We start from the raw sequence: 225252 nt of genomic DNA, 5'->3' as shown, positions 1-225252 counted from the left end.
CGGGCCGCCACGGCCCGGGCGCTGCGGCCCACCGCCGAGTCGAAGGCGGAGACGTGGGACCGGGCGTTCACCGACGAATCGATCCCGAACGCCGTGCACGAGGCGATGGTCGCCGGCTTCTGGCACCCGGCCCAGCAGGAGCTCACCGCCCCCTACGTGGACCGGTACTTCGCCGACATCCGCGGGCTGTGGGACCGGCGTCCGGGCGAGATCGCCAAGAACGCCGTCGAGTACCTGTTCCCGAAGGTCATCGCCGACGGGACCCTCGCCGCGGCCGATGCCTGGCTGGCCGACGAGTCCGCCCCAGCGCCGCTGCGACGGCTGGTGAGCGAGGGCCGGGACGGCGTGGCCCGAGCGCTGTGGGCCCGCCGCCGGGACGCCGCCGCCGGCTGAGCACGGCGCCCCTGCCCCACCGCCGACCCGCGGGTCGACGGTGGGGCAGGGCCGAGAACGCGACGAGGCCCCGTCCCCTGCTCGGGGACGGGGCCTCGTCGATCGCGGCCTCAGCGACCGGAGGCGCCCCGGGGTGCCTGGTCGCCCAGGCGGCTCGGGTGGCCGGCGGCGTCGGACATCTGCCGCAGGCCGTTGATGATCGCGCCGACGAGGTCGCCGGACCCGAGCCGACTCGTCATCGACAGGACGGCGAGCGCGCAGGCCCGGTCGGGCAGCCGGCGGGCGGCGGCCGCCCCGGTGACGATCTCCAGCACCCGCTGACCGGGCGACAGGGCGACCAGCACGCTGTTGGCGGTGTCACCACCGGACCGACTGTGCAGGTCCTCGGCGGTCGCCCGGGTGTCGGTGCCCAGCTCGCCCAGGTAGAGGGTGAACCGCAGCCCGGTCTCCCGGGCGGACATGGTCAGCGCCTCGTCGAGCCGGGCGAGGTCCCGGTAGCTGAACGGCCCGGCACCGGGCTCCATGACCGAGCTGTTGCCGGTCTCCCGCGTCGCGCTGGGTCCGTGCTGGTCGGCGGCCGGCTGCCGGCTGAGCTGCTGGGTCATCGGGGGCGTGTCTCCGGAGGAAGGCGGGTGCTGGGCGGCGGAGGTGCTCATCGTCCGGTCACCAGGTCCCGCGGGCGCCGCCGGCGGCGGTCCGCCGAACGGCCTCGTGGCCGTGGTCGGCGCCGTGCGGCTGCTGGCCGATCGCCAGCGCCGAGGCGGTGGCGCCGAGCCCCGGAGCGGCGTGCCCGGTGGCCCCGTGGTCGTCGTCGTGGCCACCGACCACGCCGGGGACGTCGGGGTGCGGCTCGTACCAGACGGCTGCGTGCTGCCACGGCTGGCCGGGGCGGTACTGCGTCCGGTCCTTGCCGCGGCCGGGGATCAACGTCGCCACCGCGAACAGCAGGACCACCACCAGCGGGATGACGCCGTAGATGAGCACGGTCTCGATCACGGGCATGGCCGCAATCTACCGGGAGCCCCGGTCACTGGCCCGGCAGGACGGTCACCACAGCGCGGGGTGTCGGTGCGCCCAGGGCCGGGCCTCCTCCAGCTGGGCCGACAGCGCGATCAGCGTCGCCTCGTCGGCCGGCCGGCCCACCAGCATCGTGCCGACCGGCAGGCCGCCCGCCGTCCACCACAGCGGCACGCTGACCGCCGGCTGGCCGGTGACGTTGTAGACGGCCGGGAACGCGGCGTAGCGCTTCTGCCGCTCGAAGTCCTCCGCCCCGTCGTCCCCGAACCAGCCCACCGGCCGGGGCGGCATGGTGCAGACCGGGGCGAGCAGCACGTCGAGGTGACTGGTCGCCTGGACGAAGCGCCGGGAGAAGACCCGCAGCCGGAACATCGCCTCCATCGCGTCCTGGGCCGACAGCGCCAGGCCCCGGTCGCGGAGGAACCGGGTGAGCGGGCGCAGCTCGTGCAGCCGCCCGGCCGGGACCGGCAGGGTCGTCGCCGACAGCGCCCAGACCACCTCGAAGGCGGGGAAGACCTCCGGGGTCAGCGGGGAGGCCGGCAGGTCCTCGACCTCGTGGCCGAGGTCGGACAGCAGGCGGGAGGCGTCCTCGAAGGCGGCCCGCACCTCCGGGTCCAGGTCGGCGCCGGGCATGCCGGAGTCCAGGTAGCGGCCGATCCGCAGCCGGCCCGGTGCCCGGTCGGCGTGACCGAGGAACGTCTCCCCGGCCGGAAGGGGCGGCGCCCAGTACGGGTCGCCCACGACCGGACCGGCCATCGCGTCCAGCATCGCCGCGGCGTCCCGCACCGTCCGGGCCAGCGGGCCCTGCACGCCCAGGCCGGTCGTCTCGCTGCCCAGCGGCGCGTTGCTCACCCGGCCCCGGCTGGGCTTGATCCCGAACAGCCCGTTGATGCCGGCCGGGATGCGGATCGAGCCGCCGCCGTCCGAGCCGTGTGCGAAGGGCAGCAGCCCGGCGGCGACCGCGGCCGCCGCCCCGCCGCTGGAACCACCGGCCAGCAGTGTGGTGTCCCAGGGGCAGCGGGCCGGGCCGGCCAGCTGGTTGTCGGTGTAGCAGGGGAAGCCGAACTCGGGGGTGTTCGTCTTGCCCAGGCTGATCGTGCCGGCCGCGGCGAGGGCGGTGACCACGGCGTCGTCCACGGCCGGGACGAAGTCGGCCAGCACGGTCGACCCGAAGGTGGTGCGCACCCCGGCGGTGTTCGCCAGGTCCTTGATCGCGGTGGGCACGCCGTGCAGCGGGGGCAGCTCGGCCCCGTCGAGCACCGCCCGGTCGGCGGCCGCGGCCTGCGCCCGGGCGCGGTCGGGGGTCACGGTGAGGAAGGCGCCGACGGCGGCGTCCAGCGCCTCGATCCGGGCGAGGGAGTGCTCGACCAGCTCAGTGGGGCTCACCTCCCTGGCCCGGACCGCGGCCGCCTGCTCCAGCGCGGTCAGGTCGTGCAGCTGCGTGCCGGTCGGAGAGGTCACCCGCCGGACGCTAGTGCTCTGCTGCCTCCCAGGCAGCAGAGCACCAGCCGCTGTGGTGATCACCTCGAGGCAGCGGTGTCACCGTCCCGGGGTGCGCACGCTCGACCCGAGGTGATAACCGCCCACGAGGCAGGATCTCCCCGTGGACCTCTCCCGCGATGCGGCCGCCGCCCTCGACGACGCCGACCCGCTGGCCGACTTCCGTACCCGCTTCACCGGCACGGACGACGACGGGCCCGACCGGCTGCTCTACCTGGACGGCAACTCGCTGGGCCGGCTGCCCCGGGAGACCCCGGCCGCCGTCGCCCGGGTCGTCGAGCAGGAGTGGGGCGCCGGGCTGGTCGGCTCCTGGCGGGACTGGGTGGAGCAGTCCCGGCGGATCGGCGACGTGCTGGCCGATGGCGTCCTGGGGGCCCGGCCGGGTGAGGTGCTGATCAGCGACACCACCAGCGTCGACCTCTACAAGCTGCTCGTCGCCGCCGTCGACGCCCGGCCCGGCCGGGACGTGCTGGTCTGCTGTGCCGACGACTTCCCGACCGACCGCTACATCGTGGCGGGGGTGGCCGACTCCCGCGGGCTGACCGTCCGCGAGGTCGAGGCGCACATCGACGAGGGGCTGGACCCGGCGGTGCTCTCCGCCGCGCTGGACGAGCGGGTGGCCGTCGTCGTCCTGTCCCAGGTGGCCTACCGGTCGGGCGCCCTGGTCGACGTCGCCGAGGTGACCCGGCTGGCACGGGAGGCAGGCGCGCTGGTCGTGTGGGACCTCAGCCACGGGGCCGGCGCCGTCCCGGCGGAGCTGACCGCGGCCGGCGCCGACCTCGCCGTCGGCTGCACCTACAAGCACCTCAACGGCGGTCCGGGCGCACCGGCGTTCCTGTACGTGCGCCGGGAACTGCAGGAGCAGCTGCGCCAGCCGATTTGGGGGTGGTTCGGCCAGCGCGACCAGTTCGCCATGGGTCCGGCCTACGAGCCGGCCGAGGGCGTCGACCGGTTCGCCGTCGGGACCCCCCCGGTGCTGGCCATGGCCGCGGTCGAGGTCGGCGTGCGGCTGACCGCGGAGGCCGGGATCGAGCGGATCGCCGCCAAGGCGCAGGCGCTCACCGGCCTGGTGGTCGAGCTGGCCGACGCCTGGCTGGCCGAGCACGGCGTCACCGTCGCCAGCCCCCGGGACGCCGCCCGCCGCGGCGCCCACGTGAGCCTGGCCCACCCGGCGGCGTGGCAGCTGACCCAGGCGCTGATCGCCCGTGGCGTCGTCCCCGACTTCCGCACGCCCGACCGGCTGCGACTGGGCCCGGCACCGCTCTACACCCGGTTCGTCGACGTCTGGGACGCGATGGACCGACTGCGGACCGTGCTGTCGGACCGGTCGTACGAGAGCTACCCGGTCGAGCGCGCCCGGGTGACCTGAAGGACGACGTCGTCCTCGTTCACCCCGGGGTCGGGGACGCCGATCGGGTTGCGCACCGGCCAGTCCCCGGCAGCCACGACCGCCTCGCGGACCGGGACCAGCAACTCGGCCAGCCGTTCACAGCCGCTGGTGCCGAGCGCCGCCCACGGGCCCTCCGCGAGCCGGTCGGTGTCGGCCTCGACCTCCGCGCGCAGCGCGACCCCCAGGGCGGTGAGCTGCCCGCCGGCGAGCAAGCCGTCCGCCGTCAGCCGCTCGGCGCACGCCGCCCACTGGTCCGGTGACCAGCCGCGGGCCTGCTGCAGCCACTCGGCGTCCGTCGTCCCGGCCGCGGCGGACAGCACCAGCGCCGGCAGGCCGAGCAGGTCCCGCTGCAGCAGAGCGGTCAGGTGGCCGTCGCCCCGGTGCTCGCGGAGCGTGGTCAGCGCCTGCCACAGCACCAGGTGCGGTTCGGCCGGCCAGGACGACCCGGCGTTGGCCGCCGCGAGGACGCGGCCCAGGACGTCGGCCGCCTCCGCCGCCCGCCGGGCCAGGTCGGCGGCCTCCCGGGCTGCGGCCGACCCGGCGAACCCCGGGACCACCCGGTGGACCGCGGCGTCCACGCCGGCCAGCCGGGCGGTGAGGGCGTCGGCGGGCGAGACCGTCGCCCACACGCCCGGGACCCGCCGGGCCACGAAGGCCGGCGCGAACGAGCCGAAGGCGGCCGTGACCACCTCGGCGCCCACCGGCCCGAGCGGCGCGGCCCGCCCGGCGAAGTACCCGGCCCAGAAGCCGGTCAGGCCGGCGTCGGCGAACGCGGTGCGCGCCTCCTGTGCGAAGTAGGTCAGCGCGTGGAACGGCTCGCCGAGCACCCAGAGGCGCCGGGCAGCCGAGCTCTCCTGGGCAGGAGGGCGCACCGTCAGGCGCTCACGGAGTCAGGCATGCCCAGCCACTCGTGCCAGCGCGGGTCGACCGTGCGGTGACCGAGCAGCCGCCAGGCCGCCCCGCTGGGCGCCCCCGGCGGGTGCGGCAGCGACCAGCCCATCTCCGCCAGCGACCGGTCGGCCTTGGTGTGGTTGCACCGTCGGCAGGCCGCGACCACGTTGTCCCAGGTGTGCGTGCCGCCTCGGCTGCGCGGCACCACGTGGTCGATGCTCGTGGCCGAGCCGCCGCAGTAGACGCAGGTCGACCCGTCGCGGGTGAACACCGCCCGGCGGGACAGCGGAACCTGCACCGGGTAGGGCACCCGCACGTAGCGGGTCAGCCGCACCACGACCGGGACGGCGACCGTCACCCGCTCGGCGTGCACCTCGTCGTCGGTGACGTCGACGGCCTCGGCCTTCGCCGCCAGCACCAGCACGATCGCGCGGCGGCTGGAGACCACGCACAACGGCTCGTAGGTGGCGTTGAGCAACAAGGTGGCGGCGGTGGTGGACGACGCCGGGGCGGGCGCGGGCGGACCGGGGACAGGGCCGCGCCGCGCACCGGTCGACCCCGGCGCGGACGACCCCAGAGCGGTGATCGACACGGGACACCTCCGAGTGCCCGTGGCCACCGACGGCTTCGACAGCCCACGGACACCCTCATCCTGCCCTGGGAACGGCGGTGTCGGCCATCGAGTGAGCCGAGCGGTACATCGGGACCCGCCACTACGGTCGGCCCGTGCGCTACCCCGATGCCCCCCGCCTGGACCTGGTCGAGGACCTGCACGGTCACCCGGTCGCCGACCCCTACCGCTGGCTGGAGGACCCCGACGACCCGCGCACCACCGCGTGGGCCGCCGCCCAGGACGAGCTGGCCGCCGAGCTGCTCGCCGGGCTGCCGGCCCGGCCCCTGTTCGCCGACCGGCTGGCCCAGCTGGTGCACGCCGGCGCGGTCGGCGTCCCGGTGTGGCGGCGCGGCCGGACCTTCTCGACCCGCCGCGACCCGGGCCAGGAGCACGCGGTGCTGCGGGTCGTCGAGCCCGACGGCAGCGTCCGCGTGCTGGTCGACCCGACCGCGCTGGACCCGGCCGGCACCACGACGCTGGACGCCTGGCAGCCCTCGTGGGAGGGCGACCGGCTGGCGTACCAGCTCTCGGTCGGCGGCGACGAGGAGTCGCAGCTGTTCGTGCTCGACGTGGCCACCGGCCAGGTGCTCGAGGGGCCGATCGACCGGTGCCGCTACTCCCCCGTCGGCTGGCTGCCCGGCGGGCAGGAACTGTTCTACGTGCGCCGGCTCGCACCGGAGCTGGTGCCAGCGGGTGAGGAGCAGTTCCACCGCCGGGTGTGGCGACACCGGGTGGGCAGCGACCCCGACACCGACGTCCTGGTGCACGGCGAGGGGAGCGACCCGTCGACCTACTTCAGTGCCCGCACCAGCGCCGACGGCCGGTGGCTGGTCGTCTCGGCCTCGGTCGGCACCGCCCCGCGGGACGACGTCTGGCTGGCCGACCTGGCCGGTGACGGCGTGCTGCGCGAGCTGCAGGTGGGCGTGGACGCCCAGACCTCGGCCTGGGTGGCCCGCGACGGGCGGCTGTGGCTGCACACCGACCGGGACGCCCCGCGCAGCCGCCTGGTGGTGGCCGACCCGACGGAACCGGCCAGCTGGGCCCCCTCGGCCTGGCGGGAGATCGTCCCCCAGGCCGACGACGGGGTGCTCTCCGACGTGGCCCTGGTCGACGGTCCGGACGGCGACCTGCGGGTGCTCGCGGTGCACGCGGTGGACGCCACCGACCGGCTGTCGGTGTGGGCCGGGGACGGCAGCGGCCGGCTGGCCGACGTCAGCGACCTGCGCCCGGGCAGCGTGACCGGGGTGAGCGCCCCGCCGGAGGGCGGCACCACGGCCTGGGTCGGGTTCACCGACCACTCGACGCCACCGTCGGTGCTGCGCTGGGACGCCGCCGCCCCCACCACGCTGACCACGCACGAGCAGGCGCCGGTCGCCGGCGAGGTGCCCGCGGTGCAGGTGACCGAGGCGCACGCGACCTCGGCGGACGGGACGCCGGTGCACCTGTTCGTGCTCTCCCCCTCCGGCCTGCCCGACAGCCCCCGGCCGACGGTGCTCTACGGGTACGGCGGCTTCAACGTCTCCCTCACCCCCGCCTACAGCGCCCAGGCGCTGTCCTGGGTGGCGGCCGGCGGCGTGTGGGTGGTGGCCAACCTGCGTGGCGGCTCCGAGCACGGCGAGGAGTGGCACCGGGCCGGGATGCGGGAGCGCAAGCAGAACGTGTTCGACGACTTCGCCGCGGCCGCGGAGCACCTCATCGCCGAGGGCTGGACGACGCCGGCCCAGCTGGCGGTCATGGGTGGCTCCAACGGCGGCCTGCTGGTGGGCGCGATGACCACCCAGCACCCCGACCTGATCGCCGCCGTGGTCTGCAGCGCCCCGCTGCTGGACATGGTCCGCTACGAGCTGTTCGGGCTGGGCCGCACCTGGAACGACGAGTACGGCACCGCGGCCGACCCGGTGGAGCTGGGCTGGCTGCTCGGCTACTCGCCCTACCACCGGGTGGTCGAGGGCACCGACTACCCCGCGGTGCTGTTCACGACCTTCGAGTCCGACACCCGGGTCGACCCGCTGCACGCCCGCAAGCTGGCCGCGGCGCTGCAGCACGCGACCACCGCCGACGCCCCGATCGTGCTCCGCCGGGAGCTGTCGGTGGGGCACGGCGCCCGGGCGGTCAGCCGCACGGTCGGGCTCGCCGCCGACCAGCTGGCCTTCCTGGCCGCCTACACCGGGATGACGCCCGTCCCCGAGTGAGGCCTCCGGCCGCACGCTCGCCACGGCCGCCCGCGGGGCGATCGGGGTGCGACGCCGGGGCCACCCACCCGGGGGGGCCGGCCGTCCGGCGGATCCAGCCGGACGAGCACCTCAGCTGGGAACTCTCCGGTTCCGGAACGCTCCCGGACCGTGCGTGGGTCCTCGCGAGGGGTCATCGACCGGATCAGTTCCACCTGCCACACTCCTGCGTCATGAAGCGCGCACAGGCGGTCACTGCGGGGTCGGTCGCCGCCGGCTCGGACGCAGGTCGACGCTGAGCCGCCGGCGCGGGACCGGCACCCCCGGCAGCCGGCCGGCCACCTTCGGCCAGGTCTTCGCGGTGCGCGAGTTCCGTCCCCTGTTCGGCTCCTACCTGCTGTCCACGATCGGCGACGAGCTGGCCCGCGTCGCGCTGACCGTGCTCGTCTACCAGCGCACCGACTCGGCGCTGCTGTCCGCGGTCACCTTCGCGATCAGCTACCTGCCGTGGGTGCTCGGCGGTCCGGTGCTGGCCGCACTGGCCGACCGGCTCCCACGGCACCGGGTGCTGATCAGCAGCGACGTGGCCCGCGCCGTCCTGGTCGCGACGATGGCCGCGCCGGGCATGCCGCTGCCGGTGCTGCTGGCCCTGCTGCTGCTGGTCTCGCTGTGCTCACCACCGTTCGAGGCGGCCCGCTCGGCGCTGATGGCCGACGTGCTGGAGGGCGACCGCTACGCCGTGGCCACCTCGCTCACCGGCGTCACCGCCCAGGTCGCCCAGCTGATCGGCTTCCTGCTCGGCGGTGCCCTGCTGCTGCAGTTCTCCCCCGCCGCGGCACTGCTGCTCAACGCCGCCACCTTCGCCGTCTCCGCCGTCTGGCTGGGCCTGGGCCTGCAGCGACGCCCGGCGCCGGGCCTCGAGGACGCCGAGGAGGAGGTGCGGTCGATCTGGCGGGACACCGCCGGCGGCGTGCGCTTCATCGCCTCGACCCCGCGGCTGGTGGCGATCGTCGGGGTGCTGTGGGTCGCCGCGTTGTTCGTCAACGCCCCCGAGGGGATCGCCACCCCGCTGGGCCTGCAGCTGCAGGGGACGACCGCCGCCACCGGCGTGCTGCTCGCCGCCGCGCCGGCCGGCACCGCCCTCGGCGGCCTGGTCGTGGGCCGGTTCTGCCCGCCGCACCTGCGCGAGCGACTGCTGGCACCGCTGGTCGCGCTCTCCCTGGGCGGCGTGCTGCTGGCCGGCCTGGTGCCGTGGTGGCTGGGCACCGGCACGACCGCGTTCGTGGCCGTCGTGGCGCTCTTCTTCGTCGCCGGGGTCGGCGGGGCGTGCTCGATCCCGCTGAACGTGGCGTTCGTGCAGGCCGTGCCCAGCGCCTACCGAGGGCGGGCCTTCGGGGTGGCGGCCGCGGGCCTGGCCGGGGTGCAGGGCCTGGGCGTCGTCCTCGCCGGGCTGGGCGCCGAGGCGCTGCGGCCGAGCACCGTGGTGGCCCTGTCCGGCGCGATCGGGCTGGTCGCCGTCGTCGTCCCTCTGGTGACGCTGCGCCGTACCCGCCCCCGGCCGGACGGCGGAGACGACGGCCACGTGGCCCCGGAGGTCTCCGCTGAGGGAACATCGCAGGCATGAGCGAGACGAGCCGGCCGCTGCCCGACGCGGCCACCTTCTACGCCGAGATCGGCGGGGAGCCCACCTTCCGCAGCCTCGTCGCGCACTTCTACGCCGCCGTCCGGGAGGACCCGGTGCTGCGGCCGATGTACCCGGGCGACGACTGGGACGGCGCGGAGACCCGGCTGCGGATGTTCCTGGAGCAGTACTGGGGCGGCCCGCGCACCTACTCCGAGGAGCGCGGACACCCGCGGCTGCGCATGCGGCACGCCCCGTTCGCCATCGACGGCGCGGCCCGGGACGCCTGGCTGACCCACATGCGCGCCGCGGTCGACTCCCTCGGGCTCACCGCCGAGCAGGACGCGACGTTGTGGGGTTACCTGGAGATGGCAGCCCACAGCATGCAGAACCGCTGAGGTCCCGGCTGCGCTCCGCTGCAGCGGGGCCGTACGTGCGATGACCTCCTGAGGAGCCTCCGCTGAGCCAGCACCCGACGACCCAGCCCGACTCGACCGCCGACTGGTGGCGGGAGGCGGTGTTCTACCAGGTCTACGTCCGCAGCTTCGCCGACGGCACCGGTGACGGGGTCGGCGACCTGGCCGGCATCCGCGCGCACCTGCCGTACCTGGCCGAGCTCGGCGTCGACGCGCTGTGGATCACGCCGTTCTACCCCTCGCCGATGCACGACCACGGCTACGACGTCGCCGACCCCCGCGGCGTCGAGCCGGTGTTCGGCGACCTGGCCGGCTTCGACGAGCTGCTGGCCGAGGCACACGGTCTGGGTCTGCGGGTCACCATCGACCTGGTCCCCAACCACAGCTCGCACGACCACGAGTGGTTCGCCGAGGCGCTGGCCTCCCCGCCGGGTTCGCCGGCCCGGGCCCGGTACTTCTTCCGCGACGGGTCCGGCCCGGACGGCGCGGAGCCGCCGAACAACTGGCCCTCGGTGTTCGGCGGCCCGGCCTGGACCCGGGTGCCGGACGGGCAGTGGTACCTGCACCTGTTCGCCCCGGAGCAGCCCGACCTGGACTACGCCAACCCCGAGGTGGTCGCCGACCTCGAGGAGACGCTGCACTTCTGGCTGGACCGCGGGGTCGACGGTTTCCGGATCGACGTGGCGCACGGGATGGCCAAGCCCGCCGGGCTGCCGGACATGGTGCCCGCGGAGGACACCGGGCTGTTCGCCGACGACGGCCCGGGCGACCTGCGGTTCGACCAGGACCACGTGCACGCGCTGCACCAGCGGGTGCGCGCGGTGCTCGACCAGTACCCCGACCGGATGGCGGTCGGCGAGGTGTGGGTCTTCGACGACGAGCGGCTGGCCCAGTACCTGCGCCCCGACGAGCTGCACCTGGCCTTCAACTTCCGGCTGCTGACCGCCGAGTGGGACGCCGAGGAGCTGCGCAGCGCCGTCGTGCACTCCCTGGCCACCGTCGCCACCACCCCGGCGCCGGCCTGCTGGGTGCTGTCCAACCACGACCGGCCCCGGCACGTCACCCGGTACGGCGGTGGCGAGGTGGGCACCCGGCGGGCGCGCGCCGCGGCACTGCTGCAACTGGCGCTGCCCGGCGTGGCCTACGTCTACAACGGCGACGAGCTCGGCATGCCCGACGTCGACCTGCCCGACGAGGTGCTGCAGGACCCGATCTGGGAGCGGTCCGGGCACACCGAGCGCGGCCGGGACGGCTGCCGGGTGCCGGTGCCGTGGTCGGGTGACGCGCCGCCGTACGGCTTCTCCACCACCGCCGACACCTGGCTGCCGATGCCCCCCGGCTGGGGTCCGCTGACCGCGGCTGCCCAGACCGGCGACCCCGGGTCGATGCTGTCGCTGTACCGGGAGGCGCTGGCGTTGCGCCGCGGCCCCGCCTTCCGCGGCGACGGCGTGGAGTGGCTGCCCGCCCCGGACGGGTGCCTGGCGTTCCGGCGTCCCGGTGGGCTGGTGTGCCTGCTCAACCTCTCCCCCGCACCGGTGCCGCTGCCGGAGGGGCAGGTGCTGCTGGCCAGCGAGCCGGTCGTTGACGGGCAGGTCCCGGTCGACGGCGCGGTGTGGCTGAGCGCCTGAGCGGAGCCGTCGGGGCGCCTCCCGCGACGAGCCGTCTCGGGAGGCGCGCTGCCGCGTGGCCGGTAGCATCCAGGTAGTTGCACAGCGTCGCGGGAGACGCTGGAACCGCCGTCCACCGGCGCCGTCCGGGGACGTTTCCCGGGGGAGGCCTGCTCGCCATGGCGTTGCTGCAGGTCGATGGCCTGACCAAGTCCTTCGGTGCCCGGCGCGTCCTCCGGGACGTGTCCTTCGCCCTCGAGCAGGGCGAGGTCGTCGGGCTCGTGGGTGCCAACGGCGCAGGCAAGTCGACGCTGGGCGACATCCTGGCCGGGATCACCGCAGCCGACTCCGGGGCGATGTCGTTGGCCGGCCACCCCTACGCGCCGCTGTCGGCGGAGGACGCCCGCCACCTCGGGGTCGGGGTCGTCGAGCAGCTGGTCCGGATCGACCCCGGGCTCACCGTCGCCCAGGCCGTGTTCCGGGGGACGCCCCAGGCCGGGCGCCCGCAGGCGGAGCTGCGCCGGCAGGCCCAGGTGCTGCTCGCCGAGGTCGCGCTGGACGTCGACCCGGACACCCTGATCGGCGACCTGCCGCACTTCGTGCACGGGGTGGTCGAGATCGCCCGCGTGCTCGCCGAGGACACCCGGCTGGTCGTGCTCGACGAGGTCTCGGCCGCCCTGCTGCCCGTGGAGGTCGAGGGCCTGCACGCCGTCACCGAGCGGCTCAGCCGCCAGGGCCGCGGCGTCCTGTACATCAGCCACCGGCTGCCGGAGATGCTGGCCGCGGTCGACCGCGTGCTGGTGCTGCGCGACGGCCGGATCGCCCTGGACAGCCCGGCCACCGCACTCGACCCGGTGCGGCTCGCCGCGGAGACCGTGGGCGAGCCGGTGACGCTGCCCGCGCCGCGGGTGACCACGCTCCCGCGGCCGGACGACGCCACGGCGCCCGCGCCGCGGCCGGTCGACTCGGACGGCGTGGTGCTGCAGGTGCGCAACCTGCGGGTGCCCGGCGCGGTCGAGGGCGTGGACCTGCTGCTGCGCAGGGGCGAGGTGATCGGGCTGACCGGTCACCGGTCCTCCGGGCTGGGTGAGATCGTCGGCGCCCTGTCCGGCGAGCTGCCCGCGATCACCGACGAGCTGCTGCTGCACGGGGAGCCCCGGTCGCTGGGCTCGGCGGCGGGCCCCGACGTGCTGCGGGTACCCGCCTACCGCCCGGACGACGACGCCTCCGGGGTCGACCCCGGCGAGACGATCGCCCGCACGCTCACCCAGGAGCGGTGGGGCGCGCTCACCGACATGCGCAAGGAGATCGCCACGCTGCGCGGTGTCATCCGGACCGTGCACCAGATGGACGTCAAGACGCTGAGCATCCGCACGGTGTTCGGCGCGCTCTCCGGCGGCGACCAGCACAAGATCGCCCTCGCCCGGTGGATGTCCGCCTCCGCGCAGGACGTCGTGGTGCTGCACGAGCCCACCCGCGGGCTGGACGTGCGCGCCCGCCACCAGGTGCGCCGGCTGCTGGACGACGCCACCGCCTCCGGGACGTCGGTCGTGGTGGTGTCGGTGGACCCCGACGAGCTCGCCGAGTGCTGCGACCGCGTCGGGATCGTGTCCGGCGGCCGGGTCGCCCGGTGGATCGACCCTGGCGAGCTCGCCGCCGACGCCTTCCGCGACCGGATCGCCGAGGCCACCGCCGCGGCCTGACCGCACGATCGACGGCGCCCCGCCCGATCGGCGCCCTACGCGCCCGGACAGCGGTACGGCGGCACCGCCCGGTGTGGGGCGGCGCCGCCGTGGATCAGGGTCCGCGCCTGACCAGCTCGCCACGGCCACCGCCACCTCGCGGGTGGCGGTGGCCGTCGACGTCGGTCAGACGCTGACGTTGCCGGCGACCGCGCGCAGCTTGTGCCGGGCCAGTGCCAGGTTCGCCGTCGTCCGGTCGAGCACCAGGTAGATGAACAGACCCGCGTTGCCCTGCCCCTTGAGCACGTTGATGAGGTGGTACTGGCCGGCCAGCGTGATCAGGACGTCCTCGATCTCGTCCTTGAGCTCCAGGTCGGAGATCGTGCGCAGCTTGGCGCGGACCACGTTGGAGTTGCCGGCGGCCGCGACGTTGAGGTCGAAGCCGGGCGCACCGCCGGTCGCGAGGGCCATGCCGCTGTCGATGTCGACGATCGCGGCGCCGTTGGCGCCCTCGATCGCGAGCAGGTCGGCGATGACGTTGTCGAGCTGTGCCACGGGTGGGGCTCCTGTCGTTGTCGGGACGGGACGCAGCGGGGTGCTGCGCTCCGGATCAGTGGGTGGACCGGACGTCGGGACGGCCGCGGGGCCGTGGGGCGGCGGGACCGCCTCGGCCCGGTGCCGAGCCCCCTGCTCGTCGGTGGGCGGGGCACCGGCCTCGGGCGGCAGGGCGGGCCGGGAGCCGTCGTCCGGCGCCCGGTCCGGCTGCTGCACCGGTTCCGGTGAGGTGGGCTGCGGCAGGGGTCGCGTCCACGACCACAGCGATGCCCACCACCCGGTTGCCATGCCCTTGTTCCGCCTTCGCCGAGGGGCTCAGGACCCCAGACAACACGCCTCCCGGGAGCCCGGCAAACCGGCCGACGTACCTGCAGGTGAGCGGGCAGCGACCCAGTGCGATCGGCCCGGGAGCCGCCTAATGCGCTCCCCCGACGTCCGATGACCACGCGCGCGCCGTCGCCGGCGACCGTCGGGCGAGCGCCCGGGCGGCGGCTACCGGGCCACGCTCGGGTACCTTCCGCCCGGAACGCGCGCTCGCCGGCCCGCGCTGCGTGGAGGAGACGACGTGAAGACCCGTGACCTGGCCTACACGGCCCTCTTCGCCGCCATCATCGCGGTGCTGGGCACGCTGCCCGCGATCAACGTGGGCCCGGTCCCGATCACCGCGCAGACCCTCGGCGTCATGCTGGCCGGCAGCGTGCTGGGCGCCCGCCGTGGCTTCCTCGCCGTCCTGCTGTTCCTGGTCCTGGTGGCGATCGGGCTGCCGCTGCTGGCCAGCGGTGCCGGCGGCCTGGCGCCGTTCGCCGGCGCATCGGCCGGTTACCTCTACAGCTGGCCGGTCGCCGCCGCCGTCATCGGCTGGCTGACCGAGCGCACCTGGGATCGCTACAACGTCGCGATCGGCATGCTCGCCAACGTGCTGGGCGGCATCGTGGTCGTCTACGCGGTCGGTGTGCCGGTGCTCAAGGTCGTCGCCGGCCTGCCGTGGGACACCGCGTTCTGGAGCGGCGCCGCCGTCTTCGTCCCCGGCGACCTGGTCAAGGCCTTCGCTGCCGCGGCCATCGCCGACGTCGTGCGGCGCAGCTACCCGGTGATCGAGCGTCCGCGACGGGCCGCCGGCGCCCGGTGAGGTTCCGTCGTCCCGGTGCCGTCGCCGCCACCGGTACCGACGTGGCCGATCCCGGCCGCGGCGTCGAGCTGCACGCGGTCGGCCACCGGTACGGCGACCGGGTGGTGCTCGAGGGGATCGACCTCACCCTGACCGAGCGCCGGGTCGGCGTGATCGGGGCCAACGGGTCGGGCAAGAGCACCTTCGCCCGGCTGCTCAACGGGCTGGTCGTGCCCAGCGAGGGGCGGGTGCTCGTCGACGGGCTGGACACCGCCACCCAGGTCCGCGCGGTGCGCCGTCGGGTGGGCTTCGTGTTCCAGGACCCGGACGCGCAGATCGTGCACCCCACCGTCGCCGAGGACGTCGCCTACGGGCTGGAGAACCAGGGCGTGCCGGCGCAGGAGCGCGCCGTGCGGGTCGCCGAGGTGCTCGCCCGGTACGGGCTGGCCGGCCACGCCGACCACCCCGCCCACCTGCTCTCCGGCGGGCAGAAGCAGCTGCTGGCCATCGCCGGTGTGCTGGTCATGCAGCCGGCCCGCATCGTGTTCGACGAGCCGACCACGCTGCTGGACCTGGTCAACGCCCGCCGGGTCGCCGAGCTCATCGCCGGGCTGGACCAGCAGGTGGTGGTGGTGACCCACCAGCTGGACCTGCTCGACGGCTTCGACCGGGTGCTGGTGGTCGACGGGGGCCGGGTGGTCTGCGACGACGCCCCGGCTGCCGCCGTGGCCGCCTACCGCACCCTGATGGCCGACCGGTGACCCTCGCCCTCTACGTCCCGCGCGGCAGCGCCGTCCACCGGCTGCCGGCCGGGTCCAAGCTGCTGGCCCTGGCCGCGCTCGCCGTTATGCTCTTCGCCCTGCCCACGCTCCCCGCCGCCGGCGCGGCACTGGCCGGGGTGCTGGCCGTGGGTCTGCTGGCGGCCCGGCTGCCGGTGGCGGTGCTGGTCCGGCAGGCCCGGGCGGTGCGGTGGTGGCTGCTGGCGCTGCTGGTCGTGCACGCGCTCACCACCGACTGGCGCACCGGGGCGCACGTGGCGCTGCGGCTGCTGACGCTGGTGCTCGCCGCAGCGGTGGTGACCGCGACGACCCGGGTCAACGCGATGGTGGCCGTGGTGGAGCGGCTGTGCGCGCCGCTGCGGCTGGTCGGCGTCCGGCCGGCCCGGGTCGGCCTGGCGATCACCATGGCGCTGCGGTTCATCCCGGTGCTGGTGGAACGGGCCGACCGGATCCGCGAGGCCCAGGCGGCCCGCGGCGGGTCACCTCGTGGCGTGCGCGCGCTGCGGACCACGATCGCCCCGCTGCTGGTCCAGGTCCTGCAGATGGCCCACGACGTGAGCGAGGCGCTCGACGCCCGCGGCGCCGACGACGTCCCCCCGCCGCGCCGACGGCGCTCCCCCACCCCGGAGGCATCGTGACCGTGCTGGAGATCTGGCGGACCCCGACGGCCGCGGGGCCGATGCAGCGGGTGCCCAGCGCGCGGCTGCTGGCGGGCCGGGGGCTGGACGGCGACCGGTACGCCCTCGGCGGTGGCACCTGGGCGCAGTACCCGGACCTGGAGAAGCAGCTGACGCTGATCGACCGGGACGACGTCGCCGCGGTCGCCGCGGAGGCGGGCGTGCCGCTGACGCCGGGCGACACCCGCCGCAACCTGGTGACGACCGGGGTGGAGCTGCCGGCGCTGGTCGGCTCCTGGTTCGCCGTGGGCGATGCACTGCTGTTCGGCATGAAGCGCTGCCCGCCCTGCGCCCACCTGGAGCGACTGACCGGGGCGCGCGTGGTGAAGGCGATGGTGCGCCGCGGCGGCATCAACGCGGCGGTGTTCGGCGGTGCGGAGATCGCCGAGGGCGCCGTCGTCCGTCCGGTGTCCGACGAGGAGGCCGCCGAGCGCGGGGCGCCGACCGGCGCGGACCGCCCGGTGCCCCGGATCGTCCCCCTCCCCGACTGAGGGCCCGGCTCACCCCGGGTCAGGTGAGGGTGGGCTCGTCGAGGTACTTGTCGAGGAAGACCTTCTCCTCCGGGGTGAGCCGGCGCGGCCGGTTGAGCGCGAAGTCGACCGGGACGAGCAGGGTGCTGCCGGTGACGGCCAGCTGCCCGTGGTCGAAGAGCTCGTAGTGGCAGGTGAACGCGGCGGCCCGGATGCCGGAGACCCAGATCTGCACCTCCAGTGGCTGGGCGTCGTAGACGACCGAGCGCTTGTAGGTGATCTCGTGGGAGGCGACGACGATCCCCCGGCGCAGGCCGGTCTTCTCGTCGTGGGTGGGCTGGTCGAAGAACAGGTCGACCCGCGCCATCTCGAAGTAGCCGAGGAAGGCCACGTTGTTGATGTGCTGATAGGCGTCCATGTCCGACCAGCGCATCGGGACGGCGACGGTGTGCCTCACGGCGGCCACCCTGCCGCATGGCCTCGGGCGCCTCGACCGCGGGTGGCGCCCCACGCCGGGTGCACCGGGCGCGGGCAGGCGCCGGCGCGGGGCTCCAGACTCCTGGCATGGGCGAGGAGTGGCCGGTCGGCGCCCCTGGTGTGCTGACGTTGCCGTCGGGGCGCCGGGTGCGGGGGCGTGGGCTGCGGGCGCCACTGCCGCCCGGACCGGAACCCGAACGGGGGCTGTACCTGCTGGGCCGGCGGCCGGAGCCGGTCCCGTGGCACGCGGCCTGGGTGCGCTGGCCGGACTTCCGGCTGCCCCGGGACCCCGCCGAGCTGCGCCGCGAGCTGATCGTGGCGTGGGAGCGGTCTGTCGCGGAGCGGGTGGAGGTGGCCTGCGCCGGTGGCACCGGTCGGACCGGGACGGCGCTGGCCTGCCTCGCCGTCCTGGACGGCGTGCCGCCGGAGAAGGCGGTGGCGTTCGTCCGCGCGCGGTACCGGCCCCGGGCGGTGGAGACGCCCCGGCAGCGCCGGCTCGTCGAGCGCTTCGACCCCTGAGACGCCGACGGCCGGCCGGAGCAGGTGCTCCGGCCGGCCGTGGTGACGTCCTGGAACGGCCCCCTCGCAGGGGCCCGCGGCGAGCGTGCGAGCCGTGGGGGGCGAGGGGGTCCTTCCTCAGTCGCGGGTCAGCTTGCGGTAGGTCGCGCGGTGCGGCCGGGCCGCGTCGGCGCCGAGCCGCTCGACCTTGTTCTTCTCGTAGTCGGCGAAGTTGCCCTCGAACCAGAACCACTTCGAGTCGCCCTCGTAGGCCAGGATGTGCGTCGCCACCCGGTCGAGGAACCACCGGTCGTGGCTGACCACCACGGCGCAGCCGGGGAACTCCAGCAGCGCGCCCTCCAGGCTGGTGAGGGTCTCGGTGTCCAGGTCGTTGGTGGGCTCGTCGAGCAGCAGCAGGTTGCCGCCCTGCTTCAGGGTCAGCGCCAGGTTCAGCCGGTTGCGCTCACCGCCGGAGAGCACGCCGGCCTTCTTCTGCTGGTCCGGGCCCTTGAACCCGAAGGCGGAGACGTAGGCCCGCGAGGGCATCTCCACGTTGCCGACCTGGATGTGGTCCAGGCCGTCGGAGACGACCTCCCACAGGCTCTTGTTCGGGTCGATGCCGCTGCGGCTCTGCTCGACGTAGGCGATCTTCACCGTTTCGCCGACCTTGATCTCGCCGTCGTCGGGCTTGTCCTGGTCGACCAGCATCTTGAACAGCGTGGTCTTGCCGACGCCGTTGGGGCCGACGACGCCGACGATGCCGTTGCGCGGCAGGGTGAACGACAGGCCGTCGATCAGCACGCGGTCGCCGAAGCCCTTGGTCAGGTCCTTGGTCTCGATGACCACGTTGCCCAGCCGCGGGCCCGGCGGGATCTGGATCTCCTCGAAGTCGAGCTTGCGGAACTTGTCGGCCTCGGCGGCCATCTCCTCGTACCGGGCCAGCCGGGCCTTGCTCTTGGCCTGCCGGGCCTTGGCACCGGAGCGCACCCACTCCAGCTCGTCGGCCAGGCGCTTGGCGCGCTTGGCGTCCTTGGCCCCCTCGACCTTGAGCCGGGTCTGCTTGGTCTCCAGGTAGGTGGAGTAGTTGCCCTCGTAGGGGTAGGCCCGGCCGCGGTCGAGCTCGAGGATCCACTGGGCGACGTTGTCCAGGAAGTACCGGTCGTGGGTGACGGCGATGACGGTGCCGGCGTACTTCTCCAGGTGCTGCTCCAGCCACGCGACGCTCTCCGCGTCCAGGTGGTTGGTGGGCTCGTCGAGCAGCAGCAGGTCGGGCGCCTCGAGCAGCAGCTTGCACAGCGCCACGCGGCGGCGCTCACCACCGGAGAGCACGCGCACGTCGGCGTCCCCGGGCGGGCAGCGCAGCGCGTCCATGGCCTGCTCGATGCGGTTGTCGAGCTCCCAGCCGTCGGCGTTCTCGATGACCTCCATGAGCTCGCCCTGCTCGGCCAGCAGCGCGTCGAAGTCGGCGTCGGGCTCGCCCATCGCCTCGCTGACCTGCTCGAAGCGGGTGAGCGCGGCGCGCAGGTCCTTGACCGCCTCCTCGACGTTGCCGCGGACGTCGAGCTCCTCGTTGAGCGGGGGCTCCTGCTGCAGGATGCCGACCGTGGCGCCCGGGGCGAGCATGGTGTCACCGTTGGACGCCTGCTCCATGCCGGCCATGATCTTCAGGACGGTCGACTTGCCGGCGCCGTTGGGGCCGACGACACCGATCTTCGCGCCGGGCAGGAACGCCAGCGTCACGTCGTCGAGGATCACCTTGTCGCCGTGCGCCTTGCGGGCACGGACCATGGAGTAGATGTACTGGGCCACTGTGGGTTGGAGCCTTCCGTCAGGTGCGCGAGCGGGGGCAGGGCGGGGCAGCCGTTCCCGGCGTCCACGGCCCCGCCCCCGGCGTTCTCAGCTCCGATCCTCCCAGTTGGGGAGGCTCACGTCAGCGCCGGCACTGCGGTGCGCGCATCGGTGAGGTCGGAGTCCGCTTCGTGCAACGCCTCCTCCCCCGCCTGGTAATCCGTGGACCGCGCGGCGTAGGGGTCCTCGACCGGCGCGTCCTCCGGCTCCCCGGACGGCTCCGCCTGCGGGACCGCCCGGGCCGACCGGCGGAAGTCGGCGACGCCCCGGGTCAGGTCCGGCCCGACGTGGGCGGCGCGGACCTGCGGCCGGCTGCGACGCCCCTGGTCGCTGTCCCACTCGTGCGTGTAGATCTCGCCCTTGACGACGACCGGGTCGCCCTTGCTGAGCGTGTGGGAGACGTTGCCGCCCAGCTCGCCCCAGCACTCGACGTCGACGAAGAAGGTGCGGTGGTCGGTCCAGGCCTGCGTCTCCCGGTCGAACCGGCGGGAGGTGGAGGCCATCCGGAAGTTGGTGACGCTGTCCCCGCTGGGCAGCCGGGTGCGCTGCGGGGAGTTGACGATGTTGCCGACGACGACGAGGTCGGTCTCGTTCACGGTGCTCCTCAGGTGGTGTGACCGGCGCTCCGCCGGGCTGGGACCACCGTGCTGGGCCGGGGGCACCGCAGGACAGGCGCCGGCCGGGACTGTGGAAGACGTGCCCGGCTGTGGACGCCCGGCCACCGGAGGACCGCGCGCGGCGCTACCGGCGCCGCCCGATCGGGCCCGGTCACGGGCGGGGAGGCCCGGGCCGGTGCGATGATCTGGCCACGAGCGCCCGTAGCTCAGCGGATAGAGCAGGTGCCTTCTAAGCACTTGGCCGCAGGTTCGATCCCTGCCGGGCGCGCAGGCGGAGCCGACAGGAGGTCCGGCCGTGATCCTCCCGAGCGTCCGGGACCCGCGGCTGGTGACGGTGCGGCGGGGCGGCACCCTCACCGACCCCGACCACCACCTGCTCGCCCTCTGGGCGGCCGCCTGCGCCGAGCACGTGCTCCACCTCTTCGAGTCGGCCCGGCCGGAGGACCCGCGTCCGCGCGCGGCGATCGCGGCCGCCCGCGCCTGGGTGCGCGGTGAGCTCCCGATGATGGCGGCCCGCGCAGCCGGCGGCCACGCGATGGGCGCCGCCCGGGACCTGCGCGGCGCTCCCCGGCACGCCGCCTATGCCGCCGGCCAGGCCGGGGCGGTCGCCCACGTCGCCGAGCACGACCTGGGCGCGGCCGCCTACGCGATCAAGGCGGCGCGGGCTGCCGTGCCGGACGCCGAGCGCGAGGCGGCCGGGCGAGCCGAGTGCCGGTGGCAGCGCGACCAGCTCCCGGCGGCGGTCCGTGAGCTCGTCCTCGACGACCAGCGGCGGCGCAACGACCTCTGCTGGTCGGTCTTCGACTGCTGAGCCGCCCGGCCTCCAGGGAGTTCCACGGCAGCGCACAGCTGGCACCTCGGTCGGCGTCCTTGACTGGTCGCGTGATCGAGACAGCAGAGACGCCGGCCCCCGCGACTGCCCGGCACCGCGTGCGCAACCGGATCGCGGCGATCGGCGCGCTGGGTGCTCTGGGCCTGGCCACCGGCACCGTCCTCGGCGTGCAGACCGCCGCCAGCAGCAGCGCCGCGGCCGACACGGCCACCGCCTCACAGGCCACCGGCAGCACTGACCCGCTGGTCGTCTACGGCGGCCGCGGGGGCCACGGCAGCGGGACCGGCGGCGGCTGGGCTCCAGGCAGCCTCGGCGGCTACGGCGCCACCTCGTCACCGGGCGCGACGGTGGCCGCCGCGACCGAGGCCACGGCCGACCAGCTGGTCGGCGTCGTGGACATCACCACGGTGCTCGGCCACCAGGACGCGGAGGCGGCGGGCACCGGCATGGTGCTCACCTCTGACGGCACGATCCTGACCAACAACCACGTCATCGAGGGCGCCACCAGCATCACGGTGACCGTGCTCAGCACCGGCGAGAGCCACACCGCGACCGTGGTCGGCACCGATCCGACCGACGACGTCGCCGTCCTCCAGCTCACCGACGCCGCCGGCCTGGACACCGTGGAGGTCGACGAGGACGGCGTGGCGGTCGGCGACGCGGTCACCGCGGTCGGCAACGCCGGCGGCGAGACCGGGACCAGTGCCGCGGCGGGCACGGTGACCGCCCTGGACCAGTCGATCACCGCCACCGACGAGAGCGGCTCGAACGCCGAGCAGCTCACCGGGCTGATCGAGATCGCCGCCGACGTGGTGGCCGGGGACTCCGGCGGGCCGCTCTACGACGCCGAGGGCGAGGTGGTCGGCATGGACACCGCCGCGGCGAGCACCGGCGGCCAGGCCTACGCCATCCCGATCGGAGAGGCCCTGTCGATCGTCGAGCAGATCGTGGCCGGCGTGGACGACGAGACGATCCACCAGGGGTACCCGGCGTTCCTCGGCGTCTCGCTGCTGGACAGCACCGGCGGGGCCACCGTCGCCGGTGTCGTCTCCGACGGGCCGGCCGACCAGGCCGGGCTGACCGTGGGCGCCGTCATCACCGCCATCGCCGGGACCACCATCACCTCTGCCGACGACGTCGCGTCCGCGCTCGCCGACCTCGACCCGGGCGACTCGGTGTCCCTGGCCTGGACCGACATCGACGGCAGCGCGCAGACCGCAACCGTCGTCCTGGCCACCGGCCCGGCCGACTGACCGCCGGTCAGCCCGCGGCGCGCTCCCCCGCGGGCACCCAGCCGATGGCCGGCGCGACGTGCCGGGCGACCGTCTCCAGCAGGTGGGCGTTGTACTCCACGCCCAGCATGTTGGGCACCGTCAGCAGCAGGGTGTCGGCGTCCCGGACGGCGGCGTCCTTGGCCAGCTCCTCGGCCAGCTGGTCGGGCTCTCCGACGTAGCTCTTGCCGAACCGGGCCCGCACCCCTTCGAGGATGCCGACCTGATCGCCGCTGCCCCGCTCGCCGCCGAAGTACTGCCGGTCCAGGTCGCTGGTGATCGGCATGACGCTGCGGCTGACCGAGACCCGCGGCTCGTGGCCCCAGCCGGCCTCGGCCCACGCGGCCCGGTACAGCGCGATCTGCTCGGCCTGCAGCTCGTCGAAGGGCACGCCGGTGTCCTCGGACAGCAGCGTGGAGCTCATTAGGTTCATCCCCTGCTGCGCGGTCCACACCGCGGTCTGCCGGGTGCCCGACCCCCACCAGATGCGCTGCCGCAGCCCCGGGGACTGGGGCTGCACGGCGAGCCGGCCGGTCGCGCCACCGGTCATCCGCGGGTCGGCGTCGACGACGGTGGCGCCGCTGATCGCGGCCAGGAACAGTGCCGTCTTCTCCCGGGCGAGCTGGGCGTCGTCCGCCTCGGGCGGCGGCACGTAGCCGAACGCCTCGGCGCCGCGCAACGCGGTCTCCGGTGAGCCGCGGCTGATGCCCAGCTGGAGGCGCTCGCCGGCGAGCAGGTCGGCCGCGGCGGCCTCCTCGGCCATGTACAGCGGGTTCTCGTAGCGCATGTCGATGACGCCGGTGCCCAGCTCGATCCGGTGCGTGCGCACCGCCATCGCGGTCAGCAGCGGGAAGGGCGAGGCCAACTGCCGGGCGAAGTGGTGCACCCGCACGTAGGCGCCGTCCAGGCCGAGCTCCTCGGCGGCCACCGCCAGCTCGACGCTCTGCACGAGCGCGTCCCGGCCGGTCCGCACCTGCGACCCCGGGATGGGCTGCCAGTGCCCGAAGGACAGGAAGCCGATCCGCTTGTCCACTGCACTCACCTCTCGTCGTCTCGCCTGGTCGCAGCGTCCGTGCGGTGCGCGGTGTTCCCGCCGTCCCCCGCCGGGATGACGGCGGCGGCCGACCGCGTTGCTCCGTGTGTCGGGCGGCACACCCGCCGCTCCGTGAGTCAGGAGGACTGGACATGCGCGCCACCGTGGACGGAACGGTCATCGCCGAGGCCCCCGAGGATGAGCTGGTCCGGATCGAGGGCAACTGGTACTTCCCGCCGTCGGCGGTCACCGACGGCGCGCTCACCCCGAGCCCCACCGCCTACACCTGCCCGTGGAAGGGCCCGGCCCAGTACTTCCACGTGGTCACCCCCGCGGGCACCCGCGAGGACGGCGCATGGAGCTACCCGGACCTCAAGCCCTCGGCGGTCGACCGGGTGGGCCGGGACTTCGCCGGCTACGTCGCCTTCTCCCCCGGGGTCACCGTCGCCGCCTGACCGGGCGATGGGGGCGCCCCGGCGGCCGGGGCGCCCATCCGGCGGCGTGGCGGGCCGTTCCGGACCCTGGCGTGTCGCGCCCGGCGGCCGTTACGGTCGGCCCCGGGTCGGGAGCGACAGCTCTGCCGGCCCACCCGTGACCAGCCGTGCGAGCCCAGCACCGCACACGGGACGCGCCCCGCTCCCAGGAGACCCGTGGTCAGCTCCACCGCGTCGATCGGCTCGCTGCCGATGCCCCCGCTCGTCGTCACCGTCGACCTGCCCCGCGCCCGGGTGCGGGTGGTCGGTGAGCTGGACCGCGAGTCCGCGCACCACCTGCTGGACGCCGTCGCCGTCCTCGCCGCCACCCCGGCCCGCCGCTGGCAGCTGGACGCCGGGGACGTCACCTTCTGCGACGCCGAGGGGCTCCGGGCACTGTCGACGGCCCACCGGCTGGCTGCCGAGAGCGGCCGGGTGCTCCGGCTGGTCCGGGCCGGCCGCCCGATCACCCGGCTGATCGGCCTCATGGCGGAGGAACGCCCCTTCCCGGTGCCGCTGCCGCCGCAGCCCGGGGCACGGCCCCGGCCCGGTGACCGAACGGCCGGCGTACCGCCCCGGTCCCGGTACCTCGGGTGTGGCGCACCACGGACCGTGTGACCAGAGAGGCGTTCTGTCACCCGACGTGACGGCACGAACACGTGTCACCCGGCCGGGTTGCGCGGCTGCGCGGGCTGGATGAGCCACCCTGTCCCGGTGACACTCTCCGCCCCCGAGTCGCCGGGCGCCTCCGGGCCTGCCAACGGTGCCGGGCGACGGCTGCGCGCGGCCGACGTGCTGCTGGCCGACCGTGGCCAGCTGTTCCGCGCCCTCTTCCTCTCCGCGCCCGTCCCCAAGGCCGTCGTCGACCCCGGCGGCCGGATGCTCGTCGTCAACCCCGCCCTGTGCGAGCTCACCGGCCGCACCTCCGGTGAGCTGGTCGGCCGGCACCTGGACCTGCTGACGCACCCGGACGACGTCCCACTGGATGACCGCGCGGCCGAGCACCTGCCGGGCACCCCGCTGCTGGACCCGCAGCTGCAGGTGGTCGGCGAGCGTCGGTTGCGGCGGTCCGACGGCGAGAGCATCTGGGTGCACCAGACCCAGGAGCTGGTGCACCGCAGCACCGGCGACCCGCAGTTCGTGCTGCTCACCCTGCTCGACGTGACCGACCGCCGGCGCGTCGAGGAGGACCTCGTCCGCCGCGCCTACACCGACCCGCTGACCGGCCTGCCCAACCGCCGGGCGCTCACCGAGCGGCTGCAGCACGCCCTGGCCGGCGCCGGACGTCGCGGCACCTCGGTCGGGCTGCTGCACCTGGACCTGGACCGGTTCACCGCGGTCAACGACTCCCTCGGCCACGAGGGCGGGGACCAGCTGCTCTGCCAGGTGGCCGACCGGCTGCGCTGGAGCACCCGGGTCGAGGACACCGCGGTGCGCTTCGGGGCCGACGAGTTCCTGGTGCTGGCCGAGGACGTCGAGGACGTCGAGGGCCTGCGCACCCTGGCCGACCGGCTGCTCGGCGTGCTGGACGAGCCCTTCCACGTGAACGACCGCGAGGTCACCCTCTCCGCCAGCGTGGGCATGACGCTCGGCTCGGACCTGGCACCGGAGGCGCTGCTCCGCCAGGCGCACAGCGCGCTGGCCCGGGCCAAGGCCAGCGGCGGCCGCGGCCGGGTCGAGGTGCACGACGGCGCACTCGGCGAGGGCTACGTCGACCAGCTGCAGCTGGAGACCGACCTGCGGCACGCGCTGGAGGCCGGCGAGCTGCGGCTGTTCTACCAACCGATCGTGGCGCTGTCCGACGAGCACCTGCTCGGCTACGAGGCGCTGATCCGCTGGCAGCACCCCACCCGCGGACTGCTGCCGCCGGGCGCCTTCCTGTCCGCAGCCGAGGACAACCGGCTCACCTCACGGCTGGGCGCCTGGGTGCTGCACCAGGCCTGCTGGGACGCCGCCGGCTGGCCGTCGGACCTGCGCGTGCACGTCAACATCTCCGCCCGGCACCTGGCCGAGCCCGGCTTCAGCGAGCTGGTCGCCGACGCGCTCGCCGAGTCCGGGCTGGCGCCGGAGCGGCTGGAGCTGGAGATCACCGAGTCGACCGCGTTGTTCGCCGCGGACGCCACGCTGCACGCCGTGGACACGGTCACCGAGTCCGGGGTGACCCTGGCCCTGGACGACTTCGGCACCGGCTACTCGGCGATCACCGCGCTGCACCGGCTGCCGATCCACACGCTCAAGATCGACCGCTCGTTCGTCGCCGACGTGGTGGCCCAGCCGGCCACCGCCGCGCTGGTGCAGGGGCTGCTGCAGCTCGGGCAGGGCATGGGGCTGCAGGTCATCGCCGAGGGCATCGAGGACGGCGAGCAGGCTCGCTGGCTGCGCGAGCACGGCTGCGCCATGGCCCAGGGCTACGCGTTCGGCCGGCCGGCACCGCTGCCGGCCCGGGAGCTGGACGAGCTGGCCGGCCCGCCGGACCTGACCGACCTCGGCGCGCCACCGGCGGACCGGCGGACCGGGCTGCGCGACGTGCGCGGTGAGCACACCGCTCCGGAGCAGGGTCCGCTGCCGGAGCAGACCGGACCGGACGACGAGGACCCCGGCCGGCTGCCGTTCGACCTGGGGGACGCGCTGGCCGAGCAGGACCTCGTGGGCCCGGCACCCTCGGTCGGCTCCGCCGCGGTCCCCCAGCTGGACGCCTTCACGCTGCCCGCCGAGGTCGCGGACGACGAGCCGGCCTCCGCCGCCGCCTTCGTCGAGCCGGCCGAGGAGGCCGACGACGAGCCGGTCTCCGCCGCCGTCTTCGTCGAGCCGGCCGACGAGCCGGACGACGAGCCGGTCACCGAGCCCGGCGCCGAGTTCGACCCCGGGGTCTTCCGGCCGTCCAAGGAGTTCCTGGAGCTGCGGGCGCTGCTGGCGGCCAACGGCGCCCCGGACCTGGCCGCCGTCCCGGAGCCGCGCGAGGCGGCCGAGCTGGGCGACCTGCGGTCGATGGAGGTCGACCCGACGGACCTGTCCGGCCTGCGCCCGTGGCTGGAGTCCTTCCAGCAGCGGCTGGGGCAGCCGCGCACCGGTGACCTGCCCGAGGTCGGCCGCAGCTGAGACGGCACGAGCCGACCGGCGCAGGCGCCGGTCGGCTCGTGCGACCGCCCCGTCGGGCGGGCTGCCACGTCCCCCACCGACTGCCCGTGCCGGGCGCGGCGGGGGCCTCCGTCAGGAGGTCTGGACCGTGATGGTCGCGGTGCCGATGACGAACTCGCCGGCGAGCGCGTCGGTGCCGAAGGTGGAGTTGAGGAGCTCGGCGGCCTCGGCGGAGAGCTTGACCGTCGTCCCCTGGAGCACGGCCGAGCCGTCGGCCTCCATGGTCGGCGGGTTCAGCGTGCTGCCGTCGAGGTTGAACAGCGGGGCGCTGGGCACGGCGAGCTCGCCGTTGACCGACACGTTGCCGAACAGCCGCGCCGGCTTGCCCGGGTCGATCGTGAAGTCGGTCAGCTCGACCGTGGTGTCACCCGCGGTCAGGCTCAGCCCGCTGCCCTCGTGGAAGAGGGTGCCCTGGACCCACGGGCGGTAGCCGCTCTCCCGGTCGTACAGCGTGACCTCGCCGCCGGTGAGCGGGAAGGTGATGGTGCCGGTGGCGCCGTCCAGCGTGGCCCCGCCGACGGTGCCCGGGGTCAGGCCGAGCTGGGTCAGCGCGTCGGTGAAGCCGGTGTCCAGGGCGACCGCGGTGGTGCCGCCGGGGATCGCCGCCACGGTGGCCACCGGCTCCGGGCGGCCGTAGGAGGCGCTCGAGCTGGAGGTGTCGGCGGCCTGGGCGGTGTCCCCATCGGTGCTGCTGCAGGCGGAGAGACCGACGACCGCGGTGAGGGCAGCGGCGGCGGCGAAGGTGCGGGGAACGCGCGTGCTGTTCATGGGATCTCCAGTCGTGGGTGCCAGTGGATCGACACCCCGTCTTCGGACCCCGCCCGGTCAGCGGATGGCTCGGACCGTCACAAATCGGTAACGGGCGACAAGGTGGCACGCAATGGGACCGCCTCGGGGCGCTTGGCGGCCCGCCCATCGCCGGAGGACTCCCCGCGCAGCCGGCGGCCGATCCAGGGCAGCACGAAGCCCCGCACCCAGGCCAGCTCCTGCGCGGCGACCTCGCGGGCCGGGCGCGGCGGAGCCGGGGCCAACGGGGTCCGCCAGCCGGTGTCCTCGCCGTCCACGCCCACACCGAGCGCGGCGGCGGCGGCGAGCGCCGTCCGGCGGTGGCCCTCGGCGGTCAGGTGGATCCGGTCGCCCGGGTCCCACATCCGGGCGTCCTGCAGCCACGCGGCGCCCCACTGGTCGAGCACGACCGCGCCGTGCCGGGCCGCGATCGACCACAGGTGGGCGTTGAAGACCGCGACCCGGCCGCGGGTACGCCGGATGATCGGGGTCTGCCGGGGGTCGACCCCGGTGGCCAGCAGCACGTCCGCGCCGGCCGCCCGGAGGGCGGCGACGGCGGACTCCAGGTCGGCGGCCAGCCGGTCGGGGTCGACGCCCGGGCGCAGCAGGTCGTTGCCGCCGGCGACCAGGCTGACCAGGTCGGGCCGGGCGGCCAGCGCGACCGGCACCTGCTCGTCGAGCACCTGGGCGAGCAGCCGGCCGCGGATGGCGAGGTTGGCGTACTCGACCTCGCCGGTCGGGGACGCGGCGGCCAGGTGCCCGGCCAGCCGGTCGGCCCAACCACGGAACACGTCCGGGGCGTCGGGCTCGGGGTCGCTGAGCCCCTCGGTGAAGCTGTCCCCCAGCGCGATGTAGCGCTGCCACGTCCGACGGTCACTGCCCGGTTGCACGTCCCCTACTGCACCACGTGCCGCCGGGCGGCCCGTGCTGGGGGTGCCCGGGGAGGACGCTCGTGCGCTGCGTCGCGGGTGCACGCAGAGCACGAGCGCCCCAGGTGCACCTCCCCCGGCCGGGCACCGATGTCCACGCGGCGGCGAACCTGCCGGTAACACGGGGCCGCGAGGATCTGGTCCATGCGCACCGACGTCGCCTGCTCGCTCACCGTCTCCTCCCCCGTCCCGGCGACCGCGCTGCTGCAGGTCGCCGTGGCGGCGCCGGACGGCGAGCAGCTCACCGTGCTCACCGACGGCCGGCCGGTGGCCGTGGAGGAGATCGCCGTGCCCGGCGCCCGGGTGCACCGGCTGCAGCTGCCCGCCGGGACGACGGAGGTCAGCTACTCCGCGCACGTCGAGGCAACCGGTGCCCCTCGGCCGGTCACGGCGGCGGACTGGGCGGAGTTCGTCCGCCCCAGCCGCTACTGCCCCGCCGACCAGCTGGAGGGCTACGCGTCGGCCGAGTTCGACCGCTCGCTCCCCCGCGCCGAGCTGGTCGCTGCGGTCGCCGCGTGGGTGCACCGCCGGCTGGTCTACACCGCCGGGGCCAGCCGCTCGGTGGACACCGCCGTCGACACCCTGCTGCTCGGCCGGGGAGTCTGCCGGGACTACGCGCACCTGACCACCACCCTGCTGCGCGCCCTGGAGGTGCCGGCCCGGCTGGTCGCGGTCTACGCGCCGGGGCTGTCCCCGATGGACTTCCACGCCGTGGTCGAGGCCGATGTCGACGGCGTCTGGCAGACCGTCGACGCCACCCGGCTGGCCCCGACGTCGTCCCTGGTGCGGATCTGCGCCGGCCGGGACGCCGCGGACACCGCCTTCCTCTCGCTCTTCGGCGGGCGCGCCACGCTGGATCGGATGACGGTCACCGCCACCGTGGCCGGTGACCTGCCCGCCCCGTCGGACGAGCCGTTCCCCCTGCCCTGAGGCCGCTCACCCGACCGTGTCGGCGGGCCCGCGGGCGCTCTGCGGGACGCGCACCGGGCCGGTGCCCGGGGCGGGCACCCCGCCCGGTGTCCGGCGGCGCAGCTCCTCGGGCACCAGCTCGACCAGCTCCTCCGGCAGCAGCGGCAGGTCCAGCAGCGAGAGCTTGACCCGGCTGCGGTCGGCGGCCAGCCAGTCGTCCAGCCGCACCAGCAGTCCGGCGTCTCGCCGGGTCTCGACGTGCAGCTCGTCACCCGGGCCCAGCCGGCCGACGACCAGGCCGTCGACCTCCACGGCCGGGTGGCCCGCCGTCTCCGGCAGCGACAGGTGCAGCGGCTCGTGCGGCCCGAGCACCACGGTGCGATCGATGCCGTTCAGCGGCGCCGACGGGGTGACCAGCACGCCCTCGGCGCCGGGGGACATCACCGGCCCGCCGGCGGCGAAGTTGTAGGCCGTCGACCCCATCGGGGTGGCGATGATCAGCGCGTCGCTGCGGTAGTGGCCGTACCGGCGGCCGGCCACCGATAGGGTCGCGTCGACCATCCCCTCCCCCGGCACCCGGGCCAGGACGACGTCGTTGAAGGCCACGGTCTCCCAGCCCGGCCCGCGCACCACCAGGCAGCTGCGCGACTCGATCGTCGAGCGGCCCTCGGCCAGCGCGGTGAGCGCCCCGTCCAGTTCGCGTCCCTCGACCTCGGTGAGGAAGCCCAGCCGGCCGAAGTTGACGCCCAGCACCGGGACGGGGTCCGCGACCACCATCCGCATCGCGCCGAGCAGCGTGCCGTCACCGCCGAGGGCGATGATCCCGTCGCAGCTGCGAGCCAGCTCCGCGACCTCGACCGGGGTCACCCCGCGCAGGTGCAGTCGCTCGACGTCGGCCGCCGCGGCGACCAGCTCCACCCCGTGCGTCGTCGTCCAGGCGAGCACCTGGGCCGCCGCGCCCGCACAGTCACGGTGCGGGTGCAGGACCAGGCCGATCCGGCTGCCGTCGTGCACCCCTCAGCCCCGGTAGGTCTCGAGCAGGCGCAGCCAGATCTCGCTGATCGTCGGGTAGGAGGGCACCGCGTGCCACAGCCGGCTGATCGGCACCTCACCCACCACCGCGATCGTCGCCGAGTGCAGCAGCTCCGCCACCCCGGCGCCGACGAACGTCACCCCCAGCAGCACCTCACGCTCGGTGTCGACGACCGCGATCGCCGTCCCGGTGTAGCCGTCGGCGAAGAGGGAGGCGCCGGCCACGCTGCCGATCGGGTACTCCACGACCCGGTGCGGCAGGCCGGCGTCGGCTGCCTGGGCGGTGGTCAGCCCGACCGCGGCGACCTGCGGGTCGGTGAACACCACGCTCGGGGTGGCGCGGCGGTCGGCGGTCGCCACGAACGGCGACCAGTCGGACAGGTCGACCTGCTCGCCGCGGGCCCGGGCGACGATCGCGGCGCCCGCCTGGCGGGCCTGGTACTTGCCCATGTGGGTCAGCTGCTGGCGGCCGTTGACGTCACCCACGCCGTAGAGCCACGGCAGCCCGGGCACCTGCAGCGACTCGTCGACGTCCAGGTACCCGCCCGGCTGCAGGCCGACGACGTCCAGGCCGATCTCGTCGGTGTTCGCCGCCCGGCCGGTGGCGACCAGCACCTCCTCGCCGCGCACCTCGTCGCCGCTGTCGCAGACGAGCACCACCTCCTCGCCCTCGCGGCGGGCGGCCCGGACGCCGGTGCCCAGCTGCACGTCCACGCCCAGCGCCCGCAGCGACGCCTCCACCGCCTCACCGGCGGCCGGCTCCAGGTGCGGCAGCAGCCGGTCCCCGTGCTGCAGCAGGGTCACCGCGGAGCCCAGCTGCTGCCAGGCGGTGGCCATCTCGCAGCCGACGTACCCGCCGCCGATCACCAGCAGCCGGCGCGGGGCCTCCTCGGCGCTGGTCGCCTCCCGCGGCGTCCACGGCTGCACGTCGGCCAGCCCCTCGACGCCCGGCACCGCGGCCCGGGAGCCGGTGCAGACGGCGACGGCGTGCCGGGCGGTCAGCGTCAGCTCGCTGCCGTCGGCCTGCGCGACCACCACCCGCTTCTCCCCCGCCAGCCGGCCGTGCCCGCGGACCAGCGCGATGCCGGCGCTCTCGACCCACTGTGCCTGGCCGGCGTCGTCCCAGTGGCTGGTGAAGCCGTCGCGGCGGGCCAGGGTCGCCGCGACGTCCTGCTCGCCGGTGACCGCGGCGGCCGCGCCGGAGACGGCTCGGGCCTCGGCCAGCACCTCCGAGCCGCGCAGCAGCGCCTTGCTGGGCATGCACGCCCAGTAGGAGCACTCCCCGCCGACCAGCTCGCTCTCCACCAGCACCGCGCTCAGACCCCCGCGGACGACGATGTCGGCGACGTTCTCCCCGGTCGACCCGGCACCCAGGACGATGACGTCGTACTCCTGCTCCGCAGTGGTCACCGGGCCATTGTGGTCGACTGACCCCCGTGCCTGTCGATGCCGCGGAGTACGCCGCCGCCCTCCGCCAGTACGCCGCCGGGGTGGTGCTGCTGACCGTCCGCGACGACATCGACGACGTCGGGACGACGGTGACCTCGCTGATGAGCGTCTCGGCCGACCCGCCGCTGGTCGCGATCGGGCTGGCCGCCGAGGGGTACCCGGCCGAGGTGCTGCAGTCGATCGGGTCCTGCGCGGTGAACGTGCTCGGGGCCGGGCAGGCGATCCTGGCCAGCCGGTTCGCCTCGGCCGGCCGGCCCAGCGCACGCCACCTGCTGGAGTCGGTGCCCTGGCGGCGCGCCCCGGTCAGCGATGCGATCGTGCTGGACGGCGCGCTGGCGGCGATGGACTGCACGGTGCACTCGGTGGTGCCGGCCGGGACGCACGTGGTGGTGCTGCTGCAGGTCGAGGGCGTGCCGGTGCTCGCGGACGGCGACCCGCTGGTGCGGCTGCGCGGCCGCTGGACCGACGGCGCCGGTGCGCCCCTGCGCCGCCCCTAGCGCCCAGCGCCCGACCGCCCGCCGTCCCGACCGCCCGCCGTCCGGGTTGGCCCGGCCCAGCCGGGGTTGAGCCGCGCCAGGACGCGGCTCAACCCCCGCTCACGCGGGTTGACCCACCTCACCGACTGCCGGCACCGGCCCGGACCGGAGGCCACGGAACGCGGTGGTCACACCGCGGGGATAGCGTCGTCGCCGATGAGCACCGCCCTGCCCGCCCCGTCCGACTCCGCCCTCCGCCGTGCCCTGGTGCGCGCCGAGCGCGGGGTGACGCTGGACGCCACCGAGGCCGAGATCCTGCTGCACGCCCGCGGGCTCGGCGAGGGCGAACCGCTGGACCGGCTGCTGACCGCCGCCTCGCGGGTGCGCGACGCCGGGCTCGCCTCAGCAGGCCGGCCGGGAGTGGTCACCTACAGCCGCAAGGTGTTCATCCCGCTGACGCACCTGTGCCGCGACCGCTGCCACTACTGCACGTTCGTGACCACGCCCGGCCAGCTGCGCGCCGAGGGCAAGGCGCCGTTCCTCTCCCCCGACGAGGTCCTGGACATCGCCCGCGCCGGTGCCGCGCTGGGCTGCAAGGAGGCGCTGTTCACCCTCGGCGACCGCCCGGAGGACCGCTGGCCGGTCGCCGCCGAGTGGCTGGAGGCCGCCGGCTTCGACTCCACGCTGGACTACCTGCGGGCGATGGCGATCCGGGTGCTGGAGGAGACCGGGCTGCTCCCCCACCTGAACCCGGGCGTGCTGTCGTGGGAGGAGATCCAGCGGCTCAAGCCGGTCGCGGCGTCGATGGGGATGATGCTGGAGACGACCGCCACCCGGCTGTGGTCGGAGAAGGGCGGGCCGCACTTCGGCTCCCCCGACAAGGAGCCCGCCGTCCGGCTCCGGGTGCTGGAGGACGCCGGCCGCTCCGCCGTCCCCTTCACCACCGGCGTGCTGCTGGGGATCGGCGAGACGCACGCCGAGCGGGTCGACGCGATCGCCGAGATCCGGGCCTCGGCGCGGCGACACGGGCACGTGCAGGAGGTGATCGTGCAGAACTTCCGGGCCAAGCCGCGCACCGCGATGGCCGCGCACGACGACCTCGCCCTGCAGGAGTACGTGGCCGCGGTGGCGGTCACCCGGCTGATGCTGGGCCCCGCGGCCCGGGTGCAGGCACCGCCGAACCTCTCCGACTCCACCGAGCTGGCGCTGCTGCTGCGCGCCGGCGTCGACGACTGGGGCGGGGTCTCACCCCTCACCCCCGACCACGTCAACCCCGAGCGGCCGTGGCCGAACATCGACAAGCTCGCCGAGCTGACCGCCGACGCCGGGTTCACCCTGCGCGAGCGGCTGGCCGCCCAGCCCGGCTACGTCACCCAGCCCGAGCCGTGGCTGGACCCGCGGGTGCGCCCGCACGTGTTCGTCCTGGCCGGGCCGGACGGGCTCGCCGTGGAAGGGCGCATCCCCGCGGGTCTGCCCTGGCAGGAGCCGGACGAGGCCTGGACGTCGTCCGGGCGCACCGACCTGCACACCGAGATCGACACGGTGGGTCGCACCGGCGACCGGCGCAGCGACTTCGACGCCGTCTACGGCGACTGGGCCGAGCTGCGCTCCCGCACCGAGAGCGCCCGCGACGGGCACTCGACCGCGATCGCGGCCGGCGACCCGGAGGTGCACGCGGCCCTGCGGCACGCCGAGACCGACCCCGCCGGGCTGAGCGACGCCGAGTACCTCGCGCTGCTGGGGGCCGACGGCGCCGACCTGGCGGCGCTGGCCGCACTGGCCGACGACGTCCGCCGGGACGTCAACGGCGACGACGTCACCTACGTGGTGAACCGGAACGTCAACTTCACCAACGTCTGCTACACCGGCTGCCGGTTCTGCGCGTTCGCCCAGCGGCGCACCGATGCCGACGCCTTCACCCTGTCGATGCAGCAGGTCGGCGACCGGGTCGACGAGGCCTGGGCGGGCGGCGCGACCGAGATCTGCATGCAGGGCGGCATCCACCCCGACCTGCCCGGCACCGCGTACTTCGACCTGGCGCGGGAGGTGAAGTCCCGCCGGCCCGACATCCACCTGCACGCCTTCTCCCCGATGGAGGTGGTCAACGGCGCGGCCCGCACCGGGCTCTCCTACCGCGACTTCCTGACCGCGGCCAAGGAGGCGGGCGTCGACTCCCTCCCGGGCACGGCGGCGGAGATCCTGGACGACGACGTCCGCTGGGTGCTCACCAAGGGCAAGCTGCCCGCGGCGGCCTGGCTGGAGATCGTGCGGACGGCGCACCGGGTGGGCCTGCCGACGACCTCGACGATGATGTACGGCCACGTCGACACCCCCGCCCACTGGGTCGCCCACCTGCGCACGCTCGCCGCTCTCCAGGACGAGACCGGGGGCTTCCGGGAGTTCGTGCTGCTGCCGTTCGTGCACCACAACGCCCCGATCTACCTGGCCGGGGTCGCCCGCCCGGGGCCGACGAACCGGGAGAACCGGGCGGTGCACGCGGTCGCCCGGCTGCTGCTGCACGGCCGGATCGACAACATCCAGACCTCCTGGGTGAAGCTCGGCGACACCGGCACCCAGGCGATGCTCAACGGCGGCGCCAACGACCTGGGCGGCACGCTGATGGAGGAGACGATCAGCCGGATGGCCGGCTCGGGCAACGGGTCGCTGAAGACCATCGCCGAGCTGGAGGCGATGGCCGCCGCGATCGGCCGCCCGGCCCGGCAGCGGACGACGGAGTACGGCACGCCGAGCCCCGAGCGGATGGCCACCGCCCGCAGCGACGAGGGCCGCCGCGCCCTCACCCTCAAGCTCGTCTGACCCGGCACCGGCGTCGTCCTCCCGCACCAGAGGCCGGCCTCCTGCACCAACGCTGGTGCGGGAGGACGGCCTTCGATCAGGTCACCTGATCGAAGGCGGGAGCCGGCCCGGCGGGCGGGTGGCGGCGGTAGCCTGCCGCGCATGGCGGACCAGGACTTCCCCGACGACTGGCACCAGCCGCTGCGGCACGTCCGCGCCGGGACGCTCTCCGCGGAGACCGCGCAGACCTCCGGGATGACCCGGCACGAGGCGATCTCGGCCACCAGCGTCGGCGCCCAGCGGCTCTGGATGGGCGAGACGCGGGTGCCCCCGCACACCGGGTCCGGCGACCACCACCACGGCGACTCCGAGACCGCGATCCACGTGCTGCGCGGCCACCCGGTGTTCGTCTTCGCCGAGCACGGCGAGGAGGTGCGGCTGCAGACCGGGCCGGGCGACTACGTGTTCGTGCCGCCGTACACCCCGCACCGCGAGGAGAACCTCAGCGCCGAGGAGGCGGTGGTGCTGATCGCCCGCAGCAGCCAGGAGGCGATCGTGGTGAACCTACCGAGCCTGCTGCCCGAACCCGACCGCGCCGACGACTGACCCCGGCGGGCGGCCGGCGGGAGCTCCCCACCGGCCGCACCGGGTCAGCGGCTGCCGCCGCCGATCATCGGGTCGTCGTCGGTGTCGCGGCGGGCGGTCTCCACGCCCTCGCTCGACGGCGGGGTGGTGTGGCCCTCGGCGTCGGCGGCCTCCAGGAGCACGTCGTTGCGGACCTGCCCGGCCGGCGGCTGGTCGACGACGGTCACCTCCTCCTGGGCGACCGCGCCCTGCTCCGGCGCGACCGGGACGGCCTCGCCGGGGGCGGCGTCCTGCGGCACCGGCACGGGGGTGGTGTCCTCGCTGCTGCTCTTCGACGCGGCGACCGCCGCCCCTGCGGCGGCTGCCCCGGCGACCGCAGCCGCCCCGGCGAGGACGCCCTTCGCCGAGAGCCCGGCCTTGCCGCTGTCCCCGCGGGAGAGCGCTGCGTCCTCCACACCGGGCGTGCCGGCGCCCACACCGTGCTGGACCGTGCCGCGCCAGGCACCGCTCTCGTAGCCGGCGTCCTCGATGAGCTCCTTGAACCGCTGCAGGTCGGCCTTCGCCTGCCGGCCCACGATGCCCAGCTTGTCCCCGGCCTGCTCGACGAGGCCCTCGGGCTCGTACTCCAGGCTCAGGTGCACGATCGTGGACCCGGGACCGGCGGGTTCGAACCGGACGGCGCCGGCGTTGGTCGCGCCGCTCGTGGCGGCCCAGGCGACCTTCTGGTCGGGGACCTGCTCGAGGATCGCGGCGTCCCACTCGCGCTTCACGCCCGCGATCTCGGCCACCCAGTGCAGCCGCTGGTCACCGCGCTGGTGGACCTCCTTGACCCCGCTCATGAAGTGCGGGAAGTCCTCGAACTGGGTCCACTGGTTGTAGGCGGTGCTGACAGGGACGTCGACCTGGATCGACTCCTCGACCTTGGTGCTCATCGCTGCTCCTCCTCGTCGGGGGCGCCCGGACCGCGGGCCCGCGTCGGCGTACCCCACGTGGCGCGGCTGAAGCACCGGAGTCCGGGCGGGCGGCCCCGAGGCGACCGTTCCCATCCGGCGCTAGCGTGCCGGCATGAGCGAGCCCGTGCGTCCGCCGTCCCCACTCGACCAGCTGGCCGACCGCTTCGTCGACGCCTACGCCGCCGACCAGCCGACCGTGGCCACCTACATCGGCGTGCCCGGCCACGACGACCGGTGGCCCGACCTCACCCCCGACGGGCACGCCGCCACCGCGGAGCTGCTGCGCCGCACCATCGCCGAGGTGCAGCGGATCGACCCGGTCGACCGGCGGGACGACGTCGCCCAGAGCGCGATGCTGGAACGGCTGGGCGCCGAGCTCGCGCTGCACGACGCCGGCTGGACGCAGGCCTCGCTCAACAGCATGGAGAGCCCGCTGCAGGGCTTCCGCAGCACCTTCGACCTCATGCCGACCAACACCGAGGACGACTGGGCCACGGTCGCCCGCCGGATCAGCCGGATGCCCGAGGCGCTGGCCGGCTACACGGCCGGGCTGGTCGACGCCGCCGCCAAGGGGAGGGTGTCCGCCGTCCGGCAGGTCCGGCTCACCGCCGGCATCGCCCGCCGCTGGGCCGGCGCGGCCGGCCAGCCGGGCTTCTACGCCGAGTTCGCCGGCCGGGCTCCGGTGGGCGACGCGCTGCGCGCCGACCTGGACCGCGCGGTGGAGGGCACGAACGCGGCCCTGCTGACCTTCGCCGACACCGTGGAGCGCGAACTGCTGCCGCACGCCCCCGGGGCCGACGGCGTCGGACGTGAGCGGTACGCGCTGGAGTCCCGGCTGTTCACCGGCATGGACCTCGACCTCGAGGAGACCTACGCCTGGGGCTGGGAGGAGCTGGCCCGGATCGTCGCCGAGAAGGAGGCGGTGGCCGAGCAGATCGCCCCCTGGCAGGGCATCGCCGGCGCGGTGGCGGCCCTGGACGCCGACCCGGCCCGCCAGGTGCGCGGCCGCGACGCGCTGCAGGCCTGGCTGCAGGAGACCGCCGACCGGGCGATCGCCGCGCTGGACGGCGTCCACTTCGACATCCCGGGCCCGGTGAAGCGGGTCGAGGGGCGGCTCACGCCGACCTCCGGCGAGGGGGTCTACTACACCGGCCCCACCGAGGACTTCTCCCGGCCCGGCCGGATGTGGTGGTCGCTGCCCGACGGCGTCACCGACATGACCACCTGGCGGGAGACCACCACCGTCTTCCACGAGGGCGTGCCCGGCCACCACCTGCAGATCGGGCAGACGGTCTACAACGCCGCCGTGCTCAACCGCTGGCAGCGGCTGCTGTGCTGGTGCTCCGGGCACGGCGAGGGCTGGGCGCTGTACTCCGAGCGGCTGATGGGCGAGCTCGGCTTCCTCGACGACCTCGGCGACCGGCTGGGCATGCTCGACGCCCAGGAGCTGCGGGCCGCCCGCGTCGTCCTGGACATCGGGGTGCACCTGGACCTGCCGATCCCGGCCGGCCGGGCCGCCGGTGACCGGTGGACCTACGACGTCGCGCTGGCGTTCCTCCGCACGCACGTGGACATGGAGGACGCGATGCGGGTCGACGAACTGCACCGCTACCTCGGCTGGCCGGGGCAGGCGCCGTCCTACAAGGTCGGCGAACGGGTGTGGCTGACCTGCCGGGACGAGGCCCGCGCCCGCGGCGGGGCGGGCTTCGACCTCAAGGCCTGGCACCGGGCCGCGCTCGACCTGGGTCCGCTGGGCCTGGGCCCGCTGGCCGCGGAGCTCGCCCGCTCCTGATCCGGCACCTCGGGGACCGGCTCGGCGGAGACCACCCGCTGAGCCGGTCCCCGGTCAGCGCAGGCCCGACCGGCCACCGTGGGAGCCGTCGCCCTGCAGGTGTCGCTGCCACCGGCGCCGCTCCCGCACCGCCAGGGCCGCCCAGGCGGCCGCGAGGAGCAGCGTCAGCCAGCCCCAGCCCGGCTCCCCTCCGTTGAACCGGACCACCGCGAGGAACGACCAGACGACGGCCAGCACGGCCCAGAGGACCCAGCGGACGGCACTCGGTTCACGATCGGATCGCACTCGTCGATCATGCAGACGGCCCGGGATCGGACGACGGCCGGGTCGCAGTGCCCCCCAGAGGGAGGGCACGACGACCACCGGCGGATGTCGCACCGATGGCCGGCGGTCGACGAACCGGTGCGGAGGCGTCCAGAGCGGTCTCGGCGGACAACTTGATCTGGACGAACGATCGGTGTGCCGTCGGCAGAACCTGACGCATGACACGGCGTGTCGGTGGCGCTGCACCGGCTCGCTGGGACCACTGCGACGAGTGGTGCTCCTGTGACTGCGCGTAACACGGTGGACATTTGACCGGGCCCGAACACCAGCCGTGTAATTCCCTCGTCGTCACGAACGGTGACGGCGCGGCCACCGCACCAGCGGAGGCCGGGACGAGACGCAGGGGGACGAATCGTGACCATGGCCGACGTGACGTGGATGGACGACTACCGGGCAGCTGCCGTCGAGGCGACCCCGATGACCTACGGCCAGGACGTGCTCGGCCTGGCGGACGTCTACGACGCCGGCTTCACCGGCCTGGACGAGGAGCAGGGCTGGCAGGAGCGCGCCCTGTGCGCCGAGACCGACCCGGAGGCGTTCTTCCCGGAGAAGGGCGGCTCGACCCGCGAGGCCAAGAAGATCTGCACCGGCTGCGAGGTCCGCGCCGAGTGCCTGGAGTACGCGCTCTCCAACGACGAGCGCTTCGGCATCTGGGGCGGCCTGTCCGAGCGTGAGCGCCGCCGCCTCCGTCGCCGCGCCTCCTGACGAGGTAGAAGGACCCCTTCGCCCCCACCGCTCGCAAGCTCGCGGCAGGACCCTGCGAAGGGGCCGGCAAGCGTCACGGCACGACTGGCGGGTAGGAGCCGGTCGTGCGAGCGATCACCTACACCCAGCCCGGCGGTCCCGACGTCCTGCAGCTCGTCGACCGCACCACCCCCGACCCCGGCCCCGGTGAGGTGCGGGTGCGCCTGGCCTTCTCCGGCGTGAACCCCACCGACTGGAAGTCCCGCAGCAGCACCCAGCCCGGCCCCGAGGGGCAGGTCCCCAACCAGGACGGCGCCGGCACGATCGAGGCCGTCGGCCAGGGCGTCGACCCGGTGCTCGTCGGAGAGCGCGTCTGGGTCTGGGAGGCCGCCTGGCAGCGGCCGCACGGCACGGCCGCGGAGTACACCGTCGTCCCCGCCCGGCAGACCGTGCTGCTCGGCCAGGACCCCTCCTTCGAGCTGGGTGCGAGCCTCGGCATCCCGTTCCTCACCGCACACCGCTGCCTGACCGTCGCCGAGTCGCTGCCCGACCGGCTCGCCCCCGGCTCGCTGAACGGCCGCACCGTCCTCGTCCAGGGCGGCGCCGGTGCCGTCGGCAACGCCGCCATCCAGCTGGCCCGCTGGGCCGAGGCGACCGTGATCGCCACGGTCAGCTCACCGGCGAAGGCCCAGCTGGCCGCGAAGGCCGGAGCCGACCACGTCATCGACTACAAGCAGCAGGACGTCGTCGCCGAGGTGCGGAAGATCGTGCCCGCCGGCGTCGACACGATCGTCGAGGTCTCCGCGGCGCAGAACGCGGTCGTCGACGCCCAGGTCATCGGCATGCACGGCGCGATCGCCATGTACGCCGACGACGGCGGTGCCGAGGTGACCATCCCGGTGCGCGCCCAGATGGGGCCCAACGCCCGCTGGCAGTTCGTGCTCGTCTACACCGAGCCCACCCGGGCCAAGGACCTCGGCGTGGAGGACGTCAACGCCGCCGTCCTCGACGGCGCCGTCCGGGTCGGTGAGGACGCCGGGCTGCCGCTGCACGTCTACCCGCTGGCCGAGGCCGCCGCCGCCCACCAGGCCGTGCAGGACGGCGCGGTCGGCAAGGTGCTCATCGACGTCACCGCCTGAGGTCCGGACACGAGGACGCCCCCTCCCCCGGCGCGGGCCGGGAGAGGGGGCGTCGACGTGCTCGGGTCAGGTCACCGCCCGCGGACGGTGAAGCTGACGCTCACCGGCTCGGCGGTCCGGCTGCCCATCGACTGCTGGGCGACCAGCTCGTGGGTGCCCGGGCGGAGCGTGCCGAGGTTGGCCCGCCACACGCCGTCCTGGCCGACGGTCACCGTGCGGTTGATGTTGGCCTTCACGGTGACGGTGGCGCCGGGGGTGCCGGTACCGCTGGCCGTGACCGTCTGCGGCAGGGTCGCGTCCGCGGCCGGGGTGGTGACGGTCAGGCCGTCGATGTCCACCCGGGCGGTCAGCCACTGGTCCTGGCCGATCGGGTGGTCGACCACGCGGGTCTCACCGATGCAGCCGTTCCAGCCGTTGGTGGCCTGGTCGTCGACCCAGTCGGTGCCGAACAGCCACGGCATCGCGCCGTCCAGGCCGTGGCCCACGGTGTCGGAGGCGTTCCGCAGCACCGGCGCACCGTCGACGTACATGGTCGTGGTGGCCGTGACCGGGTCGTTGACCACCGCGACGTGCACCCAGGTGTCGACCATGATCTCGCCCGACCACGCGGTGCGGTCACCCTTGGCGGTGTCGATCGGCACCTCGGTCCACTGGAACTCCTTCAGGTTCGACAGGCCCAGGGCCACCGGGGAGGCCGTCCAGTCCCAGCGGGTCTGCGGCACGCCGATCTGCGAGCGGTTGCCCGAGCGGACGATCGCCTTCATCCACGCGTTGTCGCTCTGGGTCCAGCTCTCGTCGATCTTGAGGAACGTCTCGATCGTGTAGCCACCGGCGAGGGCGGCGGTGTTGACCGGGGCGTCCGGACGCGTCGTGAGGTAGCTGTACCGGTCGGTCTGCTTGCTGGCGTTGGAGAAGCAGACGGCCGCGCCGTCGGAGGAGAACGGGTTGGCGTCGTCGGTGAACCGGACGTCGCCGAGCTGGGCCGTGGGCGAGCCGGACTGCGCGATCGGCACGCGCATCAGGTTGTTGCGGTTGTTGCCGGCCACGTCGCGGATGACGCCGCCCTGGGCCACCACGCCGTTGCGCCCGTTCATCCGCCAGTGGGCCAGGGTGCCCTCGACGACCGGGTAGTCACTCGTCGAGCCGGGCAGCGAGGTGGTGACCGGGTCCGGGGCGACGAAGCCGTCGAGCAGGATGTCGCGCGCCGCCTGGGTCAGCGAGGGCTCGTCCGCGGAGCCGGCGGTGAAGGCCGGGTTGAACCCGGCGAACCGCTGCTCGAAGTCGATGCCGACGGTGAACTGCTGGTTCGGGCCCTCCAGGAACGCCTGGTCGTAGGAGGTGAGCTTCTCCTGTGGCTTGGCGACCACCCACGGCGAGCCGGTCTGCACCGAGATCGTGTCGTTGGTGAGGTCGAACTCGAACAGCCCGAGGTAGCCGTTGCCGCCCTCGTAGGCCATCTGGTAGTCCATCAGGACCTGGGTGACCGGGTGCCCGGCGTCGTTCTGCTTGACCAGCTGCGTCGCGCCGTGGAAGTGACCGTTGAGGGTCATGAAGATCTGGTCGTTGCTCTTGATGAGCTGGTCCCACAGCCGCAGGCCGTAGCCGGTCTCCTGCGGGGAGACCCCGTCGTCCTGGATGCCGATGATGTCGTGCGAGGTGAGGATGACCGGCACCGTCGGGTGCTGGTCGATCACCTCGTTCGCCCAGCGCAGCGTGGCGTCCGAGGCGCGCCAGGACAGCGCGAGCACCATGAACTGCTGACCCTCGGCCTCGAAGACGTGGTACTGGTTCATGCCCGTCGGGTCGCTGCCACCGTAGGTGGACTGCTCGGCGGCGCGGGAGGGGCCGAACCAGCGCAGGAAGGGCTCCGCGGCCAGGTCGTACTGGTCGTCGTACCAGTTGCTCGCCGAGTTCCGGACGTCGTGGTTGCCGGCCAGGATCGAGTAGGGCAGGTCGGCGTCGTCCAGGGTCTGCATGGCGGCGTCGGCGGTGCGCCACTCGCCCTCCTGGTTGACCTGGTCCACCACGTCACCGAGGTGCGCGACGAACGGGATGCGCAGCTCGTCGGCGTGCTCGGCCAGCCACTCGGTCTGCACGGCGAAGGGGTTGTTGCCGTCGCCGTAGCGGTCGGGCCGCTCGAACTCGGACTCGGCGTACCGGGAGTAGAACTGCGTGTCCGGCAGCACCGCGAGGGTGAACCGGGAGGCCGGCTCCACGGCCTGCGCACCGGTCTCCGGCGCGGCTTCGGCGGGTGCCGCGGTGACCAGGCCGCCGGCGGTGGCCAGCGCCGCGGCGGTGGTGACCACCCCCAGTCCGGCCACGGCCCGCAGCCGTGACCTCCGTCCGGGTCCGCCCGCGCGGTGCGCGGGCCGTGGGCTGAGCAGGAGCATGAGAGCGGTCCTCCGACTGGCGTGGGTGCGGTGGGTGGTCCCCCACCGCGCACGACGCTGTCGAGGGGCTGTGGCCAGTTGGTGTCGCGGCTGTGTACGGCACCCCAGTCCTGCGTGAAGCTGTAGTCACTCCAGGTTTCGAGCCGGGACAGGGCCGTTGGCCGGACCCCGCCGGGCACGTGCGGCCGGCGGGGCCCGGCGCTCAGCCCAGGCCGAGAGAGCGGGCGATGAGCATCCGCTGCACCTCGCTGGTGCCCTCGCCGATCTCCAGGATCTTGGCGTCCCGGTAGAACCGGCCCACCGGGAACTCGGTCATGAACCCGTACCCGCCGTGCACCTGGGTGGCGTAGCGGGCGTTCTCCATCGCCATCTCCGAGCTGTACAGCTTGGCGATCGAGGCCTCCCGCTTGAACGGCTCGCCGCGCAGCATCTTCTCCGCCGCGCGGTAGTAGGCCAGCCGCGCGGTCGAGGCCCGCACCTCCATGTCGGCGATCATGAACTGCACCGCCTGGTTGCGGCCGATCGGCTGCCCGAACGCCTCCCGCTCCCCGGCGTACCTGACCGACTCGTCCACGCACCCCTGGGCCAGCCCGACGGCCAGCGCGGAGATGGCGATCCGCCCCTCGTCGAGGATCGACAGGAACTGCGCGTACCCCCGGCCGCGCTCCCCCACCAGGTTCTCCGCCGGTACCCGGACGTCGTCGAAGGCCAGCTCGCGGGTGTCCGAGGCGTTCCAGCCGACCTTCGCGTAACGCTTCCCGACGGTGAATCCCGGGGTGCCCGACGGCACGATGATCGTGGAGATCTCCTTGCCGCCGTCGGCCTTCGTGCCGGTGACCGCGGTGACGGTGACCAGGTCGGTGAGGTCGGTGCCGGCGTTGGTGATGAACGCCTTGGAGCCGTTGATGACCCACTCGCCGTCCTCGAGCCGGGCGGTGGTCCTCGTGGCACCGGCGTCCGAGCCGCCGCCGGGCTCGGTCAGCCCGAAGGCGCCCAGCGCCTCACCGGCGCACAGCCGGGGCAGCCACTGCTGCTTCTGCTCCTCGGTGCCGAACCGGTAGATCGGCATCGCGCCCAGCGAGACCCCGGCCTCGAGGGTGATGGCCACCGAACTGTCGACCCGGGCCAGCTCCTCCAGCGCGACGCAGAGGGTGAAGTAGTCCCCGCCCGAGCCGCCGTACTCCTCGGGGAAGGGCAGACCGAACAGCCCCAGCTCGCCCATCTGCCGGACGATGTCGGTCGGGAACTCGTCGCGCTCGTAGAACCCGCCGATCTGCGGGGCGATGACCTCCACGGCGAACTCGCGGACCACCTTCCGCAGCGCCTCGGTCTCCTCGTCGAGCCGGTAGTCCAGCACTGTCACTCCCCCTCGCCGGGTGCCGGTGGGGTCACCACGGCCACCCGCTCGTCCAGCCGGACCGAGTGGCCGGCCGTCACCGCGAGCTCGGTGACCGTCCCCGCGACCGGGGCGGTCAGCACGTGCTCCATCTTCATCGCCTCGACGACCAGCAGCGGGGTCCCCGCGGCCACCTCGTCGCCGAGGGACACCTGCACCAGCGTCACGGTCCCCGGCATCGGGGCGGTGACGGCGCCGTCAGCGCCGGCGGCTGCCCCGGTCGGGGCGAGCCGCTCGTGCTCGCGCAGCGCGGCCACGTGGCCGTCCACGGCCAGCCAGACCGTGCCGCCGGCGTGCACCACGGTGTAGCGGGTGGTGACGCCGTCCAGCGTCACGCTCAGCTCGTCCCCGAGACGGTCGGCCCGGGCGGGCACCGGTGCGCCGTCCCCGACCGCGACCTCCGCCGCACCGGACCGGCCACGGACCCGCACGGTCACCGGGTCCCCACCAGGGGCCTGCAGCCGGCGCACCGTCCAGGCCGGCTCGCCCAGCCGCCAGCCGGAGGTGTCCTGCCAGGGGTCGACCCGGTCCCCGGCCGGCTCGGCCTCGAGCAGCAACGCCAGGGCGGCGACCGCGTAGACGTGCGGCGGAGGCGGCTGCGGCTGGGTCAGCTCCTCGCCGCGCCGCTCGATCAGGCCGGTGTCCAGCCGGCCGGCGACGACGTCGGGGTCGTTCAACAGGTCACGCAGGAAGGTGGTGTTGGTGACCACGCCCAGCACGGCGGTGTCGCCCAGCGCGGTGACCAGCCGGGCCCGGGCGGTCTCCCGGTCGTGGCCCCAGGCGATCACCTTGGCCAGCATCGGGTCGTAGTCGGCGCCGACCACCGCGCCCACCCGCAGCGAGCTGTCCACCCGGACACCGGGGCCGGTGGGCTCCAGCAGCCCGACCACCTCACCGGTCTGCGGGAGGAAGCCGCGGGCCGGGTCCTCGGCGTACACGCGGGCCTCGATGGCGTGCCCGTCCAGGCTGATGTCGCCCTGGTCGACCGGCAGCCGCTCGCCGGCGGCAACCCGCAGCTGCATCTCCACCAGGTCCAGGCCGGTGACCGCCTCGGTGACCGGGTGCTCGACCTGCAGCCGGGTGTTCATCTCCAGGAAGAAGAACTCCCGAGGTGAGTCGGCGTCGACGATGAACTCGACGGTGCCGGCGCCGGTGTAGCCGACCGCCCGCGCCGCGTCGACGGCGGCGCTGCCCATCGCCGCCCGGGAGGCGGCGCTCAGCAGCGGCGACGGCGCCTCCTCGATCACCTTTTGGTGCCGGCGCTGCAGGCTGCACTCCCGCTCGCCGAGGTGGACGACGTTGCCGTGGCTGTCGCCGAAGACCTGCACCTCGATGTGCCGGGAGTGGCCCAGGTACCGCTCGACCAGCAGCGTGTCGTCGCCGAAGGAGCTGCGCGCCTCGCGCCGGGCGGCGGCGATCTGCCCGGCCAGCTCGGCCGGGCCGTGCACCACCCGCATGCCCTTGCCCCCACCCCCGGCGCTGGGCTTGAGCAGCACGGGGAAGCCCACCTCGACCGCGGCCTGGGCGACCGCGTCGTCGTCCATGCCCGGCTCGGTGCGCCCGGGCACGACCGGCACGCCGGCGGCGGCGACCGTCTGCTTGGCCCGGATCTTGTCGCCCATCGCCTCGATGGCGGCGACCGGCGGGCCGATGAACACGATCCCGGCCGCCGCGCAGGCCCGGGCGAAGTCGACGTTCTCGGAGAGGAAGCCGTAGCCGGGGTGGACCGCCTGCGCGCCGGTGCGCCGCGCGGCGTCCAGCACCCGGTCGATCGACAGGTAGCTCTGCGCGGCCGGGGCCGGCCCGATCGGGACGGCGACGTCGGCCAGCCGGGTGTGCAGCGCGCCGGCGTCGGCGTCGCTGTGCACGGCGACCGAGCGGATGCCCATCGCCCGCAGCGTCCGGATGACCCGGACGGCGATCTCGCCACGGTTGGCGACCAGGACGGTGTCGAACACGCCTCACCACCCCCCGCCGACGGCGAGCACGCGCTTGTTCGCGCGAAACCGCGCGTGCTCGTTCGCGCGAAACCGCGCGTGCTTGCGCGTGAACGAGCGCAGGGAGGGCTGGTCAGGCTGCCTTGGCGTCGACCTTGACCAGGCGGCGCTTCTTGACCGTGTAGCCGGGCGGGAGGGTGCCCTCGGCGAGCGCACGCAGCGGGCACCGGCCGCACCGGGGCTTGTCGACGCAGCACTTCTTCTTGGGCATCTTGGCCGACTTCCCCACGAGGTGAGGTTAGCCATGCCTTCCCCACCCGTCCACGCGACGGGCGTGTCGCCGACTACGGTGCGGAGGACGTCACCCAGCGACCCACGGGAGCCACGATGGCCGCCGAGCCCTTCATCGACCTGCTCAACGCCCAGATCGGCCACGAGTTCGCCGCCCACCAGCAGTACGTGGCCATCGCCATCTACTTCGACGACCTGACGATGCCGCAGACCGCGCAGCTGTTCTTCGACCAGGCCGCCGAGGAGCGCAACCACGCGATGATGATGGTGCGGTACCTGCTCGACGCCGACGCAGCCGTCCAGATCCCCGGCATCGCGGCCCCGATCAACCAGTTCGACGACGTGGTGGCCCCCGTCGCCCTCGCCCTGGAGCAGGAGAAGCGGGTCACCGAGCAGATCAACCAGCTCACCGCGGTCGCCCGGCAGCACAACGACTTCGCCTCCGACCAGTTCATGCAGTGGTTCATCAAGGAGCAGGTCGAGGAGGTCAGCAAGATGAGCGACCTGCTGGCCGTCGTCCGCCGGTCGACCCACGACCTGGAGACGATCGAGGACTACGTGCTGCGCGAGGTCAAGCCCGAGGGCACCGACCCGACGGCCCCCGCCATCGCCGGCGTCGCCCACTGACCCGCCCGCCCGGCCATGTTGGCGAACATGGCCGGGCTCGAGCACTTCACATCCGGAAGACGCCATAGCCGACCTCCTCGAGCGGGGCGTTGGCGCACGCGGAGAGCGCGAGCCCGAGCACGGTCCGGGTCTGGGCCGGGTCGATGACCCCGTCGTCCCAGAGCCGGGCCGTGGCGTGGGACGGGTGGCCCTGCTCCTCGTACTGCGCGCGGATCGGCGCCTTGAACGCCTCCTCGTCCTCGGCGCTCCACGCGTCGCCGAGCCGGTCGCGGCGCACGGTGGCCAGGACGCTGGCGGCCTGCTCCCCGCCCATCACCGAGATGCGGGCGTTGGGCCAGGTGAACAGGAAGCGGGGCGAGTAGGCCCGGCCGCACATCGAGTAGTTGCCGGCGCCGAACGAGCCGCCGATGACCACGGTCAGCTTGGGCACCCGCGCGCAGGCGACGGCGGTGACCATCTTCGCGCCGTGCTTGGCGATGCCACCTGCCTCGTAGTCGCGGCCGACCATGAACCCGGAGATGTTCTGCAGGAACAGCAGCGGGATCTTCCGGCGGTCGCACAGCTCGATGAAGTGCGCGCCCTTGAGCGCCGACTCGGCGAAGAGGACGCCGTTGTTGGCGACGATCCCGACCGGGTGGCCGTGCAGCCGGGCGAAGCCGGTGACCAGGGTCTGCCCGTACAGCGGCTTGAACTCGGCGAACCGGCTGCCATCGACCAGCCGGGCGATCACCTCGCGCACGTCGTAGGGCGTGCGGGTGTCGACCGGGACGACGTCGTAGAGGCTCTCCGCCGGGTGCAGCGGCTCCTCGACCGGCTCGACGTCCCACGGCCGGGCCTCGCGCGGGCCGAGGGTGCCGACGATCTGCCGGACGATCTGCAGCGCGTGGGCGTCGTCCTCGGCGAGGTGGTCGGTGACCCCGCTGACCCGGGAGTGCAGGTCACCGCCGCCGAGGTCCTCGGCGCTGACCTCCTCACCGGTGGCGGCCTTTACCAGCGGCGGGCCGCCCAGGAAGATCGTGCCCTGGCCGCGGACGATGACCGCCTCGTCGCTCATCGCCGGCACGTACGCGCCGCCGGCGGTGCACGAGCCGAGGACGGCGGCGACCTGCGCGATCCCGGCCTTGGAGAGGTTGGCCTGGTTGTAGAAGATCCGGCCGAAGTGGTCGCGGTCGGGGAACACCTCGTCCTGCAGCGGCAGGAACGCCCCGCCGGAGTCGACCAGGTAGACGCAGGGCAGCCGGTTCTGCGCGGCGACCTCCTGGGCGCGCAGGTGCTTCTTCACCGTCATCGGGTAGTAGGTGCCGCCCTTGACGGTGGCGTCGTTGGCGACGACCACGACCTCCCGGCCGGCGACCCGCCCGACGCCGGTGATGATGCCGGCGGCCGGGGCCTCGTCGTCGTAGAGGCCGTGCGCGGCGAGCGGGGAGAGCTCCAGGAACGGGCTGCCCGGGTCCAGCAGCGCGTCGACCCGGTCGCGGGGCAGCAGCTTCCCCCGCTCGACGTGCCGCTGCCGGGCCCGCTCGCCGCCGCCCTGGGCCACCTGGGCCAGCTCGGCGGCCAGCTCCGCGGCGAGCGCCGCATGGTGGGCGGCGTTGCGGGCAGCCGCCGACGGGTCGGTCGGAGCGCTGGGGAGCACCGGTGCGTCCACGGGGTGAGGTTAACCACGGTTCACACCGCCGGTCCAGCGTGAACCGCCGTTAACCTGAGCCGGTGACGTCCCAGCCGGACAGTGCGCTGCACAGCGACGTGGCCAACCCCTCCCGCCGGGAGCAGATCCTGCGTGCGGCTGCGCAGCTGTTCGCCGAGCGCGGCTCCCGGGCCGTCGGGGTGGACGACGTCGGTGCGGCCGTCGGCGTCACCGGGCCGGCGATCTACCGGCACTTCGCCAGCAAGGACGCGATGCTGGCCGAGATGCTGCTGCGGATCAGCGAGCGGCTGCTGGCCGGCGGCACCGAGCGGATCGCGGCGGCCGGCGACGACCCCGCCGACCAGCTGCGCGCCCTGGTCGACTTCCAGGTGGACTTCGCCCTGGACAACCCGGCGCTGATCACCGTGCAGGACCGCGACCTGGGCGCGCTCAGCGACCCGGACGCCCGCCGGGTCCGACAACTGCAGCGGCGCTACGTCGAGGAGTGGGTCGCCGTGCTGGCCCGGCTGCACCCGGATGCGTCCACCGCCGCCGTCCGGGCCCGGGCGCACGCGGTCTTCGGGCTGATCAACTCCACCCCGCACAGCGCCGGTCGGCTGTCCCGCCCGGCGACGGCCGCCCTGCTCGCCGAGATGGCGATCGCCGCCGCCACCGCACGCTGACCGCGCCCCGGGTCAGTCGCTGGTGGTGGTGGTGTCGGTGGGCAGCGAGAGCGCCGAGCTGGCCAGGGCGTCCAGCGCGGACGTCGGGCCGGCCTCCCCCGTCCAGGAGGTCTCCACGATGGTCACGGTCGCGTCCTGCTGGCTGCTGGCGTACTGGGCCCGGGACAGCGCGGTCGGGCCGCCCTCCCAGCTGACGCCCTCGCGGAGCAGGTCGCTGACGTTGCCGCTGCCGTCGGTGTCGGCGAGCGAGCGCAGCGCCTGGGCGCTGGCGTCGTCGGGCATGGTCACCCGGGCCAGCGAGACGACCGCGGGCTGACCGCCGGCCTGGGCCGACCAGAGCGAACGGTCGAGCCCCGCGCAGTCGGTGCGCTCGAAGAAGCCGGCGACCGCGTCGTAGGCGTGACCCTGACAGGTCGCGTCGACCTGGGTGGCCTGCAGCGTGAACGTCACGTCGTTGACCACCTCGGTGCTGCCCACCACCGGGCCGGCCGGGGCGGGGTCCTCGGCAGGGGCGCTGCTGCTGCCGGGGTCGGCGTTGGCGGCGCCGCCGCCGTCGCTGGTGAGGGAGCGGACGCCGACCACGACGAGGACGGCGACCAGCACCAGCCCCGCCACGACGAACGCGAGCACCCGCCAGCGACCGCTCGGCCTCCCGCCCTGCCCCGCGGCGCTGCTGCCCCGCGGCGCCGCCTGGACGGCGGGCCGGCGCGGCTGCAGTTCGGGCGGGAGCTCGCGCCGGGGTGCGGGCGCCGCGGCGGCCGGTCCGCTGAACAACCCGCCGATGCCACCGCCGGTGTCCTCGGCGGACGACTGCGGTCGGTCGGGGGCAGCCGCCGGCGGCTCGGGGACGAGCGCCTGCGTGTCGCCGGCCCGTGCCGTGGGGAAGACCGAGCTGCGCGGCTCGCCGGGTCCGCCGACCGGCTGGGCCACGGAGAGACCGGTGGCCATCGGCACCGCGGGCCGGCGGCCGGCCTGTTCCTGAGCCTGCCCCTCGGCGCGCTGCTGCGCCTCGGCCTGCTCCCGGGCCCGTTCGTGGGCCTCGGCTTGTTCCTGGGCATGTCCGGAGGCCTGCGACTCGGCCTGCTCCTGGGCGTGCACGGCTGCGGCAGCGACCCGGGCCGCAGCCGCCGGGTCCACCAGCGGCCCACCAGGCGCCGGCCGCGGCAGCTCGGTCGCGGTCGCCGGCGCGACCGCGGGCGCCGCGCCGGTGGCCGGGGCGGCGATCCGGCTCGGGGAGGCGTTGAGCGCGGCCGGGGTCAGCAGGTCCGGCCGGCGGAGGACGTAGGGCGAGTACGGGAAGCCCTCGCCGTTGAGCTCTTCCACGGAGGGGGTGCGGCCACCGACGCCGAGTGCCTCGACCGCGGCGCGGACGTCAGCCGTCGTCCAGAGGCGGGGGTTGTCGGTGCCGGCGTGCCGGCTGGCCCGGGCGACGCCGAGCAGCAGCGAGCGCGAGTCGAGCGTCGCCACCTGGTCGCCCTCGCCGAGGTCGCCGTCAGCGGGCACCAGCCCGGTGACCGCACCGGTGAGCACGGTCAGCCGGGCGACCCGGCCCGGTTCCAGGCCTGCCTTGCGGAGGGTCACCGCCACGTGCATGCCCGCCCGCATCAGCCCGTCCAGCGGAGTCGAACCACCGCCGGCCAGCTGCAGGACGTCGCCGGGACCGTCGCCCGAGCCGATCGTCCAGGCGCCCTCCGGGGTCGCGGTGACCACCCCGGACTGGCGCTCGACCTCGACGACCCGGACGACGGCGACGCCCTCGGGGACGAAGAGCACGGCGTCGGACTGCCGGCGTTGCATGGGGCCCTCGACGATGGGCAGGGCGGCCATGAGAGCCCCCCGCACGCCGCTGCCGGTGTCCCAGCCGGCGAGCTCGGCGAAGAACGCACGCTCGGCGGCCGTCTGGGACGGCGTCGGCGTGAGGATCAGCACGGGCTCTCCAGGGGCAGGCGGCGGTTCGCGGCGGGAGGGCGTCGACCGCGGCGGGCCGCGGCAGCTCGGCAGCGGACCCGTTCGACGTTACGTCATCGACCGGCCCGTCCCGGGTTCACCGCGAGGACGCGCCGCCGCCCACCAGGAGACCCGGCGTGTCTCCCGGCCGGTCCCGTCCGGGTTCGTCCGCCGCCTGCCAGCGGGCGAAAGCGGCGGTCCCGGTCACCCGGTCCAGCCCGGCCCACAACGCGGCCAGCCCGACGGCGATGGCCGGCAGCGCGGCCCAGTTCCACGGCGGGACGTCGGCGACCGCCGACTGCGCCAGGGCGGCGGCGATCACTCCCCCGGCGACCAGCGGACCGGCCAGCCAGCCGGGCACCCGCCGGCTGACGGCCAGGTCGACCAGCACCGCACCGGCCAGCAGCATCCACGGCACCACCGAGGGCGGGAAGCCCGTGGCGGTGAGCAGCAGGCCGGTGACCAGGCGGTAGGCCAGGTACACCCCGGCGACGACGGTGGCGGTCCAGCGCAGCCCCACGGTCCGGCGGGCGACCACCAGGGCGAGCAGGCCGGCACAGATCAGCCACGCCGGGTGCACCCAGGACGGCACCGGCAGCATGAACTGGGTCGGGGTCTGCCCCTGGGAGGCGGCGAAGTCCAGCAGCGACGGCTCGGCGGTGGTCCGCCCGGCCCGGTAGTCGGCCAGGGCCAGGACGCCGTACTCCTGGTGCTGGTTGGGGAACAGCACGTTCTCCACGAAGAACAGCCACAGCCCCAGGGAGACCAGGTCCCGCAGCCGGCCCGGAGCCGCGTAGAGCCACCAGCCGCGGATGGCCCCGGCCAGCATGATCGCCGTCCCCAGGTAGAGCAGCGCGTGGCTGGGGCTCCAGCTGGTGATGTCCAGGCCGTTGATGCGGTGGTTGAGCAGGTCGATCGGGATGGCCACCAGGAACGTGGCGATGCCGGCCTGCATCAGCCGCAGCGCCCGGCGGTCGACGCCGTGGCCGCTGTAGCTGTGGAAGACGACGAGGGCGACGACCAGCGCCGTCCCGGCGGAGTTGAGCAGGTGTGGCGGGGCGAGGTCGTCGCGCAGCCACTTGAAGTGCCAGGACACGTCCCAGGACGAGCCGAGCATCTTCAGGCCGAAGGCGACCAGCCAGGCCGTGTAGATCCAGCGGAGCTCGTCGGGGCTGGTCGGCCGCCCGGGCCGGCCCGGCGTCATGTAGGTCTGCCACAGCCAGCGCAGCAGTGCGACCGGGTGCCGGAGACCGGCACCGAGGGAGGACGGCGCCGGGGCGACCGCACCGGCGGGCGGCGCGAGGGGCGTGCTGGAGGACACGAGCGACTCCGCGAGGTCGGTGCAGGAGGCCCGAGCGTAGCGGCGCGGATCAGCCGTCCGGGTGGATTCCGAGACGTGACCGGCGGTTCTGGGGCGGGTGGGACGGGTGTGCCCCGTCCGGGTGCGTAGGGTCCCCCGGGTGGCGGACAGCGCAGCGAACAACCTGGTCTGGATCGACTGTGAGATGACCGGGCTCGACCTCACCAGCGACAAGCTCATCGAGGTCGCGGTGGTGGTCACCGACTCGGAGCTCAACGTCCTGGACCCCGGGCTCGACGTGATCATCCACGCCGAGGACGCCGACCTGGCCGGGATGGCCGACGTGGTGACCGAGATGCACGCGCGCTCGGGTCTGACCGAGGAGGTGCGCGCCTCGACGGTGACCCTCGAGGAGGCGCAGGCCATTGTGCTGGCCTACGTCAAGCGGTTCGTGCCCGAGCGGCGCACCGCCCCGCTGTGCGGCAACTCGATCGGCACCGACCGGGGCTTCCTGGCCCGGGACATGCCCGAGCTCGACGACCACCTGCACTACCGGATGATCGACGTCTCCTCGATCAAGGAGCTCTCGCGCCGCTGGTTCCCGCGTGTGTACTTCGCCCAGCCGCCCAAGGGGCTGGCCCACCGCGCGCTGGCCGACATCCTCGAGTCGATCCGCGAGCTGGCGTACTACCGGCAGACGCTGTTCGTGCCCGCCCCCGGCCCCGCCAGCGACCAGGCGCAGGCCGCGTCGGCCGCGGTCGTGGCGGCGTTCGCGCCGGTGCTCGAGGCCGGCGCGGCCGGCGCCGGGCCGGTCTCCACCCCGGCCTCGTCGGAGGGCTGAGGGTCTCCGGTATCGTGTGCTCGTCCACCGGGCCGGCTCTCGCCAGCCGCCCCGGTGTGCATGGTGGGTGTAGCTCAGCTGGTAGAGCGCCAGGTTGTGATCCTGGATGTCGCGGGTTCAAGTCCCGTCACTCACCCCACCGCGAGAGGCCCTGGTCAGTCCACTGACCAGGGCCTCCGTCGTTCCCGGGCACGTCGTGCCGGTGCGTGTGGGCCACGGTTCGGCGGGAAGGGAGGGGCGTGCCCTTCGACTCCCCCGCCCTGACCGTCCGCCGGGTCACCGACGAGTCCTGGGAGGTCCTCGAGCCGCTGACCTACCGCGGGCGCCGGGACACCTTCGTCGTCCCGGCCGGCTTCCGCACGGACTTCGCCTCGGTGCCGCGGATCGCGGTCTGGCTCTTCCCCCGGTTCGGGCGCTACACGCTGGCCGCGGTGCTGCACGACTGGCTGACCGACGTGGGCATCGCCGCCGGGGTCGTCTCCGCCCGGGACGCCGACGGTGTCTTCCGCCGGGTGATGCGTGAGCTGGGGGTGCCGCCGGTGCGCCGCTGGCTCATGTGGTGCGGGGTGCGCTGGGCCGCCCTGGCCAACCCGGTGCGCCGTCCCGGCTGGTGGCTGGACACCCCGCGGCTGTTCGTCCTGTCGGTGCTCGCCGCGCCGCTCGTGGTCCCACCCGCCGCGGTGATCGCTGTGGCGCTGGCCGTCTACACCGCCGTGGAGTCGGTGGTCAGCCGGGTCGTCGCGGGCGAGGGACGGCGGCAGGACCGGGGGCTGCGGCTCTGAGACGCAGATGAGGCCGCGACCCGGTGCGGGTCGCGGCCTCATCTGCTCAGGTCAGGACAGCGCGCTGCCGGCCGTCCACTGGTCCCACGGGATGGCCCAGTCGTAGATGTCGCCGTCGGCGGCGGTCAGCGTGCCGCCGATGGAGTTGACCACCTCGACGACGTCTCCGGGCTGGGAGAAGTCGTAGAACCACCTGGCGTTCTCGGTGGAGAGGTTGATGCAGCCGTGGCTCACGTTCGCCGAGCCCTGGTCGGCCAGCGACCACGGTGCGGCGTGCACGAACTCGCCGTTGTTGGAGATGCGCGTCGCGTACTCGACGTCGGTGCGGTAGCCACCGGGGGCGTCCACGGCCAGGCCGAAGGTCGAGGAGTCCATGGTGATGTCGGCGAACTTCTCCAGCACCACGTGCGCCCCGTTGTGAGTCGGGTTCTCCGCGCTGCCGGCACTCATCGGGAAGCTCTGCACCAGCTGGTCGCCGTCGTAGACGGTCAGCGTGTGCGCGGCGGCGTCGGCGACGCTCACGTGCTTCTCGCCCACGGAGAAGGACACCGTGCGGTCCTTCTCGCCCCAGACGCCCTCGCCGAAGTCGACCCCGTACAGGTCGGCCTCCAGCGTGACCTCCGAGTTCGCCGGCCAGTAGGTGGAGGGACGGAAGTGGACCTCGTCGTCGCGGACCCAGTTCCACACCCCGTCGGTCGGCACGGAGGAGGTCACCAGCAGGTGGCTCTCGACCGCGGCCTTGTCGGCCACCGGCTGGTCGAAGAAGACCCGGATCGGCATGCCCACGCCGACGGTCGTGCCGTCCAGCGGCCCGATGCCCGGGGTGGAGAGCGTGCCCGGGGTGACGGTGGTGAAGGTCGACTCGGCGGCGGCCTCGTCGTCGGTCTCGTTGGTCGCGGTGGCGGTGACCGTGTAGCTGGTGCCGTAGGCGAGGTCCGTTTCCGGCGTCCAGACGGTCGCACCCGCCTCACCGGCGGCGATGCTGCCGGGCACCGGCGCGCCGGTGCCGTCGACGACGGTCACGTCCTCCAGCTCGCCGCCGGCGACGGTGACCTCCAGCGGGGTGGTCGGCGGGACGTCGACGGCGCCGTCGGCCAGGCTCAGCGTCAGCTCCGCCGGCGGGGCGGACGACGGCGCTGCCGCCTCGTCGGGGTCGTCTGACGACGACCCCGAGCAGCCCGCGAGCAACGCGAGCAGGACGGCGATGAGCACTGCGGCGATCCGTCTCGCCTGGTGCGACCCCACGAAGACCCTGCCTTCCGTACTGCGCGCACCCGACCCCGGGACCTTCCCGGCGGGTGCACCGCGCACCAGTGAACACGCTCCCGCTGACAGTTGGATGTGTCCGAGGACATGTCGCGGAGTCCGGCCCCGCCTCATCGCGGCGTCGGATCGGCGTGTAGAGTCCTCTCCTGTTGCCCGGCCCTGCCGAGCGACACGCGCCATTAGCTCAATTGGCAGAGCAGCTGACTCTTAATCAGCGGGTTCGGGGTTCGAGTCCCTGATGGCGCACCACCTCACACGAACGGCCCCGTCCACGTCGGACGGGGCCGTTCGTCGTCTGCCGCCGGGTCTCGCGACCGGGTCGCCCCCGGGGGCAGGGGTGGACGACGCGGCTGCCCGGTGTTCGCACCCGGGCCGGTACCCGGATGGCCGCGGACCGCGGCGCCGTGCCGGGCAGCACGGCAGGATCGGTGCATGAGCGAACCGCAGCGCCGCGAGTCGGGACTGGTCACCGAGACCCGGGGGCACGTCCGCGTGCTCACCCTGGACCGGCCCGAGCGGCGCAACGCGCTCTCCAGCGCCCTGCAGACGGACCTCGTCGAGGAGCTGCTGGCCTGCGCCGAGGACGCCGACGTCCGGGCGATCGTGCTCACCGGCAACGGGCCGGCCTTCTGCGCCGGGTTCGACCTCAAGGAGATCCGCGAGCGCGACGAACGCGGCGAGGCCTTCCGGCCGCCGATGAGCCGGCCGGGCCGCAACCTGTTCGAGGTGCTGGGCGAGACGTACGTGCCGGTGATCGCCGCGCTCAGCGGGCACGCCGTGGCCGGCGGCTTCGAGCTGGCGCTGGCCTGCGACATCCGGATCGCCGCACCCGGCATCAAGCTCGGGCTGCCCGAGGCGACGATCGGCATGGGCGCCAACTACGGGTCGGTGGTGCTGCCCAAGCGCGTCCCGACCGGCATCGCGCTGGAGATGCTGTTCACCGGCGAGTACGTCAGCAGCGAGGAGGCGGCCCGCTGGGGCCTGGTCAACCGGGTCGTCCCGGCCGAGGAGGTGCTCACCGAGGCGCTGTCGCTCGCCGACCGGATCGCGGCCAACGCGCCCATCTCGGTCCGGCGGATGAAGGAGACCGCGGTCAAGGGGCTGGAGCTGCCGCTGGCGGCCGCACTGCGGCTGGACGTCGGCCCCAACCCGTACCTGAGCGAGGACCGCAAGGAGGGCATCGCCGCCTACCTGGAGAAGCGGCCGCCGCACTGGACCGGGCGCTGAGGCACAGTGGAGGGGTGACCGCACCGTCCGAGTCCCCCGCCGACGCCGGCGCCCGTCTCGCCACCGAGTACGTCGGGCTGCTCCGCGCCGACCGCACCGCCGACGCCGAGCAGCTGCTGGCCGGCCTGTCCGACCTCCGCGAGCTGGCCTTCGTCGGCTCCGCCCTCACCACCACCGGACGCCGCACCGGCCGCACGCTGCCCACCGCGATGCGCGCGCAGTCCAGCAGCCGGCAGGTCCTGCTCGGGCAGCTGCGCGACCGCAACCGTGGCGACCTCGAGGGCCTGCGGACCTGGGTGCGCCAGGCCGCCGAGGAGGTCCTGCTGGTGCAGCAGTACGCCGAGGCCGCGCGCCGCCGACTGGGTGACCGGTCGCAGGTCAGCTGACCTCGGCCGACCCCTGCGCCCGCGGCAGACGCAGCGCCCGCGGCAGGGTGACCGCCAGCGGCAGCGCGACCGCGAGGAGCACGGCCACCAGCACGTAGGTGCCCGGCAGCCCCAGCTGCGCGGCGACCGCACCGACGGCCAGCGCGCCGATCGCGGTGCCGCTGTCGTAGCAGGCGTTCCAGACCGCGCTGACCGTCGTGGTCTGCCCCGCGCCGGCCCGGGCCAGGGCGATCACCAGGGTCAGGTTCTGCACCGCGCCGTAGGCGATGCCGAGGGCGAAGGCACCGGCCAGCACGGCCGAGGCACCACCGGCGCCCTCGGCACGCAGCCCGAGCGCGACCATCAGCAGGCCCACCACCCCGCTGGCCAGCGTCGTCGGCAGCAGCACCTGCGCACCCAGCCGGTCGACCAGCACCCCGGCACCCCACCGGGACAGCGCGGTGCTCACCCCGAACACCAGCAGGGCCGCCACCGCCAGCGCGCCGTCGGGCAGCTCGATCGGCAGGAAGGTGACCAGCCCGCCGCCGGCCAGCGTCACCACCAGGAGCACCAGCGACGGCGCGGCAGCCGCCCACACCGCCGCCCGCGAGCCGCCGGGTGTGGTCACCTCCGGCGGGCCGAGCGCCCGCACCAGCCCCGGCACGAACGCCAGCGCCAGCACCGGTGCGGCCGCCAGCACCGCGACCACGGAGAAGTGGCCGGCCAGGGTCAGCGCCGTCCCGCCGGGTACCGCGGCGAGCGTCGGGATGGAGATCGCCAGGCCGTAGATGCCGATCGACTCACCGCGCCGCTCCGGCGGCACCGCCTGGGCCGCGATGGTAGAGCCGAGCACGGTGAGCACCGCGAAGCCCACCCCGCGCACCACCGAGACGACGGCGAACCAGCGCACGTCCTCGGCCAGCAGGTACAGCGGGGACGGCGCCCCGAGGGCGACCAGCCCGCCGGCCAGCACCGGGCCGATGCCCAGCCGGGCGACCAGCGCCGGGACCGCCGTCTGGGCGAGCACCGTGGCGACCAGGAACACCGTCGTCACCGACCCTGCAGCGGTGAGCCCGGCACCGAGCGCAGCGGCGTGGGCGGGCAGCGCCGACAGCAGCAGCGAGTAGCTGAGGAAGCCCAGCGCGTTCAGCGCGACCAGGGAGCGGACGGCCGGCAGGCGCCACAGCGAGGGCCGGCGCGCCGTCGTCGTCACGTCCCGTGCCCCCGTCCCGGCTACCAACTCCTCCCGCGACTCAATACGGTCGGGGCATGGAAACCACGTCCAGCATCCCGGCGACCACCTCGATCGTCGTCATGGGGGTCTCCGGCTCCGGCAAGTCGACCGTCGCGAACGAGCTCGCCCGCCGCCTGCAGTGGGAGTTCATCGAGGGCGACGACCTGCACCCGCCGGAGAACGTCGAGAAGATGCGCAGCGGCACCCCGCTGGACGACGAGGACCGCTGGCCGTGGCTGCGCCGCATGGCCGAGCTGATCGGCGAGCACGAGGCCGCCGGGACGTCGTTCATCCTCACCTGCTCCGCGCTCAAGCGCAGCTACCGCGACCTGCTCTGCGACGGCCACCCCTCGGTGTGGTTCGCGCACGCCGACACCTCCGAGGAGGTGCTGAGCGAGCGGCTTGCCCAGCGCAAGGGGCACTACATGCCGCCGAGCCTGCTGCGCAGCCAGCTGGACACCCTCCAGCCGCTGAGCGACGACGAGCCGGGCGCCGTGGTCTCCGGCGAGGGCTCGGTGGAGCAGACGGTCTCCGACTTCCTCGGCGAGCTGTGCGACGAGCGGAAGATCCAGCTCCCGAGCTGAGCCGCCGATCATCGGCGAGTGGCTGCCCGACGCGCCGGTGCGGGCAACCACTCGCCGATGATCGACGCCGCGACTGCTACTGCATGTGCGGGTAGCGGTGGTCGGTCGCCGGGACGAACGTCTCCTTGATCGACCGCGCGCTCGTCCAGCGCAGCAGGTTCTGCGCGGCGCCGGCCTTGTCGTTGGTGCCCGAGCCGCGGCCACCGCCGAAGGGCTGCTGGCCGACGACGGCGCCGGTGGGCTTGTCGTTGACGTAGAAGTTGCCGGCCGCGTGCCGCAGGAACCGCTGCGCGTGCGCGATCGCCACCCGGTCCTGGGCGATCACCGAGCCGGTCAGCGCGTAGGGCGCCACCGACTCCATCTGCTCCAGCACCGTGTCGTAGTCGGCGTCGTCGTAGACGTGCACGGCGAGCACCGGACCGAAGTACTCGGTGGTGAAGACGTCGTGCTCGGGGTCGCTGCCCTCGATCACGGTGGGCCGCACGAAGAAGCCCTCGCTGTCGTCGGCGGTGCCGCCGGCGACCACGGTGAGCGCGTCGTCGTCCTCCGCCGACTCCAGGACCTTCGACAGCTTGGTGAACGACTTCCGGTCGATGACCGCGCCCATGAAGTTGGCGAAGTCGGTGACGTCACCCATCGGGATCTCCTCGACGGTGCCGATCAGGTCGTCGCGGATCCGGCCCCACAAGCTGCGCGGCACGTAGGCCCGGGAGGCCGCCGAGCACTTCTGCCCCTGGTACTCGAAGGCGCCGCGGATCATCGCGGTGCGCAGCACGTCGGGGTCGGCGGAGGGGTGGGCGACGATGAAGTCCTTGCCGCCGGTCTCCCCCACGACCCGCGGGTAGCCGCGGTAGTTCGCGATGTTCTCCCCGACGGTGCGCCACAGGTGCTGGAACACCGGGGTCGAGCCGGTGAAGTGGATGCCGGCCAGGTCGCGGTCGGCGAGCACCACCTCGGAGACGGCGACCCCGTCACCCGGCAGCATGTTGATCACGCCCGGGGGCAGCCCGGCGGCCTCGAGCAGCCGCATCGTGTACCAGGCGGCCAGCTGCTGGGTGGGCGCCGGCTTCCAGACCACGGTGTTGCCCATCAGCGCCGGCGCGGTGGGCAGGTTGCCTGCGATGGCGGTGAAGTTGAACGGGGTGACCGCGTAGACGAAGCCCTCCAGCGGGCGGTGGTCGACCCGGTTCCACACCCCCGGCGACGAGACCGGCTGCTCGGCGATCACCTGGCGGGCGAAGTGCACGTTGTAGCGCCAGAAGTCGATCAGCTCGCAGGCGGCGTCGATCTCGGCCTGGAACGCGGTCTTGCTCTGCCCGAGCATCGTGGCCGCGTTGAGCGTCTGCCGCCACGGGCCGGCGAGCAGGTCGGCGGCCTTGAGGAACACCGCGGCCCGGTCGTCGAAGGACAGCTCCGACCAGCCCGGCGCGGCCTGCTTGGCACAGCGGACGGCGTCCTGGGCGTCGGCGGCGGTCGCGGCGGCCGAGGTGCCGAGCACCTGGGCGTGCCGGTGCGGGGCGACCACGTCGAACGCCGCACCGCCGGCCATCCGCTGCTCCCCGCCGATCGTGGCGGTCAGCTCGACCGGGGCGGCGGCCAGCTCGGTCAGCCGCTGCTGCAGCGCGGCGCGCTCGGGCGAACCGGGCGCGTAGTCGCCCACCGGCTCGTTGCGCGGCGCGGGGACCTGGGTGACGGCGTCCATGGGGTGCTCCTCAGGGAGAAGGGCCGAAGTCGCGACTTCGGCCCTGGGGCGGTCAGGACTTGGTGGCGAGGGAGCGGAGGAAGAACTGGAGGTTGGCCGGGCGCTCGGCCAGCCGGCGCATGAAGTAGCCGTACCAGTCGGCGCCGTAGGGCACGTAGGCCCGCACGGTGTGCCCGGCGCGGGCCAGCCGGACCTGCTCGTCGGGGCGGATGCCGTAGAGCAGCTGGAACTCGTAGCTGTCGGCGTCGCGGCCGGTCTCGGCGACCAGCGCGAGCAGCCGGTCGACCATCGCCGGGTCGTGAGTGCCCGCCATCGGGTACCCACCGCCACGGACCAGCACCTCCAGGCTGCGGGCGTAGGCGGCGTCCACGTCGGCCTTGTCCTGGTACGCCACCGCGGCGGGCTCCCGGTAGGCGCCCTTGACCAGCCGCACCCGCGACCCGGGGACGGCGAGGGCGCGGGCGTCGTCCTCGGTGCGGTGCAGCATCGCCTGCAGGACGGCGCCGGTGCCGGGGTGGTCGCGGCGCAGCTCGGCGAGCACCCCGAGGGTGGAGTCGACGGTGCGGGAGTCCTCCATGTCCAGGGTCACCGTGGTGCCCAGCGCGGTCGCCGCCTCCACCACCGGGCGCACCAGCTGCAGCGCCACGTCGTCCCCGCCGACCGGAAGCGCCTGGCCGAAGGCCGACAGCTTCACCGAGACCTCGGCCGCGCGGCCCAGGGCCAGCGGGGCGAGCCCGTCCAGCGCGGCCAGGTAGGCGTCCCGGGTGCGCTTCGCCTCGCTGCGGTCGGTCACGTCCTCACCGAGGTGGTCGAGGGTGACGGCGAGGCCGTCGGCGGACAGCGCGCGCACCACCTCGAGCGCCTCGGGCAGCGTCTCCCCGGCCACGAACCGGTCGACCACCCGCCGGGTGACCGGCGTGCCGGTGACCACCCGGCGCAGGCCGGGACGGCGGGCGGCGGCGAGCAGGGCCTTCTGGGTGAGCACGGCGCCTCCGCGGACGACTGGCGGGCTGGTGCCTGCGAACGCTAGGGACGCCCGGACCGGTGCACCAGCGACAGATGTCCGGACTCGCCGACCACCTCTCGTACGATCGTCTGAACGGCGGGAGGAGCCCGGTGCGCGACGACCTGCAGGACCTGGTGGACGAGGTGTCGGCGCTGCTCGGCGCCCCCGCCACGCTGGAGGACCGCGACTTCACCCTGCTGGCCTTCTGCGCCCACGACGGCACCGGCCCGGCCACCCCCGGCGCCACGATGGACGCCGTCCGGGCCCGCTCGATCCTCGGCCGGAGCTCCACCCCCGAGGTGCGTGCCTGGTTCGAGAGCCACGGCATCGCCCGGGCCACCGCCCCGCTGCGGGTGCCCGCCGACCCCGCGGCCGGGATCCTCACCCGGCTGTGCCTGCCGGTGCGCGCCGGCGGCCGGCTGCACGGCTACCTGTGGCTGCTGGACGAGGAACGCACCGACGTCACCGACCCCGGCGCCCCCGGCCTGGCCGAGGCGGTCGCCCTCGCGGCGGAGGCCGGCCGGCTGCTCGCCGAGGGCCGGCCCGGCACCGCGGACCTGTCGGCCGCCCTCCGCACCGCGCTCACCGACCCGGCCCCGGCCCCGGGCCGGGCGGTGCGCACGCTCACCGAGGCACTGGGCGCCGGCACCCCGGTCGCCCTGGTCGCACTGCTGCCCGCCGGGCCGGGGCTCCCACCGGGCTGGACCCCGCCGGGAGCCGGCGCCGTGACCGCGGTGCTGGACGACGGCGCCGTCGCCGTCCTGCTCCCGCTGCCCGGTCACGGTGACCACCGGCCGGCCGGTGCGCTGAGCGGCGCGGCCCTGGGCGGCCTGCCGCCGGGCAGCACCGCGGGGGTGGCCGCCGCCCGGCACGGCTGCGGCGAGCTGACCGGCCAGTGGCACGAGGCGCGGACGGCGGCGCGGGTGGCCGCCGCCGACCCCCGGCTCGCGCCGGCGGCGTCGTGGGCCGAGCTGGGCGCCTGGCGGGCGGTGGCCGCGCTGCCCGGGCCGGACCCGGTGCTGGCGCCGCTGCTGGCCGACCCGGTGCTGACCGAGACGGCGGCGACCTGGCTGGACTGCGCGGGCAGCCCGCAGCGCGCGGCGGGCGAGCTGTGCATCCACCGGCAGACGCTGTACTACCGGCTCGGCCGGATCGAGCAGCTCACCGGACTGGACCTCGCCGACGGCGCGGACCGGCTGCTGCTGCACCTCGGCGTCCGGGCGGCCCGGCTGGCCGGGATCGGGTGGGTACCGCAACCACCCCGACCGCTCGGTGGCCTAGTCTCGATGCCTTCATGACAGCTGGAGAGAACGCGACACCGGCGCCCCGGGACGACGCGAGCGACGACGGGGACCGGGTGGACGACCGAGACGTGCTGCGCCGCCTGCGCACCGAGACCGCAGCGGAGCACCAGGCGGTCGAGGACACCCTGGACCTGCTGGACGCCGACCTGACCCGGGAGCGGCTGGTGCAGGCGCTGACCCGGATGCACGGGTTCTGGCTGGCCGCCGAGGCCGGGCTGGACACCTGGGCCGCGGGGCACCCGGCCGACGCCGCCCAGGTCGACTGGGCCGGCCGCCGCCGGTCGCACCTGTTCGCCGCCGACCTGGCCTCCCTCGGTGCCCCCGCGGCCGCGGAACGGCCGCAGCTGCCGGGCGTCACGGACACCGACGAGGCGCTGGGCCGGCTGTACGTGCTGGAGGGCTCGTCCCTGGGCGGGGTGTTCATCGACCGCCACCTCGCCACGCTCCCCCACCTCGCCGACGCCGGCCGGCTGTCCTGCTTCTCCCCCTACGGCGAGGAGACCGGCGCCCGGTGGCACGCCTTCCGCACGGTGACCCGCGCCCGGGTGGCCGGCGGCGGGGACGCCGACCGGCTGGTCGCCGCCGCCCGCGAGACCTTCGGCACCCTGGCGCGCTGGTGCGGCGCGGCGGCGTCCGAGCGGGCACCCTGGGCACTGACGTCGTCCCACCGGGGACACACCCGAGGGAACGAGGTCGTCGCGTGACGGACCAGTTGCAGGCGGGGCCCTGGCTCGCCCCGGGCGAGCCGGTCGACCTCACCAACTGCGAGCGTGAGCCGATCCACGTGCCGGGCAGCATCCAGCCCCGGGGCGTGCTGCTGGCGGTCAGCGAGCCGGACATGGTGGTCCGGCAGGTGTCCCGCAACCTCGCCGACCTGGTCGGCATGGCATGGGACGACGCCCTGGGCCGCCCGCTGGCCGACGTCGTCGGCGTGGTGCCGGCCCAGGCGATCGCCCGCTCCGCCCGCGCCTTCGGCGACCTCCGGGAACGCAACCCGGTCGAGCTGACCCTGGACTGCGACGGCACCCCGTGCCCGGTCGATGCGATCCTGCACCGCGCCGTGCACTCGGTGGAGGACACCGTGCGGCCGCTCGCCGAGCCCGGGCCACCGGTGAGCGGTGCCGGGCAGGCCACCGCGACCAGCACGCTGGTGGTGGAGCTGGAGCCGGCCCACGGCCCGCGCCCCTTCTCCTTCCCGAACACCTACCAGGCGGTGCGCGGGACGATCAGCGAGCTCAACCGCGCCACCTCGCTCCAGCAGCTGTACGACATCACCGCCGAGGCGGTGCGCACGCTGACCGGGTTCGACCGGGTGATGGTCTACCGCTACGACGCCGACTACAACGGCGAGGTCGTGGCCGAGGCCAAGCTGCCCGAGCTGAACTCCTTCCTCGGGCTGCACTACCCGGCCTCGGACATCCCGGCGCAGGCCCGGGCGCTGTACGAGAAGAACTGGGTCCGGCTGATCTCCGACGTCACCTACACGCCGGCCCCGCTGGAGCCGGTCGACCTGCCGGCGACCGGGCAGCCGCTGGACCTCACCTACTCGACGTTGCGCAGCGTCTCGCCGATCCACTGCGAGTACCTGCAGAACATGGGCGTGCGGGCCTCGATGTCGATCTCGCTGCTGCGCGACGACAAGCTGTGGGGCCTCATCGCCTGCCACCACTACTCCGGGCCGCACGCGCCGCCGTACGCCACCCGCGCGGCCGCGGAGTTCCTCGGCTCGACGCTGTCGCTGCGGCTGGTCGACCGGGCCGAGGACGAGGAGCACCGCCGGGCGCTGCAGGTGCGCTCCACCATGGCCTGGCTCACCGCGGCCGCGCTGGACGAGGACCGGCCGCTGGCCGAGACGCTGCTCGGCCGGCCGGGCCTGCTCGACGTCGTGCCGGCCGACTCGGTGGTGGTGAACCTGCAGGGCGCCACCGGCAGCGCGGGCGTGCCGCTGCCCCCCGAGGTCGTGCGGGCCGTCGCCGGCTGGGCCGCGGCCCAGGGCGAGGACGTGGTCAGCACCGACCGGTTGCCGCTGGCCGCCCCGCACCTCGACGTCCCGGCCGACCTGGCCTGCGGGGTGCTGGCGCTGCCGCTGCCCGAGGGCCAGTACGTGATCTGGACCCGCCCGGAGACGGTGCACTCGGTCGACTGGGGCGGCGACCCGCACAACAAGGCGATCGCCGAGCGCGAGGGCGACTCTGTGCGGTTGTCCCCGCGGAAGTCCTTCGACCGATGGCGCGAGACCGTGCGCAACCGCTCGGATGCCTGGACGCCGGCCCAGCTGGCCGAGGTCGGCGACCTGCGCACCAACCTGCTCGAGGCGCTCTACGCCCGGTCCCGCCGGGTGGCGCAGGCCGCGCTCACCCTGCAGCGCAGCCTGCTGTCCGAGCCGCCGGACCCCGACCACCTGGAGTTCGCCGTCCGGTACGTGCCGGCCGCGCGCGAGGCCCAGGTCGGGGGCGACTGGTACGACGTGTTCCAGCAGCCCGACGGGGCGACCGCGCTGGTGATCGGGGACGTCGTCGGGCACGACACCGAGGCCGCGGCCTGCATGGGGCAGCTGCGCGGCCTGCTGCGCGGCATCAGCTACGACAGCGCCGACAGCCCGGCCGGCGTGCTGGCCCGGCTGGACCGGGCGATGGACGGGCTGCAGCTGCAGACCCTCGCCTCGCTGATCGTGGCCCGGCTCGAGCAGACCCCCGAGGAGTTCGAGCAGGGCGTCACCCGGCTGCGCTGGTCCAACGCCGGGCACCCGCCGCCGGTGCTGCTGCTGCCCGACGGCGCCACCCGGGTGCTGGCGCCGGCGCCGGCCGAGCTGCTGGTCGGGGTGCACGTCGACGCGGTGCGCCGGGACCACGTGGTCACCGTGCCCCGGGGCTCGACGGTGCTCTTCTACACCGACGGCCTCGTCGAGCGGCGCGATCAGGTGTTCGACGTCGGCATCGAGCGGCTGGCCGCCGAGCTCACCACGCTGGCCGGGGTGCCGATGGCCGAGCTGGCCGACCAGCTGCTGGACCGGCTGCTCCCCGCGCGGGCCGAGGACGACGTCGCGCTGATCGCCGTCCGGCTCAACCCCCAGCACGACTGACCCGCGAGCGGCCGTGTTCGCCGACATGGCCGCTCGGGCGGCCATGTCGGCGAACATGGCCGCCCGAGGCCCGGGTGGGGTCAGCGGTCGGTGAACTCCGCGTCCAGCCCGTCGGCGTTGCCGCCGGCGGCGTGCTCGGCCGGCAGCGGGGCGTCGTCGGCGGCGGCCGCGGCGACCGCAGGGCCGTCCTCGACGGCCGGCTCCGCGGTGCCGTCACCGGGCTTGCGCAACTGCTTCAGCAGCCGCCGCTCGTCCTTGGCCAGCGGACGGCTGTCGGGGTGGCCGGGCTCGCCCTCGTCGTTGCCGGTGGCCATGCCGGTGTCGGGCAGGCTCGGGTCGGGGGTCTCGGGCTGCGCGCTCATGACCCTCTCCTACCTGGTCCGGGCGCCGGGCAACCGTCGAGCGCCGTCAGGCGGGTGTGATGAGCTCCGCGAAGACGACGGTGTTGTCGCGGTAACTGCCGGCCAGCTGGTCGAAGTCCCCGCCGCAGGTGATCACGCGCAGCCCGGCGTGGTCCAGGTCGCCGTACACGGCGGCGGTCGGGAAGGCGTCCTTGTCGTACTGCCCGACCTCCCGGACGGCGAAGACGGCGGTGCTGCCGTCCGCGCGGAGCACGCTGATCTCGTCGCCGGGCGCCACGTCGCGCAGGTCGGCGAACACCCCCGGCGCCCCACCCCAGTCGACGTGGCCGGCCAGCACGGCCGGGCCCCGCTCGCCGGGTGTCGGTGCGCCGGTGAACCAGCCGGCCGGGAAGCCGCCGGCGGGCACCTCCATCGTGCCGTCGGCCTGCAGGCCGAGGTCCATCAGCTCGGAGTCCACCCCGATCGCCGGGATCTGCACCCGGACCGGCGCGGACGCCGGCAGCACGACCGGCAGCTCGGGGGCGGGAGCAGCACTGCTCGGCGCCGCGCTGACCGCCGGTGCCGCCGGGGCACCGGCGCAGCCCGTCACCCCGAGGGCGAGCAGCGCGCCCAGCGCCGCCAGCCGCAGCCGGACCCGCCCCGGGGACACGACCGCAGGTGTCACTGGGTGGGCGACCGGTGCTCCTGGGCGGCGCTGCCGTCCCCCGTGTCGACCGAGCCGACCGGCACCCGGTCGACCTGGCCGTAGGTGGTCGGGCGGTCGGTTGCCCCGGTGCCGTCCTGGCCGTCGTCGTCGGAGCCGCTCCCGTCGCCGGCGGACGAGGTGACCGGGGCCGACGACGGCGCGGAGGGGCTGGGCGTCGGCACCGGGCTCGGCACGGGCGTCACGGTGGGCGTGGGCGTGGGCGTCGGCGTGACGGGCGTCGAGCACCCGGGCCGGGTGATGACGTTGCTGTCCAGCGAGACCTGCCCGTCGCGGGCGAGCACCCGGCCCTCGACCGTCGCGGCGGTGGTGAGGGTGATGCTGGTCATCGCGAGGATCGTGCCGCGGAAGTCCGAGGCCGTGCCCAGCGTGGCCGAGCTGCCCACCTGCCAGTAGACGTTGCACGCCTGCGCACCGTTCAGCAGCACGACGCTGCTGCCCGACCCAGTCGTCAGCGTCGAGCCGGCCTGGAAGACGAACACCGCGTCCGGATCGCCGGCGGCGTCCAGTGTCAGCTGGCCGCTCAGCCCCAGCGACGAGGCGGAGTTGTAGACGCCGGCGGTCAACGAGAGCCCGGCGAGGTCGGCGGCCACCGCGGTGGGCGGCCCCTGACCGGCGGCGTCGTCGTAGGCGGTCACCAGGTCGGACTTGGCGCCCTGGGTGACGGCGTCGCCGGCGTGGTCGGTGCCGTTGAGCACGATGCTGGCGTCGCCGGTGACGGTGGTCGTGGGGAAGGTGCCGATGTCCCCGGTGATGGTGGTCGGGCCGGTGTTGGTGATGCCCGCGCCGGCGAGGACGGCGAAGTCGCCGGCGGTGCCCAGCGGGACGGCGGTGGAGGCAGCCTGGGCCGTGCCGGTCAGAGAGGCCACGAGGGCGGCGGAGGCGAGCACCGCCAGGCCGGTCGTGGCGGCACCCGTTCGGCGGCGCCGGGGCTTCGGGGACGGGCGGGTCGGGACCGACGTCATGTCGGCGCTCCTGTCTCCGGCGCTGCGAGCGCCGGGCTGGCGGTGCGCTGAAGACGTCACCGGCATGGATGCCGGCGCTCGAGGTGCCCTCGTCCCCGACACTACGCACTGCGTAGTCGTCGAGTCGCTCGCTGTAGTCCGAATGGGTGACGTGCCGGCTGCCCGGATCGGGAAACACGTGTTCAGGCGGCAGGTCAGGCCGCGAGGTCGCCCCGCAGCGTCCGGAGCAGTTCGCGCGCCGCGCTCGGGCCGGCCCGGCTGGCGCCGATCGTGCTGGCCGAGGGCCCGTAGCCCACCAGGTGCAGGCGCGGCTCGGCGACGACCCGGGTGCCGTCCATCGTGATGCCGCCGCCCGGCGCCCGCAGCCGCAGCGGCGCCAGGTGCTCGAGGGCCGGGCGGAAGCCGGTGGCCCACAGGACGACGTCGGCGCGCACGTGCCGGTGGTCGGCGTCCCAGGCCACCCCGTCGGCGTCCAGCCGGTCGAACACCGGCATCCGGTCGAGCACCCCGCGGGCCCGGGCGGCGAGCACCGCCTCGGTCTCCACCAGCCCGGTGACGCCGACGACGCTGCCCGGCGGCAGGCCGGCGCGCACCCGCTGGTCGACCAGTGCGACGGCGGCCCGGCCGGCGTCCTCGTCGAACCCGTCGGTGCGCCAGACCGGCTCCCGCCGGGTCACCCAGGTCGTGCTGGTGACCTCGCTGATCTCGATGAGCTGCTGTACCGCCGACGTGCCCCCACCGACGACCACCACGTGCCGGCCGCGGAACTCCTCGGCGCCGCGGTAGTCGGCGGCGTGCAGCTGGCGGCCGCGGAACAGCTCCCGGCCGGGGTAGGCCGGCCAGAACGGCCTGGTCCAGGTGCCGGTGGCGTTGACCAGCCCGCGCGCCGTCCACTCACCCGCGCTGGTCGCCAGCACGAACCCGTCGTCGGTGCGGTGCACCGCACGGACGGCGACCGGGCGGCGCACCGGCAGGTCGAAGCGCCGCTCGTGGTCGGCGAAGTAGGCGGCGACGACCTCGCTGGCCGGGGCGGCGGGGTCGGCGTCGGGCAGCGGCAGACCGGGCAGTGGGGCGATCCGGTGCGCACGGTCCAGGCGCAGCGAGGGCCAGCGGTGCTGCCACGCCCCGCCGGGGCCGTCCTCGGCGTCCAGCACCACGAAGTCCGCGCCGGCCCGGCGCAGGCCGTAGGCGGCCGCGAGACCGGCCTGACCGGCCCCGATCACCACGACGTCGTTGTGCACACGGTCGGCAACAGCGCCACCGGCTCACTCGTTCCGGGTGTGACCTCGGCGGCGCATGTGTCCCGATCACGCTTCGCGGGCAGAGCCAGTCAGTCGGAGCAGACGACGGGGAGGTGGTCCTGTGGCGCAGCGCGAGGAGCACCAGGGGTACCGGCACGTGGGCCACGTGCTGGAGCAGGGCGAGGACGTCGCCACGATCGTGGGTCCGGTCCTGCGCCGTGCGGTTGCCGCGGGCGAGCCGGTGGTGATCGCCTGCCCCGAGCCGGTGGCGGCTGCGCTGGTCGCAGCGATCGACGACGCCGGCGACGTCCACCTGGCGCCGACCGAGCAGCTGACCGACCGTCCGCCGGCCGCGCTGGCCGCGATCGCCCGCCTGGTCGACGAACGGGTGCCCGGCACCGGGCGGCGGCTGCACCTGGTCACCGGCCCGGGCGGCCCGGACACCGACCCTGCCGCCTGGGTGCAGATCGAGGCGCTGCTCAACCACGTGCTGGCCGAGCGGCCGGTCGACCACCTCTGCCTGCTGGCGCCGCCGACCGCAGCCGGCCCCGACGCCCAGGCCGTCGCCCGGGCCACCCACCCGTGGCTGCTGACCGGCGAGGGCACGGTGCGCAACCCGGACTACCGGCCGCCGGCGGAGCTGCTCCGGGAGGTGCAGCAGGCGGGCATCCCCGACCCGCTGGAGGAGACCGAGCCGACGCTGGCCATGGTCGACCTGGACGACATGAGGGCGCTGCGCCGGGCGCTGAACCGGGTGCTGGCCGAGAGCGCCCTGTCCCCCGACGCCGCCCAGGACTTCGTGCTGGCGATCGACGAGGTCACCGCCAACGCCACCGAGCACGGCATCCCGCCGGTCGACGTCAAGCTCTGGTGCACCCCGGAGCGGCTGCTCTGCGCGGTGACCGACCGCGGCACGGCCTTCGAGGACCCGCTGGCCGGCTACGGGCCGGCGCACGGCGACATGGCGGTCGGCGGGATGGGCCTGTGGCTGGCCCGCCGGTCGGTCGACAGCCTGACCGCGGCCCCGGCGGACGAGTCCGGCGACGGGTGCACGGTGCGGCTGGTCGTCAACGCCTGACGGAGGACCTGCTCCCGCACCGGAGGCCGTCGTGGGCAGTCCGTCAGGCGGTGGCGAGGCCCTCCAGCAGGCCGGCGGCCTCGATCAGCCGGGCCTGCTCCCGGCACCAGGGTGACCAGGCGTCGTACTGGGTGGTCTCCTGCCGGGCCCGGAACGCGGCCCAGTCCAGCAGCTCCCACTCCCCCACCTCGGTGGGGTCCGGCGCGGGGGAACCGGCGAAGCGGCCCAGGTAGACCGGGCACACCTCGTTCTCCACGACGCCGCGGAACTCCGCCCGGTAGCGGTAGGAGGGCAGGGCCGGGCACAGCCGGTCGACGGTCAGCCCCAGCTCGTAGTCCGCCCGGCGGGCGATCGCCGCGTCGTCGGCCTCACCCGGTCCGGGGTGCCCGCAGACGGTGTTGGTCCACATCCCCGGGAACGTCGCCTTCGAGTCCGCGCGCCGGGTGACCAGCAGCCGCCCGGAGTCGTCGAAGAGGTAGGCGGAGAAGGCGCGGTGCAGCGGTGTCTCGCCGTGGTGGACCAGCGGCTTGGGCATGCTGCCGATCGCCGTCCCGTCCTCGTCGACCAGGACGATCAGCTCTGCTGCCGGGGACGCCACCACTCCTCCATCGTCCCCGACGCCGCCACCCGGTGCACCAAACACCCCCACACCAAGATCGACTCGGATGGGTGAGGGGCTGTCGTCACGGAGTGCAACCGCCCACACACTGGCCGCGTCACCACGGACGGGGACCACGAGAGGCAGGCACAGCGAGGATGACCAGCACCGGGACGACGCTCGACGCTGCCCTGCCCGGCGGCGTGCTGCAGGTCGCGCTCACCGCAGAGCTGGCCCTGACCCAGACCGAGGCGACCCTCGGGTCGCTCGCGCTGCCGGCCCACCGGGTGCCGGCCAGCACCACGATGGCGGCCCTGGACGCCATGTTCCGGCGCGACGCCACGCTGCGCTGGGTCGTCGTCGACGCGCCCGGCGCCCCCTTGCTGGTCAGCCGGACGTGGTTCGAGGTGACCATGACCGGCCGGCTCGGCTACGGCCGGCTGCTGCACCAGCGGCGCCGGGTCGCCGAGGGCGCGCCGCCACCAGCCCTGGAGTTCCCGGTCGACTGCCCGGTGGCCCGGGTGGCCGCCGCGGTCATCCACCGCCGCGCGGCCGGTGACCACCTGCTCGACGGGGTGCTGGTCTGCTGGCCCGACGGCCGGCTGGGGGTCGCCCCGGTCACCGCGGTCTTCGAGCAGCTCGCCCAGCAGTACGCCTACCAGGCGCTGCACGACCCGCTCACCGGGCTGCCCAACCGGCTGTTCCTGCTGGAGCGGCTGCGCCAGGCCCACGCGGCCGGCACCTCGGGAGTGCTGTTCTTCATCGACCTGGACCGGTTCAAGGACGTCAACGACCACCTCGGCCACGGCGCCGGGGACGAGGTGCTGGTCGAGTTCTCCGCCCGCCTGCGCACCGTCGCCCGCACCGACGACCTCGTCGTCCGGCTCAGCGGCGACGAGTTCGCGGTGCTCACCGAGGCCCCGCTGACCACCGCGCAGAGCACCGCGCTGGCCGAGCGGATCGTGCTGACCGCCGCCGCCCCCTTCGTGCTCACCGCGCGCGGGACCGTCGAGATCGGCGAGCAGCTGGTCAGCCTCGGCGCCAGCGTGGGCGTCGCCGCCGGAGCCGACTCCCCCGACGCGCTGCTGCACCAGGCCGACCTGGCGATGTACCGGGCCAAGTCCCTGGGCCGGGGCCGGGTGGCCCACTTCGGCACCGAGCTGCTGGAGGACGCCGAGGACACCACCGCCGTCCGGGCGCGGCACGAGATGGAGCGGCGACTGCGCCAGGCCATCGAGACCCGCTCCCTCGCACTGCACTACCAGCCCGTCGTCTCCCTGCCCTCCGCCCGGGTGACCGGGGTCGAGGCGCTGGCGCGCTGGGAGGACGAGGAGCTGGGCCGGGTGCCCCCCGACCAGTTCATCCCGCTGGCCGAGCGGACCGGCCTGATCGTCGACCTGGGCCGCTGGGTGCTGCGCACCGCCTGCGAGGAGGCGGCCGGCTGGCCGACCGGCCCCTCCGGCCTGCCGCCGACCGTCGCGGTCAACGTCTCGCCGGTGCAGCTGGCCCAGCGGGGGTTCATCGACGACGTCACCCAGGCGCTCACCGACAGCGGCCTGGCCCCCGACCGGCTGTGCCTGGAGATCACCGAGACCGCGGCGATCACCGACCTCGCCGCCACCGCGGCCCGGCTGCAGCAGGTGCGCGACCTGGGCGTCCGGCTGGCGCTGGACGACTTCGGCACCGGGCACTCGGCGCTCAGCCTGCTGCGGGCACTGCCGGTGCACCTGGTCAAGGTCGACCGTTCGTTCATCGAACGGGTCACCAGCGACACCGCCGACGCGGTCCTCGCCCGGCTGGTCATCGAGGCCGCGCACAGCCTGGGGCGGCAGGTCTGTGCCGAGGGCGTGGAGACCACCGAGCAGGCCCAGCAGCTGGTCGCGATGGGCTGTGACTCCGCGCAGGGCTGGCTGTTCGGCCGGCCGGAACCCGCCTCCGCCCGGCTCACCGCCCTGCTCACCTCCCGGTCGCTGGCCGAGCCGCTGGCCGAGGGCGCCGTCCTGCCGCTCGGTGGCAACGACGAGCTGGTGCTCGTCACCACCCCCGAGCGGGTCATCACCTACGCCTCGGCCGGCAGCGGCCCCATCCTCGGGTGGCTGCCGCAGGAGCTGGTCGGGACGTCGGTGTCCCAGCTGCTGCACCCCGACGACGTGGCCCGGCTCGCCGTCGACCCGGAGTTCGCCGCCCGCCACGCCGAGGGCAGGGGCGTGCACCGGGCGGTGCACCGCGACGGCACGGTGCGCTGGCTGCAGAGCGAGACCCGCCGGCTGGTCGGTGACGACGGCGCCGTGCGGGAGGTGCTGTCGGTGTCCAAGGACGTCACCGCCACCGTCGCGGCCCGCCGGGCCCTGGCCGACAGTGAGCTGATGTTCCGGCACGCCTTCGACGACGCCCCGATCGGCATGCTGCTGGCCCGCCCGGACGGCTCGCTGCTGCGCGCCAACCGGGCCCTGGCCACCCTGCTGGGCACCCCCAGCGAGCAGCTGCGCGACCAGCGGGTGCAGGACCTGACGCCGCTGCGCGACCGGCCCGGGCAGACCTCCGCCGTCACCGAGCTGTTCACCCGGGCCACGGGGCGCACGCAGCTGTCCACCAGCTTCCGGCACGCCGACGGCTCGGAGGTGCCGGTGAGCGTGCGGGTCTCGGTGGTCCGGGACGCCGACGGGCAGCCCACGTCGGTCTTCGCCCACGTGGTCCCCGAACCCGCACCGGCGGTCGTGCCCGTCTGAGCGTGGGAGCGGGGCCGAGCGGGCAGAGACCTCGGCATGGACACCTTCCGCCGGGGCGACCTGGTCTTCGACGTCCGTGACTCCGGCCCGGCCGACGGCGAGCCGGTCGTCCTGCTGCACGGCTTCCCGCAGGACTCCGGGGCCTTCGACCGGCTGGCGCCGGTACTGCACTCGGCCGGGCTGCGCACTCTCGCCCCCGACCAGCGCGGCTACTCCCCCGGTGCGCGGCCCCCGGGCCGGTCGGCCTACGTGCTGCGCGAGGTGGTCGACGACGTGCTGGCCCTGCTGGAGACCGCCGGGCTGTCCAGCGCGCACGTGGTCGGGCACGACTGGGGCGGTGTCGCCGCCTGGGCGCTGGCCGCCTGGCACCCGTGGCGGGTCCGCACGCTGACCGCCCTGTCGGTGCCGCACCCGGCCGCGATGACGCAGGCGGTGCTGCACAGCGACCAGGGCCTGCGGTCGGGCTACATCGGCTTCTTCCAGCTGCCCGCGGTCCCCGAGGGCCTGCTGCTGGCCCGGCAGGGCGCGGTGCTGCGCCGGATGCTCCGCTCCGGCGGGCTCCCCGACGACCTGGTCGACCGCTACGTCGAGCGGATGCGGGAGCCGGGCGCGCTGACCGCGGCGCTGAACTGGTACCGGGCGCTGCCGCTGCCCGGCGCCCCGGTGGGCACGGTCCGGGTGCCGACGCTGCACGTGTGGGGCGCCCGCGACGCCTTCCTCGGCCGGGCGGCCACCGAGGCGACCCGGGAGTTCGTCGCCGCGCCGTACGCGCTGGAGGTGCTGGAGGACGTCGACCACTGGCTCCCGGAGCTGGCCGCCGAACGCGTCGGCGAGCTGGTCACCGCACGCGTCCGTACCCTGCGCGGATGACTGATCGGGCACACCCGGCGGGCGGCGGCGTGCGGTGACCACCGAACAGCTGCCGGGCGACCCGCCCGTCCTCACCCGTGCCGCCCGGCTCGACCGGCTGCCCTTCACCCGGGAGCACCGCCGTCTGGTCGTCGGGTCCGGCGTCGGCTGGGCGCTGGACGCGATGGACGTCGGTCTCATCTCCTTCGTCATGGCCGCACTGGCCGTGCAGTGGTCGCTGAGCCCCACCGAGCTGTCCTGGATCGGGTCGATCGGCTTCGTCGGCATGGCGCTGGGGGCGACGCTCGGCGGCCTGCTGGCCGACCGGATCGGCCGCCGGCAGGTCTTCGCCGTCACGCTGCTGGTCTTCGGGCTGGCCACCGGGGCGGCGGCACTGGCCTGGTCGGTGACGGCCCTGCTGGTCTTCCGCTTCCTGATCGGCCTCGGCCTGGGCGCGGAGCTGCCGGTGGCCTCGACGCTGGTCAGCGAGTTCGCCCCGGCCGCACTGCGCGGCCGGCTGGTGGTCGCCCTGGAGGCGTTCTGGGCCGTCGGCTGGCTGCTGGCGGCGCTGATCGGCTACCTGGTGGTGCCCCGCGGGGACGCCGGCTGGCGCTGGGCCTTCGCGCTCGGCGCGCTGCCGGCGCTGTACGCGGTGGTCGTCCGCCGGGGGCTGCCCGAGTCGGTGCGGTTCCTGGAGGCCCGCGGCCGGGTGCCGGAGGCCGAGGCCGCCGTCCGTCGCTTCGAGGCCTCCGCCGGAGTCGCCCCGGTGCCCTCCCCCACCGCGGAGCCGGTGCCGGCCCCGGGGCCGGGCGCGCTGTGGGCGGCGGGCACCCGGCGGCGCACCGCCGCGCTGTGGGGCGTGTGGTTCAGCATCAACTTCGCCTACTACGGCGCCTTCATCTGGCTGCCCACCCTGCTGGTGGCCAACGGCTTCTCGCTGGTGCGGTCCTTCGGCTTCACCCTGCTGATCACCCTGGCGCAGCTGCCCGGGTACGCCGCGGCCGCGCTGCTGATCGAGCGGTGGGGGCGGCGGCTGACCCTGGCGGTGTTCCTCCTCGGCTCGGCGGCCGGTGCCGCGCTGTTCGCCGGCGCGGGCGGGGAAGCCGCGGTGCTGGTCACCGGCATGGTGCTGTCGTTCTTCAACCTCGGTGCCTGGGGGGCGCTGTACGCGGTGACCCCGGAGGTCTACCCCACGCCGCTGCGGGCCACCGGCGCCGGCGCGGCCGCGGGCTTCGGCCGGATCGCCTCCATCGCCGCACCGCTGTGTGTCCCCCCGCTGCTCGACGCCGGTGGCACCGGCCTGGTGTTCGGCACCTTCGCCGCCTTCTTCGTGCTCGGCGCGGTGGCCACCACCGGCCTGCCGGAGCTGCGCGGCCGGGTGCTGGAGGAGACGACGGCGGTGCACGGACCGACCTGACCCACGGGCCGGCCGGGTCACCCCCCGGCGACGTCGGTGGTGTTGGGCATGCTCGTCACGGCGGCCCGGCCCGGGCCGCACCCCTTCCGAGCAGGAGGCGTCATCGACGACCCCCAGTCCCACTCCCCGGCCGACGGCACCGCCGCCGACCGGTCGGCGCCGGCCTGGTTCCGTGCCCTCGACGACACCGCCCTGGCGCTGCTGGCCATCTGCCGCACCGACGGCACCCTGCTCGACGCGAACCGTCAGGCGTTCGAGGCCTGCGGCCTGTCCGCGGCCGAGGAGATCGGCCGGCCGTTCTGGGCGACCGGGTGGTGGGCCGGCAGCACGGCCGTGGCCGAGCAGGTCCGCGCGTGGTGCGCGCAGGTCGCCGCCGGCGGCGAGCCGGTGCGCGCACGGACGTCGTACTTCACCGCCGACGGCACCGAGCGCCGGCTGGACCTCACCCTGCAGCTGGTGCACGACCAGGCCACCGGGGTCAGCTACCTGCTGCCCAACGGCACCGACGTCACCGACCAGCAGGTCGCCGACCGGGCCTCGGCCCAGGCGACCGCCGCTCGGGCCGAGGCCGATGCGCTGCGCCGGGTGGACGCCGCCCGGTCGGTCGACCTCGCCGACCTGCGCGCGGTCCAGGCGCAGCTGTCCCGGGCGCTGGAGCTGTCGGAGAAGGTGCTGGCCAACACCGCCGACGGCATCTACGGCCTGGACACCCACGGCCGGGTCGAGTTCGTCAACCCGGCCGCGGAGCGGATCACCGGCCGCAGCCGGGCGGAGCAGCTGGGCGGCGAGCAGCACACCCTGATCCACGGCCGCCGGCTCGACGGGACGCCGTACCCGGTGGAGGAGTGTCCGATCTGGCAGGCACTGCGCACCGGCGACCGCGTGGTCGCCGACGACGAGGTGTTCTGGCGCCGTGACGGCACGCCGGTGCCGGTCGAGCTGGTCGCCGTCCCCACCGTCGAGGACGGCGCGGTGACCGGGGTGGTCGTCTCCTTCCGGGACCTCACCGACCGGCGGGCCGCCGCCGAGCAGGCCGCCGAGCTGCGCCGCCTGGAGCTGCAGGCGGCCACCGAGCGGGCGCTGTCCGACCGGCTGCAGCAGGCGCTGCTGACCCCGCCCCCGGAGCCGGACCACCTGCACGTCGTGGTGCGCTACCAGCCCGCGACGCACGGCGCCCAGGTCGGCGGCGACTGGTACGACGCCTTCCTCCAGCCCGACGGGGCGACGGTCCTGGTGATCGGTGACGTGGTCGGGCACGACAGCCGGGCGGCCGCGGCGATGGGCCAGTGGCGCGGGCTGGTGCGGGCGCTGGCCTACGACCACGCCGGGAGCCTGCCCGCCGTCCTGCAGCGGGCCGAGCTGACCGCGGAGGGTCTGGCGGTGAGCACGATGGCCACCGTGCTGCTGGCCCGGATCGAGGCACGCCCCGACCTGCCCGGCCCGGCGAGCCGGCTGCTGCGCTGGGTCAGCGCCGGCCACCTGCCGCCGCTGCTGCTGGCCCCCGACGGCACGAGCACCCTGCTGGAGACCCGCCCGGACCTGATGCTGGGCGTGGCACCCGACGTCGTCCGGGCCGACCACGAGGCGCCGCTGCCCGATCACACCACCCTGCTGCTGTTCACCGACGGGCTGGTCGAGCGCAGCGGCTCGGACCTGGACGCGGGGCTCGCCGCGCTCCAGTCGGCCCTGGCCGACCTGGGCGGCACGCCGCTGGACGAGCTCTGCGACACCCTGCTGGCCCGCCTGGTGCCGGAGAACGCCGCCGACGACGTCGCCCTGGTCGCGGTGCGGATGCACCCGGAGGACCGACCGCGGCCCGCCGAGGCCGGCCCGCGCAGGTTGCCACCACCCCAGCGGCCCGGGGACGGGTGACGACCGGGCGTCGGGGGTAGCGGCTGCACATGGCTGAGACACCCAGCGGGCTCCTCCCGGGCACCACCGTGGCGATCACCGGCGCCAGTGGCAACGTCGGGACGGCGCTGCTGCGCCGGCTCGCCGACGCCGGCGTCACCGAGGTCCGGGGCCTCGCCCGGCGGCGGCCTCCGCAGACCGAGCCCTACGCCGGCGTGCGCTGGTACTCCGCGGACCTGCAGTCCCCCGACAGCGAGCCGGTGCTGGCCGAGTTCCTGGACGGGGTCGACGCCGTCGTGCACCTGGCCTGGGCGCTCATCCCCGACCGCGAGCCCGAGGTGCTGCACGCGGTGAACATCGAGGGCACCCGCCGGGTGCTGGCCGCCGCCGGCGCGGCCGGTGTGCCGCACGTGGTGCACATGTCCTCGATCGGCACCTACGCCGCCGGCCCGCAGACCCACCCGGTGGGCGAGGACTGGCCGGCCACCGGCGTGCCCAGCTCGCAGTACAGCCGGCAGAAGGTCGAGTGCGAGCGGATGGTGCGGGAGTTCGACGCCGCGCACCCCGACGTCACCGTCTCGGTGACCCGCCCGACGCTGGTGCTGCAGCCCGACGCCGCCAGCGAGATCGGCCGGTACTTCCTGGGCCCGGTGCTGTTCCCGGCGGCCCGCGCGCTCCCCGCGCCGGTGGCGAAGCTGTTGCCGCTCCCGCTGCCCGGCTCGTTGCACCTGGGCTTCGTGCACGCCGACGACGTCGCCGACGCGATCGCCCGGATCATCGACCGGCGGGCACCCGGGGCGTTCAACCTCTCGGCGCCACCGAACTTCGATGCCGACGGGCTGGCCCGGGCCCTCGGCGTCCGGCGGGTGCCGGTGCCGGCCGCCGTGCTGCGCGCCGGCATGCAGGGGGCGTTCCTGGCCCGCGTGCTGCAGATCGAGCCGGGCTGGCTGGACCTCGGCCTGGGCGTGCCGCCGCTGGACACCACGCGGGCGCGCACCGAGCTGGGCTGGCGAGCCACGCACAACGGTGGCGACCTGCTGCGGGAGTTCGTGGCCGCGCTGGGCAGCGGGCAGGGGCACACCGGCCCGCTGCTGCACGGCGGCACCGGCCCTGAGCACACCCCCGCCTGAGGAAGGACCCCCGCGCCCCCCACCACTCGCGAGCTCGTGGCGGGCCCCTGCACGGGGGCCGGGGCTAGTTCCTGGGCATGCCGGCGGCGCGGAGGAGGGCGCCGCCGATGATCACCTTCTGCACCTCGCTGGTGCCCTCGTAGAGCCGGTACAGCCGGGCGTCGCGGTAGAAGCGCTCGACCGGGGTGGTGCGCAGGTAGCCCAGCCCGCCGTGCACCTGCACGGCCCGGTCGGTGGCCCGGCCGACCATCTCGCTGCAGAACAGCTTCGCCGCCGAGGGGCCGACCGAGGTGTCCGCACCGGAGTCGTAGCGGGCGGCGACGTCGACGACCATGCTGCGGGCGGCCAGCAGCTCGGTGTGCATGTCGGCGAGCATCGCCTGCACCAGCTGGAACCGGCCGATCGGCGCCCCGCCCTGCTTGGCGGTGGCGGCGTAGGCCACCGACTCGTCGAGCACCCGCTGCGCCATCCCGACGCAGAGCGCGGCGATGTGCAGCCGGCCCCGGGAGAGCACGGTGAGCGCCTTGGCGTACCCGCGGCCCTCCTCGCCGATCAGCGCAGGAGCAGGCACCCGGGCCTCGTCGAAGAACACCTCCGCCGTCCACGCGCCGGACTGGCCCATCTTCTTGTCCCGCGGGCCGACGGTCACCCCGAGGGCGGCCGCGTCGACGACGAAGGTGGAGATGCCGCGGCCGCCGCGCTCGGCCGGGTCGGTGCGGGCGAAGACGACGAACAGGTCGGCGATCGGCGCGTTGGTGATGTAGCGCTTGCCGCCGCTGATCACCCATTCGTCGCCGTCCCGGCGGGCGGTGGTGCGCAGGCCGGCCGGGTCGGAGCCGGCCTCGGCCTCGGTGAGCGCGAAGGAGCCGATCAGCTCCCCGGCCGCCAGCCGCGGCAGGTACGTCTTCCGCTGCTGCTCGTCGCCGAACTTGGCGATCACCTGACCGGCGATGCCGTTGTTGGTGCCGAACAGCGAGCGGAACGCCGGCGTCGTGTAGCCGAACTCGAAGGCCAGCTGCACGTCCTCGCTCATCGTGACGCCGAGCCCGCCGTGCTCCTCGGGCAGCGCGTAACCGAACAGCCCCATCTCGGCGGCGGCGGTGCGCAGCTCGTCGGGGATGCGGTCGTGGAGGTCGATCTCCTCCTCGCGGGGGACGACCACCTCCCGCACCAGCTGGCGAACGGCGTCCTTGACCTGGCGGAAGACATCGGTGTCCACCCGGCCATGGTGCCGCGCCGGCACGGCCGGCGCACCGCCGGACCTTACGAACAGATGACGTCGGGGCCCCCGTCGTCCTCGGTCGGCCCCCCGTGGGTACCCGACGGGGCAGACGAGCGAGGACGACGGAGAGGACGACGATGAGCGAGCACACCGCCCGCCGCTGGGCCCCGGCGCTGGCGCTGGCCGCCGCGCTGACCACCACCGCGTGCACCAGCGACGTGCCGAGCGAGACCCCTGGGGTGGAGGTGCCGGGCGGGAACGCCATGGCCGACGAACGGGTCAGCGAGGACGTCAAGGTGACCAACGTCGAGCTGCCCTACCCCCCGGACGGTGTCTGGGAGGCCGGCGCGGACGTCGAGCTGCAGATGGCGATCAGCAACACCAGCCCGACCGAGGCCCGGCTGGTCGGGGTGACCGGCGCGGGGTTCACCGACGTGCGCGACGCCGACGGCACCGACGGCGTGGACATCACCATCCCGGCCGGTGAGACGGTGCTGCTCGGTGACGACGGGGTGGCGCGGCTGACGCTGGTCGGGCTCACCCAGAGCCTGCGCTCGTCGCAGGCGGTCCCGGTGACGCTGGAGTTCGCCGACGCCGGCACCGTCGACGTTGAGGCCACCGTCTCCCCCGAGGAGCCGGACCCGGGCGACGAGACCGGCGTCCCGGAGCCGGGCGGCGCCAGCACCAGCGACGGCTGACCCGCCCCACGACGCACACCGTCCCGGCGCCCACGGCTCGTGCCGTGGACACCGGGACGGTGCGGGAGCGACCCCGCTGCAGGGCCCGCCACGAGCCTGCGGGTGGTGGGGCAGCGGGTCCGACCTCAGGCGAGGGCGTCCAGGCGGGCGACCTCGTCGGCGGACAGGGTGAGCTGCGCGGCGCCCATGTTCTCGGTGAGGTGCTCGACCGACTTGGTGCCCGGGATGGGGAGGATGACCGGCGACTTCTGGAGCAGCCAGGCCAGCGCCACCTGCGCCGGGGTGGCGTCGAGCTCCTTCGCGACCGCGGCGACCGGGCTGTCGGGCTTGGCCAGGTCACCGGTGGCGATCGGGAACCACGGGATGAAGGCGATGCCCTCGGCGGTCGCGTAGTCCAGCACGTCCTGGGACTGCCGGTTGGTCAGGTTGTACAGGTTCTGCACGCTGACGATCTCGGTGATCTCCCGTGCCGCCTCGAGCTCGTCGACGGAGACCTCGGAGACGCCGATGTGGCGCACCTTGCCCTCCTCCTTGAGCTCGGCGAAGGCACCGAGCTGGTCGGCCAGCGGCACCTCGGGGTCGATGCGGTGCAGCTGGATCAGGTCGATCCGGTCGACCTTGAGGTTGCGCAGCGACAGCTCGACCTGCTGCTTGAGGTAGGCCGGGCGGCCCACCGGCGGCCACACGCCCGGGCCGGTGCGGGTGAGCCCGGCCTTGGTGCCGATGACCAGGCCGTCGGGGTACGGGAAGGCCGCCTCGGCGATGATCTGCTCGCTGACCTGGGGGCCGTAGGAGTCGGCGGTGTCGATGAAGTCGACGCCCTGCTCGAGGGCGGCCCGGACGACGGCGAGCGCGCCCGCGCGGTCGGCCGGCTCGCCCCAGACGCCGGGGCCGGTCAGCTGCATGGCGCCGTAGCCGAGGCGGTGGACGGTGAGGTCCCCGCCGAGGTCGAAGGTGAGCGGGGTGGTGGCGGTGGTCATGCGTCCTCCTGGGGTCGGCAGCCCCCGGTCCGCGCCGCGGGGGTCTCGTTGCGCACAAGCGAACGGGCCTGCCTCCCCTTCCCGACACCGCCTCATGTGACCGGCTGCACATCGGCACCCCGCTGTCGGGCACCGGCCCGCCGGAGGAGGAAGGTGGACCGGTGCAACGAGGACGACGGGGCGCGACGGCGGCCCTGCCGCTCCTGCTGCTGGCCGGTGTGCTGCTGGTCGCGCTGAACCTGCGTGGACCGCTGGTCGCGGTCGCCCCCGTGGTGGACGCGCTGCGCGCCGACCTGCGGGTCGGCGCCGGGACCATCGGGCTGCTGACCAGCATCCCGGTGCTCTGCTTCGGCCTGGCCGCGCCGCTGGCCTCGCTGCTCATCGCGCGGACCGGGGTGCACCGGGCGGTCGTCGTGTCGATGGCGGGGGTGCTCGCCGGCACCCTGCTGCGCTCGCTGGGCAGCCCGGGCGCCGCCGTCGCCGGCACCGTGGTGATCGGCCTGGCCATCACGGTGGGCAACGTCGTCGTCCCGGTGGTCATCGGCCGCGACTTCCCCGGCGCCACCAACGTGGTCACCGCCGCGTACACCGCCGCGCTCAACGTCGGGTCCACGCTCACCTCCGCGCTCACCGCGCCGCTGGCCGACCTGGTGGGCTGGCAGGCGGCGCTGGCCTCGTGGGGGCTGCTGGTCGTCGTCGCGGCGACGGTGTGGACCGCGGCGCTGCGCCAGCAGACCGCACGAGCGGCGGCGGCCGAGGCGGCCGGCACGGCGCCACCGCCCCGCGCGCCGGTCGCGCCCGGCCGCTCGGTCTGGCGCCAGCCGGCTGCCTGGGGGCTCACCCTCGCCTTCGCCGGGCAGGCGTTCAGCTACTACGGGGCGACGGCGTGGCTGCCCACCCTGCTGTCCGACGAGAACGGCATGTCCCGGGCAGCCGCCGGCGCGAGCTCCTCGCTGTTCCAGGTGTTCGCCGTCGTGGGGGCGTTCTCCGTGCCGGCGCTGGTGGCCTGGTGGAAGCGGCCGGCACTGGTGCTGCTGGCGGTCACCGTCGTGTGGGCGGCGCTGCCGCTCGGGCTGCTGGCGGCCCCGGGCCTGTGGGCGCTGTGGTGCTGCCTGGCCGGGATCGCCCAGGGCGGCGGCATCACCGTCGTCTTCATCGCCATCGTCCGCCGCTCCCGCGACCTCACCGAGAACCGGCGGCTCTCGGCGATGGTGCAGGGTGGCGGGTACGTCGTCGCGGCGACCGGCCCGCTGGTCATCGGGGCGGTGCACGAGGCGACCGGCGGTTGGACGCTGCCGCTGCTGGTCATCCTCGGCGCAGTGGTCGTCATGGCCGTCGCGGGCACGGCGTCCGCCGGTGGCCGCACCGAGACCGACAACGAGGTGGGGACCCGACCGGTCCCCGCAGAGGAGGCACGTCGTGGGTGAGCTGGTCGTCGTCCGGCACGGACAGACCGAGTGGAGCAGGAGCGGGCAGCACACCGGCCTGACCGACCTGCCGTTGCTGCCCGGCGGCGAGGACGACGCCCGGCGGCTGAAGCCGGTGCTCGCGGGGCGGGAGATCACCCACGCGTTCGTCAGCCCACTGGTCCGGGCGCGGCGCACCGCGGAGCTGGCCGGCCTGTTCGACGGCGGCATCGAGGCGGTGCTCGAACCGGACCTGGTGGAGGTCGACTACGGCCGGTGGGAGGGGAAGACGACCCCGCAGATCCGCGAGGAGCTGGGCACGTCGTGGTCCCTGTGGGCCAACGGCACCGAGCCCGGCGACACCCCGGGCGAGTCACTCGCCCAGGTCGCCGAGCGGGTCGACCGGGTGCTGGAGCGGGTGCGCCCGCTGCTGGCCGACGGCGACGTCGCGGTGGTCGCGCACGGGCACCTGCTGCGCATCCTCACCGCCCGGTGGCTCGGCTTCGGCCCGGAGCGCGGCGCGCTGTTCCCGCTGGCGACCGGCCGCTACGGCGTCCTGGGCTTCGAGCACGACTGGCCCGCGCTGACCGGCTGGAACACCGGCTGCCCCTGAGGAAGGACCCCCTCGCCCCCGCAGCTCGCTACGGGACCCTGCACGGCCCCGCTGCAGGGCCCCGCCGCGAGCTCGCGAGTGGTGGGGCCCTGCAGCGGGGTCCTTCCTCAGGCGAGGACGAGCTCGGGCTCGGCCTCGGGCTCCGGGCGCACCGGCCGGCCGAAGAGCCAGCCCTGCCCGAGGTCGGCACCGATCGCGCGGGCCCGGTCGGCCATCTGCTCGTTCTCGATGCCCTCGGCGACGACCAGCCCGCCCTGCACGTGGGCCAGCTCGGCGAGCGCGCGGGCGATGGCCTGGGGGCCGGGCTCGTGCAGCCGGGCCACCAGCGTCTTGCTCAGCTTCAGCACGTCCGGCCGCACCACCGACACCAGCGCCAGGCTGGACCAGCCGACGTGCACGTCGTCCAGCGCGATCCGCCAGCCCAGCGACCGGTGGTGCTCGAGCACGGAGAGCAGGTGCTCCCGGTCGGTGACCGCGTGCGAGGCGACGACCTCGAACACCAGCTGGCGGGGGTCGATGCCGCTGTCGTGCACGGCCCGCTCGGTGCTCGCCAGGCAGACCGACGGCCGGGAGATGGCCGCCGGGTTGGAGTTGACGTAGAGGTCGGCGCCGCCCAGCCACCCGGCCGCGTGGCTGATCGCCACCTCACGGGCGAGCCGGTCCAGCCGGCGCAGCCAGCCGGCCCGCTCGGCGAGGAAGAAGAGGTCTCCCCCACCGACCTCACGGCCGTCGACGCGGCCGCGCAGCAGCGCCTCGTGGCCGACCATGCCACCGCTCGTGAGCGACATGATCGGCTGGTAGACCGGCCACAGCTCGGCCTCGGTGAGCAGGCCCATCTCCACGGTCACCCCGCGGCGGGCCAGCTCCACCGCCAGGGTCGGTGCGGTGAGCAGCCGGGTGGCCAGGGCGACGCCGTCCCCGGGCGGGTCGGTGGTCACCCGGACGGCCTCGGTCTCGGCCGCGGTGAGCTCCCGGGCCAGCCGCTGCAGCAGCCGGTCGATCCGCCGGCCGCCGCCCTCGTCGTCCACGACGTCGAGCAGTCCGGGAGCCGTGCCGATCCGCAGCCCCATCGCGCCGGCGACGCGCGAGATGCTCGGCAGCACGTGGTCGAGCGTGCTCGCCAGCAGGAGCCGGCGGGCAGACTGCGGGGTCCCCCAGGAGGGACGAACAGCGTCAGCGGGCCCGGTCACGGCAGCAGGATGACTCACCGTGATGCGGCGACCACGCAGGCGCGCGGATGTCGGCGCGGACCGACGGGAAAGGGGGCCAGGTCACAACGTCGGTGAAGATCAACAAGGCTACTGTTCAGGCGTGCCTGCCCTCACGCCCGACGACCGCCCCGCTCGCGGCGGGCGGCCCCGCGACCCCTCCCGTGACGAGGTGATCCGGGCGGCGATCCTCCGGGTGCTGGCCGAGTCCGGCTACAACGGTCTGACCATGGACGCCGTCGCGAGCGCGGCCGGGGTGGGCAAGGCGACGATCTACCGGCGCTGGCGGACCAAGTCCGACCTGGTGGCCGACGCCGTGGCCGAGCTCAGCCAGCTGTCCATCGAGGCCCCCGACACCGGCTCGCTCGAGGGCGACATGCGCCTGCTGCTGCGCTGGCTGGTCGGCGCGGTGAACGGGCCGCTCGGCGCCGCGACGCTGTCGCTGCTGTCCGCGCTGCCGCACGAACCCGGTCTGCGGGAGGCGTTCCAGAACGGTCCGATGACCGTGTGGAGCACCTGTTTCCGGCACGTCTGGGAGCGGGCCGAGGCGCGCGGCGAGGTCGGCCCCACGGTGATGGGCACCGCAGTGGCCTCCACGGCCAGCTCCCCGATCCTGCAGCGCTGGCTGTTCAGCGGCGAGCCCGTCCCGGAGGCGTTCGCCGACGAGGTGCTCTCCGACGTGGTCATGCCCCTCGTCGCCGCCCGCCGGGCCGCCTGACCGGTCAGGCGGCCCGGCGGATCAGGCCGGCGCGGTGACCGAGCGGAAGCGGCGCAGCCGCAGGCTGTTGGTCACCACCAGCAGCGAGGACGCCGCCATCGCCAGCCCGGCCAGCAGCGGGTTGAGGAACCCCAGCGCGGCCAGCGGCACCAGGGCCACGTTGTAGGCGAAGGCCCAGAACAGGTTGCCCTTGATCACCGCGAGCGTGCGCCGGGAGAGCCGGACGGCGTCGACCGCGGCGTCCAGGTCGGCGCGCACCAGGGTCAGGTCGCTGGCCTCGATCGCCACGTCGGTGCCCGACCCCATGGCCAGCCCCAGGTCGGCCTGGGCCAGCGCGGGGGCGTCGTTGACGCCGTCCCCGACCATCGCGACCACCCGCCCGCGGGCCTGCAGGTCGCGGACGACCTCGACCTTGCCGGCCGGCAGCACCCCGGCGACGACCTCGTCGGGGCCGAGCCCGACGGCCGCGGCGACCGCAGCGGCGGCCCCGGGGTTGTCGCCGGTGACCAGCACGGGTGACAACCCGAGCGCGCGCAGCCGGGTGATGGCGGCGGCACTGGTCGGCTTGACGGTGTCGGCGACGACGACCACGCCGCGCACCTCGCCGTCCCAGGCCACCCGGACGGCGGTGCGCCCGGCGGCCTCGGCGGCGTCAGCGACCGCGGCGAGGTCGGCCGGCGCCGGGGGCAGGTCGCCGCGGGTGCCGATGACCAGGTCGTGGCCCTCGACGGTCCCGGTGACACCGATGCCGGCCTGGCTGGCGAAACCGGTGACCGGGGCGAGGGGCGCCCCGGCGGCGGCGACGACCGCGCGGGCGATCGGGTGCTCGGAGCCGGCCTCGACGGCGGCGGCCAGCCGGAGCGTGTCCGGGTGGCCGGCGACCTCGACCACGCTCATCTGACCGGTGGTCACGGTGCCGGTCTTGTCCAGCACGACCGTGTCGATGGTCCGGGTGCTCTCCAGCACCTCCGGGCCCTTGATCAGCACGCCCAGCTGGGCGCCGCGGCCGGTGCCGACCAGCAGCGCGGTCGGGGTGGCCAGGCCGAGTGCGCACGGGCAGGCGATGACCAGCACGGCGACGGCGGCGGTGAAGGCTGCCGTCACGTCGCCGGTGGTGAGCAGCCAGGCCGCCAGGGTGCCCAGCGCGATGACCAGCACGACCGGTACGAACACCGCCGAGACCCGGTCGGCCAGTCGCTGCACCTGTGCCTTGCCGCTCTGCGCCTGGGTGACCAGCCGGCCGAGCTGGGCCAGCGTCGTCTCCACGCCGACCCGGGTGGCCTCGACGACCAGCCGGCCGCCGACGTTGACCGTCGCGCCGGTGACCCGGTCGCCCTCGGCGACCTCGACCGGCACGCTCTCCCCGGTCAGCATCGACAGGTCGACCGCGGAGCTGCCGCTGACCACGACCCCGTCGGTGGCGACCTTCTCCCCCGGCCGGACGACGAAGCGGTCACCCACGGCCAGCTGCCCGATCGGCACGCGCACCTCGCGGCCGTCGCGCAGCACCGCCGCGTCCTTGGCGCCCAGCTCCAGCAGGGTGGCCAGGGCGGCCCCGGAGCGGCGCTTGGCGCGGGCCTCTGCCCACCGCCCGGCCAGCAGGAAGACGGTCACCGCGGCAGCGACCTCGAGGTAGATCTCGTGGGTGCCGGCGCCGCGCTCGGGGACGAGCGCGAACTCCATCCGCATGCCGGGCATCCCCGCGTCACCGAGGAACAACGCCCACAGCGACCACAGGTAGGCGGCGGTGATGCCGATCGAGACCAGCGTGTCCATGGTGCTGGCCCCGTGCCGGGCGTTCACCACCGCGGCGCGGTGGAACGGCCAGGCGCCCCAGACCGCGACCGGGCTGGCCAGGGTCAGCGCCAGCCACTGCCAGTTGTCGAACTGCAGCGCCGGGACCATCGACAGCAGCAGCACCGGCAGGGCGAGCGCGGCGCTGACCAGCAGCCGCTGCCGCAGCGCCGCCTCCGGGGTCGCGGCGGCAGCCGGCTCGTCGTCCTCGGCCGCCGGCGGGGCCGGCAGCGCGGCGGAGTAGCCGGCCGCCGCGACGGTGGCCAGCAGCCGGTCGGTGTCGACCCGGGCGGGGTCGTACCGCACGGTGGCGGCCTCGGTCGCGTAGTTGACGCTGGCCCGCACGCCGTCGAGCTTGTTGAGCTTGCGCTCGATCCGGTTGGCGCAGCTGGCACAGGTCATGCCGGTGATGTCGAGGCGGACCTCGTCCTCGGCGGCCGGGCTGCCGGTGGACGGGCCCGCCTGGGGCCCGGCGGTCACGCCGGCTGCGCGGTGTAGTCGCCGGCCTCGGCGACGGCGGCCTGCACCTGGTCGGCGGTCACGTCGCCGACGACGTGCAGCCGGCCCGACGCCAGGTCGACGTCGACCTCCTGCACACCGGCGAGCTCGTTGACCTCCTCGGTGACGGAGGCGACGCAGTGCTGGCAGGTCATGCCGGTGACGGTGAAGTCCAGGGTCTGCACGGTGGTTCTCTCCTCGGCTCGGTGGATCGGCTCGGTGGATCAGGAACGGACGAGCCGGGCGATGGCGGCGGAGGCCTCGGCGATCTTCTGCTCCGCGGCGGCGCCGTCGTCCTCGGCACTGCTGGCCACCGCGTCCCGCACGCAGTGCCCCAAGTGGTCGTCGAGCAGCCCGAGGGCGACCGCCTGCAGCGCCTTGGTGGCCGCCGAGACCTGGGTGAGGACGTCGATGCAGTAGGTGTCGTCCTCGACCATCCGGGCGATGCCGCGGACCTGGCCCTCGACCCGCTTCAGGCGCGCGAGGACCTCGTCCTTGTTGCCGGCGTAACCCGTCATGCCGACGAAGGTACCCCCGGGGGGTACCCGTCGCAAGGGTCGGGTCACCAGCCGCGGGTGCCCGGCTCCCCCTTGAACGGGCCCACCACCTCGTCGGTGATCCAGCCGCCGTAGAAGTCACCGGCCTGGGCGCGCACCGGCTCGCCGTCGACCGTGGCCGCGTCCAGCCGACTCGGGTAGAAGGCCAGCGCCCCGCGCAGCTGCTCGTAGCCGGCGGTCGGCCGCTCGTAGGACCAGGCGATCGACGGGTGGCGCACCCCGTCGACCACGGCGTCCCAGTAGGTGGCCATGCCCTTGAACTCACACCACGACGACCCGGCCGCCTGCTCCAGGACGCCGGGCGCGACGTCGTCCCGGGGCACGTAGAAGACCGGCGGGTGGCTGGTCTCGCAGACCCGGACGGCCCGGTCGGTGCGGGCGATCACCTGCCCGCCGAGGACGACCTCGATGCGCCGGCCGGTCACCTGCGCCGACGGCGGGCGCGGGTAGCTCCAGACCGACTCCTGGCCGGGTCCGACGGGGTCGCGCGGCGGTGGGTGCACGCCGCCGAGTGTGCGCCCGCGGCCGCGGGCGCACCGAGTGCTGACCTGCGCACCCCTGGACCGGGCGCCAGACGTGCACAGGTGGACAGTGGGCGGCCGAGGTCAGGGCTCCCAGACGAAGGTGAGGTCGGGCTCGCCCTCCTCGTCGGCCGCGCCGCCGCTCTCGGCGACCACCCCGCAGCCGTGCCGCGCGCAGCAGGCCCGCGCGGCCGCGTTGCGGGTGGAGACGGCGAAGGTGGACCCGGCGGGCTCAGCGGCCCGGGCCTGCCGGGACAGCAGCGTGCCGATGCCCTGCCGGCGCCGGTCGGGGCGCAGGTACAGCTGTTCCAGACGGCCGTCGTCCACCGTCACGAACCCGAGGAGGTCGTCGTCCTGCACCGCGACCCAGGTCCGCCACCGGGTCAGGACGACGTGCTCGACCCACCAGCGCGTCTCGGCGTCGGTGTGCAGCCGCAGCAGCCAGGGCATCGCGGCGGCCCGCGAGGCCGGGTGGACCGCGGTGACCGCGTCGGCGTCCCGGACCGTGGCCCGGCGGACGCCGATCACGTCAGTGCCGGATGCGGCGGACGATCTTCCGGGTCACGACGAAGGTGATGGTCAGGCCGACCACGCTGACGAGGGCGATGCCGGGCGGGCTCTGCAGGAACTCCTGCGCCTTCGCCTTGCCCTGCTCGCTCAGGCGCTTGGGGCTGGTGCGGAACGCCAGCTCGTCCAGGGTGGCCGCCAGCGACTCGCGGGCGGCGTCGATCTCCTGCTGGATCTGGTCAGGGGTCCTCGGCACGGGCGACAGCCTGCCAGATGGACGCGCTCCCGGCCGAGTGGGCGCCTCCTAGACTCCCTCGCACGCGGGAGTGGTGTAACGGCAGCCACGCCAGGTTTAGGTCCTGGTGCCTTCGGGCGTAGGGGTTCGACTCCCCTCTCCCGCACCGACGGTGCCGGTCGACCCGCTGGGCAACGGGTAGGGACTCCCCCATGCGCGCCGACCACACCACCGACGAGTCCGCCGAGACCGAGGGGCTCGCCCGCCGCCTGGACCGGCCGATGGGCGTGCTGGGCCTGGTGTTCGTCCTCGTCGTCCTCGGCCAGTCACTGGCCCGCGAGCCGTGGCTGGTCACGGCGCTGACCGTGGTCGGCTGGGTCTGCTGGGCGGTCTTCGTCGCCGAGTTCGCCTTCCGCGCCTACCGGGCACCGAGCCGACGGCGCTTCTGGGTACGCAACTGGTGGCAGCTGCTCTTCCTCGCGCTGCCCTTCCTGCGCTTCGCCCGCGCGCTGACCCTGCTCCGCACCGCCCGGGTCGGCGGGGTGCTGTCGGCGGCGATCCGCGGCTCGCGCTCGGCCGGCCGGCTGCTGTCGAGCCGGATCGGCTGGCTGACCGCGGTGTCCGGGGTGGTCGTGCTCGGCGGCAGCCAGCTGCTCTACGTGGTGGGCGCCTACGACACCTACGGCCCGGCCCTGCACGACGCGGCGCTGGCCACGGTCACCGGCGAGCCACTGGCCACCGACCACGGCCTCGCCCGCTTCCTGGAGGTGGCGCTGGCGGTCTGGTCCGTCGCCGTGTTCGCCACCCTGGCCGGCGCGCTGGGCGCCTACTTCCTGGAACGCCGGGACACCGAGGCCACCGCACCCGCCGAGTCGGCCAGCAGCTGACCGGCGCGGCGCTCAGCCGAGCGCGACGCGCAGCTCCAGCCAGGTCGAGGGCACCCCGGGGTCGTCGTCGTCGACCACGGCCACCAGCTGCACCCCGTCCTCGTGCACCGCCCGCAGCGCCAGCCCCTCGACCTTGTGCACCCGGCCGCCCACCTCGGGGAACACGGTCACGTCCTGCACCGAGTCGCCGTCCACCAGCGCGAGCGCGGCGGCCACCACCGGGCCGTCGTCCACGGTGTTCGGGGTGTCCTCCGCGGCCGCGCTGAGCAGCTGCCGCCCGTCGGGCAGCGAGACCGCGTCGGTGACCGCCAGGCCCACTCCGGCCACCCGGCCCAGGTCGTAGGTCCGCGGCCGGTCGACCGGCACCGCGTCCGCACCGGCCCGGCCGAGGACGGCGTCGACCAGCCCGGCCAGCGGCAGGTCCACGCTCCCCGGGAGCACCCCGGCGACCGGGTTGCCGCGGTTGAACCAGCGCACGGTGTCGCCGTGCCGGCTGGCCCCCTCCAGGTTGAGCTGGTCGGCCGCCACCCCCAGCCCCGCCCCGACCCGGGCGTAGAGCGCGCCGAGCTCACCGGCCACCACCACCGGCTCCCCCTCGGCCAGCCGGACCAGCACCCCGCGCATCCGCCGCGACGTCGACCCGGACCCGAGCAGCAGCACCGCGGGCTCGCCATCCACCTCGGCCGGGCAGGCCACCTCGAGGTCGGGCTTGAGGTGCTTGGTGCCGGCCGCCTCGCTGAAGTGGTCCAGTCCCTCGGCGTCCAGGCCCTCGGCGTCCAGGCTCTCGACCGGCGGGAGCAGCCGCACCGGGACGACGCCGTCCGGGCGCACCCAGGCGGCGATCGTGGCGTCGTCCGGGACGACCAGCCAGCCCCCGCCGAGTGGCGCGACCGCCGAGGCCGCGGTCACCGGCGTCCCGTCGGCGAAGGTCAGCTGCCGGACGGCGTCCACGGTGATCCGCATGGCGCTGCCGTGCCCGGGACGGCGACCGGTCACGCCTGCTCTCAGCCCAGCGCGTCCATCGCCTCGGCGCGGAACTGGGCCAGGAACTGGTCCCGGGTGATCCCCCGCCGCTCCGCCTCGCGGTCGCAGAGCATGGCGATCACCAGCGACGACTGCCGGACGACGTCGGCCCGGGTGTCCTCGTCCAGGCCGGCCAGCACCCGGGTCCAGGCGGTCCAGTCGCCGTCCCCGGCCGCCTCTGCCATCTCCAGCACCAGCCCGAACCTGCGCAACTGCTCCAGGCTCGCCATCAGGCCCCCCGTCCCCGGTCGCCCGCTGCGGCCGTCCACCGCCGACGGTAGCCACCCCCGGGACGACGACGGTGCGGGAGCCGGGTGCTCGCGCACCAGCTCCCGCAGCGTCGACGCGGTGGGCCCGGCCGGGTCAGGGGCCGGGATGTGTGTCAGCGGGCGGTGCCGCCCCGCTGGGTGGCGGTGAAGGTCAGCGCCAGCTCGCTGGACTGGGCCTTGAAGGTGTCGTCGGCGGAGGCGGGCAGCGCCAGGCTCACCGCGAGGTGGTCGGTGGCACCGGCGGCCAGGCTGGCCGGCGCGGTCAGCACGGAGTCGCGGACCACGGGGCCGGAGGCGAGCAGCGTGCGCACGTCGCCGGCGCAGGCGAAGTCCTCGTCCCACGCCACCGAGCAGGACTGCACGGTCATCTGCAGGCCGTGGACGGTGTCGGTGTCCATCACGCTGGAGGTGGTGGCCCGGGTGTCCAGGCGCACGGAGGCCAGGCCTGAGTCGCCGTCGTTGACCAGGTCCAGGGCCTGGGTGACCGAAGCGCCCGGGACGACGCCGTCGAAGGCCAGCGGCACGGTGGCCGTGCCGTCGGCCGCGGCGAGGGCGATCGACACGACGCCGGACTCGATGGACACCGGCGCCGGGCTGGTGCTGTCGGTGAAGGCGCCGAACGTGCCCATCCCGGCGACGGCGGCGGCCGCGCCGACGACGCCGACGGTGCCGATCAGCCGGGCCACGGTGAGCCGTCGCGTACGGGGGGCGGTGCTGCTGGCGTTCACGTCACTCCTCGGGTCGGTGCTGGCCGGAGGGGCTCCTCCCGGCACGGCACCGACCCTGCGCCGTCTCCCGCAGCGCCGGCCCCAGGGAACCGCAAGGGATCCGCAAGACCGGCGACGTCACCCTCCCGGGTGACCGGGCCCGCCGGGACCGTCAGCCGGGCCGTCCGGCTGCCGACCACCCCGGGGTGACGGTCGTCGCGCCCGGTGGCGCCTCCTGGGGTCCGCGGCCCCGCCGTGCCCGCGGCCGGCACGCGGCGCCGGAGCGGCTCGGCGACGTGCTCGTCGAGCAGGGCGTGCTCACCCCCGACCAGCTGACCGAGGCCCTGGAGCAGCACGAACGGGTCGGTGCCCCGCTGGGCGCCGTCGTCCTGGCCAAGGGCTGGGTGACCCGCCGCCAGCTGTACGTCGCCCTCGCCGAGGTGTGGGACGCCGACCTCGCGTTCGTCGACCCGGTCGACGTCGACGAGGAGCTGGCCCGCCGCTTCCCGGCGGCGATGCTGGCCCGGGAGACCTGGCTGCCGCTGCGGGTCGAGGAGGACGGCGACGGGGAGCAACAGGTCGTCGTCGCCACCGCCGGCCGCCCGTCGGCGCACATCGCCGAGGAGGTGGTGCGGCGCACCGGCATCCCCCGGGTGCGTCAGGTGGTCACCACCGACTGGGACGTGCAGCGGGCGCTGCGCACCGTGTGGCGCGACGAACTGGTGCACGACGCCGTGCAGTCGCTGGCCGAACGCCGGCCCGACGAGTCGGCGTCCACCGTCTTCGTCTGGCCGCAGGTCGCCGCCGCGGTCGCGCTGGTGGCCGCCACCGTCACCGGCCTGGTGCTCGACCCCTCGCTGACCATGCTGGTGCTGGTCGCCACGGTGAACCTCGCCGTCGCCCTGGCCGTGGGCACCAAGGCGCTGATCAGCACGGTCGGCACCGCCTGGGAGACCGTCGAGCAGGTGACCGACGACGAGGTCGCGGCCCTCGACGACGCCGACCTGCCCATCTACACGATCCTGGTGCCGGTCTACAAGGAGGCCGGGATCGTCGGGCTGCTGATGCGCAACCTCGCCGACCTGGACTGGCCGCGGGAGAAGCTGGAGATCCTGCTCCTGCTGGAGGAGGACGACCCGGAGACGCTGGCCGCCGCGCTCGCCGCCGCCCCGCCGGACATCGTGCGGATCGTCGTCGTCCCGCACTCGCTGCCCAAGACCAAGCCACGCGCCTGCAACGTCGGGCTGACCTTCGCCCGCGGCGAGTACGTGGTCATCTACGACGCCGAGGACCGGCCCGACGCCGACCAGCTGAAGAAGGCGGTCGTCGCCTTCCGCAAGGGCGGCGACGACCTGGTCTGCGTGCAGGCCGCGCTGAACTACTTCAACGCCCGGGAGAACCTGCTCACCCGCATGTTCACCCTGGAGTACTCCTCCTGGTTCGACTACACCCTGGCCGGGCTGGACAAGCTGCGGCTGCCGATCCCCCTGGGCGGCACGAGCAACCACTTCCGCACCGACCTGCTGCGCGAGCTCGGCGGCTGGGACCCCTACAACGTCACCGAGGACGCCGACCTCGGCATCCGTGCCTCCGCCCGCGGCCACCGCGTCGCCGTCGTCAACTCGACGACGTACGAGGAGGCCAACATGGCCGCCGGCAACTGGATCCGGCAGCGCAGCCGCTGGATCAAGGGCTACATGCAGACCGTGCTGGTGCACACCCGGCACCCGTGGCGGCTGCTGCGCAGCGTCGGCCCCCGCCAGACGGCCGGGTTCGCGCTGCTCATCGGCGGCACCCCGCTGATGTTCCTGGCCACGCCGTGGCTCTACGCGATGCTCGTCGTCGAGCTGCTCTGGCCCGGGGCGCTGGTGCCGGCCCTGCCTGAGTGGCTGGTGCAGGTCAGCCTGGCCAACCTGCTGCTGGGCAACGGCGTGATCATCTACCTGTCGCTGCTGGCCGGCTTCAAGCGGCGCGCCTACGGCCTCGTGCCGTTCGCGCTGCTCTCCCCGGTCTACTGGCTGCTGCACTCGATCGCCTCCTACAAGGCGCTGTGGCAGCTGGTGGTCAACCCCTTCTACTGGGAGAAGACGACCCACGGGCTGTCCAGCCACGTGCAGTCCGACGGGGCGCCGGCACCCGGGACCCCTGGTTCCGAGGTCCCCTCGTGACCGCCGTCAACCCGATGGCCGCGACCCGGGCCGACGCCTCCCCCGCCGAGGCGGCGAGCTTCGCCGAGGCCCGCGCCCGGCTGGCCACCACCGCGGACCTCCCCCGCGTGCGCATGCGGCGGGTGCTGACCACCTGCGCCGCCGTCCTGGTCGTGCAGACCGCGGCCCTGCTGGCCACCGACCGCAGCTGGGACGAGGTCCTCGTCCCCGGCTACGTGATCCTGATGGTCACCCTCGCCCTGGTCTTCGTGCTCGCCGCAGTGACCGTGGCCGGCTTCGCCGCCGGGGCGGCCGCCGCGGGACTCGTCGTGCTCGACCAGGCCAGTCTGCTGCCGTTGCTCGGCGGCGCCGCGGCGCTGGCGCTGGCCTGCGGCTTCGCGCCGGGCTGGGCCCGGGTGGAGGCCTGGCAGGCCACCCGCTCGCGGTCGCTGACCGCGGAGGAGGAGGCGGCCCTCGCCCAGCGGGCCCTGTCCGGCGACCGCAGCCGGCTGTGGACCCGCGGCGTCCGCCTGCGCACCTACTGGCGGGCCGACCGGGTGCTCGCGGCGTTCCTCGTGCTCGCCTTCCACCCGTCGATGGCGGCCTTCTCGCTGTGGTTCATCGGCTGGACCAGCGCCCGCTGACCTGCGGTCAGCGGGCGCCGAGCACCTCGGCGAGCACCGGCACCAGCGCGGCGAACGCCTGGCCGCGGTGGCTGCGGGCGTCCTTCTCCGCCGGCGTCAGCTCCGCCGACGTCAGGTCCAGCCCCTCCGGCACGAAGACCGGGTCGTAGCCGAACCCGTTCGTGCCGCGTGCCTCCCGGATCACCGCCCCCCGCCACTCCGCGCGCAGCACGTGCTCGACGCCGTCGGGGGTGACCAGCGCGGCGGCGCAGACGAACGCCGCACCACGCCGCTCGTCCGGGACGTCGGCGAGCTGGCCGAGCAGCAGCGCGGTGTTGGCCGGGTCGTCCCCGTGCCGGCCCGACCAGCGGGCGGAGAGGATGCCGGGCATCCCGTTGAGCGCGTCGACGGTGATCCCGGAGTCGTCGGCGACCGCCGGCAGCCCGGTGTACCGCACCGCCTCGCGCGCCTTGAGCAGCGCGTTCTCCTCGAAGGTGGCGCCGGTCTCGGGCGCCTCCGGGTACTCCGGGACGTCGCGCAGGCCCAGCACCTCGACCCCAGGGACGGCGGTGGCCAGCAGCCGCTGCAGCTCGGCGAGCTTGCCGGCGTTGCGGGTGGCCAGCAGCAGCTGCGTCATGCCGACAACGCCACCTGCTGGGCCCGGGTCAGCTCGGCGCACCCGGCGACGGCCAGGTCGAGCAGCTGGTCCAGGGTCGCCCGGTCGAAGACGGCGCCCTCCGCCGTCCCCTGGACCTCGACGAAGCCGCCGTCCCCGGTGCACACGACGTTCATGTCGGTGCCGGCGCGGACGTCCTCCTCGTAGGCGAGGTCGAGCCGGGGCTCCCCGTCGACGACGCCCACGCTGACCGCGGCCACCGAGTTCGGCAGCGGGGTCGCGCTGGCCAGCTTGCCGCGCTCGCCGAGCCAGCCGACCGCGTCGGCGAGGGCCACGTAGGCGCCGGTGATGGCCGCGGTGCGGGTGCCGCCGTCGGCCTGCAGGACGTCGCAGTCCAGCGCGATGCTGTTCTCCCCCAGTGCGGCCAGGTCGATGCTGGCGCGCAGCGAGCGGCCGATCAGCCGGCTGATCTCGTGGGTGCGGCCGCCGATCTTGCCCTTGACCGACTCGCGGTCGCTGCGGGTGTGGGTGGCCCGCGGCAGCATCGAGTACTCGGCGGTGACCCAGCCCAGGCCCGAGCCGCGGCGCCAGCGGGGCACGCCCTCCGTGACGCTGGCCGCGCAGAGCACGCGGGTGCGGCCGAACTCGACGAGCACCGAGCCCTCGGCGTGGTCGAGCCAGTTGCGGGTGATGGTCACCGGGCGGAGCTGGTCGGCCGCGCGGCCGTCGGGGCGGGTCACGCCGTCCGAGGGTAGTGCCGCCACCGCTGGTCACCGACCGCTGCCTCGGCGGCGGGGGGACAGCCTCCAGCGACCGACGGCCGGCCGTGTCACCCTCTCCTCCATGCGCTCCGAGCTGCGATCCGTCCGGACCGGGGGCGTGCCCTCCGTCGTCGACCTGACCGACGAGTGCGCGGAGTTCGTCCGCGGCGAGGGCGACGGCCTGTTCCAGGTGTTCGTGCCGCACGCCACGGCGGGCATCGCGATCATCGAGACCGGCGCCGGCAGCGACGACGACCTGCTCGCCCAGCTCGACGAGCTGCTCCCCCGCGACGACCGCTGGCGGCACCGGCACGGCGCGGCCGGGCACGGCCGCGACCACGTGCTGCCGGCGTTCGTGCCGCCGCACGCCACCGTGCCGGTGCTCGAGGGCCGCCTGACGCTGGGCACCTGGCAGCGGATCTGCTTCGTCGACACCAACATCGACAACCCCTCCCGGCACGTCCGGCTGACCTTCCTGGCCGGCTGACGCCGTCCGGGGCGCCGGCCGGCCCAGCGGGGACCGGTCCGGCGGTGCACGGCCGGCTTGGGGCCGATCGGCGGTGTGCGGCACGATGCGCTCCATGACCGAGACCGACCGCGGCATCGACACGGCCCCCGTCCGCCTCGCCCCCGGTGACCCGGCGCCGGAGTTCACCCTCCCGGACGCCGACGGCACCCCCGTCTCGCTGTCCTCCTACCGGGGCCGGCGGGTCATCGTCTACTGCTACCCCGCCGCGCTGACCCCGGGTTGCACCACCCAGGCGGTCGACTTCACCGCCTCGGCCGGCGAGCTGGCCGAGGCCGGGCTCGACATCATCGGCATCTCCCCCGACGCCCCGGAGAAGCTGCACACCTTCCGGGAGAAGGAGCAGCTGGGCATCACGCTGCTCGCCGACCCGGAGAAGCAGGTGCTCACCGCCTACGGCGCCTACGGGCCGAAGAAGCTGTACGGCAAGGAGGTCGTCGGGGTGATCCGCTCGACCTTCGTCGTCGACGCGGAGGGCAAGGTCGAGAAGGCCGCCTACAACGTGAAGGCCACCGGACACGTCGCCAAGCTCCGTCGCGACCTGGGCCTGTAGCCCCGCGGAGGCCGGTCCGGCCGATCCAGGGGCCGGCAGGACCTGGCAGGGCCGGAGCGGATCGGGCAGGGTCGTGCCCATGAGCGATCAGATCGGCGTCACCGGGCTGGCAGTGATGGGCGCGAACCTGGCCCGCAACCTGGCCCGGCACGGCCACCAGGTGGTGCTGCACAACCGCAGCCGGGGGCGCACCGACGCCCTCGTGGAGCAGCACGGCAGCGAGGGCGACTTCGTGCCGACCGGGACGATGGAGGAGTTCGTCGGCGCGCTGCAGCGCCCCCGCAAGGTCATCATCATGGTGCAGGCCGGTGCGGCGACCGACGCCGTCATCGACGAGATCGCCCCGCTGCTGGAGCCCGGCGACGTGCTGATGGACGGCGGCAACGCCCGGTTCACCGACACGATCCGGCGCACCGAGGCGCTCACCGCCCAGGGGCTGCACTTCGTCGGCACCGGGATCAGCGGCGGCGAGGAGGGCGCGCTCAACGGGCCGAGCATCATGCCCGGTGGATCGGCCGAGGCGTACGAGCTGGTCGGCCCGCTGCTGGAGTCGATCGCCGCGGTGGTCGACGGGCAGCCGTGCTGCACCCACGTCGGCGAGAGCGGCGCCGGGCACTTCGTGAAGATGGTGCACAACGGCATCGAGTACGCCGACATGCAGCTCATCGCCGAGGCCTACGACCTGCTGCGCTCCGGGCTGGGGCTCTCCCCCGCCGAGATCGGTGACGTCTTCGCCTCGTGGAACGACGGCGACCTGGAGAGCTACCTGATCGAGATCACCGCGCAGGTGCTGCGGCACACCGACGCCGACACCGGCAGGCCGTTCGTCGACGTGGTGCTGGACGAGGCCGAGCAGAAGGGCACCGGCCGCTGGACCGTGCAGTCGGCGCTCGACCTGGGCGTGCCGGTCAGCGGCATCGCCGAGGCGGTGTTCGCCCGCGCGCTGTCCGGGCACCGCGAGCAGCGCGACGCCGCGCAGCGGGTGCTGCCCGGGCCGGACACCCGCTGGGAGGTCGCCGACCGGGACGCCTTCATCGAGTCGGTGCGGCAGGCGCTGTACGCCTCCAAGGTGGTCGCCTACGCCCAGGGCTTCGACCAGGTCACCGCCGGGGCGGACCAGCACGGCTGGGACATCGACCGGGCGGCGCTGGCGCGGATCTGGCGTGGCGGCTGCATCATCCGGGCGCGGTTCCTGGACCGGATCGCGCAGGTCTACACCGACGAGCCCGACGTCACCACGCTGCTGACCAACGACTACTTCCGCGGCGCGGTCAGCGAGGGCCAGGAGTCCTGGCGGCAGGTCGTCGCCGGCGCGGCCCGCAACGGCATCCCCGCCCCCGGGTTCGCCAGCGCGCTCGCCTACTACGACGGGCTGCGGGCCGACCGCCTGCCGGCCGCGCTGATCCAGGGGCTGCGCGACCTGTTCGGCGCGCACACGTACCGCCGGGTCGACCGCGAGGGCGCCTTCCACACCATGTGGGGCGAGGACGGCCGCGAGGTCAGCGCCTGACCCGAGCGTCTGACCGCACCGTCGTCGCGGTGTCCCCGAGCGGGATCCCCCGACGACGGCGCGGCGGTGCGGCTGTCCGTCCGGGACGGCGACCGGGGTCAGGCGTCCTGCTCGGCGGCCTTCGCGCGGGCCCGGCGCTTCCCCTCGTGCATCGCCGCCACCCGGGCGACCGGGATCGTGTGCCCCTCGGCGACCAGGTCGGCGGGCAGCTGCTGCGGCTCGGGCAGCGCCTGTGCCCACGGGTCGCCGTCCCCGAACCGCTCTCCCGCTGTGCGCACCGTGACGTCCCCCGGCCGCACGTCGTCGAGGGCATCCCAGTCCACCGGCGCGGACACCGGCAGCCCGGGGCGCACCCGCGGGCTGTAGGCGACCGCGATCGTGCCGCGACCGGAGCGGGTCGAGTCGACGAACACCCGGCCGCCCCGCTCGGCCACGACGTAGGCGGTGGTGGCGAGCTCGGGGTCCAGCCGCTCGGTGCGGGCGGCCAGCGCGCGGGTGGCGGCGGCGACGTCCTCGGCCGGCGACCCGTGCACCGGGACGACGACGTGCAGTCCGGTCGACCCGCTCGTCTTCACCGCCGCGGCCAGCCCGGCATCGGCCAGCGCCCGCCGGGCCAGCCGCGCGGTCGCCACCACGACGTCGAACGGGGCGCCGTCGGGTGGGTCGAGGTCGAGCACAAGCCCGGTCGGCTCCTCCTCGCCCACCCGGCTGAACGGCACGTGGAACTCCACGGCGCGCTGGTTGGCCAGCCACAGCAGGGTGCGTCGGTCCTCGACGAGCACCTGGTGCACCTCGCGGTGCGCCCGGTCGGACCAGGTGGGCACGGTGCGCACCCAGTCGGGGGCGCCCTTGGGCACGTCGCGCTGGATGAAGGCAGCCGCGCCCGGCCGCACCCGCTTGACCGTCAGCGGCCGGCCGGACAGCAGCGGCACCATCCGGTCGGCGAAGGCGTCCAGGTGGTCGACGAGGTCGCGCTTGGTCACCGCCAGGCCGTCGCCCAGCGGGGAGTCCAGGCTGCTCAGCCGGACGCCGTCCCGTTCCTCCTCGGTCATCCCGTCACCGTGCCGTGCGCCGGCGACCAGGGCAACCGGCATCGGCCGTTCCGGCCCCGCTGCAGGGGCCCGCGCCGAGCTCGCGAGGCGTGGGGGCAGCGGGGTCCTTCGACGTCCTCAGACGTCGTGGACGGCGCCGGGGCGGGCGAGCTCGGCGGCCGGGAAGACCGCGCGGGCGGCGGCCAGCTGCTCCTGCGCGTCCACCCAGGACGGCACGTGGGTGACGATCAGCCGCCCCACCCCCGCCGCGGCGGCGTGCTCGCCGGCCTGGCGGCCGGTCAGGTGCAAGCCCGGCGGCAGGTCGGGTGCCTCGGGGTAGGCGGCCTCGGCCAGCAGCACGTCGGCGCCGCGGGCCAGCTCGACCACGGCGTCGCTCGGGCCGGTGTCGCCGGTGTAGACCAGCGACCGGCCCCCGGCGGTGAGCCGGACGGCGTAGCACTCGACCGGGTGCGCGGTGCGGGCCGTGGTCACCTCGAAGGGCCCGAGCGTCCAGCTCCCCGGGCCGATGGCGGTCACGTCGAAGACGTCGTCGATCGGGCCGCCGTCGGGGTCGTAGGCGGTGGCGAGCCGCCGGTCGGCGCCGACCGGCGCGTACAGCGGCACGGTGCGCCCGTCGGACTGACCCGAGTAGCGGTGCCAGACCACGAACGGCGCGGCGTCCAGGCAGTGGTCGGCGTGCAGGTGGCTGAGGTAGACCGCGTCCACGTCACCGGGCCGGACGACGTTCTGCAGCGCCCCGAACGACCCGTTGCCCAGGTCGAGGGCGAGCACGAACTCGTCGTGCTCGACCAGGTAGCAGGAGGCCGGCGAGTCGGGCCCGGGGGCACTGCCTGCGCAGCCGACGACGGTGAGCCTCACGCCCCGACCTCCGCGCCGGCCCGGTCGACCACGTCGACCTCAGGCCCCAGGAAGCGCCGCCCGAGCCGGGCGAAGGGCTCCGGGTCGCCGGTGGCCAGGAACCGGTGCACCGGCGGCGGCCCGTCGGGGTCGCGCAGCAGGTCGGTGCGGGTGAGCACCCGGTACACGTCCTTCGCCGTCTCTTCCGCGCTGGACACCAGGGTGACCTCCTCGCCCAGCACCAGCGACAGCACGCCGGTGAGCAACGGGTAGTGGGTGCAGCCGAGCACGACCGTGTCGACACCGGCGGCCAGCAGCGGGTCCAGGTAGGACTGCGCCAGCCCGACCAGCTGCCGGCCGCTGGTGACCCCGCGCTCGACGAAGTCGACGAAGCTGGGGCACGCCGCGCTGGTGACGGTCAGCTGGCCGGCGGCGGCGAAGGCGTCCTCGTAGGCGCCGCTGGTGATGGTGGCCTGGGTGCCGATCACGCCGATCCGGCCGTTGCGGGTCGCCGCGGTGGCCCGGCGGGCGGCGGGGCGCACCACCTCGACCACCGGCACGTCGTAGCGCTCCCGGGCATCGCCCAGGCAGGCGGCGCTCGCCGAGTTGCAGGCGATGACCAGCATCTTGACCCCGGCCTCGACCAGGTCGTCCATCACCGCCAGGGAGTGCCGGCGCACCTCGGCGATCGGCAACGGCCCGTACGGGCTGTGCGCGGTGTCGCCGACGTACCGGATCGCCTCGTGCGGCAGCTGGTCGAGCACGGCGCGGGCCACCGTCAGGCCGCCCACGCCGGAGTCGAAGATCCCGATGGGCGCGTCGGCCCCCGCAGCAGTGCTCATGTCGGCAGCCAGGCTAACGGCCCCCTCCGACGGTCCGCCGTCCCGGCGAACGAGACGCTGGTCTCGCTGCGGTCAGGGCCGGCGGAGCACCGCGGCGTCCGGGAGCAACAGCCCCTCGCCGGTCCACCGCGCGCCGACCAGGTCCCGGACGACGACCGTTGCGTCGGTGTCCAGCGCGGTCCGGCCGATCCCCAGCACCGTCGCCCCGGCGGCCAGCCCGGCGCGCACCCCGCTGGGGCTGTCCTCCAGCACGATCATCGCGCCCGGGTCGAGCCCCAGTCGGGCGGCTCCGGTCAGGTAGGGCTCGGGGTGGGGCTTGCCGGCGGCGACGTCCTCGGCGGTGACCACGACCGGCGGCACCGGCACGCCGGCCGCGCGCAGCCGGGCGGTGGCGAGCTCGCGCACGCCGGAGGTGACGACGGCCCAGGGCACGGCGTCCAGCTGGGCGACGAGGTCCAGGACGCCGGGGATCGCCAGCGTGCCGGCGACGTCCTCCAGCTCGTAGCGGGTGACGAGCGCGACCGCCCCCTCGACGTCCTCGGGCTTCGCGAACAGCGCCACCGTGTCCGCCGCCCGGCGGCCGGGGACCGCGGCCGTCACCTCGTCCGGGTCGAGCCCGGAGTCGACCGCCCACCGGGTCCACGCCCGGACGACGGCGGGTTCGGAGTCGACCAGCACGCCGTCGTTGTCGAACAGCAGACCCTCGGCGGGCAGCAGGACGTCGGTCACGCCCACAGCTGGCCCTCCAGGGCGGCGGACGCCTCCTCCAGCGTGCCGGCGTAGGCGCCGGTGGACAGGTACTTCCAGCCGCCGTCGCAGACGATGAAGCAGATGTCGGCCCTGCGACCGGCCGCGACCTCCTTGTCGGCGACGCCGAGCGCCGCGTGCAGGATCGCCCCGGTCGAGATGCCGGCGAAGATGCCCTCCCGCTCCACCAGCTGGCGGGTGCGGTGGATGGCGTCGTCCGGCCCCACCGAGAAGCGGGAGTCCAGCAGCTCGGGGTCGTAGAGCTCGGGGATGAACCCCTCGTCGATGTTGCGCAGCCCGTAGACCAGCTCGCCGTAGCGCGGCTCCGCGGCGATGACCTGGACGCCGGGCTTCTTCTCCCGCAGGTACCGGGAGACGCCCATCAGCGTGCCGGTGGTGCCCAGCCCGGCCACGAAGTGGGTGATCGAGGGCAGGTCGGCGAGGATCTCCGGGCCGGTGCCGGTGTAGTGCGCCTCCGCGTTGGCCGGGTTGCCGTACTGGTAGAGCATCACCCAGTCCTCGTGCTCGGCGGCCAGGCCCTTGGCCACTGCGACGGCCTGGTTGCTGCCACCGGCCGCCGGCGAGCTGATGATCTGCGCGCCGTACATCTCCAGCAGCTGGCGCCGCTCGATCGAGGTGTTCTCCGGCATGACGCAGATCAGCCGGTAGCCGCGCTGCCGGGCCACCATCGCCAGCGAGATCCCGGTGTTCCCGCTGGTGGGCTCCAGGATCGTGCTGCCCGGGGAAAGCCGCCCCTCCTTCTCGGCCGCCTCGATCATCGCGATGGCGGCCCGGTCCTTGATCGAACCGGTGGGGTTGTGGTCCTCCAGCTTGGCCCACAGCCGGACGTCCGGGGTGGGCGACAGCGACGGCAGCCCGACCAGGGGGGTGCCGCCGAGGGAGTCGACGAGGGAGGCGAAGCGGGCCATGACGGGTCTCCAGGTGTCGCGGTGCCGGGCGGGATGGCTCCGGGTCAGCAGCCGCCGGCGACCGCGGGGAGGATCGTCACGGAGTCGCCGTCCTTGACGGCGGTGTCCAGCGCACCGGTGAAGCGCACGTCCTCGTCGTTGACGTAGACGTTGACGAAGCGGTGCAGCTTGCCCTCCTCGGTGACGAGGCGGTTCTTGATCCCGGGGTGCTGGCTGTCGATGTCGTCGACCAGGGCGCCGAGCGTGGCGCCGTTGCCCTCGACGGTCTTGTTGCCGCCGGTGTGGGTGCGCAGGATGGTCGGGATGCGGACCTCGATGGCCATGGCGAAGGAACTCCTTCTCGCGGGGTGACAGGGGATCGCGCGCCGGGCGCGCGGGATGGCGACTGCTGGCTGGAACGCCAGCACGCAGCCGGCGATTCCGTCGGCCCTCCTGCAGGGCCCGCCCCGAGCTCGCGAGGGGTGGGGTCAGGAGGGTCCTTTGACTTCCTCAGTCGTAGACGACGGTGGTCGGCGAGTGGCCGAACAGGTAGGACTCGACGACCTCGACGTCCTCCTCGCGCACCTCGCCGTCGACGATCCGGAAGCTGCGGAACTCCACGGTGTCCCCGGCCAGGCCGGTCTGCGTCCCGTGCTCGCGGGTGGACACCAGCACGTAGTGCGCCTCGGGCTCGGAGGCGTAGCTGATGTCGGTGCGCGAGGGGCGGGCCTCGGTCGCGGTGTGCGAGTGGTAGATGACCACGGGGACCTCGTCCCGGTCGTCCATCTCCCGGTACAGCTTCAGCAGGTCCGCGCTGTCGAACTCGTAGAACGTCGGCGAGCGGGCCGCGTTGAGCATCGGGATGAAGCGCTCGGGGCGGTCGCTGCCCTCGGGGCCGGCGACGACACCACAGGCCTCGTCCGGGTGGTCTTCCCGGGCGTGGGCCACGATGGCGTCGTAGGTCGCGCGGTCGATGCGCAGCACGGGCCCAGTCTAGGCAGCGCGCTCCGCCGGCGTCGTCCCTGCCCCGGATCCGACCGCCGGAACGGGTGGTCGCCGTGCCGCCGGGGGTGAGCAGCGTCCCGTCGAGGTGAGCACGGTGCCAACGGATTGTGTCGGAGGGGTGTCCGACCGATAGCGTCGCTGACCGTGGTGATCGAGGTGCTCATGGTGGTCGGTGTCGTGCTGATCGCGCTTCCGGCGCTGGTCCTCGGTGCGTCCCGGTTGCTGCACCGCAGCGGCCGGGCGAGCACCGACCAGCGGGCCGACCGGATGGAGCTGGTCCTGGTGGTGCTCGGCCGGCTGGTCGGGCTGGTCCTGCTGCTCCTGCTGTCCGCCGTCACCCTGGTGTCCTGCATCGGGGCGATCGTGCAGGACGTGCCGGTGCACAGCCTGGTCTACGTCTTCTTCCTCACCGACCTGCTCGTCGCGATCCTGGTGCTGCTCACCGCCGGCCGCCTCGTCCAGCGGCCAGCGCGTCGACGAGGGACCCCTGCACGGCGGTGAGCCAGTAGTACACCGCCAGCTGGGAACCCTCCTCGTCGGCGTCGTCGGAGGTGTCGACCTCCGGCGGCTCGGTGTCGGCGGAGATGCCCAGCCGCGTGCCCAGCGCCAGCCGCAGGTCGTTGGTCGTGCGCAGCCAGGCGCGGGCCTGGTCGGCGTCCAGCCGCACCTCCCCGCCGTGCGGCGGGAGGGTGGCCCGCACCATAGCCAGGTCGTCGGCCTTGCCGCTGCGCAGGCCCGCCTCGGTGAGCTCCCGGTAGTCCGCGGCGATCTCCGGGTCGGAGGCGTGCCCGCGGGGCAGCAGGCGGGCCATCACCGGGTCACCGCCGGAGTCGACCGGGTCAGCGGCCAGCAGCTGCTCCAGCTGGTCGAGCAGCAGACCGACGATGTCGGCCTCCGCGTCGACCAGCCGGGCCACCAGCTCCTCGCCCTTGCGGCGGAACGGCTTCACGCCGCCTCCTCGTGCGCGAGCCCGCTCACGCGTCGCGCTGGTAGGTGGCCCACAGCCCGTAGGCGTGCAGCCGGTTGGTGTCGTGCTCCATCCGCTCCCGCGGCCCCGAGCTGACGATCGCCTTGCCCTCGTTGTGCACTTGCAGCATCAGCTGCGTGGCCGTGGGCTCGTCGTAGCCGAACAGCTCCTGGAGCACGAAGGTCACGTACGTCATCAGGTTGACCGGGTCGTCCCAGACGATGGTCACCCAGGGCCGGTCGAGGTCGGACTCCTCCCGCGACGTCGTCTCCGGCGTCCAGGTGGGCGCAAGGGGTCCGGCCACGTGATCACTGTAGGCGCCCACCTCGGGCGGCCCACTCGGCCGGGACCTATCGTGCTGGTCCATGCCGAGCCAGCACAGCCCCGCGCTGCTCACCGACCGGTACGAGCTGACGATGCTGGCCGCCGCGCTGGCCGACGGCACCGCCGACCGTGACTGCGTCTTCGAGGTCTTCGCCCGCCGCCTCCCGCACGGCCGCCGCTACGGCGTGCTGGCCGGCACCGGCCGCTTCCTGGAGGCGCTGGCCGACTTCCGGTTCGGCGAGGCCGAGCTGGACGCCGTGCGGGCGCAGGGCATCGACGACCCACGGCTGCTGGACCACCTGGCGGCCTTCCGGTTCACCGGCGACATCGACGGCTACGCCGAGGGCGACGTCTACTTCCCCGGCTCCCCGGTGCTCACGGTGCGCGCCCCCTTCGGGCAGGCGGTCCTGCTGGAGACCCTGGTGCTGTCGGTCCTCAACCACGACAGCGCGATCGCCGCGGCCGGCGCCCGGATGATCGGCGCCGCGTGCGGCCGCCCGTGCATCGAGATGGGCTCCCGGCGCACCCACGAGGAGGCGGCGGTCGCCGCCGCCCGGGCCGCCGCCCTGGTCGGGTTCACCGCCACCTCCAACCTGGCCGCCGGCGCGCGCTACGGGATCCCGACGACCGGCACCAGCGCGCACGCCTTCACGCTGCTGCACGACGACGAGGCGGCCGCCTTCCGCGCCCAGCTGGACGCCCTGGGCACCGGCACGACGCTGCTGGTCGACACCTACGACACCGAGCAGGGCATCCGGACGGCGGTCGAGGTGGCCGGACCCGAGCTCGGCGCCGTCCGGCTGGACTCCGGTGACCTCGCCATCCAGGCCACCCGGGCCCGCGAGCTGCTCGACTCCCTGGGCGCCACCGGGACCAAGGTCATCGTGACCAGCGACCTGGACGAGTACGCCATCGCGGCACTGGCCGCCGCGCCCGTCGACGGCTACGGCGTGGGCACCTCGCTGGTCACCGGATCCGGGTCGCCCACCGTCGGCATGGTCTACAAGCTGGTCGAGCGGGACGGCGTGCCGGTGGCGAAGAACTCCGAGGGCAAGCGGTCGGTGGGCGGCCGCAAGCACGCCGTCCGGCGGCACGACGCCCAGGGGACGGCGACCGCCGAGGTGGTCAGCTCCTCCCCCGTGGCACCCGCCGCGCACGACCGTCAGCTGATCGTGCCGTTGGTCCGCGCCGGCCAGCTGGTCCGCCCACGGACGCCGGCCGAGGCACTGGCCGACGCCCGGACGGTGCACGAGCAGGCGCGCGCCGCCCTGCCGGCCGAGGCCTGGTCGCTGTCCCGCGGCGACGCCGCGATCGACACCGTCCCCGCCTGACGGAGGACCCCGTCCCCACCCCTCACAGGCTCGGGGCGAGCCCCGGGACGGGGCCGGGGCAGGATGGGGGCATGACGCGTGCACTGCTGGTGGTCGACGTGCAGAACGACTTCTGCGAGGGCGGGAGCCTGGCCGTGGCCGGGGGGACAGCCGTGGCCCGGGCGATCAGCGCGCACGTCGCCGCCGCCGACTACGCCCACGTGGTCGCCACCCGCGACCACCACGTCGACCCGGGCGGTCACTTCGCCGACCAGCCCGACTACACCGACACCTGGCCGGCGCACTGCGTGGTCGGCACGTCCGGCGTGGAGCTGCACTCCGACCTGGACCGCCGCCCGATCGAGGCGGTCTTCGACAAGGGCGAGTACGCCGCGGCCTACTCCGGCTTCGAGGGGACCTTCGACGGGCAGGGGCTGGCCGACTGGCTGCGCGCCCACGACGTCGACTCCGTGGACGTCGTGGGCATCGCCACCGACCACTGCGTGCGGGCCACCGCCCTGGACGCCGTCGGCGCCGGCTTCGCCACCCGGGTGCTGCTGCCGCTGACCGCCGGCGTCGCCGAGGCCACCACCGCCGCCGCCCTCGAGCAACTGCGCACCGCCGGCGTGGAGCTGGCCGGCGAGGTCCACCGGCCGAGCTGATCGGCCGGCCGCCCGCGACGGTCAGACCGCGTCGAGCACCTCGTCCCGGGTGAAGCCGAGCACCTGCAGGACGGCGTCCAGGTAGGGCTGGTTGAGGGCGGCGTGCGCCTGCTCCCGCACCACCGGCTTGGCGTTGAAGGCGATGCCCAGCCCGGCTGCGTTCAGCATGTCCAGGTCGTTCGCGCCGTCTCCCACGGCGACCGTCTGCTCCAGCGGGATGCCGTGCTCGGCAGCGAAGCGCGCCAGTGCCCGGGCCTTCCCCGCCCGGTCGACCACCTCGCCCACCAGCCCACCGGTCAGCTTCCCGTCGGCGACCTCCAGCGTGTTGGCGGCGGCGAAGTCCAGCCCCAGCTCCTCGGCGAGCGGGTCGGTGATCTGGGTGAAGCCACCGCTGACGATGCCGCAGCGGAAGCCCAGCCGCTGCAGCGTGCGGATCAACGTGCGAGCCCCAGGGGTGAGCACCAGGTGCTCCCGCACCTCGTCCAGGACGCCGACGGGCAGGCCGGCGAGCACGGCGACGCGGGCCCGCAGCGACTCCTCGAAGTCCAGCTCGCCGTTCATGGCGGCCGCGGTGATCCGGGCGACCTCCGCGGCCCGGCCGGCCCGGGCGGCCAGCTCGTCGATCACCTCACCGCGCACCAGGGTGGAGTCGACGTCCAGCACGATCAGCCGCTTGCTGCGCCGGGTCAGCCCGGCCTGCTCCACCGCGACGTCGGTGCCGGTCTCGGCGGCCACGGTCGCCAGCGCGGTGCGCAGCTGGGTGGAGCCGGCGCCGGAGACGGTGAGCTCGAAGCTGGTGACCGGGTAGTCCGACAGCCGCCGGATCGCCTCGATGTTGCCGCCGACCCCGGCGATGGCCCGGGCGGCACCGGCGACGGCTGCCGGCGGGACGGGCCGGCCCAGCACGATCACGTGGTGGCGCACCGTCCGCTCGGGGTGCTGTTCCGCCGCGGTGGCCGCCTCCACGGTCACCTGCAGGCCGGTCGCGGCGGCCACGTCGGCCGCGGTGCGGTGCAGCCGGGGCAGCAGTTGCGGGTCACCGCCGCCGGCCACCACCACACCGAGCACCAGCTGGCCGTGCACCACCACCTGCTCGACGTCGAGCACCTCGACCGGCTCCGGCCCGGCGGCCTGCAGCGCGGCGAAGAGGGCGGCGGTCACGCCGGGCCGGTCGGGCCCACTGACGGTCAGCAACGCACCCGCCCCGGCGGCGGGCTGGTCGATCGGCGCGGGGGCGGCGGCGCGGTCGGTCACGCGGTCATCGTGCCGGACCGGGTCGCGCGGCCGGGAGGAGCCCCCGCCCGGCCCCGGAACGCGGACGCCCCGCCAGCCGGTGGCTGGCGGGGCGTCCGTACGGCCCGATCAGGGGCCCACGCGGAGCGTGCGGCGGCGGTTCGGACTCAGGTCGGGTCCTTGTCGTCGGCGCCCTGACGGGCCCCGGCGGTGAGACCGGCCTCGCCGGCGTAGGGCTGGTGGCTCTTGCCGGCGTGCGCCTCCATCTCCAGGCGCTCCTTGAGGTGCGGGTAGTGCAGCTCGAACGCCGGGCGCTCCGAGCGGATCCGCGGGATCTCGACGAAGTTGTGCCGCGGCGGCGGGGAGGAGGTGGCCCACTCGAGGGAGTTGCCGTGACCCCACGGGTCGTCGCGCAGCGCCAGCCGGCCGTGCTTCCACGACTTGACCACGTTGTAGACGAAGGGGATCACCGAGGCGCCGAGGATGAACGACCCGATCGTGGACACCGTGTGCATCCAGGTGAAGGCGCCCCCGGCGTCGATGTCCAGGTAGTCGGCGTAGCGACGCGGCATGCCCTCGTTGCCCAGCCAGTGCTGGATGAGGAAGGTCGCGTGGAAGCCGATGAAGGTCAGCCAGAAGTGCAGCTTGCCGACCTTCTCGTCCATCATCCGGCCGCACATCTTCGGGAACCAGAAGTACAGGCCGGCGTAGGCGGCGAACACCACGGTGCCGAAGACCACGTAGTGGAAGTGCGCGACGACGAAGTAGCTGTCGTTGACGTGCCAGTCCAGCGGCGGGCTGGCCAGCAGGACACCGGTCAGACCACCGAGGAGGAAGGTGATGAGGAAGCCCACCGAGAACAGCATCGGCGTCTCGAAGGTGATCTGGCCCCGCCACATCGTGCCGATCCAGTTGAAGAACTTGATGCCCGTGGGGATGGCGATCAGGTACGTCAGGAAGGCGAAGAACGGCAGCAGGACCGCGCCGGTGGCGAACATGTGGTGCGCCCACACGGCCAGCGACAGCGCGGTGATGCCGATCAGCGCGAAGATCATGCCCTTGTAGCCGAACAGCGGCTTGCGGCTGAAGACCGGGATGACCTCGCTGATGATGCCGAAGAACGGCAGCGCGATGATGTAGACCTCGGGGTGGCCGAAGAACCAGAACAGGTGCTGCCACAGCATCGGCCCGCCGTTCTCCGGCGTGTAGACCTGCGCACCGAGGTGACGGTCGGCCAGCAGCGCGAAGAGCGCGGCGGTCAGGATCGGGAAGGCCAGCAGGATCAGGATGCTGGTGACCAGCGATGCCCAGACGAAGATCGGCATCCGGAACATCGTCAGGCCCGGTGCGCGGAGGCAGACGATCGTGGCGATGAAGTTGACGCCACCGAGGATCGTGCCCAGACCACTCACGGCCAGACCGGTGATCCACAGGTCACCACCGGCGCCCGGGCTGTGCGCCCCGGTCGACAGCGGGGTGTAGGCGTACCAGCCGAAGTCGGCCGCACCACCCGGGGTCAGGAAACCGGAGACGGCGATCGCGCCACCGAAGAGGAACAGCCAGAACGAGAATGCGTTCAGTCGCGGGAACGCGACGTCCGGCGCGCCCAGCTGCAGCGGCATGATCAGGTTCGCGAACGCGAAGAACATCGGCGTCGCGAAGAACAGCAGCATGATCGTGCCGTGCATCGTGACCAGCTGGTTGTACTGCTCCGGCGACAGGAACTGCAGCTCCGGGCGGGCCAGCTCACCGCGCATCAGCAGCGCCATGAAGCCACCGACGAAGAACCAGATGAAGGCCACCGTGGTGTACATCAGGCCGATGGTCTTGTGGTCGGTGGTGCGCAGCAGACCGAGGAGCCGCGACCCCTTCTGGGCCTCGTGGGCCGGGCTCGGCCGGCTCACGATCGGGGCAGGTGCGATCGTCACGGCCGCAGCTTAGCCCGCCGCCTGACGTCCGACGCGGCGGGAGCGGGGGTCGGTGCGGCGCGTCCGCCACTCACCCGCCGGCACCCCCCGCCGGGCCCCGGCGACCGCTCCGCACGCGGGTCGTGGTCCGCCGACGGAACCGCAGGTCATGAGCTCGCTGGGGCGACGGTCGAGCGCGGCGCGCGTGACGCAGGCGTCCGAGACCGGGCGGTCTCGGGTGTTTGGTCACGCCAGGCCCGGGCATCGATGATCTTGCACTGGACGGACCAGTGCCTGACGGCTCGGCCGTCGTCCTCAGGAGGTCACCCATGAGCATCGGCGGAATCCTGTTGGCGGTCCTCATCGGCTTCGTCGCCGGGTTGATCGCCCGCGCCGTGGTCCCCGGCAAGCAGGACCTCGGCCTCGTCGCCACCCTCGTCCTCGGCCTCATCGGGTCTGTGGTCGGCAACCTGGTCTTCAACCTGATCCAGGGCGACGGCCTCGAGTTCGACCTCGGCGGCTGGTGGGCGTCCATCCTCGGCGCGATCCTGGTGCTGGCCGTCTACGTGGCCGCGACCGGCAAGCAGCGTCGCGTCAACCGCTGACGACCCGCCGGCGACAGCCGGCGCGCACCCGCTCGACGAGGGCCCGGCCACCAGGCCGGGCCCTTGCTGCGTCCGGCCCGGTCAGCCGCCCCGCTGCCAGGTGCCGACGTCCACCGCCACCGTCACCCGCACCGACTGGGGCAGCTCGGCCAGCCGCCGGTCCAGCTCGCCCTCGGCCAGGTGCCGCGCGTGCGGTCCCATGCCGACCAGGGTGCGCACCGCTGCGTGGTCCAGCGTCAGCTCGGCACGGTGTGCGGTGGCCGCCACCGGCCGCAGGTGCGGCTCCAGGCCCGCCGCGAGCCGGTCGGCCTTGGCCGGGTCGACGGTGAGCAGCCCGAGGGGGCCGACCAGCTCGGCCAGGTGGTCCGCCGACGGGGTCACCACGACGAGCCGCCCCTCCGGTCGCAGCACCCGGGCGGTCTCCGCGCCGTTGCGCGGGGCGAACACCACCAGGACCCGGTCGACCGCGGCGTCCCGCACCGGCCAGCGGGACCACGAGTCGGCCACGACGGCCATCGCCCGCGGGTGTGCGCGCGCCGCGCGTCGGGCGGCGTACCGGGAGGCGTCCAGCACCACCCCGACGGCATCCGCGGTCCGGTCGAGCACCCCGGCCAGGTGCGCCCCGGTGCCACCCCCCAGGTCCAGCAGCGTGGCCGGCGGCGGGCCGGCCAGGGCGGCGTCGGCCAGCGCGGCGGTGATCCCGGCGTAGTGCCCGGCAGCCAGGAAGTCGGCCCGGTCGCCGACCATCGCCGCGGAGTCACCGGCGTGCGGGCTGCCGCCGGGCGGCAGCAGGGTGACGTGCCCCTGCCTCGCCCGGTCGAACGCGTGCCCGGCAGCGCAGCGCAGCCCGGCCGGGTCCGTCCCCAGCTGCTGGCCACAGACCGGGCAGGCGAGGACGGCGACCGCGGCCGGCGGGAGCGCGGGCAGGCTCATCGGCCGGGCACGCGCGGCGGCAGGCGGTGCAGGGTCACCTCCGACAGCCGGCCCTCGTCGGCGGTCGCGGTCAGGTAGGTGGCGAACGGCTGCCGGCGCCGGTCGGTGGGCGAGCCGGGGTTGAGCAGCCGCAGCCCGGTGACCGCCGTGGTGTCCCAGGGGATGTGGCTGTGCCCGAACACCAGGACGTCGGCATCGGGGAAGCGTGCGGCGCAGCGCTGCTCCCGGTTCTTGGCATCGCCGGTCTCGTGGACGACGGCGAACCGCACCCCGCCCAGCTCCACCCGGGCGACCTCCGGCAGCCGCTCGCGGAGCACCCCGTGGTCGTTGTTGCCGTACACCCCGACCAGCCGCTGCGCCCGCCGCTCCAGCTCGTCCAGCAGGGCGACGTCCACCCAGTCGCCGGCGTGCAGCACGACGTCGGCGGCCTCGATCGCCGACCACAGTCGTCCGGGCAGGTCACGCGCCCGCTTGGGCACGTGGGTGTCGGAGATGAACACCACGGAAACGGGCACGACGACATCGTCCCAGCCGACTAACTTGCTCCTTCGGCCGACGACTCGGCCGAACCGGAGACGAGCGACAGAGGACACCCACGCGTGAGCACCACCGCACCACTCCCCGACCCGGCCGGGACCTCCCCCGCCGACGAGCCCTACCCGAAGCGGTGGCTGGCCCTCGCGGTCATCGCCGTGACGGTGCTGATGGTCATCCTGGACGCGACCATCGTGAACATCGCGCTGCCGGCGGTCTCGGCGGACCTGGACGTCACCGCCGCCTCGCAGCAGTGGATCGTCACCGCCTACACGCTGACCTTCGGCGGCTTCCTGCTGCTCGGCGGGCGGATCGCCGACTTCTGGGGCCGCAAGCGCACCTACCTGGTCGGGGCGGTCGGGTTCGCCATCGCCTCCGCGCTGGGCGGGCTGGCCCAGAACGAGGAGCTGCTGTTCGCCGCCCGCGCCCTGCAGGGGGCCTTCGGCGCACTGCTGGCCCCGGCGTCGCTGGCCCTGCTGACCGTGCTGTTCACCGACGCCAAGGAGCGCGCCAAGGCCTTCGCCGTCTACGGCGCGATCGCCGGTGGCGGGTCCGCCGTCGGGCTGCTGCTGGGCGGGGTGCTCACCGAGTACGCCGACTGGCGCTGGTGCTTCTGGGTCAACGTGCCGGTGGCGATCATCGCCGTCGTGGCCGCGATCCCGGTCGTGCCGGAGAGCAAGGCCCCCGGTGAGACCAGCTACGACATCCCCGGCGCCGTGCTGATCACCCTGGGGCTGGCCTCCTTCGTCTACGGCTTCACCCAGGTCGCCGAGACCGCGCAGGCCAACGCCGACGCCGGCAACGGGGAGAGCGGCTGGACCGACGCCTCGGCGCTGACCTTCATCGCCGTCGGCGTGCTGCTGGTGGCGGCGTTCGTCGTCCTGGAGCTGAAGGTGCGCAACCCGCTGCTGCCGATGCGGCTGGTCCTGGACCGCAACCGCGGTGGTGCCTACCTGACCTCGACGCTGGTGGGCGCCGGGCTGATCGGCGCCTTCTTCTTCCTCAGCCTCTACTTCCAGCAGGTGCTCGGCTACACCCCGGTGGCCGCCGGTTTCGCCTCGCTGCCCACGACGCTGGGTGTGCTGGTCTCCGCGGGCGCGGCCAGCGGGCTGGTGCCGCGGATCGGGCCCAAGCCGCTGATGGTGGCCGGTGGCCTGCTGGCCGCGGCGGGACTGTTCCTGATGTCGTTCCTGGACGTCGACAGCTCGTTCTGGTCGCTGGCCTTCCCCGGCCAGCTGCTGCTGGGCCTGGGCCTGGGCTTCACGTTCGTGCCGCTGTCGAACCTGGCACTGATCGGGGCCGGTGAGCACGACGCGGGCGCAGCCAGCGCGATGCTCAACGCCACCCAGCAGGTCGGCGCCTCGATCGGCACGGCACTGCTCGCGACGCTGTCGGTCAACGCGATCACCTCGGCCTTCGCCGACAGCGTGGCCGCCGGCCAGGACCCGGCCGACCCGGCGGTGGGCCTGGCGGCCCAGGTCGAGGGCTACACGACCGCCTTCACCTGGGCCGCGGTGCTGCTCGTGGTGGGCGCGGTGGTCTCCGCGGTGCTGATCAAGGCCACCAAGGAGGACCTGCCCGCCGACGGCGCCGTGGTGCACGCCGGCTGAGGGAGGACCCTGCTGCCCCCCACGCTTCGCAGGCTCAGCGCGGGCCCCTGCAGCAGGGCCGAACGGACGCCCGTCTCCCCTCGGGGAGGCGGGCGTCCGTCATTCGTGGACCGGTGACTCGTGCCCGCGGTGCCCGGGGGACTCCAGCTGGAAGGTGCAGTGCTCCAGGTCGAAGTGGTCGCCCAGGCAGCTGCAGAGCGCGTCGAGCACCCGGCCACCGTGCCCGTCGGCCAGCACCTCGTCGGTGACGACCACGTGCGCGGAGAGCACCGGCAGCCCCGAGGTGATGGTCCACGCGTGCAGGTCGTGCACGTCGAGCACGCCGGAGACCTCGAGGACGTGTTCGCGCACCTGGGCCAGGTCGACGCCCTTGGGCGCGGCCTCCAGCAGGACGTCGAGCGCCTCACGCAGCAGTGACCAGGCCCGCGGGAGCACCAGGGCGCCGACGGCGAGCGAGGCGACGACGTCGGCCCCGGTCCAGCCGGTGGTGCTGATGACGACGGCCGCGATGATGACCGCGACCGAGCCGAGGGCGTCCCCCACCACCTCGAGGTAGGCGCCGCGGGTGTTCAGCGACTCCCCCTGGCCGGCGCGCAACAGGCTCAGCGAGCCGACGTTGACGGCCAGGCCGAGCAGCGCGACGCCGAGCATCCAGCCGGAGTGGATGTCCGGGGGGTCCCCGATCCGGCGGATCGCCTCCACCACGACGTAGCCGCCGACCAGGAGCAGCAGCAGGCCGTTGCCCACCGCGGCGAGCACCTCGATCCGCTGCCAGCCGAAGGTCCGCCGGCCGCGGGCGGGTCGCTGGGCGAGCGTCACCGCCCCGAGCGCCATCCCGATGCCGAGGGCGTCGGTGGCCATGTGCGCGGCGTCGGCGAGCAGGGCCAGCGAGCCGGACAGCAGGGCGCCGACCAGCTCGACGACGAAGACGCTGGCGGTGAGCACGAGGACGACGACCAGCCGGCCGCGGTGCGCGGCGGAGACGGTGCCGTGCCCGTGCCCGTGCCCGTGTGCGTGGTCGTGGCCCATCGACGTCCCTCCCCCGCGGCCGGCGGCCGCGGTCTGACATGCACGATGCCGCATGTCAGCCCGCTCCGCCAGGAACCCGCCCGGTCAGGGAGTCATCTCACCCGCGCGGACCAGCCGGAACGACCACCTCGCGGGCTCCTGCCCGGACGTGCGCCGGGGCTGCGGAGGTGCTGCGTCAGACCTGGACGCCGCGCTCGCGCAGCCACGGCAGCGGGTCGATCCGCTCGCCGTCGATCCCACCGACGTGCACCTCGAAGTGCAGGTGCGGCCCGGTGGACTGGCCCTGGTTGCCGAGCAGGGCGATGGTGTCGCCCGCCTTCACCGTCTGCCCCTCCTCCACGAGGATCTCCTGCATGTGCCCGTAGACGGTGACGTCACCGTTCTCGTGCTGCACGTAGACGGCCAGCCCGAAGCCGCTGGCGGCCCCGGCGCGCACGACGACGCCGTCCATCGCCGCGTACTCGGGGGTGCCCAGCGGGGCGGCGAAGTCGATGCCGGCGTGCAGCGTGCCCCACCGGTAGCCGAACCCACTGGTGAGCCGGGCGCCCTGCACGGGCAGCACCGCCTTGGGGCGGGCCGCCTCGGCGGCCGCGGCAGCGGCGGCCTCCGCGGCGACCCGGTCGGCGTCGGCCTGCACCTGGGCGGCGGCGACCTGGGCGTCCTCACGCTGGGCACGGGTGGCGACCATGTCCTGCAGCCGGTCGGTCGCCTCCTCACCGGTGAGCGCGGGCTGCTCGGCCTGCACCAGGCCCAGCTCCTCGGCGACGCTGATCGGCTCCTCGGCGTCGGCGGCCTGGGCGACCTGCGCCGGGTCGCCGGTGGCGGCGACGGCCAGACCGGCGGCGCCGATCAGCGCAGCCGCCAGGTAGAGCGCGGGACGGCGGGCCGGCAGTGGCGGCCGGCGGTGCCGGGCCCCGGCGGCGACCGCGGCCACCACCTGCTCCGGGGTCAGCCCATCGGCGGCGGCACCCTGCTCGGGAGCCTCGGTCGCGGCGCCGTCGAGCAGCAGCGCGTCCACGTCGACCGGCAGCGGCCACGCATCGGCCAGCGCCAGGCCGTCGGTGTCCACCGGCAGCGGCCACGCGTCCGCGTCCGGGACGACGGCGGTCGGGACCACGGCGGCCGGAACGGCAGTGGCCGGGGAGCCGGCCGGTCCGGCCTCGACGGCCGGTCGCGGCGCCGGGCAGACCCCGGCCGCGCGCAGCGGTGTGGCCCCCAGCAGGCGACGCGACCGGCGGGCGAGCGTGCGACGGAAGGGCAGCACGGCCGCCAGCGCCGGCACCTCGGGGCTCTCGGGCGACGCGCCGGTGGCGGGGCCACCGACCGGTCCGCTGCCGCTGCGCGACACCGTTCCGTCGTCGTCGAGCCGGGCGAGATGTTGCGGGTCCATGCACCTGTCTTCCGTCGGGGGCGAGCTCGAGCGGGGCCCATGTAAACACGTCGTGATCGGTTCGTGATGTGCACAACCGGGTATGCACACCTGGTCAAGTGGCGAGGCTCACAACACTTCCTGCCAAACGGACACCCTCCGTGACGTCAGGTGTGCGTGCGGCTGATGAGTTGAACGCGCCGTGACGGGTACGAGCGAGGAACGTCACGCAACGGAGAACGGGCCTGCAGACCCTGTCGCGGCCGTCCGGAGCCCCACGACTCGAGGAGCACACATGCGCGCAGTGACCTGGCACGGCCGGGACGACGTCCGGGTGGACACCGTCCCCGACCCGACGATCCAGGACCCGACCGACGTCATCGTGGAGATCACCTCCAGCGGCATCTGCGGGTCCGACCTCCACCTGATCGAGGTCATGGCCCCGTTCATGACCGTCGGCGACGTGATGGGCCACGAGCCGATGGGCGTGGTGCGCGAGGTCGGTGCCGGGGTGACCGAGCTGAAGGCCGGCGACCGGGTCGTCGTGCCGTTCAACATCTCCTGCGGCACCTGCTGGATGTGCAGCCAGGGGCTGCAGAGCCAGTGCGAGACCACCCAGAACCGCGAGCAGGGCATGGGCGCCTCGCTGTTCGGCTACACGAAGCTCTACGGCCAGGTCCCCGGCGGCCAGGCCGAGTACCTGCGGGTGCCCTTCGGCAACACGCTGCCGATCAAGGTGCCCGAGGGCCCCGCCGACGACCGGTTCGTCTACCTCTCCGACGTGCTGCCCACCGCCTGGCAGGCCGTCCAGTACGCCGCTCCCCCGCCCGGCGGCACCGTCCTGGTGCTCGGGCTCGGCCCGATCGGTGACATGGCCGCCCGGATCGCCACCCACCTCGGCTACCGGGTGATCGCCTCCGACGTCGTCCCGGAGCGGATCGCCCGGGCGCGGGCCCGCGGGATCGAGGTGATCGCGTCGACGGAGCAGGAGGAGGTCGTCGGCGCGATCCGGGAGAAGACCGACGGCCGCGGCGCGGACGCCGTGATCGACGCCGTGGGCATGGAGGCGCACGGCTCCCCCGGCGCCAAGCTCGCCCAGAAGGCCAGCGCGCTGGTGCCCGACGCCATCATGGAGAAGGTGATGACGGTGGCCGGCATCGACCGGCTGGCCGCGTTCAACACCGCGATCGAGGCCGTGCGCCGGGGCGGCACCGTCTCGCTGTCCGGCGTCTACGGCGGCGCGACCGACCCGGTGCCGCTGATGCGGATGTTCGACAAGCAGATCGAGCTGCGCATGGGCCAGGCCAACGTGTGGCGCTGGGTGCCCGACATCCTGCCGCTGCTCACCGACGCCGACCCGCTGGGCGTGGACGACTTCGCCACCCACCGGGTGCCGCTGGAGCAGGCCCCGCAGGCCTACGAGTCCTTCCGGCAGAAGCAGGACGGCGCGGTGAAGGTGCTGCTCCAGCCCTGACCCGCCCCGCCCTGACGCACGGGCCGCGGACCGGTGACCCGCACCGGTCCGCGGCCCGCGGCATGTGACCGCTGGGGCGACGTGACCAGGTTCATGCCCGCTGGGGGCAGCGATCCGGTGCCCGCTGCTCTTGGCTGGAGGAGGCGCCCCACGCGCCGTCCCCCTCGCAGCAGCCCCTGAGGAGCCCCGCCTTGCCCCGCGCCCTGCTCGCGCTCGCCATCGGTGCCTTCGGCATCGGCACCACCGAGTTCGTGGTGATGGGCATGCTCCCGGAGATCGCCGAGGGGCTGGACGTCTCCGTCTCGGCGGTCGGCCTGCTCATCTCCGCCTATGCGATCGGCGTGGTGATCGGCGCGCCGACGCTGACCGCGCTGGGCGTGCGGTTCACCCCACGCCAGACGCTGATCGGCCTGATGGTGCTGTTCACCGTCGGCAACCTGCTCTCCGCGTTCGCCCCGGGGTACGGGGCCCTGGTCGCCGCCCGGGTGTTCGCCGCGCTCGCGCACGGCTCGTTCTTCGGCGTCGGCGCGGTCGCCGCCCGCCGGCTGGTGCCCAAGGAGAAGGCCACCCAGGCGATCTCGCTGATGATCACCGGGCTGACCCTGGCCAACGTCGTCGGCGTGCCGCTGGGCACGTTCGTGGCCCAGCAGCTGAGCTGGCGGGTCGTCTTCGCCGCCGTCGCGGTGATCGGGCTGGTCACCATCGCCGGCCTGCTGGCCTGGATGCCCGCGGTCGCCGGCGAGCGCACCGACCTGCGCAGCGAGCTCGGCGCCTTCCGCCGCCGCGGCGTGTGGCTGGTGCTGGGGCTGACCATGATCGGCTTCGCCGCGCTGTTCTCCGTCTACAGCTACGTCAGCCCGATCCTCACCGAGCTCGGCGGCCTCTCCGAGGGCTGGGTCACCCCGGTGCTGGGGCTGTTCGGGGTGGGCACCACGGTCGGCACGCTCGTCGGCGGCCGGCTCGGTGACCGGTGGGGGCTGTCCTTCGTCGCGGTCGGGCTGGTCGCCACCGCAGCGACCCTGGTGCTCTTCGCCCTGGTGGCGGACACCCCGGCCATCGCCGTCCCGGTGCTGGTGCTGTTCGGCACGCTCGCCTTCGCGCTCGGCCCGGTGGTGCAGAACCGGGTGATCGAGGCGGCCCGGGTGCCCGGCGGGAGCCTGGTGTCGGCGGCCAACCAGGGCGCCTTCAACCTGGCCAACGCCCTGGGGGCAGCGCTCGGTGCGGGCGTCCTGTCCGCCGGGCTGGGCTACACCGCCCCGATCTGGGTCGGTGCGGCGCTCGCGCTGGCCGGTACCGGGATCGCCGTGGTCGCCATCCGGTCCGAGCGCGCCGAGCGGGCGGCGCTAGCCGCCGAGGCCGACTGGCACCTGGCGCGGGTGGACGCCGACGTCGCCGCCTGGCAGCGCGCACTGGCGCCGGTCAACGGGCTGCCCGCCGGCGGCGCTCCCGTCGTCCTCTGACTGTCCGGCGCCCTCGGGGGTAGTGCGACCGGCATGACGACAACGGCGGAGAAGTCCGGACAGTCCACCCTCGGCGACCGCTCGGTGCACCGCATCGGCTACGGCGCCATGCAGCTCTCCGGTCCGCACGTGATGGGTCCGCCGGCCGACCGGGACGGCGCGATCGCGGTGCTGCGCCGCGCGGTGGAGCTGGGCGTCGACCACATCGACACCAGCGACTACTACGGCCCGCACGTGACCAACGAGATCATCCGCGAGGCGCTGCACCCCTACCCCGAGCACCTGACGATCGTCACCAAGGTCGGTGCCCGCCGGACGCCGGAGGGCGAGTGGCCCGAGGCGCTGTCCCGCGACGAGCTGCGCCAGGCGGTGCACGACAACCTGGAGCACCTGGGCGTCGAGGCGCTGGACGTGGTGAACCTGCGGATGCCCGGGTTCGCCGAGCCGGTGCAGCGCTCCCTGGCCGAGCCGTTCGAGACGCTCGCCGAGCTGCAGCAGCAGGGGCTGGTCAAGCACCTGGGGGTCAGCAACGTGACGCCGCAGATGCTGGCGGAGGCGCAGGGCATCGCCCCGGTGGTGTGCGTGCAGAACCACTACAACCTGGTGCACCGGGCTGACGACCCGCTGGTCGACGCGCTGGCCCGCCAGGGGGTGGCCTACGTGCCGTTCTTCCCGCTGGGCGGGTTCAGCCCGATCCAGTCGGCCGCGCTGGAGACGGTGGCCCGGCGTCTGGAGGCCACCCCGATGGAGGTCGCACTGGCCTGGCTGCTGGCCCGCTCCCCCAACCTGCTGCTCATCCCGGGCACGAGGTCGGTGGCACACCTGGAGCAGAACCTGCAGGCGGCCGCCCGGGTGCTCGGTCCGGTGGAGCTGGCGGAGCTGGACCGGATCGGCGGCGACGGCACCCTCGACCCCGACCTGTGACGCAGCCCGTGGCCGCCCGGGTGGGAACGTCCGCCCGCGCGTGAGTGCGCAGTCCTGGTCGTCCGGCTCGGCGCGTCCGGCCGTTTCAGCGACCGGAACTGCTCACTCGGTCGGCGTGGCCCGGCCGGCAGGCGGTTCGGGGTGCGGACGGCGTGGCTCGCGGACCCCGGCGGCACCGCCGTCCGCGAGCTCGGTGTGCACCACCAGGCTGTCCCACCGGTGCAGCACCGAGCCGGGCGCCGGGTGCTGCCCCACCACCCGGTGCCGCTCCGGCCAGGTCAGCGCGCCCAGTGGCGGACCGTCCGGGTCCGGCTGCGCCAGCGCCACGCCGGCGGCGTCCGCCACCCGGCGGGCCACCTCGACCTCCAGGCCGACGACCGACGGCACGAGCACGAGGTCAGCGGCGCGGTCCGTGCCGTCGGGTCCCATCCCGTCACGGTCCCGGGTGGGCCCGCCGGCCGGCAAGGGGGTTCAGCGGGTGCGCTGGACGCGGGCCTCGTCGAAGACCGGTTCGGGCACCTCGCGCACCTGACCGTCGGAGCCGAACAGCAGGAAGCGGTCGAAGGTGCGGGCGAACCAGCGGTCGTGGGTCACCGCCAGCACCGTGCCGTCGAAGGCGTCCAGTGCCTGTTCCAGCGACTCCGCCGACAGCACGTCGAGGTTGTCGGTCGGCTCGTCGAGCAGCAGCAGGGTGGCGCCGGAGAGCTCCAGCAGCAGCACCTGGAACCGGGCCTGCTGCCCACCGGACAGCGACCGGAACAGCTGGTCCCCGGAGTCGGCCAGCCCGTAGCGGCGCAGCGTGGCCATCGCCCGGCCGCGGTCGACGCCGGGCCTGCCGGGCTCGCCGTGCCAGAGCAGGTCGACCAGGGTGCGCTCCATCCACTCCGGGTGGGCGTGGGTCTGCGCGAAGAAGCCCGGGACGACGCGGGCGCCCAGCCGCCAGCTGCCGGTGTGCGCGACGTCCTGCCCGGCCAGCAACCGCAGGAAGTGCGACTTGCCCGCGCCGTTGGAGCCCAGCACCGCGACCCGGTCGCCGTACTCGATCTCCACGTCGAAGGGGCGCATCAGCCCCGACAGCTCCAGCTGCTCGGCCATCACCACCCGGACGCCGGTGCGACCCCCGCGCAGCCGCATCGCCACGTGCTGCTCCCGCGGCGGCTCCGGCGGTGCGCCGGCCGCCTCGAACTTGGCCAGCCGGGTCTGCATCGCGTGGTAGGTCGACGTCATGGCCGGGGAGTTCTTGGCCTGCTGCTGCAGCGTGCGCACCAGCTCGACCAGCCGCTCGTGCTCCTCGTCCCAGCGCCTGCGCAGCTCGGCCATCCGCTCGTGCCGGGCCCCGCGGGCCGCGGGGTAGCTCGCCCAGTCGCCGCCGTGCACCCATGCCGACCCGCCCTCGACGGTGACCACCCGGTCGGCGACCCGGGCCAGCAGCTCCCGGTCGTGGCTGACGAACAGCACGGTCTTGCGGCTCTCGATCAGCCGCTCCTCCAGCCACCGCTTGCCGGGGACGTCGAGGTAGTTGTCAGGCTCGTCGAGCAGCAGCACCTGGTCGGGCCCACGGAGCAGGCACTCCAGCGCCAGCCGCTTCTGCTCACCGCCGGAGAGGGTGTTCAGCTCGCGGTACTTGCACGCGTCGTAGGGCATGCCGAGGGCGGCGACGGTGACGGTGTCCCAGGTGACCTCGACGTCGTAGCCGCCGACGTCGCCCCAGTGGGCCAGCGCGTTGGCGTAGGCCATCTGGGTGGGCTCGTCGTCGGCCTCCATCATCGCCAGCTCCGCGGCCTCGACGGCGTCCCAGGCCTGCCGGACGGCGGGCGGGGCCAGGTCGACGAGGAACCGCTGCACGGTGGTGTCGTCGCGCACCGAGCCGATGAACTGGCGCATCACGCCCAGCCCGCCGGTGCGGGCCACCGACCCGGCCTCGGGGGTCAGGTCCCCGCTGATGATCCGCAGCAGGGTGGTCTTGCCGGCGCCGTTCTCCCCGACCAGCGCGGCGCAGGCGCCCTCGCCGACCCGGAAGGAGACGTCGTCGAGCAGCACCCGCCCGTCCGGGAGGGTGTGCCTGACACCGGTGACGTCCACGTAGCCCACGGGCCCATCCTCCCGGGCGGGGCAAACGGCTTGTTCAGAGCACCGAGCCGAGCAGCACCGCCCCGGCGGCCAGCAGCATCGCGGCGACGATGACGCCGGCGACGATCCGCTGACGACGTCGACCGTCGGGACCGAGGTTGCCCATCCCCATCATGCGGCGACGGTACTGCCGGCCGGGACCGTCGGACCCGGCTGCCAGGGTGGCCGCATGAGCCGAGAGCTGTCGTTGCTGCGGATGGCCGCGCAGCGGTTGACCGGGCCGCGGTGCGCCACCCCGGTGGAGGCGGTCCGCTGGCTGACCGCCGCGCAGGGGCAGGACCTGCCGGGTGCCCTGCTGTCGGTGGCGCTGCGCACCGCCGGTGGCACCCGGGCCGGGGTCACCGCCGCGCTCGACGCCGGTGCGGTGGTGCGCTCCTGGCCGATGCGCGGCACCCTGCACCTGACCGCCGCCGAGGACCTGCCCTGGCTGCTCGAGCTGCTCGGCCCTCGGGCGCTGGCCGGCGCGGCCGGTCGCCGGGCTGCCCTGGAGCTGACCGAGGCCGACGTCGAGCGGGCCCGCGAGGTCGCCGTCGCCGCGCTGACCGGTGAACGGCGGCTGGGCCGGGCGGAGCTGCTGGCCGAGCTGACCAGCGGCAGGGTGCCGACCAGCGGCCAGCGCGGCTACCACCTGCTCTGGTACCTCGCCCAGACCGGCACGCTGGTGCTGGGGCCGACCGCGGACGACGACCAGCAGTTCGTGCTGCTCGACGAGTGGGTGCCCAGCCCCCGCCGGCTGCAGCGCGACGAGGCGCTAGGCGAGCTGGCGCACCGGTTCTTCGCCGGCCACGGCCCGGCCACGGTCAAGGACCTGGCCCGCTGGGCCGGCATCCCCGTCCGCGACGTGAAGGCCGGGCTCGCGGTCGCCGGTGACCGGCTGGACCGGCTCGAGGTCGACGGCACCACCCACTGGCTGGACCCGGCGACACCCGACCGGCTCGCCGCGGCCCGCGCCGAGGCCGAGTGGGTGCACCTGCTGCCCGGCTTCGACGAGCTGGTGCTCGGCTACGCCGACCGCAGCTGCACCGTGCCGGCCGAGCACGCGCAGCGCATCGTGCCGGGCGCCAACGGCGTCTTCCGGCCCACGGTGGTGCACGGGGGCACGGTCGTCGGGGTCTGGCGCACCGGACGGACGAAGGCCCGGGCGCTGGAGGTCGAACCGTTCACCGAGCTCCCGGCCGAGGTCCTGGCCGCGGTGGAACAGCGGCACGCCACGCTCCCTTGAGGTTGCACCGGGCAACGCACGGGAAGAGAGGCCCCATGGAGCACACGCGTCTGGGCACCACCGGCCTGCAGGTCTCCCGCATCTGCCTCGGGATGATGAGCTTCGGCGACCCCGCCCGCGGCGGTCACCCGTGGAGCCTGCCCGAGGAGCAGAGCCGGGAGCTGATCAAGCAGGCGGTCGAGGCCGGCATCACCTTCTTCGACACCGCCAACGTCTACTCGGCCGGCTCCAGCGAGGAGATCACCGGCCGGGCGATCCGCGACTTCACCGACCGGGACGACGTCGTCCTGGCCACCAAGGTGCACGGCCGGATGCGGCCGGGACCCAACGGCGCCGGGTTGTCCCGGACGGCGATCATCCGCGAGCTGGAGGCCAGCCTCACCCGGCTGGGCACCGACCACGTCGACCTGTACCAGATCCACCGCTGGGACCCGGCCACCCCGATCGAGGAGACGCTGGAGGCGCTGGACTCGGTCGTGCGGTCGGGCAAGGTGCGCTACCTGGGCGCCAGCAGCATGTGGGCCTGGCAGTTCAGCAAGGCGCTGCACCTGGCCGGCGAGCATGGTTGGCACCGGTTCGTCTCCATGCAGGACCACTACAACCTGCTCAACCGCGAGGAGGAGCGGGAGATGCTGCCGCTGTGCGCCGACGAGGGCATCGGCGTGATCCCGTGGAGTCCGCTGGCCCGGGGGCGACTGACCCGCGACTGGGACGAGACGACGAGCCGCTCGGAGACCGACGAGTTCGGCAAGAAGCTGTACAACGACGCCGACCGGGTGATCGTCGAGCGGGTGGCCGAGGTCGCGCAGGCGCGCGGGGTGTCGCGGGCGCAGGTCGCGCTGGCCTGGGTGCTGAGCAAGCCGGTGGTCACCGCGCCGATCGTCGGGGTCACCAAGGCCCAGCACCTGGAGGACGCGGTGGCCGCCGTCGACCTGCGGCTGACCGCCGAGGAGGTCGCCCGGCTCGAGGAGCCCTACACCCCGCACGAGGTCGTCGGCTTCTCCTGAACCGGCGGGTGGGCCCGGCGCGAGCCGGGCCCACCCCGGTCAGACCCGCTGCTCGGCGACCTCGGCCAGGTCGTCGAGGAACCAGGCCGGCACCCAGCGGTCCGATGGCCAGGAACCACCGGTCGTCCTCGACCGGCAGGGCGTCGCACCGCTGGGCGGCGGGCAGCGACCGCCACAGCCCGCCGGAGGTCAGCTCGGCCAGCTCGGACTCCCCCTCGGCTCCGTAGGCGGCGTAGAAGAGCAGGTCGCCCTCGGCCGCCCGCTCCCGGTGGTCGGCGAGCAGCTCCTCGCCCTCCCGCAACCGGCCAGGGCCAGCCCCGCGGCGAGCGCCAGGCCCCCGGCCACCGATCGACGTGCACGTCCCACTGCCATGTCGCCCCACTCTCATCCACGTGGAAGTAGGGGCAGGCTGACCTGGCCAGGCGGTGGATCGGTGCCGCGGGTCACCTGCGGCGGCCGGCCGCCGCAGGCGACGATGGGGCCGTGTCCGGCACCCCCTCCCCGCTGCGCCGGGTGGCCCCGCACCTCCTCGGGCCACGACTGCCGCCGCTGGCGGTGCTGTGGTCGCTGAACCGCCGGCGGGCGCTCTCGGCCGGCTTCAGCGTCGCCGCACCACTGACCGTCGGGCTCGCGCTCGGCCAGCCGGGGATCGGCTCGGCCGCCGCGCTGGGCGGGTTCACCGCCGTCTACGGGCACTCGATGCCCTACCGGCGCCGGGCCGGCGTGGCGGCCGGGGTCGGCGCGGTGGTCGTCGCGGCGATCGGCCTCGGCGGGCTCACCGGCGGGCGCCCCCTGCTGCTCGTGCTCACGCTGGGTGCGATCGCCGCCGCCGCGACGGCGGCGACCGCGGTCTGGCGGATCGGCCCGCCCGGGGCGCTGCCACCGGTGCTGGTGGGTGGCAGCGCCAGCGCGCTGGGGTCGGCGCCGGACGTCGTCGGCCAGCACGTCGCGGCAGCCGCCGGCGCGGCGGTGCTCAGCTGGGTGGTCGTCATGCTGCCCTGGCTGTGGGACCCGGCCGGCCCGGAACGGCGGGCGCTGCAGGCCGCCGACGCCGCCGTGCGCGGCGCCGAGGAGGGCGCACTGCGCACCACCCGCCCGGGTGCGATCGCCCGCGCCGTGTGGGCGGCCGAGACCGCGGTGGCCGCGGGCAGCCGCCGCCGACCGTCGCTGCGGCCGCAGCTGGCCGGTGTGGAGGCCCGGTTCTCCCGCGCACTGCCCATGATCGACGCCACCGCCGAGGGCACCGGGCCGCTCCCCCCGGCCCGGCCGGCACCACGCCGGACGCCGCTGTGGGCGACCACCGCCGCACGGACCGGCCTCGGCGTGGCCGCGGCCGGCCTGGTGGCCGTGCTCCTCGGGCTGCCCAGCCCCTGGTGGGCCGCGACCGCGGCGGTCGCCGTGCTGCTCGGCACGGACCCGCGGCAGGCCCGCGCCCGCGCCGTCCACCGGGTGACCGGGACGCTGGTGGGCACCGTCCTCGCCGGGGTGGTGTTCGCGGTCGACCCGCCGACCGCCGTGACCGTGGGCCTGGTCGCGCTGCTGCTGGTCGGCGTGGAGCTGTTCATCGCCCACCAGTACGTGGTCGCCGTCGCCTGCCTCACGCCGGTGTCACTGCTGCTGGTCCACCTGGGGGTGCCCGGCCTCCCGGGGAGCGCGCTGATCACGGCGCGGATCGAGGAGACCGCGGTGGGCATCGTGGTGGCCCTGGCCGCCGGGCTGCTGCTCTTCGCCCGCGCCGGCAGCCGCCGCCTGCCGGCCACCGTGGCCGGGGCCGCCGAGCGGCTGGTGGCAGCCGCCCGGGCAGTGCCGGGCTCACCGGCCGACCGGGCGCTGCACCACGCGCTCATCGAGCTCAACGAGGTGGCCACCGCCGCCCGGGCGGAGCTGTTCCCCACGCCGCGGGCCGACGCGTGGCGCCGTCGCTCGCGCCAGGTGGGCGACCTGGGCTGGGCGTTGCTGGGCGCGCGGGCCCGCGAGGACGCCGACCTGGCCGACGCGGTCGCCGGCCGGATCGTCGCCGAGCTGGCCTGACGCCGGGCGCGAGCCGACGCTCAGCCGGGCAGGCCGACCAGCCGCGCCGACACCTCCCACAGCTCGCGGGCCCGCACGTCGTCCCGAGCCGACGGCGCCGTCCAGGTGGGCGAGCGGTCCGCGTGGTGGCGGCCGTTGCGCCAGCCCTCCTCTGCCGTGGCCAGCCAGACCAGGGTGTCCGCTCCCTGGGCGGGCGTGCGCATGAAGGCGGTGAGCGGCGTCCGGAACGCCAGGCCGGTGACCCCGCCGGACGCCGCACCGAACGACGTGGCGACCGCCCCGGGGTCGAAGCAGGTGGCGGTGACCTCCGGCGCCCACCGGCGGGCCAGCTCGCGGGTGAGGAGCACGTTGCACCACTTGGCCCGGGCGTAGGCCCGGGTGGCGAGGTACGGGCCGGTGTTGTCGATCAGGTGACCGCGCCGCGCACCGCCGGCCCAGTGCATGAAGGACGAGGTCGTGACCACCCGGGCCCCCGCGGCGCGCAGGGGCTCCTCCAGCAGCCGGGTGAGCAGGTAGGGCGCCAGGTGGTCGACCTGGAAGGTGCGCTCGTGCCCGTCGACGGTCAGCTCGCGCCGGGCGAACGAGGCGCCGGCGTTGTGCACCAGCACGTCGATGCGGGGCAGCTCGGTCAGCTCGGCGGCCAGCCGCCGGACGTCGTCCAGCCGGGCCAGGTCGACGGTGTGCGACCACGCGCCCGGCAGGTCGGCGGCCACCGCGGCGGTCTTCTCCGGGGACCGGCCGACCAGCACGACCCGGGCACCGCCGCGGTGCAGCCGGCGGGCCGCCGCCGCACCGATGCCGTCGCTGGCACCGGTGACGACGACGACCGGGCCGTCTCCGCTCAGCGCTCCAGCTCGACCGCTCAGCGCTTCGGCTCGACCGCTCAGCGCTTCGGCTCGACCGCTCAGCGCTTCGGCTCGATCAGGACGACCGGGATCTCCCGGTCGGTCTTGCGCTGGTACTCGGCGTAGTCGGGGAAGGCGGCGACCGCGCGCTCCCACCAGACCGCCTTCTCCTCGCCGGTCACCTCACGGGCCACGCCGTCCCAGACCCGGTCCCCGTCCTGCACGGTGACCTCGTCGGGGTGGGTGGTCAGGTTGAAGTACCAGGTCGGGTGCTTGGGGGCCCCGCCCTGCGAGGCGACCATGGCGTAGACGCCGTCGTGCTCGACCTTCATCAGCGGGTTCTTGCGGACCTTGCCGCTCTTCGCGCCGCGGGTGGTGAAGACGACGACCGGCTCCGTGCGGCCGGGCAGCGTGTTGCCCTCCCGCCCGCCGGTGCGCTCGTACACCTCCACCTGGTCGCGGACCCACTTCTCCGGACTCGGCTCGTACTCACCTTCCAGGGGCATGCCCCGACCCTAGGACGGCGACCGGCCGGTCGCCGTCCCACCGGTGAGGTCGCCGGGGTGCGGGTCCGGCCCGACGGCGGCAGAGTGCTCCCGGACCCGACGGACCCGATCACCAGGAGCAACGCCCATGCAGCCCGCGCCGGACAGCCCCCGCGTCGTCGTGCGAGGTGAGGCGGTGGCCGAGGTGCTGCCCGACGCCGCCGACCTGGTGGTCACCGTGCAGGTGCGTGACCGCCGCCGGGAGCGGGCACTGGAGCTGCTGGCCGGGCGTCAGGAGGAGCTGACCGCGCTGTTCGACGCGCACCGGGCCGCCCTGGGCACCGTCTCGACCGACGCGGTGGCGGCCTTCCCCGAGGCCGGGGACGGTGGCCGGATCAGCGGGTCGGTGGCGACCACCACCACCCGCGCCCGGATCGCCGACGTCGGGGCCGCCGGTGAGCTGGCCGTCGCGGTCGCCGGGCTGTCCGACGTCTCGGTGCACGGACCGCACTGGCGGGTCAGCCGCGAGCACCCCGCGCACCAGCAGGTGCGCACCGCGGCGGTCCAGGACGCGATCGTCCGCGCCCGCGCCTACGCCACCGCCCTCGGCGGCCGGCTGACCGGGCTGGTGGAGGTCCGCGACGTCGGGGGGCGGGGCGGCGGCATGGTCATGGCGGCCTTCTCCGCGCCCGGCGGCGTCCCGGCGCTGGAGCTGCAGCCGGCTCCCCAGGAGGTCACCGGCCAGGTCGAGGTCACGTTCACCATGTCGGTCCCGGACCAGGAGGTCTTCGCACGATGAGGTTCCGGGAGAGCGGCCGGCTGGACACCTCCGGCGTCCAGGACCGGCGGGGCCGCGGGGGCGGCGGGCGCGGGCTGGCGGTGGGCGGTGGCGGCCTCGGCCTCGTCGGGCTGATCGTCGTCGTCCTGTTCCAGGTGCTCGGCGGCGGGAGCGGGAGCGGCACGTCACCGGTGGGCGGCTTCGACGGCCTGGGCGGTGGGCAGGGCCCCGGGCAGCCGTTCGACAACAGCGAGCTGGCCGCCTCCTGCGACGAGGTGGCCGACGCCAACACCTCCGCCGAGTGCGCCGTCGTCGCCAGCATCGACTCGATCCAGGACTACTGGGGCGCCACCCTCGGCGCGGACTACCAGCCGGCCGACACCGTCTTCTTCTCCGACCAGGTGCAGACCGCGTGCGGCGGGGCCACCAGCGGCAGCGGCCCGTTCTACTGCCCGGGCGACGCGCAGGTCTACATCGACCTGACCTTCTTCGACGACCTGCAGACCCGGTTCGGGGCCCAGGGCGGAGCCTTCGTCAACGCCTACGTCCTGGCCCACGAGTACGGCCACCACGTGCAGAACCTGCTGGGGATCAACGAGCAGGTGCAGCCCGGTGACGCCGGCCCGACCAGCGGCAGCGTGCGCCTGGAGCTGCAGGCCGACTGCTTCGCCGGCGCCTGGGCCGACCACGCCGAGACGGTGCCCGACGAGACGGGCGAGCCGCTCATCGTCGACATCACCGACGACGACATCGCCCGCGCCCTGGACACCGCCGGGCGGATCGGTGACGACTTCATCCAGGAGCAGCTGGGCGGTGGCACCGTCGACGAGGGGTCCTTCACCCACGGCTCCTCGGAGCAGCGTCAGCGCTGGTTCAGCACCGGCTACGCCACCGGCGACCCCGCACAGTGCGACACCTTCGCCACCGACGACCTGGGCTGAGCAGGGAAGCCGCACCGCGCCCGCCGGGTTGTCGAGCGGCATGACGACTCTCGGGATCATCGGCGCCGGCCACATCGGCACGGCGCTCGCCCAGGCAGCACTCGACGCCGGCCACGACGTGGTCATCAGCAACTCCCGCGGTCCGGAGACGCTCACCGAGCTGGTGTCCGCGCTGGAGGCCAGGCCGGACCGCCGAGGTCAGGTGCGGGCCGACACGGCGGCCGGCGCGGCGGCCGCGGCCGACCTCGCCGTGGTCACCATCCCGCTGAAGGCGGTGCCCGACGTCCCGGTCGAGCCGCTGGCCGGCAAGGTCGTGATCGACACGAACAACTACTACCCGCAGCGCGACGGGCAGATCGCCGTGCTGGACGAGGAGTCGACGACGACCGCCGAGCTGCTGCAGGCCCACCTGCCCACCTCCCGGGTGGTGAAGGCGTTCAACCACATCGGTGCCGCCGACATCACCGGGGACGCATCACCTGCCGGCACCCCGCACCGCCGAGCCCTCGCCGTGGCCGGTGACGACGCGGCGGCCAAGGAGCAGGTGGTCGCCTTCATCGACGCGATCGGCTTCGACGCCGTCGACCTCGGCCCGCTGGCCGAGGGCTGGCGGATCCAGCGGGACACCCCCGGCTACGGGGTGCGGCTGGACGCCGAAGGGCTGCGCGCGGCCACCGCGGCCGCGAAGCGCTACCGCGACATGTGAGGCGGCGGGCGCTCGCGGTCAGCCGACCGCGAGCGCCTGCTCGGCCGCCTCGACCTCGGCGTTCCACTCCGGCTTCTCGGCCTGCCAGCGGTCCTCGGTGCGGCCCATCCGCCAGTAGCCCGAGATCGAGGTGAACGCGGGGTCGAGCCCACGTCCGGTGCGCAGGTGCAGGCGCAGGTCCTTGACCAGCCCGGCCTCCCCGTGCACGAACACGTGCCCGGTGCCGGCGGGCAGCTCCACCGCCTTGACCGCGGTCACCAGCGCCTCCCCCGGCGCGCCGCCGCCGCGGTGCACCCACACCACCGAGACGCCCTCGCCGAGCACCAGGTCCGACTGCTGCTCCGCCGGGCCCTCGACCTCCACGAACACCAACGCCGGCACGCCGGCCGGCAACCGTGGCAGCGCCGCGCCGATGGCCGGCAGCGCGCTCTCGTCCCCGACCAGCAGGTGCCAGTCGGCGTCCGGGCTCGGGGCGTAGGCGCCGCCGGGGCCGAAGAACTGGATCCGGTCCCCCGGTGCGGCCTGCGCCGCCCACGGGCCGGCCAGGCCGGTGTCCCCGTGGTGCACGAAGTCGATCGTCAGCTCCCCGGCGGCCGCGTCCCAGGCGCGCACCGTGTACGTGCGGGTGACCGGCCAGAGCTCCGCGGGCAGCTCCGCGCGCAGCTGCTCGACGTCGAAGGGCGCGGAGTAGGGGGCGCCCGGCGGCGGGAAGAGCAGCTTCACGTAGTGGTCGGTGAACTCCCCGGCCGGGAAGCCCGCCAGCCCCTCGCCGCCCAGCACGACGCGGATCATGTGCGGGGTGACCCGGGAGGTGCGCAGCACCTCACCGACCCGTGCGACCCGGGGACGCCGACCGCCCCCACCTCTCGTCGGACTGCTCACGACGACCTCCTCGACCGAGTCAGGGAAGGCTTGCCTTCCTCGTGCGGCGAGCCTACGCGGTGCCCCTGTGCGGATCCGGACACCTGAACGAGACCCGGCAATTCCGTAGATCGTCGTTTGCATCCCTCGTGCACAGGGGTACAAGCCCACCAACGGAACGGCGCCCCACCGAGACCACGGTGGGCCCCCCGGAGCGTCAAGTCGTGGGCACCTCGGTGCCCGAACGTCGTCCCGTCGTCTGGCGTGCACCTCCGGCCCTCGTGGGCCGGCCACGGAGCGCGCCCGGTGATGGCCGGCGCGGGCACGGACGCCCAGCACACGCACCACCAGAACTCTCCGGACAGCCTACGAACGACGAGGAGGAACGATGACTCACTCCATCGACACCCCGACGCAGTCCCCGCCCAGTGGCGCGTCCTCTCCGTCCGACAGCCCGTCCACCAAGGACGTCGCCAAGGACGAGGCCCGCAACGTGGGCCAGACCGCCAGCCACGCCGGCTCGCAGGTGGCCTCCACCGCTGCCGACCAGGCCAAGCAGGTCACGCAGGAGACCAAGCGGCAGGCGCAGGACCTGGTGGCCCAGGGCCGCTCGCAGCTGCAGGAGCAGGCCCGCAACGGCCAGCAGAAGGCCGGCCAGGGGCTGACCGAGATCGCCCAGCAGCTCCGCATCATGGTCGACGGTTCCGACCAGACGCCGTCCGGTCCCGCCGCCGACCTGGTCCGCCAGGCAGGGGACAAGGTCGAGCAGCTCGCCGGCTGGATCTCCGACCGCGAGCCCGGTGACCTGGTCAACGAGGTGCGCGGCTTCGCCCGCCGCAAGCCGGGCGTCTTCCTGCTCGGTGCGGCCATCGCCGGGATCGCCGCCGGGCGGCTGACCACCGGCGTCGTCGCCGCGCACAAGGACCAGAACTCCTCGGGCACCGGCCAGACGGCCGGCACCACCGGTTCGCCGTACGCGGGGACCAACTACGCCTCCGAGACCGCGACCTCCGGGTACGCGACGACCGGCTACGAGACCACCGGCACGGTGGGCTACGCGACCACCGGCACCACCGGCTCGGTCCCGCCGCCGCCGTACGGCACGGTCCCGCCGGTCGGCACCTCCGAGACCTCCGGCTGGGACGACCCGGCGCGGACCCCCGGTGGAGGCCAGCAGTGAGCCACCCGAGCGGGGTGGGCAGCTCCGGCGCGCAGCCCTACGGCGAGCCCGGCACCGGGTACGCCCAGGGCGGCACCACCGGCTACGCCCCGACCACGGAGCAGTACGGCGCACAGCACGGCAACGCCGCCTACGGCAACACCGCTCAGCCGATGACCGACGAGGGACACCCTGAGGTCGAGGACGTCTCGGTCGGCACGCTGCTCGGCGAGGTGAGCAAGGACCTGTCGACGCTGATGCGCCAGGAGCTCGAGCTCGCCAAGGCCGAGATCCGGGCGGAGGCGACCCAGGCCACCGCCATCGCCAAGGAAGAGGCCAACAAGGCCAGCGGCATCGCCAAGGAAGAGGCCGCCAAGGCCGGCAAGGGCGCCGGGATGCTCGGCGGCGCTGGTTTCGCCGGCTACATGGTCGCGCTGTTCCTGAGCTTCGCGCTCTGGTGGGGCCTGGAGAACTTCATGGACGCCGGCCTCGCCGCACTGATCGTCGGTGTGCTCTGGGCCATCGTCGGCGCCGTCCTCTACTCGATGGGCCGGAAGACGCTCAAGCAGGTCGACCCCAAGCGGGTCACGCAGGTGGACCTCAGCCGGTTCAAGTCGATCAACCCGAAGCCCGAGCAGACGGTCGACTCGCTCCAGCAGGTCCCCAGCGCGCTCAAGCCCTCCTGATCCGCCCCTCAGCTACTCCCTCAAGGAGAACGACATGACCAGCAGTGACCCGGATGTGATCCGTCGCCAGATCGAGGACACCCGCGCCAACCTCAGCTATGACGTCGACGCCCTCAACGAGAAGGTCAACCCCACGCGGGTGATGGACCGTCGCGTCGGCAAGGCCAAGAGCGGCGTGAGCAGCCTGAAGGACAAGGTCTTCGGTGCCGCGCACGACACCCGTGACCAGGTCGGCCAGCACGCCTCGAGCGCCCAGGGCAGCGCCCAGGACGCCGCGCACAACGCCATGGGCGCGGTGCAGCAGGCCCCGGAGACGATCCAGCGGCAGGCGCAGGGCAACCCCCTCGCCGCCGGGATGATCGCCTTCGGTGTCGGCTGGCTGGTGTCCTCGCTCCTGCCGACCAGCGAGAAGGAGAAGCAGCTCGCCGCGCAGGCCGAGTCTGCGGTCAAGGACCACTCCCAGCCGCTGGTCGACCAGGCCAAGAACGTGGCCCAGGAGATCGGCGACAACCTGAAGCCGATGGCCCAGGACGCGGTGGAGCAGGTCAAGTCCACCGCCCAGGACGGCGTCGAGACGGTGAAGTCCGAGGGCCAGTCCGCGGCCCAGGAGGTCCAGGGCCAGGCCCAGGAGTCCCGCCAGACGGTCCAGGGGCACGCCTCCTCCTGACCGACCGCAACACCTCGTCGGGCCCCGGTGCAGCTGCACCGGGGCCCGACGTGCGTCCGCGTCCGGGTCGTGCCTCACCTCACCGGGTGAGGCACGGCTCCAGCACCTCCGCGCACCTGCCGTTGCCCGACGTGACGCAGTCCGTCCCGGTCGGGGGCGGGCCACGCCCGCAGAGGAGCGCGACACCGTGGACCGCGACACCGGAGAGGCCGCCGCACGCGTGCTGGTCGCCGACGACGAGGAGGACATCCGCCTGCTCGTCACCCTCGCCGTGCGCAAGGCCGGGTGCACGGTGGTCGCCGCGGTCGCCGACGGCCCGCAGGCCCTGGCCGCGGCGCGGGCCGAAGGCCCCGACCTGGTGGTCCTCGACGTCTCGATGCCCGGCGCCACCGGGCTGGAGGTGTGCGCCGCGCTGCGCCAGGACCCGGTGACCGCCGGGTGCCGGGTGCTGCTGCTCTCCGCCGGCGCCTCCCCCGACGACGTCGCCCGCGGTCTGGCCGCCGGTGCCGACGCCTACCTGCCCAAGCCGTTCACCGTCGCGGGCCTCGTCGAGCAGGTGCGCCGGCTCGTGACCGTCGGGAGCCGGGCATGACCGCCGCCCCGCCACGACCCGCCACCCCCTCCCAGCCCGTCCCCCTGCCCCTGACCGCCGCCGTGCACCGGCCCCACTCCCGCGTCCTGCCGCTCGGTCTGGCCGTGGGCACCGTCGCCGCCCTGGGCGTGCTGCTGCTCCGGCCGCCCGCGCCGGTCGTCGCGCTGGCCGTGGCCCTGGTGCTCGGCGCGGTCCTGGAGCTGACCCGCCGGTTGCGTGGCCAGCTGGCCGCCGCCGAGGAGCTGGAGGCCCAGCGGCTGGAGCTGGTCTCCCGCGGCCGGTCGACCGCCGACGAGCTGGAGGTCGCCACCCGGATGATGCGGGCCCGCGCCCAGACGATGACCAGCGTGATCGACGCGGTGACCGAGCAGTCGATCATCGGCACCGACCCCGACGGGCTGATCCGGGTGTGGAACCCCGGTGCGGAGCGGATGCTCGGGCTCCCCCGCGCCGACGTCGTCCGCACCCGGTCGATCACCGACTTCCACGCGCCCGAGGAGCTGAGCCCCGAGGGGGCACCGGGCACGCCCGCGGAGCGGTTCGCGGCCCTGGTCCAGGGAGCCCGGGAGCACGGCAGCGACGTCCGGGACTGGACGTACCTGACCGCCGACGGCCGCCGGCTCACCGTCTCGGTGGCCATCACCCCGCGCACCGACGACGACGGCGAGCAGGCCGGCTGGAACTTCGTGGGCACCGACATGACCGAGGCCCGGGCCGCCGAGCGGCTCAAGGACCAGTTCGTCAGCCTCATCTCCCACGAGCTCCGCACCCCGCTGAGCTCGATCCTGGGCTACCTCGAGCTGGTCATGGACGACGAGGAGCAGCCACTGACCGACGAGCAGCGGCAGTACCTCAGCACCGTCGAGCGGAACGCCCAGCGGCTGCTGCGCCTGGTCGGCGACCTGCTGTTCACCGCTCAGGTGGACGCCGGGCGGTTCACCCTCCAGCCCGAGGACGTCGACCTGGCCGGCATCGTCCGGGCCGCCGAGGAGACCGCGCGGGTGACGGCCGCAGCCCGGGGGGTGACGGTCTCCGTGGAGGCGCCGGACACCGGGCCGGTCGTCCGCGGAGACGCGCTCCGACTGGGGCAGGCCTGCGACAACCTGGTCTCCAACGCGGTCAAGTTCACCCCCGGCGGTGGCCGGGTGACCCTGCGCCTGCGGCGGGCGTGGCGGCACGAGGACGGCGCGGTCGGTGAGCGGCAGGTGCCGGGTGCCCGGCCGGTGGCGTTGCTGTCGGTCAGCGACACCGGGGTGGGCATCCCCTCCGGCGAGCAGGGACAGCTGTTCACCAGCTTCTTCCGCGCCTCGACCGCCCGGCGGAACGCCGTCCCCGGGGTCGGGCTCGGCCTGACCATCACCAAGGCGATCACCACTGCGCACGGCGGCAGCCTGGACGTGACCAGCGTCGAGGGCCGCGGGACGACGTTCACCCTGACCCTGCCCCTGGACGGCGTCCCCGCCGCCTGATCACGGTCCGCGCTGCCCCACGACGCCCCCACCGGCACGCCCGGCGGGGGCGTCGCCGTCTTGGCAGCCGGCCCCCACCAGGGGGGGCGGCATCCGGAGCGCGGACCGCAGGGTCCGTCGAACTCTTCTTGCGGTTCTCTTGCGGATCGCTGGCGGGTGCCCTGCGGATGGGCCTCCAGAGTCGTGTCTGTCGCCGGGAACACCCGCCGACACGGGACAGACCAGGGAGACAGCGATGACCGCCACCACCACCAACCGCACCCGCACCACCCGCAAGATCATCGGCTCGCTCGGCATCATCGGTGCCGCCGCCGCCGTCGCCGGCATGGGCACCTTCGGCACCTTCACCGACAGCACCGCCCCGCTGAACGCCTCGGTCGCCTCGGGCACGTTGTCGCTGGACCTCAACGCGACCAACAGCACGGCTTCCCTGCCGCTGAGCGCCACCGGCTTCGTCCCCGGCGACACGATCAGCCGCTCGGTCGACCTGGTGAACTCCGGCGACCTGGCCTTCTCCGGCATCCAGATGACCTCGGCCGCGACCACCTCCAGCCTGCTGGACACCGACAAGGTCAACGGCCTGCAGCTCAGCATCAAGAAGTGCACCAACCCGTGGACCGAGTCGCTCAGCAACGGCGTGGCCACCTACACCTGCTCCGGCACGGTCAGCAACGTCGTGAACGCCCCGGCCGTCGCGTCCGGCAATGCGAACGTCGCCAGCGTGAACCCCGGCGGCATCGACCACCTCGTCGTCTCCCTGACCCTGCCCACCAACGCCGGCAACGAGTTCCAGGGCCAGACCAGCAAGCTCGCGATCAGCTTCTCCGGCACGCAGCGGACCGGCACCAACCGCTGATCCGGCGCCGTCCACCCACTGACTGACCCCTGACCGGAGGACCCGCCATGACCACCGCCCTGCTCGCACCGCTCGCCCGCACCACGGACATCGCGATCACGCACCGTCCCGCACGGCAGCTGGTCGCCGAGCCCCGCACCGCGGGGCTCGGGACTCGTGCGGCTCGCCTGGTGGGCCGCTGGCTGCTCCGGCTCGTGGTCACCGTCGCCGTCCTGGCCTTCGGCGTCCTGGCCGTCGGGCCGCACGTCCTGGACTACCGGACGATGACGATGCTCACCGGCAGCATGTCCCCGGTCATCGACCCGGGTGACGTCACGATCGTGACGCCGCTGCCGGTCGCCGAGGTCGCCGAGGGCATGATCATCGCCTACCACATCCCGATCGACGACCACCGTCTGGTCAGCCACCGCGTGGTCTCCGTCGAGCACGGGGCCGACGGGTCCGTCACGGTCGAGACCAAGGGCGACGCGAACGATGCCGTCGACCCCTGGAAGGCCACCCTGCAGGGCGACACCGCCTACGAGGTCCGGGCGGTCGTCCCCGAGATCGGCAACGCCATCGAGGCGCTGCGCACCCCCGTGGTGAGCCAGGCGCTCGTCTACGGGGCCCCGGCCCTGCTGGCCGGCTGGCTGCTGCTGTCCATCTGGCGGCCGGCGAAGGTCGAGCAGGACGACGACACCGAGGGTGACCGGGCATGACCGGGATCCGCCGCGGCCTGCTGCTCCTCACCGTCGCCGTCGCCACCGTGCTGGGGCTGACCATCTCCCCCGCCCAGGCCGCCTTCACCGCCCGGGCCGCCACCACCGTGGACGCCAGCACGCTGACCGTCGCGCCGGTCACGAATCCCTCGACCGCCGGCACGCGCTGCTCGACCAGCTACTACTACGACCGGTGGAGCGGCAACGTGTACGGCACCCGCACCCTGCACGCCCGGGTGTCCTGGAACGCCAGCACGACGACCCGCGGGGTCACCGGCTACCAGCTCACCGCCGTCTTCCGGGACGGCAGCACCTACCCGCTGGCCACCGTCGGCCCGGGCACGACCAGCCTGACCCAGGACGTCGACGGCTCCTACGCCGACCAGGGCGTGCGGGTCCGCATCACCACCCTCACCAGCTACGGCTGGACCTCCACACCAGCCCAGACAGGACCAGTGACGTGCTGACCGCCCTCGTCATCGACGCCTCCCCCGCCGCCCGGCAGCAGGTCACCGGCCTGCTGGAGCTGGCCGGCTGGGGTGTCCACGAGGCCGGCGACGCCGAGGACGCCCGCTGGCTGAGCGAGACCATCTCGATGGACCTGGTGGTCACCGCCGCCACGGTCACCGGCGCCGCCGACGGCCCCGCCCTGCTGGCCGAGCTGCGCGCCGCCGGCAGCACCGCCCGCTTCCTGGTGGTCACCCCCGACCCGACCGACGAGGTGCGCGCCGCGGCTGCGGCCGCCGGCGCACTCGCCTGCCTGGCCGCCCCGTTCGACGCACGCCTCCTGCTGGACCTGGTGCGCAACCGGAGCACCACGGCGACCGCCGAGCCCCTCCACCTCGTGGACGTGGAGGACCTGGAGGACGCCGACCTGGACGCCGAGCTGATGGACCGGCTGCAGGTCATGTACGACGACGCGCTGCCGACCCGGCTGTCGGCGATCGCCCGGGGCGTCCGGTCCGGTGACCCCCGCGCCGTGGCCACCGCCGCCCAGGCCCTCGCCGGCCCCTCCGGCCAGCTGGGGCACCCCGAGGTCGCCGACGTCTGCCGGGCGATCGCCGCCGACGCCCGGCGCGGGATCGTGGCCCACGGCCGGCTGGCCGAGCTCAGCGGCCTGACCCGACCGGCCCGCCGCCGGGACGACGTCGACCGGCGTCGCCAGCTGGCCTTCGCCGCCGACGCGACGGCCGGGCAGGCCGACCTGGCCGGCATGCTGCACGCGGTCGACGCGGCGACCGGGCGGATGATGGCCCGCCGGCGCGACCTCGCTGCCTGAACGGCGCCCTCCGCACGGACCCACGACAACGAGGCCCGGCTCCCTCTCGGGGGCCGGGCCTCGTCGTCGGATGCAGCTGTGTTCCCTCGCGCCCACCTCCCGTCCCGGCGTGCCGGAGCAGGACGTGGGTGCGCCCTCAGGCCACGAGGCGGTACCCCACTCCCCGAACGGTCTTGATCTCGGGGTTGCTCAACCCGGCGGCAGCGAGCTTGCGCCGCAGGTTGGACATGTGTGCCTCGACCAGGCGCAGGTTGCCCTCCCAGTCGGTCTGCCAGACCTCGCGCAGCAGCGTCTCCCGCTGCAGCACCCGGCCGGGCCGCGAGACGAGGGCGGCGAGCAGGTCGAACTCGGTGCGGGTCAGGTCGACGGCCGCGCCGTCCACCCGCACCTCCCGGCTGTCCGGGTCGACCTCGAGGTCGGCCAGCCGCTGGACGGAGTCCTCCACCGGCGGGCGCGGCTCGGGGATCGCCACGGTGCGCGGCCGGCGCAGCATCGTCTGCACCCGGGCCACCAGCTCGCGCGGTGAGAACGGCTTGGCCATGTAGCCGTCCGCCCCGACGGCGAGGCCGATCAGCAGATCGACCTCCTCCGCCCGCGCGGTCAGCATCAGCACGTAGCAGTCGGTCTCGGCGCGCAGCTGCCGGCACACCTCCGTGCCGTCGGCGTCGGGCAGACCGAGGTCCAGGACGACGACGTCGGGCGCCTCCCGGCGCACCTCGGCGAGGCAGGCGGCACCGGTGGTGGCCTCCCGCACGTCCATCCCGGCCCGGCGGAGCACCGTGACGACGAGCTCACGGATCTCGTCGGTGTCCTCGACGACGAGCACGGACTGACCCGACACGACCCCTCCCAACGACAGATCACCAGCAGGCACGCCACTCCGGCGTACCTGCTGGTGATCGTCATCGGGTGGCCGGTGCTCCAGCCCGGGCGCCGGGCACCGCCCCGAACGGGTGAGTCGCCCGGGTGCCCGGTGTCGCCGCGGGCTCGCGCGTGACGGCCACGGGACCGCTGCTCAGATGACCTGCTCGGTCGGCAGGATGGTGATCTCGGTCAGGTTGACGTGCGCCGGCACCGAGGCGATGAACGCGACGGTCTCGGCGACGTCCGCCGAGCTGAGCACGTCGATCTGGGCGATCAGGTCGGCCATGAGGCGGCTGGCGTCGGGGTCGGTCACGTGGTCGGGCAGCTCGGTGTCGACCATGCCCGGCTCGACGGTGGAGACGCGCACCTTCTTGCGGCCCAGTTCCGTGCGCAGCAGCCGGGTGAGCTGGGAGATGTATGCCTTGGTGCCCGAGTAGACCTGGAACTTCTCCAGCACCCGGGTCGCGGCGATGGACGAGGTGGTGATCAGGTCGGCCGGCCGCCCCTCGCCGGCGGCTCGCTCCAGGTCGCGCACGAAAGCCTGGATCGTGTTCATGACGCCGGTGACGTTGGGGCCGATCTGGGCGTCCCAGTCCTCGACCGCGAGGTCGGTGATCGAGGAGATCAGCTGCACCCCGGCGTTGGCGAAGACCAGGTCGACGGTGCCCCACTCGTCGGTGATGTGCCGGGCGGTGGCGGCCAGAACGGCCCGGTCCGCCCAGGCCTGACCCCGGGGACGCCGCAGCCCGGGCCCGGCAGCGGCCGGGCCCGGGCTGCACACGGCCGGTCAGCGGCGGGTCATCCGGTAGCCGGCGTGGTGCAGGACGCCGTCCCGGAACTCGCCGGATGCGCGGAAGCCCAGGTCGTCGAGGTACTCGATCCGGTCACCCTCGACCCAGTAACGGCCCTGGTAGGCGTGCGGGCGGCCGTCCCGGGTCTCGTCGTAGCGGCCGTCGGGCAGCAGCTCCTGGACCAGGAAGCCGGTGTCGTCGACCCACGCGCCGACCACGGACTGCGGCCCGGTGCCGGTGGGGTCGGTCGGTGTCGTGCTCATGACGGTTCCTCTCGTCGGGAGGTGGGGCTGCGCCCTGCTGAGCGCAGCCCCACCCTCACCGGACGAGCAGGAGGCAGGGAGGCCGCATCGCTCCCCCCTTGCGTCAGACGAAGGCGCTCATCCCGGTGATCGAGCGGCCGACGATGAGGGTGTTCATCTCGCGGGTGCCCTCGTAGGAGTACAGCGCCTCGGCGTCGTTGAAGTACCGGACGACGTCGTAGTCCAGCACGATGCCGTTGCCGCCGAACACCTCCCGGGCCCAGGCGACGGTCTCCCGGCCCCGCGCGGTCACGTAGCTCTTGGCCAGCGCGGCCTGGTCGTCGCGCAGCGCGTCGACCTCCTGCAGCTGGGCGATCCGCACGGTCATGCCGAGGCTTGCGGTGACGTTGCCGAGCATCCGGGCGAGCAGGTCCTGGATCAGCTGGAAGCCGCCGATCGCCCGCCCGAACTGGTGGCGCTCCTTGGCGTAGGCCACCGCCACCTCGTAGGCGCCCAGCTGGCAGCCCACCCCGCTCCAGGCCACCCCGCCCCGGGTCACCTTGAGCACCTTGTTGACGTCCTTGAACGAGTTGCCGCCCTCGAGCTTGTCGCCCGCCGGGATGCGGCAGTCGGTGAAGGTCAGGTCGGCGTTCTGCACGGTGCGCAGCGCGAACTTGTCCTCGATCTTGGTGGCGGTGAACCCGGGGGTGCCCTTCTCCACGACGAAGGTCTTCACCTGGTCGTCGGCCTCGTCGCGGGCGAAGACCACCACGACGTCGGCGAAGGTGCCGTTGCCGATCCAGCGCTTGGCACCGTTGAGCACCCAGGAGTCGCCGTCCCGTCGGGCGGTGGTGCGCATGCCGCGGGCGACGTCCGACCCGCCCTCGGGCTCGGTCAGCCCGAACGCGCCGATCGTCTCCATCCGCATCATCGACGGGATCCAGCGCTGCCGCTGCTCCTCCGAGCCCAGGATCATGATCGAGCCCATCGCCAGGCCGTTGTGCACGCCCAGGAAGGTCGCCATCGACGGGTCGACGCGGGAGAGCTCCATCGCCTGGAAGCCGGTGAACAGCCGGGAGGCGCGGGGGCGGCCGTCCCAGTCGTAGGAGCGGCCGACGATGTCGGCCTCGGCGAACTTCGGGATCAAGTCGTGCGGGAACTCGGCGGCGGCCCAGGAGGAGTTGACCCGCGGCTTGACCTCCGACTCCAGGAACTCCCGGAGGGCCATCAGCTCCTTCTGCTCGTCGTCGGGCAGCAGGCTCTGGAAGGCGAAGAAGTCGGCGGGCAGGAGCAGCTCGGTCATGTCGGCGGTGCCTTCTCTCTCGTCGTCGTCGACGTCCTGACCCCGATGCTCCGCCGGAACTCCTCCCCCAGCCACCGAGCGTGTCCCAGCTCACCCCACCCGCGCCCCCCCCGTCCGCCGAGTGGCAGCTCACCGGGGATCCGGCGGATCGGAGAGCCCGCTGAGCTGTCACTCGGCGGACGAGCTCGGGGAAGGAGGTCGGCGGGCGGCTCACTGGCCGTAGGACATGCGCAGGTCGGCCCACAGCAGGTGGTTGACCCGGTGCCGGAGGTGCCCGGTGAGGCTCTGGTCGGGCGGCTCCCCGACGGCGGTCAGCGTCCAGCGGAGCGCCGTCTCCGCGGCCACGGGGCGCAGCTCGAAGGTCAGGACGAGGTCGGGACGGCGGGGCCACAGCGAACCGCCACGCCAGCCGCTCCGGCGCGCCGTCGTCGACCACCACCGGCTCCACCTCGTCGTCCTCCAGGCGGAGCCAGGGACGGGCACCCGGCCGGTGCGGGTCGGCCAGCGACTGCCGGACGACCGCCGGTGGTGCGGGCAGCCGGCGCTCCCGGGTGCCGACGACCGTCGTGGACCCGCCCGTCGGCGGGGGCGTCACCGGCCGCCCCGCTCCGGCCACGGCAGCCACTCGTGCCGGCCCGGCGGTCCGAGGCGCTGGAGCTCGGCACGGGTCAGCGACCAGGTCGCGCTGGACCGCGGCCGCCACACCGCGAGCGTGCCCTCACCGGAGCCGCCGGTCAGCTCCTCGGCGAGCCGGCCGTGCGCCACGTCCGCGACGAACTCCCCCAGCTCCTCGGCGAGGTCACCGGGTTCCTCGTCGCAGGCGTCGCAGCCGCAGCGCGGGAACGACTCCTCCGCCCAGTGGCCGGCCCGCAGCCGCACACCGAGGTCGGTGTGCACCACCACCAGGTCGGCGCCCGCACCGGACCGGGGGTGCAGCCGGACGGCACGCACCTCGCGCGGCCCGGACGACGGCTCCCCGGCGACCGCGACGTCGTACCGCTCGGCGAGCTCGGTGACCAGCCGGTCCGCGACACCGTGCACCGCCGCGTACCGCTGCGGGTCGGTGACCCGGCTGTACGCCTCCGGGGGTGGCCCGTCCGGCCCCCAGCGATCACCCATGCCGGCACGGTAGGACGCCAGCGCCGGGACTGTCCTGCCCTTTCCCGGCGGCCTGCGCGCAGGTGCAGTGGGTCAGCTCAGCGCACGGGTGCCGGGCGGGAGGGCACCGCCGGCGACGAGCTCGACGACGGCGTCCTGCAGTGCGGTGAGCGCGACCCGCTGGGTGAACGGGCCGGTGGAGACCCGGGAGACCCCGAGGCCGGCCAGCTCCTGCACGGACGGCGAGGCCCCGGGGACGGCCATCAGCGAGACCCGGCCGCGGCCCAGCCCCTCGACCAGGCCCTCGATCTCCTCCCGGGCCACCACGCCGGGCACGAAGACCACCGGCGCGCCGGCCGCCAGGTACGCCTGCCCGCGGCGCACCGCCTCGGCGACCAGGGCATCGCGGTCGGCGGCGGCGTCGGCCAGCAGGAAGGCGTCGGTGCGGGCGTTGAGCACGAAGTCGATCCCGGCGTCACGACCGGCGCGCAGCACCGCCTCGACTGCGGCGACCGCCTCGTCGAGAGGCCGCAGCTGGTCCTCCAGGTTGCCGCCGACGACGCCCACCGCGATCGCCCGGCGGGCGGTCTCGCCCGGGTCGCCGTAGCCGGCCTCCAGGTCCATCGACACCGGCAGGTCCACGGCCCCGGCGATGCGGCCGACCATGTCCAGGTGCACGTCGAGCGGGATCTGCTCGCCGTCCTCGTGGCCGAAGGTGGCCGCGATCGCGTGGCTCGCGGTGGCCAGCGCGCGCACGCCGGGGGTGCCGGCCACGACCCGGGCGGAGACGACGTCCCAGACGTTGGCCAGCACCAGCAGCTCCGGTGCGGCGTGCAGGTCGAGCAGGGTGCGGGCGCGGGTGGCGAGGTCGGTCACGGGAGCAACGTAGCGGCGCCCCGGCCCGCTGACCGGCGGGTTCCGGCCGTGGCGGTGGCCGCTCCGCCGTCCGGCCGGCCGCTCTCTAGCCTGTCCGCATGGTCTCCCTGGGCACTCCCCTGTCGCCGTCGGCCACCCGCGTGCTCCTGCTGGGCAGCGGTGAGCTGGCCAAGGAGGTGCTGATCGCGCTGCAGCGCCTCGGCGTGGAGACCATCGCCGTCGACCGGTACGACCACGCCCCCGGCCACCAGGTCGCGCACTCGGCGCGCACGATCACGATGAGCGACCCGGCGCAGCTGCGGGCGCTGATCGAGGCCGAGCGCCCAGACGTCGTCGTCCCCGAGATCGAGGCGATCGCCACCCAGACGCTGGTCGAGCTGGAGGCCGAGGGCACCCGCGTCGTGCCGACCGCCCGGGCGGCGCGGCTGACGATGGACCGCGAGGGCATCCGCCGGCTGGCCGCCGAGCAGCTGGGCCTGCCCACCAGCGAGTACCGCTTCTGCGACTCGCTGGAGGAGCTGCGGGCGGCGACCGGCGAGGTGGGTTTCCCGTGCGTGGTGAAGCCGGTGATGTCCTCCTCCGGCAAGGGCCAGAGCAAGCTCGACGGCCCGGACGACGTCGACGGCGCCTGGGCGTACGCGATGGCCGGTGGTCGGGTCGCCGGCACCCGGGTGATCGTCGAGGGCTTCGTCGACTTCGACTACGAGATCACCCTGCTGACCGTGCGCTCGGTGCGCGACGGGCAGACCGTCACCGGTTTCTGCGCCCCGATCGGGCACCGCCAGGAGGCCGGCGACTACGTGGAGAGCTGGCAGCCCCAGCCGATGTCGCCGGTCGCGCTGGACCGCGCGCAGGCGATCTCGGCGGCGGTGACCGCGGAGCTCGGCGGGCACGGGGTCTTCGGCGTGGAGCTGTTCGTGCGCGGGGACGACGTGTGGTTCTCCGAGGTCAGCCCGCGGCCGCACGACACCGGGATGGTCACCTTGACCACCCAGTGGCAGAACGAGTTCGAGCTGCACGCCCGGGCACTGCTGGGCCTGCCGGTGGACACCGCGCTGCGCAACCCAGGGGCCTCGGCCGTGGTCTACGGCGGGGTGGAGGCGGCCGGGATCGTCTTCGACGGGGTCGACGAGGCGCTCGCGCTGCCCGGGGTCGACCTGCGGCTGTTCGGCAAGCCGGAGAGCTTCGCCCGCCGCCGGATGGGCGTGGCACTGGCCCGCGCCGAGGACGTCGACGCGGCCCGGGCCACCGCCCGCGAGGCCGCCGCCCGGGTGCGCCCCCGCGCCTGACGCGGGCGCCGGCGTCCACAGCGGGGCACCGGGTCCACAGCCGACCGGTCACCGGGCGGGCCGGCGCGTGCCGCCGTCAGGCTGGTCGGGCACCCGCACGTACGAGGAGAGGACCGCTGATGACCGCCGACGAGGTGCGGATGCTGCTGCTGGCCGGTGGCCGGCTCGCTGCCGAGCCGGGTGTGCAGGCCGCCGAGCTCGACCCGGTGGTCGCCCGGCTGCTCCGCCGGGACGACGGGGTGGACAGCGACGGCCAGGCCCAGCAGGTGCTGACCGAGGCGCTGCCGCGGCTCTGGGAGGGCGGCTGGCAGCCGGCCGACGTGGTGCACGCCGCGCGCCGCCGGGTGAGCCAGCGGGGCGCCCGGCTGGTGGCCGCAGTGGTCGCCGCGGAGGCCGAGGCGGCGCAGGCGGCGCCGCCGGACGCCTGGGCCGCGCAGCTGGCGGCGCTGCCGGCCGGCCCGCGGTCGGTCACCGCGTGGTGGCAGGGCGAGCGGGTCCAGCCGTCCGCTGCCTGGCGGGACGTGCTGCGGGTCATCGGGCTGTTCCGCTCGCTGCCGCGGCTGGAGCAGCTGGTGCCCCCACCGAGCGGCTGGTCGACCCTGCTGTGGCCGGTCGAGGCGCCGGGCAGCGATGCCGACGGCAAGGTGCTGCACCGGATCCGCTCGCTGCTGGCCAAGGCGGAGTCGACGGAGTTCACCGAGGAGGCCGAGGCGCTGACCGCCAAGGCGCAGTCGCTGATGGCCCGGCACGCCATCGACACGGCGGTGCTGGCGCAGCGGGAGGGCCGCGCGTCCTCCGGCGGGGTGGCCGCCCGGCGGCTGCACCTGGACGACCCGCACACCGAGGCGAAGGCGGCCGTGGTGCAGGCCGTGGGCAACGCCAACGGCGTGCGGGTGGTGCTGCTGCCGGCCTTCGGGATCGCCACGCTGGTCGGCTTCCGGGACGACGTGGACCTGGTCGAGCTGCTGGTGACCTCCCTGCTGCTGCAGGCCGCCCGGGCGCTGGCCGAGGCCGCGCGCACCGGTGGGGCCCGGGCCCGCTCGACCCCGTTCCGGCGGGGCTTCCTGTACTCCTACGCCCAGCGGGTCGAGGAGCGGCTCACCCTGGCACGTGAGGCGGCGACCGCCGAGGCCCGGGCCGACTACGGCGCCGAGCTGGCCCCGGTGCTCGCCGAGCGGTCGGCCGCGGTCGACCGGGCGGTCGAGGAGCTGTTCCCGTCCCTGCGCCGCCGGAGCGGGAGCACGGTCGACCCGGCCGGCTGGCACGCCGGGCGGCGGGCCGCCGACGACGCCGACCTCGGCAGCGGCACCGGCCGCCGGGCACTGCCCAGCGCACCGTGAGCCCGGCCGGCCCGACGGCTAGATCAGGACGTCGAAGGTGGAGCCCAGGTCGCGGATGAGCATCGCCTGCTGGGTCAGGTCGGTGGCGGTGGTCAGCCACCCGGCCACGAACATCAGCGAGTCGGCCGAGGTGTCGTCCAGCGACGCCGTCCCCGCCGACATCCCCGCCTGAGCCACCGCACTGCACGCCAGAGTCATCATGACCGGCCCCTTTCGTCTCTCCAGGAGTCGGCAGGACTGCTCAGTTCCTGGAGGGCCGGCCGGGGTGGGGCACCCCTCGGACGGGGGAGGTCAGCGCAGCCCGGCGACGATCAGCTGCAGCAGCGACTCGTAGGTGGCTGCCGGGTCGGGGGTGAGCACCGCCCCGCCGAGCTCCAGGCCCACCGCGCCGTGCACCGAGCTCCAGATCAGCTGGGCGGTCTCCAGGGGGTCGCCGTCGCGCAGCGCACCGCGGGCCATGCCGTACCGGACGTGGTCGATCAGCGCCTCGAAGGCGGCGGTCGCGTGGGCGAGGAGCTCCTCGGCACCCTCGGTGGGCAGCGGCCGCCCGCCGAACATCGCGCCGTAGTGCTGCGGGTGGGCCAGCGCGAACCGCCGGTAGTTGCGCCCGCTGGCCAGCAGCCGGGCGACCGGGTCGGGATCGTCGTCCTCGCTGACGGCCGCGCGCAGCCCGTCGAACCCGCGCACCAGCACCGCGGCGATCAGCCCGTCCTTGCTGCCGAAGCGGTTGTAGACGCCCATCGGCGCCACCCCGGCCTCGGTGGCGACCGCCCGCACGGTCACCGCCCCCAGGCCGTCCCGGACGAGCACCCGCTCGGCCGCGTCGACCAGCGCCTGCTCGACCGCGCGGCTGGGGGTGCGCCCGGCACCGGGCCTGACATCTGTCACGACCTCATCCTCCTGCACCGATCACCCTTGCCCGTTTGTAGAACGTCGTCCTACTGTTGTGGCACATCGTTCTACGACACGGAGGCCGTGATGACCACTCCCCCGCCCGCACCCGCCACCCGTCGGTGGTGGGTGCTCGCCGTGCTCTGCCTGTCGGTGCTGCTGGTGAGCATCGACAACACGATCGTCAACGTCGCGCTGCCGACCCTCAGCCGCGAGCTCTCGGCCAGCACCAGCGATCTGCAGTGGGTCGTCGACGGCTACACGTTGGCCTTCGCCGCGCTCCTGCTGCTCGGCGGCGCGCTCGGCGACCGCTTCGGCCGGCGGCGGGTGCTCCAGGCCGGGCTGGTCGGCTTCGCCCTGACCTCCGCGCTGGCCTCGATGGCCACCAGCACCGACCAGCTCATCGCCGGCCGCGCGGCGATGGGCGTGGCCGCGGCCGCCGTCTACCCGGCGACCCTCGCCCTGCTGGTCACCACGTTCACCGACCGCCGGGAGCGGGCCACGGCCCTGGGCGTCTGGTCCGCGGTCACCGGCCTGTCGGTCGCGATCGGCCCGGTCACCGGCGGGCTCCTGCTGGAGCACTTCGCCTGGGGCTCGGTCTTCCTGGTCAACCTGCCGATCGCGGCGGTCGCCCTGGTCGCCGGCCGGCTGCTGGTCCCGGAGTCCCGCTCCGCCCGGGCGCACGGCTTCGACCTCGGCGGCGCAGCGGCCTCGGTGCTGGGCATCGGCCTGCTGGTCTGGACGACGATCGAGGCACCCGGCCACGGCTGGGGCTCGGCGACCACCCTGGGCGGTTACGCGGTCGCGGCGCTGGTGCTCGCCGGGTTCGTCGTCCACGAGCTGCGCACCGCCGAGCCGCTGCTGGACGTCCGGCTGTTCCGCGACCCGCGGGTGTCGGTCGGCAGCGGGGCCATCGCGCTGGCCTTCTTCAGCCTGTTCGGCTTCATCTTCATGATCACCCAGTACTTCCAGTCGGTCCGGGGCTACGGCACGCTCACCGCCGGTGTGGCCACGCTCCCGTTCGCCACCGTCATCGGCGTCACCGCGCCGCTGGCGATCGTCGCGATGCGGGCGGTCGGCACCAAGCTGGTCGTCGCGGCCGGGCTGGCCACCATGGCCGCCGGTTTCGTCGTCGCCACCGGCACAACGCTGCAGTCGGACTACTGGGGCCGGATCGTGCTGGCGATGGTGCTCATGGCCGCCGGCCTCGGCCTGGTCACCAGCCCGGCCACCGAGGCCGTGATGGGCGCGCTGCGCGGCGACCAGGCCGGCGCCGGCTCGGCGGTGAACGACACGGTGCGGGAGGTCGGCGGCACCCTCGGCGTCGCCGTCGTCGGCTCGGTGCTCAGCACCGTCTACGGCCCGACCGTGGTCGACGGGCTCACCGCAGCCGGCGCCCCGGCGCAGGCGGCCGAGGGAGCGGCGGACTCGGTGTTCGCCGGGCTGGCCGTGGCCGACGGTCTCCCGGACGGCGCGTTGGCGGCGGTCCAGCAGTCGTTCCTGGCCGGCGTGACCGCCGGCTCCTGGGTGTGCGCCGCGGCCAGCGCGATCGGCGCGGTCGTCGTCCTGGCCTTCCTGCCCGCCCAGCACCGGACCGCCGAGCCGGCGCCCGCGCCCAGCGGTGAGCCAGCGGCGTCCCTCACCTGACGACGTCCTCCCGCGAGAGAGGCCGTCCTACCGCAGCAACGCTGGTGCGGTGGGACGGCCGTTGACCAGGTGACCTGATCCGACCCTGGGCTCAGCCGCGGGGGTCCCAGGGCTCGCGGCCCGGCGGGAGGTCGGACCGGTCGGCGGCGATGACCGTGCCCTCCTGCGAGTCCGGCAGGGCGACGGTCGCCGTGGCCCGGTCCAGCACCAGGTCCCCGGTGCCGTGCAGCATCGTCTCGCCGCGGAAGAAGGCCGGGGCGACCACGTTCCAGACGACCATCAGCACCAGGCCCAGCACCAGGGCGCCGACGCCCACGACGAACACCCCGCCCACCCCGAACAGCACCGTCTCGCCGTAGCCGGGGTCGGCGTACTCGATGCAGGCCAGGACGAAGACGGCGAGCATGAACAGCCCGCCCAGCAGCGGCAGCACCAGCCGCATCAGCACGTCGCGGACCGAGTGCAGCGAGCGGCGGAACTCCCAGGCGCAGGCGAACCCGGTGAGGCCGTAGTAGAAGGCGATCAGCATGCCGGTGGCGGTGATGGAGTCGATCAGCACGTTCTCGCTGACCAGGGTCAGGCCCACGTAGAAGGCGATCGACACCAGGCCCATCCACACCGTGGAGACCGTCGGCGTGAAGTACCGCGGGTGGATCCGGGCGAACGACCGGGGCAGCGCGCCGTAGGCGGCCATCGACAGCGAGCCGCGGGCGGTGGGCAGGATCGTGGTCTGGGTGCACGCCGCCGAGGAGGTGAGCACCGAGATGATCAGCAGTGCCTCGAAGGTGTGCCCGAAGACGCCGCCACCGAAGACCGTCGCGCCGAGCGAGGCGAACACGTCCTCGGCGTTCGCCTCGTTGCCCAGCCCGATGCCCTCGGTGCCGACCCCGGCGAAGGCGACGGTGGCCACCGACACGACGGTGTAGATGCCGACCAGCAGCACCGTGGAGATGATCGCCGCGCGCCCCGGGGAACGCGTCGGGTTCGAGGTCTCCTCGTTGACGGCGACCGCGGAGTCCCAGCCCCAGTAGATGAAGATCGCCAGCAGCACCGCCTCGGTCATCGCCGTCCAGCTGACGCCCGAGGGCCACAGCCAGGACAGCGACGGGGTGAGCGAGCCCGCCGGCGCCGTCCCGCCGTACACCTTCACCAGCGCATAGGTGGCGAAGGCGACCAGGACGACGACCTCGATCGCCAGCAGCACCATCTGCAGCCGCGCGGTCGGCTCGATCCCGCGGTAGCAGATCCAGGTCATCAGGGCGATCCAGCCGACGCCGGCGACCGTCGTCCAGAAGGTGCTCTCCGCCAGGCCGTCCAGTCCGAGCAGCCGGTAGCCGTAGGAGCCGGCGATCTGGGCCAGGTTGGCCATCACGATGACGTCGGCGGCGATGATCCCCCAGCCGCCCATCCAGCCGGTCCGTGGCCCGAAGGCGCGGGCGGCCCAGGTGAACGTCGTGCCGCAGTCGGGTTCGCGCTTGTTCAGCTCCGAGTAGGCGACGGCGATCAGCCACATCGGCACGAAGGCCAGCAGCATGATCGCCGGCGCGTCGACCCCGACCGCGATGACGACGAAGCCCAGCGTCGCCGCCAGGGCGTAGGCCGGCGCGGTGGAGGAGACGCCCAGGACGATCGAGGAGACCAGCCCCAGAGCGCCGCTCTTGAGGCCCTTGTCGACGGCGGCGCCCTCGACCCGGGTCGGCGCGGGGGACGCGGTGCTCATGCGGGGGCCGGGCGCGCAGTCATGCCACGGTTTATCGCACAGCCCGGTGACCACCCGCGCACCCGACTCCCACGGGGCGGGAACGGCGGCGTGATCTGCGTCGAGGTGCTTGCCCCGGCCCGGTTGCGCGTGACATAACTCTGTGCGAGCTGTTCGCAGTCGGCGGTCAGCCACCTCCGGCACGGACGCCGGAGCGGATGCGTGGGATGGGTGGCCGTGGTGGAGCCGACAGCGGCCGGCGGCCTGGAGCACGACGACCTGGAGGGCGCGCGCATCCGGGCCCGGCTCGCCCTCGACGCCGCCGGCATCGGCACGTTCGACTGGGACCTGCGCACCGGCCGGCTGGTGTGGGACGAGCGGCTGATGACGATGTTCGGCTACGACCCGGACACGTTCGCCCAGACCATCGAGGCCTTCAACGCCCGGCTGCACCCCGACGACCGCCTCCGGGTGAACGAGGCCCTGCAGGGTGCGATCGACGTCTGCGGTGAGTACGAGGCCGACTACCGCATCGTGCTGCCCGGTGGGCACACCCGCTGGGTCTCCGCCCGCGGCAGGGCCCTGGGCGGCCCGGAGGGCGGGGCGACGCGGGTGATCGGGGTCGCCTACGACGTCACCGCCGAGGTGGCCGAGGAGGCCCGGGTCACCCGGGTGCTGGAGGCGATGCCCGCCGGCTTCTACTCCCTCGACGCGCAGTGGCGGTTCGCCGCGGTGAACGTCGAGGCCGAGCGGCTGCTGGGCCGCAGCCGTGAGGAGCTGCTCGGCCAGGTCATCTGGGAGGCGTTCCCGGCGGCGGCGGGCAGCATCTTCGAGGAGCAGTACCGGCGGGCGGTGGCCACCGCCGAGCCGATCTCCTTCGACGCGTACTACCCGGCGCCGCTGGACGGCTGGTACGAGGTGCGGGCCTGGCCGACCCCCGACGGGCTGTCCGTGTACGCCCTGGAGGTCACCGAGCGGCGCCGCGCGCAGGAGCAGGCCGAGCGGTCCGCCCGCCGGCTCGCGCTGCTGGCCCAGGTCAGCGCCGAGCTCGCCGCCACCCTGGACGCCGGTTCCGCGGTCGCGACGCTGCCCCGGATCGTCGTCCCCGCCCTCGCCGACTGGTGCATCGTCTCGGTGCTCGACCCGTCGACGGGTGCGCCGACCGACGTGGGCTCGTGGCACCCGGTCCCGGAGGTCGCCGACCGGGTCGCCCGCTACTCGACGCTGCGGCTGGGCGCGCTGCCACCGGCCGCCCCGGCCGTGTGGTCGATGCGCCACGGGCAACTGGCGACCGCGACCCGGCCCGAGCTGCTCGACCTGCTGCTGCCGGGCGAGGCGCGGGACCTGCTCACCGAGCTGGCCCCCGACCGGGTGGTCGCGCTGCCCCTGCGCGGCCGCAGCCGGACTCTGGGGCTGCTCAGCCTCTACTTCGAGAACGGTCGCGAGCCCAGCGAGGAGGAGCTGGCCACCGCGCAGGACGTCGCCGACCGCGCCGGGCTCGCGCTGGACAACACCCGCCTGTACGGGCAGCAGCAGGCCCTCGCCGAGGGGCTGCAGCGCAGCCTGCTCACCGACCCGCCTGAGCCGGACCACGCGGAGATCGTGGTGCGGTACCTGCCGGCCGTGGAGGCCGCCCGGGTTGGGGGCGACTGGTACGACGCCTTCCTGCAGCCCAACGGCGCCACCATGCTGGTGATCGGCGACGTGGCCGGGCACGACACCGCGGCGGCCGCCGCGATGGGCCAGGTGCGCGGCCTGCTGCGCGGGATCGCCGCCTACAGCGACGCCGGCCCGGCCGAGGTGCTGCGCGGGCTGGACGCGGCGATGACCGTGCTCCAGCTGGACACCCTCGCCACCGCGGCGATCGCCCGGTTCGAGCAGACCGCCGACGAGTTCCGGCGCGGGGTGACCCGGATGGTGTGGGCCAACGCCGGGCACCTGCCACCACTGGCGATCGACCCCGAGGGCGACGTCCTGGTGCTCGCGGACTGGAAGGCCGACCTGCTGCTGGGTGTCGACCCCACGGTCACCCGCACCGAGCAGGTGGTCACCCTCGACCGCGGGACGACGGTGCTGCTCTACACCGACGGCCTGATCGAGCGCCGGGACAGCGACCTGGACGCCGGCCTGGCCCGGTTGCGCACCCACCTGGCCGACCTGGCCGGGCTGCCGTTGCAGCAGCTGTGCGACGCGCTGATCGAGCGGCTGGTCGACGGCCGGCCCGAGGACGACGTCGCCCTGGTCGCCGTCCGGCTGCACCGGCAGGACCGGCCGCGGCCGGCCGAGGCCGGCCCGAACCGGGTGCCCGACGGCGTGCCCGTGGACCCGGCCACCCGGTGAGGGGCGGGCCGGGCAGACGCCCCGACGGAGGCACGGTCAGCGTGCCTCCGCCGGTCGGCCTACCGTGGGCCCGGCACTCCGGCACAGGTCGGACCACGACGACCGGAGGGAGCTCCACCGTGACCACGACCGCGCGGGGCCCTTCCCGGTACGTGCACGACCTGCTGCTGCACAGCACACCGGAGGAGCTGGCCGCCGGCGCGGCGCCCTTCCTGCGCGCCGGGCTGGAGGCCGGTGACGTGGCGGTGATCGCCACCGACGAGCCCTCGGCCTCCGTGCTGCAGGACGCCGTCGGCCCGCACGAGCGGCTGCACGTGCTGAGCCAGGCCGACGTCCACCCCGGCCGGACGCCGGCGGCGATCACCGCGCTGCGCCGGCTGGCCGACCGGTGGGGCGGGGACGAGCCGCACCACGTGCGCGTCGTGGGCCAGACCGACTTCGGTCGCACACCGCGGGAGTGGCTGGAGTGGCAGCGCTACGAGGCCGTGGTCAACGAGGTGCTGCGACCTCTGGGCATCTGGGGTCTGTGCACCTATGACACCCGCGTGCTCGCCGACGAGGTGGTCGCGACCGGCTTGCGCACCCACCCGCACCTGGTGACCGGGCGGGGCCGGGTGGCCAACCCGCAGTTCGAGGACCCCGGCGACCACCTGCGCAACCTGCCCACCCCGGACGAGCCGCTGGAGCGCACCGAGCCGCTGCTGGACGTGGTCGACGTGCGCGACTTCATCGGGCTGCGGCACGCGGTGGGCGCGCAGCTGGTCAGCCTGGGCGGCGATCCCGACCGGGTCGAGGACCTGCACCTGGCCATCGACGAGATGAGCTCCAACGCGGTGCGGCACGGTGGTCCGCCGGTGCAGCTGCGGCTGTGGGCCTCGGCCGACCGGGTGGTCTGCACGATCAGCGACGGCGGCACGGGCATGGACGACCCGTTCGCCGGCTACGGCCCGGCCCACGGCGAGGACCTCTCCCGCGGCGGCATGGGGCTGTGGCTGGCCCGGCAGCTGTGCGACCACGTGGACGTCGTCGACGACGGCACCGGGCTGACCGTGCGCCTGACCACCGCCCTGCACTGACCCACGCGCTGGACCCGCGCGCGGGACGACGCGGCACGACAGGGGCGCCCCGCCCGATCCGCACCCGAGAGGACGACCGTGGACCTGCCCGCCGGCCTGCTGGACCTGCTCCGCCGCCCCAGCCCCTGCTTCGTGGCCACCCTGATGCCCGACGGCGCCCCGCAGATGACCCAGACCTGGGTGGACACCGACGGCACCCACCTGGTGATCAACACGGTCGCCGGTTTCCAGAAGGTGCGGAACATGGAGCGGGACGCCCGGGTGGCGCTGAACGTGGCCGACCCGGACGACGTCTCGCGGTACTACGCGGTGCGGGGACGGGTCGTGTCGATCACCGCGGACGGCGCGGCCGAGCACATCGAGCGGCTGGCGCAGAAGTACCTCGGCGGCCCCTACCCGTGGTTCGGCGGACGCGACCAGACCCGGCTGGTCGTCACCATCGCCGCCGACCGGGTCAGCTCGCCGCAGGGCTGACCGGCAGGCCGGCGCGGCATCGTTCCCACGGGCCGCAGCACCCCCGCCCGGGGGATGCGTTCCCGGCGAGTCCCGGCTCACCTGCGGTTTCACCGGTGGAACCCGCTTACGATCACCCGGCGCCCGCCGGCCGGCAACGACGCCCCGGCGGCCCGCACCCCACGTCGTTCATCGCCCACGGTGCGCGCCCGGAGAAGGAGTCGACTCGTGCGCTGGTCAGCCACACGGAGCACTGCCCCCGCGGTCACCGCACCGGTGGTCGCGGGCGAGGTGCCGCAGCCGCGCTCCGCCGTGGCGGCGCCGCGGCCGCACCGGCGGGTCGAGCAGGACGCCAGCATGGAGACCGCCGCCCAGCAGGCGGGGGTGCTGTCCCAGGCCAGCCGGGAGGTCTCCGACACCTCTCGCCAGGCCGCCGAGTCCCTCGCCGAGCTGCGCGCCGCGATCGGTGACATCTCCGCCAGCACCAGCCGCGCTTCCTCGATCGCCGAGGTCGCGGTGCAGGACGCGCAGGCGGTCGACGAGCGGATCGCCGCACTGCAGAACGCCAGTGCGGCGATCACCGAGATCGTGCAGCTGATCTCCGCGATCAGCCAGCAGAGCCGTTTCCTGGCGCTGAACGCCTACGTCGAGGCCGCGCGCGCGGGCGAGGTCGGCCGGGGCTTCGCCGTCGTGGCCGATGAGGTCAAGCAGCTGGCCGGCCGGACGGCGCAGGCCGCCGAGGACATCGGCGCCCAGATCGGCGCGGTGCAGGCCGAGACCCGTCAGGCCGTGGAGGTCATCCAGCGGATCAGCGGCACGCTGGGCTCGATCGCCGAGGCGCAGGATTCCATCGCCGCCGCCGTGGACCAGCAGCGGGACGCCGCCGACCGGGTGGTGGACAACGTCGACCGGGCGGCCAGCGGCTCGGCCCGCATCACCGAGGCCGTCGCGCAGCTGGCCGACAGCCAGCGGCTGGTCTACGTGCGCCGCGCGCTCTCCCTGGCCCAGGACCTGCTGGACGACGAGGGCGGCGCCGCGCTCGGCGACGAGCTGCGGGCGCACACGGTGAAGGAGCAGGCCAGCGGCTCCGCGCACACCGCGCAGCTGCCCGAGCTGCTGCTGGGCGACGAGGTGCTGCCGTGGAACGAGGACCCGAACCGCCCGTCGCGGCTGGTCGACGCCGTGGTGGCCGCGGTGGGCGGCAGCTGCACGCTGTTCCAGCGCCTGGACGCCGAGGGCAGCATGGTGCGGGTAGCGACCACCGTGGTGAACCCGCAGGGGCGCCGCAACGTCGGCACCTACCTGGCGCGCACCGACGTCACCGGCTCGCCCAACCCGGTGCTGGCCACGGTGCTCTCCGGGCAGATGTACACCGGCCCGGCCACCGTCGCCGGCAAGCCCTACTTCACCGCCTACGCGGGGGTGCACTCCCCCACCGGCGAGCTGATCGGCATGCTCTACGTGGGACTGCCGATCGACTCGCTCTGAGCCGCGGGCCGACCTGCGTGGGTCAGCCCAGGGACTCCATCAGCCCCAGCACGGCGGGGCCGACGACCACGATCATCAGCGCCGGCAGGATGCACACCATCAGCGGGAAGGTGACCTTGACCGGCACCTTCATCGCCTGCTCCTCGGCGCGCTGACGGCGCCGCACGCGCATCTCGTCGGCCTGCACCCGCAGCACGTCGGCGAGCGGGATGCCGTAGACGTCGGCCTGGTTCACCGCGCCGACGAAACGGCGCAGGTCGGGGACCCGGGTGCGGGCGGCCAGCGCCTCGTAGGCGGCGCGCCGCGGCCGGCCGGCGGCGATGTCGTGCTGGGTGCGCACCAGCTCCTCCGCGAGCGCACCCCGGCCGGTGGTCGCCGCCCGGGACAGCGCCGCCTCGAAGCCGAGCCCGGCCTCCACCGCGATCGTCATCTGGTCCAGCACGTCGGGCAGCTCGCGGGCGATGACCTGCTGCCGTTCCTGGCCGCGGCCCCACAGCGCGGCCTCGGGGACGTGGTAGGCGGCCAGCACGGCCAGCACGGCGGCCAGCCCGGCCGGGAGACCGGGCGCCTCGACCACCACCAGTCCGCCGACCAGTGCGGTCGCGGCGGCGAGCCCGAGCTTGGCCCACAGCACCCGGGTCATCGTGAAGCTCGCCGGCCGGCCGGCGACGTCGATCATGCGGCGGATCCGGCGGGCCGCCGACTCGGGGGTCAGGGCGCGCAGGACCGCGCCGGCACCGGTGCCCCGCGCCTCCAGGGTGCCGACCTCGAAGGCGGGCGTGACCAGGCCACGGGTGAGGTTCTGCCGGGCGACGACCCCGGCCTTCCCGGCCCGGGTCAGCGTGAGCTGGGCCAGGACGGCGAACGGGAGGACGAGCGCGGCGACCGCGACCCACACGAGCGCGGGCATCAGAACGTCACCGTCACGACGCGGCGCACCCACAGCGCGCCGACCACCATGAGCAGCACGGCCGTGCCCAGCAGCGCCAGCCCGGTGGCGTCGTCGACGAGCCGGCCGATGTAGGTCGGTGACACCAGGGCCATCGCCCCGCCCACGACGACCGGCAGCGCGAGCAGGACGACGGCCGAGGCGCGTCCCTCCGCCGACAGCGCCTGCGCCTGGCGGCGGAGCTGGCCGCGGTCGCGGATGGTGGCCCCGACCCGGTCGAGCACCTCGGCCAGGTTGCCCCCGACCTCGCGGTGGATCGCCACCGCCTGGGCGATCCAGGCGAAGTCGTCGCTGCGCATCCGCTCGGCGACCTCCTCCAGGGCGAGGACGACGTCCCGTCCGACCCGGACCTCGTTGAGCACCCGGGCGAACTCCTCGCTCGTGGGCACCGCGCCGTCGTGGGAGACGGCCTCCAGCGCCCGCAGGACGCTGTGGCCGGCCCGGAGGCTGCTGGCCATGAGCCGCAGTGTGTCGTCGAGCTGCTCGGCGAAGGCGGTCCGCCGGCGGCGGCTGCGCACCTCGAGGGTGACCACCGCGGCGAGCGGGGCGACCAGCGCGAGGAGGAGACCGCCCAGCAGGCCGGAGGCCAGGCCACCGACGACGTCGCCCACCAGCGCGCCGGCGACGACCAGCCCGAACACCTGGGCCGGTGACCGGTGGACGCCGGCCCGCTCCAGCGCGGCGGCCAGCGCGTCGCGGCGACCGATCCGGCGCAGCGTGCGGTCACCGAACCGGTGCGCCGCCGCGGCGAGCGCCGGCCGGCCGCGCAGCACCGGGGCCGCCGTCGGGTCCAGCCGGGTGATCTCCACCCGGGGACGCCGCGGCACCGCGACCAGCGCGACCAGCAGCGCGAGGGCGAGCGCGGAGGCGGCGACGCCGGCCCAGACGAGCGGGCTCATCGGCTGCCGCCCCGGACCGGCGCCAGGTGCGGCACCCCCAGCACCCGCGGCGGGACGCTGACCCCGCGCTCGGCGAACCGCTCGAGGAACCGCGGCCGGATGCCGGTGGGCACCGCCCGGCCGGGCTCCCGCCCGTCCGCATCGCCGCCGGCGGCTGGGTCGCTGCCGGCGGAGTGGTCGAAGACGAAGACGTCCTGCAGCGTGACCGTGTCGCCCTCCAGGCCGAGCACCTCGGTGACGCGGGTGATCCGCCGGCTGCCGTCCCGCAGCCGGGACACCTGGACGATCACGTCGACGGCCGAGGTGACCTGCTCCCGCACGGCGCGCAGCGGGAGGTCCATCCCGGCCATCAGCACCAGCGTCTCCAGCCGGGCGACGGCGTCGCGCGGGGAGTTGGCGTGCACCGTGGACAGCGAGCCGTCGTGGCCGGTGTTCATCGCCTGCAGCATGTCCAGGCTCTCGCCGCCCCGGACCTCGCCGACGATGATCCGGTCCGGTCGCATGCGCAGCGAGTTGCGGACCAGGTCGCGGATGCTGATCGCGCCCTTGCCCTCGATGTTGGCCGGGCGGGACTCCAGCCGGACGACGTGCTCCTGCTGGAGCTGCAGCTCGACGGCGTCCTCGATGGTGATGATCCGCTCGCCCTCGGGGATGAAGGAGGAGAGCACGTTGAGCAGCGTCGTCTTCCCGGTGCCCGTGCCGCCGGAGACGATGACGTTGAGCCGGGCGGCCACGCAGGCGCGCAGCAGCTCGGCCATGTCCGCGCTCAGCGTGCCGCCGGCGATCAGGTCGGTGATCTCCAGTGGCCGGCGGGCGAACTTGCGGATGGTCAGGGACGAGCCGCTGAAGGCCAGCGGCGGGATGATCGCGTTGACCCGTGAGCCGTCGGGCAGCCGGGCGTCGACCAGCGGCGAGGACTCGTCGATCCGCCGGCCGACCCGCGACACGATGCGCTCGATGACCCGGCGCAGGTGCTGCTCGTCGGCGAACCCGGCGGCGGTGCGGACGATGCGGCCGCTGCGCTCCACGTAGACGGTGTCCGGGCCGTTGACCATCACCTCGGTGACGTCCGGGTCGTCCAGCAGCGGCTGCAGCGGCCCGTAGCCCAGCACCTCGTCGGTGAGCTCGTGGATCAGCCGCCGCCGGTCCTCCTCCGACAGCGGCGTCGGCTCGTGGGCGATGACGCGCTGGAGGTCGGCCCGCACCAGGGCGTGCAGCTGCTCGTCGGGGATGTCGGCGTCGGACAGCTTGCCGCCGAGCCGCTCGAACAGGGCGCGGCTGGCCCGGTCCTTGAGCTGGGTGAGGGTGTCGGCGCCAGCCGCGGGGCGGGCGGCGGCGCCGGGGTGGCCCCCGGTCGTGCCGGCGAGCCGGGACGCCAGGCCGGTGGGCGGCGGGGCGGGGCGGCCGACGACCCGGACCACGACGTCGTCCCCGGCGTCGGGCCGGGCTCCGGCGGGATCGGGCTGGGGCGCGGCGTCACCGCGGACCAGCGCGAGCCGGGCGCTGAGGCTCACCGGGCACCGACCCGGCGGCGTCCGCGCCGGCCCTGCCCGTCCGCCGTCCGGGGCGCGAGCCGGGCGACCAGCGACCGGAGCCCGCGGGTGACCGGGTCCTTGCCGCCCTTGACCAGCAGCGGGACGCCGGTGTTCGTCGACAGCGGGACGGCGTCGTGCCGCGGCAGCACGAGGTCCAGCGGGGCACCGACGGTCCGCTCGACGTCGGCCAGGGCGAGGCCACCGGAGGAGCCGGCGCCGTTGAGCACCAGGTGGCGGCCGGCGGGCACCAGCTGCAGCTCGGCGAGCACGTCCAGCTCCTTGCGCAGGCCGCGGACGCCGGGGACGTCCATGCTGCCGATGAGCACCAGGTCGGTGGCCCGCTCCAGGGCGGTCAGCGTGTGGTCGGTCAGCCCCGGCGCGGTGTCGAGCACCACGTACCGGAACTCCCCGCTGAGCATGTCGACCAGGCGGGCGACCTCGGCCGGGGTGACCGCGTCGCCGGCTGCCGGTGAGTCGCTGCCGGCGACCACGTGCAGGCCGGACGAGTGCCGGGTGAGGAAGGTCTTGAGCACGAGCGGGTCGTTGCCGGCCGCGCCGCGCACGGTGTCCGGGAGGGTGAACTCCGGCGCCAGGGCCAACGCGCTGGCGACGTCCCCGAACTGCACGTCCAGGTCGACCAGCACGGTCGAGCCGGGCTCGGCGGCGGCCAGTCCGACGGCCAGGTTGGTGGCGACGGTGGTCTTGCCGACCCCGCCCTTGGGCGAGGCGACGACCACCACCCGGCGGGTGGGGAGGCTGGTCACGGCCGTCGACGCCGCCCGGCGGGTCTCGGCCCGGGCAGCTGCCCGGGCCAGCACCGCGGCGACGTCGCCGGGCCCGGCGTGCGGGGAGAGGACGTCGCGGACGCCGGCGCGCATCGCCTCGAGCCAGAGCTCGGGGTCGGCGAAGGCGACGACGACGACGCTGGTGTCCGGTGCCGCGCCGTCGACCTGCCCGGCGATGGCGAAGGAGTCCTCCAGCGGGACCTCGGGCCCCAGCACGACCAGCTGCGGGGCCTCCGGCCCGGCCAGGTGGCGGAGCAGGGCGCCGTGGGCCAGCGCGTCGACCCCGAGGGCGACGACGTCGCCGCCGCCGGCCTCGGCGAACCGGGCGACGAGGTCGGCGTCGGCGCCGATGGTCAGGACCGTGCTCACTGGTCTGCTCCCGTGCTCGTGGTGGTGCTGTCCACAGAGGTGTCGGCAGGATCGGCCGGCTGCTGGAGCGACAGCCACACCGCGCCCCGCTCCATCCCGGCGATGACCAGGGCGGCCTGTTCCGGGGTGAGGGCCAGCGTCACCGTGACCGTCTGCGCCACCCCGGTCATCGCCGCCGTCCCGGCGTCGGCGCCGTCCACCCGGGTCACCAGGACCTCGCCGACCGCGAGGTCGGTGGTGGTCGGGTCGCCCTGGCTGATGAACACCCCGATCCGGTCGCCGGCGGCCAGCGCGCCGCCCACCGCGCGCTGCGGCTCGAGGGTCAGGCTCACCTCCTCGGTGCCCGCCGGGACCTCGACGACCCCGCTGGCGGCGGCCTGCACGGACGGGTCGGCGAAGCGGGCGAACACCAGCTGCTCGCCCTTCACCAGGGCGGTGGTCGTGGTCAGGCCGGCGACGTCGGCGAGGTCCTCGACCGAGCCGGTGACGACCAGGCGACTGGGCACCTCCGCGGTGGTCACCAGGTCGGCGACGTCCTCGGCCGGGGTGCCGGCCGGGACGTCCTGCTCCGCCACGAGCACCGGGACCAGGACGGCGCCGGCCTCGGCGCGGGCGTCGGCGCCCCGGACGTAGCTGATCAGGACGACGGCGCCGAAGGCCGCCAGGGCGAGGGCCGCGAGGGCGGCGAGGACGCGACGCATGGTGGTCATCCCTGAGGAGAGAGGCTGATGGAGGTGGCGCCCAGGTCGGCCGCCGGCGCGGTGCCGGTGCTGCCGGTCGGGGCGCCCGCGACGACGGCGCGGGTGAAGTAGCCGTAGAAGACCGGCTCGCCGACGGTGAGCTGGTAGCCGGTGAGGTGGAAGAGCGCGTAGCCGTGGACGTGGGCGCGGATGCCGCCGAACAGCCAGCCGTCGACGTAGTCCCAGACGGGGATCTGCAGGTCGCTGCCGATGAGGCTGTCCAGGTGGGTCGCCGAGCAGCGGTTGGGCAGCACGCTGCTCCAGATGCTGATGTCGATGAACTGGCCCACCGAGGACGTCGCCCGGCACACGGTCGAGGTGTCGGTTCCGGTGAGCGCGTGCCCACCGCCGAAGATGAGCCCGCCCGTGGGTCCGGTGCACAGCGAGAGCCAGCCGAGCTCCCAGTCCAGCCGGCGCGAGACCGTGCTGGTCAGCGGGTACTTGGCGATCTGCTGCTTGTACTCGCACCAGGAGATCGCCAGCGGCAGCTGGGCGACACCCGTCGACATCGCCCGCCAGGTGGCCGTGGCGGTCGCGGTGACCCGGGTGGAGTCGATGCCGAGCACCGGGGCGAACCAGTGCGCCTGGTCGGCGCTCACCGTCACGGTGACCGTGTTGCCGGTGAGGGCGACGTCGGGGGTGCGCAGGGTGGCGCCGGCCGCGTCCGCGGCGCCGGCGTTCGCGGTGAGCGCGGCGGTCGCGGTCGCGACGGGGTTGGCACAGGCGCCCCGCGCGCAGTCGGTGGCGACGGCCAGGGCCGCGGAGTCGGCGGCGTTGCGGAGCTGCTCGCGGTCGGCGTACAGCGAGGCGACGTCGACCGCGATGGCGGCGAACCCGAGCAGCGGCACGAGCATGATCGCCACCATCACGGCCACCGCGCCACGCTCGTCGGCCAGCCGCGTCGGGGTGAGCCGGCGCAGCAGCCGGGAGGTCAGCCGCATCGCATGGCCGCCCGTCCGGTCAGGGTGACCCCCGAGGAGCCGAGCACCCCGCCGAGGAACGTCTGGCGGTGGGTGACGGTCACCGTCACGGTGGTGCCGGCCGGCGCGCCCACGCAAGTGAGCGGGGTGATGCTGATGGCGGACGTGGGGATGCCGAGCGTCCCGGCCGCCGACTGCACGATCGACAGCGCCGACACGGCCGTACCCGCCGTGGCGACGGTGCGAGCGCCCTCGCGGGCGGCCGCCGACAGCGTGGCCTGGGTGTTGAAGGCCTTGCTGAACTCCATGATCCCCACGAGGAGGAGCAGCAGCACGGGCACGACCAGCGCGAACTCGACCGCCGCCGCGCCCCGCTCGCCGAGGAGCCGGCGACCGGGACGGCGGCGGAGCCGGGCGGGGCGTCCGGGCACGGAGCTGCTCCTGTCGAGGGGGCGGGAGTGGACGGGTCAGCTCTTGGGGGCGGGCGCCGTCGTCGACGTCGGCAGGGAGATGCCGTCGAAGAGGGCCTTCAGCTTGTTGCCGAAGACCAGGACGGCAGCCGCGACCACCAGGGCGATGGCACCGACGAGGATCGCGTACTCGACGGCGGAGGCGCCCTTCTCCACCTTGACCGTCCGCAGCCGGTCCGCGACGCGGTCGGCGGTGACGAAGGACAGGGTGTGCAGCGTCTGGAACAGGCTGACCAACGTGATCTCCTGGGGGACCGACCGTCGGCTGAGCGGGTCGGTTGACCCGGGTCGCGGTCTTCCCTCCGTTGATCGACCATGCACGACCTACTCAGCAGCCCGGCCCCGGCGGGCTCACCCGGTCGGGTGACGCACGGCCGCGGGTCAGGAGGGCGGCAGCGCCCACTCCCCCGAGAGCAACGCCGCGAGCAGGGCGCCGACGAGCAGCGCGGGCCCGAACGGCAGCCCCGTGCTGCGTCCCACCCGCCGGGCGGCGAGCAGCCCCAGCCCGACCAGCGCCTGGAGCAGGAAGCCGAGGAAGAACCCGGCCAGGACGACCGGCCACCCCAGCCAGCCCAGGAAGAGGCCGAGCAACCCGGCCAGCTTGACGTCGCCCATGCCCAGGCCGCTCGGGCTGACCAGTGCCATCCCCAGCAGGACCGCGAAGGCCGCTGCCCCGGCCAGCAGGGCGCGCCCCCATGCCGCCCAGTCCCCCTCGACGGCGGCAGCCAGCGCCAGCAGCGCCACCCCGCCGGCGAGGCCGGGCAGCAGCACCCGGTTGGGCAGCAGCTGCTCGCGCAGGTCGACGACGGCCAGCAGCAGGCCGACCGCGACGAACCACAGCCAGGCGGGCAGCTGCGCGCTCCAGCCGAACCGGAGGGTGACCGCGGCAGCGCCCAGCGCCCCGGCCAGCTCCGGCCACGGCGCTCCGGCGGCCCGGGCCCGCCAGTCCAGGCGCACCGCGACCGGGCCGTCCGCGGTGGTCGGCCGACGGGGGGCGACCAGCGCCAGCGAGTCGACGGCGCGGCCGGCGACGGCGCCGCCCAGCCCGGCGACCAGCGCGGCGAGCAGGGCGCCGCTCACGTCAGGCGGGGGTGGGTCGGCGGGCGCACGCCGGACAGGGTGACACGCAGCGGCCGTCGACCCGGGCAGGTCCGGGTGGCGTCGCGCCCGGCATCAGGGCCGGACGGCGCGCACCAGCCAGCGGTCCTCGGCGTCGTCGACGCCGGTGCAGGTCCAGCCGGCGGCGGCCAGCAGCGCCCGGATCCGCGGCTCGGCCCGGACGTCGTCCGGGCTCAGCTCGCGGCCGTGCCGTCGGGCCAGCGCCGCCCGGCCGACCGGGTGGAACAGCCCGAGCCGCGCCCCGGCGCGGGCGACCCGCGCCAGCTCCTGGAGTCCCGCTGCCGGGTCGGGCAGGTGCGAGACCAGCCCGGAGGCGAAGACGACGTCGAACGTCGCGGGAGGGAACGGCAGCGCGGTCACGTCCGCCTGCACGAGCCCGGCGAGCCGATCGCGACCCCTCCGCCGCGCCTCGCCGAGCATCTCCGGGGTCAGGTCCAGGCCCACCAGGGCGCCCGCGGGGCCGGTCGCGTCGCGCAGCACCGGCAGCGCGCGGCCGGTGCCGCAGGCGGCGTCCAGGACGGCGTCGCCCGGCTGCACGTCCAGCTCGGCGACGGCCCGCTCGAACCGCGGCCCGTCGTCGGGGAACTTTTCCTCCCACCCCGCGGCCCGGGCACCGAAGAACGTCCGGCTCTCCCCCGCGGTCACCGACCCGGTGCCGGTCAGCCGTTCGCGCCGGCCGGCTCGGCGCTCGCCGGCTCGGCGCTCGCCGGTTCGGTGCTCGCCGGTTCGGTGCTCGCCGGTTCGGTGCTCGCCTCGCCAGCGGCCGACTCCCCCTCAGCGGCCGGCTCGGCGGTCGGGCACGGCAGGCCGGTGAAGGCCCGGACGGCCTCGACCAGCGCAGCGGAGTCGTTGCTGCCGAGCACCACGGTGATCCGCTCGACCGGCTCGACCCGCAGCAGGTCGGTCAGGCCCAGTGCCTCGGCCAGCGAGCGGGCCTCCGCCGCCAGGCTCTCCGGGTACGCGATCCCCGAGGCGGGGCCGTCGGCGGAGTCACGCGCCTCGCCGATCGTCAGTCCGCCGTCCGTCAGCCGGGTGACCACCTCCGCGGCGGCCTCGGGCGAACCGGTGCCGTTGACCACGTCGACGGTGAGCGCCGCCACCGGCTGGTCCGCGGTCTCGCACGGGGTCGGCCCAGGAGCCGGTTCCTCGACCGGCGGCTCCGCAACGGGTGGCTCCTCGACCGGCGGCTCCTCGACCGGCGGCTCAGGCGCAGGCTCTTCCACCACAGGCGGCTCCGGCGCGGGCTGCTCCACCACCGGCGGCTCCTCGACCGGCGGCTCCGGGGCGGGCTCCTCCACCACCGGCGGCTCCGGCGCAGGCTGCTCCGGCGCCACCACCGGTGGGCGGTCGGCCGCGGACACCGGCGGCTCCGGCAGCGCCGGCGGCCGGGACGGGTCGACCGGCGGCAGCTGCGGCGCCGGGCCCGCCGGGGTCGGCACCCGCGGCGGCGTCGTCCCGGCGTAGGTGGCGGCCAGCGACAGCACCGACGCGACGTAGCTGTCGGAGTGGTTGTAGGCGAAGACGGCACGGGCCTGGCCGGCCGGCGTCGACAGGTCCTTGCCCGCGGCGCACAGGTAGTCGCCGGCCGCCGCGGCGGCGTCGTGGATGTTGAACGGGTCGCGGCGGCCGTCACCGTTGCCGTCGGCGCCGTAGACGGCCCAGGTGGTCGGGATGAACTGCATCGGGCCGACGGCGCGGTCGTGCACGGTGTCGCCGTCGAGGCGGCCACCGTCGGAGTCGGTGATCCGGGCGGTCCCGCCGCTGCCGGTCAGCGGGATGCCGATGATCGGCGGGCTCGACAGCCCGTCGGTGTGCAGGGTGGCGCCGGCGAAGCGGCCGTGGTTCGACTCCACCCGGCCGATCGCGGCGAGCAGCGTCCAGGAGATGCCGCAGTCGGCGTTGGCCTCGGCGGCGGCGGTGTAGGCCTCCATGGCCGTGGTCGGGATGCCGCTGCTCGCGAGCGGGGAGCTCGCGCCCGACCGGTCGGACGCGGAGGGGTCGTGGTCGAGGTCGGCGCTGCCGTACCCGTCGTCGGCCCCGGTGCCGTCCGGGGTGGAGCTCATGGTGTCCAGGTCAGGGTCGGCGGGTCCGGCCACCCGGGTCGATCCGCCGAACAGCCGGGACAGCGAGCCCTGGGGCTCATCGGTCTCGGCGCCGGCCACCACCGGTTCCCAGTCGGGGTGCATGCCGGGGGCGGCGCCCGCGGCGGGCAGGAAGGCGACGAGCGCGGTGGTGACACCGGCGGTCACGGCGATCCCGCGGCCGCTCGGGAAGGGACGGCGGTGCCGCGGGCTCATGCCCGGGCTCCGCGGCGCGCTCGGGCGCATGGCCGCTGCCGCAACGCGAGGTCAGGCACCAGTTCCCCCTGTGGCCGTCCAGCTGTCCACGCCCGCGCCGTGGGCACCCGGGGGCGCCGATGACCGCGGACGAGGAGAACGTTAAGCCGGGCGCACCCTCAGCACCATGCCCAGACGGTGAACTCCAGGGGGCGGATCACCCGGCGGCCGGCGTCGCCGGGTGCCGCACGGTGTGCCGCCGCGCAGTCTGGCTTGGGCACCGTGCCCATCCCGCCTCCGACGACCGGTTGCTCACAACCCAGAGTGACGGCCGAGCGAGGTGACAGTGCGTGAGATGTCCAGTTCAGCACCCTGTTCGACCCACCGTTCACCCGATCGGGTGAACGGTGACTAGATCGACACTGACGCTGGGTAAGGGGCCGCCGCGGCAGACCGCCGACACCTTCCGAGCAGAGGAACGACGATGACCCACAGCACGAGTCAGACCGCTCCCTCCAGCAACACCCCGACCAACCGCAGCAGCAACGGCCTGGCGATCGCGGCGCTGGTGTGTGGGCTCGTCGGCCTGGTCTTCTTCTCGATCATCCTGGGCCCGCTGGCGCTCATCTTCGGCCTCGTCGCACTGAACAAGGCCAAGCACGGCGCTGCGCACCGCGGCATGGCCATCGCCGGCACCGTGCTGGGCCTGGTCGACATCGTGCTGTTCGTGGTGCTGGTGGCCCTCGCCGCCGACAACGGCGGCTACTTCAGCTTCACGGTCGGCTGACGCCGACCTCCCCTGCGGGGCCAGGGCCACTCGGCCCTGGCCCCGTCGCACGTGTTGGTCGTCTCGCGCACGCCCCGGCCGCCGGACCCGGTCGCCGGCCCGAGTGGAGGTCCGCCGTGGTCTACCGACCGGTGCGAGGTGCGCGCTGGCTGCTGCTGGCGGTCCTCGCCGTCTTCTCCGTCGCGGCCGTGGGTCTGGTGGTCGCCACCGTCGGTGGGAACGGGCCACCGGTCCTCTTCGTCGCGGCCTGGCTCGCCGCGTTCGGCTGGAACGCCTACTGGTGGGGCGTCCGCACAGCCGTCGAGGTACGGGTCGACGGCCCGACGCTGACGTGGCGCACCGTCGTCCGCTCTGCCGAGGTGCCGCTGCACGACGTGCTGCGGGTGCGACCGAGCCGGGCCTCTCGGCAGCTGGCCGTGATCGAGCTGCGCGAGGCGCGACGGGTGCTGGTGCCGGTGCGGTACGGCTTCGGCGCGCTGGAGCGGGCGATCCTGGCGGGGGCGCCCGGCGCCAGCGTCGAGGAGTCCTGACCGGTCAGCCGAACCGGGCGGGCCGGAAGGCGGCCAGCAGGGGGCTGGGTGCTCCGTCGACGATCTCGCCGGCCAGGAGCTCACCGGCGACGAGCCCGAGGGTCGCCCCGCTGTGGCTGAAGGCGACGTGCAGGCCGTCGAGCCCGGGCACCGGTCCGAGCACCGGGTGCCCGTCACCGGGGATCGGCTTGCGCCCGACGCCGTAGGAGGCACAGCTGAGCTCCGGCCGCCCGGCGAGCACCTGCGCCGCCTCGTGCAGGAGGCCCTGCACCGTGGCATCGGGGACGTCGAAGGTGCCGTCGTCCCGGCGCACGACCTCCGCCTCCGACCAGGCGGCGTCCATCACCAGCGCGCCGTCCGGAGCCGGGCGCAGCGCCACCCGCGGGGTGTTCAGCACCGTGCGCAGGCCGTGGTCGACCTTCGGCGTCCGCACCAGCAGCGCGTTCGAGGTGGCGTCGGGGACCCGGACGCCGAGGTCGGCCAGCGCCCCGGGGACGGCGGCACCGGTGGCGAGCAGGACGGCGTCGGCGGCGAGGACGTCGCCGGAGCCGGTGCGGACGCCGGTGACCCGACCGCCCGCGACGACGACCTCGCAGCGGCCCGCGGCGGTGCGCACCGCTCCCCCGGCGGCGACCAGATCGCGGGCGAGCTGGTCGATCAGCGACGGCAAGTCCACCCAGCCCTCGTCCGGGTTGAACAGCGCACCGCCGTCCGGAACGGCACCGGCGTCGACCGCGGGAAGCCGCTCGGCGACGTCCGCACGGCTCAGCCACTGCGCCGGGTAGCCGATCTCGCGCTGGTGCTCGAAGGAGGCCCGGACGCCGTCGCCCCAGCGGAGACCGCCGTCGAGGGCGACCCGCGCGGCCGAGTCGGGGCGCGCGGCGAACGCCCGGTACCGGTCGAGGCCGAGCATCCGGAGGCGGTGGTACTCGGCGGGGAAGTCACCGGCCGAGTTCAGCCAGGCCAGCGACCGTCCGGAGGCGCCGCCGGCCAGTGCGCCGTCCGTCACGAGCGTGACCTGGGCGCCCTTGGCGGCCGCCTGGGCCGCGGTCGAGACCCCGAGCACTCCCCCGCCGAGGACGACGACCCGCGGTCGGCTGGAGCCGTCGGTGCGCACCACCCCCGCAGTCTCGTGCACCGGCGCGGAGCCCGGCGAGCCCGGTCAGGCCTCCGACGCGGTCGACGCCCCCCGGACGGAGTCAGCCAGCGCCACCGCATCGTCCGCGCCGCTCAGTGCCTGGAGCAGCACCTGCCCCTGCCGGAGGTGGACCGTCAGCATCCGGCGAGCGACCCCGAGCAGTTCCGCGGTCTGCGGATCGCAGAGCCTGCAGATCACGTTGTTGCCCGCCCGCCGGCTGTCCACGATGCCGGCCTTGCGCAGCACGCTGACCTGCTGCGAGAGGTGCGACAGCTCCAGGCCGGTGGCCTCGGCCAGCGCGCCCACCGTCTGCTCCCCCTCGGCCAGCAGCTCGAGCACCCGGATCCGGGCGGGGTGCGCGAGCGCCTTGAAGAGGTCCGCCTTGGCCTCGGCCAACGGTCGACCGGGAGTGAACGGCATGACGGTCATCGTACGAGCGAGGCACCGTCCAGCTACTTGATAAAGTCATCAAGTTCGCAACACGACTCGACCGGGTGACGAGGTGCAATGGCGCGCTGGTGGCGCACAGGCGGCGAGGTCGAGGACACCGGGGCCGACGACGCGCAGACGCTCGAGACCATGCCGATCGGACTGATCGAGCTCGACACCGAATGGTCCGTCCGCTTCATCAACGCCGCGGCCGAGCGGATGGTCGGGTACTCGCGCAACGACCTGCTCGGCCGGTCCTACTGGGCGGCGTTCCCGGCCAACGTGGACAACGAGTTCGGCGCCGCCTTCCGGCGGGCGGTCACCACGCGGGAGCCGCAGAGCGTGGAGGCGTTCTACCCCGAGCCGCTGAACCAGTGGTTCGAGGTGCAGGCCGTACCGACCCCCCAGGGGCTGTGGCTGTACGTCACCGAGGTCACCGTCCGTCGCCGGGCCGGCGAGCGGCTGGCGCTGCTCTCCCGGGTCAGCGACGAGCTGGTCGGCACCTTGAACGCACCGGCCGCCGTGGGCCGCATCCCCCGGGTGATGGTGCCTGCGTTGGCCAGCTGGGCGACGGTCACGTTGCTCGGCGAGGACGGCGGCCTGCGGGACGCCGGCGGCTGGCACGCCGACCCGGCGAAGACGCCCCTGGTGTTCCGCTACAGCGCCGCCGCCCAGGAGTCGTCCCCCACGACGGCTCCGGTGCTGCGCGCGCTGACCACCGGCGCTCCCGTCACGGTCACCACTGCGGAACTGACCGGCCCGGCGCTGGGCATGGTGGCCACGGGCACCGCCCGCGAGATGCTGCAGGTGCTCGCCCCCGCCGCCATGGTCGTGCTGCCGATCCGTGGCCGGGACCGGGTGCTGGGCGCCCTGACCCTGGGGCACGACCGGCACCGGCCGGTGGACCCCGCCGACGTGGCCACCGCGACCGCGGTGGCCGAGCGCGCCGGGCTGGCGCTGGACAACGCCCGGTTGTACGAGCAGCAACGGCGGCTGGCCGAGGAGCTGCAGCGCAGCATGCTCACCGCGCCGCCGGAGCCCGACCACGCCGAGATCGTCGTCCGGTACCTCCCTGCCGCGGAGGCCGCCCGGGTGGGCGGCGACTGGTACGACGCGTTCCTGCAGCCCGACGGCGCCACGGTGCTGGTCATCGGCGACGTCGTCGGCCACGACACGACGGCCGCGGCGTCGATGGGGCAGCTGCGCAGCATGCTGCGGGGCATCGCCGTCACCGGGGACGCGAGCCCGGCGCAGCTGCTGGCCCAGCTGGACGCCGCGATGACCCAGCTGCAGCTGCACACCTACGCCACCGCGGCGCTGGCCCGCTTCGAGCAGAGCCCGGACGACCTGGAACGCGGGATCACCCGGATGCGGTGGGCCAACGCGGGCCACCCGCCGCCGCTGGTCATCCACCCCGACGGCACGGTCGCCGAGCTGGCGAGCTGGCGGGGCGACCTCATGCTCGGCGTCGACTCCACCGCCCAGCGCAACGACTCGGTCGTCAGCCTGGACCGCAACACCACCGTGCTGCTCTACACCGACGGCCTGATCGAACGCCGGGACGCCGACCTCGACGACGGCATGAGCCGGCTGCGCGCCGCCGCCGCACAGCTCGCCGGCCTCCCGCTGGACGAGCTCTGCGACCGGCTCATCGAGCAGCTGGTGGAGACCACACCCGAGGACGACGTGGCCCTGGTCGCGATCCGCCTGCACCGGCAGGACCGTCCCCGGCCGGACGAGGCCGGTCCGCGGATCATCCCGCCGACCGTGCCGGAGGACCCCGCCGGCACCTGACGCCCGCCCCGACCGCCCGACCTCAGGACCCGGGCGGTCGGTTCGCCGCGACCTCGACCGTGCCCAGGGTCCGGACCAGGTCGAACCGGGAGGCGTCCTCGGTGCCCGGTTCTGCCGTGTAGGTGACGATGCGCAGGTCGGTGCCGAGCACGGTGAACACGTCGCAGTCCAGCGTCACCTGGCCGACGAGCGGGTGCACGAAGGTCTTCGCCTGGAACCGGTGCTCGACCACCGTGCCCTCGGCCCACAGCTGGGCGAACTGCGCGTCGTTCTGCAGGTCGGCGAGCAGCGCCCGCGCGGACGGGTCGTCCGGGTAGCGGATCAGTGCGCTGCGCAGGTCGGCGACGAGGGCCCGTTTGTGCCGTTCCCGGTCGCCTTCGCTCCACACGACCTGCGGGGCGCGGCCGGCGAACTCCGCGGCGACCAGGTTCAGGCCGGGTTCCATCTCGCCCAGCAGGGCGCGCCAGGCCGCGTTGGCGGTCAGCAGGGTCCAGTGCGCCGTCCAGACGCCGACCGCGACGTCCGGGAGGCGGGCGAGCAGCCGCTGCACGCTGGCCGGGATGTGCGTGGGAACGGCGCTGGGCAGCGGAGCCGGCAGGCCGGCGGCGAGGTACAGCTGGTCGCGCTCGAGGTCGGACAGCTGGAGCACCCGGGAGAGCGAGCCGACGACCTGCGCCGAGGGTCGGTCGGCGCGCCCCTGCTCGAGCCGGACCAGGTAGTCGACCGACACCCCGGCCAGCAGGGCGACCTCTTCGCGCCGCAGCCCCTTGGTGCGGCGCTGCCCGGTGGGGAACCCGACCGCGGCGGGTTGCAGACGTTCCCGCCAGGCACGCAGCAGTGCGGCGAAGTCCCCTCGATCGGCCATGGGCTCATCGTCGTCCACCGCGGGCGGGCTGGGTGGTACTGCCAGTCATACGGTCGAACGGCACCAGCCGACGCCCCCCGGACGGGCGCACGGTCGGTGCCATGACGACGACATTGATCACTGGCGGCAACAAGAGCCTGGGCTTCGAGACGGCCCGGCGGCTGAAGGAGCACGGGCACCGGGTGGTCATCGGCGCCCGCGACGCCGACCGCGGGCAGCGCGCGGCCGAGGAGCTGGGCGTGGAGTGGGTGCGCATCGACGTGACCTCCGACGAGTCGGTGGCCTCGGCGGCGAAGGAGGTGCGCGAGCGCTTCGGCGGGCTGGACGTGCTGGTCAACAACGCGGGCATCGCCGGGCCGATCGGCCCGGTGGAGGACTACACCGCCGCTGACCTGATGGCCGTGCTGGACACGAACACCGGTGGGATCGTCCGGACGACGCACGCCTTCCTCCCGCTGCTGCGCGCGTCGGCGGCGCCGGTGATCGTGAACGTGTCCAGCGGGCTGGGCTCGTTCGCCGCGCGCTCCGACGAGTCCCGCATCGAGCACTCGGTGCCCTCGCTCGGCTACTCGGCGAGCAAGGCGGCGGTCAACATGCTCACCTCGATCTACGCCCAGTTCCTCCCGCAGCTGCGGGTCAACACCGTGGACCCGGGCTACACGGCCACCGACTTCAACGGCCACGCCGGCCCGCAGACCGTCACCGAGGGCACCGACGCGATCGTCGCGATGGCCACGATCGGCGCAGACGGCCCGACCGGCACCTTCACCGACCGGCACGGCGCCGTCGGCTGGTGACGCTCCGCCTGGGCCCGGGCTGTTCCCGGCCGGGCCCAGGCGGCGCGGGGCGTCGTCCGCTGGGCACCCCGCGCCGACCGTTCCCGTCAGGAGTCGGTGACGGCGGCGGTGCCCCGCTGCGCGCGCACGTCGGCCAGCCGGGCTTCGAGGGCCGCGGTCATCCCGGCCCACGAGTCGCTGCCGAGCACGAGGCGCAGCGGCGCGGGGTCCCGGTCCACGCTGTCGATCATCGCGGCGGCCATCCGGGCCGGGTCCCCGATGACGCCGGGCGGGCCGCCGTCCCGGAAGGCGCGGACCGCCGCCGCCGGCGAGCCGTCGTAGGCGTCGAGCGGCTCGGCGAACCGCAGCCCGCTGGAGCCGAAGTCGGTGCGCGCGGTACCGGGCTCGACGATGGTGACGCCGATGCCGAACGGTGCCACCTCGGGGGCCAGCGCCTCACAGAAGCCCTCGATCCCCCACTTCGAGGCGTTGTACAGCGAGGAGCCGGGCCACGCGGCCTGGCCGGCCATCGACGACAGCTGGAGCACCCGCCCGCCGCCGGCGGCGCGCAGGTGCGGGAGCGCGGCGCGGATGAGCTGGACGGAGCCGAGCAGGTTGGTGTCGAGCTGGTGGCGGACCTGCTCGTCGCTGAGCTCCTCGGCCGCGCCGAACAGCCCGTACCCCGCGTTGCTGACGACGACGTCGAGCCGGCCGAAGTGGGCCTGCGCGTCGTCCACGACCGGGCGGATGCGGTCGGTGTCGGTGAGGTCGAGGCGCTGGACGGCGAAGGTGTCGGGGTGGGTGTCGAGGAGGTCCGCGACCGCGTCGGGTCGCCGGACGGTGCCGACGACGCGGTCGCCGCGGGCGAGGAGCTGCTCGGCGAGCTGGCGGCCGAAGCCGCTGCTCACCCCGGTGATGAGCCAGGTGCGTGTCATGCGCCCAGCGTCGGGAGGCGGCGCGCCGGCAACCAGGCCCCCGGTGAGGGGGGTGCCGGCAGGGACAGGCAGCGGGGCGCCGCGGCGACCTACGGTTCGAGCATGGCGGAGAACCTGATCGGCGAGTACCTGCGGGCCAGGCGCGAGCAGGTGCGTCCCGAGGACGTCGGGGTCCCCGTGACCAACCACCGCCGCGTGCCGGGCCTGCGCCGCGACGAGCTGGCGATGCTCGCCGGGGTCAGCACCGAGTACTACACGCGCCTGGAGCAGGGGCGTGACCGCCATCCGTCGGCGCAGGTGCTCGACGCGGTGGCGCGGGCGCTGGGACTGGACGGCGCGTCGACCGCCCACCTGCACGACCTGGCGGACCCGGCACCCCGACGCCGGCGCGCGCAGCGGCGTGCCGAGCGGGTGCGGCCGAGCGTCACCCAGCTGATCGCGTCGTGGGAGCACACGCCGGCCTTCGTGCAGGGCCGCCACCTCGACGTGCTGGCCGCCAACCGGCTGGCGGTGGCGTTGTCCCCGCTGTTCACCCCGGGCACCAACCTGCTGCGCACCGTGCTCCTCGAGCCAGGCTCGTTCGGGTCCACGGCCGAGCTGGAGGCGGCCGCCGTCGACCTGGTCGCCGTGCTGCGGAGCGCCGCCGGCCCGGACGTCGACGATCCGCGGCTGGCGGAGCTGGTCGGCGAGCTGTCGGTGCGCAGCGACCTGTTCCGGCGGCTCTGGGCGCGCCACGACGTGCGCCGGCACCCCGGCGGCGGCGTGTACCGGATGCAGCACCCGCAGGTCGGTGACCTGGAGCTGCGCTACGACAAGTTCTCCGTCGCGGACGCCGACGACCAGGTGCTGGTGGTGTACCAGGCCGAGCCGGGTTCCCGGTCGGCCGAGTCGCTGGCCCTGCTCGCCACGATCGCCGGTGCCGGCGACGAGGTCGGGCACCCCGGCGACGACTCGCAGTCGCCGGTCGTCTCCCGGCCGGGCACAGCCGTCAGTGCCGCACCGGCGCTCGTCCGCCGCCCTCAGGCGCCCAGTGAGAGGAGCAACCAGGCGGCCCCGCCGGCAGCGGCGATGAGGACCGAGACCGCGTAGGCAGCGACCCACTGGAAGCCGCGGACGCGCGCACCGCGGTCGGGCACGAGCTCGCGCAGTTCCAGCACGGGGGCGGGGCTGCGCCGGTACCAGCCGCGGACCACGACGTCGGTGTCCAGCAGGTCGGGCACCCGGAGCAGGCCGAAGAGGCTGCGCGCGAAGGGCCACGGCTGCAGGTACAGCACCGGCACGAACCCCGACTCGTCCTGGACGACGAGGTCGGGGCTGAGCGCGTAGCCCGGGGTGCCGCGGCCGATCACCCGCCCGCGCAGCTCGACGGGCAGGCCGGTGACCGGGCTGGCGTCGAGCCTGGTGAGCAGCTCGGTGACCCGGGCCTGGGGTCGGCTCGGCCCGAGCGGCCGCGCGAAGGCGGTGCGGACGAACAGCGCCGCGCCGCCGACGGTGGCGGCCTGGGCGAGCAGCAGCCAGTCGTCCAGACCCCAGGCGACGGCGCCGACGAGCAGGGCGATGAACGGCAGGTACCGCACCGGGAGCTCCAGCCAGAAGCGGCGCCGCGCCCGGGCGAGCTCAGGGCCCTCGCACGACTCGGCCACCGCCCGCGCGCTCCAGCGCTGCGGGGCACCGGGCAGTCCGCTGTCCTCCAGGGACGCGATCCGCCGCACGATCAGCGGGTGGGTGCTGAAGAGCTGGGTGAAGCGGGCCCAGGGGTTGCAGGTGTCCCAGCGCAGGGCGCCGATCACCTCCATCGGCTCGAGCCCGCGCTCCCGGGCGGCGAGCACGGTGGCACCCTGCGCCTGGTCGGCGATGCCGAGCACCCCGACGGCCCGCACCCGCTGGTGCCGCCGGTCCTCCTTGGCCAGCTCCTTCTGCCGTTCCTTCTGCTTGCTCTGCTTGGCCTCGTGCGCGGCGGCCGCCCGTTCGGCGTCCACCTGGCCCATGCCGTAGCCGATCTTGACCAGGGCGGAGCAGAGCGCGTCGCCGTGCCCGGTGACAGAGCAGCTGTAGTGGTCGGCCCCCAGCTCCCGTGCCCGGCTCAGCGAGAGGACCACCAGCTGGGACAGCAGGTAGCCGAGGAACCCGATCACCGCGGGGATCGCCGTGTTGGCGTTGTTGCTGCTCCGCAGGGATAGGTACACGTAGTAGAGGACGACGGGCACGGTGCCGGCGATCGCCATCACGACGACGTCGTTCTGCCGCACGTGGCCGACCTCGTGGGCGACGACGGCGTCCAGCTCACGCTCGTCGAGGCGCTCCAGCAGTCCGCGGGTCACGTAGATCCGGGCGTTGCCGCGGGTGTGCCCGAAGGTGAAGGCGTTGGGCGTGCCGTCGTCGACGATGCCGAGTCGCACCGGGCGGACGCCGGCCTCGGCGCAGCGCCGGGCGACGAGCGCACCGACCTCGTGGTCGGTGTCGTAGCGGTCGCCGGTCCAGGCGATCCGGGTGGCGGGGATGAGCCACTGGATGAGGTACGGGGCGATCGCGTACTGCGCGGCGACGACCACGACGGCCAGCACGATCGGCACCCAGAGGGGCGCACCGAGGAGCAGGAGAACGCCCCCGCCGGCAGCGAGCAGCGCTCCGAGCAGGGTGAGCGAGATGGCGGAGTGGCGGAGCACGTAGCCGGTCATGGGTGGCTTCCCGAGCGTCGACGACAGAGCCGTGGTGCCTGGTCCCCCCGCTCCCCGCAGCATGATCACGAGTCGCGCCGGGGACAGGCTCTCCTGGTCAGGCAGCGCCCGCAACCGCTGCCGGTGAGCGTTGCGAACCGGGTTCCGAGGCGCGACCGAGCCCCGGAGCGGCGGTTCCGACGCTGATCGGTGTCGTGGCCCGACGCAGCGCGCCGCTGTCCGGGCGCGTTGGGCGCTGCCGGACGCCCGGAGATCGGACCCGCGTCAGGCCATCAGGGGGCCGATGAGGATCTCGGTGCCGTCGGGTCGCCAGGTGCGCCATCGGCCGCCGGGATCTCGCTCGACCCGGAACCCGTGATGGACCTTCGTGTGGTGCCGTTCGCACAACAGCGCCGAGTTCTCGAGGTTGGTCTCGCCGCCGTGCAGCCAGTGGACGAGGTGGTGGACGTCGCACCACCAGGACGGGGCGCCGCAACCGGCGAACACGCAGCTCTTGTCGCGCTGGTCGACCGCTCGGCGGAGGCCGGGGGTGACCACGCGGTGGTGCCGGCCCAGGTCCAGCGGGGTGCCGTCGGGGCCCATCACGATGCGGGAGATGCTCGCGTCGCAGGCGATCCACCGGGCGCGGGCGGCGGAGATCGTCGCCCCGAACCCGGTGCTCGCCGCCCTGGCCCCAGTGGCGGGGTCGACCAGGTCGTCGAGGTCGATGCCCACCACCACGTGCGGCTTCACCGTGCGCAGGATCGGCAGGTCGCCCGAGGCCAACTGGTTGTCACACAGCTGCACCAGGGCATCGGCGTTCTGCTGAGCTCGGGTCCGCTCATCACCCCTGGGGCGGTCGGCCTGCACGATCGACTCGATCGCCGCCTGCACCTTCTCCCCACCCACCGCATCCAGGTCGAACCGGCCGGTCACGCTCCCGTCGGCGTGCGTGGCGATCGTCAGCCGACGGCCCTCTGTCGGGTCGGGCTCCGGGCCGTCGGGGTCCAGCGCGTCCTCGAACGCCTGCACCGCAGCCACCAGCGACTGGTGCGGCGACTCGGCCGCCACCTGCGCCCACACCTGATCGAAGGCGGCCAGGTCGATGCCCTGCTCGGCTGCCCGGGCGACCTCGGACTCCCCCACCTTCTCGGCCACCACGTTCACCTGCGCCGCGGTCACCAGCCCCTCGGCGAACCTGGCCGACAGTGCCGGGAAGTGCTCCAGGGCCCGCCCCGACCGCAGGATCCGCGAGGCGTCGGCCGGGGCCAGCCGGGTGTGCCCGATCAGCCACGAGCGCATGCTCTTCAACCCGTCACGCTCAGCGGCCTGGGTGGTGTCGGCGCGGCGCACGGTGCGGGTCAGCTCCGCGGCGACCCGGTTCTGCACGGCCACCAACTCGGCGATCCGGTCGAGCACGCCGCCGTCCGTCAGACCGTGCAGCTCCTCGGCCGCCAAGGCGTCGAGAGCCGACATCGACTCGCTCACGACACCTCCCGACACGGTTCGAACGTGTGTTCGAAGTGTACCGCCGAAGAGGAGGCCACACAACGCGAATCCCCAGGTCAGGGCTTGGTCCACAGATGTTCGAGGCGTGTCGACAGGCCGCCGGAGAGCACGGCCCCCGATGCCCGACGGCCAGGAGCACCCGGATCTCCGCACGCCCGTCGCTTCCTGCCAGCAGGCCAGCGGGACGACAAGAGCGAGGGCGTCGTGACGGCTGACCCGGCCACCCGCACCGTGTGGTTCGCGGCCGCACCCTGACACCCGTCGAGCACCGTCCCCGGCGAGCACAGCCGGGAACGTCAGGCGTCGCTGAGCGCCGGCGCAGCCGCCGTGAGGATCGAGGTGAAGGTGGCGCCGAGGGCGTCGGCCACGGACGACGGGTCGTCGAGGTAGCCGTTCACCATCGCCCCGTCCCTCGCGATCATCAGCTGCCGCGCGGTGGCGTCGACGTCGTCCACGCCCGCGTCCTCGGCGATGGCGGCGAACGCCGCGAGCGTCCACCGGCGGTGCGCGGCGACCACGCTCCGGACCGGGTCCTCGGGGTCGGAGAACTCCGCCGCCGCGTTGATGAACGGGCAGCCGCGGAACCCGGCGGCGCAGCTCGCGGCACCGATGCCGGCGGCGAGCGCGCGCAGTGAGCTCAGCGGGTCGTCCGGGCGGCGCTCCCCCTCGATCCAGGCGCGCTCACCGGCGGCCTGCTGCTCGAGGTAGGCGACGACGAGCTCGGCCTTCGTGCGGAAGTGCCGGTAGAAGGTCACCTTCGTGATGCCGACCTGCTCGATGACTCGGTCGGCGCTCGTCGCCCGGATGCCCTGCGCGTAGAACAGCTCGTTCGCCGCGGCGAGGATGCGCGCCCTAGTCGCCGACCCCGACGGGGCGCGTGTCGCCGGTTCGGCAGCCTCGCTGGTCACGTCTCGCGCTCCTGTTCTCGCCCGGTGCTTGTCGCCGGGCCGCGGATGAGTCTATGGTCGCCTTGGTAGACGAACTAGTAACTCTACCCATCCGCTCACCAGCTCGATCCCACGAGAGAGAACCCTGATGACCACCCTGGCCCCGCCGGCCCTGTCGCCGTTCATCGCGACGCTGCGCCGCCTGTACCTCCTCCGCGCCGTCTTCGCCGTCGTCTGGGCAGCGGTCCTGCTCGGCACCTCCCCCGACCCCGGGCCGTCGCTGGCCGCCCTCCTTGCCGTCTACCCCCTCGCCGACGCGGCGGCTGTCCTCTGGCAGCTGCGGGCCGAGGGCGACGCGCCCGGCCCGCGCGTGGCGGAGTGGGGCAACGTGCTGGTCAGCCTGGTCGTCGCCGTCGCCCTCGGCTGGGCCGGGACGGACTCGATCAGCACCGCGCTGGCAATCTGGGGTGCGTGGGCCGCGGCCTCCGGCATCACCCAGCTGGTCACCGCGGTGCTGCACCGGAGCGCCGGCGGCCAGGTGCCGCAGATCGTGAGCGGTGCCATCTCGGTGCTGGCCGGCGCCGGCTTCATCGCGCAGTCGGCCCAGGACCCGACCAGCATGGCCGGCGCGGGCGGCTACGCCGTCCTCGGTGGCGTCTTCTTCCTCGTCTCCGCCGTCCGCCTCAACGCGCTGCTGCGGCGGACGGCGTGAGCGCCGACCACGACCTGATCGTCGTCGGCGGCGGCCCCGTCGGGGAGAACGTCGCCGACTACGCGACCAAGCGCGGCCTGCGGGTCGCGGTCGTCGAGTCCGAGCTCGTCGGTGGTGAGTGCTCGTACTGGGCGTGCATGCCGTCCAAGGCACTGCTGCGCAGCGGGCACGCCGTCCGTGCGGCGCGACGGGTGCCCGGGGCCCGGGAGGCGGTCGTCGGCCCGATCGACGCCCGCGCCGTGCTGGCCCGGCGGACGTCGTTCACCGGCGGCTGGGACGACAGCGGGCAGGTCCGCTGGCTGGAGTCCGCGGGCATCGACCTGATCCGCGGCCGCGGCCGCATCGCCGGCCCGGGCGCCGTCGAGGTGGACGGCCAGGTGTTCACGGCCCGGGCGGTCGCCCTCGCGACGGGCTCGGTCCCGGTGCTGCCCGCCGTCCCCGGGCTCGCCGACGCACGCCCCTGGGGCACGCGCGAGGCGACCGCCGCCGACGCCGTCCCGCCGCGGCTCGTCGTGATCGGCGGCGGGGTCGCCGGCCTCGAGCTGGCGTTCGCGTTCACGTCGCTGGGCTCGCAGGTCACCGTGCTGTCCCGCGGCTCGCTGCTGGAGCAGGAGGAGTCCTTCGTCGGCGAGCACGTCGCCGCTGCGCTGGCCGCCGAGGGCGCCGACGTGCGGCTGGGCGTCACACCCACCCGCGTCGACCGGGACGCCGACGGGGTCGTCCACGTCGTCCTGCCGGACGGCGCCGTCCTGGATGCCGAGGAGCTGCTGGTGGCCACCGGGCGCCGGCCGCACACCGACGGCCTGGGCCTGGAGACGATCGGGCTCGACCCGGCCGCGCGCCTGCAGGTGGACGAGACGATGCGCGTCGCGGGCACCGACTGGCTCTACGCCGTGGGCGACGTGAACGGCCGGGCGCTGCTCACCCACCAGGGCAAGTACCAGGCGCGCGCCGCCGGCGAGGCGATCGCGGCGCGACTGCAGGGCAGGCCCGTCGACGACGGGCCGTGGGGCCGGCACGCGGCCACCGCCGACCACACGGCGGTGCCGCACGTGGTGTTCACCGACCCGGAGGTCGCCAGCGTCGGGCTCACCGAGGCGCGCGCCCGTGACGCTGGGCTCGCCGTCCGGGCGGTCGAGTACGACGTCGGCTCCGTCGCCGGCGCCGCGCTGCAGGCGGACGGCTATGCCGGTCGCGCCAAGCTCGTCGTCGACGAGGACCGCGGCGTCGTCGTCGGTGCCACGTTCGTCGGTCAGGACGTCGCCGAGCTGCTGCACTCCGCGACCATCGCGATCGTCGGCGAGGTGCCGGTCGACCGACTCTGGCACGCCGTCCCCGCGTACCCGACGATCAGCGAGGTCTGGCTGCGACTGCTGGAGGCCCACGGCCGACCGGACTGACGGCCACGGCTCCCGGTTCTCGGCACGGCGATGTCGAGAACCGGGAGCCGGTTCCGTCCCTGGTGTGTCCGCGGCCACGATGAGCCGCACTGCCGAGGAGGAACACGATGGCCAAGTACCTGATGCTCAAGCACTACCGCAGCACCTCGAAGTCGCTCGACTGCGCGCCGATGGACCAGTGGACGCCGGACGAGGTCTCGGCCCACATGCAGTACATGAACGACTTCGCGGCCAAGCTGACCGAGACCGGCGAGTTCGTCGGCGGGCAGGCCCTGGCTCCCGAGGGAGTGTGGGTGCGGTACGACGGCGAGGGCCGCCCGCCGGTCACCGACGGGCCGTTCGCCGAGACCAAGGACCTCATCGCCGGATGGATGGTGATCGACGTCGACAGCTACGAGCGCGCCGTCGAGCTGGCCGGCGAGCTGTCGGCCGCTCCCGGACCGGGTGGGGAGCCGATCCGCGAGTGGCTGGAGCTGCGGCCGTTCCTGGGTGCGCCGCCCACCATCACCGAGTGACCCCACCGGTGGACGACGTCCTGGTGCGGAGCCTGGTGCCGGGCGTGCTCGGCGTCCTCGTCCGCCGCGGAGCCGACTTCGCGGCGGCCGAGGACGCCGTCCAGGAGGCGCTGGTCGAGGCGGTCCGCAGCTGGCCGGCCGCCCCGCCGCGGGACCCGAAGGGCTGGCTGGTCACCGTCGCCTGGCGCAAGTTCCTCGACGCGACCCGGGCGGAGACCACCCGCCGTCGCCGGGAGGAGGCCGTCGCCGACGAGCCACCGTCCGGACCCGTGCCCTCGACGGACGACACGCTGCAGCTGTACTTCCTCTGCGCCCACCCGTCGCTGACGCCCGCGTCGGCGGTGGCGCTCACCCTGCGCGCCGTCGGCGGGCTGACCACCCGGCAGATCGCCGCGGCCTACCTGGTGCCCGAGGCGACGATGGCGCAGCGGATCAGCCGGGCCAAGCGCACCGTCTCCGGCATCCGGTTCGACTCCCCCGGCGACGTCGCGACCGTGCTGCGGGTGCTGTACCTGGTGTTCAACGAGGGCTACTCCGGGGACGTCGACCTGGCCGCGGAGGCGATCCGGCTGACCCGGCAGCTCGCCGCCGCTGTCGACCACCCGGAGGTGGCGGGGCTGCTCGCGCTGATGCTGCTGCACCACGCCCGGCGGGCAGCTCGCACCGCGGACGACGGCAGCCTGGTGCCGCTCGCCGAGCAGGACCGCCGCCGGTGGGACACCGCGCTGATCAGCGAGGGAGTCCAGGTGCTGCAGGCCGCCCTGGCCCGGGACCGGCTGGGCGAGTACCAGGCCCAGGCGGCGATCGCGGCGCTGCACGCCGACGCACCCACCGCCGCGGAGACCGACTGGGTGCAGATCGTGGAGTGGTACGACGAGCTGGTCCGGCTGACCGGCAGCCCGGTGGTGCGGCTCAACCGCGCGGTCGCCGTCGGGGAGGCCGACGGTCCGCGCGCCGGCCTGGCGGCGCTCGCCTCGGTGGACGCCTCGGTCCCCCGCTTCGTGGCCGTCCAGGCGTACCTGCACGAGAAGGACGGCGACCGGACGACGGCGGCGCGGCTCTACGCCGAGGCGGCCGCGAGGGCGGGCAACGCGGCCGAGCGCGACCACCTCACGCGCCAGGCGGCCCGGCTCAACTCCCCAGGACGCCCGGGACGATGACTTCCGCGCCGTCCCGGAGTCGGTGCTGCGAGACGACCGACCAGGAGGAGACCCCGTGCCCACGATCCTGCCCATGGTGCTCACCGCCGACCCGGAACGCCTGCGGGACTTCTACGTCGATGCCCTGGGCGCCCAGGTGGTCGAGCGGACCCCGCCGGAGGACGACGGCGACCCGCCCTTCTTCCTCAGCCTGCGCATCGGCGACTCGGCGCTGGGGCTCATCCGGGAGGCCGAGCCGCCCGCCGGCAACCGGGTGCTGCTGGGCATCGACGTCGCGGACGTCGACGCGCTCCTGGACGCCGTCCGCTCGCACGGTGGCTCGGTCACCGGTGGGCCGACGGACATGCCGTGGGGCATGCGGGTGGCCCACGTGAGCGACCCGGACGGTAACCCGATCAACCTCCAGTGCCCCGTCGAGGGCTGACGCCGGCCGCGTGAGGGGGCTTCCCGGCATCCGTCCGGCGTCCGGCCGCAGCAGCCGGACGTCGGAAGACCCGACAGCGTCGGCTGCCGGGCCCTCCCCCGCCGGTGCGACCGGCGGGACCTGCGCTGGTCGACTCAGGCGGGCACCTCCGTGCGCTCCTCGTGCCGGGGGCCGGGCACCGTGGCCGGCGGCCCGTCCACGCGGTCCTCGTCGGGCGCCTCGGCCTCGATCCTGGGCAGGAGGCGGTCGAGCCAGCCGGGCAGCCACCAGCTGCGCCGGCCCAGCAGGGTCATCGTGGCGGGCACGAGCACCATCCGGACGACGGTGGCGTCGAGCAGCACCGCGACGGCCATCCCGAGGCCCAGCTGCCGGACGACGAGGTCGGCCTCGGTGGCAAAGCCGAGGAACACGACCACCATGACGGCCGCGGCCGTGGAGATGACGCGTCCGGTCCCGGCCACGCCCTGCACGACGCTGGCCCGGGCGTCGCCGCTGCGGAGCCAGTGCTCGCGGATCCGGGAGAGCAGGAACACCTCGTAGTCCATCGAGAGGCCGAACAGGATGGCGAACATCAGGATCGGCAGCCAGCTCGACACCGGCATCGCGTGGTCCAGGCCCACCAGGTCGGTGGCCCAGCCCCACTGGAACACCGCGGTGACCACGCCGTAGGCGGCCCCGATCGACAGCAGGTTGAGCGCTGCCGCCTTCACCGGCACCACCACCGAGCGGAACATGGCGGCCAGCAGCACCATCGACAGCGCGACGACGAAGCCGACGACCAGCCACAGCCGGTCCGACAGCAGCACGGAGATGTCCGAGAACATCGCGGTGCTGCCGGTCACCTCCGCGCCGTCCAGATCGGTGCGGAGCTGCTCCAGGAGGGCGGGGGTGCGCTCGTCGGCCGGGCCGAACGCCGGCTGCGCCTCGAGCACCGCCACCTGCCCGTCGGGTGAGACCACCGGGCCGCTCACCGCGACCACGTCGTCCACCGCCCGCAGCCGGTCGGCGGCCGCGGCGACGCCCTCGTCACCGACGGCGGCGCGGTCGACCACCACGGTGAACGGGCCGTTCGCACCGGCCCCGAACTCGGCGGCGATGAGGTCGTAGGCCTGCCGGGTCGTGCTGTCCGCGGCGTTGTTCGAGACGTCCCGCGGGAAGGTCCGCATGTCGAAGGCTGGCGCGGCGAGCGTCCCGACTAGGACGAGCGCGGCCAGCGCCCACGGGACCGGACGGCGGGCGACCGCGGCCGCCCACCGTGCCGACAGCGGGGCCCGCGCCGGTCGCGTCCGCCGGGGCGGCAGGCCCCGCCGCTCCCGCCGGGGCAGCAGCCGGCGGCCGAGCAGCCCGCAGAACGCCGGGACCAGCGTCAGGGCGGCCGCAGCGACCGCCACCACCGAGATGCCGGTGGCGAAGCCGTAGGAGGAGTAGATGGGCACGCCGGCCAGCGGGAGCCCCATCAGCGACACCAGCACGATCGCCGCCGCGAACACCACCGAGCGGCCCGCGGTGACGGTCGCCCGCCCCGCGGCCTCGATGACCGGTACGCCGGCGCGCAGGTGCTCGAGGTGCCGGGAGACCAGCAGCAGTGCGTAGTCGATGCCGACGCCGAGGCCCACCATCACCGCGACCGTCGGGGCGGTGGTGCTCACATCGGTCACCGCGGCCAGCAGGGTGACCCCGGCCGCGGAGACGCCGAGGCCGGCGAGGGCCACCAGCAGCGGCAGCCCGGCGGCCACGACCGTGCCCAGCACCAGGACCATCAGCACGAGGGCCACGGCGACGCCGACGACCTCCCCGGTGCCCTGCACCTCCTCAGGCGAGGTGTTCGGCAGCTGGCCGCCGAGCTCCACCTGGAGCCCCTCCCCCACGCCGTCCACCGCGGTCTCCAGCGCCTCCACGCCGCGGCCGCCCGCGAGGTCGGGATCGGTGACCGGCACGTCGAACACGACGGCCAGCAGCGCGGTGTCGCCGTCCTCGGAGAAGCGCGGCGGCGCGACCGACGTGACGTGGTCGACGTCGGTCAGCCGGGCGGTCAGCTCGGCGACGTCGGTGTCGCTCACCTGGCCGCCGTCCGGGTCGTGCACGACGACCTGGGCGGAGCTGCCGGCCGCGCCCGAGCCGGGGAAGTGCTCGCGCAGCTGCTCGATGCCGGTGAGCGCGGGGGCGCCCTCGACGTCGAAGTCGTCCTGAGGCGTGCCCCCGAACGCGCCGCCGGCGACGGTGGCCATGGCGGCGGCGAGCAGCCAGACGGTGAGGGTGCGCCACGGGTGGGCGGCGGTCACCCGGCCGAGGCGGTGCAGGAAGCGGGTCATGACTCGTCCCCGAGGTCGGCGCCGGCGGGCGCGAGCGAGAGGGACTGGGCGCCGATGACGGTGAGCATCTGCAGCTTCTCGTGGCTCTCCGTGCCGGGCGCCGCGGTGTAGACCATCAGGCGGTGGGCCTGGTGCGGGTCGACGAGCGTCTGGCAGTTGAGCTCGATCCGGCCGACCTCCGGGTGCTGGTAGCGCTTGACCTCGTCGAGGTGGATGCCGACCTCGTGCACCTCCCAGAGCGAACGGAACTCCTCGCTGCGCTCCAGCAGGAGGTCGGCCAGCTGCGCCGCCTTGGACCCGGGCCCGCGCAACGTGACCAGGGTGCGGAGCCCGGCGGCGTAGGTGCGCGACATGTGCGCGTGGTCCTCCGGCACGTACAGCGCGCGGGCCGCCGGGTCGGTGAACCAGCGGTAGCCCCGGCTGCGCGCCGGCCCGGTGTACCGCATCGCGTCGCCGACGAGGGCGACCCCGGGCGGCGTCTGCCGCAGGGTCTCGCCGACCTCGGTGACGATCTCGGCGGGGGTGTCGCCGAGGCGGTCGAAGATCCGCAGCAGACCGGGGCTGATGTGCTCGCTGGCCGGACCGCGCGGCGGCGGCTGGTGCCCGGCCAGCCGGTACAGGTGGTCGCGCTCGTCGATCGACAGGTGCAGTCCCTGCGCGATCGAGGCGATCATCTGCGCCGACGGCTGCGGGCCACGCTCCCGCTCTAGGCGCGTGTAGTAGTCGACGGACATGTGGCACAGCGCCGCGACCTCCTCCCGGCGCAGGCCGGTGGTCCGGCGGCGCGGCCCCCGGAGCACGCCGACGTCCTCGGGTTGCAGCGACTCCCGGCGGCCCCGCAGGAACTCGGCTAAGCCGGCTCGATCGATCGCCATGTGCGGTCCTCTCGGTGTGCGTTCCGCCGGCCCCGTTGGGCTCGGCGGTGCTGTGTCTACCGACGCTCCTGAGGCGGAGCCACGGCCTGACGATCCCCCCTTGGGCGCCCCGGACGGGGGGATCGGCAGGCCCTGCCTCCCGGCGCCGCGACCGGCGACGGTGGTGCCACGACGCGATCAGCGCCCCCTTCGAACCCAGGAGTCCAGCGATGGCCCGCACGATCGACATCCCCCTCCCCGACCTGTCGGGGAAGCGCGCAGTGCTCACCGGAGGCAGCGACGGCATCGGCCTCGTCCTCGCCCGCCGCCTGGCCGCCGCGGGGGCCGACCTGGTCCTCCCGGTCCGCAACCTGGGCAAGGGGCAGGCAGCGGCCGCGGAGATCCGGGCACGGTTCTCCCAGGCGCGCATCACCCTGCACCAGCTCGACCTGTCCTCGCTCGACTCGGTCGCCGCCTTCGCCGCTGCCCTGGTCGCCGAGGGCCGGCCGGTCGACGTCCTGGTGAACAACGCCGGCGTCATGACCCCGCCGGAGCGGCGGACGACGGCCGACGGGTTCGAGCTGCAGTTCGGCACGAACCACCTCGGCCACGTCGCGCTCGTCGCCGGGCTGCTGCCGCTGCTGCGGGCCGGCCGGGCGCGGGTGACGACGCAGCTGAGCGTCGCCGCCAACCGCAACGCGGTGCACTGGGAGGACCTGCAGTGGGACCGTTCCTACGACCCGATGCGGGCCTACAGCTCGTCGAAGATCGCCGTCGGCCTGTTCGCGCTGGAGCTGGACCGCCGCAGCCAGGCCGCCGGCTGGGGCATCACGAGCAACGTCTCGCACCCCGGGATCGCGCCGACGAACCTGCTCGCCCCGCGCCCGGAGATCGGCCGGCCCGAGGAGTCGCGCGAGATCCGGTTGATCCGGCGGCTGTCGCGGTGGGGCCTCGCGGGGACGCCGGAGACCGCGGCGCTGCCCGCGCTGCTGGCCGCGACCTCCCCTGACGCCGGTGGCCGGTTCTACGGCCCCAGCCGGTTCCAGCACATGAGCGGGGCGCCGGCCGAGCAGGCGCTCTACCGGCGGCTGCGCAGCACCGAGGACGCGCAGCGCATCTGGGGGGTGTCCGAGCAGCTGGCGCGGGTGTCGTTCCCCGACGGTGGTGCGGACGCCGGGGCCGGGCGGCCGGTACGCGGCATCGCCCGTGACCGGGTCTGACGCCGGCGTGCGGGACGAGCGAGGCAGCGGCCCCGTGACCGGCCGACCGCCGATGCCCACGGCTGCCGGGGAGACCCGCGTCTTCGTGCGGGAGTTCGTCCGCGCGCCGCTGCGGACCGCGTCCGTCGTGCCGAGTTCATCGGCGTTGGCGCGGCGCATGATCGCGCCGCTCCTGGGTCCGGCGAGGACGTCGCGCCTGCCGGTCGTCGTGGAGCTGGGCCCGGGCACCGGGTCGTTCACCGCGGCCCTGCGGGAGGCCGTGCCCGGGATGCGGTACCTCGGGCTCGAGCTGAACGGGGCGATGGCCGACCACCTCGCCGGCCGGTTCCCCGGGATCGACCTGCTCCGCGGGCCGGCCTCCAGCCTGGCCCGGGCGTTGGGCCAGCGCGGACTGCCCGCGGTCGACCTGGTCGTCAGCGGCCTCCCGTGGCAGGCGTTCGCCGGCCGGGCGGGCACCGAGCTGATCGGCACCATCGCCGGTCACCTCGCCCCGACGGGTGCGTACACGCAGTTCACCTACAGCTGGAGCCGGTGGGCGCCCCCCGGACGGCGCCAGCACCGCGAGCTGCGGCGGTTCTTCGGCCGGGTCGACGTGTCGCCGACCGTGTGGCGCAACGTCCCCCCGGCCGTCGTCTACACCGCGACGCTGCCCCGGCCGACCGGGTGACCACCTGGGCTGCCGACGTGCCGGCTGTCCTGGCGGCGCTGCTGGTCGCCGTGGTGCTGATCGCGGAGGCCGGGTTGCTGATCGGCCTGGCGCTGCCCTCGACATCCCTGGTCCTGGGGCTCGGCGTGCTGGCGGGTGCGGGCACGCTCCCGCCGCCGGTCGCCGCGCTGTCCGCGGCCGCCGCGACGGTGCTCGGTGCTGCGCTGGGGCACCGCACTGGAGGTGGGCCGGGCACCATCGGGGCGCGGCTCCCGGCCCGGCTCGCCGCCGTCGGGGACCGGCTGCTCACCCCCTGGGTCGAGGCCGTCGGACGCCGGCCGGTGCGGGCGGCGGCGACCGCCCAGTTCGTCGGCGGGGCCCGCACGCTGGCACCCCGGGCCGCCGCGCAGGCCGGGGTGCCGCTCGCCACCATGCTCCGGGGCACCGTGCCCGCGGCGCTGGTCTGGTCCACGTCGCTCGTGCTCGCCGGCTCGCTCGCGACCTCGGTCGTGCCGCTGCTGCAGGACGCCACGGCGCTGCTCGGCGTCCCCGTGGTCGTCATCGCGACGTGCGTCCTCCTCCGCCGCCGGGCGACCACCCGGAACCAGGTGACCGGCCATGGCACGCTCAGCCCGGCGTGACCACGTCCTGCCGGTCAGGTCGCTCGGACCAGCCCCTCCTGGTAGGAGATGACGACCAGCTGGGCCCGGTCGCGGGCGCCCAGCTTCGTCATCGCCCTGTGCACGTGCGTGCGCACGGTCAGCGGGCTCACCACCAGACGCTCGGCGATCTCCTGGTTGGACAGACCGAGCGCGGCCAGCCCGGTGATCTCGCGCTCCCGGTCGGTCAACCTCGGGAGCAGTCCGCGCGGCAGGTCGCCGATGCCGTCCGGACTGGCGAGGAAGCGGTTCACCAGCACCCGGGTGGCGACCGGCGAGAGGAGGGCCTCCCCGTCCACGACCGTCCGGATCCCGGCGAGCAGCTCGGCGGGCGTGACGTCCTTGCCCAGGAAGCCGCTCGCCCCGGCCCGGAGCGCGTGCGCCACGTGCTCGTCGGACTCGAAGGTGGTCAGGATCAGCACCCGCGCGCCCGCCAGGTCGGGAGCGGAGCAGATCTGCCGGGTGGCGGCGAGCCCGTCCAGGACCGGCATCCGGATGTCCATCAGGACCAGGTCCGGCTGGTGCCGCCGGGCGAGGTCGACCGCCTCCTCGCCGTTCGCGGCCTCGGCGACGACCGTCAGGTCGTCCTCGGAGTCGATCAGCATGCGGAACGTCGAGCGCAGCAGCGCCTGGTCGTCGGCCAGCAGCACCCGGATCATCGGGGTTCCTCCCAGTGCGTCAGCGGGACGGCGAGGGTGACGGCGTACCGGTCCTCCCCCGCCGGGCCGGCCACCACCGTGCCGCCGAGGGCGAGCGCGCGCTCGCGCATCCCGATCAGCCCGTAGCCCGAGCCGACCGGACCGGGCCGAACGCCGGTGTTCAGCACCTGGACGCTGAAGGTGTCCTCGGTGCGGCGCACGGTGATCGTCACGGACGGCTCGACCGCGTGCTTGGTGACGTTGGTCAGCGCCTCCTGGACGACCCGGTACGCGGTGACATCGACCAGCCGGGGCAGGCACTCGAGCGCCCCCTCACGGAGCACCGTGACCTCGATGCCGGCCGCCCGGCAGGGCTCGACCAGCTCGTCCAGCTGGTCGAGCCCCGGTGCCGGCACGGTGTCCACCGGGGGGTCGTCGTCGGAGGTGCGGAGCACCGCCACGGTGGCCTTGAGCTCCTGGAGCGCCGCCGACGTGGAGGTGCTGAGCCCGGCCAGCAGCTCCCGTGCCTGCTCGGGACGCTTGTCCAGGAGGTGCTCGGCGGTGCCGGCTTGGGCGTGGGCCACCGTGAGGTGGTGGGCGACGACGTCGTGCAGCTCCCGGGCGATGCGCAGGCGTTCCTCGCCCACCCGGTGCCGGACCTCGTCGTCCCGGCTGCGCTCGGCGTCCTCGGCGCGGGCCCGGACCACGTCGAGGTAGGAGCGGTGGGCCTGGGCCGTGCGGCCGGCGAACACCGCCGGCAGCAGCCACAGCGCGACGCCGACGGTGCGCAGCACCAGCGAGCCCCCGGTGGGGGTGTCGGTGAAGCTGCCCAGGATCACCGCGGCCACCGCGGACCCGGTCCACCAGGCGATCGCCCGCACCGACCCGACGACGGCGAGCCAGTACAGGCAGCCGATCAGCGGGGCCAGCAGCAACGGCGTCGGCAGGTAGCCGAGCGCGCACGCGGCGGTCTCGCAGCAGATCGCCACGGCCGTCGCGGCGCGCGGCCACCGGGCCGCGGCGAACAGCGCGCCGCTGGCGACCAGGCTGAGCAGCACGCCGGGGACGAGCACGGCCGGACCGGCGATGCCTTCGGTGTCGATGCTGGTACCGAGGGCAGCGAAGAGGAACGCCACGAGCGCGGCCGCCGCGTTCCGCACCCCGAGCCGGCCGGTGCTCATCAGCGGTTGCTCAGCGCCAGGTCTGGTTGCGCCTGGGCCGGTGCGGGGGCCAGCGACGCGCCCTCCACGTCGACGTTCGGCAGCAGCCGGTCGAGCCAGCGCGGCAGCCACCACGCCCGCTCCCCGAGCAGCTGCAGGACGGCGGGCACCAGGGTCAGGCGGACGACGAAGGCGTCGAAGAAGACCGCCGCGGCGAGCCCGAGACCGACCATCTTGATCAGCGGTTCGGAGGCCGCGGCGAACCCGCCAAAGACCGCGATCATGATCACCGCGGCGGCGACCACGACCTTCGAGCTCTGCGCGAAGCCCGTGCCGACCGCCTGGCGGGCCGGCACACCGTGCACGTGCGCCTCCCGCATCCGCGACACCAGGAACACCTCGTAGTCCATCGCCAGCCCGAACACGATCCCCACCAGCAGGATCGGCATCAGGCTCATGACCGGGCCGACCTGCTCGACGCCGATCAGATCACCCGCCCAGCCCCACTGGAAGACCGCGACGATCACCCCGATCGAGGCGAACAGCGAGAGCAGGAAGCCGCCCGCCGCCTTGATGGGCACCCAGATCGAGCGGAAGACCACCAGCAGGAGCAGCACCGCGAGATCGACGACGAGCGCGACGTAGGGCACGAGGGCCGACTGGGTCTTCTGCGCCATGTCGATGTCGAGCGCCGTCGTCCCGGTGATCTCGTAGCTCACGCCCTGGTCGCGTTCCACGGCCGGGCGGGCGTCGCGCAGCGACTCCACCAGCGCCTCGGTGCGCTCGTCGGTCGGCCCGGTGGTGGGGACGGCGGTGAGGATCGCCGTGTCTCCCTGCTCGTTGAAGGTCGGGGGCGACACCGAGGCCACGCCGTCGGTCGCCGCAACGCTGCGCGCGACGGCCGCCGCGGCGGTCTCGGGGTCGCCGGCGCCGCGGGCGTCGACCACCACGGTCAGCGGGCCGTTGGAACCGGGACCGAACGCCTCGGCCCGCAGGTCGTAGGCCCGGCGCTCGGTGGCCGTGGTCGGCAGTGACGCGTCGCCGGGGGTGCCCAGCTGCAACGACAGCGCGGGGACGGCGACCGCGGCGAGCACCGCGACCCCGGCCACCGTGACCAGCAACGGACGGCGCCGCACCAGCCGCATCCACGTGCGGGCCACCGGGACGCGCGGGTTCGTGCGGGCCCCCCGCCGCTGCGACCGCGACCGGACCCGGTTCGGGAACATGCCCAGCAGTGCCGGGACCAGGGTCAGCGCGACCAGGACCGCGACGACGACGGCGCCGGCGGCGGCCAGCCCCATCTTCGTCAGCGACGGGATCCCGACCACGAGCAGCCCGGCGAGCGCGATGACCACCGTCGTCCCGGCGAAGACGACCGCGGAACCGGCGGTGCCGACGGCGCGGCCGGCCGCCGTCTCGGCGTCGTCGTGGGTGCCGCGTTCCTCCTGGTATCGGGAGACGACGAACATCGCGTAGTCGATGCCAACCGCGAGCCCCAGCATCAGCGCGAGCATCCCGCTGGTGATCGCCATGCCCAGCGGGCCGGCGAGGGCCCACACGCCGAGGAACGAGATGGCCACCCCGATGATCGCGGTGAGCAGCGGCAGCCCCGCGGCCACCAGCGACCCGAAGGTCAGCAGCAGGACGAGGGCCGCGATCGCGACCCCGATGAGCTCGGTGGCGCTCATGGCGGTGGGGCTGTTGAGCGCCGAGCCGCGCATCTCCGCGGTCAGCCCGTCGTCCCGCGCCTGCTCCACGGCCTCTTCCAGCAGGGCGCGCGACTCGTCGGTCACCTCCGCCGACGGGACGTCGTAGGTCACCGACGCGAAGCCGGTCGTGCCGTCGGCGCTGATGCTCGCGCCCGCGGAGGGCGGCACGACCCGGGACACCTGCGGGCTCTCGGCGGCGGTGGCCAGCGCCGCCTCGACGGCCGCCCGGTTCTCCGGGGCCTCGAGCGGCCCGCCGTCGGGAGCGACGAAGACGAGGGTCGCCGACGCGCTGTCCGAGGGGGTGTCGGGGAAGCGCTCGGCGAGGAGGTCGAAGGCGTCCTGCGACTCGATGCCCGGGATGGTCGCCCGGGTGTTCACCGGGCCCTCGGAGGTGACGGCGGCCGTCACCGCCCCGGCGAGGACGAGCAACCAGAGCACAGCGACCGACCACCGCCGTCGGAAGGAGAAGCGGCCGAGACGATCGAGCAGACCTGCCATGTCGGTACACCCCAGTTGTCGTGGTGGTTGTCCCGAGCAGCGTTTCGTCCAGGCAGGGGCCCCGTCGTCATGCAGACGCAGGCTCCGACTACGGAAATCGCCGTAGTCGGCCACTCGTGGGGGTAGGCGCAACCGGGTGAGCGTTAGCACGCAGTCCGACCAGAGACGCAGCAGGCCGGGTGCTCCAAGTAGCGACCACTACGAATCGAGCATGAGTCGCACAGCCTGACAGGCAGGACGCCCCTTCTGGCGTCTACGGGGAAGCGCTAGTGCGAGATTTTCCACGGGACACCACCGGCTCGAAGCAGGTCGCCGACATGAGACGTCACCCCCACTAAGCCTCTAACGACCACGCCACCGCCACCGACTTGCGCCTCCGTTATTCGCCTAGCGAGCGCTTCTAGCCCATCATCCACGCGGTGGACGACCCAGCCATCGCCTCCCGCTGAGCCTTCTCCCACAGCCGAAGCCGGCGACACGCGATGCAGTTGCAAGACCCATACTTGCCGCCCGTCCCACGCCCACTCGATGCGTACGCCGCCAAGTGCGCTTTCCAATTGGTCAACTACGTCTGCCACAGCGTCAGACACCCGGTCGGGCAACAACTCCGGCGCTCGTCGACCCAACATAAAGCCGTCTCCAAATCCCTCCACGCCCTCGACGACCACGTTTCCATCACGGGAGGGGAGAGTCGCGCCCGAGAAGATGGCCGCGACCCCATCTTGGCTTAGGATCGATGGAATCCGATCCCCCTGAGGGTCTTCAGTCGTCAATAGGCTGAAAGGATCAGTCCACCCTCTTACGGTGGTGTACTTACCAGGACTCTGCTGCGAGGGCGCGGTTCGAGTCCATACTTCTCCAGTGTCGGAGTGCTCACCAAAAGTGAAGGGGGCCACCCGCCGCGAGATTACGGTGGTGCGGGGAACCCTGACACCCAGCGCATGAGCCACGAGCAGCCCGTAAGCCTTGTCCCCAATGAACTCACTGAACCTATTAGGCCAAGCAATCGAGGACCGGGCAGCCGAAGGGTCCTCGGCGTGTTCCCAGATAATGGTATGAGACTGACGGTACCCGACCCGATGGGGGTGTATCGAGAATTCTGTCCGATATCCAGCCGGCAGTCGCCTCAGGTCGGTTCGGAAGCCGTAGATCAGCTCTAGGGTTTCCATGCCTAGTCCTCGCGGCAGCGAGGCGACTCCCGGCTTCTCCACGGCGCGGGGCGTGTCCTCAGGGGCGAACTCAATCACGTCGCCCAAGACCACTCCCGAGACTCCACCATCGTTAATATCAATCGTCTCGTTGACGATTACGTGGTACCCAGAGCTCAAGAAGTTGCTCGCCGCATCAACCGCATCAACGGTTGACCGCAATCCGTACACGAACGGATTGCCTTTTTCGCTAACACCCGGCCGAAACGTTCGGATGTTCACAGAATTTGACGTTGACCGTTGCAGTAGCTGTTGCACTGCCTCAACGAGCGAGTGGGGACCGGAAGTCGCCCCAATTCGAGCATAACGAAGTCTGTCGCCTCCGCCAGGATTCGGCGCAAAGCTGGCAAACCGCGCCACATTAAACTGGCGAGCCAGCAATTCTAATTGTTCATCCTTGAAAATCATGTCAGCCACCCGCTAGACCTGCGTTTTCCTGGCACCTACGACACTCGCGATGACACGCTCATGTATCCGGACCGACTGACCAACGGAAGCAAGTTCCTGGCGAGCGTCATTCAGAAGTTCAATTCCTGTGCGCATTGACATGAGGTTGAGGCTGTGATCATAAAGGGGAAGTCCGTGTTGGATGGCAGCATTGAACTCCATCACGCATCCGTTACTGTAGTTCCAGCCGTCCGCAAAGACTACGCGGGCCGCGAACTCTCCAATGACATCGCACCAAAAATTATGATAGTCCGTCTGTCGCCACCCGGGAACATCCTCTAACTGAGTTGGATCGATAACTCGGGATTCCGACCAGTGCGACTCAACTCGCCCCACGAGGGGTGCAGCCCTCGCAATATTCGGACCAATTATCTCCGCTCGGAGACGCGCTGAGTAGGTCACCGGATCAACAGAAGATTGAGCCTTATGCCACGATACGAAATCGCGACCAGTCGTAATCGGCGTGCTGACGTAGACCGCAGTCTGCGATTTGATTCCAGCCGACTTGAGCAGGGACAGCATTGCCATCCTAAAATCTCCGTTTTCCATCCTGATCTCCGCCTTCCCTCAGGGCCTGCAGGTTTGTTTAGGTAGGCTACTCCTGTGGACTGACAGGACCAGCGGTCAACTCCTAGCCTTGCGCTTCCATCGGTCGAAAGTGCGCTTCGCCTCCATCGCAGCTTCGCGCCTAAGAGCCTCCAATGCAGGCGACTCCTTGGCCTTGAAAACTGGCTGCTCTGGCTCAACGTTCTTGTAAGCCTTACGTTCGGCTGCCATCACGCGGTCGAATAGTTGCTTTTCGCGACTAGCGCGCCGAGACAACGCCACCTCATCTGGTTCTGGTCTCAGGAGGTTGCGATACCGGACAACCTCGCTTTTGAAATTCTGCAACTGTCGCGTAACGGTGAATGCGGACATGGCAGTCGCTGGCACGATCATCAAGACAATGGCCATAAGGGACCACTCCAGGATTGACGCCACGATTGGCAAGACGGCGCCAACGGCGGCTACCACCGGGACCATCATGCGTCGCCGCCCATCGATCTGGCGGAATCGCGGCCAGATCACTACGCCAGCACCGGCGGCAGAGATGGCCGCAACGGCGGCCAAGATTCCTCGCAGGTTCCCATGCGTCACAGCAAGCAAGCCTGCGCAGGTCACATAGACGGGAACTAGCGGCATCAGCAGAAGGGTTGACCGCAGTGTCCAGTATTGCGCATCGCCGAGACGTGCCGCGTCAGCAAGGGTTTCGTTGAGCTCTTCAGTCGACCCTTCGCGCGCCTTCCGCGCTGCGAGCAGCCAACTGACCTGAGCAACGGACCGTTCATGCTGATACAGGTTGTACAACTGGATCAAGGCGTGCGTTGCAGTCACAGCAATCGCCAGGCCTATTGGCCAACCAGCAAGGCTAAATGTGGCGGAAGAGAGCTCAGGCCTTTGAAGGGCATGGATCCCCAGCAAGAACCCCACGGCGAGATACATCAATCCATAGATGTAGATCGCTGCAGCCTCATCCGTCAGGCTGTACTTTACTCGGGCACGCTCGCTGAGGTTATGCGCTTCTCTCACGAACTGTACTTGCAAGTCCGCCTCAAGGCGACGGGACGGACGGTCCCACATGCGCAGCCACTTGCCAAGTGGCCGCGAGCCAATCATTTGAAAGTACAGCAACGACTCGGAGAGTGGAGCCGACTCGTCAGATCGGGGATAGGCCGGCTTACGACCAGCCAGTTTCAGTTCACTACTCAAAGCCATAAGAAGCAACAGAACGGCAACGGACGTTGCAGCCAGATAACCTGCCGCAGCCATCGCTAGCAGTGGCAGAGGCCAGTTTTCCGTTTCGTACCGTACTCTAAGGAGTTCGGGCCGCAACAAGAAGGTGATAGCGCCAGTTGTGAGGAAGGCAATAGCTACAAGGAACCTATTGACTTTATCGTCCTGGTGCTTGGTAGCATCAAGGACTTCCTCGTAACTTTTTTGCGCCAAGTCAAAGATTCTGCGACTTTCCGCAGCCTGACGCTCTGCGCGCTCAACGCCATTAAACACGCATTGAAGTGTAGTAGGAGCAACCTTGCTTGTTAGATCACCCCTACCAAGGGTGGAGCTGAGGGGACTCGAACCCCTGACCCCCACACTGCCAGTGTGGTGCGCTACCAGCTGCGCCACAGCCCCTTGCCGACCCGGTCTGGTGTGTCCGAGCCGTGGAGAAGACTACATCAGGGTGAACGGTGCCCGGCGGAGGGGTCCCCGCCAGGCACCGTGTCGTCAGCTCTCGGCGTCGAAGCGCTGGTCGAGGGCCAGGTTGAGCTCCAGTACCCGCACGTGCGGCGCCCCGATGAAGCCGAGGTCCCGCCCGTCGGTGTGCTCGGTCACCAGCGCCTGGACATCGTCCACCGGGACCCCGCGCGCCTCGGCCACCCGGCGCACCTGCAGAGCCGCGTACTCCGGCGAGATGTCCGGGTCGAGCCCCGACCCCGACGCCGTCACCGCGTCGGCCGGCACCTCGGACTCAGCGACCCCGATGAAGGCGGCCACGTCGGCCCGCCGCTCCCCCACCGCGGCGATCAGCTCCTCGGAGTTCGGCCCCAGGTTCGACCCACCCGACGCCGCGCCGTCGTAGTCCGACGCCGACGGCCGGGTCTGGAAGTACTCCGGCAGCGGGTCGCCGTCCTCGTCGGTGAACGACTGGCCAATCAACGACGACCCGACCACGGAGCCGTCCACCGACACCAGCGACCCGTCGGCGCGCGCCGGCGCGATCAGCTGTGCGACGCCCGTCATCACCAACGGGTACGCCAGCCCCAGCACCACGGTGGCCACGAGCAGGGCACGGACGGCGGCCACCAGCTGGCGACCCGAACGCAGAGCGGACATCACGCGATCCCGGGGATGAGAGAGACGAGCAGGTCGATGAGCTTGATCCCGACGAACGGCAGCACCACGCCGCCGACGCCGTAGAGCAGCAGGTTGCGGCGCAACATCGCCGACGCGGACGCCGGCCGGTACGTCACGCCGCGCAGCGCCAGCGGCACCAGCGCCACGATGATCAGCGCGTTGAACACGACCGCCGAGAGGATTGCCGACTCCGGCGAGCTCAGCCGCATCACGTTCAGCGCGTCCAGCCCCGGGAAGACCCCGGCGAACATGGCCGGCAGGATCGCGAAGTACTTCGCCAGGTCGTTGGCGATGGAGAAAGTGGTCAGCGACCCCCGCGTGATCAGCAGCTGCTTGCCGATCTCCACGATCTCGATCAGCTTTGTCGGGTCGGAGTCCAGGTCGACCATGTTGCCGGCCTCCTTGGCCGCGGTCGTCCCGGTGTTCATCGCCACCCCGACGTCGGCCTGCGCCAGCGCCGGGGCGTCGTTCGTCCCGTCGCCGGTCATCGCCACCAGCCGGCCGCCGGACTGTTCACGCTGGATCAGCGCCAGCTTGTCCTCCGGCGTCGCCTCGGCCAGCACGTCGTCGATCCCGGCCTCCGCGGCGATCGCCCGCGCCGTCCGCTCGTTGTCGCCGGTGATCATCACCGTGCGGATCCCCATCCGGCGCAGCTCGGCGAACCGCTCGGCCATCCCCGCCTTGACGACGTCCTTGAGGTGGATGACACCCAGCACCCGAGCGGACCCGCCGTGCGCCACAGCCAGCAGCAGCGGCGTCCCGCCGGCGGCGGAGATGCTGTCGACGACGTCCCCGACCTCCGGTGGCACCGGGCCGTCCTGCGCGCGCACCCACGCCAGCACCGCGCCCGCGGCGCCCTTGCGCAGCTGCCGGCCGTCGGGCAGGTCGACCCCGCTCATCCGGGTCTGCGCGGTGAACGGCACGAACTCCGCACCCGGCAGGTCGTCCCGCCCGCGCAGGCCGTAGCGCTCCTTCGCCAGGACGACGATGCTGCGGCCCTCCGGCGTCTCGTCGGCCAGCGAGGCCAGCTGCGCGGCGTCGGCCACCTCGTCGTCCGAACACCCGCCGACGGCGACGAACTCCGACGCCTGCCGGTTGCCGAGGGTGATGGTGCCGGTCTTGTCCAGCAGCAGGGTGTTCACGTCGCCGGCGGCCTCGACCGCGCGTCCGCTCATCGCCAGCACGTTGCGCTGCACCAGCCGGTCCATCCCGGCGATGCCGATCGCCGACAGCAGCGCCCCGATCGTGGTCGGGATCAGGCAGACCACCAGCGCGATGAGCGTGGTCAGCGACTGCTCCGCACCGGAGTAGACCGCCAGCGGCTGCAGCGTGATGACCACGATCAGGAACACGATGGTCAGCGAGCTGAGCAGGATGTTCAGCGCGATCTCGTTCGGCGTCCGCTGCCGGGAGGCGCCCTCGACCAGGGCGATCATCCGGTCGACGAACGTCTCCCCCGGCTTGCTGGTGATCTCCACGACGATCCGGTCGGACAGCACCGTCGTCCCGCCGGTCACCGCCGAGCGGTCACCGCCGGACTCGCGGATCACCGGCGCCGACTCCCCGGTGATCGCTGACTCGTCGACGCTGGCGATCCCCTCGACGACGTCGCCGTCCCCCGGGACCACCTGGCCGGCGACGACGACCACCCGCATGCCCGGCCGCAGGTCCGCGGCCGGCACCTCGGTGCCGTCGAGCAGGTAGGCGACGGTGGTCTGCCGGGCCCGGCGCAGGGTGTCGGCCTGCGCCTTGCCCCGGCCTTCGGCCACGGCCTCGGCGGCGTTGGCGAACAGCACGGTCAGCCACAGCCAGCCGGCGATCAGCCAGCCGAACACCGACGGGTCGGTGATCGCCAGCACGGTGGAGAACACCGAGCCGACCCACACCACGAACACCACCGGCTGGCGCACCTGCCCGCGCGGATCGAGCTTGCGGACGGCGCCGGCCAGCGCCGGCCCCCACTCGATCGCCGCGCGAGGACGTGGCTCGGTGGGTGCGGGCGAGACGGGACGACGATCGAGCGCCGCGGTCATGACAGTCCTTCTGTCGAGAGGAGGGGCCAAAGTCGCGACTTTGGCCCTGGGAGGGCGGGCGTCACGCGAGGGCCTCGGCGAGGGGGCCCAGGGCGAGAGCCGGGAAGTACGTGAGGCCGACGACGACGAGGACGACGGCGCCGAGCAGGCCGACGAACAGCGGCTGGTGGGTGGGCAGCGTCCCGGCGGTCACCGGCGCCTTGCCCTGCGTCGCCAGCCGGCCGGCCAGCGCGACCACCAGCACGATGGGCAGGAACCGGCCGAAGGCCATCGCCAGGCCCAGCGCGGTGTTGTAGAAGGGCGTGTTCGCGCTCAGCCCGGCGAATGCCGAGCCGTTGTTGTTCGACGCGGACGTGAAGGCGTAGAGCACCTCGCTCAGCCCGTGCGAGCCGCTGTTGAGCAGCGAGCCGAGCCCGGTGTCGGTGGCGACGGCGACCGCCGTCCCGGTGAGCACGAGCACCGGGGTGACCAGCACGTACAGCGACGCCAGCGTCATCTCCCGGCGGCCGAGCTTCTTGCCCAGGTACTCCGGGGTGCGCCCGACCATCAGACCGGCGACGAACACCGCGACGACGGCGAGCACGAGCATCCCGTAGAGCCCGGAACCGACCCCGCCGGGCGCGACCTCTCCGAGCATCATGTTCGCCAGCACCAGCATGCCGCCGGTGGGCGTGTAGCTGTCGTGCATCGAGTTGACCGCGCCGGTGGAGGTGAGCGTCGTCGCCGTCCCGAACAGCGCCGACAGCGGCCCGCCGAAGCGGACCTCCTGGCCCTCGGTCGCCGCACCCGCGAGCTGCAGCGCCGCTCCCCCGGCCCGGGCCTGCGCCCAGCTGGTGAGCGCCAGCGACGCGGTGGCCAGGCCGGCCATCACCCCGACGATCGCCAGGCCCTGCCTGCGGTCACCGACCATGCGGCCGAAGGTGCGCGGCAGCGAGAACGGGATGACCAGCAGCAGGAACACCTGGAACAGCGAGACCCAGGCGCTCGGGCCCTCGAAGGGGTGCGCGGAGTTGGCGTTGTAGAAGCCGCCGCCGTTGGTGCCCAGCTCCTTGATCGCCTCCTGCGAGGCCACCGGCCCACCGGGCAGGAACTGCGTCGCCCCGACGAGGGTGTTCGCGTCGGTGCCCGACGACAGGTTCTGCACCACGCCACCGAGCACCAGGACGACGGTGGCGACCACGGCCAGCGGCAGCAGCACCCGGGTGAGCGCCCGGGTGAGGTCGACCCAGAAGTTGCCCAGCCGGTCGGTGCCGCTGCGGGCGAAGCCACGCACCAGCGCGACCGCCACTGCGATGCCCACCCCGGCGGAGACGAAGTTCTGCACCGCGAGCCCGGCCATCTGCACCAGGTGGCCCATCGTCGACTCGCCGCTGTAGCCCTGCCAGTTCGTGTTGGTCACGAAGCTGACCGCGGTGTTCCAGGCCGAGCCCGGCTCCACCGCCGCCATCTCGTTGTCCAGCGGCAGCCACTGCTGCACGCGCTGCAGCAGGTACAGGGCGAGCACCGACACCAGCGAGAAGGCCAGCACGCTGCGCAGGTAGACCGGCCACCGCTGCTCGGTGTCGGCGTCCACCCCCACCGCGCGGTGGACCAGCCGCTCGACCCGCCAGTGCCCGACGGGCCGAAGTCGCGACTTCGGCCCCTCGGGGACCGGGTCGGTGGTGAAGACGCGGGCCATCCAGTCGCCCAGCGGCTTGTGCACGGCGACCAGCGCGACCACCAGCAACGCCGCCTGCAGCCAACCGGCTGCGGTGCTGCTCATCAGAACCGCTCCGGGAACAGCAGGCTGCCGAGCAGGTAGAGCACCAGCCCGGCGGCCACGGCCAGTGCGAGCCAGGTCACAGCCGTTCCACCCCCCGCACCGCCAGCGCCAGCAGCCCGAAGACCACCAGCGTCAGGAGCACGTAGACCACGTCGGTCACGTCGAGAGCACCTTCATCCGCATCCGGGTGGACGACCGGTCGTCGTCCACGTCCGGGCGGCGACGCTAGGAGCGCGCCGGGCCTCCGCACCCGCTCTTGACGGGTCCTTGACGCCGGCGGCCACCCTCCTTGACGCACTCCTGACGGGATCCGGGACTTCCCTGATGCGCCGGGGCACCGCCGAACGACACGCTGAGGGCAGCGCGGGTCAGCCCGACCGATCAGTTCGGGCGGCGGCCGCGGTCAGGAGGGGCGTGGAACGCATGGTGGCCGCGCTGCTCGACCAGGTCGGTTCGTGGCCGGCGGTGCTGGTGCTCGGTGTCGCCGCGGTGGTGCTGGGCCTGGAGAGCGGTGTCGTCGCCGGGGTGCTGCTGCCCGGCTCGACGATGCTCGTCGCCCTCGGGCTGTGGTCCGCGGCCTCCGGCACGCACCCGGCCCTGCCCATCGTCGTCGCGGCGGCGGCGAGCGCCGGTGGTGCGCTGCGCGGTTGGTCGCTCGGCTCCGCCCGCCGCGGCATCCCGCTGCCCCGTGGCCGGCTGCGCGCCCGGGTCGAGCCGGCGGTGCGCCGGGCGGAACGGTGGCTGACCGTGCAGGGCCCCCGGCGCAGTCGCACGGTGCTCGCCGCCGGGCACTGGGTGGCGGTCACCCGCACGCTCACGCCCCGGGTGGCCGGCGGCGCCGGGCTGCCGTTGCGGCTGGTGGCACCGGTCGTCGTCGTCAGCGGCGCGGCCTGGGCGACGACCGTCGTGCTGCTGGCCCGGGCGTTCGGTGAGCAGGTGACCACGGGCGCCGGCTGGGTGCCGGCGGTCGCGTTCGCCGTCGTCGTCGCCTGGCTGCTGGTCCGCTCGCGCACCGGACCCCGGTCGCCGCGCGCTGACGTGCGCTGACGGCGGGTCCCCCGGTCAGGACCCGCCGTCAGCGGACGTCGGGCGTGAGCCGCCGATGTGCGCTGAGTGCGGGTTCCGGCCCGCGGTACCCGCAGTCGGCGCACATCGCTGACGTCAGGCGGACGGCGGCGGGGTCATCTGGGCGATCCGGACGGAGTTGCCGAACGGGTCACGGAGGCCGAAGTCGATGCCGTAGGGCTGCACGACCGGCTCCTCCGGCAGGTCGACGCCCCGCTCCTTGAGCTCGGCGTGGGTCTTGTGCGCGTCGTCGGTGGTGAAGAACAGGTGCCCGCCGCCGGCGCCCTTGGTGACCAGGTCGCGCACCTGGCCGGCGATCTCCGGGCTCACCGACGGCGGGGCGGGCAGCTCCAGCAGGACGGCGTGGCCGGGGTCGGACGGCAGCGCGACGGTCAGGAAGCGCATCGGCCCGAACTGCTGGTCGGTCTGCACCTCGAAGCCGAGCTTGCCGACGTAGAAGTCCAGCGCCTGGTCCTGGTCGAGCACGTAGAGGGAGGTGATCGAGATCGTGTTCAACATGGGCAGGACGCTAGGGGCGGGCGGCGTCCCCGGGCTTCTCCGAAAGTGCGGTCTCCCCGCTCGGCCGCAGCCAGCGCATGCCGAAGCAGGAGGGCACCGGCGCCAGCGGTCCACGGCGGCGGTACACGCTCGGTGGCTCCCCCACGATCTCGGTGAACACCCGGCTGAAGGTGCCCAGGCTGGCGAAGCCGACGTCCATGCAGATGTCGGTCACCGACCGGTCGGAACTGCGCAGCAGGGTCATCGCCCGCTCCACCCGGCGCCGCTGCAGGTACCGGTGCGGCGTCTCCCCGAACGTGGCCTTGAAGGTGCGGATGAAGTGCGCCTCCGACACGTGCGCGAGCCGGGCCAGCGCCGGGACGTCGAGCGGCTCGGCGTAGCCGCGGTCCATCGCGTCCCGCGCCCGCAGCATCCGCAGGTTCGAGTCCTCCGATGCCCGGCTCACGCCGGTGATCGTGGCAGTCCCCGCCCGGTCACCGCAGCACCTGCGCCCACGCCCGGTCCAGGCTCGCGCCGTACTGGTGCCCGTGGCCCGGCGGCTGGTCCAGGCTCACCGCCAGCTCCGCGGTGACCTGCCAGAACGTGACCACCGGCAGCCACGGCAGCCCGTCGGGCGGGGTCAGCAGCAGGCGCGGAGACCACCAGCTCACCGGGTCGTCGGCGTTGCGCACCGTGCGGCACGGGGCGGCCGCCCCCGGCTCCAGCGCGCCGCCGGGCCGGCCGGCCGCGAGGCAGCCGTCCACGTCGACCACCGCCGCGGCATGCTCCACCGCAGTGGCACCGAGGCTCTCGCCGAACAGGACCAGCCGTGGTCGCTGCGCCGCCGGCACGGCGTCCAGCACGTCGCGCAGCCCACGCACCAGGGCGATGGTCACCCGGGTCGGGCGGTCGCCGCCGAGCAGGTGCTCCAGTGCGCTGGCCCGCTCCGCGTACTGGACGACGACGCTCACCAGGTCCCCACCCGCGGCGTCCTCGGCCGCGGCGACCGCCGCCCGGTCGACCCAGCCCGAACCGGTGGGGGCGACCACGAGGACGACGGAGCGCTGCAGCCCGCCCAGCCGCACCCACTCCTGCACCGCCAGCTGCACCCGCTCGGCCTCGGTCGCCGCGTGCCCGATGCCGACGTAGGCGCGGGCCGGCCCGCGCCCGGCATCGACGAACAGCCGGCCCTCCGGCCCCAGCCCGGCCCGGTCGACCAGCGACCCCGGCTCCCCGGACCCGGCCACCGGCGCCGACGGGACGGCCAGCGCGGCCGCGACGTCGACGCCGGGACCCGGCGCAGCCGGCAGCGTCGCCGCTCCCCCGGCGTCCGCGGCCAGCAGTGCGACCAGCGCGGCGGCCGCGAGCACCGGGCGCGGCGGCCGGCCTCGGAGCACCGCCGTCACGGCCGCCGCGGTGCCCAGCAGGCCCCGCAGCAGGCACCACACCGTGCCGGCGGTGAGCACGCCGGCGACCACCCGCAGCTCCAGCGGCGCGGGCAGCGACCACCCGGCCGCGGTGGCGCTCAGCCCCGCGGACACCGCCAGGGCCCACACCGCGGACCGCCGGCTCACCGGGCCACCCCGGCACCGCGCACCACGTCGGCCAGCGCGGCCAGGAACTGCGAGCCGGGGCGGAAGTAGTCGGCGTGGTCGCGGGTGTCCCCGGCCGGCAGCAGCCGGGCCCCGAACGCGGGGTCGGTGGGGTCGGGCCCGTGCCCCAGGTCGCCCACCGCGACCCCCGGCACCCGCCGGATCCAGTCGTCCGCGGCGCGGGCGGCCCAGACCCGGGCCGGGCTGTCCAGCGCGGCGACGCTCTCGGCGCGGGCGCCCGGGCTGGCGACCAGCACCACGTCGTCCACCTGCAGCTCGGGTGCGGCCAGTGCCACGACGACCGCGCCGTAGCTGTGTCCGACCACGGTGGTCGTCGGCGGCGGACCCGGTCGCTGCCGCAGGGCGTCCACCTGCTGCACCAGCGCCGGCGCGGCGGCCCGCGCCAGCCGGCCGGTGGCGGCGTCCACGCCCAGGCCCCGGGGCGTCGGGTAGCCCACCCACAGCACGACCGCGGTGTCGGGGCCGGTGGCCGAGGCGAGTGCGCGGGCCCAGCCGAGCGGCCGCCGCTGCGGCTGCAGCGGGTCGTCCAGCGTGGTCAGGTCGATGTCGCTGCCGGGCACCAGCACGACCACGTGGGCGGCGGTGGCGGGGTCGCCGAGCGCGAGCACCGCCCGGCCGCGGCCGGTGGGGTCACAGCCCAGCACACCGACGTCGGCCACCCGGGCGGCCAGCTCGGTGGCGCAGGCGGCCACCAGCGGCACCGGGCGGACCGGGTCGACCGGCTGCGGGCCGGCGGCCAGCCAGGCCGACTGCACCAGCGCCGTGGTGGCCAGGAGGGCGAGGGACCAACGCTTCGTCACGGGCCGGAACGCTCCCGGCGAGCAGGGGGGTGCGTCGTCACACCGCAGGGCCGAGAACGGCGCCCCACCGCGGTCGCACTCCGGGCCCCGCCGCGGCCCCGGGAGGCACCCACCCCCTACCGGGGTAGGGGGTGGGTTGCCCGCCCGCAGGGTGACGCGCCCGGGCACCCGACCTGGCTACGGTCGCTGTCGTGACCAGCCCCACCGTCGGACCGAGCCTCCGGGGCCAGCTGACCGCCGCCGCTCACGAGCTGGGCCCGGCGCTCCGCGAGGCCCTCGGCGCCATCGCGCTGCCCGCATCCCCGGACGCCCCGCGTCCGACCGTGCCGGGCTGGCCCAGGCTCACCCGGACCCTGCCGTGGCTGGCGGCCGTCTACGGCACCGTGGTGACGCTGGGCGCGACGAACGAGGTCTCCGGCCCCGGCTCCGGCAGCGACTGGCGGGCGCTCATCCTGATGGTGCTGCCGGCGGTGGTCGGGCTGGTGCTCACCATGCGGCGGCCGCACGACGGCTGGCGGGTCACCACCGGGTGGCTGGTCGTGCTCGCGTTCATCGTCCAGTCCCCGGGTGACTCCGGCCTCCCGCCGTGGCACTGGCTGCTGTGGATCCCCGTGCTGCTGGTGGCGGCCTGGTCGGCCGAGGGCAGCACCGCGGTCGGCACCTGGCTGGGCTCGCTGCTCGCCGTGCTCGTCATCGCGGGGCTGACCTCGTGGCGGCTGGACGGCGGCTGGCTGCTGCCCACCCTGATCCTGACCATGGCGCCCCTGGCCCTGGGCTCCGCGCTCGGTGCCCGCCGGCGGGCGCGGATGGCCGTGGTGGTGGAGCAGAGCCGGGCCGAGCACGCCGACGCCGGGCGGATCGCGCTGGCCGAGCGAGCCCGGATCGCCCGGGAGATGCACGACGTGGTGGCCCACCACATGTCGCTGATCGCGGTGCGCGCAGAGACCGCGCCCTACCGGGTGGGCGACCTCTCCGACGCCGCTGCCGCCGAGCTCAGCGAGGTCGCCGGCGCCGCCCGCGCGGCGCTGCGGGAGATGCAGTCGCTGCTGGGCGTGCTGCGCTCCGACGACGCCGCCGAGCAGGCCCCCCAGCCCGGCATCGGGGACGTCGTGGCGTTGCTGCAGCAGGCCCGCGACGCCGGCACCCACGTGGAGTGGCGGGTCGACGTCGGGGACGTGCCGGCCGCCGTGGGCCTGACCGTGTACCGGGTGATCAGCCAGGCGATGGCGAACGCCGCGCAGCACGCCGCCGGTGCACCGGTGCGGGTCGACGTGGTCGAGGGCAGCGGGGTCGTCTGGCTCGACGTGGTGAACGGCCCGGGCGAGAGCCGTGGCACCGGCACGGGCACCGGCGTGCCGGGGATGCGTGAGCGGGTGGCCGTGCACGGCGGCGTGCTCTCCGCCGGCCCCACGGACGACGGCGGCTACGCGGTGCGCGCGGCCGTCCCGGCCGGCGCACCGGCGGACGCGCCGGCGGACCCGGCCCCCGGCGGGCCGCGCGGTGTCTGAGCCCGCCGTCCGGGTGCTCGTCGTCGACGACCAGGCGATGGTGCGCGAGGGCTTCGCCGCGCTGCTGGCCGCCCAGCCGGACGTCGAGGTGGTCGGCACCGCCGCCGACGGGCAGGCCGCGGTCGAGCTCACCGCCGAGCTGGCCGCCGCGGGTCGTCGTCCCGACGTGGTGCTGATGGACGTGCGGATGCCGCGACGCAACGGCATCGAGGCGACCACCGACCTGCTCGCCGACGAGCGGTTCGCCGGGCTGCGGGTGCTGGTGCTCACCACCTTCGACCTCGACGACCACGTCTACGCCGCGCTGCGCGCCGGGGCGAGCGGCTTCCTGCTCAAGCACGCCCCGGCCGCCGACCTGCTGCACGCGGTGCGGGTGGTCGCCCGGGGCGAGGCGCTGCTGGACCCGGAGATCACCCAGCGGCTGATCGACCACTTCGTCGCCGCCCGCCCCGCGGCGCTCACCGACGTCGCCCGGCCCGCCCGGCTGGCGGCGCTGACCCCGCGGGAGACCGAGGTGCTCGCCCTGGTCGCCCGCGGCTTCTCCAACGCCGAGATCGCCACCCAGGTGTACGTGGCGGAACAGACGGTGAAGACCCACGTCAGCCGGGTGTTCACCAAGCTCGGCCTGCGCGACCGCGCGCAGGCCGTGGTGCTGGCCTACGAGACCGGCTTGGTCACCCCCGGCGGCTGACGCCCGCCGGAGCACCCCGTCGGGTGGTCTTGACGGGATCCTGACGCCCGGCGGCGGCGATCGGTGCGCCAACGGGACGATCATGAGGGCATGGCCCGCGGGACGCTGCGCATCTACCTGGGCGCCGCCCCCGGCGTCGGGAAGACCTTCGCCGTGCTCGGCGAGGCCCACCGACGCCGCGAGCGCGGCTGCGACGTCGTCGTCGGCCTGGTCGAGACGCACGGCCGGCCACGCACCGTCGCCGCCCTCGACGGGCTGGAGGTGCTCCCCCGCGCCCGGGTCACCCACCGCGGCGTTCCCCTCGACGAGCTGGACGTCGAGGCGGTTCTCGCCCGCCGCCCGGACGTCGTCGTCATCGACGAGCTCGCGCACACCAACGTGCCCGGCAGCCGGCACGAGAAGCGCTGGCAAGACGTCGAGCAGGTGCTCGACGCCGGGATCAGCGTGCTGACCACGGTGAACGTGCAGCACCTGGAGAGCCTCAACGACGTCGTCGAGCAGATCACCGGCGTTCCGCAGCAGGAGACCGTGCCCGACGCGGTCGTGCGCAGGGCCGACCAGATCGAGCTGGTCGACATGAGCCCGGAGGCGCTGCGCCGTCGGCTGGCGCACGGCAACGTCTACGCCACCGAGCGGGTCGACGCCGCGATGGGCAACTGGTTCCGGATCGGCAACCTCACCGCGCTGCGCGAGCTGGCGCTGCTGTGGCTGGCCGACCGGGTCGACGAGGGGCTGCGCAAGTACAAGGCCGAGCACGCCATCGACCACGTCTGGGAGGCCCGCGAGCGGGTGGTGGTCGCCCTCACCGGCGGCCCCGAGGGCGAGACGCTGATCCGCCGCGCGTCCCGGGTGGCCCGGCGCAGCGGCAACGGCGTGCTGCTCGCCGTGCACGTGCTCTCCGGCGACGGGCTGGCCGGCGCCTCCTCCGGTGCGCTGCGCGCCCAGCGGGCACTGGTGGAGAGCCTGGGCGGCAGCTACCACCAGGTCGTCGGGGACGACGTCGCCGAGTCGCTGCTGGAGTTCGCCCGCGGCGCCGACGCCACCCAGCTGGTCATCGGCACCAGCCGGCGCACCCGGTGGGCGCGGGCGCTGCGCGGCGGGATCGGCGGGCGGGTGATCGCCGGGTCCGGCGAGATCGACGTGCACATCGTCACCCACTCCGCCGCCGGCTCCCAGGGCTGGCGACTGCCGCGCAGCCAGGGCGCGCTCACCGCCCGGCGCCGCTGGCTCGGGTGGCTGGTCGCCGCGGTCGGCGTCCCGGTCATCGCGCTCACCTGCATCGCCGCCCAGGCGGCGCTGTCGCTGGCCAGCGTGCTGCTGGTCTTCGTCCTGCTGGTCACCGCGGTCGCCATCGTCGGCGGGCTGTGGCCCGCGCTGACCGCCGCGGTCGCCGGCGGGCTGGTCGCCAACTGGTTCTTCACCGCCCCCACCGGCCGGCTGACCGTCAGCCACGTCGACGACGTCGTCTCGCTCTTCGGCGGGGTGGTCGTTGCCGTGGCGGTGGCCACCGTCGTCGACCGGTCCGCCCGCCGGGCCACCGCCGCGGCCCGCTCCCGCGCCGAGACCGCGATGCTCGCCTCGCTGTCCCGCTCGGTGCTCGCCGGCGACCGCGGGCTGCCCAGCCTGCTGGAGCAGATCCGGGAGGCGTTCGGCCTGCGCTCGGTGACGATGGTGGAGAGCACCGAGGGCCGCGAGCACACCGTGGGCACCTGCGGCGAGCACGGCGCCGACGAGCAGGTGGACGACGTCGCGGTCACCGACACGCTCACCCTGCGGCTGTGCGGTCGGGCGCTCCCGGCCGGTGACCGCAAGGTGCTGGTCTCCTTCGCCGAGCAGGCCGCGGTCGCCCTGCAGCAGGGCCGGCTCGCCGCCCAGGCCGCCGAGGCCAACCGGCTGGCCGCCGGCAACAGCATGCGCAACGCCCTGCTGGCCGCGGTCAGCCACGACCTGCGCACCCCGCTGGCCGGGATCAAGGCGGCCGCCTCGGCACTGCGCACCGAGGAGCTGGCGCTCAGCGAGGAGGACCGGGCCGAGCTGATCGCCACCGTCGACGAGTCCGCCGACCGGCTCACCGGCCTGGTCGACAACCTGCTGGACATGAGCCGGCTGCAGGCCGGCGTGGTCACCCCCGCCGCAGTGCCCGTCGACGTCGCCGCGGTGGTGGGCCGGGCGCTGACCTGGCTGGAGCCGGCCGAGCGGCGGCGGGCGACCCGACCCGAGAACGCCGACCTGCCGCCGGCGCTGGCCGACCCCGGGCTGCTGGAGCGGGTGGTGGCCAACCTGCTGCTCAACGCCGCCGGTCACGCGACCGGCGGCCTGCGGGTCGACGCCGCCCGCGTGGACGGCCGGGTCGAGCTGCGGGTGGTCGACCGCGGCCCGGGGGTGCCGGAGCGGGACCGGGCCCGGATGTTCGCGCCGTTCCAGCGGCTGGGCGACTCCCCCGCCGGACAAGGCGTCGGCCTGGGCCTGGCCGTCGCCCGCGGGTTGACCGAGGCGATGGCCGGCACGCTCACCGCCGAGGAGACCCCGGGCGGTGGGCTGACCATGGTCGTGTCGCTGCCGGCCGCCCCGGTCGCGGCGGCCGAGCCCCGGCTGACGGCGGCCGAGGCATGAGCCGGGTGCTCGTCGTCGACGACGACCCGCAGCTGCGCCGCGCCCTGCGGATCACCCTGCGCGCCGCCGGCTTCGACGTGGTGACCGCCGAGGACGGCCGCACCGCGCTCGCCGAGGCCGCGGCGGCCCACCCGGACGTCGTGCTGCTGGACCTGGGGCTGCCCGACCTGGACGGCACCGAGGTGCTCGCCGGGCTGCGGCCGTGGTTCACCGGTCCGGTGGTGGTGCTGTCGGCCCGCGGTGACAGCTCGGACAAGGTGGGCGCTCTCGACGCCGGCGCCGACGACTACGTGACCAAGCCCTTCGACATGGCCGAGCTGCTGGCCCGGCTGCGGGTGGCGCTGCGCCGCGGCACCGCCGAGCCGGGGCAGGCGCGGGTGGTCACCGACCACTTCACCGTCGACCTGGCCGCCAAGCAGGTGACCGTGGACGGCGTCCCGGTGCGGCTCACCCCGACCGAGTGGGCGCTGCTGTCGGAGCTGGTGCGCAGCCCCGGCCGGCTGGTCGGCCAGCGGGAGCTGCTGCAGGCGGTGTGGGGCCCGGCGTACGAGCGGGAGACCAACTACCTGCGGGTCTACCTCGCCCAGCTGCGCCGCAAGCTCGAGCCCGACGCCGCGCACCCCCGCTACCTGCTCACCGAACCCGGGATGGGATACCGCTTCTCGAAGGACCCCCTTCCTCCCCACCCTTCGCAAGCTCAGGGCGGGCCCCTGGAAGGCGGCCGCTGAAGGTCTCGGGGTAGCGCGTCAACGTCGATCTGTTGTAAGTTTGCTACATGCCGCCGCGCAAACGCTCCGACGAGCCTCAGCTGTACAACCGGCTCGGCCTGCTGCGCACCGAGCGCGGCATGTCCCGGCAGGAGTTGGCCGACGCCGTCGGCGTGCACTACCAGACGATCGGCTACCTCGAGCGCGGCGAGTACAGCCCCAGCGCCACCCTCGCGCTGCGGCTGGCCGCGGTCTTCGGCCTCCCGATGGAGGCGGTCTTCTCGCTCACCCCGTTCCGCACCCTGTCCGAGCAGGTCTACGGCACCCAGGAGTCCCGATGAGCACCCCCACCCGCACCCAGCGCCGCGCCGCACGCCTCGACGACCCGCGGTACGAGTCGATCCGCACCCCCCGCATCCGCCGCCGACTGGTGGCGGGCATGTGCGGCCTGCTCGTCGCCGAGGCGGCCCTGTTCCTCCTCGCCGAACCGGCACTGGTCCTCTTCGCCGTGGGCATGGCGGTCCTGCTGGTGGCGTTCGTGCTGTGCCTGGGCATGCTCAAGAGCAGCACCCGCGGGGTGGAGGAGCTGCCGGCCGACGCCCTGGACGAGCGCCAGTGGCAGCTGCGCGGCGAGGCCTACGCGCGCGCCTACCGGATCGGCTTCGGCCTGCTGACCGCCGAGCTCGTCGCCGTCTTCGTCTGGGTGGTCGCCGGCTGGCCCACCCCGGGGACCGGGGTGCTGATCGGCGCCCTCCTGCTGCCGTTCCACGTCGGGCTCGTGCTGCCGACCCTGGTCACCGCCTGGTCCCGCGAGGCCTGAGGAGGGACCCCGCTCTCCGCACGGTCCCCGGACGGGGAGGCCGGGCTCCCCGCTAGAGCTCGACGCCGCGGGCGCGCAGCCAGCCCACCGGGTCGACACGCTTGCCGTCCATGCCGCCGGAGTGCACCTCGAAGTGCAGGTGGGGGCCGGTCGACTGGCCCCGGCTGCCCAGCAGCGCGATCTGGTCCCCGGCGCTGACCACGTCGCCGGCCTCCACCTGGATCCTCTCCATGTGGCCGTAGACGGTCACGTCGCCACTCACGCCCAGGATGTAGACCGCCAGGCCGTAACCGCTGGCCGCACCCGCGCGCAGCACCACGCCGTCCTCGGCCGCGTACTCGGGGGTGAGCATCGGGGCGGCGAGGTCGATGCCCCAGTGCATGGTGCCCCAGCGCTGGCAGAAGCAGCTGGTGAGCCGCGCGTTGTCGACCGGCGCGACCGCCTTCGGTCGGGCGGCCTCTGCCGCCGCCTCGGCCGCCTCGGCGGCAGCGGCCTGCTCCTGCGCGACCCGCTCGGCCCGGGCGGCACGAGAGGCGGCGACCTCGGCGAGCCGGGCGCGCGCCTCGACCTCGGTGATCGCCAGCTGCGGGCTCAGCTCGGTCTCCAGCCCCTCGGCGTCCGAGCCGAGCAGCTCCGAGGCCACGACCGACTCCCGGGCGTCGGCGGTCGGCAGGGCCTGCGTCCCGATCAGCGCGACCGCGGCACCCACGACCAGCGCCGCGAGTAGCGCCGCCGGGCGCCGCCGGGCGACGGCACGCGGGGCGGGCGGCAGCGCGATCGGCCACGACCCGGAGGACGGCGAACCTGAGGACACCGAACCGGAGGACGTCGAACCTGCGGACACCGAGCCCGTGGACACGGAACTCGTCGACGGCGACACCGGGACCGGGGGCCTCGGGGCCGGGAGCCGCGGGGACAGCGACCGCGAGGACCGCGACCGCGAGGGCGACCCGGTGGACGTGGAGCTCGAGGACGGTGCGACCGCACGTCCGCGGGTGCGGACGGTGGCGCCGGCGTGCCTCGAGCCCATGTGCCTGCCTCTCGATCACCTCCGGTGTCCCCCATGGCCCGGATCGGTTCGGCAGCCATGGAAACATCTAGTGACAAGGTTGTAATTCGTTGCTCGGCGTGTTCGTGGGGACACGCCGTGAAGTCGTTCGTCAGACGGTCGAGACCGGGCGGGATCGGGCGCGATCGGCAGTCCGATCGGTTCCGAGTCGACATGTCGACCCTGGAGCCCCGACCCCGGAGTCGAGATGTCGACCCGGCGACCGGTCAGCCGGCGGCCGGCGACGGCACGGCCCGGGCGTCGTCCCGGAACCGCCGGGCCGCGCCCGCACCACCGATCACCAGTCCCAGGCCGACGGCGACCAGCACCGCGACCGCCGCTCGGGCCAGCAGCTGGGGTCCGGTGGCCAGCGCGTGCGCGGTCCAGAGCACGTCGACGTCGGGCACGCCCTGCACGAGCAGCAGCCAGCCGACCACCACGGCCATCAGCCCGGCCAGCACGCCGCGCTGCCGCAGGGCGGCCCGCACCCCGATGCCGGCGGCCAGCAGCACCAGCAGCGCCGGCAGCAGGCCTGCGACGATCGCCCCGGCGTGCGAGGAGACCGTCGAGGGCGGCACCGGCGTGGTCAGCGCGTGGTACAGCGAGGCGACCGCCGCCAGGGCCAGCACCCCGCCCAGCGGCCGGGCGCTGCGGGCCAGCCACCCGGCGGCCACCGTGCCGGTCAGCAGCAGCACGTAGACCGGCCAGACCAGCCACCCCGGTGGCGGCGGGCTCCAGGTGAGCACCCCGCTCACGGTCACCTCGGTGCCGCCCAGCGCCATCGGCACCGCCCACTCGGCGACGGTGTGCGACCGGTCCGGTGCGGCGGCCACCACCGGCGGCAGCTGCCCCTGGGTCATCCAGTGCGTGCGGTGGTCGTGCCAGGCGTACGCCGGCTCGGTGGACACCTGCTCCCAGCGTGGTGCGGCGACCACGTCGACGTCGTCCGGGACGGCGGTGCGGCCGTAGCGGTCGAGGTTCAGGTACGTCGCCGGGCTCAGCGCGTTGCGCCAGACGCCGTCCGGGCCGATCCGCAGGTAGGGCTCACCGGAGTAGCCCGGCACGGTCAGCTCGGTGCCGGTGTCGTTGACCACCTCCAGCTCGTCACCGAACTGCAGCACCCGCACCGCCACCCCCGGCAGCTCCGGGGACACCGAGTGCAGCGCGGCGTCGAAGTCGCTGCCCGCGGCGCCGCCCCCCACGTGCGCCGACGCCGGCGCGGCGACGGCCAGGGTGGCGAGCAGGCCGAGCAGCACCACCGCTGCCCGGCCGGCCGCCGTCCGGAGTCGGGAGCCGGTCACTCCGCGGCGACGAGGGCCAGGTCGTGGGCGATGTCCTTGGCGTTGTTCCCCGCGTTGAAGGCCACGTCGGCCTCCCCGTCGGTGCCGTACAGCAGCAGCATCGCCGAGTGCTGCTCCCCGTTCGCCTCGGCCTGGGGCACCCCCGCGGCCAGCTGCGCCTGGTCGATCTGCACCTGGTCGCCGGTCAGCCCGACGAAGGAGGTGGGCAGGTCGGCGTCGAACCGGCCCAGGTACTCCCCCAGCACCTCGCCGGTGTCCCGCGCCGGGTCGGTGGTCACGAAGACGACGTTGGTCTGCTCGGCGACCGCCGGGTCGACGGTGCGCAGCGCCAGCGCCACGTCGGCCATCGTCGTCGGGCAGATGTCCGGGCAGTTCGTGTAGCCGAAGAACAGCAGGGTGGGCCCGTCCGCCGTCTGCGCGGCGAAGTCGAAGGGCGCGCCGGTGCTGTCGGTGAGGGTGAACTCCGGCTTCTGGTACGGGTCGGCCAGGTGCAGGCCCTCGTAGCCGCCGTCGTCCTCGGCGAGGGTCGCGGGCGGGTCGCCGGAGTGGTCGTGCCCACCGGCGTCCGCCTCGGCGTCACCACCGCAGCCGGCCAGCAGCAGGCCGGCGGCGAGCAGGAGCGCGGGTACCCCGCGCCGGGCCGTACGGGTCGCAGAGCTCACGAGGACACGGTACGTCGGCGCGCGGTCAGACCGAGGAACAGACCGCCGAGCCCGGCCAGCAGCCCGAGGACGGCGAGCACCAGCGCGGTGACCGCGGTCCCGTCGGCGCCCTCGTCCGCGCTGTCGGCCGCCGCGGTGTCGGTCGCCGTGTCGCTCGTGGCGGTGTCCGTGCTGCCGTGGGCGTCCGCAGCGGCCCCCTCCGCCGACAGCGTCAGCACCGGCGCGGGGTGCGCCGGCTCCGGCTGACCGTCCACGGTCGGCTCGATCCAGGCGGCCTCGGTGCCGTCGCTGTAGCTCTGCACGGCGTTGAAGGTCAAGCTCTCGGTGTCCGGGAACGGCCCGCCGGACAGCGCGAACTCCTGGAACTGCCCCGGGGCGATGCCGCCACCGTCCTCGGCGCGGTACTCCACCACCGAGACCGCCTGGTCGACGGTCTCGCCGTGCACCTCGGCCGGCGGGTCGAGCTGGGTCTGGGTCAGCGACACCGTCCAGCCGGGCACCGGCTGGGCGCGCAGCGAGGTCAGCGGAGTGTCGGTGGGCACCTGGATGCGCAGCGCGACCGTGCTGGCCACGTCGCTCTCGTTGGGCACCCGGAAGGTGAGCTTGCCGTAGCCACCGGGGGCCGCGTCGCCCGAGGAGACGGTGACGTGGGCCGAGGCGACCCCGCCGCCGACGGCGAGCAGACCGGTCAGCGCGACGGCCCCGGACAGCAGCACGACGGCCGGACGGCGGACGGGGTGGGACATGCGCAGGGACAACGGAGCTCCTCGATCGGGGTTTCTCAGGGTTCAGCGCACCGGGAAGGCGGTGCTGGCGGTGACGGCGGTGAACTCGTCCAGCCGGACGGAGACCGCGAGGGTCCAGGTGCCGGCGGTGGGCAGCACCGGGTCGCCGACGTAGTGGCCCGGGCCGGCGCCGGCCAGCTCGACGTCCAGCGGGCCGATCTCCTGCGCGGCCTCGGTGAGGGTCACCGAGATCTGCTGGGGCTGGGTGAGCCGGCCCTCGGCGTCGTACAGGTAGACGTGCATCGACGTCGGGCCCGGGCGCGCGGGGTCGAGTGACACCTGCACGGTGCCGGTGCCCGCCGTCCCCGACGAGGACTGCAGCGGCAGGGTCGCCTCGACCGGGACGGCCAGCGCCGCCGTGGCCGGCGGCTGGCTGACCAGCACCGCCGACAGCGCCAGGACGACGACCGCGCCGGCCAGCTCGACGAGCACCGAGCGGCGCAGCACCCCCAGGTGCTCCGGCTGCTCGTCGACGGGGGTGTCCGCCGTTGCCGCGAACGCCTGGGCGACGACCCGCCGGCCCGGGCGGCTGCGCGCGCCCAGCCGCTGCTGCACCCAGTCGCGGCTGACCAGCGCGGCGACGAACACGACGAGCACCACGGCGAGCTTGCCCAGCAGCACCCAGCCGTAGCTGGTGTCGACCAGACCGGCGAACGAGCCCACCTCGCGCACCGACTGCAGCACGCCGGTGACCACCAGCGCGCCGATCAGGCCGGCGGCCAGCCTGGACCAGCGCGGCAGGGCGGCGAGCAGCTCCCCGGCCGGGGTGCCGCCGCGCAGCGCGCCGCCGAACAGCGCGGCCAGCCCGCCCAGCCAGCCGCTCATCGCCGCCACGTGCACGGCGGCCACCGCGACGGCGAGCACCGGCGTCGCGCCGGCGACCGGGTGCCCGACGGCCGCGACGGCGACCACCAGACCGGCACCGAGCACGCCGGCGGTGGCCAGGACGGGGACGCCGGGAGCAGCCGGACGCCGCCAGCCGAGGGCCAGGACGACGCCGAGCAGCGCCGCCAGCAGCGCGCGCAGCAGCAGGGTGCGCCCGTACGTGCTGCCCAGCGTGGTGCCGAGCAGCTCGGGGTCCAGCAGCGAGCCGATCCCGGACGCGGCGGCGTAGGGGCCCTGCAGCAGCACCACCAGCCCGGCGCCGACCACCACCGCGGCAAGCCCGCCCAGGGTGGCCCGGCGCAGCAGCGGCACCCGCCAGCCGGCCGGCCAGCAGGTGGCCAGCGTCAGCGGCACGCCCAGCCCGAGCGCCAGCCCGAGGTAGCCCAGCCAGCGGGCGGCGGGCAGGGCCACGCCGATCACCGGGTCCACGTCGTCCTCGACGTCCACCGACCCGGCGGCGACCGGCTCGGCGTCCCCGACCACGAAGGAGAAGGCGCCGGACACCGGGTGGGAGTCGGCGGACACCACGCGGTAGGTGACCACGTAGCCGGCGTCGGGCAGGTCGTCGCGCAGCGGCACGGTCACCGTCGCGTCGCGCACCTCCGCGGCGCCGGTGTCCACCCGCTCGCCCGCGCCGTCGAGCACCCGGGCGTAGCCGGCGCCCAGCGACACCGACTCGTTGAACGAGATCGTCACCTCGGCCGGCACCTCGTCCAGCCGGGCGCCGTCCGTGGGGCTGGTCGTCGTGACGGTCGCGTGCGCCGCGGCCGGACGGGCGGTGAGCACGTCGACCGCCAGGCCCACGCCGAGCAGCGCGCACAGCAGCAGGACGGCGGCGGCGATCCGCCTCACCCGGTCACCGGTCCCCACTCGCATCCTCTGACGTGCACGCAGGGACAGTCGTCCGCCGACGCCGTCCAGTTCCCGCGGTCCGGAGGAGTGACGAGCCCCTCGTCCTGGCCCCTCCCGTGCCCGGGCGAGCGTCGGCTAGGAAGGTCGGTGTGACCGAGTCCCCGCCCACGCCGGCGGGAACTCCCCCGACGCAGCCCGCCGAGCCGGTCGCCCTGGGGACGGCACCGGGCCGCTGGGTCCTGGTGGCCACCGTGCTCGCCTCGGCGATGGCCCTGCTGGACGCGACCGCGGTCAACGTGGCCCTGCCCGCCATCGGGGCCGACCTCGGCGCCTCGCTGTCCGGACTGCAGTGGACCGTCACCGGCTACACGCTGGCGCTGGCGGCGCTGATCCTGCTCGGCGGCGCGCTCGGCGACCGGTACGGCCGCCGACGGGTGTTCCTGGTCGGCGTGGTCTGGTTCGCCGTCGCCTCCCTGCTCTGCGGGCTGGCGCAGAGCCCGGTCCAGCTGGTCGGCGCCCGGGCGCTGCAGGGCGTCGGGGGCGCGCTGCTCACCCCGGGCAGCCTGGCGATCATCCAGTCCTCCTTCCGCCGCGCCGACCGGGCCCGCGCCATCGGGCTGTGGTCGGCGCTCGGCGGCCTCGCCGGGCTGCTCGGCCCGTTCCTCGGCGGGTTCCTGATCGACACGGTGAGCTGGCGCTGGGTGTTCGGGGTGAACGTGCCGGTGGCGGTGCTGGTGCTCGCCGCCGCCCGGCACCTGCCGGAGAGCCGGGACCCCGCCGCGCACGGGCGCTTCGACGTCCTCGGCGCGGTGCTCGGCGCGCTCGCGCTGGGCGGGGTGACCTACGCGCTCATCGCCGCCGGTGAGCAGATCGGCGCGGACGTCTGGCTCACGGCGACCGGTGGGCTGCTGGCCGCCGCCGCCTTCGTGGTCCGCGAACGGCGGGCCGCCGAGCCGATGCTGCCGCTGACGGTGTTCACCGACCGGCAGTTCAGCGGGGCCAACCTGAGCACCCTGGCCGTCTACGGCGCACTGGGCGGCCTGCAGTTCTTCCTCGTGCTGCAGCTGCAGACCGTGCTCGGCTACAGCGCCACGCAGGCCGGCGCCGCCATGCTGCCCTCGATCCTGCTGATCACGCTGCTGTCGGCGCGGGCGGGAGCCCTGGCCCAGCGGATCGGGCCGCGGCGGCCGATGACGGTCGGCCCCCTCGTGGCGGCGACCGGCCTGCTCTGGCTGACCCGGGCCGGCGACGGCGGCGCGTACTGGCTCGACGTGCTGCCCGGGTCGGTGCTGTTCGGCCTGGGCATGTCGGCGCTGGTCGCCCCGCTGACGGCGACCGTGCTCGGCGCCGCCCCCGACCACCTGGCGGGCGTGGCCAGCGGGGTCAACAACGCGGTCGCCCGCGCGGCCAACCTGCTCGCGGTGGCGGCGCTGCCGGTCGCGGTCGGGCTCTCCGGGGCCGATCACGCCCGCTCGGAGGCGTTCAGCGCCGGGTTCACCACGGCCATGGTGGTCTGCGCCGGGCTGATGGTGGCCGGCTCCGCGGTGGCCTGGCTGACCATCCGGGACGACGTCCTGGCCGGGTGACCGGCGCCACGCCGGGCTCGTTGCGCACAATCCCCACCGGGATGGTAGGAATAGCCCCGTGCCGACGACTCCCTCGCTCCCGGGCCTCCCGGGCGAGCTGCTGGTGAGCCGTCTGCACGTCGACCTGCTCCGGGTCGCCACCGCAACCTGTCCGGGCCGCTGACCCGAGCGCCGTTCGCGGCGCCCCTCGTCCAGCCCGCCTGACGCGCTCCGCCGCGCTCGGCGCCACGACCCCGGAGCACCCTCCTCGTGAAGACCCTGATCCTGCTCGCCCTCGCCGGCCTGGGCGCCCAGCTCGTCGACGGCAGCCTCGGCATGGGCTACGGCGTCACCTCGACGACCCTGCTGCTGGCCATCGGCACCAACCCGGCCGCCGCCTCGGCCACCGTGCACCTCGCCGAGATCGGCACGAACCTGGCCTCGGGTCTGTCGCACTGGAAGTTCGGCAACGTCGACTGGAAGGTCGTCGCCAAGATCGGCGTCCCCGGGGCGGTGGGCGCCTTCGTCGGCGCCACCGTGCTGTCGAACGTCTCCACCGCGATCGCCGGCCCGGCGATGTCGCTGATCCTGCTGGGCCTCGGCCTCTACCTGCTGGTCCGGTTCACCCTGCGCGGGCTGGACAAGCGCCAGCTCGGCAAGCCGATGCGCACCCGCTTCCTCGCCCCTCTCGGCCTGACCGCCGGCTTCATCGACGCCACCGGCGGAGGCGGGTGGGGCCCCGTCAGCACCCCGGCCATCCTGGCCAGCGGCCGGATGGAGCCGCGGAAGACGATCGGCTCGATCGACACCTCCGAGTTCTTGGTGTCCCTGGCCGCGAGCCTCGGGTTCCTCTTCGCCCTCGGCAACCAGGGGATCAACCTGTTCTGGGTGCTCGGCCTGCTCGCCGGTGGCCTGGTCGCCGCGCCGCTGGCCGCCTGGCTGGTGCGGTTCGTCCCGCCGCGGCTGCTCGGCGCCGGGGTCGGCGGCATGATCGTGCTGACCAACACCACCAGCCTGCTCGGCAGCGACTGGATCGGCGCCAGCGACCCGGTCCGGCGCGCCGTCCTGGCCGTGGTCTACCTGACCTGGGCCGCCGCGATCGTCTGGTCGTTCCGGGAGTACCGCCGCGAGCGGGCGCAGGAGCGGGCCGACGCACTGGCCGCCGAGGCCCGGGCGCTCGCCGCCGAGGCCCGGGCGCTCGCCGCCGAGGAGGGGGTGGCCGTGCCGAACGCCGTCGCACCGCTGTCGCCCCGCGACGACGGCGTTCCCGCCGGCCACCGCCGCGCCTGACCCGGCTCGCCCGCCCACCCACTCACCCACCGGTCTTTGCCGGATCGGCAAGCTTTCTTGTCGTTCGCGCACTCCCCGGCGCACTCTCGACACCGCGGACACCCACCGGTGGCCGCGAGTACGAGGGCGAGGAGTGCAGCCATGGACGAGCGGTACGACGTGGTGGTCATCGGCGGCGGGGCGGCCGGGCTGAGCGGGGCGCTGGCCCTGTCCCGGGCCCGCCGGTCGGTGCTGGTGGTGGACGGCGGAGCTCCCCGCAACGCCCCCGCCACGCACGCACACAACTACCTGGGGCGCGAGGGCATCCCGCCGCTCGAGCTGCTGGCGATCGGCCGGGGCGAGGTGGCCGGCTACGGCGGCCAGTTCCTGGACGGCGACGCGGTCTCCGCCACCCCGGTCGACGGGGGCTTCCGGGTGGAGCTGGCCGACGGGCGGGCGGTGCACGGCCGGCGGCTGCTGGTGACCACCGGGCTGGTCGACGAGCTGCCCGAGGTCCCCGGCGTGCGGGAGCTGTGGGGCAACCACGTCCTGCACTGCCCGTACTGCCACGGCTGGGAGGTGCGCGACCAGGCCATCGGCGTCCTGGCGACCAGCCCGATGTCGGTCCACCAGGCGCTGATGTGGCGACAGTGGAGCGAGGACGTCACGCTCTTCCTGCACGCCCAGGCGGAGCCCACCGACGACGAGTGGGAGCAGCTGGCGGCCCGCGGCATCTCGGTCGTCGTCGGCGCGGTCGCAGCCGTCGAGTCCGACGGGGACCGGCTGACCGGCGTCCGGCTGACCTCCGGTCAGGTGGTGGCCCGCGACGCCCTCGTCGTGGCTCCCACGTTCACCGCCCGGTCCGCCCTCTTGCAGTCCCTCGGCCTGCCGGTCGAGCCGCTGGAGGTGATGGGGCGCGTCGTGGGCAGCGCCGTCCCCTCGACCCCGGTCGGCTCGACCGACGTCCCCGGGGTGTGGGTGGCCGGCAACGTCACCGACCTGATGGCGCAGGTGATCGGCGCCGCCGCCGCAGGACTGAAGGCCGGTGCCGGGCTCAACGGTGACCTGATCGCCGAGGACACCCGGCTGGCCGTGGCGGCCCGGCGGGCGACCACGGCCCGGCAGGTCTTCTCCGCCGCCGGCGAGCGGGAGCTGTGCGACCAGGTGCTCGGCGACCGCCGGCACGGGATCTGAGGAGGAACGGTGCACGACCACGAGCACACCCAGCAGTCCGCCGGGCACGACCTGGCGTCCTGGGAGCAGCGGTACCGCGACTCCCCCGCCCTGTGGAGCGGGCGGGCCAACGCCACCCTGGTGACCGAGGCCGCCGACCTGCCGCCGGGACGCGCGCTGGACGTCGGCTGCGGCGAGGGCGGCGACGCGCTCTGGCTCGCCGGCCAGGGCTGGCAGGTGACCGGGCTGGACTGGTCGGAGGTGGCCCTCGCCCGCGCAGCCGAACACGCGGCCGCCGCGGGCCTGACCGAGCGGGTGGAGTGGGTCCGCGGTGACGTCGGCACGTGGCAACCGCCGGCCCAGGCCTACGACCTGGTCACCGCCCACTTCCTGCACCCGGAGGAGGTGCTGCGGCACGAGCTGGTCCCGCGGCTGGCCGCGGGCGTCGCCCCCGGCGGCACGCTGCTGTGGGTGGGCCACCCCTACGACGAGGAACGGGCCGCGATGTGGGGCGGGGACCGGTTCGCCACCGCCGCACAGGTCGCCGCCGACCTCGATCCGGCGCAGTGGGAGCTGGTGACCGCCGAGTCCCGGCCGCGGTCGGGCGACCAGGGCGGCCACCACCACGCCGACGAGATCCTGCGGGCCCGACGCCGGGGTTGAGCCGCCCCGGGCTGGGTGGGGCCGCGTGCGCACGCGGCTCCACCCACCCCGGACCGGGTCAACCCGCGCCGGCGAGCAGCGCCTGCTCCAGCTCGGCGGGCAGGCCCGGCAGCGTGCGCCCGGCCGGCGGCTCGGGCCGCGGCGCGACCTGCATCCACGCCCAGGTGTCGGCGACGGAGTCGCGCACCGGCCGGGAGGGCAGGCCGAGCTCGCGGGCGCGGGTGGTGTCGACGTCCCAGGCGGTGCGGGCGACCTCGGCCGTCAACCACAGCGGCAGGTGGGTCCACTCCTGGACGCCGGCCGCCAGCAGGCCGGCGTCGGGCACCGGCACCCACTGGGCGTCGCCCCCGGTCACCTCGCGACAGGTCTCCAGCAGGCCACCGAACGTGGTCATGCCGGCCGGCCCGGTGGCGTTCACCGGCCCGCCCTGGCCGCGCTCGGCCATCTCCACCAGCCAGCCGGCCAGGTCCCGGGCGTCGACCAGCGCGATCGGCTGGCCCAGCGCGTCGGCCGGGACGACGACCCGGCCGCCCGCGGCGATCCGGTCCAGCCACCAGCCCAGGCGGTACAGCGGGTCGTGCGGGCCGACGATCAGCCCGGCCCGCGCGGTGAGGAACCGGTCGCCGAGGACTGCGGCGAGCACCCGCTCGGCGTGCGCCTTGTCCGGCCCGTAGGCGTCCTCGTCGGTGTCCCAGGTCGGCTCGTCCTCACCGGCGATCGGGCCGGGCGGCCAGGTGCGGTAGGCGTTCAGGCTGCTCACGAACGCGTACCCGGCGACGCCGGCGAGGGCCGCCGCAGCGTGCTCGGCGGCCGCCCGGGTCTGGCAGGAGGTGTCCACCACCACCTCCGGAGCCCAGCCGTCCAGCGCCGCCGGCAGCGCGGCAGGGTCGTCCCGGTCGCCGACCAGCACCCGGGCGCCCTCCGGCGGCGCACCGGAGACCCCGCGGGTGAAGGTCGCCACCTCGTGCCCGCGCTCGAGCGCCGCGGAGACGACGTGCCGGCCGAGGAAGTGCGTGCCGCCGAGGACGAGGAGTCGCATGGCCCGACCTCAGCGCAGCGGCCCGGCCGCCGTCCAGCCGATCCGCTCCCGGCGTAGCGCGAGGCGGCTACCGTGGCCCGGTGCCGCTGCTGGGACCGGACGACCGGCTCCCCCGACGCCCGTCCCGGGTGCTGGTGGCCGGCACGTCCGGAGCCGGCAAGACGACGCTGGCCGCCCGGATCGCTGCCGTGCTGGACCTGCCGCACGTCGAGATCGACGCGCTCTTCCACGGCCCGGGCTGGGTGCCCCGCCCGGAGTTCGAGGACGACGTCCGGCGGTTCACCGCCGCGCCGACGTGGGTCACCGAGTGGCAGTACGGGCCGGTGCGCCCGCTGCTGGCAGAGCGGGCCGACCTGCTGGTCTGGCTGGACCTCCCCCGCGCGACGGTGATGCGCCAGGTCGTCGTCCGCACGCTGCGCCGCCGGCTGCGCCGGGAGCTGCTGTGGAACGGCAACGTCGAACCACCGCTGCACACGGTGCTCACCGACCCGGAGCACATCGTGCGCTGGGCCTGGCGCACGCACGACGGCGCCGCCGAGCGGGTGCGCGCCCTGCGCCGGGAGCACCCGGACCTGGCCGTCGTCCGGCTCACGACCCGCCGCCAGGTGCAGCGCTGGGCCGCCGGGCCACTGACCGGCGCGAGCTGACCTGCGGGGAGGCGGTCAGCCGGCGCGGACGCCGGCGAGCGGGACGACCTGGGGCCGCGAGCCCGTGGCGACCAGCCCGCGCTGCGAGCCGGTGTCCTCGCGCAGCCCGGCCAGCCGCAGCGCGCGGACGCCGGTCAGCGCGTCGGCCTCCGGCGGGACGACCAGCAGGTCGACCCGGCGCTCACCGTCGACGGTGAGGGAGACCAGCTGCTGGTCCATGCTGGCGAACCCGCCGGTGCGCACGGTGCGGCCGCCGATGACCACCTTGCGGGCCGGCGCCTCGTCCCAGGCGCCCACGGCGTAGGTGAAGCGGTCGATCCGGACGCCGAGGCTGTCCAGCGCCGCCACCAGCTCCGGCAGCTCGACCGACAGCAGCCGGCTGCGCGGCCACCACGCCCCGTCGAACGTGCCGTCGGTCGCGGCCGTCGCGGGGCGCAGCCGCACCCGCACGTCGATCCCGTTTCGGAAACCTGCTGCTCGCTGGACCGTCATCGGTTCCCCGACCACCTCTCGCGCCCGTCCCCCAGGTGCGCTCGACCTTCCCCAGCCGAGCCCACCTCTCCGGACCGGAACGTACGACCGCGGGTGCGACACCCCGGCGCGCCACGAGGAAGCGCCGGGACACTCGTCTACACCTCCGGCCGGTCATCACGATGTGTGATCGGACGGCAACTCATGACACACGGGCCCCACCTGTCTCAGCAGTCCTCGTGTGCGTGTCGCCCGGAGACGACGAACGCCGCCGTCCCCCGGGGGGGGGGGGGGGGGGGGGGGGGGGGGGGGGTGGGGGGGTGGGCGCGCCCCCCCGGGGGGGGGGGCCCCGGGTTGGGGGGTGGGGTTCGGTTTTTTGGGCCCCCCGCGG

221 protein-coding genes and 5 tRNA genes (1 of these 226 only partly in view) are annotated in these 225252 nt (G+C 74.5%); 110 read left to right on the top strand and 116 right to left on the bottom strand.

Annotated features, from left to right (window positions below; all coding sequences use genetic code 11):
- Positions 1–393: the 3' portion of an aminopeptidase N gene (gene pepN / locus HLA93_RS05130; protein WP_222193213.1), read on the top strand. The gene continues 2157 nt to the left of window position 1, outside the view; the window shows 393 of its 2550 coding nt (coding positions 2158–2550); its start codon lies off the left edge, out of view; the stop codon is at positions 391–393.
- A gap of 110 nt (positions 394–503) precedes the next feature.
- Here the strand turns inward: pepN and HLA93_RS05125 are convergent, their stop codons facing one another.
- The 3 genes from HLA93_RS05125 to HLA93_RS05115 are packed head-to-tail and all read right to left on the bottom strand — an operon-like array spanning position 504 to position 2871.
- Positions 504–1049, bottom strand: a complete 546-nt coding sequence (locus HLA93_RS05125) for a DUF5130 family protein (RefSeq protein WP_222193212.1) — start codon at positions 1047–1049, stop codon at positions 504–506.
- A 7-nt stretch (positions 1050–1056) separates the two neighbouring features.
- Positions 1057–1395: an aa3-type cytochrome oxidase subunit CtaJ gene (gene ctaJ, locus HLA93_RS05120; RefSeq protein ID WP_222193211.1), complete on the bottom strand. Its 339-nt coding sequence runs from the start codon at positions 1393–1395 to the stop codon at positions 1057–1059.
- A gap of 45 nt (positions 1396–1440) precedes the next feature.
- Positions 1441–2871, bottom strand: coding sequence for an amidase (locus tag HLA93_RS05115; protein WP_222193210.1), 1431 nt, complete (start codon positions 2869–2871; stop codon positions 1441–1443).
- A gap of 142 nt (positions 2872–3013) precedes the next feature.
- On the opposite strand from HLA93_RS05115, the gene kynU reads away from it, so the two are divergent.
- Positions 3014–4279, top strand: a complete 1266-nt coding sequence (gene kynU, locus HLA93_RS05110) for a kynureninase (protein ID WP_222193209.1) — start codon at positions 3014–3016, stop codon at positions 4277–4279.
- Here kynU and HLA93_RS05105 read toward each other — a convergent pair.
- Positions 4249–5172: an SCO6745 family protein gene (locus tag HLA93_RS05105; protein WP_222193208.1), complete on the bottom strand. Its 924-nt coding sequence runs from the start codon at positions 5170–5172 to the stop codon at positions 4249–4251. The genes kynU and HLA93_RS05105 overlap by 31 nt on opposite strands.
- A 2-nt stretch (positions 5173–5174) precedes the next feature.
- Entirely contained in the window at positions 5175–5783 is a 609-nt protein-coding gene (locus HLA93_RS05100; RefSeq protein WP_439957949.1) for an HNH endonuclease, read from the bottom strand.
- A 134-nt stretch (positions 5784–5917) separates the two neighbouring features.
- Here HLA93_RS05100 and HLA93_RS05095 point away from each other — a divergent pair, with 134 nt between their 5' ends.
- From HLA93_RS05095 to HLA93_RS05075, 5 genes are all read left to right on the top strand, one after another.
- On the top strand, positions 5918–7996 hold the full coding sequence (locus HLA93_RS05095) for a prolyl oligopeptidase family serine peptidase (protein ID WP_222193207.1): 2079 nt from the start codon (positions 5918–5920) through the stop codon (positions 7994–7996).
- 340 nt (positions 7997–8336) lie between these two features.
- On the top strand, positions 8337–9599 hold the full coding sequence (locus HLA93_RS05090) for an MFS transporter (RefSeq protein ID WP_222193206.1): 1263 nt from the start codon (positions 8337–8339) through the stop codon (positions 9597–9599).
- Positions 9596–9994 (top strand): globin, encoded by a 399-nt coding sequence (locus tag HLA93_RS05085; RefSeq protein ID WP_222193205.1) that lies wholly within the window; start codon positions 9596–9598, stop codon positions 9992–9994. The genes HLA93_RS05090 and HLA93_RS05085 overlap by 4 nt, the downstream gene beginning before the upstream one ends.
- Positions 9995–10113: 119 nt before the next feature.
- Positions 10114–11640 carry a glycoside hydrolase family 13 protein gene (locus HLA93_RS05080; RefSeq protein WP_308127954.1) on the top strand — a complete coding sequence of 509 codons (1527 nt, stop codon included), beginning with the start codon at positions 10114–10116 and terminating at the stop codon, positions 11638–11640.
- A 158-nt stretch (positions 11641–11798) separates the two neighbouring features.
- Positions 11799–13322 carry an ATP-binding cassette domain-containing protein gene (locus HLA93_RS05075; protein WP_222193204.1) on the top strand — a complete coding sequence of 508 codons (1524 nt, stop codon included), beginning with the start codon at positions 11799–11801 and terminating at the stop codon, positions 13320–13322.
- A gap of 165 nt (positions 13323–13487) precedes the next feature.
- On the opposite strand, the gene HLA93_RS05070 is transcribed toward HLA93_RS05075, so the two are convergent.
- Positions 13488–13856, bottom strand: coding sequence for a hypothetical protein (locus HLA93_RS05070; protein WP_222193203.1), 369 nt, complete (start codon positions 13854–13856; stop codon positions 13488–13490).
- A gap of 565 nt (positions 13857–14421) precedes the next feature.
- Here HLA93_RS05070 and HLA93_RS05065 point away from each other — a divergent pair.
- From HLA93_RS05065 to HLA93_RS05050, 4 genes are read left to right on the top strand one after another with little or no spacing between them, the layout of a single operon-like run.
- Positions 14422–14985 (top strand): biotin transporter BioY, encoded by a 564-nt coding sequence (locus HLA93_RS05065; protein ID WP_222193202.1) that lies wholly within the window; start codon positions 14422–14424, stop codon positions 14983–14985.
- The gene (locus HLA93_RS05060) at positions 14982–15725 is read left to right on the top strand and encodes an energy-coupling factor ABC transporter ATP-binding protein (protein WP_222193201.1); all 744 of its coding nucleotides are present in this window, start codon (positions 14982–14984) and stop codon (positions 15723–15725) included. Before HLA93_RS05065 ends, HLA93_RS05060 begins: the two co-directional genes overlap by 4 nt.
- On the top strand, positions 15722–16381 hold the full coding sequence (locus HLA93_RS05055; protein ID WP_222193200.1) for an energy-coupling factor transporter transmembrane component T: 660 nt from the start codon (positions 15722–15724) through the stop codon (positions 16379–16381). Before HLA93_RS05060 ends, HLA93_RS05055 begins: the two co-directional genes overlap by 4 nt.
- Complete coding sequence (locus tag HLA93_RS05050; RefSeq protein ID WP_222193199.1) at positions 16378–16911, top strand: MOSC domain-containing protein; 534 nt, start codon at positions 16378–16380, stop codon at positions 16909–16911. The genes HLA93_RS05055 and HLA93_RS05050 overlap by 4 nt, the downstream gene beginning before the upstream one ends.
- Positions 16912–16930: 19 nt before the next feature.
- On the opposite strand, the gene HLA93_RS05045 is transcribed toward HLA93_RS05050, so the two are convergent.
- Positions 16931–17347, bottom strand: a complete 417-nt coding sequence (locus HLA93_RS05045; RefSeq protein ID WP_222193198.1) for an acyl-CoA thioesterase — start codon at positions 17345–17347, stop codon at positions 16931–16933.
- Positions 17348–17454: 107 nt separating this feature from the next.
- Between HLA93_RS05045 and HLA93_RS05040 the strand changes: the two genes are divergently transcribed.
- Positions 17455–17886 carry a protein-tyrosine phosphatase family protein gene (locus tag HLA93_RS05040; protein ID WP_222193197.1) on the top strand — a complete coding sequence of 144 codons (432 nt, stop codon included), beginning with the start codon at positions 17455–17457 and terminating at the stop codon, positions 17884–17886.
- 117 nt (positions 17887–18003) lie between these two features.
- On the opposite strand, the gene ettA is transcribed toward HLA93_RS05040, so the two are convergent.
- A complete protein-coding gene (gene ettA / locus HLA93_RS05035; protein ID WP_222193196.1) occupies positions 18004–19674 on the bottom strand; it encodes an energy-dependent translational throttle protein EttA in 1671 nt (556 codons plus the stop codon).
- Between the two features lie 116 nt (positions 19675–19790).
- Positions 19791–20309: a single-stranded DNA-binding protein gene (gene ssb / locus HLA93_RS05030; RefSeq protein ID WP_222193195.1), complete on the bottom strand. Its 519-nt coding sequence runs from the start codon at positions 20307–20309 to the stop codon at positions 19791–19793.
- A 216-nt stretch (positions 20310–20525) separates the two neighbouring features.
- Here ssb and HLA93_RS05025 point away from each other — a divergent pair.
- From HLA93_RS05025 to HLA93_RS05015, 3 genes are all read left to right on the top strand, one after another.
- A tRNA-Arg gene (locus tag HLA93_RS05025) sits at positions 20526–20598 on the top strand.
- A 27-nt stretch (positions 20599–20625) separates the two neighbouring features.
- Entirely contained in the window at positions 20626–21141 is a 516-nt protein-coding gene (locus tag HLA93_RS05020) for a putative immunity protein (protein ID WP_222193194.1), read from the top strand.
- 71 nt (positions 21142–21212) lie between these two features.
- Positions 21213–22415, top strand: a complete 1203-nt coding sequence (locus HLA93_RS05015; RefSeq protein ID WP_222193193.1) for a S1C family serine protease — start codon at positions 21213–21215, stop codon at positions 22413–22415.
- 7 nt (positions 22416–22422) lie between these two features.
- Here HLA93_RS05015 and HLA93_RS05010 read toward each other — a convergent pair whose 3' ends face one another.
- Complete coding sequence (locus HLA93_RS05010) at positions 22423–23475, bottom strand: LLM class flavin-dependent oxidoreductase (protein WP_308127953.1); 1053 nt, start codon at positions 23473–23475, stop codon at positions 22423–22425.
- Positions 23476–23618: 143 nt separating this feature from the next.
- Here HLA93_RS05010 and HLA93_RS05005 point away from each other — a divergent pair, with 143 nt between their 5' ends.
- From HLA93_RS05005 to HLA93_RS04995, 3 genes are all read left to right on the top strand, one after another.
- The gene (locus HLA93_RS05005) at positions 23619–23921 is read left to right on the top strand and encodes a DUF427 domain-containing protein (protein ID WP_222193192.1); all 303 of its coding nucleotides are present in this window, start codon (positions 23619–23621) and stop codon (positions 23919–23921) included.
- Between the two features lie 195 nt (positions 23922–24116).
- Entirely contained in the window at positions 24117–24557 is a 441-nt protein-coding gene (locus HLA93_RS05000; RefSeq protein ID WP_222193191.1) for an STAS domain-containing protein, read from the top strand.
- A 96-nt stretch (positions 24558–24653) separates the two neighbouring features.
- On the top strand, positions 24654–27038 hold the full coding sequence (locus HLA93_RS04995) for an EAL domain-containing protein (protein ID WP_308127952.1): 2385 nt from the start codon (positions 24654–24656) through the stop codon (positions 27036–27038).
- A 111-nt stretch (positions 27039–27149) separates the two neighbouring features.
- Here HLA93_RS04995 and HLA93_RS04990 read toward each other — a convergent pair whose 3' ends face one another.
- A complete protein-coding gene (locus HLA93_RS04990) occupies positions 27150–27845 on the bottom strand; it encodes a hypothetical protein (protein WP_222193189.1) in 696 nt (231 codons plus the stop codon).
- A 77-nt stretch (positions 27846–27922) separates the two neighbouring features.
- On the bottom strand, positions 27923–28753 hold the full coding sequence (locus HLA93_RS04985) for an SGNH/GDSL hydrolase family protein (RefSeq protein ID WP_222193188.1): 831 nt from the start codon (positions 28751–28753) through the stop codon (positions 27923–27925).
- A 183-nt stretch (positions 28754–28936) separates the two neighbouring features.
- Between HLA93_RS04985 and HLA93_RS04980 the strand changes: the two genes are divergently transcribed.
- Positions 28937–29722: a transglutaminase-like domain-containing protein gene (locus HLA93_RS04980; RefSeq protein WP_222193187.1), complete on the top strand. Its 786-nt coding sequence runs from the start codon at positions 28937–28939 to the stop codon at positions 29720–29722.
- Positions 29723–29728: 6 nt separating this feature from the next.
- Here the strand turns inward: HLA93_RS04980 and HLA93_RS04975 are convergent, their stop codons facing one another.
- On the bottom strand, positions 29729–30715 hold the full coding sequence (locus HLA93_RS04975) for an NAD(+)/NADH kinase (protein WP_222193186.1): 987 nt from the start codon (positions 30713–30715) through the stop codon (positions 29729–29731).
- 3 nt (positions 30716–30718) lie between these two features.
- Positions 30719–32143 (bottom strand): dihydrolipoyl dehydrogenase family protein, encoded by a 1425-nt coding sequence (locus HLA93_RS21960; protein WP_222193185.1) that lies wholly within the window; start codon positions 32141–32143, stop codon positions 30719–30721.
- Between the two features lie 26 nt (positions 32144–32169).
- On the opposite strand from HLA93_RS21960, the gene HLA93_RS04965 reads away from it, so the two are divergent.
- The 3 genes from HLA93_RS04965 (at position 32170) to HLA93_RS04955 (ending at position 36060) form a co-directional block, all read left to right on the top strand.
- Positions 32170–32679 carry a flavin reductase family protein gene (locus tag HLA93_RS04965; RefSeq protein ID WP_222193184.1) on the top strand — a complete coding sequence of 170 codons (510 nt, stop codon included), beginning with the start codon at positions 32170–32172 and terminating at the stop codon, positions 32677–32679.
- Between the two features lie 195 nt (positions 32680–32874).
- Positions 32875–35475 (top strand): bifunctional FO biosynthesis protein CofGH, encoded by a 2601-nt coding sequence (locus tag HLA93_RS04960; RefSeq protein WP_222193183.1) that lies wholly within the window; start codon positions 32875–32877, stop codon positions 35473–35475.
- Between the two features lie 141 nt (positions 35476–35616).
- Complete coding sequence (locus tag HLA93_RS04955) at positions 35617–36060, top strand: cupin domain-containing protein (protein WP_222193182.1); 444 nt, start codon at positions 35617–35619, stop codon at positions 36058–36060.
- 44 nt (positions 36061–36104) lie between these two features.
- Here the strand turns inward: HLA93_RS04955 and HLA93_RS04950 are convergent, their stop codons facing one another.
- A complete protein-coding gene (locus tag HLA93_RS04950; RefSeq protein WP_222193181.1) occupies positions 36105–36971 on the bottom strand; it encodes an SRPBCC family protein in 867 nt (288 codons plus the stop codon).
- Positions 36972–37104: 133 nt separating this feature from the next.
- On the opposite strand from HLA93_RS04950, the gene HLA93_RS04945 reads away from it, so the two are divergent.
- Complete coding sequence (locus tag HLA93_RS04945; protein ID WP_222193180.1) at positions 37105–38784, top strand: DUF885 domain-containing protein; 1680 nt, start codon at positions 37105–37107, stop codon at positions 38782–38784.
- Positions 38785–38838: 54 nt separating this feature from the next.
- Here the strand turns inward: HLA93_RS04945 and HLA93_RS04940 are convergent, their stop codons facing one another.
- Positions 38839–39069: a hypothetical protein gene (locus HLA93_RS04940; RefSeq protein ID WP_222193179.1), complete on the bottom strand. Its 231-nt coding sequence runs from the start codon at positions 39067–39069 to the stop codon at positions 38839–38841.
- Positions 39070–39525: 456 nt separating this feature from the next.
- Here HLA93_RS04940 and HLA93_RS04935 point away from each other — a divergent pair, with 456 nt between their 5' ends.
- Together HLA93_RS04935 and HLA93_RS04930 are read left to right on the top strand one after the other, a co-directional pair.
- Positions 39526–39813, top strand: coding sequence for a WhiB family transcriptional regulator (locus HLA93_RS04935; RefSeq protein ID WP_246625915.1), 288 nt, complete (start codon positions 39526–39528; stop codon positions 39811–39813).
- A 104-nt stretch (positions 39814–39917) separates the two neighbouring features.
- A complete protein-coding gene (locus HLA93_RS04930; protein WP_222193178.1) occupies positions 39918–40931 on the top strand; it encodes an NADPH:quinone reductase in 1014 nt (337 codons plus the stop codon).
- 71 nt (positions 40932–41002) lie between these two features.
- Here the strand turns inward: HLA93_RS04930 and HLA93_RS04925 are convergent, their stop codons facing one another.
- From HLA93_RS04925 to HLA93_RS04910, 4 genes are all read right to left on the bottom strand, one after another.
- On the bottom strand, positions 41003–43252 hold the full coding sequence (locus HLA93_RS04925) for a metallophosphoesterase (protein WP_222193177.1): 2250 nt from the start codon (positions 43250–43252) through the stop codon (positions 41003–41005).
- Positions 43253–43523: 271 nt separating this feature from the next.
- Positions 43524–44684, bottom strand: a complete 1161-nt coding sequence (locus HLA93_RS04920) for an acyl-CoA dehydrogenase family protein (protein WP_308127951.1) — start codon at positions 44682–44684, stop codon at positions 43524–43526.
- A complete protein-coding gene (locus tag HLA93_RS04915; protein WP_222193176.1) occupies positions 44681–46675 on the bottom strand; it encodes an acetyl-CoA carboxylase biotin carboxylase subunit in 1995 nt (664 codons plus the stop codon). Before HLA93_RS04915 ends, HLA93_RS04920 begins: the two co-directional genes overlap by 4 nt.
- 112 nt (positions 46676–46787) lie before the next feature.
- The gene (locus tag HLA93_RS04910; RefSeq protein WP_222193808.1) at positions 46788–46943 is read right to left on the bottom strand and encodes a hypothetical protein; all 156 of its coding nucleotides are present in this window, start codon (positions 46941–46943) and stop codon (positions 46788–46790) included.
- A gap of 98 nt (positions 46944–47041) precedes the next feature.
- Here HLA93_RS04910 and HLA93_RS04905 point away from each other — a divergent pair, with 98 nt between their 5' ends.
- Complete coding sequence (locus tag HLA93_RS04905; protein WP_222193175.1) at positions 47042–47572, top strand: ferritin; 531 nt, start codon at positions 47042–47044, stop codon at positions 47570–47572.
- Positions 47573–47618: 46 nt separating this feature from the next.
- Here the strand turns inward: HLA93_RS04905 and HLA93_RS04900 are convergent, their stop codons facing one another.
- Positions 47619–49220: a carboxyl transferase domain-containing protein gene (locus HLA93_RS04900; RefSeq protein WP_222193174.1), complete on the bottom strand. Its 1602-nt coding sequence runs from the start codon at positions 49218–49220 to the stop codon at positions 47619–47621.
- 62 nt (positions 49221–49282) lie between these two features.
- Between HLA93_RS04900 and HLA93_RS04895 the strand changes: the two genes are divergently transcribed.
- On the top strand, positions 49283–49882 hold the full coding sequence (locus HLA93_RS04895; protein ID WP_222193173.1) for an SACE_7040 family transcriptional regulator: 600 nt from the start codon (positions 49283–49285) through the stop codon (positions 49880–49882).
- A gap of 12 nt (positions 49883–49894) precedes the next feature.
- Here the strand turns inward: HLA93_RS04895 and HLA93_RS04890 are convergent, their stop codons facing one another.
- Together HLA93_RS04890 and HLA93_RS04885 are read right to left on the bottom strand one after the other, a co-directional pair.
- Complete coding sequence (locus HLA93_RS04890; protein ID WP_222193172.1) at positions 49895–51811, bottom strand: hypothetical protein; 1917 nt, start codon at positions 51809–51811, stop codon at positions 49895–49897.
- A gap of 115 nt (positions 51812–51926) precedes the next feature.
- On the bottom strand, positions 51927–53150 hold the full coding sequence (locus tag HLA93_RS04885) for a hypothetical protein (protein WP_222193171.1): 1224 nt from the start codon (positions 53148–53150) through the stop codon (positions 51927–51929).
- Between the two features lie 139 nt (positions 53151–53289).
- Here HLA93_RS04885 and orn point away from each other — a divergent pair, with 139 nt between their 5' ends.
- The 3 genes from orn (at position 53290) to HLA93_RS04870 (ending at position 54752) form a co-directional block, all read left to right on the top strand.
- Positions 53290–53970, top strand: coding sequence for an oligoribonuclease (orn, locus tag HLA93_RS04880; protein ID WP_222193170.1), 681 nt, complete (start codon positions 53290–53292; stop codon positions 53968–53970).
- A 63-nt stretch (positions 53971–54033) separates the two neighbouring features.
- Positions 54034–54109 (top strand) — tRNA-His (locus HLA93_RS04875).
- A 100-nt stretch (positions 54110–54209) separates the two neighbouring features.
- Positions 54210–54752, top strand: coding sequence for a DUF1353 domain-containing protein (locus HLA93_RS04870; RefSeq protein ID WP_222193169.1), 543 nt, complete (start codon positions 54210–54212; stop codon positions 54750–54752).
- 51 nt (positions 54753–54803) lie between these two features.
- On the opposite strand, the gene HLA93_RS04865 is transcribed toward HLA93_RS04870, so the two are convergent.
- Positions 54804–55997, bottom strand: a complete 1194-nt coding sequence (locus HLA93_RS04865; protein WP_308127950.1) for a L,D-transpeptidase — start codon at positions 55995–55997, stop codon at positions 54804–54806.
- 194 nt (positions 55998–56191) lie between these two features.
- Here HLA93_RS04865 and HLA93_RS04860 point away from each other — a divergent pair.
- The 3 genes from HLA93_RS04860 to HLA93_RS04850 all read left to right on the top strand — a co-directional run bounded on the left by HLA93_RS04860 (position 56192) and on the right by HLA93_RS04850 (position 57631).
- Positions 56192–56267, top strand: a tRNA-Lys gene (locus HLA93_RS04860).
- Positions 56268–56450: 183 nt separating this feature from the next.
- Positions 56451–57245, top strand: coding sequence for an enoyl-CoA hydratase/isomerase family protein (locus HLA93_RS04855; protein WP_222193167.1), 795 nt, complete (start codon positions 56451–56453; stop codon positions 57243–57245).
- A gap of 14 nt (positions 57246–57259) precedes the next feature.
- Positions 57260–57631: a hypothetical protein gene (locus HLA93_RS04850; RefSeq protein WP_222193166.1), complete on the top strand. Its 372-nt coding sequence runs from the start codon at positions 57260–57262 to the stop codon at positions 57629–57631.
- Here the strand turns inward: HLA93_RS04850 and HLA93_RS04845 are convergent.
- Positions 57624–58823 (bottom strand): MFS transporter, encoded by a 1200-nt coding sequence (locus tag HLA93_RS04845; RefSeq protein ID WP_222193165.1) that lies wholly within the window; start codon positions 58821–58823, stop codon positions 57624–57626. The genes HLA93_RS04850 and HLA93_RS04845 overlap by 8 nt on opposite strands.
- 56 nt (positions 58824–58879) lie before the next feature.
- On the opposite strand from HLA93_RS04845, the gene HLA93_RS04840 reads away from it, so the two are divergent.
- Positions 58880–59428 (top strand): gluconokinase, encoded by a 549-nt coding sequence (locus tag HLA93_RS04840; protein ID WP_222193164.1) that lies wholly within the window; start codon positions 58880–58882, stop codon positions 59426–59428.
- Positions 59429–59504: 76 nt separating this feature from the next.
- Here the strand turns inward: HLA93_RS04840 and pruA are convergent, their stop codons facing one another.
- Positions 59505–61130, bottom strand: a complete 1626-nt coding sequence (gene pruA, locus HLA93_RS04835) for an L-glutamate gamma-semialdehyde dehydrogenase (protein ID WP_222193163.1) — start codon at positions 61128–61130, stop codon at positions 59505–59507.
- 52 nt (positions 61131–61182) lie between these two features.
- The gene (locus HLA93_RS04830; protein WP_222193162.1) at positions 61183–62115 is read right to left on the bottom strand and encodes a proline dehydrogenase family protein; all 933 of its coding nucleotides are present in this window, start codon (positions 62113–62115) and stop codon (positions 61183–61185) included.
- Positions 62116–62246: 131 nt separating this feature from the next.
- On the opposite strand from HLA93_RS04830, the gene HLA93_RS04825 reads away from it, so the two are divergent.
- Genes HLA93_RS04825 through HLA93_RS04815 form a run of 3 tightly spaced genes read left to right on the top strand, consistent with a single transcriptional unit; the run spans position 62247 to position 66522 of the window.
- Positions 62247–63434, top strand: coding sequence for a helix-turn-helix domain-containing protein (locus tag HLA93_RS04825; protein WP_222193161.1), 1188 nt, complete (start codon positions 62247–62249; stop codon positions 63432–63434).
- The gene (locus HLA93_RS04820) at positions 63431–64144 is read left to right on the top strand and encodes a biliverdin-producing heme oxygenase (RefSeq protein ID WP_246625822.1); all 714 of its coding nucleotides are present in this window, start codon (positions 63431–63433) and stop codon (positions 64142–64144) included. Before HLA93_RS04825 ends, HLA93_RS04820 begins: the two co-directional genes overlap by 4 nt.
- Positions 64141–66522: a SpoIIE family protein phosphatase gene (locus HLA93_RS04815; protein ID WP_308127949.1), complete on the top strand. Its 2382-nt coding sequence runs from the start codon at positions 64141–64143 to the stop codon at positions 66520–66522. The genes HLA93_RS04820 and HLA93_RS04815 overlap by 4 nt, the downstream gene beginning before the upstream one ends.
- 80 nt (positions 66523–66602) lie before the next feature.
- Here the strand turns inward: HLA93_RS04815 and HLA93_RS04810 are convergent, their stop codons facing one another.
- From HLA93_RS04810 to HLA93_RS04795, 4 genes are all read right to left on the bottom strand, one after another.
- Complete coding sequence (locus HLA93_RS04810; protein ID WP_222193160.1) at positions 66603–66884, bottom strand: hypothetical protein; 282 nt, start codon at positions 66882–66884, stop codon at positions 66603–66605.
- A gap of 46 nt (positions 66885–66930) precedes the next feature.
- Positions 66931–67533, bottom strand: coding sequence for a class F sortase (locus tag HLA93_RS04805; RefSeq protein WP_308127948.1), 603 nt, complete (start codon positions 67531–67533; stop codon positions 66931–66933).
- 11 nt (positions 67534–67544) lie between these two features.
- Positions 67545–68552, bottom strand: coding sequence for an ice-binding family protein (locus HLA93_RS04800; protein WP_222193158.1), 1008 nt, complete (start codon positions 68550–68552; stop codon positions 67545–67547).
- 194 nt (positions 68553–68746) lie between these two features.
- On the bottom strand, positions 68747–69793 hold the full coding sequence (locus HLA93_RS04795; protein WP_222193157.1) for an FAD-dependent oxidoreductase: 1047 nt from the start codon (positions 69791–69793) through the stop codon (positions 68747–68749).
- 121 nt (positions 69794–69914) lie between these two features.
- On the opposite strand from HLA93_RS04795, the gene HLA93_RS04790 reads away from it, so the two are divergent.
- Positions 69915–70871: an ATP-binding protein gene (locus tag HLA93_RS04790; protein ID WP_222193156.1), complete on the top strand. Its 957-nt coding sequence runs from the start codon at positions 69915–69917 to the stop codon at positions 70869–70871.
- Positions 70872–70914: 43 nt separating this feature from the next.
- On the opposite strand, the gene idi is transcribed toward HLA93_RS04790, so the two are convergent.
- Positions 70915–71469 (bottom strand): isopentenyl-diphosphate Delta-isomerase, encoded by a 555-nt coding sequence (idi, locus tag HLA93_RS04785; RefSeq protein WP_308127947.1) that lies wholly within the window; start codon positions 71467–71469, stop codon positions 70915–70917.
- 158 nt (positions 71470–71627) lie between these two features.
- On the opposite strand from idi, the gene HLA93_RS04780 reads away from it, so the two are divergent.
- The 5 genes from HLA93_RS04780 to HLA93_RS04760 are packed head-to-tail and all read left to right on the top strand — an operon-like array spanning position 71628 to position 79445.
- Positions 71628–74198, top strand: coding sequence for an EAL domain-containing protein (locus HLA93_RS04780; RefSeq protein ID WP_222193154.1), 2571 nt, complete (start codon positions 71628–71630; stop codon positions 74196–74198).
- A gap of 36 nt (positions 74199–74234) precedes the next feature.
- A complete protein-coding gene (locus HLA93_RS04775) occupies positions 74235–75068 on the top strand; it encodes an alpha/beta fold hydrolase (RefSeq protein WP_222193153.1) in 834 nt (277 codons plus the stop codon).
- Between the two features lie 34 nt (positions 75069–75102).
- Positions 75103–76464: an MFS transporter gene (locus HLA93_RS04770; protein ID WP_308127946.1), complete on the top strand. Its 1362-nt coding sequence runs from the start codon at positions 75103–75105 to the stop codon at positions 76462–76464.
- A 48-nt stretch (positions 76465–76512) separates the two neighbouring features.
- Positions 76513–78336, top strand: a complete 1824-nt coding sequence (locus HLA93_RS04765; protein WP_222193152.1) for a SpoIIE family protein phosphatase — start codon at positions 76513–76515, stop codon at positions 78334–78336.
- A gap of 29 nt (positions 78337–78365) precedes the next feature.
- The gene (locus tag HLA93_RS04760) at positions 78366–79445 is read left to right on the top strand and encodes an NAD-dependent epimerase/dehydratase family protein (protein WP_222193151.1); all 1080 of its coding nucleotides are present in this window, start codon (positions 78366–78368) and stop codon (positions 79443–79445) included.
- Positions 79446–79509: 64 nt separating this feature from the next.
- Here HLA93_RS04760 and HLA93_RS04755 read toward each other — a convergent pair whose 3' ends face one another.
- The gene (locus HLA93_RS04755) at positions 79510–80664 is read right to left on the bottom strand and encodes an acyl-CoA dehydrogenase family protein (RefSeq protein ID WP_222193150.1); all 1155 of its coding nucleotides are present in this window, start codon (positions 80662–80664) and stop codon (positions 79510–79512) included.
- 140 nt (positions 80665–80804) lie between these two features.
- Between HLA93_RS04755 and HLA93_RS04750 the strand changes: the two genes are divergently transcribed.
- Positions 80805–81365 carry a copper chaperone PCu(A)C gene (locus HLA93_RS04750; RefSeq protein ID WP_222193149.1) on the top strand — a complete coding sequence of 187 codons (561 nt, stop codon included), beginning with the start codon at positions 80805–80807 and terminating at the stop codon, positions 81363–81365.
- Positions 81366–81490: 125 nt separating this feature from the next.
- Here the strand turns inward: HLA93_RS04750 and HLA93_RS04745 are convergent, their stop codons facing one another.
- Positions 81491–82345: an aldo/keto reductase gene (locus tag HLA93_RS04745; RefSeq protein ID WP_222193148.1), complete on the bottom strand. Its 855-nt coding sequence runs from the start codon at positions 82343–82345 to the stop codon at positions 81491–81493.
- Positions 82346–82506: 161 nt separating this feature from the next.
- On the opposite strand from HLA93_RS04745, the gene HLA93_RS04740 reads away from it, so the two are divergent.
- Together HLA93_RS04740 and HLA93_RS04735 are read left to right on the top strand one after the other, a co-directional pair.
- Positions 82507–83772, top strand: a complete 1266-nt coding sequence (locus HLA93_RS04740; protein ID WP_222193147.1) for an MFS transporter — start codon at positions 82507–82509, stop codon at positions 83770–83772.
- Positions 83765–84364, top strand: a complete 600-nt coding sequence (locus tag HLA93_RS04735) for a histidine phosphatase family protein (RefSeq protein WP_222193146.1) — start codon at positions 83765–83767, stop codon at positions 84362–84364. Before HLA93_RS04740 ends, HLA93_RS04735 begins: the two co-directional genes overlap by 8 nt.
- Positions 84365–84471: 107 nt before the next feature.
- Here HLA93_RS04735 and HLA93_RS04730 read toward each other — a convergent pair whose 3' ends face one another.
- Positions 84472–85554, bottom strand: coding sequence for an EAL domain-containing protein (locus HLA93_RS04730; protein ID WP_222193145.1), 1083 nt, complete (start codon positions 85552–85554; stop codon positions 84472–84474).
- A 121-nt stretch (positions 85555–85675) separates the two neighbouring features.
- On the opposite strand from HLA93_RS04730, the gene HLA93_RS04725 reads away from it, so the two are divergent.
- Positions 85676–86290: a TetR/AcrR family transcriptional regulator gene (locus HLA93_RS04725; RefSeq protein ID WP_308127945.1), complete on the top strand. Its 615-nt coding sequence runs from the start codon at positions 85676–85678 to the stop codon at positions 86288–86290.
- A gap of 21 nt (positions 86291–86311) precedes the next feature.
- Here HLA93_RS04725 and HLA93_RS04720 read toward each other — a convergent pair whose 3' ends face one another.
- The 6 genes from HLA93_RS04720 to HLA93_RS04695 all read right to left on the bottom strand — a co-directional run bounded on the left by HLA93_RS04720 (position 86312) and on the right by HLA93_RS04695 (position 90423).
- Positions 86312–88564, bottom strand: coding sequence for a heavy metal translocating P-type ATPase (locus HLA93_RS04720; protein WP_308127944.1), 2253 nt, complete (start codon positions 88562–88564; stop codon positions 86312–86314).
- Positions 88561–88767 carry a heavy-metal-associated domain-containing protein gene (locus HLA93_RS04715; protein WP_222193144.1) on the bottom strand — a complete coding sequence of 69 codons (207 nt, stop codon included), beginning with the start codon at positions 88765–88767 and terminating at the stop codon, positions 88561–88563. The genes HLA93_RS04720 and HLA93_RS04715 overlap by 4 nt, the downstream gene beginning before the upstream one ends.
- 39 nt (positions 88768–88806) lie before the next feature.
- Positions 88807–89100, bottom strand: a complete 294-nt coding sequence (locus HLA93_RS04710; RefSeq protein ID WP_222193143.1) for a metal-sensitive transcriptional regulator — start codon at positions 89098–89100, stop codon at positions 88807–88809.
- Between the two features lie 44 nt (positions 89101–89144).
- On the bottom strand, positions 89145–89642 hold the full coding sequence (locus HLA93_RS04705; RefSeq protein ID WP_222193142.1) for a DUF427 domain-containing protein: 498 nt from the start codon (positions 89640–89642) through the stop codon (positions 89145–89147).
- A gap of 102 nt (positions 89643–89744) precedes the next feature.
- Positions 89745–90188, bottom strand: coding sequence for a GNAT family N-acetyltransferase (locus HLA93_RS04700; RefSeq protein WP_222193141.1), 444 nt, complete (start codon positions 90186–90188; stop codon positions 89745–89747).
- Position 90189: 1 nt separating this feature from the next.
- A complete protein-coding gene (locus tag HLA93_RS04695) occupies positions 90190–90423 on the bottom strand; it encodes a DUF3618 domain-containing protein (RefSeq protein ID WP_222193140.1) in 234 nt (77 codons plus the stop codon).
- Positions 90424–90487: 64 nt separating this feature from the next.
- On the opposite strand from HLA93_RS04695, the gene HLA93_RS04690 reads away from it, so the two are divergent.
- Both HLA93_RS04690 and HLA93_RS04685 read left to right on the top strand, forming a co-directional pair.
- Positions 90488–90568 (top strand) — tRNA-Leu (locus HLA93_RS04690).
- A gap of 46 nt (positions 90569–90614) precedes the next feature.
- The gene (locus HLA93_RS04685; protein ID WP_222193139.1) at positions 90615–91289 is read left to right on the top strand and encodes a hypothetical protein; all 675 of its coding nucleotides are present in this window, start codon (positions 90615–90617) and stop codon (positions 91287–91289) included.
- Positions 91290–91301: 12 nt separating this feature from the next.
- Here HLA93_RS04685 and HLA93_RS04680 read toward each other — a convergent pair whose 3' ends face one another.
- The 3 genes from HLA93_RS04680 to HLA93_RS04670 form a co-directional block, all read right to left on the bottom strand.
- Positions 91302–92285, bottom strand: a complete 984-nt coding sequence (locus HLA93_RS04680; protein ID WP_308127943.1) for a DUF6910 family protein — start codon at positions 92283–92285, stop codon at positions 91302–91304.
- 8 nt (positions 92286–92293) lie between these two features.
- Positions 92294–92542 carry a hypothetical protein gene (locus HLA93_RS04675; RefSeq protein WP_222193138.1) on the bottom strand — a complete coding sequence of 83 codons (249 nt, stop codon included), beginning with the start codon at positions 92540–92542 and terminating at the stop codon, positions 92294–92296.
- A gap of 152 nt (positions 92543–92694) precedes the next feature.
- Positions 92695–93309 carry a TasA family protein gene (locus tag HLA93_RS04670; protein WP_222193137.1) on the bottom strand — a complete coding sequence of 205 codons (615 nt, stop codon included), beginning with the start codon at positions 93307–93309 and terminating at the stop codon, positions 92695–92697.
- Positions 93310–93494: 185 nt separating this feature from the next.
- Here HLA93_RS04670 and HLA93_RS04665 point away from each other — a divergent pair, with 185 nt between their 5' ends.
- Together HLA93_RS04665 and HLA93_RS04660 are read left to right on the top strand one after the other, a co-directional pair.
- Positions 93495–95456, top strand: coding sequence for a glycosyltransferase (locus HLA93_RS04665; protein ID WP_222193136.1), 1962 nt, complete (start codon positions 93495–93497; stop codon positions 95454–95456).
- Complete coding sequence (locus tag HLA93_RS04660; RefSeq protein ID WP_222193135.1) at positions 95453–96079, top strand: hypothetical protein; 627 nt, start codon at positions 95453–95455, stop codon at positions 96077–96079. The genes HLA93_RS04665 and HLA93_RS04660 overlap by 4 nt, the downstream gene beginning before the upstream one ends.
- Before the next feature lie 7 nt (positions 96080–96086).
- On the opposite strand, the gene rdgB is transcribed toward HLA93_RS04660, so the two are convergent.
- Together rdgB and rph are read right to left on the bottom strand one after the other, a co-directional pair.
- Positions 96087–96695: an RdgB/HAM1 family non-canonical purine NTP pyrophosphatase gene (rdgB, locus tag HLA93_RS04655; protein ID WP_222193134.1), complete on the bottom strand. Its 609-nt coding sequence runs from the start codon at positions 96693–96695 to the stop codon at positions 96087–96089.
- A complete protein-coding gene (gene rph / locus HLA93_RS04650; RefSeq protein ID WP_222193133.1) occupies positions 96692–97414 on the bottom strand; it encodes a ribonuclease PH in 723 nt (240 codons plus the stop codon). Before rph ends, rdgB begins: the two co-directional genes overlap by 4 nt.
- Positions 97415–97517: 103 nt before the next feature.
- Between rph and HLA93_RS04645 the strand changes: the two genes are divergently transcribed.
- The 3 genes from HLA93_RS04645 (at position 97518) to gndA (ending at position 100024) form a co-directional block, all read left to right on the top strand.
- The gene (locus HLA93_RS04645) at positions 97518–97922 is read left to right on the top strand and encodes a YjbQ family protein (protein WP_222193132.1); all 405 of its coding nucleotides are present in this window, start codon (positions 97518–97520) and stop codon (positions 97920–97922) included.
- Between the two features lie 94 nt (positions 97923–98016).
- On the top strand, positions 98017–98514 hold the full coding sequence (gene bcp / locus HLA93_RS04640; RefSeq protein ID WP_222193131.1) for a thioredoxin-dependent thiol peroxidase: 498 nt from the start codon (positions 98017–98019) through the stop codon (positions 98512–98514).
- Between the two features lie 79 nt (positions 98515–98593).
- Positions 98594–100024 (top strand): NADP-dependent phosphogluconate dehydrogenase, encoded by a 1431-nt coding sequence (gndA, locus tag HLA93_RS04635; protein WP_222193130.1) that lies wholly within the window; start codon positions 98594–98596, stop codon positions 100022–100024.
- Between the two features lie 98 nt (positions 100025–100122).
- Here gndA and HLA93_RS04630 read toward each other — a convergent pair whose 3' ends face one another.
- The 7 genes from HLA93_RS04630 to HLA93_RS04600 all read right to left on the bottom strand — a co-directional run bounded on the left by HLA93_RS04630 (position 100123) and on the right by HLA93_RS04600 (position 105394).
- The gene (locus HLA93_RS04630; RefSeq protein ID WP_246625820.1) at positions 100123–101118 is read right to left on the bottom strand and encodes a DNA polymerase domain-containing protein; all 996 of its coding nucleotides are present in this window, start codon (positions 101116–101118) and stop codon (positions 100123–100125) included.
- Positions 101119–101193: 75 nt separating this feature from the next.
- Positions 101194–101934, bottom strand: coding sequence for an MBL fold metallo-hydrolase (locus HLA93_RS04625; RefSeq protein WP_222193129.1), 741 nt, complete (start codon positions 101932–101934; stop codon positions 101194–101196).
- On the bottom strand, positions 101931–102755 hold the full coding sequence (gene murI, locus HLA93_RS04620) for a glutamate racemase (RefSeq protein ID WP_222193128.1): 825 nt from the start codon (positions 102753–102755) through the stop codon (positions 101931–101933). The genes HLA93_RS04625 and murI overlap by 4 nt, the downstream gene beginning before the upstream one ends.
- Before the next feature lie 72 nt (positions 102756–102827).
- Positions 102828–103484 carry an HAD-IA family hydrolase gene (locus HLA93_RS04615; RefSeq protein WP_222193127.1) on the bottom strand — a complete coding sequence of 219 codons (657 nt, stop codon included), beginning with the start codon at positions 103482–103484 and terminating at the stop codon, positions 102828–102830.
- A complete protein-coding gene (locus HLA93_RS04610; RefSeq protein WP_222193126.1) occupies positions 103481–104431 on the bottom strand; it encodes a PLP-dependent cysteine synthase family protein in 951 nt (316 codons plus the stop codon). The genes HLA93_RS04615 and HLA93_RS04610 overlap by 4 nt, the downstream gene beginning before the upstream one ends.
- Positions 104432–104475: 44 nt before the next feature.
- Positions 104476–104754, bottom strand: a complete 279-nt coding sequence (locus HLA93_RS04605; RefSeq protein ID WP_222193125.1) for a MoaD/ThiS family protein — start codon at positions 104752–104754, stop codon at positions 104476–104478.
- A 166-nt stretch (positions 104755–104920) separates the two neighbouring features.
- Positions 104921–105394, bottom strand: coding sequence for a Mov34/MPN/PAD-1 family protein (locus HLA93_RS04600; protein WP_222193124.1), 474 nt, complete (start codon positions 105392–105394; stop codon positions 104921–104923).
- A gap of 165 nt (positions 105395–105559) precedes the next feature.
- Here HLA93_RS04600 and HLA93_RS04595 point away from each other — a divergent pair, with 165 nt between their 5' ends.
- The gene (locus HLA93_RS04595; protein ID WP_222193123.1) at positions 105560–105916 is read left to right on the top strand and encodes a hypothetical protein; all 357 of its coding nucleotides are present in this window, start codon (positions 105560–105562) and stop codon (positions 105914–105916) included.
- Here the strand turns inward: HLA93_RS04595 and HLA93_RS04590 are convergent.
- Both HLA93_RS04590 and clpS read right to left on the bottom strand, forming a co-directional pair.
- Positions 105855–106364, bottom strand: coding sequence for a DUF2017 family protein (locus HLA93_RS04590; RefSeq protein WP_222193122.1), 510 nt, complete (start codon positions 106362–106364; stop codon positions 105855–105857). The genes HLA93_RS04595 and HLA93_RS04590 overlap by 62 nt on opposite strands.
- 25 nt (positions 106365–106389) lie before the next feature.
- Entirely contained in the window at positions 106390–106686 is a 297-nt protein-coding gene (gene clpS / locus HLA93_RS21410) for an ATP-dependent Clp protease adapter ClpS (RefSeq protein WP_222193121.1), read from the bottom strand.
- Positions 106687–106747: 61 nt separating this feature from the next.
- Between clpS and HLA93_RS04580 the strand changes: the two genes are divergently transcribed.
- Positions 106748–108037 (top strand): nicotinate phosphoribosyltransferase, encoded by a 1290-nt coding sequence (locus HLA93_RS04580; protein WP_222193120.1) that lies wholly within the window; start codon positions 106748–106750, stop codon positions 108035–108037.
- 71 nt (positions 108038–108108) lie between these two features.
- A complete protein-coding gene (locus HLA93_RS04575; protein ID WP_222193119.1) occupies positions 108109–108678 on the top strand; it encodes an isochorismatase family protein in 570 nt (189 codons plus the stop codon).
- 21 nt (positions 108679–108699) lie between these two features.
- Here HLA93_RS04575 and serB read toward each other — a convergent pair whose 3' ends face one another.
- Both serB and ctaD read right to left on the bottom strand, forming a co-directional pair.
- Positions 108700–109932, bottom strand: a complete 1233-nt coding sequence (serB, locus tag HLA93_RS04570; protein WP_222193118.1) for a phosphoserine phosphatase SerB — start codon at positions 109930–109932, stop codon at positions 108700–108702.
- Between the two features lie 146 nt (positions 109933–110078).
- Positions 110079–111839, bottom strand: a complete 1761-nt coding sequence (ctaD, locus tag HLA93_RS04565; RefSeq protein ID WP_222193117.1) for an aa3-type cytochrome oxidase subunit I — start codon at positions 111837–111839, stop codon at positions 110079–110081.
- 308 nt (positions 111840–112147) lie between these two features.
- On the opposite strand from ctaD, the gene HLA93_RS04560 reads away from it, so the two are divergent.
- Positions 112148–112423 carry a GlsB/YeaQ/YmgE family stress response membrane protein gene (locus HLA93_RS04560; protein ID WP_222193116.1) on the top strand — a complete coding sequence of 92 codons (276 nt, stop codon included), beginning with the start codon at positions 112148–112150 and terminating at the stop codon, positions 112421–112423.
- Between the two features lie 81 nt (positions 112424–112504).
- Here the strand turns inward: HLA93_RS04560 and HLA93_RS04555 are convergent, their stop codons facing one another.
- Together HLA93_RS04555 and HLA93_RS21405 are read right to left on the bottom strand one after the other, a co-directional pair.
- A complete protein-coding gene (locus HLA93_RS04555; RefSeq protein WP_222193115.1) occupies positions 112505–113356 on the bottom strand; it encodes a putative RNA methyltransferase in 852 nt (283 codons plus the stop codon).
- Positions 113353–113871: a metallophosphoesterase family protein gene (locus HLA93_RS21405; RefSeq protein WP_222193114.1), complete on the bottom strand. Its 519-nt coding sequence runs from the start codon at positions 113869–113871 to the stop codon at positions 113353–113355. Before HLA93_RS21405 ends, HLA93_RS04555 begins: the two co-directional genes overlap by 4 nt.
- Before the next feature lie 84 nt (positions 113872–113955).
- Between HLA93_RS21405 and HLA93_RS04545 the strand changes: the two genes are divergently transcribed.
- Positions 113956–115500, top strand: a complete 1545-nt coding sequence (locus HLA93_RS04545; protein WP_222193113.1) for an MFS transporter — start codon at positions 113956–113958, stop codon at positions 115498–115500.
- A 99-nt stretch (positions 115501–115599) separates the two neighbouring features.
- Here the strand turns inward: HLA93_RS04545 and HLA93_RS04540 are convergent, their stop codons facing one another.
- On the bottom strand, positions 115600–116529 hold the full coding sequence (locus HLA93_RS04540) for a cation diffusion facilitator family transporter (protein WP_222193112.1): 930 nt from the start codon (positions 116527–116529) through the stop codon (positions 115600–115602).
- A 175-nt stretch (positions 116530–116704) separates the two neighbouring features.
- Positions 116705–117919 carry a M23 family metallopeptidase gene (locus HLA93_RS20730; protein WP_246625819.1) on the bottom strand — a complete coding sequence of 405 codons (1215 nt, stop codon included), beginning with the start codon at positions 117917–117919 and terminating at the stop codon, positions 116705–116707.
- Positions 117920–118193: 274 nt separating this feature from the next.
- Between HLA93_RS20730 and HLA93_RS04530 the strand changes: the two genes are divergently transcribed.
- The 3 genes from HLA93_RS04530 to HLA93_RS04520 all read left to right on the top strand — a co-directional run bounded on the left by HLA93_RS04530 (position 118194) and on the right by HLA93_RS04520 (position 121756).
- A complete protein-coding gene (locus tag HLA93_RS04530) occupies positions 118194–119372 on the top strand; it encodes a zinc-dependent alcohol dehydrogenase (protein WP_222193111.1) in 1179 nt (392 codons plus the stop codon).
- 191 nt (positions 119373–119563) lie between these two features.
- Positions 119564–120832, top strand: a complete 1269-nt coding sequence (locus tag HLA93_RS04525) for an MFS transporter (RefSeq protein WP_222193110.1) — start codon at positions 119564–119566, stop codon at positions 120830–120832.
- Positions 120833–120865: 33 nt separating this feature from the next.
- A complete protein-coding gene (locus HLA93_RS04520) occupies positions 120866–121756 on the top strand; it encodes an oxidoreductase (protein WP_222193109.1) in 891 nt (296 codons plus the stop codon).
- A gap of 102 nt (positions 121757–121858) precedes the next feature.
- Here HLA93_RS04520 and HLA93_RS04515 read toward each other — a convergent pair whose 3' ends face one another.
- A complete protein-coding gene (locus HLA93_RS04515; RefSeq protein ID WP_222193108.1) occupies positions 121859–122185 on the bottom strand; it encodes a PASTA domain-containing protein in 327 nt (108 codons plus the stop codon).
- A gap of 42 nt (positions 122186–122227) precedes the next feature.
- Positions 122228–123847 carry an ABC-F family ATP-binding cassette domain-containing protein gene (locus tag HLA93_RS04510; RefSeq protein ID WP_222193107.1) on the bottom strand — a complete coding sequence of 540 codons (1620 nt, stop codon included), beginning with the start codon at positions 123845–123847 and terminating at the stop codon, positions 122228–122230.
- Between the two features lie 208 nt (positions 123848–124055).
- Here HLA93_RS04510 and HLA93_RS04505 point away from each other — a divergent pair, with 208 nt between their 5' ends.
- The 3 genes from HLA93_RS04505 (at position 124056) to HLA93_RS21775 (ending at position 128146) form a co-directional block, all read left to right on the top strand.
- Positions 124056–125108 carry a winged helix DNA-binding domain-containing protein gene (locus tag HLA93_RS04505; protein ID WP_222193106.1) on the top strand — a complete coding sequence of 351 codons (1053 nt, stop codon included), beginning with the start codon at positions 124056–124058 and terminating at the stop codon, positions 125106–125108.
- Between the two features lie 35 nt (positions 125109–125143).
- Positions 125144–126115 carry an aldo/keto reductase gene (locus HLA93_RS04500; protein WP_222193105.1) on the top strand — a complete coding sequence of 324 codons (972 nt, stop codon included), beginning with the start codon at positions 125144–125146 and terminating at the stop codon, positions 126113–126115.
- A 483-nt stretch (positions 126116–126598) separates the two neighbouring features.
- Positions 126599–128146 carry an FUSC family protein gene (locus tag HLA93_RS21775; protein ID WP_222193104.1) on the top strand — a complete coding sequence of 516 codons (1548 nt, stop codon included), beginning with the start codon at positions 126599–126601 and terminating at the stop codon, positions 128144–128146.
- 20 nt (positions 128147–128166) lie between these two features.
- Here HLA93_RS21775 and HLA93_RS04490 read toward each other — a convergent pair whose 3' ends face one another.
- Both HLA93_RS04490 and HLA93_RS04485 read right to left on the bottom strand, forming a co-directional pair.
- Positions 128167–129147 (bottom strand): SDR family NAD(P)-dependent oxidoreductase, encoded by a 981-nt coding sequence (locus tag HLA93_RS04490; RefSeq protein ID WP_222193103.1) that lies wholly within the window; start codon positions 129145–129147, stop codon positions 128167–128169.
- A complete protein-coding gene (locus HLA93_RS04485; protein ID WP_222193102.1) occupies positions 129051–129497 on the bottom strand; it encodes a nitroreductase family deazaflavin-dependent oxidoreductase in 447 nt (148 codons plus the stop codon). The genes HLA93_RS04490 and HLA93_RS04485 overlap by 97 nt, the downstream gene beginning before the upstream one ends.
- Positions 129498–129624: 127 nt before the next feature.
- Between HLA93_RS04485 and HLA93_RS04480 the strand changes: the two genes are divergently transcribed.
- From HLA93_RS04480 to HLA93_RS04470, 3 genes are read left to right on the top strand one after another with little or no spacing between them, the layout of a single operon-like run.
- Positions 129625–130275, top strand: coding sequence for an SIMPL domain-containing protein (locus HLA93_RS04480; RefSeq protein ID WP_222193101.1), 651 nt, complete (start codon positions 129625–129627; stop codon positions 130273–130275).
- A complete protein-coding gene (ypfJ, locus tag HLA93_RS04475) occupies positions 130272–131195 on the top strand; it encodes a KPN_02809 family neutral zinc metallopeptidase (RefSeq protein ID WP_222193100.1) in 924 nt (307 codons plus the stop codon). The genes HLA93_RS04480 and ypfJ overlap by 4 nt, the downstream gene beginning before the upstream one ends.
- 40 nt (positions 131196–131235) lie before the next feature.
- On the top strand, positions 131236–131901 hold the full coding sequence (locus HLA93_RS04470) for an NADPH-dependent F420 reductase (RefSeq protein WP_222193099.1): 666 nt from the start codon (positions 131236–131238) through the stop codon (positions 131899–131901).
- 18 nt (positions 131902–131919) lie between these two features.
- Here HLA93_RS04470 and HLA93_RS04465 read toward each other — a convergent pair whose 3' ends face one another.
- Positions 131920–132783 (bottom strand): siderophore-interacting protein, encoded by an 864-nt coding sequence (locus HLA93_RS04465; protein ID WP_308127942.1) that lies wholly within the window; start codon positions 132781–132783, stop codon positions 131920–131922.
- Positions 132784–133150: 367 nt separating this feature from the next.
- On the opposite strand from HLA93_RS04465, the gene HLA93_RS04460 reads away from it, so the two are divergent.
- From HLA93_RS04460 to HLA93_RS04420, 9 genes are all read left to right on the top strand, one after another.
- Positions 133151–133942 carry a hypothetical protein gene (locus HLA93_RS04460; RefSeq protein ID WP_222193097.1) on the top strand — a complete coding sequence of 264 codons (792 nt, stop codon included), beginning with the start codon at positions 133151–133153 and terminating at the stop codon, positions 133940–133942.
- Complete coding sequence (locus HLA93_RS04455; protein WP_308127941.1) at positions 133939–134607, top strand: phage holin family protein; 669 nt, start codon at positions 133939–133941, stop codon at positions 134605–134607. Before HLA93_RS04460 ends, HLA93_RS04455 begins: the two co-directional genes overlap by 4 nt.
- Before the next feature lie 34 nt (positions 134608–134641).
- Positions 134642–135274: a DUF3618 domain-containing protein gene (locus HLA93_RS04450; protein WP_222193096.1), complete on the top strand. Its 633-nt coding sequence runs from the start codon at positions 134642–134644 to the stop codon at positions 135272–135274.
- Between the two features lie 187 nt (positions 135275–135461).
- Positions 135462–135866 (top strand): response regulator transcription factor, encoded by a 405-nt coding sequence (locus HLA93_RS04445; RefSeq protein WP_222193095.1) that lies wholly within the window; start codon positions 135462–135464, stop codon positions 135864–135866.
- Complete coding sequence (locus HLA93_RS04440; protein WP_222193094.1) at positions 135863–137335, top strand: sensor histidine kinase; 1473 nt, start codon at positions 135863–135865, stop codon at positions 137333–137335. The genes HLA93_RS04445 and HLA93_RS04440 overlap by 4 nt, the downstream gene beginning before the upstream one ends.
- Before the next feature lie 235 nt (positions 137336–137570).
- Positions 137571–138191 (top strand): M73 family metallopeptidase, encoded by a 621-nt coding sequence (locus HLA93_RS04435; RefSeq protein ID WP_222193093.1) that lies wholly within the window; start codon positions 137571–137573, stop codon positions 138189–138191.
- Between the two features lie 47 nt (positions 138192–138238).
- The gene (locus HLA93_RS04430) at positions 138239–138889 is read left to right on the top strand and encodes a signal peptidase I (RefSeq protein WP_222193092.1); all 651 of its coding nucleotides are present in this window, start codon (positions 138239–138241) and stop codon (positions 138887–138889) included.
- A complete protein-coding gene (locus tag HLA93_RS04425; RefSeq protein ID WP_222193091.1) occupies positions 138886–139356 on the top strand; it encodes a hypothetical protein in 471 nt (156 codons plus the stop codon). Before HLA93_RS04430 ends, HLA93_RS04425 begins: the two co-directional genes overlap by 4 nt.
- Positions 139350–140168, top strand: a complete 819-nt coding sequence (locus HLA93_RS04420) for a response regulator (protein WP_222193090.1) — start codon at positions 139350–139352, stop codon at positions 140166–140168. Before HLA93_RS04425 ends, HLA93_RS04420 begins: the two co-directional genes overlap by 7 nt.
- A 136-nt stretch (positions 140169–140304) precedes the next feature.
- Here HLA93_RS04420 and HLA93_RS04415 read toward each other — a convergent pair whose 3' ends face one another.
- The 7 genes from HLA93_RS04415 to HLA93_RS04385 all read right to left on the bottom strand — a co-directional run bounded on the left by HLA93_RS04415 (position 140305) and on the right by HLA93_RS04385 (position 145342).
- Positions 140305–141009 carry a response regulator transcription factor gene (locus HLA93_RS04415; protein ID WP_222193089.1) on the bottom strand — a complete coding sequence of 235 codons (705 nt, stop codon included), beginning with the start codon at positions 141007–141009 and terminating at the stop codon, positions 140305–140307.
- A gap of 174 nt (positions 141010–141183) precedes the next feature.
- Positions 141184–141813: an SDR family oxidoreductase gene (locus HLA93_RS04410; protein ID WP_222193088.1), complete on the bottom strand. Its 630-nt coding sequence runs from the start codon at positions 141811–141813 to the stop codon at positions 141184–141186.
- 6 nt (positions 141814–141819) lie between these two features.
- Positions 141820–142086 (bottom strand): Atu4866 domain-containing protein, encoded by a 267-nt coding sequence (locus HLA93_RS04405; protein WP_222193087.1) that lies wholly within the window; start codon positions 142084–142086, stop codon positions 141820–141822.
- A 103-nt stretch (positions 142087–142189) separates the two neighbouring features.
- Positions 142190–143368: an acyl-CoA dehydrogenase family protein gene (locus tag HLA93_RS04400; RefSeq protein WP_222193086.1), complete on the bottom strand. Its 1179-nt coding sequence runs from the start codon at positions 143366–143368 to the stop codon at positions 142190–142192.
- A gap of 210 nt (positions 143369–143578) precedes the next feature.
- The gene (locus tag HLA93_RS04395; RefSeq protein ID WP_246625818.1) at positions 143579–143851 is read right to left on the bottom strand and encodes a hypothetical protein; all 273 of its coding nucleotides are present in this window, start codon (positions 143849–143851) and stop codon (positions 143579–143581) included.
- 108 nt (positions 143852–143959) lie between these two features.
- A complete protein-coding gene (locus HLA93_RS04390) occupies positions 143960–144487 on the bottom strand; it encodes a DUF6226 family protein (protein WP_222193085.1) in 528 nt (175 codons plus the stop codon).
- A gap of 72 nt (positions 144488–144559) precedes the next feature.
- Entirely contained in the window at positions 144560–145342 is a 783-nt protein-coding gene (locus HLA93_RS04385) for an isocitrate lyase/PEP mutase family protein (RefSeq protein WP_222193084.1), read from the bottom strand.
- A 98-nt stretch (positions 145343–145440) separates the two neighbouring features.
- On the opposite strand from HLA93_RS04385, the gene purT reads away from it, so the two are divergent.
- Positions 145441–146631: a formate-dependent phosphoribosylglycinamide formyltransferase gene (gene purT / locus HLA93_RS04380; protein WP_222193083.1), complete on the top strand. Its 1191-nt coding sequence runs from the start codon at positions 145441–145443 to the stop codon at positions 146629–146631.
- 119 nt (positions 146632–146750) lie between these two features.
- Positions 146751–147971 carry a DUF2786 domain-containing protein gene (locus tag HLA93_RS04375; protein WP_222193082.1) on the top strand — a complete coding sequence of 407 codons (1221 nt, stop codon included), beginning with the start codon at positions 146751–146753 and terminating at the stop codon, positions 147969–147971.
- Between the two features lie 18 nt (positions 147972–147989).
- Here the strand turns inward: HLA93_RS04375 and HLA93_RS04370 are convergent, their stop codons facing one another.
- Together HLA93_RS04370 and HLA93_RS04365 are read right to left on the bottom strand one after the other, a co-directional pair.
- Positions 147990–148172: a hypothetical protein gene (locus HLA93_RS04370; RefSeq protein ID WP_222193081.1), complete on the bottom strand. Its 183-nt coding sequence runs from the start codon at positions 148170–148172 to the stop codon at positions 147990–147992.
- A gap of 90 nt (positions 148173–148262) precedes the next feature.
- Positions 148263–148859: a TetR/AcrR family transcriptional regulator gene (locus tag HLA93_RS04365; protein ID WP_222193080.1), complete on the bottom strand. Its 597-nt coding sequence runs from the start codon at positions 148857–148859 to the stop codon at positions 148263–148265.
- A gap of 90 nt (positions 148860–148949) precedes the next feature.
- Here HLA93_RS04365 and HLA93_RS04360 point away from each other — a divergent pair, with 90 nt between their 5' ends.
- Positions 148950–150509 (top strand): DHA2 family efflux MFS transporter permease subunit, encoded by a 1560-nt coding sequence (locus HLA93_RS04360; RefSeq protein WP_222193079.1) that lies wholly within the window; start codon positions 148950–148952, stop codon positions 150507–150509.
- 91 nt (positions 150510–150600) lie between these two features.
- Here the strand turns inward: HLA93_RS04360 and HLA93_RS04355 are convergent, their stop codons facing one another.
- A complete protein-coding gene (locus HLA93_RS04355) occupies positions 150601–152229 on the bottom strand; it encodes an APC family permease (RefSeq protein ID WP_222193078.1) in 1629 nt (542 codons plus the stop codon).
- Positions 152230–152430: 201 nt separating this feature from the next.
- Between HLA93_RS04355 and HLA93_RS04350 the strand changes: the two genes are divergently transcribed.
- From HLA93_RS04350 to HLA93_RS04335, 4 genes are all read left to right on the top strand, one after another.
- Positions 152431–154548: a SpoIIE family protein phosphatase gene (locus HLA93_RS04350; protein ID WP_308127940.1), complete on the top strand. Its 2118-nt coding sequence runs from the start codon at positions 152431–152433 to the stop codon at positions 154546–154548.
- Between the two features lie 119 nt (positions 154549–154667).
- Positions 154668–155624: a sensor histidine kinase gene (locus tag HLA93_RS04345; protein WP_222193077.1), complete on the top strand. Its 957-nt coding sequence runs from the start codon at positions 154668–154670 to the stop codon at positions 155622–155624.
- A gap of 78 nt (positions 155625–155702) precedes the next feature.
- Positions 155703–156098, top strand: a complete 396-nt coding sequence (locus HLA93_RS04340; protein ID WP_222193076.1) for a PPOX class F420-dependent oxidoreductase — start codon at positions 155703–155705, stop codon at positions 156096–156098.
- Positions 156099–156305: 207 nt separating this feature from the next.
- Positions 156306–157565: a Cache 3/Cache 2 fusion domain-containing protein gene (locus HLA93_RS04335; RefSeq protein ID WP_308127939.1), complete on the top strand. Its 1260-nt coding sequence runs from the start codon at positions 156306–156308 to the stop codon at positions 157563–157565.
- 22 nt (positions 157566–157587) lie between these two features.
- Here the strand turns inward: HLA93_RS04335 and HLA93_RS04330 are convergent, their stop codons facing one another.
- From HLA93_RS04330 to HLA93_RS04280, 11 genes are all read right to left on the bottom strand, one after another.
- Positions 157588–158475 carry a type II secretion system F family protein gene (locus HLA93_RS04330; RefSeq protein WP_222193075.1) on the bottom strand — a complete coding sequence of 296 codons (888 nt, stop codon included), beginning with the start codon at positions 158473–158475 and terminating at the stop codon, positions 157588–157590.
- Positions 158475–159413 (bottom strand): type II secretion system F family protein, encoded by a 939-nt coding sequence (locus tag HLA93_RS04325; protein ID WP_222193074.1) that lies wholly within the window; start codon positions 159411–159413, stop codon positions 158475–158477. The genes HLA93_RS04330 and HLA93_RS04325 overlap by 1 nt, the downstream gene beginning before the upstream one ends.
- Entirely contained in the window at positions 159410–160927 is a 1518-nt protein-coding gene (locus HLA93_RS04320) for a CpaF family protein (protein ID WP_308127938.1), read from the bottom strand. Before HLA93_RS04320 ends, HLA93_RS04325 begins: the two co-directional genes overlap by 4 nt.
- Positions 160924–162102, bottom strand: coding sequence for an AAA family ATPase (locus tag HLA93_RS04315; protein ID WP_222193073.1), 1179 nt, complete (start codon positions 162100–162102; stop codon positions 160924–160926). The genes HLA93_RS04320 and HLA93_RS04315 overlap by 4 nt, the downstream gene beginning before the upstream one ends.
- The gene (cpaB, locus tag HLA93_RS04310; protein WP_222193072.1) at positions 162099–162812 is read right to left on the bottom strand and encodes a Flp pilus assembly protein CpaB; all 714 of its coding nucleotides are present in this window, start codon (positions 162810–162812) and stop codon (positions 162099–162101) included. Before cpaB ends, HLA93_RS04315 begins: the two co-directional genes overlap by 4 nt.
- Positions 162809–163783 (bottom strand): pilus assembly protein TadG-related protein, encoded by a 975-nt coding sequence (locus HLA93_RS04305; protein ID WP_222193071.1) that lies wholly within the window; start codon positions 163781–163783, stop codon positions 162809–162811. Before HLA93_RS04305 ends, cpaB begins: the two co-directional genes overlap by 4 nt.
- A complete protein-coding gene (locus tag HLA93_RS04300; protein WP_222193070.1) occupies positions 163774–164193 on the bottom strand; it encodes a TadE/TadG family type IV pilus assembly protein in 420 nt (139 codons plus the stop codon). The genes HLA93_RS04305 and HLA93_RS04300 overlap by 10 nt, the downstream gene beginning before the upstream one ends.
- A gap of 36 nt (positions 164194–164229) precedes the next feature.
- Positions 164230–164469: a Flp family type IVb pilin gene (locus tag HLA93_RS04295; RefSeq protein ID WP_222193069.1), complete on the bottom strand. Its 240-nt coding sequence runs from the start codon at positions 164467–164469 to the stop codon at positions 164230–164232.
- A 144-nt stretch (positions 164470–164613) separates the two neighbouring features.
- Positions 164614–165312: an A24 family peptidase gene (locus HLA93_RS04290; protein WP_308127937.1), complete on the bottom strand. Its 699-nt coding sequence runs from the start codon at positions 165310–165312 to the stop codon at positions 164614–164616.
- A gap of 93 nt (positions 165313–165405) precedes the next feature.
- On the bottom strand, positions 165406–165996 hold the full coding sequence (locus HLA93_RS04285) for a class I SAM-dependent methyltransferase (RefSeq protein ID WP_222193068.1): 591 nt from the start codon (positions 165994–165996) through the stop codon (positions 165406–165408).
- A gap of 14 nt (positions 165997–166010) precedes the next feature.
- Entirely contained in the window at positions 166011–167648 is a 1638-nt protein-coding gene (locus tag HLA93_RS04280; protein WP_222193067.1) for a lytic murein transglycosylase, read from the bottom strand.
- A gap of 463 nt (positions 167649–168111) precedes the next feature.
- Between HLA93_RS04280 and HLA93_RS04275 the strand changes: the two genes are divergently transcribed.
- Together HLA93_RS04275 and HLA93_RS04270 are read left to right on the top strand one after the other, a co-directional pair.
- Positions 168112–168414: a DUF4190 domain-containing protein gene (locus HLA93_RS04275; protein WP_222193066.1), complete on the top strand. Its 303-nt coding sequence runs from the start codon at positions 168112–168114 to the stop codon at positions 168412–168414.
- Positions 168415–168530: 116 nt separating this feature from the next.
- A complete protein-coding gene (locus HLA93_RS04270) occupies positions 168531–168944 on the top strand; it encodes a hypothetical protein (RefSeq protein ID WP_222193065.1) in 414 nt (137 codons plus the stop codon).
- A 4-nt stretch (positions 168945–168948) separates the two neighbouring features.
- Here the strand turns inward: HLA93_RS04270 and HLA93_RS04265 are convergent, their stop codons facing one another.
- Positions 168949–170082, bottom strand: coding sequence for an NAD(P)/FAD-dependent oxidoreductase (locus HLA93_RS04265; RefSeq protein WP_308127936.1), 1134 nt, complete (start codon positions 170080–170082; stop codon positions 168949–168951).
- Between the two features lie 24 nt (positions 170083–170106).
- Positions 170107–170502 (bottom strand): ArsR/SmtB family transcription factor, encoded by a 396-nt coding sequence (locus HLA93_RS04260; protein WP_222193064.1) that lies wholly within the window; start codon positions 170500–170502, stop codon positions 170107–170109.
- Between the two features lie 87 nt (positions 170503–170589).
- On the opposite strand from HLA93_RS04260, the gene HLA93_RS04255 reads away from it, so the two are divergent.
- Positions 170590–172305, top strand: a complete 1716-nt coding sequence (locus tag HLA93_RS04255) for a SpoIIE family protein phosphatase (protein WP_222193063.1) — start codon at positions 170590–170592, stop codon at positions 172303–172305.
- Positions 172306–172327: 22 nt separating this feature from the next.
- Here the strand turns inward: HLA93_RS04255 and HLA93_RS04250 are convergent, their stop codons facing one another.
- Entirely contained in the window at positions 172328–173170 is an 843-nt protein-coding gene (locus tag HLA93_RS04250; protein ID WP_222193062.1) for a helix-turn-helix transcriptional regulator, read from the bottom strand.
- Between the two features lie 101 nt (positions 173171–173271).
- Between HLA93_RS04250 and HLA93_RS04245 the strand changes: the two genes are divergently transcribed.
- Positions 173272–173967, top strand: coding sequence for an SDR family NAD(P)-dependent oxidoreductase (locus HLA93_RS04245; RefSeq protein WP_246625817.1), 696 nt, complete (start codon positions 173272–173274; stop codon positions 173965–173967).
- An 86-nt stretch (positions 173968–174053) separates the two neighbouring features.
- On the opposite strand, the gene HLA93_RS04240 is transcribed toward HLA93_RS04245, so the two are convergent.
- Complete coding sequence (locus HLA93_RS04240; RefSeq protein ID WP_222193061.1) at positions 174054–174881, bottom strand: SDR family oxidoreductase; 828 nt, start codon at positions 174879–174881, stop codon at positions 174054–174056.
- Positions 174882–174983: 102 nt separating this feature from the next.
- On the opposite strand from HLA93_RS04240, the gene HLA93_RS04235 reads away from it, so the two are divergent.
- Positions 174984–175970, top strand: a complete 987-nt coding sequence (locus tag HLA93_RS04235; RefSeq protein WP_222193060.1) for a helix-turn-helix domain-containing protein — start codon at positions 174984–174986, stop codon at positions 175968–175970.
- On the opposite strand, the gene HLA93_RS04230 is transcribed toward HLA93_RS04235, so the two are convergent.
- From HLA93_RS04230 to HLA93_RS04220, 3 genes are all read right to left on the bottom strand, one after another.
- Positions 175901–177559 carry a M48 family metalloprotease gene (locus HLA93_RS04230; protein ID WP_222193059.1) on the bottom strand — a complete coding sequence of 553 codons (1659 nt, stop codon included), beginning with the start codon at positions 177557–177559 and terminating at the stop codon, positions 175901–175903. The two genes, HLA93_RS04235 and HLA93_RS04230, sit on opposite strands and share 70 nt — an antisense overlap.
- A 264-nt stretch (positions 177560–177823) precedes the next feature.
- A complete protein-coding gene (locus HLA93_RS04225) occupies positions 177824–179026 on the bottom strand; it encodes an HNH endonuclease signature motif containing protein (RefSeq protein ID WP_222193058.1) in 1203 nt (400 codons plus the stop codon).
- Positions 179027–179343: 317 nt separating this feature from the next.
- Positions 179344–179955 (bottom strand): TetR/AcrR family transcriptional regulator, encoded by a 612-nt coding sequence (locus HLA93_RS04220; RefSeq protein WP_222193057.1) that lies wholly within the window; start codon positions 179953–179955, stop codon positions 179344–179346.
- 127 nt (positions 179956–180082) lie between these two features.
- On the opposite strand from HLA93_RS04220, the gene HLA93_RS04215 reads away from it, so the two are divergent.
- The 5 genes from HLA93_RS04215 to HLA93_RS04195 all read left to right on the top strand — a co-directional run bounded on the left by HLA93_RS04215 (position 180083) and on the right by HLA93_RS04195 (position 184145).
- Positions 180083–180646, top strand: coding sequence for a hypothetical protein (locus HLA93_RS04215; protein WP_222193056.1), 564 nt, complete (start codon positions 180083–180085; stop codon positions 180644–180646).
- The gene (locus HLA93_RS04210) at positions 180643–182046 is read left to right on the top strand and encodes a dihydrolipoyl dehydrogenase family protein (RefSeq protein ID WP_222193055.1); all 1404 of its coding nucleotides are present in this window, start codon (positions 180643–180645) and stop codon (positions 182044–182046) included. Before HLA93_RS04215 ends, HLA93_RS04210 begins: the two co-directional genes overlap by 4 nt.
- A gap of 107 nt (positions 182047–182153) precedes the next feature.
- Entirely contained in the window at positions 182154–182561 is a 408-nt protein-coding gene (locus tag HLA93_RS04205; protein ID WP_222193054.1) for a YciI family protein, read from the top strand.
- Positions 182558–183721 (top strand): RNA polymerase sigma factor, encoded by a 1164-nt coding sequence (locus HLA93_RS04200; protein ID WP_222193053.1) that lies wholly within the window; start codon positions 182558–182560, stop codon positions 183719–183721. The genes HLA93_RS04205 and HLA93_RS04200 overlap by 4 nt, the downstream gene beginning before the upstream one ends.
- Positions 183722–183776: 55 nt before the next feature.
- A complete protein-coding gene (locus HLA93_RS04195) occupies positions 183777–184145 on the top strand; it encodes a VOC family protein (protein WP_308127935.1) in 369 nt (122 codons plus the stop codon).
- A 134-nt stretch (positions 184146–184279) separates the two neighbouring features.
- Here the strand turns inward: HLA93_RS04195 and HLA93_RS04190 are convergent, their stop codons facing one another.
- Positions 184280–186457 carry an MMPL family transporter gene (locus HLA93_RS04190; RefSeq protein ID WP_222193052.1) on the bottom strand — a complete coding sequence of 726 codons (2178 nt, stop codon included), beginning with the start codon at positions 186455–186457 and terminating at the stop codon, positions 184280–184282.
- Positions 186454–187332 carry a helix-turn-helix transcriptional regulator gene (locus HLA93_RS04185; RefSeq protein WP_222193051.1) on the bottom strand — a complete coding sequence of 293 codons (879 nt, stop codon included), beginning with the start codon at positions 187330–187332 and terminating at the stop codon, positions 186454–186456. The genes HLA93_RS04190 and HLA93_RS04185 overlap by 4 nt, the downstream gene beginning before the upstream one ends.
- Positions 187333–187541: 209 nt before the next feature.
- Here HLA93_RS04185 and HLA93_RS04180 point away from each other — a divergent pair, with 209 nt between their 5' ends.
- Genes HLA93_RS04180 through HLA93_RS04170 form a run of 3 tightly spaced genes read left to right on the top strand, consistent with a single transcriptional unit; the run spans position 187542 to position 189818 of the window.
- Positions 187542–188531 (top strand): SDR family oxidoreductase, encoded by a 990-nt coding sequence (locus HLA93_RS04180; RefSeq protein ID WP_222193050.1) that lies wholly within the window; start codon positions 187542–187544, stop codon positions 188529–188531.
- A gap of 34 nt (positions 188532–188565) precedes the next feature.
- Positions 188566–189198 carry a class I SAM-dependent methyltransferase gene (locus tag HLA93_RS04175; RefSeq protein ID WP_222193049.1) on the top strand — a complete coding sequence of 211 codons (633 nt, stop codon included), beginning with the start codon at positions 188566–188568 and terminating at the stop codon, positions 189196–189198.
- Positions 189195–189818 carry a DedA family protein gene (locus tag HLA93_RS04170; protein ID WP_222193048.1) on the top strand — a complete coding sequence of 208 codons (624 nt, stop codon included), beginning with the start codon at positions 189195–189197 and terminating at the stop codon, positions 189816–189818. Before HLA93_RS04175 ends, HLA93_RS04170 begins: the two co-directional genes overlap by 4 nt.
- 14 nt (positions 189819–189832) lie before the next feature.
- Here HLA93_RS04170 and HLA93_RS04165 read toward each other — a convergent pair whose 3' ends face one another.
- The 9 genes from HLA93_RS04165 to kdpF form a co-directional block, all read right to left on the bottom strand.
- Positions 189833–190495, bottom strand: a complete 663-nt coding sequence (locus HLA93_RS04165) for a response regulator transcription factor (RefSeq protein ID WP_222193047.1) — start codon at positions 190493–190495, stop codon at positions 189833–189835.
- Complete coding sequence (locus HLA93_RS04160; protein WP_222193046.1) at positions 190492–191655, bottom strand: sensor histidine kinase; 1164 nt, start codon at positions 191653–191655, stop codon at positions 190492–190494. The genes HLA93_RS04165 and HLA93_RS04160 overlap by 4 nt, the downstream gene beginning before the upstream one ends.
- The gene (locus HLA93_RS04155) at positions 191655–193841 is read right to left on the bottom strand and encodes an MMPL family transporter (protein WP_222193045.1); all 2187 of its coding nucleotides are present in this window, start codon (positions 193839–193841) and stop codon (positions 191655–191657) included. Before HLA93_RS04155 ends, HLA93_RS04160 begins: the two co-directional genes overlap by 1 nt.
- A 2279-nt stretch (positions 193842–196120) precedes the next feature.
- Positions 196121–197542 (bottom strand): hypothetical protein, encoded by a 1422-nt coding sequence (locus HLA93_RS04150; RefSeq protein WP_222193044.1) that lies wholly within the window; start codon positions 197540–197542, stop codon positions 196121–196123.
- Between the two features lie 53 nt (positions 197543–197595).
- Positions 197596–197668, bottom strand: a tRNA-Ala gene (locus HLA93_RS04145).
- Positions 197669–197761: 93 nt separating this feature from the next.
- Complete coding sequence (kdpC, locus tag HLA93_RS04140) at positions 197762–198370, bottom strand: potassium-transporting ATPase subunit KdpC (RefSeq protein WP_222193043.1); 609 nt, start codon at positions 198368–198370, stop codon at positions 197762–197764.
- On the bottom strand, positions 198370–200424 hold the full coding sequence (kdpB, locus tag HLA93_RS04135) for a potassium-transporting ATPase subunit KdpB (protein ID WP_222193042.1): 2055 nt from the start codon (positions 200422–200424) through the stop codon (positions 198370–198372). The genes kdpC and kdpB overlap by 1 nt, the downstream gene beginning before the upstream one ends.
- 61 nt (positions 200425–200485) lie before the next feature.
- Complete coding sequence (gene kdpA, locus HLA93_RS04130) at positions 200486–202186, bottom strand: potassium-transporting ATPase subunit KdpA (protein ID WP_222193041.1); 1701 nt, start codon at positions 202184–202186, stop codon at positions 200486–200488.
- Positions 202186–202266, bottom strand: a complete 81-nt coding sequence (gene kdpF / locus HLA93_RS22175) for a K(+)-transporting ATPase subunit F (RefSeq protein ID WP_222193729.1) — start codon at positions 202264–202266, stop codon at positions 202186–202188. The genes kdpA and kdpF overlap by 1 nt, the downstream gene beginning before the upstream one ends.
- A gap of 334 nt (positions 202267–202600) precedes the next feature.
- On the opposite strand from kdpF, the gene HLA93_RS04120 reads away from it, so the two are divergent.
- Positions 202601–203233 (top strand): DedA family protein, encoded by a 633-nt coding sequence (locus HLA93_RS04120; RefSeq protein WP_222193040.1) that lies wholly within the window; start codon positions 202601–202603, stop codon positions 203231–203233.
- Between the two features lie 114 nt (positions 203234–203347).
- Here the strand turns inward: HLA93_RS04120 and HLA93_RS04115 are convergent, their stop codons facing one another.
- From HLA93_RS04115 to HLA93_RS04100, 4 genes are read right to left on the bottom strand one after another with little or no spacing between them, the layout of a single operon-like run.
- Entirely contained in the window at positions 203348–203770 is a 423-nt protein-coding gene (locus HLA93_RS04115; RefSeq protein ID WP_222193039.1) for a VOC family protein, read from the bottom strand.
- 10 nt (positions 203771–203780) lie between these two features.
- Entirely contained in the window at positions 203781–204215 is a 435-nt protein-coding gene (locus tag HLA93_RS04110) for a helix-turn-helix domain-containing protein (RefSeq protein WP_222193038.1), read from the bottom strand.
- Between the two features lie 28 nt (positions 204216–204243).
- Positions 204244–205323: an alpha/beta-hydrolase family protein gene (locus tag HLA93_RS21955; protein ID WP_222193037.1), complete on the bottom strand. Its 1080-nt coding sequence runs from the start codon at positions 205321–205323 to the stop codon at positions 204244–204246.
- Positions 205320–206162, bottom strand: a complete 843-nt coding sequence (locus HLA93_RS04100) for an alpha/beta hydrolase (RefSeq protein WP_222193036.1) — start codon at positions 206160–206162, stop codon at positions 205320–205322. The genes HLA93_RS21955 and HLA93_RS04100 overlap by 4 nt, the downstream gene beginning before the upstream one ends.
- Before the next feature lie 191 nt (positions 206163–206353).
- On the opposite strand from HLA93_RS04100, the gene HLA93_RS20715 reads away from it, so the two are divergent.
- The 6 genes from HLA93_RS20715 to HLA93_RS04070 all read left to right on the top strand — a co-directional run bounded on the left by HLA93_RS20715 (position 206354) and on the right by HLA93_RS04070 (position 212501).
- Positions 206354–207670 (top strand): sensor histidine kinase, encoded by a 1317-nt coding sequence (locus HLA93_RS20715; protein ID WP_222193035.1) that lies wholly within the window; start codon positions 206354–206356, stop codon positions 207668–207670.
- Entirely contained in the window at positions 207663–208361 is a 699-nt protein-coding gene (locus HLA93_RS21950) for a response regulator (protein WP_222193034.1), read from the top strand. The genes HLA93_RS20715 and HLA93_RS21950 overlap by 8 nt, the downstream gene beginning before the upstream one ends.
- 90 nt (positions 208362–208451) lie before the next feature.
- The gene (locus HLA93_RS04085; RefSeq protein ID WP_222193033.1) at positions 208452–210974 is read left to right on the top strand and encodes an ATP-binding protein; all 2523 of its coding nucleotides are present in this window, start codon (positions 208452–208454) and stop codon (positions 210972–210974) included.
- Positions 210971–211702 (top strand): response regulator, encoded by a 732-nt coding sequence (locus tag HLA93_RS04080; RefSeq protein WP_222193032.1) that lies wholly within the window; start codon positions 210971–210973, stop codon positions 211700–211702. Before HLA93_RS04085 ends, HLA93_RS04080 begins: the two co-directional genes overlap by 4 nt.
- Positions 211703–211749: 47 nt before the next feature.
- On the top strand, positions 211750–212022 hold the full coding sequence (locus tag HLA93_RS04075; RefSeq protein WP_222193031.1) for a helix-turn-helix transcriptional regulator: 273 nt from the start codon (positions 211750–211752) through the stop codon (positions 212020–212022).
- Positions 212019–212501 (top strand): hypothetical protein, encoded by a 483-nt coding sequence (locus HLA93_RS04070; RefSeq protein ID WP_222193030.1) that lies wholly within the window; start codon positions 212019–212021, stop codon positions 212499–212501. The genes HLA93_RS04075 and HLA93_RS04070 overlap by 4 nt, the downstream gene beginning before the upstream one ends.
- 52 nt (positions 212502–212553) lie before the next feature.
- Here HLA93_RS04070 and HLA93_RS04065 read toward each other — a convergent pair whose 3' ends face one another.
- The 5 genes from HLA93_RS04065 to HLA93_RS04045 form a co-directional block, all read right to left on the bottom strand.
- The gene (locus tag HLA93_RS04065; RefSeq protein ID WP_222193029.1) at positions 212554–213315 is read right to left on the bottom strand and encodes a M23 family metallopeptidase; all 762 of its coding nucleotides are present in this window, start codon (positions 213313–213315) and stop codon (positions 212554–212556) included.
- A 461-nt stretch (positions 213316–213776) separates the two neighbouring features.
- Positions 213777–214850 carry a hypothetical protein gene (locus HLA93_RS04060; RefSeq protein WP_308127934.1) on the bottom strand — a complete coding sequence of 358 codons (1074 nt, stop codon included), beginning with the start codon at positions 214848–214850 and terminating at the stop codon, positions 213777–213779.
- On the bottom strand, positions 214847–215512 hold the full coding sequence (locus tag HLA93_RS04055; RefSeq protein WP_222193028.1) for an SCO family protein: 666 nt from the start codon (positions 215510–215512) through the stop codon (positions 214847–214849). Before HLA93_RS04055 ends, HLA93_RS04060 begins: the two co-directional genes overlap by 4 nt.
- Entirely contained in the window at positions 215509–216270 is a 762-nt protein-coding gene (locus tag HLA93_RS04050) for a YcnI family copper-binding membrane protein (RefSeq protein WP_246625816.1), read from the bottom strand. The genes HLA93_RS04055 and HLA93_RS04050 overlap by 4 nt, the downstream gene beginning before the upstream one ends.
- A 30-nt stretch (positions 216271–216300) precedes the next feature.
- Complete coding sequence (locus HLA93_RS04045; protein WP_308127933.1) at positions 216301–218034, bottom strand: copper resistance CopC/CopD family protein; 1734 nt, start codon at positions 218032–218034, stop codon at positions 216301–216303.
- A 149-nt stretch (positions 218035–218183) separates the two neighbouring features.
- Between HLA93_RS04045 and HLA93_RS04040 the strand changes: the two genes are divergently transcribed.
- From HLA93_RS04040 to HLA93_RS04025, 5 genes are all read left to right on the top strand, one after another.
- Positions 218184–219620, top strand: a complete 1437-nt coding sequence (locus HLA93_RS04040) for an MFS transporter (RefSeq protein ID WP_308127932.1) — start codon at positions 218184–218186, stop codon at positions 219618–219620.
- 58 nt (positions 219621–219678) lie between these two features.
- On the top strand, positions 219679–219783 hold the full coding sequence (locus HLA93_RS22170) for a putative leader peptide (RefSeq protein WP_368858258.1): 105 nt from the start codon (positions 219679–219681) through the stop codon (positions 219781–219783).
- Positions 219784–219869: 86 nt separating this feature from the next.
- Positions 219870–220889 (top strand): sulfite exporter TauE/SafE family protein, encoded by a 1020-nt coding sequence (locus tag HLA93_RS04035; protein WP_222193026.1) that lies wholly within the window; start codon positions 219870–219872, stop codon positions 220887–220889.
- A 141-nt stretch (positions 220890–221030) separates the two neighbouring features.
- Positions 221031–222062 carry an NAD(P)/FAD-dependent oxidoreductase gene (locus HLA93_RS04030; protein ID WP_222193025.1) on the top strand — a complete coding sequence of 344 codons (1032 nt, stop codon included), beginning with the start codon at positions 221031–221033 and terminating at the stop codon, positions 222060–222062.
- A 9-nt stretch (positions 222063–222071) separates the two neighbouring features.
- Positions 222072–222704, top strand: a complete 633-nt coding sequence (locus HLA93_RS04025; RefSeq protein WP_308127931.1) for a class I SAM-dependent methyltransferase — start codon at positions 222072–222074, stop codon at positions 222702–222704.
- 58 nt (positions 222705–222762) lie between these two features.
- Here the strand turns inward: HLA93_RS04025 and HLA93_RS04020 are convergent, their stop codons facing one another.
- Positions 222763–223743 (bottom strand): NAD-dependent epimerase/dehydratase family protein, encoded by a 981-nt coding sequence (locus HLA93_RS04020; RefSeq protein ID WP_222193024.1) that lies wholly within the window; start codon positions 223741–223743, stop codon positions 222763–222765.
- Between the two features lie 80 nt (positions 223744–223823).
- On the opposite strand from HLA93_RS04020, the gene HLA93_RS04015 reads away from it, so the two are divergent.
- Complete coding sequence (locus HLA93_RS04015; RefSeq protein ID WP_222193023.1) at positions 223824–224390, top strand: hypothetical protein; 567 nt, start codon at positions 223824–223826, stop codon at positions 224388–224390.
- 15 nt (positions 224391–224405) lie between these two features.
- On the opposite strand, the gene HLA93_RS04010 is transcribed toward HLA93_RS04015, so the two are convergent.
- Positions 224406–224882, bottom strand: a complete 477-nt coding sequence (locus HLA93_RS04010) for a DUF5994 family protein (RefSeq protein WP_222193022.1) — start codon at positions 224880–224882, stop codon at positions 224406–224408.
- Positions 224883–225252 lie beyond the last annotated feature (370 nt).

It is taken from the genome of Modestobacter italicus (genome assembly GCF_019799965.1).
Taxonomy (GTDB): domain Bacteria; phylum Actinomycetota; class Actinomycetes; order Mycobacteriales; family Geodermatophilaceae; genus Modestobacter; species Modestobacter italicus_A.
Note: the sequence above shows the minus strand (reverse complement) of the source record. Positions and strands in the feature narration are given on the sequence as shown.

What these genes read in the sequence shown, in the direction of transcription:
- HLA93_RS04375 (WP_222193082.1), top strand. Translation starts at nt 146,751, where the DNA reads ATGACCGCCGACGAGGTGCGGATGCTGCTGCTGGCCGGTGGCCGGCTC.
- HLA93_RS04560 (WP_222193116.1), top strand. Translation starts at nt 112,148, where the DNA reads ATGAGCATCGGCGGAATCCTGTTGGCGGTCCTCATCGGCTTCGTCGCC.
- bcp (WP_222193131.1), top strand. Translation starts at nt 98,017, where the DNA reads ATGACCGAGACCGACCGCGGCATCGACACGGCCCCCGTCCGCCTCGCC.
- HLA93_RS05040 (WP_222193197.1), top strand. Translation starts at nt 17,455, where the DNA reads ATGGGCGAGGAGTGGCCGGTCGGCGCCCCTGGTGTGCTGACGTTGCCG.
- HLA93_RS04275 (WP_222193066.1), top strand. Translation starts at nt 168,112, where the DNA reads ATGACCCACAGCACGAGTCAGACCGCTCCCTCCAGCAACACCCCGACC.
- HLA93_RS04240 (WP_222193061.1), bottom strand. Translation starts at nt 174,881, where the DNA reads ATGACACGCACCTGGCTCATCACCGGGGTGAGCAGCGGCTTCGGCCGC.
- HLA93_RS04185 (WP_222193051.1), bottom strand. Translation starts at nt 187,332, where the DNA reads ATGGCGATCGATCGAGCCGGCTTAGCCGAGTTCCTGCGGGGCCGCCGG.
- HLA93_RS04260 (WP_222193064.1), bottom strand. Translation starts at nt 170,502, where the DNA reads ATGCCGTTCACTCCCGGTCGACCGTTGGCCGAGGCCAAGGCGGACCTC.
- HLA93_RS04610 (WP_222193126.1), bottom strand. Translation starts at nt 104,431, where the DNA reads ATGGCCCGCTTCGCCTCCCTCGTCGACTCCCTCGGCGGCACCCCCCTG.
- HLA93_RS05085 (WP_222193205.1), top strand. Translation starts at nt 9,596, where the DNA reads ATGAGCGAGACGAGCCGGCCGCTGCCCGACGCGGCCACCTTCTACGCC.
- HLA93_RS04435 (WP_222193093.1), top strand. Translation starts at nt 137,571, where the DNA reads ATGACCGCCACCACCACCAACCGCACCCGCACCACCCGCAAGATCATC.
- ypfJ (WP_222193100.1), top strand. Translation starts at nt 130,272, where the DNA reads ATGAGGTTCCGGGAGAGCGGCCGGCTGGACACCTCCGGCGTCCAGGAC.
- ctaJ (WP_222193211.1), bottom strand. Translation starts at nt 1,395, where the DNA reads ATGCCCGTGATCGAGACCGTGCTCATCTACGGCGTCATCCCGCTGGTG.
- HLA93_RS04325 (WP_222193074.1), bottom strand. Translation starts at nt 159,413, where the DNA reads ATGAGCCCGCTCGTCTGGGCCGGCGTCGCCGCCTCCGCGCTCGCCCTC.
- HLA93_RS04980 (WP_222193187.1), top strand. Translation starts at nt 28,937, where the DNA reads ATGCGCACCGACGTCGCCTGCTCGCTCACCGTCTCCTCCCCCGTCCCG.
- HLA93_RS05005 (WP_222193192.1), top strand. Translation starts at nt 23,619, where the DNA reads ATGCGCGCCACCGTGGACGGAACGGTCATCGCCGAGGCCCCCGAGGAT.
- HLA93_RS04520 (WP_222193109.1), top strand. Translation starts at nt 120,866, where the DNA reads ATGACGACAACGGCGGAGAAGTCCGGACAGTCCACCCTCGGCGACCGC.
- HLA93_RS04370 (WP_222193081.1), bottom strand. Translation starts at nt 148,172, where the DNA reads ATGATGACTCTGGCGTGCAGTGCGGTGGCTCAGGCGGGGATGTCGGCG.
- HLA93_RS04530 (WP_222193111.1), top strand. Translation starts at nt 118,194, where the DNA reads ATGCGCGCAGTGACCTGGCACGGCCGGGACGACGTCCGGGTGGACACC.
- HLA93_RS04155 (WP_222193045.1), bottom strand. Translation starts at nt 193,841, where the DNA reads ATGGCAGGTCTGCTCGATCGTCTCGGCCGCTTCTCCTTCCGACGGCGG.
- HLA93_RS04400 (WP_222193086.1), bottom strand. Translation starts at nt 143,368, where the DNA reads ATGACCGAGCTGCTCCTGCCCGCCGACTTCTTCGCCTTCCAGAGCCTG.
- HLA93_RS04450 (WP_222193096.1), top strand. Translation starts at nt 134,642, where the DNA reads ATGACCAGCAGTGACCCGGATGTGATCCGTCGCCAGATCGAGGACACC.
- cpaB (WP_222193072.1), bottom strand. Translation starts at nt 162,812, where the DNA reads ATGACCACCATGCGTCGCGTCCTCGCCGCCCTCGCGGCCCTCGCCCTG.
- HLA93_RS04180 (WP_222193050.1), top strand. Translation starts at nt 187,542, where the DNA reads ATGGCCCGCACGATCGACATCCCCCTCCCCGACCTGTCGGGGAAGCGC.
- kdpC (WP_222193043.1), bottom strand. Translation starts at nt 198,370, where the DNA reads ATGTCCGCTCTGCGTTCGGGTCGCCAGCTGGTGGCCGCCGTCCGTGCC.
- HLA93_RS04555 (WP_222193115.1), bottom strand. Translation starts at nt 113,356, where the DNA reads ATGAGCCTGCCCGCGCTCCCGCCGGCCGCGGTCGCCGTCCTCGCCTGC.
- HLA93_RS04440 (WP_222193094.1), top strand. Translation starts at nt 135,863, where the DNA reads ATGACCGCCGCCCCGCCACGACCCGCCACCCCCTCCCAGCCCGTCCCC.
- HLA93_RS04165 (WP_222193047.1), bottom strand. Translation starts at nt 190,495, where the DNA reads ATGATCCGGGTGCTGCTGGCCGACGACCAGGCGCTGCTGCGCTCGACG.
- HLA93_RS04580 (WP_222193120.1), top strand. Translation starts at nt 106,748, where the DNA reads ATGCCGAGCCAGCACAGCCCCGCGCTGCTCACCGACCGGTACGAGCTG.
- HLA93_RS04575 (WP_222193119.1), top strand. Translation starts at nt 108,109, where the DNA reads ATGACGCGTGCACTGCTGGTGGTCGACGTGCAGAACGACTTCTGCGAG.
- HLA93_RS04425 (WP_222193091.1), top strand. Translation starts at nt 138,886, where the DNA reads ATGACCGGGATCCGCCGCGGCCTGCTGCTCCTCACCGTCGCCGTCGCC.
- HLA93_RS04470 (WP_222193099.1), top strand. Translation starts at nt 131,236, where the DNA reads ATGACGACTCTCGGGATCATCGGCGCCGGCCACATCGGCACGGCGCTC.
- HLA93_RS04160 (WP_222193046.1), bottom strand. Translation starts at nt 191,655, where the DNA reads ATGAGCACCGGCCGGCTCGGGGTGCGGAACGCGGCGGCCGCGCTCGTG.
- HLA93_RS04080 (WP_222193032.1), top strand. Translation starts at nt 210,971, where the DNA reads ATGAGCCGGGTGCTCGTCGTCGACGACGACCCGCAGCTGCGCCGCGCC.
- HLA93_RS04840 (WP_222193164.1), top strand. Translation starts at nt 58,880, where the DNA reads ATGGAAACCACGTCCAGCATCCCGGCGACCACCTCGATCGTCGTCATG.
- HLA93_RS04430 (WP_222193092.1), top strand. Translation starts at nt 138,239, where the DNA reads ATGACCACCGCCCTGCTCGCACCGCTCGCCCGCACCACGGACATCGCG.
- HLA93_RS04750 (WP_222193149.1), top strand. Translation starts at nt 80,805, where the DNA reads ATGAGCGAGCACACCGCCCGCCGCTGGGCCCCGGCGCTGGCGCTGGCC.
- gndA (WP_222193130.1), top strand. Translation starts at nt 98,594, where the DNA reads ATGAGCGATCAGATCGGCGTCACCGGGCTGGCAGTGATGGGCGCGAAC.
- HLA93_RS04810 (WP_222193160.1), bottom strand. Translation starts at nt 66,884, where the DNA reads ATGAGCGCGCAGCCCGAGACCCCCGACCCGAGCCTGCCCGACACCGGC.
- HLA93_RS04010 (WP_222193022.1), bottom strand. Translation starts at nt 224,882, where the DNA reads ATGACGGTCCAGCGAGCAGCAGGTTTCCGAAACGGGATCGACGTGCGG.
- HLA93_RS04205 (WP_222193054.1), top strand. Translation starts at nt 182,154, where the DNA reads ATGGCCAAGTACCTGATGCTCAAGCACTACCGCAGCACCTCGAAGTCG.
- HLA93_RS04245 (WP_246625817.1), top strand. Translation starts at nt 173,272, where the DNA reads ATGACGACGACATTGATCACTGGCGGCAACAAGAGCCTGGGCTTCGAG.
- HLA93_RS04085 (WP_222193033.1), top strand. Translation starts at nt 208,452, where the DNA reads ATGGCCCGCGGGACGCTGCGCATCTACCTGGGCGCCGCCCCCGGCGTC.
- HLA93_RS04540 (WP_222193112.1), bottom strand. Translation starts at nt 116,529, where the DNA reads ATGGGCCACGACCACGCACACGGGCACGGGCACGGGCACGGCACCGTC.
- HLA93_RS04505 (WP_222193106.1), top strand. Translation starts at nt 124,056, where the DNA reads ATGAGCCGAGAGCTGTCGTTGCTGCGGATGGCCGCGCAGCGGTTGACC.
- pruA (WP_222193163.1), bottom strand. Translation starts at nt 61,130, where the DNA reads ATGGACGCCGTCACCCAGGTCCCCGCGCCGCGCAACGAGCCGGTGGGC.
- HLA93_RS04235 (WP_222193060.1), top strand. Translation starts at nt 174,984, where the DNA reads ATGGCGGAGAACCTGATCGGCGAGTACCTGCGGGCCAGGCGCGAGCAG.
- HLA93_RS04745 (WP_222193148.1), bottom strand. Translation starts at nt 82,345, where the DNA reads ATGACCACCGCCACCACCCCGCTCACCTTCGACCTCGGCGGGGACCTC.
- HLA93_RS04355 (WP_222193078.1), bottom strand. Translation starts at nt 152,229, where the DNA reads ATGAGCACCGCGTCCCCCGCGCCGACCCGGGTCGAGGGCGCCGCCGTC.
- kdpA (WP_222193041.1), bottom strand. Translation starts at nt 202,186, where the DNA reads ATGAGCAGCACCGCAGCCGGTTGGCTGCAGGCGGCGTTGCTGGTGGTC.
- kdpB (WP_222193042.1), bottom strand. Translation starts at nt 200,424, where the DNA reads ATGACCGCGGCGCTCGATCGTCGTCCCGTCTCGCCCGCACCCACCGAG.
- HLA93_RS04675 (WP_222193138.1), bottom strand. Translation starts at nt 92,542, where the DNA reads ATGGCGAGCCTGGAGCAGTTGCGCAGGTTCGGGCTGGTGCTGGAGATG.
- purT (WP_222193083.1), top strand. Translation starts at nt 145,441, where the DNA reads ATGGTCTCCCTGGGCACTCCCCTGTCGCCGTCGGCCACCCGCGTGCTC.
- HLA93_RS04630 (WP_246625820.1), bottom strand. Translation starts at nt 101,118, where the DNA reads ATGCCGGTTGCCCTGGTCGCCGGCGCACGGCACGGTGACGGGATGACC.
- HLA93_RS04955 (WP_222193182.1), top strand. Translation starts at nt 35,617, where the DNA reads ATGGCGGACCAGGACTTCCCCGACGACTGGCACCAGCCGCTGCGGCAC.
- HLA93_RS04115 (WP_222193039.1), bottom strand. Translation starts at nt 203,770, where the DNA reads ATGTTGAACACGATCTCGATCACCTCCCTCTACGTGCTCGACCAGGAC.
- HLA93_RS04515 (WP_222193108.1), bottom strand. Translation starts at nt 122,185, where the DNA reads ATGGGACCCGACGGCACGGACCGCGCCGCTGACCTCGTGCTCGTGCCG.
- HLA93_RS04390 (WP_222193085.1), bottom strand. Translation starts at nt 144,487, where the DNA reads ATGGGTGATCGCTGGGGGCCGGACGGGCCACCCCCGGAGGCGTACAGC.
- HLA93_RS04685 (WP_222193139.1), top strand. Translation starts at nt 90,615, where the DNA reads ATGCGCGCCGACCACACCACCGACGAGTCCGCCGAGACCGAGGGGCTC.
- HLA93_RS04500 (WP_222193105.1), top strand. Translation starts at nt 125,144, where the DNA reads ATGGAGCACACGCGTCTGGGCACCACCGGCCTGCAGGTCTCCCGCATC.
- HLA93_RS04990 (WP_222193189.1), bottom strand. Translation starts at nt 27,845, where the DNA reads ATGAACAGCACGCGCGTTCCCCGCACCTTCGCCGCCGCCGCTGCCCTC.
- HLA93_RS04360 (WP_222193079.1), top strand. Translation starts at nt 148,950, where the DNA reads ATGACCACTCCCCCGCCCGCACCCGCCACCCGTCGGTGGTGGGTGCTC.
- HLA93_RS04855 (WP_222193167.1), top strand. Translation starts at nt 56,451, where the DNA reads ATGAGCGAACCGCAGCGCCGCGAGTCGGGACTGGTCACCGAGACCCGG.
- HLA93_RS05075 (WP_222193204.1), top strand. Translation starts at nt 11,799, where the DNA reads ATGGCGTTGCTGCAGGTCGATGGCCTGACCAAGTCCTTCGGTGCCCGG.
- HLA93_RS04190 (WP_222193052.1), bottom strand. Translation starts at nt 186,457, where the DNA reads ATGACCCGCTTCCTGCACCGCCTCGGCCGGGTGACCGCCGCCCACCCG.
- rdgB (WP_222193134.1), bottom strand. Translation starts at nt 96,695, where the DNA reads ATGACGCAGCTGCTGCTGGCCACCCGCAACGCCGGCAAGCTCGCCGAG.
- HLA93_RS04945 (WP_222193180.1), top strand. Translation starts at nt 37,105, where the DNA reads ATGAGCGAGCCCGTGCGTCCGCCGTCCCCACTCGACCAGCTGGCCGAC.
- HLA93_RS04020 (WP_222193024.1), bottom strand. Translation starts at nt 223,743, where the DNA reads ATGCGACTCCTCGTCCTCGGCGGCACGCACTTCCTCGGCCGGCACGTC.
- HLA93_RS04485 (WP_222193102.1), bottom strand. Translation starts at nt 129,497, where the DNA reads ATGCCCCTGGAAGGTGAGTACGAGCCGAGTCCGGAGAAGTGGGTCCGC.
- HLA93_RS04215 (WP_222193056.1), top strand. Translation starts at nt 180,083, where the DNA reads ATGACCACCCTGGCCCCGCCGGCCCTGTCGCCGTTCATCGCGACGCTG.
- HLA93_RS04305 (WP_222193071.1), bottom strand. Translation starts at nt 163,783, where the DNA reads ATGCGGCTGACCTCCCGGCTGCTGCGCCGGCTCACCCCGACGCGGCTG.
- HLA93_RS04935 (WP_246625915.1), top strand. Translation starts at nt 39,526, where the DNA reads ATGACCTACGGCCAGGACGTGCTCGGCCTGGCGGACGTCTACGACGCC.
- HLA93_RS04960 (WP_222193183.1), top strand. Translation starts at nt 32,875, where the DNA reads ATGAGCACCGCCCTGCCCGCCCCGTCCGACTCCGCCCTCCGCCGTGCC.
- HLA93_RS04480 (WP_222193101.1), top strand. Translation starts at nt 129,625, where the DNA reads ATGCAGCCCGCGCCGGACAGCCCCCGCGTCGTCGTGCGAGGTGAGGCG.
- HLA93_RS04765 (WP_222193152.1), top strand. Translation starts at nt 76,513, where the DNA reads ATGCTCGTCACGGCGGCCCGGCCCGGGCCGCACCCCTTCCGAGCAGGA.
- HLA93_RS05125 (WP_222193212.1), bottom strand. Translation starts at nt 1,049, where the DNA reads ATGAGCACCTCCGCCGCCCAGCACCCGCCTTCCTCCGGAGACACGCCC.
- HLA93_RS20730 (WP_246625819.1), bottom strand. Translation starts at nt 117,919, where the DNA reads ATGGACCCGCAACATCTCGCCCGGCTCGACGACGACGGAACGGTGTCG.
- HLA93_RS04030 (WP_222193025.1), top strand. Translation starts at nt 221,031, where the DNA reads ATGGACGAGCGGTACGACGTGGTGGTCATCGGCGGCGGGGCGGCCGGG.
- HLA93_RS04460 (WP_222193097.1), top strand. Translation starts at nt 133,151, where the DNA reads ATGACTCACTCCATCGACACCCCGACGCAGTCCCCGCCCAGTGGCGCG.
- HLA93_RS04905 (WP_222193175.1), top strand. Translation starts at nt 47,042, where the DNA reads ATGGCCGCCGAGCCCTTCATCGACCTGCTCAACGCCCAGATCGGCCAC.
- HLA93_RS04405 (WP_222193087.1), bottom strand. Translation starts at nt 142,086, where the DNA reads ATGAGCACGACACCGACCGACCCCACCGGCACCGGGCCGCAGTCCGTG.
- HLA93_RS04230 (WP_222193059.1), bottom strand. Translation starts at nt 177,559, where the DNA reads ATGACCGGCTACGTGCTCCGCCACTCCGCCATCTCGCTCACCCTGCTC.
- HLA93_RS04780 (WP_222193154.1), top strand. Translation starts at nt 71,628, where the DNA reads ATGACCAGCACCGGGACGACGCTCGACGCTGCCCTGCCCGGCGGCGTG.
- murI (WP_222193128.1), bottom strand. Translation starts at nt 102,755, where the DNA reads ATGAGCACTGCTGCGGGGGCCGACGCGCCCATCGGGATCTTCGACTCC.
- HLA93_RS04820 (WP_246625822.1), top strand. Translation starts at nt 63,431, where the DNA reads ATGACAGCTGGAGAGAACGCGACACCGGCGCCCCGGGACGACGCGAGC.
- HLA93_RS04605 (WP_222193125.1), bottom strand. Translation starts at nt 104,754, where the DNA reads ATGGCCATCGAGGTCCGCATCCCGACCATCCTGCGCACCCACACCGGC.
- HLA93_RS04070 (WP_222193030.1), top strand. Translation starts at nt 212,019, where the DNA reads ATGAGCACCCCCACCCGCACCCAGCGCCGCGCCGCACGCCTCGACGAC.
- HLA93_RS04950 (WP_222193181.1), bottom strand. Translation starts at nt 36,971, where the DNA reads ATGAGCACCAAGGTCGAGGAGTCGATCCAGGTCGACGTCCCTGTCAGC.
- HLA93_RS04775 (WP_222193153.1), top strand. Translation starts at nt 74,235, where the DNA reads ATGGACACCTTCCGCCGGGGCGACCTGGTCTTCGACGTCCGTGACTCC.
- HLA93_RS04710 (WP_222193143.1), bottom strand. Translation starts at nt 89,100, where the DNA reads ATGACGGGTTACGCCGGCAACAAGGACGAGGTCCTCGCGCGCCTGAAG.
- HLA93_RS04645 (WP_222193132.1), top strand. Translation starts at nt 97,518, where the DNA reads ATGCGCTCCGAGCTGCGATCCGTCCGGACCGGGGGCGTGCCCTCCGTC.
- HLA93_RS04760 (WP_222193151.1), top strand. Translation starts at nt 78,366, where the DNA reads ATGGCTGAGACACCCAGCGGGCTCCTCCCGGGCACCACCGTGGCGATC.
- HLA93_RS04330 (WP_222193075.1), bottom strand. Translation starts at nt 158,475, where the DNA reads ATGCCCGCGCTCGTGTGGGTCGCGGTCGCCGCGCTCGTCCTCCCGTTC.
- HLA93_RS04250 (WP_222193062.1), bottom strand. Translation starts at nt 173,170, where the DNA reads ATGGCCGATCGAGGGGACTTCGCCGCACTGCTGCGTGCCTGGCGGGAA.
- HLA93_RS04280 (WP_222193067.1), bottom strand. Translation starts at nt 167,648, where the DNA reads ATGAGCCCGCGGCACCGCCGTCCCTTCCCGAGCGGCCGCGGGATCGCC.
- HLA93_RS04075 (WP_222193031.1), top strand. Translation starts at nt 211,750, where the DNA reads ATGCCGCCGCGCAAACGCTCCGACGAGCCTCAGCTGTACAACCGGCTC.
- HLA93_RS04255 (WP_222193063.1), top strand. Translation starts at nt 170,590, where the DNA reads ATGGCGCGCTGGTGGCGCACAGGCGGCGAGGTCGAGGACACCGGGGCC.
- HLA93_RS04800 (WP_222193158.1), bottom strand. Translation starts at nt 68,552, where the DNA reads ATGACGTCGGTCCCGACCCGCCCGTCCCCGAAGCCCCGGCGCCGCCGA.